We start from the raw sequence: 226175 nt of genomic DNA, 5'->3' as shown, positions 1-226175 counted from the left end.
TCTATCCGATAGGGGTGGCCTTGATGACTTTTGTGATTGGAAGCCTCTATATTCGAGAAGATCGCAATGTGCGCTGGCATTAGTATCGGAATGAGAAGTAGACGCATGCATCACTGCGTTCCCTTTCTGTGTTAAAGGGTGAACATACTTCGAAAAGTCTCAGACTGAAACTAAACATGATTAGGATATAGCCGATAAGTTCATCATGCCAATGTGCAGATGGGGACTAAAGAAACTTTCGTCAGTTTTAGGGAATTTTATTTCCCTGTCCGCATTTGTTTTATTCCTGTCAGCGTGTTCCGAGCGCGACATCAAAATGGCCTTCTTGAACGGCACAACCAAAGGCAATCAAGGTGACTTTGTCATCGACACCGGCAGCGGTGGTGGAAGTGAGTTGTCCTCGGAAGGTGTGGGCCCTGTGGAGCTTAACATCACCTGCGACAAAGCCATCGACAAGATCGAGGTGGAAAATCCGCAGACCCGAGAATGGCGTGATGTCACAGAGCTGGCTTCCGGGACCGTGTTTGATTGTGCCACCAGCGGACAGGCAAAGTTGCAGCTGCCGTTGGAGCACGTGGCTCCTTATCAGGCACCATCCAAGCCTGGCGATATGGCTCAGGACTTTCAGATTCGCTGGCACGTCAAGGACCTGTTGGGTGAAGTGCAGGTGTTCTATCGCACTTTAACTTTGAAGTTCAAAGCACCGGAACTTTTGCTTGAACAAGCTGCAGACATTAATAGTGCCGCAGTGGGTGGTGGTTCCTATATGATCTCTGGAAGCTGTGCGGAATCCGGAGGGGTGGTGGTGATCACAGGTCCTTTCAGTGGATCACCGATTTCGGGCAACTGTGATGACAGCAAAAATTTTTCATTAGCGACACAGTACACGGGCGGTACCAGAACAGATGCGACCATCCGCGTGACACACTCTAAAGCCGGGGCTTATCGGTCCTATTCAGAAGTGGAAAAGGTCGTCAAAGTCGATGTTGTTGAACCTACGGTGACAATGGAATCTGTCACGTCAGATCCGGCCAATTCAGTCATTGCGATCAAAGTGACGTTCAGTGAGCCGGTTCGTGATTTTAAGGCTTCTGATGTTATACTTTCCAGTGGTCAGGTCAGCGGATTTGGTGGCAGTGGGAACGTGTACACGTTCTCGGTCAGTCCTGCGAATCAGGGGCTCTTTACTGCGACTATTGAACAAGGCTCCATCTTTGATTTGGCGGGAAACCCCAATTCAAGTGAGGCCAATGTGACCCGCACCTTCGACAGTGTCAGACCGGCAGTGACGTTGGCGTCCGCGGCTCCCAACAACACCAGTTCGAATATTCCGGTGATTGTGACTTTCAGTGAATCGGTCACTGGCTTTACGGCCTCAGACGTCGTTGTGTCCAGCGGGACTGTGACAGGTTTCTCAGGAAGTGGAAAGAGCTACAGCTTTTCAGTGACTCCCACCAATCAAGGTGTCTTTTCTGTTTCAATTGCTGAGGGTGTGGCCGCCGACGTGGCTGGCAATACCAATACGGCTGCCACGACATTGACACGAAACTTTGATAGCGTCCAGCCGACGCTGACCTTGGCCTCGACCACCTCAGCTTCAACGAACACTTCGCCGATTCCGGTGACCGTCACATTTAGTGAGTCCGTCAGTAATTTTACCGCATCAGATGTGGGCGTTACAAACGGAACGATCAGCGGTTTCACAGGCAGCGGGGCGAACTACAGTTTCTCCGTGACACCATCCGCTCAAGGGGTGGTGACCGTGTCTGTGGCTGCAGATGTCGCGACCGACGTGGCGGGCAATGGAAATGCTGCGGCCAGCTCGCTGACCAGAACATTTGATAGCGTTAAGCCGACAGTTTCGTTGACCTCAACGGCGCCCAGTCTGACAAATATCGCATCAATCCCGGTGACAGTCACCTTCAGTGAACCAGTCACAGGGTTTACCGCCGCAGATGTGACGGTCCTGGGGGGTACAGTCGGGACGGTGAGTGGCTCGGGCACAACTTACAACTTCACAGTGACGGCTTCGGCTGTAGGCAGTGTGGTTATCGACCTTCCTGCCGGGGGAGTCACAGATGCGGCAGGTAACACCAATGTTGCGGCCAGCACTTTGTCTCGCGTTTTCGACAACGTCAAGCCGACGGCGACGATCACCTCCACGGCGCCCGCAACGACCAATGCGGCGATTCCAGTGACGGTGACTTTCAGTGAAAGTGTCACTGATTTCACCTCTGCCGAAGTTGTGGTTACCAACGGTGTTGTTTCAAGCTTTAGCGGTACTGGAACGACTTACACGATGACGGTGACGCCGTCAGCTCAAGGTGCTGTGAGTGTGGCGGTCGGAGCATCCGTGGCCTTCGATGCGGCTGGAAACCCAAATACAGCAGCCACCACGCTGAATCGCACCTATGATTCCGTCGCACCGACCGTGACGTTGGCGACAGCCGCAGCCGCCAGTACGAACGCGGCGTTTTCAGTGACGGCCACCTTTAGTAAAAGTGTGACGGGCTTTGTTGCGGCGGATGTCAGTGTGACTAACGCAAGTGTAAGTGGTTTCTCGGGTTCGGGGACGACGTACTCTTTCACGGTGACTCCGACGGCCCAGGGTACGGTGTCAGTTTCTGTTGCGGCCTCTGTGGCAGTGGACTCTGTCGGGAATGGAAATGCGGCGTCTTCTTCCTTAACGCGAACCTATGACTCGGTCAAACCGACAGTGACGATGACGTCATCGGCCCCTTCGACAACCAACACAGCCATTCCGGTGACAGTGAGTTTTAGCGAAGCGGTTACCGGCTTTGCTTCTTCTGATGTCACGTTATCCAGTGGGACGATCTCTGGCTTCAGTGGAAGTGGTGCAAGCTATTCCTTCACCGTCACACCTTCTGTGCAGGGGATTGCAACCATCGGTATTGCAGCGGGCGTTGCACAAGATGCGGCCGGCAATACCAACTCGGCCGCGACGTCTTTGACACGCACGTATGATACGGTTCCACCAGTTCTTTCTTCGGTCAGTTTATCCTCGACAACTTATTTGAATCGTACGGCGGCCATTAATTTTTCAACTGAGGCCGGTGCTGTGGTTGAAGCGCGCATAGAAAATGCTGGAAACAGTGCTTTGGTCATGGATTGGCAGCAGGTGACGTCCGGCTTCTATCACAATACAACCACGAGTCCTGGAGCTGAGTATCGGTATGTGTTGCGGGCCCGTGATGTCGCTGGCAACGTCAGTGCGGATACGATAAAAACGATGTTCGCCTTTAGCTGTCCGAATGAATTTGTATACATTCATAATCCGAATGTTGCAGGTGTGGCGCCTTTCTGCGTGGGGCAGTTTGAAGCCAAAATGGTCGGAGGCGTGCCTCGCTTTATTGCAAGCTATACACCCAGTTCACTGAGTATGATGGATGCGACGGCAGCCTGTACGGGGATGGGAGACGGCTTTGATCTAATCTCTAACACCGAGTGGAATGCGATTGCGGATTTGATCGCACGTCAGGCGACGAATTGGACTTCAGGAACCGCGGGAACCGGAGTTTTACATCGTGGTGATACTCAGTCAGCGACGCCGACGGCGGCGAATGTGGCGGACTCCTGTGCTCCCAACACCTCGTCACTTTGTACCAGCAATGGACTTCGTCGCTTGCATTATCTACCATATAATATGGCTATCTGGGATTTCGCCGGGAACGCGGCCGAAGTGATTAAAGATGCCGACTCTGTGGTTTATGCGGATGCAAGTTATCTGTATCCTTCGACGTCAACGGCTTACGCTTTGGATACAAAATACGGGACGACTTTGAGTTGTTCGGCTTCGGGCAGCCCGGACTATTGCGGATTTGGTAAAATCGACTTCACAAACACCAATGGGGGAATCAGCACGATTTGGCGCGGTGGTGCTGCTTATGATGGAAATACTGCCGGAGTCTTTGCGGCAAAAAGAGCCACCAACGCCGCAGGCACTTTGAGCAACGGCGGATTCCGCTGCGTTTATCGTCCTTAGACGATTAAGAATCGTTTGCTTAAAATGTGGAATCTCCACGTCAGAAGAACAGAAGCCAGGATCAAACCCATCAACAAGCCAATCCAGATGCCGACCGGCCCCACACCCAGGTGGAAAGCCAGCAGATAACCTGCGGGAAGTCCGATCACCCAATAGGCAAAGAACGCGATAATACTGGGCCACTGGGTGTCACTCATACCCCGCAAGGCACCAATCGCGACAGCTTGAACGCCATCAAAAATCTGGAAGATTGCGACCACGACAAAGAACTTTGCCGCCCAGGCGATCACATCCACATCCTTGACGTAGAATGTTGGGAACCATTCACGCAGGAAGAAAAAGCCCAGCGCACAAAGGCCCATGTAAGCTGCTCCCATTTTGATAGCGGTGAATCCGGCAAAGCGGGCGGAAGAATAATCCCCTCGGCCCAACTCATAGCCGACTCGAATGCTGCCCGCGATCCCGATCCCAAGGGTGATCAGGAAGCTGGTGCTGGCCAGGCTGATGGTGATTTGATGCGCGGCCAGTGGAGTTGCGCCAAACCAGCCCATCATCACGGCTGCTGAAGAAAAGGCCCCGACCTCAAAAATGTAGGTCATGCCGTTGGGGATACCCAAGCGAATGATATTTTTTAGAAGGTGATGGTCAAAGCGATGAGTCCAGCGCTCGGTCAGATACTTTTTAAAATGCGGATGGGCGTGAACGTAGAACACCATCATCAGTGCCATCACAGTGCGCGCAAAAAGCGTGGCATAAGCCGCGCCATTCAGGCCCAGCTTGGGAAAGCCATAGTAGCCATTGATCAACACATAGTTGCCGGCGATGTTGAAAAAGACACCAAACATCATCACGAACATGGCGACTTTGGTTTTTCCAATGCCATCCGTGAACTGCTTATAAGACTGATACAGCAAACTGGGGAAGACGGACCAGATGGTGATCTCAAAGAAAGCTGACCCCATCTCTAAAACTTCTGGTGTCTGGCCGAACAATTTCAGATTCGGCAGAAGTGCATAAAGAGCGGCAATCATCACCGCACTTAAGCCCGCGGCCACGATCACACTATGCCGCAGCAGAACCCCGCCATACGGATAATTTTCCTGCCCTTGCATGCGTGCAAACAACGCCGTCACCGGTGCCAGCATACCAATTCCAAAAAGCAGAAAAACGATAAAAACACTGCCCGCAAAGGCAGAGGCCCCCAGGGCAATAGATCCCAAAGCGCCCACCATGATGGTGTCGGCCAAAGTGATCAGGTTCTGGCCGACCTGACCAATAACGATAGGACCTGAAAGTTTGGCTAAAAGCTTACTTTCGTGAACAAGTTTAGACTGAGACAACTTCTGAAATCTCCGGGAAAAGTTCCTTCATGCGTGTTTCGATGCCCTCTTTCAGGGTGATCGTGGAACTTGGGCAGCCGGAGCAAGCGCCTTTCATATGAATGTAAAGCACGCTGTTTTCATACTTATGGAAAACGATATCGCCGCCATCCAAAGCCACAACCGGGCGGATTTCGCGATTCAAAACAGACTTGATGTTGCGAACCATCGGGCTGTCGTTTTCATCGTCCTCTTCAGTCTGGATGAAGGAAACCACCACGGGCTCATCACGATCCAGATGTTCCTGAATCAGGCCGCTTAAAGGATGAGCCAAAAGCTCCCACTCCACCCAGTCCTGCTTGGTCACCGTGATGAAGTCAGGCCCCACGTAAACGGAGCTGGTCCAGGGAAAGCCAAAGATCTTGGCCGCCAGTGGAGATCGGTCAGCCTCTTGCACCGTCGGGCAGTCAAAGCCCTCGTCCGTGACCTTACGGTGAAGCAGGAACTTCATCGTGGCTGGGTTCGGGGTGGATTCAAAACTGACCTGGCTTTTTACGTGTGCACTCATAGGGACCTCTCAAGGGACAAGGAACATTATACCACAGGGGGTTTTCTGCCAAGCGTGTTAATCTCTGAGACGCGCTTGATTATATTAAAAAAACTCACTAAATTTACCGGCCTAAGGGAGTGTTTGTTCAGATGCTCCCTTCTAAACGTGAGTTCTTTTTTTCATCAGAGGAGACCTAGATGACGCCAAGAGTTAGAGAGATTTTGAACTGGTACGGAGCTGACAACCCAGGAGTTTTGACGAACCTGGCTCGCCTGATGAATCACGGTAAGCTGAAGGGAACTGGAAAGCTCGTTATTTTGCCAGTGGATCAGGGTTTCGAACACGGCCCGGCTCGCTCTTTTGCGAAAAATCCAGATGGTTACGATCCAAACTACCACGTTGAGCTGGCGATCGAATCCGGTTGCAGTGCTTATGCGGCTCCACTGGGTGCGATTGAGGCGATTGCTCGTGACTATGCGGGCGAGATTCCTTTGATTCTAAAAATCAACAATTCTGATTCCCTTTACTCCAACAAAGCTCCGATCTCTGCTTTGACGTCTTATGTGGACGACGCTTTGAGACTGGGTTGCGTGGGTATTGGTTTCACGATCTATCCTGGTTCCGCAGATCGCAAACAGCAGTACGAAGAAATCGCCAACGCAGCTCGCGCGGCGAAAGAGGCAGGTCTGGTTGTGGTGATCTGGTCTTACCCACGTGGTGAGCAGATCTCCAAAGAAGGCGAAACAGCGATTGACGTGGTTGCATACGCGGCTCACATCGCGGCTCAGTTGGGCGCGCACATCATCAAAGTAAAGCCTTCCACAGCTCACATTGAACAAGCCGCTGCTGCGAAAGTTTACCAAGAACAAGGTATCAAAGTAACGTCCCAGGTGGATCGCACTCGTCACATCGTGCAGTCTTGCTTTGCTGGCAAACGCATCGTGATCTTCTCTGGTGGCGAAGCGAAAAGCACAGAGGATCTTTTGAAGGAAGTGGGCGAACTGGCACAAGGTGGCGCGTTTGGTTCGATCATGGGCCGCAATGCCTTCCAGCGTCCGAAGAAAGAAGCGCTTGAATTGCTACACAACGTGATGGAAGCCTTCGCTGGTAAAAAGCTATAAGCGCCGGGCGCACAAAGTGCAGGGGCCGCGGGCCCCGCAACTGGAGTAGAAATGAGTATCAATGAAAATCCGCTCAGAGCGGAGAAACGCAAAAAACTTCATGCCCTTCGCGAGAAAGGCATCAACCCATATCCTTACGTCTTTGAAAACAAGGCGAAGATCTCTGAAGTCGTTGCAGAACACGCAGCCACTTTGCAGCCGGGTGAAAAGAAGCCGGAATATTCTTACCGCATCGCCGGTCGTTTGATGACTTTGCGTATGATGGGTAAGGCGTCCTTCTTCAATATCCAGGACCAGACAGGCACAGTGCAGGTTTACGTGAAAGTGGAAGAGCTTTCCGAACAAGACCGCGCGGCCTTTGAATTGGTGGACTTGGGTGATATCGTCGGCGTCGATGGATATGTCTTTAAGTCGCAAAAAGGCGAGTTCTCCATTTACGTGAAGAGCTTCCAGATTCTGACAAAATCCATCGAACCACTGCCGGAGAAATTCCACGGGGTTCAGGATATCGAAATCAAGTATCGTCACAGACACTTGGACTTGATGACGGATGCGGACTCCCGCAAGGTGTTTGAAACTCGTTCCAAAATCATCAAGGAAGTTCGTCGCTTCCTGGATGACCGCGGCTTTATGGAAGTTGAAACACCGACGTTGCAGCCTGTCTATGGTGGTGCAGCGGCGACACCGTTCACGACTCATCACAAAGCTTTGGATATGAAGCTTTACATGAGAATCTCCCCGGAGCTTTATTTGAAGCGCCTGATTGTGGGTGGTTTTGAAAAAGTTTATGAAATCAGCAAAAACTTCCGTAACGAAGGTATCGACAGAACTCACAATCCAGAGTTCGCTTTGCTTGAGTTCTACGAGGCTTACACGGATTACAACTATCAGATGAAGCAGTTCGAAGAGCTGATTTCAGGCCTGGCGTTGAAAATCACGGGCAGCATGAAAGTGACTTATCAAGGCAAGGAAATTGATTTTACCCCGCCTTGGAGACGTCTGACCGTTCATGACGGCGTGAAAGAGTACGCAGGGATTGATCCGGACAAGGCGACAGATGATGAAATCTTCCAGGCCATCCGCAAACACGGTGGCGATATCGACGAACCCGGTAAACGTGGCGAAATGATCATGGAGTTGTTCGAGCTGACGGCGGAACAACACTTGTGGCAGCCGACGTTTGTGATGGATCATCCGGTGGAGATTTCTCCACTGACGAAGATCCACCGCAGAGACAACCGTTTGGTGGAGCGCTTTGAACCTTTCGCAGCGTGCATGGAGATCGGCAATGCTTACTCCGAGCTGAATGATCCCGAAGATCAGTTGGCGCGTTTGAAAGAGCAGGAAGCCAATCGTTCCAAGGACGAGGAAGCTCATCCGATGGATGAGGACTTCTTGTTGGCGATCGATGCCGGCATGCCGCCGACAGGGGGCGTGGGGATCGGTATTGAGCGTATCGTGATGTTGTTAACTGATCGGCCAAGTATCAGAGACATCATCTTCTTCCCGACGATGAGAATCACTAAGTAATCCTGACAAAGGGAGCGTGAAGCTCCCTTTGTGCTTTTAAGAGGGTGTATATGAAAAAGTTCCTTTTCCTTTTGGCTATTGTGGGTCTGACATCCTGCCAAGTGAAGCCGACCAAGGTGACTGTTGAAGAGCCTGTGATGGGTGAAAACGTCACAGCCGAGCGTCTGATGAAGCAAAATCCGGTGATTCTGGATGCAAGGCCTGCATTTGAATTCAACCTGGCGCATGTACCTGGTTCCATCAATGTTCGCTGGGAGGATTTCTCTCAAGCCAATCCGCGTTCTCGTGGTTTGTTGCAGGCGGATCTTTTTGCCTTGGCTAGGCGTTTGTCATTGGTGGGGGTAGATCCTGAAACACCGGTTGTGGTTTTAGGTAAAGGCCCGCAAGGCGTCGGGGAAGAGGGGCGCATCGCCTGGACTTTGAAGGTTCTGGGGGTCAGGAACGTCTATACTCTTTTGCATACATCCTATCGTGAAATGAACACAAACCCGAACCGTGAAGTTCCTCCCGTGAAGAACAAACCTTACTGGAAGCCGGAGGTTGCCGAAGGGCTTGTCGTAGATTTGAAAACCTTCAAGGCGGAGGTGGTTCAAAATTCGAAACCTGTGGTGGTCTTGGATGTGCGTTCCAGTCAGGAATTCGCCCTTCGCAATATTTCGATGGAAAAGTCGGTGAAGGCGGCCGTTGTTAATATCGAATGGAAAGAATTCTTCGGTGAAAAAGGGCTTCCTGAGAAAAAGATTGAGCGTCTGCTTTATGAAAAGAACATAGCTAAAGACAGTCGTATTTTGGTTCTTAGCAATCACGGTGTGCGTTCTGGAGCCGTGGTGTATGCTTTGAATTATCTGGGTTATAAAAAGGCTGCCAACTTTGCCGGAGGCTATGAACAATGGAAGTAAACCCGCAAGAGCTGATTGCCATTCTGAAAGACAAGATTGCTCTTTATGAGCATCTTGGCATTACCGTGGAAGAGATCAGTGCTTCGCGCGTTCGCTTTAAAGTTTCCCTGGAAAAAAACCGCAACCACAAAGGCACGGCTTTTGGTGGAAGCCTGTATGCCAGCGGGGTTTTGGCAGCATATGCGTTGGCTTTGGCCGGGCTGAAGGCACATCAGATACCGACCGAAAATATCGTTATTGCCAAAGGTGAAATTCAGTATCTGCGCCCGGTGGATACGGATTTTGAAGTGGTCAGTGAATTTAGATCCACCCAGGAACAAGAAGATTTCTATAAGACTTTACAGACCCGTGGGCGAGTCCGCGGGTTGATTCGCACTCAGATACTGGGCGAAGGAGGCTCCTTAAAGGCTTCTTTGTTGGGTGATTTTGTCGTCAGGTTGTAAGCCAGGATATCCAGGATTTCAGATTTCTTCACGGGTTTAACGGCATAGGAATCGCAGCCACTGGCAAGGGCTCGCTGCAAATCTTCGACAACCGCTGTCGCTGTCAGGGCGATGATCGGGGTGTGAGTCCTCTTTTGTTCAGCCTCATAGTGCCGGATCATTTCAGTGGCCTTATAGCCGGTCATGATGGGCATCTGCATATCCATGAAGATCAGGTCGTATTTATTCTCTTTAAATTTATCAACGGCTTCCTGCCCGTTGACGGCTTCTTCGCAGTCAAAGGGCAGGCTTTTGAGGTAGTGGATCATCAACACCCGGTTGTCTTCAGAATCGTCCACCAGAAGGATGCGGAAGCGTTGCCCGCTTTTAAGTTGAGTCCAGACGGGGGAGGATTTGCTCTGCTTTTCGATATTGCTGGAAAAGTCCGGGCGATGGGGCAGGGTGATGCGGAACGTGGTTCCGCGTCCAGCAAGGCTTCTCATCTCCATGGTGCCGCCCATGATTTCCACCAGATTTTTTGAAATGACCAGACCCAGACCTGTACCGCCGTACTTGCGGGTGATGGTGGGGTCCCCTTGAAAGAAGGGTGAAAAAAGTTTGGACTGCTTTTCACGGGGGATGCCGATGCCGGTGTCCTGAACCTCGATCAAAAGTTTTTCAGCACCATCTTTGGTCAGATCCACTTTCACTGTGACAGATCCTTCGTTCGTGAACTTTAAAGCGTTCCCGATCAAATTAAAGAGCACTTGCCGTAGCCGGGTGGGGTCACCCCATTGCAAGGGGGGAACTTCTTTGGATAGGATCAGTTCAAAGTGCAGACCTTTTTCTTCCGCTTTGATTTGCAGGATTTCAAAGACACTGCGAACTGTGCTGTGAATGTTGTAACTGACATCTTCGACGGTCAGGGCCTTGGCTTCGATTTTTGAAAAGTCCAAAAGGTCGTTGATCAGAGCTTTGAGATTTTCCCCGGCATGACTGAACAAGGTCAGATAGCGTTCCTGATCTTTTGACAGCTGCGTTTCCCGCAGAAGCTCCAGCATGCCCAGAACTGAATTCAGAGGAGTCCGGATTTCATGACTCATTCGAGCCAGAAACTCGGACTTGGCGCGACTGGCCTCTTCGGCCTGTTCTTTGGCCGCCTTTAACAGTCGCTCAGTTTGGCTCAGTTCATGGATCTTTCCGATTAAGGTTGTGACGGCAGAGCCTGTGATTAAAGAACAGAAACACAAAGTCAGCAGTGTGGCGGGGTTTTGAATTTCGGTAATATTTGAAGACCAGGGCAGGTTCAGCATCTTAGGCAGAATCACAGTCAGAAAAACCACAAATGTGTTCACGGCTAAGGCGGCATAAAGCCCGTACCAGGCCGACGAGGCCAGCATCACAATGCCATAGACGTACCATGTTTTCGGCAAGTCTGTGGCGATCGCCAGGACAAACATCGAACTCAGAATGACAGCAAAGACCACTTTTTCTTTTTTGACCAGGCGATTCCAGTGCAGGGGCGGCAGAGCCTTAAAGGGAAAGAGCGACAGACCTTTATGGCTGAGCCAGGGTGATACTAAGATCAGCGCGGGAATGCTGATGAAAACAGCTCCTAAAAGATCGCCCACGGCGGTGGTGAGTGTATTCCAGAAAAAGACGGACCGGTTTTGAAAACCGGTGAGTGTGAAGATGCCCTGGATTGCGATCGAGCAAACGAGCGACGGAATGACCAGGCCATAGACAAAGTACAGACTAAGATTTTTGGGGCTGGGTTTCCATCCGCGGGAATCTTTGAAGCGCTCGCGAACCAGTACCCAGGACAAAAGAACTTCCAGAGTTTCTGGCAAGGCATAGAGGGGGTAAAGAGCTTTGTTGGGAATATCAAACAGAGTTATGGCAATCAGAGCGTTAACAAACACAGCAGAAAGAACGCGGGGCCCCCACCAAAGAGCCATGACCACGCCCAGGTTGATTGGAAAGTAGATCCAATACACCCCTTGAGTGGATTTAAAGGAGAGACTCAAGAGGGTGCCTGCAAATAAAATGAAGAACGGGACGACCCACGTCCACCCGGGCAATTGCTTCTCTTTCATGCCCCTTATTGTAGGGTCATTTCGGTGGGTGAAGCTAAAACGGAGAACTGAATCTGTTAAAGGTCAATGTGGTCAACTTTGAAGAAAGTTTCGCCAAAACAGGTGCCCGCAGCGCAAGTGTTAAAATTAAGGCAACCGCCTTCTTTTTGAATGCGGTAAATATCGTCTTCCAGAATATCATCCATTCCTCTGGATAAGATTCCCACAATTTCACCTTGTGAATTGATCAGGGGCGAACCCGAGCTGCCTTTAAAGGTGTCCACTTCGACCTTGAAGTTCATTCGACTTATGTCATTTGAAAGGACGGTCGCCACATCTTTTTTAAGCGGAAGTCCCAAGGGATAGGACAGGCTTAAAAGCTTGGTGCCTGCGGTTAAAGTCGCCGTGCTTTCTGCAATTTTCAAGGGGGTCACATCTGCAACGGGGCGATCCAGTTCTATGATCGCATAGTCCATGCCTTTGGTGCTCTGTTCAATTTTGAGGATCCTTTGGCATTTGTAGATTTCAGACTCAGAGATCTCAAGCGTGGTGGCTTTTTCCTGATCCCAGCCAAAGGCAAAGTGCGCCTCAGAACAACTATTTTTTGAATCCACACAGTGAGCCGCTGTCAGAACTTGGTTGGGGGAAATCAGGCTTGCTGTGCAGTAACCCAGCAAAGGCTGCTCTAAGAAGCGCTCATTGGGGCACAGGGGATAGGCCTGGGAAAGACGATAGGTTTTTAAGGCGTATCGGGTCGGAGAAAGATTTTTTAGCTTGTCCGGACTGAACATGGCGGCGACGGCTCGGGCAAAGGCAATCTCGGCCGTGTTTCGTGAAGATATCTCCTGCCGGGTGTCGCCTTTATAGATCACGGCTGTGGTGTCTATGAATTCAAGGGACGCCGTATCGGACTTCGGGGAGCAACCCGCAAGACCCAAAGAAAGCAAAAAGGCATGAGGCAGTAGGGATTTCATCTTACTTCTTTTCCGGACTGAGTCCTGCGACCTGGCCATTGATGGCGATAAAACCGTCTTCATGGGGACCTTTTTTCGGATTCAGATGCAACCAGTGAATGACGGCTCCGACAGGGGAATAACTGTCCTTGATAAAATCTCCGCAGGCGATGATTTCATCTCCATAGCGGAAGTCAGGAAGAGTGCCAAACTTGGTGTTGTAGATCACTTCCACGCGGTCGTCGATGGTGTTCATGTCTTTGTCCAGATCGACTTCGATATGAATGTGTTTTTGACGATCTTCGATCAGACGCACGGCGATCCCGCGCACAAAGGCTCGGGCCAGAAATTTGTTTTCGGTGAACTCTTTCCACGCGAGCACCTGACTTTCATTGAAGTCGATACGGTCTTTGCGATCGAAGCAGGCGGGAAGGCCCTTGGCGAAGGCGTTCGTGGATATAAAAAGCAGTACTAAAATCAAAGAGGAAAGGGCCTTATTCATAAGACGCCAATTTAGCAAAAAAAACGACAATTCGCTGACTTCAGTGTTCTGAAGGTAAAGCTTTCCAAGTCTGTCGAAGGCGTAGTCAGACCAAGGGAAAAACCTTTGGAGTCCAAGCTAGTTATTAGATAGGGGCTCGTTTTATCATCTTGTTTTCCCTTGAATTTCCGTTCTTTTTCAATCAACCCCTGACAGGGGGGAATCGTTGTCAACCAGGGTGCTTAGGCACTAAAGAAAATTCCATTATTGAGGAGTTTTACGAATGAAAACAACGATGGCTATTAAAAGCCTTATTCTCGCATCTGTTTTAAGTCTGCATGGGATGGCCTGGGCTCAGGACTCTGCCAGTCAGGTATCCGAACTGGATGCGGTGGTTATCAAAGACGATCAAGAGCTTAAAACCCGCACCACTTTGCGTGCAGAGCGAATTGAACAAACGCAGGCCGAAGACATCAAGGAATCTTTAAAAGGGGTTTCCGATGTGATGGTCGGTGGAGGTCAGAAGAGCGCTCAAAAGGTTTACGTTCGTGGTGTCGAGGACACTCAGTTGAATGTGACTGTCGATGGGGCCCGTCAAAGTGGTTACCTTTTTCATCATCAAGGCCGCTTAAGTGTTGATCCCGAGCTGCTGAAGAAAATTGACGTGGATGCTGGAACAGGCAACGCACTTTCCGGGCCGGGAGCTTTGGGGGGAGCCGTTCGTTTTGCAACCAAAGATGCGGAAGATCTTTTACTGCCAGGACAACGCTATGGCGCTTTGGTGAAAGCCCGCTATGCAACGAATGCCGACGAAAAAGGGGCAAGTCTGGGCTTTTTTGGTAAACCTTTGGATAACGTCAGCTTCCTTCTGTATGGAAATTTCGCAGAGTCCGGCAACTATCACGCTGGCGGCGGAGATGGCGTTGGGTTTACCGCAGGTAAACCGAAAAGTGGCCTGGGAAAAATCGTTTTCACACCAAGCAATGAACAAAAGCTGACGTTGTCCGCCAACGTGCGCGAGGACAATGCCCGTCGTTCGTTGCGCAATCACTTTGGTGATCTGCCGTTCAATCCCCCGAACGATCAGGAATTCGGCAATCAGACCTATACTTTGCAACACACTTACAATCCGACGACCCCTTGGGTGAATTTGCGTTCTGAAGTCTATACGACATCAACCAAGATGAGTCAGGAAACAACCACTGCCAAATCTGAAGCGGAAGCGAAAAGCTTCGGTGGGCAGATTTCCAATAAAATGGTTCTGGGTTCTTTGAATTCAGTCACGGTGGGGACGGACTATAACGTGGACCGTTCCGAGGGGCATCGTGCAACCGGCACGGAGTCTGAAACCGGTCGCATCTTTGGTTTGTTCACTCAAGGGGTTTACCGTCCAGCACCAGTTTGGACTTTGACGGCGGGTCTTCGTTACGACAACTATGAGCTGGAAGATGTTGCCAGTGAAAAACTGAATTCGCATCACCTCAGCCCCAACGTGCGCGTGGGTTATCAGTTTAATCCGGTATGGTCGGCCTATGCGTCGTGGTCTCAGGCCTTCAAGGGCGCAACTCCGATGGAAGCCTATGTGATGAGCGGTGTGAAGGGGGTGGCTCCGGTCAGCAATCTGAAAGGGACAACCGCCGATACGTCAGAACTTGGCGTGACAGCCCAAGTACAGGGGTTGACCGTGAGCACCGTGGTATATCACACGGTGATGCGTGATGTGATCCAAGTCAGCACCAATCGCACGACGGGGATTATGACTCGCTCGAATGCTGCGGATGATTTGAAGTTCCAGGGTGTGAACTTAAATGCGAACTATGAGTCTGGCGACTATGTGATCCGTGGTGGATATTCCCACAATAAGTCGGAATACGGCAGTGAACCATTGGGTTATGCTGTTTCCACGAAAGGCAGCGCCTTCGGTGATCGTTTTGTATTCGGTGTGGACTACAAGCTCAGTCGGTACAACGTACTTCTGACTTGGGACAGCCTGGTCGCGATGGAGCTAACGGACGTTCCTTCTGGCTCTGTTGAACAGCCGGGATATGATATTCACGACATCGCCGCAAGCTGGATGCCGAATGAAAGAACTCGTGTGGGTATTTCTGTGCTGAACATCTTCGATAAAAAGTATGTCGCACAAGGAACACCTTACCAAGTTCAAGGCGCCTTGAATCCGATCTTTGAGCCGGGTCGTGATGTGCGCTTGACGGCGAGTTATTTGTTCTAGTTTGCGAAGAAAGAATTTAGGAAAGTGTGAGCCCCACAGTCGGTGATTGTGGGGCTTTTGGTTCTGAAGCGGCAGTTGCCTATGCATAAAGGCAGGGGTTTGTGTCTCGGCCATCACTGTTTTTTACCCAAGCATCTCCACAAGAAGCGATTCTTGCCGCGATGATAGTGCGATGAACACCTCTCGTCGCAAGTTCTTGGAGAATGCCACCAAATCCCTGCTGATATACACAAGCCTCCCTGCGGGGCTTGCAGCGGGTGGTAATGAATATCAATCAGATCTTTACACGGGGGTGATTCCTGTTTGTCAAAATATGACCAACGAAATATCCGCTCAATTCACAGTTCTGACAGAAGGCAAAAATCCCTATGCCTATCGGGTGAAGGATCTTCAGGGTAAGGATTTGTCGATCAGAAAATGGGATGAAGAGCATCGCAAGGACTCCTGGTACGGTATTGACAAGTTAATCGTGGAAAAACTGCAGGCTGACCAGCTGTACCGCCTGCAGGTCATCGATAAGGATCGTGGCAAAGTTTTGGATGAAAGGATCTTTAAAAGTCTGCCGCTGAATCGCAAGAAGAAGCTGCGCTTTGCGATCATCAGTTGTTCCTGTGATTTTTATCACCACCAGAATAGCAATATGTGGGACCGCCTGTTTGCGGAACTTCCTGAAATGGTGTTTGTCTTGGGGGATTCCTGTTATGTGGACCTGGGCAGTGACGGCAGCGAAAGGGACCTTTGGCGGCGTCACTGTGAAACCCGCATGACCTTGGCACACTTTAGACAACCTCGCCTGATTCCCACCCTGGCGACCTGGGATGATCACGATTATGGTGAAAACAACCAGAACAAGTACTATTCATTAAAAACACTATCCAAAAGAATCTTTGAATGTTTTTTCGGTTCTATGCCAGTGGCTGGATATCAAAAAGGGCATGGAGTCGGGGCGGTGCTGACGGGATTTGGGCAGCGATTCTTTTTGATGGACGACCGCTATTTCCGGGACGAGCCCCATAGCGGCGGAATGATGTGGGGGAGCGCACAGCAAGAATGGTTGTTGGCAAGCCTGAAGGAAAATGACAAGCCCTCGTGGTTGATGAATGGCAGTCAGTATTTTTCATCCTATGTGGGAAATGAATCCTTTCAAAAGGAATACATGAGAAATCTGGCGGATCTTACAGGTAAGTTGCGTAAGACCGAGGCTCCTGTGGTTTTCGCTTCTGGAGATGTGCACTTTAGTGAAGTGTTGCGAATCGAACCCGAGCTTTTGGGGTATCGCACCTATGAATTTACTTCCAGCGCCATGCACAGTCTGAATTATCCGACCAGTTGGTATATGCGAAATGCCCGGCGAGAAGTGCATACGTGGAAACATAATTTTATGATTATGAATTCTGAAGTTCTTAGTGGAGGAATAAAAACAGACAGCTACTGTCTCGGGCGCCGAGGGCAAAGACTTCTCAGTCATAGTGGGATCGTTCGTCGGGGTTAGAGAGTTTTTTTTCTGCGTGCGTCGTGAATTCAAATCACGCTTCCCATATTTTCAAAAATAGCTAGACTTACGTATTGAATATCTATCATTCCACGAAGGGAATAGTGCATGGGCAGCGTAGTATCATTCATCAATCAAAAAGGTGGCGTGGCAAAGACCACCACAGCTATTAATGTGGCCTCTCAATGGGCTAAGGAAGGCAAGAAAGTTCTTCTGATCGACTTGGACCCGCAGTCTTCTGCAACACGGGCGATCTTCGGCGATGAAGACTTTGAAGACACCATTTACGACGTCATCACCGGCGAAGTGGAAGCTCAAAGTGCCGTGGTTCATTCTCCGTCGTTTGGCTTTGATGTGATCCCGTCTGAAATTATGCTGAGCGGTATTGAAATCATTCTTTCTTCCAAATTTGGCCGCGAAAGCATCCTGAAAAGGGCCCTTGCGGAGATTAAAGAAGAATATGACATCGTTGTGATTGATTGCTCACCATCCCTGGGTCTTTTGACTGTGAATGCATTGATTGCTTCCAAGGACATCGTGATTCCGATCTGTCCGGAATACTTCTCTTTGAAGGGGATTGATCTGATCCTGGATACTTTGAAAAACATCAAAGCGGGCCTGGGGCATCAGATCAATGTGCGTGGTATCATTATTTCCAAATACCGCAACCGTCGTATTGTTGAAAAGGTCATCAGTGATCTGCGCACGAACTACACGATTCCGGTCTTCAACAATTATATCCCGGAATCTATCGCCGTCGAAGAAGCTCATCACAAGCATTTGCCAGTAAATGAGTTCTCTCCGAAGAACCCGGCAGGGTTGGCATTGGCCAATCTGGCACAGGAAATGTGGGCTTGAAGAAGCACAATCCCCTGTTTTTAGATTCAACCCAACCCGTTGGTGATAAGGTGATCACCAACGTGGAGCTTTTGGATGCAAGCTTGCAGGCAGGGGCCGCTTTTTATATTGAAGTCACGGACAGCTTCGGTTTTGTGCAAAAGCACGCATTGAAAATGATCTCCACAAAAAAATCAGTGCGCTACTGTACAGAGCTTTGGTTGAATAACAGCGAAGTGATTCAGTACAGGTTTATGATGGTTGCATCGGGGACTGAACTGCAATCATCGCCGATGAAAGAATCTTTAGCCGGTCATTCCATATCTGAAAAGTGGGACCCGTCGGGTCTTCCGGCGGCGCAATCTGTCAGGGGTAAACCGAAAGGGGCTCCGAAAAAAGCAAAGACCACAGAAATAAAAAAGGTGTCCTCCAGTAAGGGGCAAGGATCTTTGGTGGCAGCGCAAGATTATCAGCAGATGAAGTTCCTGCTGGGAGAGCTTGAATAATTCCTTAAAATGCAATAGCTCGTTACGGAGCTGACGAACTTTCAGACATCGAACAATAAACGTCACCTTGTATATTTTTACCCAATTCCCTTTGAAACTCTGGTAAAACTAGGTCTTCCAAATCAAGAGGTCGACCATGTTTAAAAAGTTCTCTTTGACAATATTAGCGGCGGCAATGCTGGTAGCTTGTGCTCAGCACAATACGGCAGAGGTTCTGACAGATGAATCACAAACCGGTGTTATCGGCGGCCAGAAAGTCGAGCAGGGCAGTGTGGTGATGACTTCCACGGTAGGTCTTTATGACGAGATGACGGGGTCTCTTTGCACCGGGACTTTGATTTCCAGAGAATTGGTTTTAACAGCCGCCCACTGTGTGACGCCGGGTTCAACCGGGTTGATGGTTTTTTTCACCAACGATGTTAAAAATATGAACTCTTACAACTCACAGTATGCGATCAAAGCCCTGCGACACGAAGACTATGATCGCAACCGCAGAATAGACACTGCTGATATTGCCCTGGTTCGTATTAGGGATACTTATTTGCCCGTAGGCTACAAGCCAGCAGCTATTTTGGAGGACTTCACCTCGTTGAAAGATGGCGGCGAAGTGGTGGTTGCGGGTTATGGTTTGAATTGGGCCTTAGGTGTGAAGAAGGGTGCTGGCATTCTGCGCACAACTAAATTGAAAATGAGTCAAGCCCGTCACGGGCAAACCGAGTTGATGTTAAGCCAATCCCTGAAAAAGGGAGTGTGTAGTGGGGATTCCGGTGGCCCGGCCTATGTCGAAAGGAATGGTCAGTTGTATCTGGCAGGAGTTGCCAGCCGCGGGGATGCGGCTGTGATGTTGCTCAGTCCAAAGTGTGACAAGTTCTCGATCTATTCACGAGTGGATGCTTATATGACTTGGATCAAAGAAACTTCAAATAAGTTGATGTCCAAGAAATAAGACTATTTCGGCGCACCCGCTTCAATCCAGCGCTTCATATAATCCAGTTCTTCCGCCGTCAAAGGGGGAAGAATTGTTTTGCCTCTTTGGGGTGGCATAAAGCGTTTGTTCATACCTGGTACGGTGACCTGATAAAGAATACTGTCCTCGGCTGTTTCCGCCAGAAGGTTGCGGTCATGCAGGTTCTCCACCTCATCCAAAACAGTGCGTTTGGCAGTTTCCGCCGTATGGCAGACCATGCATTTGGGCTGCAGGATTTCTTTTTTCAGATTGGCATAGCTGAGCTCTAATTTTTTCAGATCTGTTTTGATTTTTTCTTTCGGAGCTTCCGCGCCCGCACAAGCAGACAGATCGCCAACTTTTTGTGTCGAAACACGACTGTGCAGTTGATCCTCCAGCCATGTTTCCAGAATTTGCTTTTCACAGGAATTCAGAGGGCTGTAACCACCAGAACGTGGTGGCATGGTCCCGGCATGAATCACATCCAGGATTTCTGTTTTTTGCGCCAGCACTTGAGTCGCCGTTCCCATGGCTCGAGCACCCGAAGAATGGCACTCCAGGCAGGTTCTGAGAGAAGTTTGTTTTACGACTTCAAAGGACAGCTCTTTGTTTTGAAAAGCCTTGGCAAAGCTCAGCTCAGCACCGCCGGTCTTAAAAAGACCCAACTCTTCCATGGGATAGCTGCAACCCACCAATGAAAGCCCCACAACCAATACTGACAAAAGGTTCTTTTTCATAATGGGCGCTGTTTTATCAAAAAACAGCGCTCAGGGGGAAGTGATTTAGTGCCAAAGTATAAAATACAGCGGCTGTCTCAAATCAAGACAGTCGAAGTTGTTCCATCGAACGGAATTAAGGGGGCCAAAGAGTTCAGTGCACAAGGGCAGAAACCGAAAAGTATTAGGGTCTGTCCTTAGGAGTACACTTGGAGCGTTTGAGGTCACCTTTAGTTCTTTGGATTATCATGGCGCTGTTGGCGTCGGGTTGCACCTTGGATGCTGATCTGGAAGACCTTTTGTCTAAACGGGAGGTTGAAGATCTTCCCCTGGGAACCTTTCCGATAGATAAAATCACGCCACTTTTCCAAGACGACTTCAATCGTTCTGACGAGCCTCTGATCTCCAATACAAAATGGATGAGTTCTCCGTTGGGGGAATCCTTCCTGATAAATCAAGAGCTGAATGTAGCTGAAAACTCCGGGCTCGTGGTGGCGGCTCCTAACAATCCCGTGGCTTTTGCTGACCTTGCCAAAACTTATATTGAGACTTCCGTTAGAATGGATGGATCTCAGGATCAGGTCTTTTACCTCTTGCCTTACTTTAAGGCGGCCACAAGCGAAATGATTGGTTGCTTTTTTCAGTACTCAGGTGGGACTTTTAAGGTCATTGTCGGATCCGCCGCGAATCTTGCGACTCCTTCTTTTGAATTGTCGGGATACCCGTGGTTGGCAGTGAACTATGTTGGCTGTGAGGTGGATCAAAGCACCGGTGTTGTGTCTGCTTACTTGAATTCTGTGAAACTGGCGGAACGCAGTCAGGTTTCAGTGCCAGCAGCGGCGGACTCTGTGCCACTCATCGCAGGGGGCGGGAACGGCATGGTCTTGGACGATGTAAAGGCCTTTGCTTCATTTCACGAGGGACGGGAAGAGCGCTCAGGGGATCTGCGAATTTATAATGCCCCTTTCGTCGGCTATTATGACAACGAACTGGCGGCCTTCAGTCTTCAGGGGTACTGCTCTGAAAATGGTGCCACCGTTCAGGTCAAGGATGTTTCTGGAGAGTTCCAGGCCCCCTCCGTCGTCTGCGTGGACAATCGTTTTGTGATCCCTTTGGATTTAACAAACGGTTCCCGATTCAAATACGGAATCAACCAACTGCGCATCGAATACACCATGGCGGCCGGGATGCAAGAGCACCTGTGGTATTTCTATCGCAAGGACGGAGTCTTCCCCGCCAGCCGAATCTTGGCGTCGTTCACGAAGCCGTCGGATATGGTCTTGGAAGGAAACTCCGCGAGCACTCAGCAAATTGAGGTGGTCCTGAATCAACCTGCAGCCGTGGATGTCACGGTCAAGTATGCTTTGTCGGGTGTTTCATCCACGGCACAAAATCCAACGCATCACAATCTGCCCGCAACGGGGACTTTGGTTATTCCTAAAGGTCAAAAAAGTGGGATGATTCAATACACCTATAAAGGGGATGCCGCCGCAGGCGGATCGAAGATCCTCCAGGTGGCCATCGTGGATTTGTCTGGCCCGGGCTTAAGAACTCGGATGGGGAAATATCAGATCATAAGAAGGTTTGTTCGTGATGAAGAGTCGCCCTCGGTGGTGCAGATCAGTGCGGGGCTGGCGCAAAGCTGTATGTTATTCGATAATGGACAATTAAAATGCTGGGGTGCAAACGCTGCGGGACAGTTGGGCGATGGCACGCTGATAGATCGAACAGCGCCAAGTTTGGTTGCCGGTGGTGGTCTTTATAGTTACGTCAGCGTGGGGCAAGATCACACTTGTGCTGTCCTTCTGAGTGGTGATTTGCAGTGTTGGGGGCAAAACTTAGGTGGCAAGCTGGGCGATGGCACGGGGACGGATCGATTGGTGCCGACGGCCGTGAACGACACTGCGAAATATACAATGGTCGCATCCTCGATATCACATACATGTGCAGTGACGACCGCCGGAGCTATTAAGTGCTGGGGCAGTACTTTCGGTTACAGCCCCACGCTGGTTAGTGGCGCGGAAACCTACTCAATGGTGACTGCAGGCGAGTCCCACTCCTGCGGCATTACAACTGGCGGCTTTGTGCGATGCTGGGGTGAAAATGGAACTTCGCAGCTGGGGGATGGAACCTCTACGGATCGCATAACTCCCACGCCGCTTCTGGACGCTGACAGATACTCTGTTGTGACTGCGGGTAAAGACTTCACTTGCGGGATTACTGAAGCCGGTAAAGCCAAGTGCTGGGGTAATGGTGGGAATCTTGGGGCGGGGGCCCGTCCTAATTCCGCAACGCCCGTTGAGGTCAGTGGAGGGGATCTGTACGATCGCATTTCAGCGAATTGGCAGTATACCTGTGGTATCGGGCGGCAGGATAAAAGAATTCGCTGTTGGGGATATGATCAAGGTGGAAACCTCGGTAAAGAAAAAAGTCCCACGTCGGTTCAGGTGCCAACATTGACGAGTGATGAGGATCAGTTCGCATTTATTGCCACGGGACCTCAGGTGGGCTGTGGGATCACAGTTGCAGGAGTACCAAAGTGCTGGGGACGAAACATCAATTATAATCGCGGTGATGGTTTTAGGGCCTTGACCCCACAGCGAGTGTTGACCTCTGAAAAGTTTAAAAGCGTTTGGGCGGGTTGGGACACGACATGCGGTGTTTCGACTCAAGGAAAGGCCTATTGCTGGGGTAGCAATGTATTCAATCAGATCGGTGATGGATTGTCCAGCAATCGCGGTGCGCCTGTCGCAGTGGAGGGGGCTGACACCTACAAAGCGGTGGCCACTTCGCAGTACCACTCTTGCGGGATATTGGAAAATGGACTGGCGAAGTGCTGGGGGGCGTCTACCGGCGACGGTCTGATTGGGGACGGAACATCAACGACAAGATCTAAACCCGTGCCGGTCAAAGACAATCATTTGTTTGCGTCGTTGGAAGTTGGCAACAATCATAGCTGTGGGGTGGACTCGCAGGGGTATATCCGGTGCTGGGGTGCGAATTATATGGGTCAGCTTGGAATTGGGTCTTTAAGCAGTCAAAATGGACCGGCTGTCGTTGGTGCAGAACTCTATCAACAAGTCAGTGCGGGTGGGATTCACACCTGTGCCCTAAATACTGCGGGAAAAGCTTATTGCTGGGGTGGTAACACAGCAGGGCAGTTGGGTGACGGCACGGCTGGGTTGGGAACGCACAAAACTGTTCCGACCGCAGTCAGTGGCAGTGATGATTTCAAAGTTGTTTCAAGTGGTGGATTCCACACCTGTGGTATCACAACGGCAGACCTGGTGAAATGTTGGGGGCAAAATTCCATCGGAGAATTGGGGGATGGAACTTTGATCGGCCGCTACGTCCCCACCGCCATTGTCGGAGCAACCACTTACAAAATGATCGATGCTGGTTATTCACACACGTGCGCAATCACTGTTGCTGGAACTGTGCAGTGCTGGGGCAGTAATACCCACGGGCAGTTGGGGAATGGAACCAACATAAACAGCAGTTCTCCCGTGGATATTTCTGACGGTGCTCGCTATAAAATGATCTCGGCGGGGCATACTTACACCTGCGGAGTTACAGAGGCCGACGAGCTGAAATGTTGGGGAGGGAACGCCAATTTTGAGGCGGACCTTGATAAGCTCGGTCTGGGAAGCAGCCCCGTCAACAGTACAGCGCGGCCAGTAACCGCACCGTAAGGTCAGACATCCTTAGGCAACTTTGATTTTGAAAAGGACAGAATACATGGCCTTGAGCATGTCAGGATCATAGCGGCCCGCCAGCTTTTCCTTCATCATGGTGACGGCATCCACCGGAGTCAGCGGGACGTTGTAAGATCTTTGTGTGGTCATGGCGTCATAGGTGTCCGTGATGGCCACAATGCGCGCGAAGGGATGGATCTCGTCAGCGACCAACTGCTGGGGATAACCGTTACCGGCCCAGGATTCATGATGCTCAAAGCAGGCCGCCTTGATCGCATCGCTGATGTTGGGGTGATTGTTCAAAATCACCAGGCCATACTGAGGGTGCATTTTCATCTGCTCCCATTCGGCATCGGACAGGCCGCCTTTTTTGCACAGAATATCCAGGCTGACGCTGCGTTTTCCGATATCGTGAAAAAGGGCGCCGACCCCTAGTTCCTCTAATGTTTTGGCATCATAGCCCAGGGCCTTTCCCAGTCCCAAAGAATAAATGCTGACGTCCAAAGAGTGATTGTAAGTATAGAAGTCGTGTCCTGATAACGAGATCATAAAGCCCATGGCTTCCGGAGCATTTTCCATCAGCTCAATAAAGTCGGTGATGATCGGACGGGACTCGTCCAGGGCACGATTGACATCAGGATTTTCAAAAAGGTCTTCCATCAAGGCGACTGAGGATTCGCGCAGGATCTTGGCTTTGTCGAAGGGATTCAGAAGGTCGGAGTTCATTTCCTCTTTCACCCAGTCACGATAGATTTGTTTGTCTTCCATGCGCACAAAGAAGGAATCCCCGGTGTCACGGTTGTGCAGGGTTTTGATTTTACCTGACCCCAGCTTGTCGCCAGCTCTCAGGTACAGGATGTGTTTGCCATCGACGTAGATGAAGATATCAAAAGAGGTGACTTTATCTGGGCGTATCGTGCTGAGGCGAATGCGGAAGTAAGTCGTTGAATCCATAGAAAAATTCTGCCATGGAACCAGGGGTGATGGAACTAAATCTGCAATAAACAATGGTCTCGGGCTTTGGTCTAGAGCAGGGTGGGTTGAGATTCTCTTACAACGTGCCAATCCGAGACTGCAGAAAGCCCGATGTCACAGGGATGCATTCATTGACTTGTCGTCGGAATCAGAAATAATCGGAGGCCATGGCGTTGCGTTTGAATACCGAGATTCAATATCTTAAAGGAGTGGGTCCCAAATTGGGGGATCTGTTTTCCCGTAAGGGTCTAAAGACTCTTGGGGATCTTTTTGAGTTTTATCCCCGGGCCTATGAAGATCAACGGGCGGCTCGGAATATCGCAAGCCTTCGTCCCGACGATATTGTCAGTATCAAAGCCACCGTGGTGGCGGTTCATAGCATAAACATGGGCCGCTCCGCGCGGAAGATGTATGACGTGGTTTTGCGGGATGCCTCGGGCCAGATTCACTGCAAATACTTCCGTGTACCCTACAAAGGTTACTTCGAGCGCTTTAAGCCCTTCACCGAGGTTCGTGTCGTTGGCAAGGTGACCGAATACCGCGGGCGCATCGAGTTCCACCATCCTGACATCAAGGATGTTGAGCCTGATGAAGAAGCTCAGGACGCCTTGATTCCGCTGTATACAGAAATCGAAGGTCTGGCGACAGCCAAGATCATGAAGCTGGTGCGTTCGGCCTTTGCACAGATTGAAGAATGGCCGGAAGAGGCTTTGCCCAAGTGGATGCGGGAAAAGTACAACCTGATTCCGCGCAAGGATGCCTTGAAGGACATTCACTTCCCGGACCCGAACAGGGCGAAGGAATATGCCGAGTTTAAAACACCGGCCCAAAAAAGAATCATCTTTGATGAATTCTTCTGGTTGGAACTTTATCTGGCGTCCAAAAAAGCGGGCTTCCAGAAAGAAGGGGCGCCACAGATCAGAAACAGTGGCGAAAAGCTTAAAACACTGGCGCAGTCGCTGCCTTTTGAAATGACTGGGGCTCAGAAGCGTGTTTTCACCGAGATCAAAAAAGATTTGGAACGTGGACATCCCATGCACCGAATGGTTCAAGGGGATGTGGGAAGCGGAAAGACACTGGTCAGCTTTATGGCGGCCCTTTATGTCGCGGAAAGTGGTTATCAGTCCTGTTTGATGGCGCCGACTGAAATCCTGGCAGAACAGCACTTTAAGAATGCCAAAAAAGTTCTGGAACCCTTGGGGATTCGTCTGGGACTTTTAGTCGGGAAGACCAAAGCTTCAGAAAAAAAGCAACTTTTGGCAGCCCTTGGCAGCGGTGAAATCGATTTGATCATTGGTACCCACGCGCTGATCGAAGATGATGTCCAATTCAGTAATTTGGGGCTGGTGATCATCGACGAACAACATAGATTCGGTGTTGAACAGCGCGGAGTTCTGAAGAACAAAGGAAACTCGCCGCACTTTTTGGTGATGACGGCAACGCCGATCCCAAGAACGTTGGCGATGACCGTGTATGGTGACCTGGATGTTTCTATCATCGATGAGATGCCAGCCGGGCGCAGTCCGATTCAGACCAGGGCCACATTTGAAAGCAAGCGACCTCAGGCGTTGCAGTTTATGCTGGAACAACTGCAGAAAGGCCGTCAAGCCTACATCGTTTACCCTCTGGTCGAAGAAAGCGAAAAGATTGATCTTAAAGATGCGGTTTCTGAATACGAAAAGCTCAAGCAACTTTATCCACAGGTGAAGTTCGGGCTGTTGCACGGAAAGATGAAACCGGATGAAAAAGATCAGGTCATGGATCAGTTCCGTCGTCATGAAATTCAGGTTCTGGTGTCCACGACGGTGATCGAAGTCGGCGTGGATGTGCCGAATGCCAATATCATGATCATCGAACATGCCGAGCGTTTTGGTTTATCCCAGCTACACCAGTTGCGCGGCCGGGTCGGGCGGGGCGAACATAAAAGTTTCTGCATTCTGATCATGGGATATGCGGTGTCGGAAGAAGGCAAACAGCGCACCGAGATGATGGAAAAAACCTCGGATGGATTTAAGATCGCTGAGTTCGACCTTGAAATGCGCGGTCCCGGCGAGTTCATGGGCACCAAACAGTCCGGTCTTTCCGGATTCAAACTGGCGAATTTGGTGCGTGACATGGCCATCTTGCAAGAGGCTCGTGAAGCGGCCTTTGAGGTTCTGAGAAAAGATCCGAAGTTGTCTTATCTTGAAAACCAGGGGTTGAAAGAGGAACTCCTGCGTGAACATGGGCCTGCAGCTCTGGCGGGTATTGCGTAGACCATCTCGTTCTGAGACAGGATTACGAGTATTTATTGTTTTGGCCTATAAAATAGGCAGCACAGAACGCCGATAAAGAGATATGCTGCAAAACACTTGGACGTATCGGTTGTTTGTTTTTATTGGTATGGCATTGTGCCTAGGGTGCTCTCTTGACGCCTCCCTGATTAAAGATCAGCTTTCAAATGGCGCTGTGGAGGGGGATGGTCGCATCCCTCTGGCTATCACGATGGAAGTCGGCTCCTCAAAAACCATCGAACCACTGGGGGGAATTCCTCCTTATACTTATAGTGCCTCAACCTCCGGCTATCTTGACATCACGACGGGTCTCTATGTGATTCCTCCGAATGCTCCGTTGATTGAAGAGGTTCTGGAAGTTGTCGACAGTCTTGGGAAAAAATTCGCAGTCACGGTTCATCGCCGGGGTTTTCGCGAGTTTCGCAGAGTTGAAATGCCTCAGTCAGCACAAGATCAGAATTTTATTTCAGATGCGGTATGGCTGTCTTCCGGGGCGGTGTTAGCAATAGCAACGGCCAGTGATAATTCCGGCGAACGCTGGGCTACCTATCGCAGTACAGACGACGGTGTGACCTGGAGTCGTGTGGATCATTTTATGGGTGTCCACTATTATGGTGAGTCCCATGCCATGGCCATGGTGGCAAAAGGCAACACGGTCTTTGCCTGTGGCTATGGTTACTCCTATAACAGCACGGCTCAGGATCCCAATTCGGTTTGGTTTATCCGACGCTCTACTGATGCCGGCACAACCTGGACGACATCGGATTCCTGGTGGGAAGTGGCTGGAGAAGACTATGTTTGTTATGACATTGCAGTTTCGCCTCTGACAGGATTTATTTATTCTGTCGGGTACGGAGACCAAGGATGGGCCATTCGTGAAAGTAAGGATGATGGTGTCACTTGGCAGACAATTTATCACAGCGCGCCCCTGGCCGGTGGTAATGAGATCTCTGCATATCAAGTGGGTGTTTCCCCATCAGGAGAGTTGTTCGTGATGGGGCGATCCGGAGTCGCCAATAACATGTACTTTCTTAAGGGTGTGTTGACTGCGGGAGTTTGGGGATGGACACCCGCGACGACACTTCCCGCTGTAACGAACTATGGCGACTATGAACTCAGAGGGAATTTGCGGGTCCTTGATGACAACACAGCCTACTATTCCTGCTCTGCCGGAAGTGGCAAGATTTATAAGACCGCAGATGGTGGGGTGACCTGGTCGCAGGTTTATTCAGGGCTCGATCTTTTACAGGGGATGACGGTGACCTCGTCAGGGGTTCTGATCGCCACTGGAGGCAGTCGCAGCTCTAATCCCAACGATTGGAAAGTTGTTACTTCCACTGATGGCGTCACATGGACACCGGTGGATCTGGATGCTTTGTTTGGTAATGCGAAAGATCCCTACGGTCTGACGGTGGTGGCACATCCTTCCAGCAACAAGGTTTTGGCCTTCTCTTACAATGATCAGGGATATCAATCAACCGTGGCCTCGTCTGCGGATGCCGGTGCGACATGGAGCTTGGCAGGAGATGTGCGTTTTCAGTGGGCCTTCTGGAGCACAATGGAAAAAGTCATTCGCACTTCACCCACGGAGCTTTACGCCATCGTGGACACCGGAGACATGGATGGAGGGTGGCCCTGGCTGATATCCAAAAGTTCAGACAACGGTGTGACATGGCAGGATTCAGACAGATTTGTGTCGAGTGGCTATATCAATGCCGACGATCTGCTTCAAGGGCACGATGGGGCAATCTATGCAGCTGGCGACCGTGACGGGAACAAAATCATCCGGCGTACTGTCGATGGCGGTGTGTGGACTGATGTCTTTTCCATGGCAGGAACCAGTGGACTCGTGTTCCTGGGTACCAACGACTCAACCGAGACTTATTTTGTTTCTGACGACGGTTCCAATGTGTATTTCAGAAAGACCTCAGATGGGACCTCGTGGAATCTGCTAAAGACCTTCACGCTTCCCGGGGGAGTGAACGAGATTCGTGCCAAGGGTCTTAGTGTTGATAATTCGGGAAACATATTCCTGATGATCATGGAAAGGGTGAATGCCAATGGAACCATAGCGGTTCATCGTTCTGCCGATGGTGGTGCAACGTGGACCGAGGTGCTGCGTGGACCTGGTAATATCAATTATTGGTCGTTAAGATTCAGTTTAAGATTCAGCCCCGCTGGGGATGTTTGGGTTTATGAAGGAGCGAACTTCTTCCGCTCAGTGGATCAAGGGCAAACCTGGATTTTGCAAGCCACGGCTCCGACGGGGACGATTGACATCAGTTGGGTGAACGGGCAGGCGTATTATCTGACAGAAGATCCGGATCATGATTATGCGGTGGTGACCGCGGGAGAAACTCCCGGTTCGTGGGTGATCGTAGAAAGTGTCAGACAACGGGTTGAGGCCGGCGAGATCGCAGGCGAGTATGAAACCGAGTTGGTCGAAAGAAAATTTATTGTTTTGGGGGATTCTGAAGTCCTCTTGAACTACACCTACAACGACGCCTATTTGGGGGCACGAACCATTCTCAGGGTTATCGCGACAAAATGAGGTTTGAACCCCATAGAGTCTTATTCTGAGACATAGATTTTTATCATTTTTTGTTTTGTGCTCTCCCGGCCCACTCGCGAAACACCGATAAGTGAGACATGACTCATTTAATCTCCAGAACGTTTCACAAGCTGTCGAGGTCTCTGCTATTTTTGTTTTTGGCAGGATGCTCTTTGGATGCCTCCCTGGTTAATGAGACGGCTTCTCGGTTGTTGGAGGACGTGACTCCTGACGATGGCCTCCCTGTGCTCAGTGGGCCCGCTGTCACCTTTACTTCACCCTCACGGCTGCGTGTGAATTATGACAGCTATGCCTGGTTTGAACTGCAGTTTACCAATGCAGACACAATTGAAATTGATGAAACCGATTTAATCGTAAATGGCAGTTCTGCCACATGTGAAGTCTATTTTGATAGTTCTGAGGGGTACTATGTCGAGTTGTACAACTGCACCGGAGATGGGACGGTCAGTGTCGGCGTGGCTCCCGGAGTCGCCAGAAGCAGCGATGGAAAATCAAGCGTTCAGACCGCCTCGCCTTTTTTGATCACTGTGGATAACGTGGCTCCCTTTATTGAGATCACTTCTCCTGCTGCCGGAAGTGCGGTTGCAGACAGCCGCAGTTTTGTTGTCAGTGGTGTTTGTGATAATGAAGGGACTGATATTTATTTGAATCATCCTGCTAATAACACGGTTTCGTGCAGCGCTGGAACGTGGACTGCTGACCTTGATGTGACGGGTGTTGGGGCGGGAAGCTTTAATGTGGACGTGACCTATGAAGACGCTGCCGGAAACAGCATCACGGACTCGCGATCCTTTGCAATCCCCGTGAAGATCTACAAAGTGGCAGACATTTTCAATACCCGAAGAACTTCGGGAGTTTTGCTGGGGGATGGCTCTTTTGTTCCGTGGGGTTGGGATACATCAGTGACGGTGATGGATACGGCCACTCAGAATGCCATCAAGTCCGGGGTTCAAACCGTTCTCGGCGCCAACTACGAAAATGCATTTACGGCTCTGAAGACGAATGGAACTTTGGTCAATTGGGGAAGTTCACGCGGCGTCTCCTCAGTGGCCTCTGCTCAGCATATCGTTTCGATGGTGTCTAACCAAGAAGCCTTTTCAGGTCTTAGAAGTAACGGGACGGTCTTTGGCTGGGGATACTTTCACACGGGAGGAAATCCACCAAGCTCAGCGACGGCTGCCAATAGTGGTGTCTACAAGCTCATGGCGGCAAGGGATAGCTTTTTAGCATTGAAAGCCAATGGAAGCGCTGTTGCGTGGGGTGGTTTGTATGGAGAGGGCTCGGTTCCGAGTCAAATTTCTTCTGCAGGCTCTGGAGTCATCGCGGCAGCTGGTCGAAGAATCGCCTGGTCGGCCATGCGTGTTGATGGGTCTATCTATCACTGGGGGGACTCAACTTATGGTGGCTCTGCAGTGGCCCCGCCGGGGGTTATCGAGCTGCTTTGTGCGAACAACGAAGGAGCGTTTGCAGGACGTAAAGCCGATGGTTCGGTGATCACCTGGGGACGAGTGGCTGCGGGTGGGGATCCCTCGGCGCATTTGGCTCAGCTTCAAAACAATCGTAAAATTTTATGCTCTGGAGGCAGTACTTTTGTAACCCTGAGTTCCAGTGGTTCCGTCTTTATTTGGGGAGGCTTTACTCCGTTTTCGGCCTCGCCCCCTGAGTTGGCGTCAGGCGTTTCAGACATCGAAGCTTTGGGAAGTCGTCTGATAGCTTATAAAAGCAACGGGGCTGTTTATGATATCAGCAATAGTACGGGAGCAGCCACAGAGCTGGTTGCTGCCGATGGCGTGGCGACAAGTGTGACTGGTGGCGGAGGGTATGCTGTTCTCAAATCCGATGGTTCCGTTCAGGTCTCCGGTTCGGCCTCTTATGGTGGGGATGCCACGGCGGTGGCTCCTTCACTTGCTTCCGGAGTGATCAAGGTGACTTCAAACTATGGTACTTTTAATGCCTTAAAAGATGACGGAACGATTGTGTCCTGGGGCTTAGACAGTGACACCAGTGCCATATCGGCCTCTCTCGGCGGTCCCTATAAGTCGACGAAAAAAGTTATTGCATCGAAAAAGGCCTTCGCCGCTTTAAGAACAGATGGCTCCGTGGTGAGTTGGGGTGGTGAAATCGCCAACTTCTCAAGTGCGGCGGTCGCTTCTGGAGTGAAAGATTTGTATAATACTGAGCGTGCCTTTGCGGCTCTAAAATCCAATGGCTCTGTGGTCGCATGGGGAGCCTCTGATTATGGCGGAGATGTGGGGGCGGCAAGTGCCTTGTTGAGCTCCGGAGTGAAGGCTGTCTTTGCGAACAGTCGAAGCTTTGCCGCACTCAAAGCGAACGGGACAGTTGTGACCTGGGGGCATGCGGCTTCCGGGGGGGACAGCTCCTCTGTGGCAGGTCAGTTGACGGGTGTTATTCGTCTTTATTCCACTGAGACGGCTTTTGCTGCGTTAAAGGACAACGGAAGTGTTGTTACTTGGGGTGAGGCGAGTGCGGGTGGGGATGGTGCCGCAGTGCTGGGGGCGCTGAGCTCAAAAACTGTCCAAATCTATTCTAACAAAAGAGCATTTGCGGCCTTGCAGGATGATGGCAGTCTGGTGACCTGGGGTGATGCCTTGGCGGGTGGAAATTCCTCGTCTGTTGCAGCTTCACTGAACAGTGGAGTTGTCAGCGTGATTCCGTCAGACCGGGCCTTTGCGGTGGTGAAACCTTTGGGAGCTGTTGTTTCTTGGGGGGATCCTGTTTATGGAGGCGACAGTTCTTCGGTCAGCGCATCCTTGGTGTCGAATGTTTTAAGAGTCACTTCGACCGGGAAAGGTTTCTTTGCCAACAAGGCTGATGGCAGTGTGGTGAGCTGGGGTGACAGTGCGACCGGGGCTGGAAACGCGACTTTAAATACGAATTTTTCACATCGTTTTATTCGTGCCTTTACCAATTTGGCAGCCACAGTCTTCTTGTTGGACAATGGTTCGATACAGACAGCAGGTGACGCTGCCGCCGGGGCCGACGTGTCATCCGTCAGCTCTTCGTTGAGTTACATCAAAGAAGTCGCGTCTTCGGCGCGTGCTTTTGCCGCGCTCAGATCCGACGGTGTCGTTGTCACTTGGGGTGACAGTGCATACGGTGGTAGTTCCGTCGCAGTCGCCTCTAAACTTGCCTCGGGAGTGAAGGCTGTCTATGCCACCGAGGGAGCCTTTGCAGCTCTGAAAGACAACGGGACTGTTGTTACTTGGGGAGACTCCAGCTTGGGCGGGAACTCCAGTGGCGTGATCTTCGCCGATTAAGAGCGTCGCGGAAAAACGACCGAACATTTTGCTGTTGCATCCGGGATCTTTGTTTGTCATGCTTTTTAAAGATCACAAGGATGTGCTCTTATGAAGATTCTCAGCGTAGTAACGGCAACAATTTTCTTTTCTATGAACTCTTGGGCGGCAGCACCGGCCTACAAGGTGAACATGCGTGTCGGCTTGAAGGGTTCAGCACCTATTTCTGTGAATACTGTGGCTAAATCCGGCAAAAAAAGTTTTGTCAGTGAAATTTCTGACGACGGACAAAATGAAACTTTGGTCGAAGTCTATGCTCGCAAATCCCAGGTGAATAAAAAAGACGGATTGTATCTGGATGTGACGGTCACAAAGCGTGTTCGTGGGCAGCAGAAGTTGACTGAGCGGGCTCAGATATTTGCTCCAGATAATCAAGAGATGGAATTTGGCATGAATTCCAAGGGGCGCACTGCGGGGAATTTGTCTTTGGCAGTGATGGCTCATCAACTTTAAATCACCCACCGCATCAATATTCTAAGTACCCCTTGCGACTGAACTTCGGTCGTGATCTGATTTTGTGATCAGAGGGGGTATTATGAAACATCTTGTGAAGGGTCTTGCAGTTTCGACTGTGGTTCTTTCTGTCAGCGCAGCGCAAGCGGGCACGGTTTTGAAACTCAATGCCGGTGCTGTGGATACAAATAAACTTTCTAGCACTTATGCAGCGACTTGGGCGATGGAAGTCCGTGCGACGGAATACATCGTGCAGTTCAAAAAAGCTGTCACCGAAAGAGACAAGGCGGCTCTCAAAGCCCAGTTCGAAGTCTTCGGTTATCTTCCCGATGATGCTTTGGTGGTTCGTGGCACTTATTCTGATTTGATGAAGTTCAAAAACTCCCATGCCGGTGTTCAGGCGGTGGTGAAGTACGCCAATACCTATAAAGTCAGCAAGGACTTCACTCCTGCCAGCGTCTTTAATAAAGACTCCATGGTGGCAGTGCTTGTGAACACGTTCAAGGCCAATGAAGTGGAAGTGGTCGCATCCAAAATTGAAAAAATGGATGTTAAAGTGTCTGTTCAAGTTGTGGATGGAAAGCATATCACAGCCTTGATTCCTCGCGGACTTGTTCCGGCGGTGGCGGCTTTGACAGGGGTTGAACATATTCAACCAGCACCGGTGATCGAATCCTTCCATTTTGCGATGGATCAGAACTTGGCGGACGATGTTTCCGCGGCAGCAGCGGGCGATTACACAGATCTTAAAGGTGATGAGTCCGGCACGCGCTTGATGAACTTCGATGCTGCATGGGCCATGGGTTACGCAGGCCGTGGTCAGACAGTCTCCATGGCAGATACAGGTTTGGATTCCGGTAACACTGGCGCGATCCATCAGGATTTCGCTGGCGGTGTGATCTCTGGCTATCCGTTTGGTTTGTGGTCTAAATCCTGGTCAGATCCAATGGGTCACGGAACTCACGTGGCTGGTTCGGTTATGGGTCGCGGAACAGCGTCCAAAGGTCTGCTCAAAGGCGGCGCTTATGAAGCCAACATGGTGGCTGAGGGCATGTGGTCTCCGATGATGAAGAACTTGAGTGTTCCGTCCAAACTAGGGGATTTGTTTGCAAAAGCTTATGCTGATGGCGCTCGTATTCACACCAACTCTTGGGGTGGGGCGCGTACCTTCGGTGCTTATGACAACTTTGCTATTCAGGTGGATGAGTGGTCCTACGCAAACCCAGATATGCTGATTTTGTTTGCGGCTGGAAACAGTGGTGCGGATAAAAATAAAGACGGCCGTATTGATGCGAACTCCATGGCTTCTCCAGGCACAGCGAAGAATGTGCTGACCGTGGGCGCTTCTGAAAACGTGACTTCTTCCGGTGGGATCCAGGTTCCTATTAAACAACTTCGTGCAGCCAAAGATGAGTGGCCCGCAGAGCCGATCTACAGTTCTTACATTTCAGATAAAGCTGATGGTATTGCGATGTTCTCTTCTCGTGGTCCGACTCAAGATGGTCGTACGAAACCAGACATCGTGGCTCCGGGCACAAATATCCTGAGTGTGTTCTCTCAAGAAAAGGATGCTTCGCCACTTTGGGGTGCTTACAATAAAGACTACGTTTGGTCCGGTGGAACTTCCATGGCGACACCTCTGACAGCAGGGGCTGCGGCGATCGCTCGTCAGGTTCTTGTTGAAAAAATCGGCATCGCGACTCCATCTGCGGCGTTGATGAAAGCAACTATGCTTCACACGGCGGTGGACATGTTCCCAGGTCAGTACGGTGAGGTGGGTGCATCCCGTGGGCAGGAGATTTTGACTCGTCGTCCAAACTCGGATGAAGGTTATGGTCGTGTGGACGTTTCCAACATCGCGAACTTGGGTGCGGGGACAGTCTTCATCGACAATCGCCAAGGTGTTGCACAAGGTGCTGAAGTGACTTATGAATTCACATTGGCAAATCCTGGCAGCCTGTATGCGAACCTTGTTTGGACAGATGCTCCGGGTTCTGCCAATGCCGCGCAAGCGTTGGTGAACGATCTGGATCTGGTTCTGACGATGCCAAATGGGCAAACTTTGAGCATGAACGATCACATCAACAATCTTGAGATGATCGAAAAGTCGGACCTGCCGGCTGGAACTTACAAGCTGACAGTAAAGGGCTTCAAGGTTCCACAGGGTAAAAACGGCGCTCAAGCTTATGCTCTAGTCTATACAGCAAAATAGTCGAAGATAGTGTTTTAAGTATTTGAAAATACAGGCAAAAGGCTCGGGTGCGTCCGGGCCTTTTGTCGTTTGGGGGCGCTGTTTAAAGTTTGATAAACACTCTGAAATTCTTTCCAATGCACTGCTCTTGTTTGATAACTCGTGTCAAATTTGATAGAACAGTCGAGGTTGTAAGTCTGTCCAAAAGTCTAGCTTAAAGCTTAGATCAATGGATGTGTCCCTTTTATCCTTGGGGAGGTTCGTGAATGCAGACGTTTGATGTCGGTGATAATGCAGTTTATCCTGGATATGGCGTTGTTAAAGTGGTTTCTATTGAAACCAAGGAAATGTTGGGAACTAAAACTACGTTCTATAACATGCAGTTGGTAGACACGGGTTTGAAAATCATGATCCCAACGACGAATGTAAAGTCCGCAGGTCTTCGTCCGATCATTTCCAAGTCAGAAGCTTCCAGAGTTGTTGGAATCCTTAAAGAAAAAGACATCAAGATCGACAATCAGACCTGGAACCGCCGTTATCGTGAATACATGGAGAAAATCAAAACAGGCTCCGTGTTCGAGATTGCTGAAGTTTTGCGCGATTTGTTCCTGCTGAAAGCGGACAAAGAGCTGTCCTTCGGTGAGCGCAAGATGTTGGACTCTGCGCGCACGCTTCTTCTAAAAGAACTCACTTTGGCCACCAGCCAAGAAGAGCTCTTCAAAGAGGAAGAAGTTAAAGCCATCTTCGGCATTACAGGCTAGACGATTTCCAAAAAACATAATAAATTCGGGGCTTGGTTTAACAACCAGGCCCTTTTGTTTTTTAGGCTGGTTTCAGGCTCTTGGAGTTCTTATGTCCGCTAAAATTTCTCCGCATGTTCGTGTTCGTTTTGCTCCTTCCCCAACGGGTTATCTGCACGTGGGTGGTGCGCGTACGGCTCTTTATAACTATCTTTTTGCTAAGAAAAACGGCGGTGAATTCATTCTGCGCATCGAAGACACGGATGAGGCTCGCTCCACACAAGAATCTTTGCGTGGGGTGGTGGATGATCTGGTTTGGCTGGGCTTGATGTGGGATGAGGGCGTTGACCCTGTGACACTGAAAGATGTGGGGCCCCACGGTCCTTACCGCCAAAGTGAGCGCCTGCATATTTATAAGGAAATTGCCGACAAACTTCTGAAAGAAGGCAAAGCCTATTACTGCTTCATGACCGAGGCGGAAATTGAAAAGCAAAAAGAAGAAGCCAAGGCCAATGGCAGCTTTGCACATTTGCAGTCGCCGTATCAGGACTGGCCGCTGGAAAAAGCTTTAGAGCGCCTGAAGACGGGCGACAAAGCGGTGGTTCGTTATAAAACCAAGGGTCTTGAGAAAGACTATGTCTTCACCGATCTGGTCCGTGGTGAAGTGAAGTTCCCGTCAGACATGGTGGGGGACTTCGTGTTGCTTCGCTCTGACGGTATGCCGGTTTACAACTTCTGTTGCGTGGTGGATGACCACTTGATGAAAATCACCCATGTCTTCCGTGCGGAAGAGCATCTGCCAAACACGTTGCGCCAGTTGATGATCTATGAGGCGATGAATTGGGAAATCCCGGAATTCGGTCACATGGCTTTGATCTTGGATGAAGATCGTCAAAAACTTTCCAAGCGCAAAGGCGCCGTGGCTTGCGGTCAACTCAAAGACGAAGGTTACTTGGCCAGTGCTGTGTTGAACTTTATTGCTTTGTTGGGCTGGTCCGATCCTCAAGGGCGTGAGCTTTTGTCTGTGGAGGATATGAAGCAGGTCTTTGATATTTCCCGTCTGAATCCTTCCGGAGCGATCTTTGACCGTGTGAAATTCAAGTGGGTGAATGCACAGCACTTGCGTGCGCTTCCGAATGCCGAGCTTTGGAAGGCGATTCAGCCGTTCCTGGCGCGCGAACACATGGAGCTTCCGCAGGATCCGGCATGGCAAAACAAGTCCCTGGATTTGTTTAAGCCTTATATGGAAACTTTGGCCGATGCAATTGAGCTGTATCGTCCGCTGAATGACAAGGCCTATGTCATCCTTCCAGAAGCAGATGAAACCCTGAAGTGGGAACCCACCAAGGCGGTTCTGACGGCATGGAGAGACCTGGTGGCAGCGTTCCCTGCGGATTATATGACGGAAGACGATTTCCTCAAACTTCAGGATGAGGTGAAGAATCAAACTGGGGCCAAAGGAAAGCATCTTTTCATGCCAATTCGTGTGGCGGTGATTGGAAAACCTCACGGGGCGGAGCTAAAAACTTTGGTGCCGCTGATGAAGAAATCCTCTTTGGTGTCCCGCGCAGAGCAGGCGCTGGCAAAAGTATAGGTGAATAAAATGTCGTTGAAGATCCACAACTCGCAAAGTAAGCAGCTTGAAGAATTCGTACCACTGACTCCGGGTCAGGTGAAAATGTACGTGTGTGGTCCTACGGTTTATAACTTCCTGCATGTGGGAAATTTCCGTGGTCCGGTGGTCTTCAACATGGTTCGCAACTGGCTGGAGCATTCAGGTTACAAAGTGACCTATGCTTTGAACTTTACGGATGTGGATGACAAGATTATCAATCGCGCCCACGAACTGGGAATGTCGCCGAACGAGTTGTCTGAAAACTACATCGCCGAATACAAAAAAGATTTCGCGCTGCTGGGGCTTCGTCCGCATGACATGAACCCCAAGGTGACTGAACACATGGACGATATTCGCTCCATGGTGGAAAGTTTGGTGGCTCAGAAGAAAGCCTACGAGGCGCAAGGGGATGTTCTTTATTCCATCGAATCCTTCAAAGACTATGGCAAGCTTAGTGGCCGCAATACGGATGATCTGATGGCTGGCGCCCGCGTGGAGGTTGATGAAAAGAAAAGAAACCCCATGGACTTTGCTCTTTGGAAGGCAGCAAAGCCAGGAGAGGTTTCCTGGCCGTCACCGTGGGGGCCGGGACGTCCGGGCTGGCACATTGAGTGCTCGGCGATGATTAAAAATATTTTCGGTGATCAGATTGACATTCATGGTGGCGGTATGGATTTGATCTTCCCGCACCATGAAAATGAAATCGCACAAAGTGAAGGCTGCACCGGAAAAACATTCGTAAAATACTGGATGCACAATAACATGCTGAACTTCGGCGGACAGAAAATGTCCAAGTCTTTGGGAAATATCGTGACCATGCGGGAATTCCTGGAGATGTACAATGCCGAGATCTATAAATGGATGATTCTGTCTGCACACTATCGCACAATGAGCGAATTCAGTGATGAGACCATCGAACGTGCTGTCGGGGGCTTGTCTCGTGTGTATTCTGCCTTGTCAATGGCAGAAAGTTATCTGACTGCGGATGTGACTCAGGAAGATGCCGCCTTTGCCAAGATCACGCAAGAGGCGTGGAAGAAGGTGGAAGAGGCCATGAATCATGACTTCGGCACTCCGGATACTTTTGCGGCTGTGTTTGAGGTGGTTCGTCAGTTCAACGCACAAGTTCGTCGTGGCATGAAAGTAAATCCGGCGATTCAGGGTAAAGCTCTGGCATTCCGCAATTTCGTTCGTAAGGTTGGCTCAATCATGAGCCTGTTCCAGGAGCCAGCACACGAATTCCTGATCAAGCTGGATGATATGTTGCTAAAGAAAATGAATCTGGAAAGAGCTGCTGTCGACAAACTTGTGGCTGAGCGCGGGGAGGCTCGCGCCGCCAAGGATTTTGCGAAATCGGATGATCTTCGTGCAAAAATCACCGCCCTGGGAATTTCTGTCAGTGACACACCGGAAGGCAGCTTCTGGGAAGTGACGAAATAGATCTTTTAAAAGCCCTCGAAAGAGGGTTTTTTTCTGCCATTTGCCTGCGATTTAATCCAGCGGGAAATCAAAACGCAAGACGACTCGTCCTGTGCTGATAAGCAGGGTGTCGCTATCCATCATGGTGAATTGGCTGGGCAGTTTGGGAATATCTCCGGCCCCTGCAAATGGACCAAGTGCGGTTTCGTTGCACCACTTAGAAATGTTGCCGTTAATCATGGTGCAGTAAATTTTATTTTCGCTCAGAAAGAAAATTCTGGATTTGTCTGGTGTGACAAAGAAGTTCGCGATCTGATTGTGGTCACCAGTTGCGCCCCATGGGATGGTGATAAAGTCCGGTGTGACGCTAAAAACAGTGTGAAGTGTTTGTGCCCCCGGGTTCAGGGGGTTGGTGATCTTGCGAATTTTAAGCCCTTCGATGAAGAAGAGTTCATCATCGGTTTCCAGAGCCGGATCATTTTCTATGAATTGTAAAGCGCAGTAAGAACTTATACAGACTGATGATAAGTTAAAGCCTCTTAAGTCCGTTGGAGTGCTTTGGTCAGGCGCTGGAGTGGGACCTCCCACAGGTCCCAGAATATTTGTCACTGTGTCGGAAGTGAAATTGAAAGCACTTATCTTAGGGTCATCCGTCAGAATGTTCAGTGGGCTTGTGTACTTCCCCATAAGGAAGACGATACTGTCTTTCTTCATCGCAAGATTTTGTCTGCCGCCGGAGACGTACATGGACGAGGTTGAGGGGGTCGTGGCGGTATGCCACTGAGCGCCTGTGCTGCCGGTTTGTCTTGCGACGACTTTACCATCTTTGTCGATACTCAGTAGACGATTGGAGACGCGCATCCACGGAAGCCCCTCGGAGTTGAAGGTCAGTACACCGCCATTTTCGGCGTAGCGATAGCCCATGGGGATATCCGGAGAAATCGCTGTGCCTGTTGGGACATAGGTGGTTGGTCCGTTAACCTGATTGCCCCAAAGCACTTTTGTTTTGTTGTCAGAGCCAATATATCCTAGAACCTGGCCCACTTTATCAGCAAAATACAATCCAGGGCTCCAGATGCTTCCGGGTTCGGTGCTGGTTTTATAGAAAATCGAGCCCAAGCCAGTGGCGCGGAAGAGCATCTTGTCCATGTCTTTTCCGAAGAAGGGCATAGTTCCGGCGATAGTTTGCACTCGACCTGTGGGATCAATGAAGCGAACCCGGTAGGATCCGGTTGTGTTCAGCTTCAGGCCGTCTAAGAAGAATAAGTTATTATTCTTGTCGTGGGCCATGGCAAGATCCAGGAAGCTGCAGGCATCAACGGCGTACACGTCATCTTCCCAGCAATTTCCCGCAGTTCCCTTGTAGCTCAGGACAACCCCAGCAGAAGTTTCCCCTGCAGTTTGGGCCAATCCTGGATTGGCCCATTTGTGAATCAGATCATGGGCCGCAGAGTTGTGAACCACATAGAGATGATTGTCGACGTTGCTCCAAAGCAGGCCCCGGGCTGCGGTGCTGGTGATGGAGGTTGTGTAGTGTTGGCCGTTGATAATCTTGTAAACCGCTCCCCCATAGGGAGCTAGGTAGATCTTTTGACCTCGGTCTCGCACAACCAGGCTGGAGTAGAGATAATACAAACCAGTGGAAAACGGAGTTTCTGTTGCCAGGGTATTGTTAACGCCATTTCCCGCAGCACAGTTTCCGGCGACATGAGTGGGTGCCCCCGGAGTTCCATCAGCGAGTTGAGGGATTTTTACCAGCTGCCGGCGAGTCTCTGCAGCGTCGCCTGCGGTCGAGCAGGGAACATTCATATACAGTGAATTGTCTTCGTCAAACGGGATGGGTCCTAGATGGGTTGAAAGATCCTGGGCCGTGATGCCTGAAAGTTGTTTGGCATCATAGTGAGCCCCGCCGCCGGCGTAGTGACGGGATGTTTTCTTTTCCAAATCCAACTGGTAGATACGGGCGACAGACCTGTTGTCGGAAAGAGCGGTGCTGACATAGAGGAGCCCGTTGTTGTCAAAGGAGATGCTCAGGAAGCTTAAAGACAGTTTTGGCAGGGTGTAACTTCCTCCATCGGCCGAGAGTCCGGTGTCGGCCCAGTTTCTGACGGCCATGTTAACGCCGATGACCAACTCACTGGTACCGGCAGAGGGGCTGAATCGAACAACTCCCATGGCGGACACAGTGAAGATGTCTCCCGTCAGTGGGTGAACGGCGATGGACTGGGACGTGGAATTTGAGTTCTGGAAACTGATGGTTTTCGGAGTTCCTCCGATGCCATTGTCGAGGCTGCCTGCGAAGATCGACCAATTCGGAGCGTTGAGGGGTGCTGAATTGACCCGGAATGATTTATTTCCAGCTTGGTCCTCTACGCTGATACGTACCATGAAGTAGCTGGCTGGTGCAGAGAAGTGGGTATAAGAGTCCGAATATGTTTTAGTTCCTGTGCCAAGTGTGCCGTATTTCTTTATCAATGGAATCCATGTGGATCCGTCCAAGGTGTAATCAAGAGAGATTGGGGACGTGGCCAGAGCTGTGGCGTCTTTCACGGCCCAGGATATATGGACGGGATCACCGGCATTGAAGTTTTTGCTTTGATTGGTCGGGTTGAAAACTGCAAAAGAATCGACCGTCGGGGGCGAATTTCCCTCGAAGGCGATGGTGTCGGCGTTGGTTCCCAGATCTCCCGTCGGGAGGGTCATCACGGATGTGTTTCCGGCCTGATCCAAAACACGGGCACAAATCTTCTTCAGACCGTCGACAGCTCGCAGGCTTAGATTCTTACTGGCTGTCGCAGAGGACATTTCAAAACTTTCGAACTTGTCAAAAAGACAACTGGCATTTTCATCAGTGGCCTCTTGCAACTGCACGGTCAAAGGGGCGGAGCTGTTGTCTGTGGCAGAGATTTCAACGGCTACGAAAGGGCTGGTTGTGACCTCGGCACCTTTTTCAATCTGAAGAGATGCAACTGTCGGAATCACCGTGTCGCGAATCCAGGTTGACTTTAAAGTCATAGTTGCTGAACCGTCGCTGACATTGTTTGTTTGACTGAAAGAGTATTCGTAGGAGCCGTCTGTGGCCTGATTTGAATTGAAACTCCAGGTTCCGATGTCTGAAACTCCATCACAAGAAACTGTCGTGGGCAGCATCGGAGTTGCGGCAGGAGTGACAACTACGCCAGGATTTTCACTCATGGAAGCTGAGCGGTCACAGGTTCCGCTGAACGAATAAAAATCCCCATTTGCGTAGTTCAGTCTTTTTTGTGTCAAGGTCAGTTGTGGCAGATTGCGACTAAGGCGGAATGTCGGAGAGACAGCCGTGGTTTGATTGCCAGCTTGGTCTGTGGCAGTGATTCGGATCACACAATTGGTCGAATCGACAACCGCAGCAAGATCAGTGCTGCTGATGATTTGGGAACCGGTATTTTTAATCTTTTTATAAAGTACGACGTAATTTGCTCCACCATCATTTGAAAACTCAATGGTGATGGGGTTTTCGCTTGGGTGCAGGTCGGAGCTTGTCCAACTTAGGGTGTTGTTGGTGAGCCCATTCCAGCTCTCGCTAGCCCCTGGCGAAAGAACGCTTAAAGTGGGCCCTGTGGAATCGATGGTGAAGGGCTTTGTCGAAACGGCCTCAGAGGATCTTCCATGGACGTCGTGGGTTGCGACTTTTATGCGTACGTTTGACGAGTTGATAGACGGGATTGTCCAAGAGTAAATGCCAGTCGGAGGCTGGTTGTCGGCAATGACCTGCCAAGAGACGCCGCCGTCCGTGGAGTAGAAGAGCGTTGTGGGGGTTGCGGTAAATGACATGTCCTGGGCTGACCAAGAAATGGATCTGGTGGTCCCGCCTTTGTAGATTCCATGGGTGTTCATGGAGTTGAGGGTCACCACGGGGGAATTTACGTCCACCACCAGTGGCGAAGTCTCAAAGAAGGGTGACTTCGAACCATTTTTATCCAGATAAGATGCGCGAACCTGAACTTGATCTGATTCGATGTCCGGCACTTGTAAGGAGTATCGTCTGGCTTTTGTGGTGGATCGGCCCACTTCAGTCCAGGAGGTGCCGGCGTTGGTGGAGATCTCAAAAATGACCAACGAGTCCAGTAGAGTGATGTCCTTAATTGTCCAAGACAGCTCCAGAGTCGAGTTCGCCTTAAGTTGGGAATTATTGATCGCCGGCGTTGTTGAAACAATGCCTTTTCCTGAGGCAAACTCGCGATAGAAATTGCTGTGTTTGCTGCATGCACTTAAAAGCAGCGTAAGCACCAGTGTCGTCAAGACGGTCCAAGGTTGCTTTAAAATGATAAACTGTCTGGTACGTGCGAGAGAGATCATCCACGTACTCTTCGGAAATTTCTGGAACAATCTTTAAAAAATGAATGTTTCCGAATTCATACAAGTGTTCACAGTCCGGCAATTATGGAATCCAGATCCGGCTTGGAGATAGGCAACTTTCCGGAGTCCCGAGTGATTTTACTGACGACTCCGAAGGGAATGTCACCCCACCAGCGCTCAATCAAGGTTCCATCATCCAGAGTCGTGCTCATCTTACAGGTGTTGTAGGTGCCAGCCGGGGCCTTGAGCTTTTCCAGCTTGCCACCGTTTCTTACGCAATCGGCGATGATGCTTTTGAATTTTTCAGGTGTGTACATGTCTTTGGTTTCAACAATATGACTGTTGTTTTCGCCACCGATGGAGGCATCGATACGGATTTTCCAAAGATGGCTTTGTTCGTCTCGGGAAAGAATTTCTTTGGTGATTTTCACACCCAGCGTTTCACCGTTGCGATTGATTTCCCCAGTCCAGGAAACTTTATCGCCGACCGAAGGGTAGGCCTCCGCATGAAGAGTGGAAAGTGAAATGGCCGTGGCGGCCAGAAGAGTCTTTGCCCAAAACATAAGAGCCTCCTTTTGAACCCCATGATGCATGGGATGAAAAGGAAGCTCTAAGAAAAACGAGGTCGGGGTGCTATTTTACAGGCTTCACTTTGCCGCAATCAGCAGAAATAAACTTGCCTTCATATCGAATGACAGTGTCTTTGCCTTTGCTGTTTTTGCCGGTCATCACACCCTCATATTGTGTGTCGGATTTGGCGGTCCATTCAAAAGTGCCCTTGGCATCTTCCTTCGGGCAATCGAATGTTCCTGAGAGCTTCTTTGCAGTTTGAGTTGTGACCTTTGTGGTGCAGGATTTGGTGGCATCCATAACGGACTTTGGATTGTTCAGCATGTCGGCAGTGTAGCAAATGCGATAGCCGTCTTTTGTAATGGGCATGTGGCTGCCGGACTTGGCCATCATCTCTTCCATTTGTTTGCGCTGCTCTGCAGGCACTTGCGCCAGGGCCTTGTTCATTTCCGCCATGGGATCAAAAACTTTTCCATCCAGGGTCAAAGTCATCTTGGCTTCCCACAGGCCCGGTTTGATATCAAAGGCCTGGGCCGAGGAAGCGGCAGTCAGAAGGGCTGCAGTCAGAAGCAGGTGTTTCATAAAAATCTCCAAGTCGAAGTTGTCTATCTATCTTAATTGACCCGCACGCTCATGAGTCAAGGCACTAAAGTCATCTCGTAGCGAATGTTTTTCTGAATACCTTCATCACTCATATGTTGCGGACGGTACTTTCCTTCAAGGAACATCTGCACCTGATCGTTGTAAAACGGGGACAAGATATGACCCGAGATGCCGATGGGATTAATACCCCAGCTTTCCTGAGGGTGGGCAAAATCAATCACGCGTCGTGTGGAGGGGCCTGCGACGACTTTGAAGTCGCCTCCCAGTCCACGCATTTTGTTGTTGTTGATCTCATTATAGGCGCCGGGTATGGGGTGTGGCCCGATGTTAAAAATTTTATTCAGCGGAAAACTGCGTCCTAGCGGGTGAGTGTATTCGACGGTGTGAAGTTCGCCCCAAGTTGTTCCGCGCACTTTATCAATCGCCTTTAAAAATGCTGTGGAAATGACTTCAGACTTATTATGATCTGCCCACCATGGCGAGGCCTCATTGAGCATTGTTCTTTCATAGAACGACCAGGCGTAAGGGGTTGTCAAATAAGTCGCACGCTGGTCTGCGGGCATTCGTTCAACCAGGGTCAGCACGATTTCATTGTTCCATTGGTGATAAAGGCTTGCCTCGGTGGAATCAATCTCAGAGTGCAGATTCCATGCTTTCAGGGCTGTGATTTCCTTATCAAAGCGCTGTTTGTCGGACTCACTTAAAAGAAGATTTTCCAGAAGTCTGTCTAGAAGTTGTCGTGTTTGGTAGTTGTAGTTTTCAGTTTGCAGGTTTTTGACGTCTTCAGCGCTCCACAGGTCTTTTTCGCTTAAAGCGCGTGTCAGGGTCTGATAGCGGTCGTCTGACTGCCAGTCGCCGCGAATTAACGAATCCAGTCCTGGCGGGCGGGAGTTGGCTGTCACGATGATGCCGGAGGGGGGATTGATCTGATGAGGTTTTTCCTGCCACGACAGGACACGAACGTATTCATCCTTGCCCGAGGCGCCATCTAAGATCATATCTGAATTCGGATTTTGTTTGACGGCTATGTCGCCAAAGATCCACCAGGCGATGTTGTCTGCATCGGCATACATGACGTTGAGTCCTGGAGCTGTGCCATGTTGCAAAGCTTTTTCAAAAGTCGCCATGTTCTTAGCTTCGGCCATTTCACGCAGAGCCTTCATGGGGTTGTTGTCCGGGCGATGATAAGCCCATTTTAAAGCCAGGCTCTTGCGTTCCAGGGTTTCGTCCATGATCGGGCCATGCGGGGTTTCAATCATATTCAAGATCAGGTCCTTCTGGTCTTTGATTTTAATGATTTCGGTCCATTCCTGATAAGGGACTTCTTTGCCAGCAAAAACGACCGTCTTTTTTTCTTTGTTCAGGGTCTCGGCATAAAGATCCATGTCGTCAGCCAGAGACATGGTAAAGCCCCAGGCATGATGGAAATTGTGCCCCAGAATAGCAAAGGGAACCAAAGGCAGATAGTGTCCGTAAAGCTCAAAGTCCGGAGTTTGAATATGGGCCTCAACCCAGGTGGCCGGATGAGAAAAGCCAATATGCGGATCATTGGCAAAAAGACTTTTGCCGGATTGAGATCTGTCGGAAGAGATCAACCAGGCGTTGCTGCCTTCAAAACTGCCGGCAAAAAGGTTTTCAGTTGGCAGTACGAAGGGGGCCAGGGATTCAGACCAGGAAGAAATCTTCAGGGTTGCTTTTAGCGGATCATTGCGTAAAGCCTGAAAAACATCTTCGGGCATGGTTTTGGCAAATTCAGTCATTAGGGGATCCGCTTTCAGGGCAATGCCAAAACTGTAGGCCATGTGACCTGTCATGACGTAGGCATCCCATGGCGTGAAGGGTTCAGGTTTGATGCCGACAATTTGCAGGTCATAGGGAAGGGGGCGGGTTTTGATGAATTCGTTAACGCCATCAAAGTAAGCCTGCATTTCGTTCCACATCTGCTGGTCGAAACGGCCTTCTTGTTTTTCTTTTTCAATCATGCGCTCAACCGATCGGCGCAGCATCAAGCTGCGATACAGCTTGTCACTTTTTAAAGCCAGCTCACCGAAGACCTCACTTAAAGTCCCTTGAGTCATGCGCCGGGACAGTTCCATTTGAAACAGCCTTTCGCTGGCCATGACAAATCCCAGGGCGCGCAGGGCGTCCACTTTCGTCGTGGCCTTGATGTGAGGAATTCCGTACTGATCGCGAATGACCAAGACGGGGGAACTCAGACCTGCAAGAGTGAGCTTTCCTTCCATGGGCGGCAAAGACTGGCGCATAAAGTAATAGGCGCCAACAGTCAGGATCAAAACCAGTGCTGTAAATACGAGAAGGCTTCGCTTGAATAGTTTCATCCTAGAACTCTCAACTGACGTCTGCACCGAGGCAAGGACCTTTAATGCCACCTCGCATATAACGCGGGGCTAGGGTCAAAAAAGTGCGGGTACTTTCATAAGGAAGTGCTATTCTTGGAGGGATGGGCTCTACCTACAAAAAGAACTTTCAATTGGTGTCAGACTTCAAACCTTCTGGTGATCAGCCAAAGGCGATTGAACAAATTGCTGAAAACTTTGCGGCAGGATTAAAACATCAGACGCTGCTGGGGGTGACCGGGTCAGGTAAGACCTTCACCATGGCCCATACGATTGCCAATTTGAATCAACCAGCGCTGGTCTTGGCTCCGAATAAAACACTGGCGGCGCAGTTGTATGCCGAATTCAAAGAGCTGTTCCCTCACAATGCTGTTGAGTACTTTGTGAGCTACTATGATTACTACCAGCCAGAAGCCTACATTCCTTCGACAGACACTTACATCGAAAAAGATTCGGCCATAAATGAGCAGATCGATCGCATGCGCCACTCGGCCACCAGATCCCTGTTTGATCGTCGGGATGTGATTATTGTCAGCTCCGTGTCTTGTATTTATGGTTTGGGTTCTCCGGAAGCCTATGAAGGCATGATGATTCAAATTGTCTCTAACACCGAGATGAAGCGGGATCATCTGTTGCGGGAATTGATACGCATTCAGTATCAGCGCAACAACGTGGACTTTTCGCGCGGAACCGTGCGGGTGCGCGGGGATAATGTTGAAATCTTCCCTCCGTATGAAGAAGAGCGCGCCGTGCGGGTGGAGTTCTTTGGGGACTTTATCGAGCGTCTTTCATGGATTGATCCTTTGACCGGTCAGGTTTTGGAAGAGCTGGATCAGGTCGGTATTTATCCGGGAAGTCACCACGTCACCAGTGATGAGGGCCTGAAGCACGCCATTAAAACAATCCAGGATGAATTGCGTGACCGCCTGGCACAGCTCAATAAAGAAATGAAACTGCTGGAAGCCCAGCGCCTGGAACAAAGAACCTATTACGACATCGAGATGATGGAGCAGATGGGTTTTTGTCAGGGTATTGAAAACTACTCTCGTCATATGACTGGTCGTGGGCCGGGGGAGCCGCCTCCGACTTTGCTTGAATATTTCCCCAAAGACTTTGTGACGTTTGTGGATGAGTCCCACGTCACTATTCCTCAGATCGGTGGCATGTATCGCGGGGATCGGGCGCGCAAGATGAATCTGGTGGAGCACGGTTTCCGTCTGCCATCAGCACTGGACAATCGCCCTTTGAACTTCCAGGAGTTTGAACGGATGATGGATAAAGTCGTCTATGTATCGGCAACCCCGGGTGTGTATGAGCTGCAAAAATCCGAAGGTGTGATTGTCGAGCAGATCATCCGTCCGACGGGCCTGATCGATCCTGTTGTTGAAGTTCGTCCGGTCAAACATCAGGTGGATGACTTGTTAAAAGAAATCCGCGAACGGGTAAAAAAACAAGAGCGCGTCCTGATCACAACACTGACCAAGCGCTCGGCGGAAGATCTGACGGAGTACTACGAAAACCTCGGTATCAAAGTCAAATACCTGCACAGTGAAATCGACACCATGGAACGTATGGAGATCCTGCGGGATTTGCGTCTGGGCGTCTTTGATGTCCTGGTGGGAATCAATTTGCTGCGAGAAGGACTGGATATCCCGGAGGTCAGTCTGGTTGGTATCACCGATGCCGATAAAGAAGGCTTCCTGCGCTCGGAAAGATCCCTGGTGCAAACCATTGGGCGCGCGGCCCGAAACTTGAATGGCCGGGTGATTCTGTACGGGGACGTGATCACGGAAAGCATGCAAAAGGCGATCAACGAAACAGAACGCCGTCGTCGTATTCAGGCTGAATACAACGAAACTCACGGCATCACACCACAATCCGTGAAGAAGAAAATCAAAGACGGTCTGGGTGAGCTGTTTGATGGAACTGTATCGACTCCTTTGGCCGGAGCGAACAAGTCCGCTGCTATCATGAACAAATTTGCGCATCAGCCGGAAAAGATCCAGCAGGAAATCGAAAAGCTGCGTGCACGTATGAAAGAGCTGTCAGCGAACCTGGAGTTTGAAGAAGCGGCTAAAATCCGCGATGAAATCAAACGTCTGCAGATTGTGGAATTGAACGTCCGCAGTGGCGAGGTGGAAGCTGAAAGCGCGGAGGCTGTCAAAGATGGCCTCAAGTAGTTCTCGCTTCGAGGAAGTTCGCGACAAGGTCAAAGAGTTTCCCACGCAGAGTGGTGTTTACCTGATGAAAAACAGCGCCGACAAAATCATCTATGTCGGCAAAGCCAAAAATCTGCGCAGTCGGGTGCGCAGCTACTTCACCGACAGCAAGGACCATTCGCCTAAAACCCGACTTCTGGTTTCCAACATCAACGAAGTTGAATACATTCTGACTAAAACCGAGGTTGAAGCCTTCCTGCTTGAGGCCTCACTGATTAAAAAGCACCGTCCGAAGTACAATATCCGTCTGCGGGATGATAAAGCCTATCCCTACATCCGCCTGAGTTGGGGGGATGAGTTCCCGCGCCTGTATTTGGCGCGAAAGGTGAAAAAAGACGGGTCTCTTTATTTTGGTCCCTACACCTCGGGTCTGGCGGTGCAGGGCACAATTCGTTTCTTAAACAGAACTTTCAAAATCCGCGATTGCACGGATGCGGTTTTTAAAACCCGCAAACGCCCTTGCATGACCTATCAGATTGGCCGTTGCACGGCCCCTTGTGTGGAGTACATCACCAAGGATGACTATCGTGGCGAGATTGAAGGTGCGAAGTTATTCTTAAAAGGTCAGAACCGTAAAGTGGTCAAAGCCATGACTGAAAAGATGCGGGCGGCGGCGGACGAAGAAAAGTTTGAGGTGGCGGCCAGGTTGCGTGACTCGGTGGAGTCGATCAAGGCGATCTTGCAAAAACAGGCCGTCATCAACGACACCTCGGAAAAAGATCAGGATGCTGTGGGCTTCTTTGGTGATGAGCGTGGCTGTCTTATTGAGACCGTCCACGTGCGTGCGGGTCGCGTGATCGGAACCCGATCGCATTATCTTCCGCATTTTGATCCCAACGATGCCATCGAGGATCCGCGCGAGTGGCTGGTGGACTTCTTGAATCAGTATTATGATGACAACTTCATTCCAGACGAAGTTTTGTTGCCACTGGATATTGGCAATGACCTGACGAAGTTAATGGAAGAGGTCTTAAAAGAACGCTCGGGCAGCAAGACCGTGGTAAGATTTGCGACGGACGAGCGCGGACGCAATCTGGTGGAAATGGCCCATGACAATGCCAAGGCCCACTTCCTGAAGTATGTTTCCAAGTCCGAGGAAAAGCTGCGGGGGCTTGACGAGATCAAAGAACGCTTTGGTCTTACAGATCGTCCGCGTCGAATTGAGTGTTATGATATTTCAACCTTCCAAGGGGCCGAGACGGTGGCTTCTCAGGTGGTCTTTGAAGATGGAGTCCCTGCGAAAGAGCATTACCGCCGCTATAAAATCAAAACAGTGCAGGGGATCAATGACTTTGCTTCAATGTATGAGGTCTTAAGTCGCAGATTCAAACACAGTGAGTACGAAGATCCGCAGTTGATCGTGATCGATGGTGGCAAAGGGCAATTGGCGCAGGCGATGAAAATTCTGGAAGAAATCGGACGCAAGGACATTCCTGTGGTGGGGTTGGCCAAAGCCCGCACAGAAAGTGACTTCCAGAAGCAGGAGGTGGAGTCCACGGAAGAGCGTTTCTTCCTGCCGGGGCGATCCAATCCGGTGATTTTCAAGCACAATGCAGAGGCATTGCATATTTTAACGGGTATTCGTGACGAAGCCCATCGGTTCGCCATCACCTATCACCGCAAACTGCGGGAAGGCACTTCACTTGAAAGTGAATTGGACTATGTTGTGGGGTTAGGGGAAAAAAGGAAGAAACTTCTTTTGACTCGATTCCAGTCTATTGATGAAATCAAAATGGCCGATCCTGAAGAGATCGCAAAGCTAAAGACTTTCAACCGAGTTCTTGCCGAGCGCATTCTGCTTCAGCTAAACGAAGGCGAAGAAGAAGAAACAGAGGTTGAAGAGTGAAGAGTCATGCGCTCTTAGTGGGACTGGGAATATTTTTGAGCCGGATCGCGGGTTTGGTCCGCGAACGGGTGTTCGCCCACTTTTTCGGGAACTCCGATGCCGGGGATGCTTTTAAGGCCGCCCTGAAAATTCCTAACTTTTTACAGAATCTCTTTGGTGAGGGTGTGCTTTCAGCCAGCTTCATCCCGGTTTATGCCCAGCTTTTGGCTAAAAAACACGATGAAGAGGCCGCGAAAGTGGCCTCTGTCATTGGCAGTTTGTTGTTTTTGCTGACGTCGTTTTTGGTTCTGGGCGGAGTTTTCGCCACACCTTTTTTGATTGATCTTATTGCTCCGGGCTTCACGGGTGAAAAACGCACTCTGACGATTCAGATTGTTCAGATTCTTTTCCCGGGAACCGGCTTTTTGGTGATGTCGGCATGGTGCTTGGGGATTTTGAACTCGCACCGTCGCTTTTTCCTTTCGTATGTCGCTCCTGTGATTTGGAATCTGTCGATTATTGCTGCGCTGGTTTTATGGGGTGGCAAACAAGGGCAGTTTGACCTGGCCGTGACGGTGGCATGGGGACTTGTGGCGGGAAGCTTTTTGCAGTTCTTCATTCAGCTTCCCTCGGCGCTAAGATTGGGGAAAAAGATTTCTCCATCTTTGAATTTAAATTTATCCTCTGTGCGCACGGTGGTTCGCAATTTCGTGCCCGTGGTTTTCTCTCGTGGTGTGGTTCAGATCAGTGCCTATATTGACAACGTTTTGGCCAGCTTGCTTCCGACGGGGGCGGTTTCCGCGTTAGCCTATGCGCAAACTTTGTATCTGCTTCCGGTCAGTCTTTTCGGCATGAGTGTTTCTGCGGCCGAGCTTCCGGCCATGTCACAGGCCACGGGCAGCGAAGAGGACATTCGTCATTACCTGCAAGGTCGTCTGAATCGCGGTTTGCAGCAGATTGCCTTCTTTATTATCCCGTCGGTTGTGGGGTTTGTTATTCTGGGGGATTTGATTGTCGGAGCCGTTTTTCAGACAGGTCAATTCCAAGCCGATAACACCCGTTATGTCTGGCTGGTTTTGGTCGGGTACACGGTAGGACTTTTGGCTTCTACTTTGGGACGCTTGTATTCGTCGACCTTTTATTCTTTGAAGGACACTCGAACACCCTTGCAGTTTGCGATTGTGCGTGTGATCTTCGCAACGGTGTTGGGGGTTCTGGGGGGATTCTACCTGCCAGAGGCTTTGGGTTTTGATCGTCAGTGGGGCACAGTGGGTTTGACAGTGGCTGCTGGGGTTGCGGCCTGGATTGAGTTTTACCTGCTTCGTCAGGCCTTAAACAAAAAAATCGGCAAAACAGGCTTGCCACTAAACTTTCAAGCTAAAGTGTGGTTGATGGCTCTGGTTGGAGCGGGCGCAGGCGCCCTGGTGGTGCGCCTGGCGGTGGATTCTTCCCTTCATGTGATCATTCGCGCGGCGGTTGCTTTGGTGATTTACGGAGTGCTGTATTTTGCCTTGGGATATGCCTTTAAGGTCGAGCAGGCTCAGGGTCTTTTGCAAAAGGTTCTGCGCCGTATTCGCTAGTACCGCACCCCCCAGCCGTAAAGATCCACGATGATATTGCCATCGGGGAACTTAAATCTTAAAGCGCCACTGAAGTAGCCTTCATGCCAGGGACGGAACTCCACCCGGGTCCGGCAGCTTTGTCCTGGAAACAGGAATTCGGGGCATTGGCTCCAGGCCCAGAAAGCGGCGCCGGTGATGTAGATGCCGCGGATTTGCAGGGGCTCTTGCCCTGTGTTGCGCAGGTAGAGATCGGCATATTGACTCCAGTTCACTCGCACGCTGCCGAAGTTATAGTAATAATACCTGCTGGATTGAGCTTCGATGGTGGTGGGGCTCACCCTCAACTCCACCGGGGAGGCCAAGGCAAGAACGGGAAGTTGCAGGGTCATTGTGAGGATTATACTTAATAGATTTCTCATAAGCACCTCCTGACATCCTTATTTTTTTCCAAGAAGAGATTGGTCGCAAAGTTTTTCAGGAGTATGCTGTACTTGTCATGAATGACTCTGTCTGGTCTCCTCTGAAAATTTCTGTCTACAGATCCTTTTGGATCTGTGCTTTTTTGTCAAATCTAGGCACCTGGATTCAGGATGTGGCAGCCAGTTGGGTGATGACACATTTGTCGATATCACCCTTGGTGGTTTCTTTGCTGTCTTTCACAGGCAGTTTGCCAGTGTTGTTCCTAAGCATTCCGTCCGGCTATATTTCTGACTTGGGACACAGACGCAAAGTTTTGTTGTTTGCGCAGGGACTTATGTTCTTTGCCGCAGGTCTATTGGCTTATTTGGTCTGGCAGGAAAAAGTCAGTGAAGTCAGTCTGCTGGGGTTATCGCTGGTAATGGGGATTGGTTTTGCTTTGACGAACCCGGCGTTTCAGTCGGTATTGACGGACCTGGTGCCCACACCAATGCAAGCCCAGGCCGTACTTGTGTATTACATGGGGATTAACATCACGAGGGTGTTAGGTCCCACGCTGGGCGGGGGGATTTTAAGTGGCTTTGGTCCCAGCGCCGCTTTTTTGGTGAACAGTTTTTCGTTTCTGGGGTTGATCTTGTTTTTCTGGAAATGGCCGGTGAAAGAAGATCTTTCCGAAAAACAGAATATCAAGATTGTTGAAAACGACTGGAAGCCCTTGTTGTCATTGCATAATATGAAGCTGTGGGCCGAAATCTTTTGTGTCACATTCTTTGCCTCTTCACTGTGGGCGTTGTACCCGACCCGCGGGCGTATTGAATTGCAGTTGTCATCTTTGCAATACGGTTCTTTATTGGGGTTCTTGGGGCTTGGGGCCTGTGTCAGTGCCTTCTTGTCAGAAAAAATCATGCAGCCTCATCGCACCAACAAGTCCTTGGCGGGATCTTATGTGATCTATGCCGTGGGCGTTTTGCTGCTGGGACTGGCGCCGGGATATTTGTACGTTTGTGCGGCGATGTTCTTTGCCGGGATTGGTTGGCTGGTGCTGGCGACCCTGATGAACATGAGTTCGCGCCAGATCACAGGGGCTTCGCGTTTAAAAGCCACCATGTTGGGGGTGTTTTTGGCCGTGTTCTATGCCGGCATGGCGTTGGGGGCCATTACTTGGGGGGCCGTGGCGCGCATCACGACAACCTCATTGTCCTTAGTGGCGGCCGCCACGGGTTTGGCGCTCATAGGGTTTTACAAGGGTCTTAAGGAATTCGTTCCGCGAGACACCTAGGAATTACCATTTTTTTTAGATACTTTTTTCATTCTTATCAGTTCTGATTATTACAAACACGAAAGACCAATTGGGGCCTAGAAATCTGCTTGGCTTATTCGTGGCAATCTTTTATCAACTTCAACCTGTTTAATTAAAAAACATCTGAGGTTCTGATGAAAAGTTTTGTCACGTTGTTGTTGGTATTTGTTGCGGGAGCCGCTTATGCAAGCTCCGAAGTTCGCACCTTGGAAGGGTGTACGGTCCAGCATCCTGAGTTGCCGTGGAAGGCCCCGGCGCAAGCGTCCTGGAGCGGGGAGTGCGGCGAGGGTGAGGCGACAGGTTTTGGATGGTATCGCTTTGATCTGGCTGCAGAAGGCTTTAAAGACAGCAAGGTGGAAGTATTCTTGAATCTTGAAGGTGGTTTATTTAGTAACGATTTTTATTTCGCCCGTATCACCACTGGTCAGCAGATTCAGTATGAAGGTTATGCCGAGGCCGGTGGTTATCAGATTTCTTCTGCTGACTGCGCTGTTCAGGTGCAGTGTCGCCAGGTCAAGACAGCGTTGGAAAATGACGGGAAACCGCCAGTTCCGCCAGAGCGTCCGAAGGCGCCACCGACACCTCCGACAGCGCCGCCCAAAGAAGCTCCTTCTGTGGAGGCGCCAGTCCCTCGAGGGGATTCTTTGCAGAACAGCCGAGAGCATTTCTTGAGAGTCAGTCGTCAAATTCCTATTTTTATGCGCGCACATTTTGGTGAAGACCCGCAGGTGGCTGAGGAAGTGATTCAGTCCATGGCGACCTTTTCCCAAGCGTGGATGAAGTATGCCTCCTTCATTTGTCAACGGGGAGGTCGTCAGTTGAGCCATTGTGAAAAATATCAGTTGGATATGATGTCGACCCTGTTGATGAGAATCATGGCGCAGGAAACCGAGGATTACTTCCCGGTGACACGTGGTTTTTCCAACTACTCCGAAGCCAAGTGTGCAGGGACCAGTTCCATGGTGGATCATTTGAACTGCATACAAAGGCAATGTGAAAAGCGAGTTCGTGAATTGCAGGGGATGCATCCGAAAGCCATGGCGGCGGCGGTGGACGCTATGGGCGCCTATGCCCATGGACTTTCCTATATGACGGCATTGGGTGGTTCTGCGCGGATGTCTGAATCTCTTTATCTCTACGAGCGCATGCTTCAGTTTGTTTACGAGATGGCCTACTTTGATTGGAAGAACTAGGGCCGTGTCCGTTTAGTGGATGCGGTGGTGGCGAGCTTCCTGTTTTTGCTCACAGCAAGGGCAGGAGGCCTCTTCGGAAAGAACGGCATATTCAGTCATCTGTTTGTAGCTGAACTCCAAAGCCGTTCCACATTGCTCGCAGTTATTGATGGCCTGACGGAAAGATTCACGTTTAAGGAACTCTTCAGTAGGTAAGATGTTGAATCTGAAAACTTCCATGGGAACCTCCTTAAAGGCTGTCAGTGCTAACGATACCTTTCTTATCGGTAAAATCCGTTTCAACTTGAGACAAAAATGCGCCATGACATAGAGTTTGAGCAGCGCATTAAGGCCGGTTTTTATGGTCTCTAAACCTAGGTCCAGATACAATCGGCGCCATGAAAGACTACATCCAGTATCTTCAAGACGTCCTGGGTCTTCAAAATGTTATGCTCTCACAAGATCAGGCTTCTGAAGCGGAAGCGGTCAAGACTCGATTTTTCACCTCGACAGGTCCCTTCAATCCTTCCGAGCTGCGCCATTACGAACTGGTGTTTTTAAATATTCTGACTCAGAAGAAAGAAAGTTTGTTCTTGCCAGAGGTGCAGGATCTGGCTGCGAAGATGAAAGCGGCGATGAAGCTGCGCAATTTGCAGGTTCTGGAGCTGGACTGCACGGTCGAGGATCGTTCGCAGTTGCCGTCCGAGTTGGCCAAGGTGTGCGAAAGCAAAGTGGTGGTCGTCTACAGTTCTTTCCCTAAGGACATCGGCGAATTGATTTTCAAAGGACCTGGCAAGTGGCTTGAAACCTACAGTCCGGCGTATTTGTTAGAGGATCCGGGTGCAAAAAAAGTGGTCTGGAATGATCTGCAAAAAGTGATGAAGGAGTTGGGTGTATGAAGTTCCTGATGTTGCTGTTCATGGTCTTTTTTGCAGGGGCGGCGGCAAAGGCTGACTGCACCACCGCGATCACAATCAATGAACCCATTTCAGCATCGACATCGGACTATCTTGAGCGGGCCGAACGCCGCGCTGTTGAAAGCAAATGCAGCTCGCTGTACTTGCGCATAAATACACCGGGCGGCAGCCTGCAAAGCACGCGTCTGATCGTCGAGCGTATCTTGGCGTCTCCGATTCCTTACCTGTGTCTGATCGCGCCTCGTGGCGGTCATGCGGGCAGTGCGGGTGCTATCATTCTGCAGGCCTGCCATGTGAACGGCGGGTTGACCGCCACGAACATTGGGGCCGCCACTCCGATTCTGGGGTCGGGTGGGGAAACTCCGGAAGACCTGCGGAAAAAACTTGTCAACGACACCGTCAGTTGGATGGAAGGTGTGACCAAGCTTCGTGGGCGCAGTTTGAAGTTTTCAAAAGAAATCATCACGGAAGCCAAATCCCTCAGCAGCGAAGTGGCGCATCAGGAAGGGGCGCTGGATATTCTGGCGGCCTCCGAGCTGGACTTCTTGGAAAAAGCCCAGGGGCGCAAAGTTATTGTCGGGGAAAAGAAAGAGACTTCCGTGGTCGCCGTTCATGATCTGCAGGAGTTTGTTCCCGATATTCGCTACAGAGTTCTGAGTTTTGTGGCCGATCCCGAATTTGCTTATCTGCTGTTTATGGGAAGTCTGGCCCTGCTTTATGTCGAGATTACGAATCCGGGATTGATTGCTCCGGGAGTGATCGGTGGTATTGGTCTGGTGTTGTCGATGGTGGCGTTCCATAAGCTGGATGTGACCTGGGGTGGGCTTGCTTTGATTCTGTTGGGAATAGCGTTTCTGGTTGCGGAAATGTTCATTCCAAGCTTTGGAGCCCTGGGTATTGGTGGATTGATCGCCGTTTTTGTGGGGAGTGTGTTCTTGTTTGATGCTCAGACGACGGGTTACAGCCTGCCTCTTTCTTTGATTATTTCTGTTGTGGGTGTTCTGGGAGTTTTGTTCCTGGGCATTGGTTATTTGGCCTTAAAAACCATCCGTATGAAAACCAGGGATTCCGATGCTCAAATGCAGAGTTCCGAGGGAATTGTCATGACGGTGGAAGGCAACGGTCACCGTGGTCAGGTGGAGATCATTGGTGAGATCTGGAACTTTGTTTCAGAAGACCCGTTGCAGGAAAAAGACCGCGTTCATGTGACGGGACGCCAGGGTCTGACGTTGAATGTGAAAAAAATTAAATAAGGAGAAAATAATGGAATTTATAATTGGCCTGATTGTGATCGGTGGTATCGTCGGCAGCTCGATGATCAAGATCCTGAATGACTGGGAGCGTGGTGTGGTTTTGCGTCTGGGTAAAGCCGTGGGTGTGCGCGGACCTGGTTTGATCCTGTTGATCCCGTTCATCGAACGAATGATCAAGATCGACACTCGCACCATCACGATGGATGTGCAGCCTCAGGACGTGATCACAAAAGACAACGTATCCATGCAGGTGAATGCGGTGGTGTACTTCAAAGTGGTTTCCCCGATGGAGGCAATCACGAAGATTGAGGACTACTACTTTGCAACCAGCCAGTTGGCACAGACAACTTTGCGTTCTGTGATGGGTCAGTACTATCTGGACGACGTGCTTGAACATCGTGACAAGATCAATGCGGCTTTGCAGGTGATCTTGGATAAAGCGACAGAATCCTGGGGTATTAAAGTCACCATGGTGGAAGTCAAGCAGATCGACCTTCCCAAAGAAATGCAAAGAGCCATGGCGCGTGAGGCGGAAGCCGAGCGTGAACGCCGTGCCAAAGTCATTTCTGCGGACGGGGAAGTGCAGCGTGCGCAGAAGCTTCAAGAGGCTTCCAACACTTTGGCAGGGTCTCCTTCAGCATTGCAGTTGGCTTATTTGCAGACTTTGACCGAAATTGCGGGTGATAAGACGAATACGATCCTATTCCCTTTGCCGCTAGACATCATTAAGCCCTTCGTGGAAATGGCGAAAAAGGAAAACTAGACTTTAATCGCTGGACCATTGTTGGTTAAATAAAAGGGACAAGGCCGGATGCTTTGTCCCTTTTTATTTTCAAAAACTCTACGGACGGAGTTTGGCAGTGAAGCTAGTATGGGCATCTTTGACTTTCATCATGGTCTTCGTCGGCTTTGTTTCTGACGTGCATTCTTCTGTTGTCTCGGACACGGGTGCTCCTTTGGTGCGAGTGCGATTAAAATCTCTTTCTTCCAAAGTTCAGATCTCCGGTTTGGGGCTTCGCTTTCAGAATCTGACTCAGAATTTCCGCCCGGTGGCGATACCGCAGGACGCGTTGGCTGAAGTGCGTGTGTTGCATAAGGATGGGAAAAAAATCTGGGCGTTGCGCACCAACAGCAAAGCCAGCGAACATCTTTTCACAGACAAGTACCTTCTGATCCAGGGGGACAATATCCGCATTGGCTCGCAAGCACTTCCGTCGCGGGTCTTGCTGAGCATGAACGCTGGCATGGTGGATGTTGTGGGCGTCATGCCGCTGGATGAATATGTCGTGGGAGTTCTTGCCAGCGAAATGCCCTTAGCCTGGCCACTGGAAACCCTGAAGGCTCAAGCCATCGCGGCAAGATCCTATGCTTTGGCGGTCATCAATGAACGCAAAGACAAGGCTTATCATCTGGAAAGCAGTGTTTTGGATCAGGTCTTCCGTCATGTGGTCGCTGAAGACCGCACAAGTCCTTTAATTCAAAAAGCCATGCAGGCCGTTGAGGAAACAAAAGGGATCAAGTTGTGGGATCCAAAAAGCCGTGTTTTGAAGGCCTTCTATCATTCTGATTGCGGAGGTAAAACGACGACCTCCAAGAATGTCTGGAACTATGGCGTGAACACCGGCATCGTCGTGGACAGTTCGTGCCCGACCAATCCCCGTGGCCAGTGGAAGCTGACCTTAAGCAAGGAAGATCTGAAAAAGCGTCTGCGCGTGACTGATTTTGATAGCATCGAGTTCGTCAGAAACCCGCAGGATCAGCGCGTGCAATCCGTGCGTGTGGCCTTCAATGGCAGCCCTGAAAAAGTTTTGTCAGCCAATGACTTCCGACAGTCCCTGGGATTTCAGGATCTGCGCAGTGCTTTGTTTGAAATGAAAAAACAAGGTGAAGAGTTTTTGTTTCAGGGCCGCGGCTTCGGTCACGGGGTGGGTCTGTGTCAGTGGGGGAGTCGCTCACTGGGGCAAAAAGGGTACACTTACAAACAAATCCTGAAGCACTATTATCCACTGGCAAAGCTGCAGTAAAGCATTGCGGGCGGAATATCGGTTAGGTCTGTTTGTTTGAGAATTAGAAGTCAGCCGAAGAAGGTGGGCCAGGAGTTGCTCGCGGGATAAAAGGAAAAAGAGCTCTGCAAGAGAGTCTCTTTCAAGAAAAAATTCAAGGCCTCAAAATTAGAAAGCCAAAAATACGCGGGCGGCGAACATGAAGACTGCGCCCAGAATCAATGCATTTGTCGCTGTCACTGTCATCGTAAAATCCTTTTTTAAGTTTGATACATCCCATTTCGGTAAGATGAGGAAAAATCTTAAATATTTGGTTTTTCGTCGAAGTTTTAGGCATATCAAGATGTGACAGTGGTGCCCCTTTTGCGCACCTGCCGCAGACATTAGACGCTTTGTTTATTTTGTATCAGTCCGGGATGGATGAATATTCCATGTAATAACATATACTTACATTGCTTTTGCAAGGCTTGGCATGTTGGCACAAGCATCGCAATAGAGTCACTGTGAGAGGTCCATCAAACAACCGGACCTTTTAAGTGAGGCTGATATGAAAACATTCAACTCTAAACTGATCTTCCTGCTGGCGGCGTTCTCTTTGATGGGCGTAGGTTGTGGCAAGAGCAATCAGTTCCAGACTGGATCTAACAATACAAATCAGCCTGTTTATGATGGCGGTGTTGGTGGCGAAGCTCCAGCAGCTCCAGATGGAGGCGGTACTTCTTCCGGTTCAACTTCCGGCGGCAACGTGGTTGATTTCGTACCAGTGTCTTTCGCGGAAATGAACTCTTATGTAGGTATTCGTCCCCTGAACAATCCAAGCAACTATAAGTTGACGATTGATTTGGAAAACGTGGGTAACAACCGTTATGGCGGCACTGTGAAGCTTTCTTATGTGGATACTGGCTACACTTATACTGGTACTTTTGATTCTGGTATGGGCACAAATGCGAAAATGAGTGGCTTGCAGGATAACAACATGTTGGAAGCTGAATACAACAGATGGTTCACTTACAACGGCAAAACAGTTTTCAACGGCTTCTTCCAGGATCAATACGGCGCGATTGTGGTGGTTATCGATAAAGTTGTAAACCAGGGTGACGGTCAGGGTTCCAGTACAGTGTCTGGCTCTGTTTACTACAAGAACTTTGGTCAGTCTTATGTGCAGCAGTCTCCGTACAGAAAATGCTGGTACATCCGCTCTGGTCCTTACAACTGCCGCGCTTCTGCTGTGATGAACAAAACAAGTCCTTATCCAGCAGACGGTTACAGAAAGCTTGGAACATTCTCAGGCTTGGTGGTATCCGCAGCGTTTAAATAATCGGCCCCTGCCGACAGAGCTGCAGCGCCTGCGGGCGCGGAAGCTGAAGTGGATTGAGAATTTAGATTTAGACTTTAATAAAGAGAGATTTTAAACCGGAAAAACAGGAGAGAGAACATGGAAAGACTTAACAAAAAAACTTTAAGTTTTCCAGCAATGAGTTTCACACGAGCTTTCGCAGCGCTGGGAATGGTATTGGCCTTGGCGGCTTGCGGAAAGGGCGGCGGCGGTGGCGGTACGAACGCCAATGTTGGTTGGAACTGCTTGCAGCAATCCTGCGGCTCGATCAACCAACCGGTGGTTTTGACGACCTTTACTTCGCAAGCGGCTGATTCCAGCATCGTGTTGCAGAATATGCAGATGGTCGCTCAGTCGGGCTTGATCAGCAACACCTCCACAGGCAGCCCCTACAAATGGTACAGCGGTCCGATCGCAGTCCAGGGGCAGATGGTGGTGAGTCGTGCGATCTATGATTACCAGCCGTATTCACAGACTTTGGCGAGCAACTGTACAATTGCTGCGGGCACTTACTCTCTGCAAACCCGCACAGTGGGATACATGGGCTCTCAGGGACAAGTGGGCGGTTACTCAGATGGTCAGAACATTTTGGTACCGGATCTGATTACGACCAACGGTTCGATTGTGATGCGAATTGAAGCTCCCAGTCCAATGGGTCTGATCTCTGGTGGATCTCGCTTGTGGGGTGTGGTGCGCATCGTGAGTGTGAATGGTGTGACTTGCTCCAATAACTTCTACGGCGAATTCAACTAAGTTTGTCTTAATTCAGTTAGGAATCACCAAGCCCCGGGTTTATGCCTCGGGGTTTTTTATTTCTTGCGCTTGGATGAAAGTCTGGGTCTAATAGGGGTATGGAACTACCTCTTTGGATCGACTTCTTTGATGAACTGCAAAATGTACGAGGACGCTCCCAGAATACGGTGATGGCTTATCGTCGCGATCTGGAGCTTTATATTGAGTACCGTAAAAACAATAAATCAGTGCCTGGTTTTTACGAATTCATGAAAAAACACAACCTCTCCACTCGCTCTCAGGCGCGGGTGATTTCGTCTTTACGCACTTACTTTAAGTTTTGTGAAACCCGCGGGATGAAGTGTCCGGAGTTGAGAGAACTTCGTCCACCTAAAGTCAAAGTGGGTTTGCCAAAAGTTCTGACGCCGCAAGAGTTCCAGAAACTTTTTGATGCCGCTGAAGTCAATGACCCGGTGAAGACCGCACGCAATCAACTGACACTGCTGTTCCTGTACGGCCTGGGTTGCCGTGTGTCGGAATTGATTGCTTTGAACGTTGTGGACTTTAACCAGACAGACCGTTGGATCAAGGTGCTGGGAAAAGGCAACAAGGAACGCCTTGTGCCGCTGACTGAAAAACTAGCGGATAATCTGACCACGTATTTGAAAGAGCATCGCCCTTCCCTGATGAAAGAAAATGGTCCTTCCATTTTGATCAACGATCGCGGGCACAGACCTTCACGCGTGGATGTGTGGAGATGGCTTGCGGCCTGGTCGGCTCGCGCGGGCTTTGATGAGCCTGTAAATCCGCATAGATTCCGTCATGGTTGTGCCACGGCTCTTCTGGAAAGTGGCGCGGATTTGCGCTCGATTCAGATGTTGTTGGGACATGCAAGCATCCAGACAACGCAGATTTATACGAATGTCACCACCCACACGATGACCAAAACCATCGAAGAACATCATCCGCTGTCGCAGATGGTGGAGGCGGATAAGTAATTGTCCGGAACCCGAAGGCCTTCCCAGTGAAGGCCTTTTTTATTGTCTTTTGAAGACGGGGCTGTTCTTGCTTTTTCGCCCGTCGCTATGAAAATAAAATCTCTTATTCGCAATCATGATCGTCTGGTGCCGGTTGAAGTTGAACTTAGCTTTGTCGCAGGCTTGCCGCAAATCCAGTTTTTAGGGCTTCCGGATCAGGCCATCAAAGAAAGCATCCATCGCATTAAAAGTGCCATTCGGAATCAGGGCTTTGAGTTTCCTAAGGCACAGCAGATTCTGGTGAACCTGCGCCCTTCGCATCTTAAAAAAACTTCGCGCGGTCTGGAATTGGCTGTGGCCTTGGGGATTCTGTGGGAGACCGAGCAAATTCCCAAACCAGACAGTAACGAGGCATTTGTGTATGGAGAACTTTCGTTAGGGGGCGAGGTCTTCGAGCCAGAAGATCTGATGGAGGACTTTGACCCGGAAGAAGCTTTGCAGATTTGGACAGGGACGGGGCTTGATAATAAGGCTCCGTTCACAAGATGGCGTTTGCAGGAACTGAAGGATGTCAGTCAGCCCGAAATTGTACCACTGTCGCCGCGAGAGTATGTGTTGGAGCGCCCTTCTTTTGGGCTTGATCTGGAGTTCCCGGAACGTCAGGCGAAGTTGCTGAAGCTTGTGGCCCTGGGGGAACACTCTGTGCTGCTCGCTGGGCCTGCGGGGTCGGGGAAAAGCACCATCGCCAAAAGCCTCCATTCGCTTTTGCAGGCACCGACGCAAAAAGAAATGCATGAAATCAGACAGAATAACAAGGGTGGCAGCGAGGCTCCTTTAAGCTGGCGTCCTTTGGTGCATCCCCATCATTCAACGACACCCCTCGGCTTGATTGGTGGGGGTGTGCCTCCTTTTAAAGGCGATATCACGCGAGCCCATAAGGGAATGATGGTGCTTGATGAGTTGCTGGAGTTTCACACCCGGGCTCAAGAGGCCTTGCGTGAACCGATGGAAGACTTTCGGATTCGCATTCGCCGTGGCCGTTATGTGGAGGAACATCCCGCTGAAGCGCTGGTGATTGCCACGACAAACCTGTGTCCTTGTGGTGATTGGGTGCCGAACTCGCGTGTGATCTGTGGGCGTTCGATCAAGAAGTGTCAGTCTTATATGGAACGATTGTCAGGACCTCTGGTGGATCGCTTCCAGGTCACTTTCTTTACTCGCAAACGTGAGGAGGGCAGTACGATCACGGGGCAAAGTTTACTTCAAGAACTGGAGGAGGCTCGACAGTTCAGGGCAGGGATGGCCAAGAAAGATTCGCGCTTCCATAAAGTGGCGGCTCGTTGGAGCTGGGATGAACTGACCCAGGACCTTCCCAGTTTTTATATGCGAGAACTTTTCCCGAAAGAGCTTTCCTCGCGTCGTCGGGAGCTTGCGACGCTTCGAGTCGCAAGAAGTCTTGCGGACCTGATGAGGGCGGAAAAACTGCATCCACTGCATGTGGAAGAGGCTTTGAAGATCACTCATCTGCCATTTGAAGCATTAAAACGTCTTGGATGCTAGGGAAGGCCAGGTGTTTGGCGTTGACAGAAAAGGACGGAAAGATTAGTTTTAACCTTCCTTCGACGGTGAGTTGGCCGAGGGGTTAGGCAAGGCTCTGCAAAAGCCTCTACAGCAGTTCAAATCTGCTACTCACCTCCAAATAAACCCGCTTTATGCGGGTTTTTTCGTTTCAAGGCCCTTGCTCTGACGGGTCGCCAAGGCCCCGGCCTCAGCGACGTCAGTGATTGAATATTATTTGCCGGAAAGATCAAACGGGAAACTCAAAGACAGACTTACCGCCGAAGAATCAAACTTCGAGAAGACCGTAGAGATGTCCCCCTTGATGCCGCCAGCTTCAAACTCATTAAAATTTGGAATGACGTATTCCAAATTAAGCGAAAGTCTGTTCAGAGCTTTGTATCCAGCCCCCACTTTCAAAACAGTTCCGGTGAAATCTGTTTCCCCGCTGTCGTCTTTCACAGTGCTCTTTGCCGAGAACCCATATCCACCCCAGAAGCGGAATCTATTCACGTCATATCCAATCACGGCACCCGCAATGCTCTTGGTATAGGTTGAAGACGAGGCTCCCGCCTGACTGCTTTCGGAATCACCATGACCCAATGTGTATTCACCGGCCAGCCACAATCCCTGACTGAAGCGATACCCCAGTCGGGCTCCGTAGTTAAGACCCTTGTTGGTCACGGTGAAGTCCGACCCAACAGTGGGGGTGGCTTCAATTTTTTCCTGATCATAGCCAACAAAAGGCTCCACTAAAACACCGGCCTGACTCTGCAAGCTCATCAACACGCCGATCACCAATGCTCCGATAGCGCCGTATATTCCAACATATCTGTTCATAAAACCTCCCTATTATTTCTTTCCAGTTTTTCCAGTGCGGTCGGTCCACCTTGGACCAACTCTCTTTCAGGCAACAGCTCGTTTCCTTTCACTTTTAACTTTAGGAAAGAAAAATGTGAGAATGTGAGAGGCAAAAAAACAACTCACGCCTCAAGTTAAGAAAGTCATCTCTTTCCAACCATGTACGGCATTTTATAAGAAACCAATCTGAGACAAAAAATCACCGTGGACACTTCACCACACCAAACATAAGGACATCATCGTCTACGTGGCGGCGAGATCTTTACGGAGGTCTGGGATCTCGTTATGGGTTCATTATTGTTAAGTGCCTAAGCTTCTTCGTTCAGGACCAACTGAGGCTCTTTGGTGCTGTTCCTCTTTCAAATGCGATCGGATATCGCTTTTGAGGTGGGGCGAACGTCTTCATCTGTGCGATTTTTCTCCCGATAAGTGAATTATTGTCGGGAGATCTGCACGTGTTTAACAGATATTTAATTACCATCCTGTTGTCGCTCTTTTGTTTTCCGGCTTGCTCCCTGAAAGCTGAGAGCTGGAATTTATTAACGGAGGTCATCGCAGATCCCACACAACCAGATCCCGGTGGCGACGATGGTGGTAACAACACAACGTGTGGTCCTGCGGACTGTGTCTTTCCTGTGGATGTGAATCCACCATTTTTTCATGATGATTTTAATCGCGCCAATCAATTGCTGACGACCGATCTTTTAAGTCGCTGGTGGGTCCGAGATGTATTATCGATGCCAACTCAACTGACAGACAAGCAGTTAAGTGGGGCAGCGAATTCGTCGATGATTGTTGCGAATCCAAATATTGAAGGGCTTGCAAAAGTTTATCTTGAAACATCCATTCGCATAACGGCCCCAGCCGGCAGCAAGCAGTTTCATGCCATTGTTCCCTATGCAAGAATTGAAACGGTGGGCGGGGTCCCGGATTATAATCTGGTGGGATGTGTTGTGGATTATGCATCGAATGGGGACGTCGGTTTCTATGTCGGGGACTTTATGAGTTACGCCATGGGAACATTGCCTCCGGTCCGTGTCGTGAGTTCATTCCCTATTTCTGTTGATAGCTATTTTGGCTGCGAGGTGGATCAGGCCACCAAAGTTGTTACGGCCTATGTGAATTCTATTAAAGTGGGTGAAACCACGGTGCCCGTGGTTCCTGCGGCGATGACACCGCTGATCTATTCAGTGGGACCTGCGATTGTGGCGGATAACGCCAAGGCCTTTCATTCTTTCCTGGAGGGGCGTAAACCTAATGATGGGGATTTGCAAATCTACAACACACCTTTTGCTGGCCACTATCTAGACCAGTTGTCTAACTTCACTTTGATGGGGTACTGCGCGGACAATGGCGCGACGGTGCAGGTGAAAAATCTGGGCGCGGGCGGATACCAGTCGGCAACCGCCGTTTGCAGTGGAAATCATTTTTCCCTAGCCTTGGACTTGTCTGATCCGGCCCAATTTCCCATCGGTCCCAACACAATTCGTATTGAGTATGTGGATGCCGGGGGTACGCAGGAATACTTTTGGAGCTTTAAAAATCTAGGTCAGATGCCGGTTCCGCAGATCGCGGCTCCAAGCCCGGCGGTGGGAAGCTCAACGACTGAACTTGCCTGGGTTATCCATTATCCCGATGCGGCTTCTATCAGCTTATCCGCGTCGGATGTGATGTTGTCAGGAACGGCGACTCAGGACTGCACAGTGCGTGTAGATGCGATGGATGGACAACATAAGAAAGTGGTCGTGACGGGCTGTACTGGGGATGGGACGGTGATGATTGCGATTCCGCCGGGTACGGCTGTTAATGGCAGTGGCGTCATCTTCTCGGCGGCTGGTCCTTCGACTTCTGCGGCCGTGGCCAACACTCCTCCGTCGATTGCGGTTTCAGATCCCACGCCCACCATCGGAAATTCCAGTAAAGAGTTTGTCTTTACTGTGACGTACTCAGCGGGGACAACTGTCGATTTGACAGCAGCAAAAATAACATTGATTGATGGTAACGGAGATCCACTTTCAACCTTGGGGTGCAGTGTTGCCATCACTTCAGATTCGGATGTTATCAAAAAAGTGAAGCTCACTGGATGTTCTGGGGATGCTCCCAGTGTTGGGCTGCAAGTGTCCTTGACCAGTGCCTCCAACCCGGCAGGGAACGCGGCGGCAGATGCTGTTTCTTCGTCCGGATTTGTTTTGGACAACACCGCGCCTACTTTAGCGATCGTAAGATCTAATTCAGGGGAAGGCGACGCTTCAACAAGCTTCCTTTGGGAAGTGCAAAGAAGTTGGATGGATACGGTGGATTCCAGCAAAATGGAGTTGTTCGGAACAAATCTCACAGGATGTGTTCTGTCTGGCGATCCTTGGGTTTCTGTGACCGGTTGTACGGCTTTGCTAGGTCAGGTGGGCATAAGATTGAAGGCGGGGTATGTGACGGATGCCGCCGGAAATACTAGTGCACAGGTCGACAGTCTGTCCTATGCCATTGTAAATCCGATTAAAGTCTCAGTGGCCTTTGCGCAGGAGTATGTTGATAAGACGTCAGGTGCCACCACCCATCAATTGAATTTTACTTTGGATAGAATCTCTACGACGCCGGTGCAGGTTACCTACGACACTCTGCCCGCGTTTTCGAAGGCACAGGTGGGTGTGGATCATAATCTTCCATTGACGGGTTCTGTGACGATCCCTGCGGGATCGCTCAGTGCCAGCATTTCTTATCAGCACATCAACAGCGTCGGCAGTAAGATCTTGCAGGTTGGAATTTCCCAGGCGGATGGTGCTGGGGTGAATGTTAACGTGGACAAACAAATTGCCCGGCAGTTATTGCATGATCCGGCCGCTGACAGTGGATTTAAAAGTATTGCGATGGGATGGACCTCAGCCTGTGGGGTGACCAAAGGTGGAACGATCAAGTGTTGGGGTTTTTATCGTCCGGTGACAACTGTGGATGCGGGGACTTCGTATAAAGAGATCCATGCCATCAGTGCCAACACGGGCGGGCCTGGAGGCTTTGTTGCCTTGGCAGAAGATGGCACTGTCACTGGGCTGAGCTCGGATGGTTCCTATTTGAATAAAGGGGCGATGGAAACCGGGCCTGGAGGGTATAGATTCTCAAAGATCGTGCAGAACTGTGGTATCACTGCAAGCTCCCTGAATGGCACTCCGGATGGATCTTTCTATTGCAATGGAGGTATTGTTGATCCGGGAACAACTTACCTTGATGTTTCAATAAGTGATGAAGGTCGCATGTGCGGTGTCACCAGCGCCAATGTCTTGAAATGCCAAGGATCTTCGTGGGCCTTTGAAGATGCGGATCCTGGCAACCTTTATGACTCCGTCGAGAGTGTCTATGCGTCGTCGGCCTGTGCAAGACGCTTGGATGGAAAAGTTTACTGTGGTTTTGGGGATAGCAGCTATTCCTCTCCATTCTATATGAATTATGCTGATAATAGCAGTCACTTCAAGCTTGATATTGACGGGAACGGCTGTGGGTTTGATGCCGCGGGGAATTTGAATTGCCAGGGGACGTATTTATCTTCGACGTATTCCCCCTATGACTCTTACAAGTACTCCGCTTTTGATTTTGGCCGCTATACCATGTGCGCCATTGAAAGTGTGACCGGGCTGTTACGATGTCGCTATTCTTACTATATCCTCTCATCGAAGTGGGGAAATGCCGAAGGAGCCTTGGGGGATCCTCAAGGGGACATTCTGCGCAGTCCTGTGGTGGCCTCTCATAGATCCTTCCAGGCTGTGGCAGCAAATATCGACAGTGTTTGTGCGCTGACGGACACTTCAGAAGTCTATTGCTGGGGTTCCAAGGCATGGGGAAGATATTTGAATGCGCCGCTGAAGTCCGCCGTTGGCAGCTTCACGCAAGTGGCGGGAAATTTTGCTTTGCGTGATGATGGAAAGATCGTGGGTTTGGTTAAGGAAAATCTGAATAATATTCCTTTGGATTCGACCAAGACCTACACCAAGGTTTCCAGCAACTGTGCTCTGACGGCCAGTGGGAAAATTGAAATTCTTTATCCTGGAAACAACAACGCCACAGCGGTGGATGTGATAAGTCCAACGGCGACCTATAAAGACATCAGCTGCAAAAAGGGTGGTGCGGCCGCGTTGACTCCAGACGGGGATCTTGTCTATGGCTTTATGGTGGGGAACCCCGGAATAGCAGTGACTTTAAATGAAAAATTTAAATCCGTGGATGCCTACGCTGTTAGTTGGTCGGGTGGAACGATTTACGGAATCACGGAAGCCAACAAATTGGCCTACTATAGAACATCTGATGGTGTGCAGGCGCAATGGGATCCCGGCGTGGATTACAAGAAAGTTTCTGCTGGTTACAATCACGCCTGCGCCATTACGGTCGCTGGTGTCCTGAAGTGCTGGGGGGATAATTCTGTGGGGCAACTGGGGGACGGGACAGGAGTGAACTCAGCAAGTCCTGTGGTGGTTGATGCGGGCACCACCTACAAGGATGTCGCTGCGGGAGAATATTACACCTGCGCGGTGACAACGTCGAATGTCCTGAAATGCTGGGGCAGCAACTTGAATGGATCAGCGGCTTTGGGTAGTACGGGATATAAGACGCCGACCTTTATTGTTCCTCAGTAAGGCTGTGAGCCAGAGCGACGATCTCGCCGAACTGTTTGTAGACGTTGATATAGATGCCTTGGTCGTTGCACCGAACCGTGTGTTCGGTTGCAGGCTCAGTCGAGGCGCGCGTTGTTTTCGATGCAATTCCCACCACATAAAGTCTGCCGTCAATTCGGGCAAAGGCCGGGCCACCGGAATCACCCTGGCAAATTCCTTTGCCTTGAGTCTGATCCACGCGGAAACGGGTTCCATTCAACGAGTACTCTGCAATGGAAAGCTCTGTGGTGCGAAGGGTGTTGCCACCATCACCGGAGGCATCCGCCCAGACGCCATTGGTGCGACCATACCCGGCAGCAAGGATGTGTTTAAGGGAGACCGCAGGTCGGTCTAGCAAGGGCGTGATAAGGATGTCGTCAGGTAGTTGTTTCTTCAATTTTATTATTCCAAAGTCAAAGTCCTGATTGCCGTCTTTGTACAGCTTGTGAGTCACAAAGGTGTCTTCAGCATAGGCCAGGTGTTTGCCATTGCTGTCTTTGTATTCAACCGTGCGCAGATATTTATCCGGCTTCATAAGGCAATGTGCTGCTGTCAGGACCAGTTGACGGTTTAAGGCAATACCAGTGCACTGAAAGACGTCATTCATTTCCACCGGTTGACCATTAATTATTTCAATTCGCGTGTTGTAGTAGGTTCGGATGCTGACAACCCTTTGCGAAAGCTCGTTTGTAGGGGCAACGACCGAACCACCGATAATTCCCTGGGATTCAGAAACAGCCAATGCCGGACCCATTAAGCTTTGTGGGCTTTCCTGGCAGTTTATCATCAGAAGTGAGAGAAGCACTAAGAGTCTTTTCATGGCGTCCTAAGGCATTAACAGCCCCAATTCTAAGTGTGCGATCTTTGTGCCGGGAACGGAGGGGGTGGGTGAGCGCTATAGCCCTTCTGGCGCCCGGATCCTGTCGAAGTTCTGATCACAGGCGGGCGCTGACCGTCCCCAGAAATGTCACTGGGTGACGGATTTAAGTGAAGTTATTTCCCGGCGGGCCTCACAAGTCCAATTCTGTTAAGGGTGAATCCTGGCAAGGATCTTGTATTTGCCTTCGACGACGAGGAGAAGTGATGGATAAGCAACCTGTTCGTTTGTTATTTGCGATCACCGCCTTGATCTTGGCAGGGTCATCTGCTGCGAAAGCACAGATACCAGCTCGTGCCGGTATGGTGGCGACTCAAGATCAGAGCTCGATAAATTATCTGATGGCTGTGGACAGCCTCAGTGTGGCGTCTATCCGTGAAGCCCTGTTAAGTCTGTGGGAGCACGGCTTGAACCCATCGGCTTATTGGGGTGACGAGTTTGAACAGTCTTATCTTCGCGGAACATTGGAATCTGATTTTGATTATCGCCAGATTCTTGGGATGTATGTCAAAGCCCTGCGTGATGTGCACGGTGGCAGTGTCAATCCTGTGGGCTTGGCTCCTGATATTAAGTTAAAAAAGAAAGATTTCCTCAGCGCGGAACAACTGCGTTCGATTGTGATTGGCAGTCAGGGCAGTGCCCGCACCGTGGTGGAAAAGCTGGCGCCGCAGATGCCAGTGTATCAGTCTTTAAGATATGCTCTGCAAAGACTTTATCCCATGCTGCAAACCGGGCAGTGGGAAACTATCACTCCGGCTAAAAAGCCATTGTCGTTGGGGAAACGAGATCCGGTGATCATTAAGCTGAAAGAGCGTCTGCGTCTTCTGGGGTATCGCATCGATAGCGTGAACGATGTTTTTGACCAGGATATGCTTATTGCAATCAATGATATTCAATTGAATCTGAAAATGAAACCGGATGGGGTGATTTCTCCGGGCGGGCGCACATGGAGATTCTTTGGTGTTTCTCTTGTGGAACGTCTTCGTCAGCTTCAGGCGGACATGGAACAGTTGCGCTGGTTGCCGCAGACGTTGGAAGATCGTCATATTTTCGTGAACACGGCGTTTTCACATTTTATGATGATCGACAAAAAGAACAATGTTTCCATGAGCTTCAAAGCCATTAACGGGACGGCGGAAAGAAAAACACCCACAATGCGTGATCGTATCACATATTTGGTGATGAATCCGACATGGACGATCCCGCCAACGGTCTTTTTGAACGATAAAGTCGAAATTCTGAAGAAGCTTGATGCCAAGGGAATTCGTAAGTACTTCACGGACAACCGTTTTGAAGTTTTCACTTCGGACTTCACCAAAACCATCGATCCGACGACGATCAACTGGAAGTCGATCAAGTCCTCTAGCGTGAACTTCTATATCCGGCAGAAGCCGAGCTATAACAATGCCCTGGGAGTGGTGAAATTCATGATGACCAATCCTTACGCGATCTATCTGCATGACACCAATCAAAGGGACTTGTTCGGTGAGGCTCAGCGTTTGCGCAGCTCTGGTTGTGTCCGATTGGAAAAACCATTGGATCTGGCGGAATACCTTCTTGCCGGCACGCAATGGTCCCGCCCGCAGATTGAAAACTTCGTGGTTAAGGAAGGCCAGACCGTGGATCGCGAAACGCGTGTGGATCTGAAAGAACCAATGCCGGTATATTTAGTACCTGTAACTTCACAAATGAACTCCGATGGTGTTATTCGTTTTGTTGAAGATGTTTATGGACATAATCAGTTGATTTTATCACAAGTGAAAGGATTGGGACGGTAACTATGGGAAAATATCTTTTGGCTTTAAGTCTTTTTGTATTCGCAGGTTCGGTTTCTGCCACGGCGGGAGCCTCCACAAGCACGGGCGCTGCGGCGGCCTCACAGTTCTATATCACGGGTGTCATAGAACACGTTGAAGCCATCGAAAATGAAGCCATGGTCAAAGTGGCTGGTGTGCAGAAACTTTTGATTATTAAGAATTTGATGAGCTTCCCTGAAGCGAAACTGCACATTCTTGCAGAAAGTCAGGAAACTCGTGTGCCGTTAAAACTAAAGGTCAATGGCAGCAATCATATTCTTGACGTAATTTTGTAAGCACAAAGCAGAAACGTTTGTTTCTGCTTGTTGTATTATAGCGCAGAACTTGGTTGATCTCAGTTCATTAACGAACGACACTTGAAGCTTGTTTCGCCTCAACCTTCAAGTGGTGACATATGTTGATGTATTGGGTGATACTGTTTTTTTTATTAGCTCTGACTTCACGTTTGCTGTTGAAGTTGCCCCCAGTCCTGTGGCGAACACTGTTCGCCCTTCCTTATCTTGGCGCCCTTAATGAAAGTTTAAAACCTTTTGTTCAACAATCCTGGCCCTTTCCTCGGGATGGTCTGAGTGATTTCTTCGCCTGCATTGTGGCAGGGATCGGATTGTGCGTCAGTATTTATGCTGGAACCTATTTTAAGTCTTATGAAAGGAAGAGATTCTTTCCGTTGTTCTTTGCCTTTACTGGATCCATGCTGGGGGCGCTTTGGGCAGACAATATCTTTTTGTTTTACGGCTTTTGGGAGGCCACAGGAATTTGCTCCTTTCTTTTGATAGGTTTTAAATATACGGACTTTGATGTTCGTAAAGGGGCCAAGCAGGCTTTGATCATCAACATTGCTGGCGGCTTGTGTCTTTTATTGGCTTTACTGATCATGGCTCAGATATCAGGCAGTCATTCGCTCCTTGAAATTCTTTACGCCAAAAGAAGTCTTATGCGGGACAACAACCTATTGATGTTGATGATTCTGTTGGCCGCTATGATCAAGTCTGCTCAGTTTCCCTTTCATTTCTGGCTTCCTGGGGCGATGGTCGCTCCAACACCGGCCAGCGCATATTTGCATTCAGCCACAATGGTGAAGTTGGGTGTTTTTTTGCTGGCGCGTTTTAGCCCCCTCTTTGATCAGAACATGGATTGGGTCTTTATTCTTAGTCTGGTCGGTGCGGTGACCCTGATCTGGGGGATGATTGTTTCGCTGACCAAAAATGATCTTAAGCAGCTTTTTGCCTGGACCACGGTGAGCTCCTTGGGAGGAATGTGCATTCTGGTCGGCTTGCATGTGTCGTATTCATGGAAGGCCTTTTTTTCTTATGTGCTGGCGCACTCATTTTACAAAGCCAGCTTGTTTCTGTGTGTGGGGAATATCGATAAGCAATTGGGCGGTCGCAGGATGGAGCATGCCTCCGGACTGATCCGGCGCATGCCGCTGACCTCTTTGGCATTGTTGATGGCTTTGGGATCTATGATGGGGCTTCCCTTCAGTATGGGTTTTTTGGGGAAAGAGTATTTGTTTAAGTCAGCTTTGCAGCTGGAAGGGGCGGGTTCATTGTTGGTGGTGGCTTTGCTCGGGGCCAGCATCCTGTCCATCGTGGTGGGTTATCGTCTGATTTTACTTTTGTTTCGCAGGCCCACAGACAGCCGCCGTTTGAAGGAAGCCCCTGCCAGCATGTGGTTTCCGCCATTGTTATTGGCTTCGGCTGGCTGGATTTCAGGCTTCTTTTTGGATGATATAAATAAATACTTTCTGAGCCCCGTGGTGTCCTCGATCGTGTTACAGCCCGTCGATCTGAATCTTGAAATGTGGACCGGAATCAATCTGGCGTTGGTGTTGAGTCTGGTGTCTTTGATGTCCGGAATATTTCTGGCTCTTCGTTATTCCGGGACCATGACCAAAGTGGCTGTGTGGTTGAAGAAAATTTTAAACCCTTCGCCACGGGTGGGGATTGTCGGAAGTCTTTCCAAAAAGCTGATAGATCGGCTGCAAAACGGCAGATTAAGTCATTACCTGCTCTGGTTTCTGGTGCCTGGGTTTCTGGGGCTTTCCCTGTGGGTGCCACCTCCGACAGAAATTTTTGCGTTCCATCCAAAGGGGCTTTCCTATCTGCAGATGATTCCCTTTGTGATTGTGCTCATGGGACTTTTGCCGATGCTTTTGAGTGTGCGGCCTCTGATGCAGATTATCGGCCTGGGAGTGCTGGGGTTTGGTGTCAGTTTGTTCTATCTTAGTGCGGGGGCGACGGACCTGGCCATGACTCAGATGGCGGTTGAGGCCTTGTCGGTGCTGTTGCTGACCTTGAGTCTTGTGTTTCTGCGCTCGAACCCCTCGGGGTTTAGCTGGTTTTACAAATTGGCTCGATCGGTGATCACAGCCTGCGCTTTTTTGGGAACCCTTCTTTTGTGTGCTCTTTTGCGTGAAGGCAAGATGCCATCTCGAGTCGCTGAGTTCTTTAATGAAAACGCCCTGCCTCTGGGGCGAGGACGCAATGTCGTCAACGTCATTCTGGTGGATTTCCGCGCGTTGGATACTTTTGGAGAAATCACGGTGCTTGGGATTGTTGCTGTTGGAATTCACTTCTTGTATCTGCGTAAACAAAAGTTGTCGATGACATTCCAAGAGTCAGCAATTCTGACCACCTCGATGAAGGTGTTTGCCCCGCTTTTTGCTTTGATATCATGGATTGTGCTGTTGCGCGGGCACAATGCCCCTGGCGGAGGGTTTATTGGGGGGCTGGTGTTGGCAGTCTCGTTTGCTTTCGCCGCCCTTGTGATGGGTGAGGAATGGATGCGACGTTGGCTGGTACTTAGACCCATGACCTGGATGGGCCTGGGCCTGTTGTTGGCTTTCAGTGCTGCGGTTTATCCGGTTCTGCGGGGCGAGGTTTTGATGAAATCACATTGGTTTGATCGCATTGAATGGTTGGGGACCCCGTTGATCTTTGATGTGGGTGTTTATTTGTTGGTTCTGGGGCTGGGAACAAGTTTGTTTCTTTCGTTCTTCAGGAGGGATGTGTGATTGATTTTTTGTCGTTAAGTATCGCCTCACTGATGGCTGGAGGACTTTGGCTGCTGCTGTCCCGCGACTGGCTGCAGATGGTGATGGGGCTCAGTGTGTTGGGGCATGGAGTGAATTTATTTATTCTCACCGCAGGTGAAGGGAAGGCCACGGACCCTTTGCCGCAGGCGTTGATACTGACGGCGATCGTGATTGGATTGGGGATGACGGCCGTTTTGCTGGCGCTGGCCTGTCGAGGTTTGAAAGTGTCCCGATCGCGCGACGCGGATTTTCTGCCGGAGGAAACAGAATGATTGCAGCCCCGGTGTTGATCTCATTTTTATGTGCCTTGATCACACTGATGCTTCGTCGTTGTTCTTTGGCGCTGCTGGGCGTGTCGTTCTTGGGAGGGGCCTTCAATCTGACAGCCACAGGGGTCATTCTTTGGCGCGTGTGGGAGCAGGGGCCCCAGCGTCTGCAAATTGGAAACTGGCCGGCTCCTTTTGGAATTTCCTTCGACGTTGGATTGCTGGGAGCCCTGATGATGGCAGGCAGTGCGTTGGTGGCCTTTTGTGGGCAGTGGGCCATGCAATCCCTGTTGGGGCGCCGTTGGGAAGTGCTGGGCGTTTATTCACTTTTTCATTTTCTGATGATGGGTGTCTATGGGACCTTTGCCACGGGGGATCTGTTCAACTTGTATGTTTGGTTTGAAGTTTTACTGGCGGCCTCCTTCTTTCTGGTGGCTTTAAGCCGACAGCGGACTTCGGTGACGGGCAGTTTTAAGTATGCCGTGATCAGTATCCTGTCTTCAGTGGCCTTTTTGTTGGGGATCTCATTTGTCTATGCCGCCATGGGCAGTCTGGATCTGGCCGACATTGTTCGCCAGCAGCAGGTGCAGGGACAGAGTCTGGCTATGATCATGGGGTTGTCGTTTTTGGCAATTGCGTTTTTGGTGAAGGCGGCGGTCTTTCCTTTTTTCTTTTGGTTGCCGGCTTCTTATCCGGTGACGCTGACTCCGGTGGCGGCTGTGTTTTCGGGTTTTTTGACCAAGGTGGGACTTTATTCTGTTTTGCGTGTGTTAAGTCCGGCTTTTACCTTGGGTGACAGTGCAAAGCTTTTGCCGTTTTTCTATGGCCTGGCTTTGGTTTCGATGGTGTTGGGTGTGTTGGGCGCACTTTCCCGAGACAACATGAAAGGTATACTGGCATTTCACGGGACTTCGCAAATGGGTTACATCCTGCTGGGTCTTTCTTTGGGAGGACAGGCGGGGGTTGCGGCCTGTGTGTTTTATCTATTGCATCACATGATGGTGAAAACAAATTTGTTTTTGTCGTTGGCTTACATGGAAAAAGTGGGTGGCACGAGTATGGTGTCGGAATCGGGAGGCTTGTGGGAAGCACGCCCCTGGCTGGCCGGACTGTTTGCTCTGTCAGCGTTGTCGCTGATCGGGGTGCCGCCTTTTTCTGGCTTTTGGGCGAAGGTGTTAACCCTGCAAGCGGCTTTGGCAGACCAACGTTGGCTGGGTGTCTTTGCATGTTTGGGGGTTAGTCTGCTGACTTTAATGTCGATGCTTAAAATCTGGATTGGAGTTGTCTGGAAAAGAGCTGCACGGGACCTGCCTGAAAAGGATGCGGTCCGTGTTCGCTGGGTGTTGCTGCCATTGGTGATTTTAAATGTCGGCATCCTGGCGATGGGCCTGGGATACCCTCATGTGAAGAAGGTGGTGGAAAAAGCGGCCCAGGAACTTTTAGCTGACAGGGGGGCGCCTTGAAGAAATTGATTTTAAGTTTCGAAGTGCTTCTGCAATTTATGGGGCACTTTGTGATTGCCGTTATTCAGGTGGCTTCGTGGGTGTTCAGGCCGAACAGTAAAATGAAGCCGGCCATTGTGCGCATGCAGGTCGAAATTAAAAATCAGTGGGGATTGTGGATTCTGTCGTTGTTCATTTTTTTGGTTCCTGGATCGATGATTGTGGATATTCGACGCGATAAAAAGCAGATGTATGTTCATTTTTTTCATACGGACGATCCCGATCAGTCGATTGCTTACATAAAAGAGGTCTTTGAAAAAAAGTTGCGGATAATCTTCGGTGAAAGGGGAGACATGTCATGATTATTGTTTTCGTGGGTCTTTTGGCCTTTTCTTCTGTTTGTACGATGATCCGTTGTCTGCGCGGTCCTGACTGGACAGACCGAATCATGACCTTTGATCTATTGAATAATATCCTGGTGGCGGCGGCGGCTCTTTATGCCATCTATGAAAACAATCCCGATGTGGTGACGTTGGTGCTGGTGTTGGCGCCTTTGTCATTTGTATCCAATGCCATCATGGCATTTTATCTTGAAAGGCGAAAGGAGTCCTGATGAGCCTTATTGTGACCTCCCTGCTTTTAATGGGGTGTCTTTTGATTCTTCTGGCCTCGGTGGGCAGTCTGAAATTTCCAGACACCCTGACCCGAATGGCGGCGGTGTCGAAGGCGTCGACCTTGGGAAGTGTGGTGTTTTGTCTGGCGGCTGCGATACACTTTCAAAAAGTGTCATTGACGATCTTGCTGGGTTTGGCGGCGCTGGTGTTGTTTATGGGAATCCCGGTGTCTTCGCATCTGCTCAGTCGTTTGCGTCTGCGAACAGCCGGGAAATATCCTCTGCAGACCCAAAGAAACGACTACGAAACAGACGGCCCCTAAGAACCGTCCGTCGGGAACGCGATAGTCCCAAGCTAGTCAGCTGTATTTTGGCGGGGAGTGATGGAGATTTGCAGGAAATCCAAAGGCTCCGGACCGTCATTCTTAATTTGCAGAGAAATGCTGTCTTGGACCTTCAAGGCGTCGCCGGTTGAGACAGTCAGATTTTCAGTGGTCATTGTTCCGTGCGAAACAAAAAAGAAAGTGGTTTGTCCGACGGTTTGTACGGTTTGTTCCGAGCCGGCCGGAATATGTTCATGCACCATCGTGGCCATAAAACTTTCACGATGATAAATCAGCCCCAGATCGCGCACCGGCCCCGCCAGCAATTTGCATTGAATTTCCTCTTCTCCGGCAAAGGCCACCGGCATATGCCGCAGCAACGGCCGGTCATTCAGAAGCAACCCTTCACCCTGGAAGACGGCCAGCAGACGGTCATACCCAGGAAAAAGTGAAAAGGGACTTGCCGCTTCGACACGGGCTGAACTCAGTCGCCACAAATAGGGCAGATCCCGTCCCGGAAGCAGATCAATTTGATCCGTCATTCCCTGACCGTTCTTCCAGGGCATGGATACAAACTCGGAAGACTTTATCACTTGCAACATGAGCGCTCCTTGGGAAAAGGTGAATCTTCAGTAAAATAGCTACTATCAGATGGTAAGCCGACGAAATCTCAAAATAAAACTTAAAATAAATAAACCAAAGGTTTGGTTTTGCACTTAAGCTAGTTCATTACGGCGCCGAAATGTTTAGTATCAAGGACCTACTGGAGAAGCTAAAGTATGTCAGCGGTTAAAGAGCTCAAAGTGATCAAGAAGAGACCTGAAGTTAGAAACACTCCGGACCAACAACAGGACCGGGAAAATGGAAGGCAACTTCTTGAGACTTTGCTCAAAGGCATGGTCGATTTTCCAGAAACCATTGAGGTCAGCTTTGAGGTCGGAGATAAAACCACCGTTTACAAGGTGGAATGCGACCAGAAATGCCTAGGACAGATCATTGGTGCCAAAGGCAAAAACATCACCGGAGTTCGCTCTGTGATGGCAGCCACCTTGGCTCGTAAGGGCATTCGTGCGGTGGTTGAAATTCCTTACTTCTGTGTGGATGTATAGTGTCTCTTTAGCGCTGCCAGCGTTGTTGGTAGCTGACACTGATGGTGTTTGACAGCGTCGAGTTGACGGGATTCCCCAGCAGACTTTGATCGCTGTAGACCACTGTCAGAGCCGACTCTTGCGACAGCATATAACTGCCAGAAACTCCCCAGGTGAAGTGTTTTTGATTTTGCCCATCAGAAGAGGTGGAGCCGCGAATACGGATGGCCTCTTCGTAAAGGAAGGAAACGCTGCTGCCTAAGCGCAGGTTTTCTTTATTCCAGCCCAGTCCCACACTCTGTGTCGTGCCCCAGCCGGGTGTAACGGTGGTCTTGCCATTGTAGGCACTGCCTTCTGCTGTCCGCTCAAAGGATTTATGAATTTCTGAGCTGAAGTTGGCATCCCACACGCGCCAGGTTTTTACCAAGGCGACGCCGCCCCCTAAGGAAAGAAAACCACGGCCACGAATTTTGTTGGAAGTCGTGGCCTCTTCATCATAGATGGAAGGGGCCGTGGGCAGGGTTATCTGCAGGAAGGTCACGCCCCGGGGTTTCCAGCGGGAATACTGCAGCTCTGGGAATGTTTCATGTCCCAGATATAAAGAGACATCCCCCACGCCGGAGGCTGAACTGTGAAGGCGGTCTTTTTTTGCAATGACTGGAACAGAAAGTCCGGCCTGCCAGGTGTCTGCCAAAAGCAAGGCGCTTTCGATCTTCAGGGTCTGTGACTGGTTGCCGTCGTCTCTTTTCATCCACTGACCACTGCTTAATACATCATCGGTGATCTCTGAATATGAATAGGTGGAAGTCACCTGAGCCTTGTCATCACCCAAAATCAGCGCGGGAAAAGAAAAACTTCCCCCGCAACAGCTGGCCGCCTGGGTGAAGGAGCCCCAGGAAAGAAAAATAACAAGAAAAGCTGAAGCAGCTTTAATCATGGCACCATCAGCGGAACAAAGACCTGATCCACGGTGGTGGATTGGTTTTTCAGGCTCACGCGCACTTCCCATTCACCAGGCATGACAAAGTAAACACGGTGAACACGGAACTGACCCTGGCCTAAGTCTTCAATTTTGACCGGGGCAGATCCGTGTCCCATAGATGGCATCCACAAAACCACAGACAGATTTGCCGCCGTGATTTGTGGTGAATTAAATTTCAAGGTGAATTCAGAGTAGTCCGAGCTGCTCGGAGTCGTCAGCCACTGCATTTCCGCGCAAACACCGGCTTTGGTAAACTTCAGCAGGCAGGTATCTTCGGCCTGAGTGCCCTGAGGCTCTTGCAGGTCGTTAGCTGAAATATAGTGAGGCTGCGCGCACGCAGACAGACTGAATAGAAGGATGAAAGGAATCAGTTTTTTCATAAGTTCTCCGCTCTTTGAATATAACAACCAAGGGCTCGCCCTTCTTTGTGCCGGGGCGTTTTGCTCGCCTGAAGATCTTCAAGCACTTCCTTCAGATAATGTTTCTTTGCAGAGGGACCAACATGACTGTCGGTGACGCCCCCCTGATAAACGATGTCTCCTGTGGAATTAAAAACATAAACATGGGGGGTCTTCAGGGCTCCCAGCTTGTCGGCCCAATGACTGCGGGAATCTGCGAGCACGGGGAACGTCAGATGGGCATCCTGGAAGTGGGCCTTGGTGATGTCAGCATCTTCGTCTGCATTGGAATGGATTGCCACGAATTTGAAAGTCTTAAACTGCTGACTCAGATCCTTCAGCAGTCCTTCGTGGCTGGCTGAACAAGGGCATTTGGCGGACATGAAGACGACGACCGTGGCCGGGGATGAGGCGAAAGCGAACTCCTGGGATTCTCCGGTCAGGACATTCCTTCCCGTTAGCACGTCAATCTTCTCTGCGGCCGAGGTGCCCAGGGAAGTAAGAATCAGAAAGACAGAAACCAGTATTTTGCTCATGCGCCGTTTCTAACACAAAGCCCTTTGGGGATATATGCCACAAAAAGTTGCGGGATTAAGGGCGGATTTGTTTGTTGTGCGTTGCGTATATATGTGAATCCGTCGTGCCAATTCTAAATGGATTTCTATAAACTTTTTCTATGTTTAGAAAACTTAGAGAGTTCAGAAATCGTTTTGTTCAATACAAAAAAAGCGGTCAGGTTCATAGTGATCTGGATGTCCTGTTGGCATCAGCCCAGGAACAGAAGCAGCTGGAAGACCGCTTGCAGTGGTTGGTTCGTCTGCTGCAGTGGGTGCGCTACGAGGGGGCGGTGGACGCCCATATCGAAAAAGAAACCGGACGACTGCCGGTGGCGCGTTTGCGCTATCTCTTGATGGTTTTGGATCGCAATCCCAATTGGAAGAAAGAAGTCGCCGTCATTTTGCGAACGGTGGTTCATGAGGTCAGCGGTCTGGAATTATACACGGAAACCGGCCTGCCACGTGAATTGGGGCTGTGGAGTGAGTTGTCTGACCGTCTGATGATGAAGATGCTGCCGACGCCACCTCTGGATCACGAGTTGGGCTATCTGTTCTGGGCCCTGTTCCCGGAAAAAGACGACCCGGTGTGGATTTCCTCCATCGATAATGTGACCTTCGAAAAACTTGTCGACTTGTTCCACTATGAAGTGGGGCCTGAAGAACAGGACTGGAATCGTTTCAAGATCGATCTGGAAGATGCGTTGGTATATCTGGTTATTCAGGTTCGGGCGATTGGCTTGTCTCCGGCCATTCGCAATCGTCTGGACAAACCCAACTTTCGTGATTCGGCGTTCTTTGCCCTGGTGCGAGGCCTAGAGGAGTTCGTGAATGCCTATCATGCCGGAGACCGCAATCTGACCCTGGAAAAGGCGTCCCGCTTTCGCATGATCGTGTGGGAGTGTCGCCGTGAGCTGGCACAGGTCCACAAGCACCTGGATGAATACGGAGTCAGTGTGGATCTGGTCTTCCAGATGGCACGCCTGAGAACTTATTTGCAGCGTATCGACAGTCTGCTTGAAATTCTTCTGAATGAACGTTTGGACACGAAAAAAGTGACAAGCTTTCTTTCCAAACTGGTCGAGGAAAATCAGGATCTGCGCAGTATTTCCTCGTTGCTGTCACAAAATATCTCCTTGCTGGCACGCAAAGTGGTTGAGCGGGCGGCAGAGACCGGAGAACACTATATCACCCGAACCAAAGATGAATATCGTCACATGCTTCAGGCGGCCGGTGGCGGCGGGGCTATAACGGCGCTGACAGTTTATGCCAAGATCGGCATTCTGGCGCTGGGGCTGTCTGGTTTTATGGAGGGCTTCCTTGCCTCATTGAACTATGCCTTAAGTTTTGTGGCGATTCATCTGGCTGGCTTCACCCTGGGGACCAAGCAGCCTGCCATGACGGCTCCGGCGCTGGCGGCAAAGATGCAGGATGTGGACAGTGAAAAAGGCATGAATGAGCTGGTCACAGACATCACGCATTTGATTCGCTCGCAGGTGGCGGCCATTGCCGGAAACGTGATGTTTGTCGTGCCATGTGTGATTCTGATTGATGCGGTTTTCAATCTTCTTTTTGGCGGGCATTTGATGTCGCTCGAAAAAGCGCAGTATGCGTTTAAGTCCGTGGATATTTTAGGGCCGGCTGTTTTGTATGCGGGATTCACCGGCATTCTTTTGTGGATGTCCAGCCTGGTGTCGGGATGGAGCGATAACTGGTTTGCCTTAAATTCCCTGCGTAAGACCCTGGCGCGCAGTCCGACGCTGAAAGCGGTTTTCGGCAAACGCGGGGCCCGCGGTATTGCCGTCTTCTTTGAAAAGAACATCTCGGGCCTGGCGGGGAATATCTCGCTGGGGATCATGCTGGGGATGACACCGGAAATTTTAAAGTTCATCGGTTTGCCGTTGGACATCAGGCACGTGACCCTTTCGTCCGGCACTCTGGGAGGAGCCCTTCCGGTTCTGGGGCTTGATTTTATGAAGACCTGGGATTTCTGGAGAGCGGTCATCGGCATCTTCTTTATCGGGGCCTTCAACGTTTTGATCAGCTTCGGCATGGCTTTGTGGGTCGCAATCAAAGCCCGCGGTGTCCAGCCTCCGCAAAGAAAAGCCATCCGCCAAGCGGTGGTGAAACGTTTCTTGTCCAGTCCATTAAGCTTCTTCCTGCCCGTGGGGGCTAACGTGCCTAAGTCCTCTAGTGGAAGTCATGGTCACTGATGACTGAGGTTTCGGTTGTGATTCCAGCCTTCAATGAAGCCCAGCGTCTGCCGGAAACCCTGCAGGCGCTGAAAAGGCTGTGCCTGAATAAGGAACTGCCGGTGACTATTTCTGAAGTGCTGGTGGTGGATGACGGCTCGGTTGATTCTACTTCCCGCGTGGTCGAGGAGTTTGCGCGTGACTGGAGTTTGTTGAAGCTACTGGGGTTTTCACAGAATCGGGGCAAGGGGGCCGCGGTTAAAAAGGGCCTGATTGAAGCATGTTCTGAATGGGTGCTGGTTGCTGATGCCGACATGGCAACACCGTGGGAGGAGCTGCGCAAACTGCAGTCCTTCATGCCTCAAGCGGATTTGATCATGGGCTCGCGTGCCTTGCCACAAAGTCAGATCGAGGTGCGGCAGCATTGGATTCGTCAGACCATGGGGAAGACCTTCAACAAGATTTTGCGCCTGTTTGTGGGACTTCCCTATAAAGACACCCAATGCGGATTCAAACTTATTCATACGAACGATTTTTTTCGTCAGAAGGTTCTGCCACAGTTGAGTGTGGAGCGCTTTGCCTGGGATGTTGAGCTGATTCTGGTCATGGAAAAGTTTCGTCTGAAAGTGCAGGAAGTTCCGATTCGTTGGCAGCATAAGGAATCTTCCCGTGTTCATATCGTGCGCGACAGTCTGGAAATGCTTTTTGCCATTCGAAAAATGCGTCGTCGTTTGCGAAATATCAAATAAGTCGTTTTGCTTTTGTGCCCAAGAACTGCTCAGGAACAAAAAAGCAACGCTGCAGCGGGTCATTTACTCTGATTTAATATTAGGCAGCTCAGCTTCAAATAAATGATGGCAACTATAAGCTTTATTAATAGTAAAGGCTGCTGTGGTCCTAAAATTGAACTGGGGTTCCACTTTGGAACTACAGGTGCCATGACAGATTTTTTCACTTTTTTGTGTTCAAAAAAAAGTGCAAGTGGTTCCAAAAGAGTACTTGATAAATCTTTCAAGCTGAAATGAAGTGCCTACCCATAGAGGACTTCAATAGTTGAAGTCCATGGATATGGGGGGATTTTAATGAAACTCAACGTGTTTGCACTTATTGTATCAGTGCTGTTCGCGACATCAGCTCAGGCAGAGCGCGTACTCGTGATCATGAAAGACCAGGCGTCTTTCAACAAAGCCCACATGGCTTATAAGATGAAGGGGTCTTATGCAGCTAAAGGGATCGACTTGGGTGTTCAGTCTCAAGCTGTAGGTCAACTGGAAGACAGTCTTGCTAACTTGAATACACTTATTGTTAACACTTCCAGCGAAGCTCAAGTTGAAAAACTAAAAGCTAATCCTGCAGTGGCATACGTTGAGAAGGAAATCTTCCACGAAGCTCCAGCTCCAGTAAAAGGTTACCTGGCGCAAAGACAACAATCCCAAAAATTGGGTCAAAAAACTCCATGGGGTATCCATGCAGTTAAAGCGACTGAAGCTTGGTCAAAAGCTAAGCGCGGTTCCGGTGCTCGTGTTCTAGTTTTGGACACAGGTATCGATGCTGCTCACCCATCTCTGAAAGTTAACTTCGAAGCAGGTAGAGACTTCACTGACGCAAGTGATGGTTCTGACTTCACTGACCTTGTTGGTCACGGTACTCACGTAGCGGGTACTATCGCGGGCGCTTTGGATAAAACTGGTTTCACTGGTGTGGCTCCAAAAGCTAAGATCCTGGCAGGTCGCGTGTGCTCTGAGCAAGGTTGCTCCAACATCGCTATCGCTCAAGGTATCAACTGGGGTATCCAGGAAAAAGTGGACGTGATCTCCATGTCTTTGGGTGGCGCTTGGTCCACTCCTGCTGAAAGAAATGCAGTTGCAGCAGCTGACCGTGCAGGTATCACTGTTGTGGCTGCTTCTGGTAACAACGGGACAAACCGTGTTTCTTATCCAGCGGCTCTTCCAACTGTGATCGCAGTTGGTGCAGTAGATGTGAACTTGAAAAAAGCAGACTTCTCTCAATACGGTCCTGAATTGGCTGTAGTTGCTCCGGGTGTTGCGGTTGTTTCTTCCGTACCAATGGGCACAGGTCGTGAGTCTTCTGTTGAAGTTTCCAACGGTCAGAAAAAGGTAAAAGTAGCTTCTTCTACATTCCAAGGCGCGAAAGAAATTTTGACTCCAGAGACGAACGTTTTGGTTCCTGCTGGCCTGGGTAAAGTTGAAGATTTCGCGAAAGTGGATGTTAAAGGCAAATTTGCTTTGATCTCTCGCGGTGAAATCAACTTCTCTGACAAAGTTAAAAACGCGATCAAAGCAGGTGCTGCTGGCGCGATCATCTACAACAACGCTCCAGGTTTGATCCAAGGTGCTTTGACTGACGATGGTTCTGTTCTTCCAATCGGCGTGTTCATGATTGAGCAAACTGTTGGTCAAGAGTTGTTGCGTGTTATCGGCACTGGTAAGCAAGTAACTGCTACTTTGCAAACTGTAGCTACTGACTATGCTGCCTTTGACGGTACATCCATGGCGACTCCTCACGTATCTGGTGTGGTTGCTTTGATGAAAGCTGCGAACAAGTCTTTGACTGGTGCTCAAGTAAAAGAAATCTTGAAGCGCACTGCAACGCCACTTTCTCCAAACTCTGCTAATGAGCTTGGCGCAGGTATCGTAAACGCAGAAGCGGCTGTTCAAGCTGCGATCGACGCGAAGTAATTCGTATCTAGAAAAATGACATTAAAAAACGGCTTCCTGGAAACAGGAGGCCGTTTTGCTTTTGAGGGGCCCCACCGAGCCTCAAGGGCTCCCAGGGCGCTCTCCCACGAAGGATGGCTCGCCCCAGCTTTTCAGAGGCCGTGCATTGGCGCAGCGCTTCTGCAAAAGTAAGCAGGTACCTTTTGGGAAAAAGTAGGCGCATAGTTAGTATATATGCAGCATTTACCCGCGATGATTCACGACCTGGCCCTGATTCTTGGGACAGCCGGCTTGGTCACTTTACTGTTTAAAAGACTCAATCAACCTATCGTTCTTGGATATCTGGTTGCCGGCTTTTTGGTGGGACCAAAGACATCTATTTTTCCGACGGTGATAGGTGTTGGCAGTATTAATCTGTGGGCAGAGATCGGTGTGATCTTCCTTCTTTTTGCCCTTGGTTTGGAGTTCAGCTTCAAAAAGCTAATGCGTGTAGGGGGCTCTGCCAGTTTTACGGCTGTGTTTGAAGTCTCTTTGATGATCCTCTTTGGGTATACCACCGGGCAGATTTTGGGGTGGTCCGCGATGGATAGCTTGTTCCTGGGCGGGATTCTGTCGATCTCATCGACGTCCATTATTATCCGCACTGTTGAAGAGCTGGGCTTTAAGAATCTGAAGTTTGTCGGCATGGTATTCGGTGTCCTGGTGATCGAAGATCTGGTGGCTGTTCTTTTGATGGTCCTACTCACCACGGTGGCCTTGACTCGGGATTTTTCGGGAACCGAGATGCTGGGGGCGGTTCTAAAACTGGCCTTCTTCCTGTCTATCTGGTTTGTGGCGGGTATTTTCCTGCTTCCAAGTTTCCTGAAAAGAGCTCAAAAGCTTTTGTCAGAAGAAACCGTTTTGGTGGTGGCCGTGGGGCTTTGTCTCATGATGGTGGTTTTTGCCAGTAATGTTGGGTTTTCTTCGGCATTGGGAGCCTTTATCACAGGGTCAATTTTGGCTGAAACGATCGAAGGTGAACGAATTCATCATTTGATTGCGCCGATTAAGAATTTATTTTCCGCAGTCTTCTTCATTTCTGTCGGCATGCTGATTGATCCGCAGATTATCTCCATTTATTGGAAGGAAGTTCTGCTGCTTTCTGCGGTCGTGGTTGTTGGTAAAACTTTAAGTGTCACCTTAGGGTCGGTGCTTTCCGGGCAGACACTGAAGTCCTCGGTGCAATCGGGAATGAGTCTGGCGCAAATTGGTGAATTTTCCTTTATTATTGCTACTTTGGGGCTGAGCCTTAAAGTTATCAGCGAAAAGATTTACCCGATCGCCGTGGCCGTTTCTGTGCTGACCGCCTTTACAACGCCTTATATGACCCGTTCTGCTGACAGGGTCTATGGTTGGCTGGAAAAGGTGTTGCCTGCAAAAGTGATCCATTCCTTGGACAGTTACAGTGTGATTTCTTTTTCCATGGCGGGGAACAAGGAGTGGCGCGAACAGGTGCGCGCTTACGTGCTGAAAGTGCTTCTAAATGCCGTGGTGGTTATTGCGGTCTTCCTGACCATGGCTCGGGTGTTTTTGCCGTTTCTATTAGAACGCCAGATCGCAGAAGGTCCGGCGAAGTTTATATCTTTAAGTGCAACCTTGATTTTAAGTGCTCCATTTCTTTGGGCTTTGGCATTCGGTCGTACAAGACAGTTTGAAGCCTTGTTGGTTGGTCAGGGAAAGGGCAGTCACAACTATGTCTTCCTGGTGTCGCGAATCATGCTTGCCGTTGGTTTGTTGGGGGCCATGGTGGCGCAGTTTGTTCCACTGATGTGGGCGGTGGCTATCACCCTGTGGATGGTCGTGGTTGTGGGGTATGTTCTGTCGCAGAAGCTTCAGGACATCTATCATTGGTTTGAACGTCGTTTCCTGACAAACCTCAATGATGAGGTTCAGAAAACTCATGCCCGCAAAAACAACCGGGCCTTGGCGCCATGGGATGCGCATATCACGGAATTTGAAATTCCACCGGAAGCCCCGTATGTCGGTGTGCCTTTGCATCAGTTGTCTATTCGAGAAAAATACGGGGTTACGATTGCTTTAATTGAACGGGGACGCCGTCGGGTCACGGCCCCAGGGCGAAAAGAATGTCTGATGCCTTATGATCATGTGTTTGTGATCGGCACTGATGCGCAGTTGATCCAGTTTAAGACCTTTATCGAAGACGAACTGCCGGCACCTTCCGGTCAGGCGGAAGCTGAGTACAGCCTTGAGCAGTATCTGCTGACGGATGCGTCTCCGTTTATAAATAAAACCATCCGGGATTGCGGTTTGCGTGAGGCAACCCACGGGCTTGTTGTCGGTATCGAACGTGAAGGTGGGCGGATTCTAAATCCGGACTCCAGTGTCACCTTGTGCCGTGGGGATGTTCTTTGGATTGTGGGCGATCGCGATAAGATTCTGCAGCTGACCTAAATCCGCCAGCGCAGCAGAGTCTTCAGGGCGTTCATTTTAAAGCTGCTGTAAGGTGGATACATAATCCGAAGCATCTTGCCAAAGAAGGACTGCTTCAGGACGGCCTTTTCATGGGAAAAGGTCTGAAACCCATGCCAGCCATGGTAACTTCCAATTCCGCTGTGATTGACACCACCAAAGGGAAGATGGGGGTTCACAAAATGAATCAAAGAGTCATTAAAGACCAGCCCACCAGAGCTGGTTTCTTTTAGAATTCTTTCCGAGTTCATTTGACTGTGTGAATAGAAATACAGGGCCAAGGGTTTGGGGCGTTCATTGATAAAATGTATGACCTCTGAGATCTCTTTAAAGGTCATCATCGGCAGAATTGGACCGAAGATTTCCTCTTGCATGACTAAAGAGTGCGGATCTGCTTTATCCAGCAGCGTGGGGCTGCAATAGTGTTTTTCCGGTTCACAATGCCCGCCAAAGATGATTTCGGCCTTCTTGGCAACGGCATCGTCAATCAGGTTTTTTAAGCGCTGAGTATGGTTCATCGAGGCCATGCGTGCCAGATCCGGGCTGTCCTGAACCTGCTCTGCTGAAGATCCGTAAAACTTTTGAATCGCGGCTATAAGATGACTTTTAAAGGATGATGCCACGGACTCATGCACAAAAAGATAGTCGGGGGCCACACAGGTTTGGCCGGCATTGATGAACTTGGCCCAGGCAACTTTTTCGGCGGCCACCGCGAGATCTGCCGTTGCATCAATAATCGTCGGGGACTTGCCCCCCAGCTCCAAAGTCACACTGCTCAGATGTTTGGCGGCAGCCTCCATGATGATTTTTCCCACGCGGGTGCTGCCGGTAAAAAAGATGTGATCAAAGGGAAACTTCAAAAGTTCCTGAGTCGTTTCAGCGCCACCTTCCGACACAAAGACATGTTCAGTGGCAAAAGCCGCTTCGGCAATTTTTTTGATGACCGAGCTTGTGTGACGAGTTAGTTCAGAAGGTTTAAGGATGGCGCAATTCCCGGCAGCAATGGCCGAGATCAAAGGAAGAAACACCAATTGAAATGGATAGTTCCAGGGGCCGATCAAAAGGCATACGCCTCGCGCCTCAGGCTGGATGAAGCTTTGGCTGCCAAACAAGGTCCATGGGGTTTGCACCCGGCGAGGGCCGGACCAGGATTTAAGATTTTTGCGGGTGAAATGAAGTTCCTTCAGGACCGGATAGATTTCAGAAAGCAGGGTTTCAGCTTCAGGTTTGTTGAAGTCCTTTTTTAGGGCTGCAATGATTTCTGCTTGGTGACTTTCGATGGCCTTTTCCAGGGCCTCCAGGCTTTGAATGCGGGTCTTCAAGGACTCACTGCGAAGCTTCAGGGCATACTGCTTTTGATGAAGAAAAATTTTTTCCAACATGCCTCCATGTTAGAACACTGGCTAAAGGAGGCAACGTTTAAGTTGGCAATGGCCCGGTACATATAAAGGCCGGCTCAAAAGGACTAAAGTGAGAACACCTTTCCACAGCGGCCGGGCATAACCACATTCTTCTGCTTGAGCACGCGCCAAAGGATCTTAGAGCCCAGTTCATTGTTCATGAGTTCAGGGTGGAACTGCAATAGCAGGCCGCGTCCGTTCTTGAACTCCGTGGCTTCTGTCACTCCGTCGTGTCCCTGGGCCGCCAGTTGCAGAGGGCCGCCTTCTTTAAACACTACGGACTGGTGATGCAGGGAATTGACGGTCATTTTGTTCTGTCCTGGTCCCAGCAAAGAAGCCAGGATGTTGTGTTTGGTGGGTTTGAGTTCGACTTCGTGCCAGTCATTTCCATGGCTGACCTTTGTGCCAACATGGAAGGGGACGTCCTGAATCAATTTGTATCCCAACGCGACAGAAGAAATCTGCGACCCACGGCAAACCCCCAGCAGGAAGCCTTTTTCGCGGGTAACATAAGACTTGATCAGCTCGATTTCAAACATATCGCGCGCTGGGATGGTGTTGCGCGAGTGAGTATTTTGTTTCTTGTACAAAGCAGGCTCCACGTCATCGCCGCCCATGGCTACCATAAAAGGGAATTTTTCTGAAATCTGTGCAAACAGGTCGCGGGTTTCGCTTTGTGAAAGCCCCAGGTTGGCGTTGATCGGAAGGATGTAAGAGCTGTGTTTTCCTTTGGCGAAAATTTTCTGGAAGTTCTCAATTCGCTGCGAATTGCGAGTGTAATCTTTTGGCAGATTGGCAATCAGAAGGGCGCGGGATTCGCGGCGGGCTTCATCCAAGGGCTTGAATCCCGAGAGTCTGACTTCAGGAAGACGGCCTTCAAAAAGCTCCATCAACTCAGGATTGCGATTCAGATTCTGTAAATATCTTTGTGCCGCCTGCTCTGGAGTTTCTCCGGTTTTAACGGGAAGAATCAGCGGCGCCAGGGTGTTTCCTGGAGACCATTCATACAGGCGAACCAGTTCCGTGGTGGCGCTGGCGGTGTGGACGATGAGGGTTGCAATCAGTGACAGAAAAAAGGATTTTTTCATGTGCTATTGCCTTTCGTGGGCTTGAATGACCCGATAGTTATCTGAGTTCGAACACGCTCTTCCAAACTTCTTTTCAAGTTGGACTGCGGTGTGTGCCAGGCTGGAGACATACCCTGGGCCACCGTGGCTTTGCCAGACCTGCAACCATTCAGGGAAAGTGTAAAGTGAGGCCGAGACATTTCGCAGCAGGCGGGAAACAGCGAGATCCACTTCCTTGTCCGTCAACTGGCGGTTTTGCTGCTGCAGTTGTTCTTTCAGATTTTTTTTGTGATTCTGGAAGTCTCGGAGTCCTTTTTTGAAATCAAAGTCTTTGGCGGATACATAGGACAGGGCCTGGGCGCGGTCCGAGGGACTGAGGCTTCCCAGCAATTGCAGGTTGAACTCCTGACTTTTGCGGCGGATGAAGTCCACGCGGCTGAACAGAAATTGCTCCAGATTTTTTACGGCGACAGCGCCACCGGTGTTGTATCCCAAGGTCACCAGCAGACGTTTGATCTGGGTGTGATCGCCCGTAGGATAGCCGGACTCTTTCAGTAGGGCCGGGATGTTGCGTTTTTCGAACTCGGTGGCGACGTATTTTTCATTCAGCTTGTGAAAGATTCCGGCATACAGCAGGTTGCGCAAGGGGTTGGTGGACTTGCTCATCAAGGCACATTTGCTTTCGTTGCGCAGAGGTCTCCAGAAATGGCTGCGTGCCTGGGTGCGGGTTTTCAGCCACTGGCAGGATTTACGGGAGCTTTGATAGATCATGTTTTTATACGTCGGCAGAACCTGGTCCACATCGGCGATGGCTTTGCCAGTCAGTTGTCCTATGCCGGCGTCGCCGTTGGGATTTTGAATCAAGGTATGGAAGCCGCTTTCCATCATCAGCTTCGGGAACAGCCATTGTGGATCGATTTCAAGACAATCCGTGATGGCGGAAAACGCCTGGCTTAAGGATTTGATTTCGCCGCTGCTATAGCGGGGCCGGGCTTGTCCGGGTTGTGGGGCGGCTTTTTCTGTCGTGCACTTAACAAACAATTGCGATTTTTCCCCTTCGGCAATGCGTGGGAACGAGGTGGTCAGGGAGTGGGTCAGGCAACTGTCAAAGTTTTCTGCAGAGGCGATGAAGGGCATCGCACTGATCACAAATATGACAAGTGCGGTCTTAATAAGCGGTATAAAGGATTTGGCTATCGGGCCCTGCATATCCCTTTAGAAAAGCAAGGCCCACGCCATCAGAGGACTGCAAGGTCCTTTTCAAAGGTGTCGCAAAGTGAGTCAACCACGTCCTCCAGCGCGCCCGTTTTTTCATAGAGCTTGCGTTGAATTTCATAGCTGGGATGCTGAAGATCTTTTTCGAGGTCTTTCAGGTACTGAGTGTATCCCAGTTCGGTCGCATCGTCTTTCATCGCGGTCAGAAGATCATTGATATCTTCGCGCAGATTTTTGGTCATGCCGTCGTTATCAATCAGAACTTCACAGTCCATGCCGTGACGGGACGCGCGCCATTTGTTTTCGCGAATCATCCAGTCTGCCGGTGTCTGGCGTCTGTATCCCTGGTCCAGGCGCTTTTGAATGTGGCGCGCCAGTAAATGGATAAAGGACACCAGTCGCGTGGTCTGGCGAATGCCCGGGACGCCATCACAGATGCGGATTTCCAGTGTGCCATAGTTGGGGCTTGGGCGGATGTCCCACCAGATATCTTTGAAGCTCCCGATGGATTTACTCTGGATGAGTTTCTGCACGATGGTTTCAAAATCAGCCCAGTTTTCAACTTTGCAGGGGGTGCCCCCGGCGGGGTGGGCTTCAAAGACCGTGATGCGTGAAGAGGCCAGTCCTGTATCGTGACCTGTCCAGAACGGCGAGCTGGCCGACATGGCTAGCATGTGGGGCAGGTAATACAAGAACTCATTCATCATGGCGATGCAATGGTCCCCATTTTTCATTCCCAGATGCACGTGCAGGCCGTAAATCATCAGGCGGCGGGCAATGTGTTGGTTGCGCTCAATCAGATATTCATAGCGATCTGAAGGGTAAAAAAGACGATCATGCCATTTTGCGAACGGGTGGGTGCCATTGGCGGCCAGTCGGGCGCCGTGCTTTTTGCAAATGCGCAGCAGTTCGCGACCGGTCAGTAAAAGTTCTTGCTCCACTTCCTGGACGTTTTTGCAAATGGGTGTGTCGATCTCCAGCATGCTTTGGAAGATTTCAGGTTTTAAGTGGGGGCTTTGTAGCGACCATTCTTCCAGGATATCCGGAGAGATGGGAAAAAGGTTGCGGGTCAGCGGGTGGATAATTTGAAGCTCAACTTCGACACCCAGCGAGAATAAGTCTGATTTTCCAAATGGAATGGGTTGAGGCTTAGTCATAAAATCACCATAGGGAGTTATGACCACGGGGGCAAATTTTAATGGTGAAAATGTCGGATTTTCATGACTTGGTGCGCTCAAATACGAAATAAAAAATGGGGGGCCTCATCGGCCCCCCGGACTCGTGTGAAGGGAACCACCAAACCTTCACTGAGTCGCCCAAATTTGAATTTTTAATAGTTTCTTTTTCTTGCCTCAACTCGGGCGGGGCGCCGGGCCACCGTTATCCAGAGAGCGTACATCACAACTCCCGAGTAGAAGAGGCAGAACATTGCTACGTCATGTAAGTCTGTCATGTTCTCTCCTTTTTACTTTATGCGGCCTTCCTTGGCCTCGCGGATCTTCGAGGTGCCATCCTAGCGTCCTCTTGTTCCGTTAGTAAGAGCATCCGTGCTCTTACTGATATGACAGGGGTGGGTCCTTTTCAGGTTAAAGAATTTTGCTAAAAATGTGGGCACAAAAAGGTCTAGGTATGGCCAAGGGGTCTACGGGCATTTTATTGACTCTGGGGAAGGGAAATGATTAATTATTTCTTCCCTCTATCAGATTTTCTTATAGGTGCGCGCCGGTGGTGGAATTGGTAGACACGTACGTTTGAGGGGCGTATGCGCGAGCGTGGGGGTTCAAGTCCCCCCCGGCGCACCATTGCCTTCTTCATTTTCTTCGTACAGTCCTCGCTCTTTTTTTATTAATACAGATTAAGTTGGAAAATTGCTTCGTTGGTGAAAGCTGCCTATGTGATTGCTGCGGAACTTGTATTTGCAGGTTCCGTCATTTTGTTTGGCATGGTCAAATTTGATGCGAATATCTTTTTCCAAGCCATTTTTCGAGTCGATAAAGAGATAGATCCAGGTATTCTTGTCTGGAAAACGTTTACTGTGCAGGCCTTTGTTTTAGATCTTCACATGTTGGGATCGTCGGCAGCACGCGAGAGAAGGCTCGGCGGCCAATCATCTTGTGCAGAACTCATTTCGTTCGCCATTGCGGAAACTGAACTAAAAAGCATAGCAAAAATAAGAATTGATTTCATAGATACCTCCAGGGACTTTCGTAAGCGTTGGGGTATTTCATGTCTATAAGTATTGGAGGATGACGTTGGTACCCAACGGTATTTTCGCTCCCTCGGTATCTTAAGGGGGAGCGATTGCCGCGCGGGCGGATTGCGGCGTCCGCGCTTTGTTTTCAGTCTTGTCTTAAAGCGCGGCGGCTTTGAGTTTGGCGATATCAATCTTTTTCATTGTCATCATCGCATCAAAAGCCCGCTTGGCCTTGGTGGGGTCGGTACTGGTGGTTAGCTCCAGCAGGATTCTAGGGGTGATCTGCCAGGAAAAGCCCCAGCGATCCTTGCACCAGCCGCATTCGCTTTCCATGCCGCCGTTGTTGATAATGGCGTTCCAATAGCGATCTGTCTCCTCCTGATTTTCTGTGACAATCATGAAGCTCACCGACTCATTGGGCTTAAAAAGCGGCCCGCCATTAAGCCCGACAAATTTTCGTCCCAGAACCGTGAACTCAACAGTGAGCTCCGTGTCGGCTTTGCCACCTGGGAAATCGCCGGGGGCTTTGTTGATACGTCCAACGCTGCTGTCGGGGAAGGTGCTTGCATAGAAGTGGGCCGCGTTGGCGGCTTCACCGTGGTCAAACCATATACAGGTAATGAGTTCTGCCATACTTTGGTTCTCCGATTGGATGAATGAGTCGTCGAAGAATATTTTATGAAAAGAAAAGGTGGGAAGTCAGCAGGCAAATGTCTGCTGACTGTAGAAGGACAGAAAGATTGCGTTTAGTAGTGCAATTCGCCGCCGGGGAACTTGATGACCCGTTCATTGCCTGGGGCCACCAGATGAGCCCAAATGGGCAGCTTCTGCAGGCCTGGAGCAGCGAGCGTGAAGAGCTTCTTGGTGCGCACCTCACGCAAGGTCAGAGTATAGCGGTGAGCCAGAGTGAAGGGGATGTATTCTTTTTGAATGTCGATGACTTCGAATCTGTTGTATGCCGCCACGGATCGACCATTCAGCATAACAGGCGCCGAGTTCACGATGTGGTCTCGCACGCGTGCGCGTCCTGTTTGCAGTGTGGGGCTGGAGGAGAGTTGATCGGGTATTTGTTTGAAGTTTCCGACCAAAGTTTCAGGATCGGCTTTGGCTCCCACTTTGAATTGAACTCCTGTGGGCTGAAGATTTTTGTTGAGCTCGACAAGATTAAGCAGATACACCGTGTCCACTTTTTTATGGTCCTTCAAACCATAGGTTTCGTGTGCTCGGAGGTGGCTGATTCGGTAGAGGCGACCCTTGCGGATCGGCGGCTGATAGTATTCGGTAAACTTCAGCTCCACACTTTTTTCTGTGGGGGGCATGGTGATCTCAGGATAGGCTTCAACATGAAACAGGTCGGCTTCCGCCTGGAGCAGCAGACGTGAGCGTAATTCACCATATGTGACGGGGCTTGATTTAGCCCAACCTGCAGCAGTGAAAAATAGAATTGTGAGAAGCACTACTTTTGCCATCAAATCCGTGATTGCAGGAACCATTCCATCCTGCCCCCATATTTAGCGTTGCCTGACTCGTCTAGAAATTAGACACGAGACCTAGGTGGGGCACATTTCAAAAGTGTAACCACGTTTTTGCGAGTAACCCCTCTATTTGTATGAGAAGTGTTCGATAAGATATAGAGCACCCTTAACTACCTTTTAACAGGGATTGGCATTATGTTTAAATGGAGTCTGTTCAAAAAATTGCTTCTGTTGAATATCGGCATTTCTTTAGTCGCCATCATTGTTGCCAGTAGCGCCTACTGGGGAGGCAAGAAGACTCAAGAAAAATATGAGGCGGTCGCACGGGGTGTTTTGGATGACGTGATCGCGGTCGATGAGGCTTTTCTGGGCTTTAAAGAAACGCGCATTGGTTTAAGAACTCTGGGCATCGAAGGCGTCACGCCGACTCAAGGGGCTGCTGCGAAAAAGCAAGTTCTTGACGCTGTCGCTGGTGTGGATGAACAACTTAAGAAACTAGACAGACCGAATCTGCCGTCAGAGCAAAAAGCCCTGGTTGACAAGGTGCTTGTGTCCTGGACGTCCTTTAAGAAAGCAGGAGTCGAAATCCTCGGACTGTACGATACGGGAACAGTTGAAAGTCGACAGCGTGTGATTGGGATCTTCTTTAAAGAGTGCCCCGAAGCAGCAGATGAATTTTTTGGGCATGTGCAGAATCTAAGAAACTTCTTCAGCCAAGAACAGAAGCTTTGGGTGGATGATGCTAGAAAGACCGCCGAGTTTAACAATCTGCTTTTGGCCATTATTTCTATCGTGGGCATTCTTTTGGGTCTTTCAGTATCCGTCATTTATATCCGGAGACTTTCCCACGACCTTCAGCGTGTCACTGAAGAGCTGGGTGGGGGCGCCAGACAGGTGGCTGATGCGGCAACTCAGATTGCGACCACATCGACAACCTTGTCTCAATCTGCCGCAAGTCAGGCTGGTTCCTTGGAGGAGTCTGTTGCGACCATTGAGCAGCTGACCGCTACAGTTAAACTGAATTCAGAAAATGCAAAACAGGCTTCTGTACTTGCCAGCTCCACCCGCGATGTGGCCGTGAAAGGTGAAAGTGAGATCAAATCTTTGATCGACTCCATTCAGAGTGTTTCGGCGGACTCGAAAAAAATCGCAGAGATCACTTCCGTGATCGATGACATCGCCTTCCAGACAAATCTGCTGGCTTTGAATGCGGCGGTAGAGGCGGCTCGTGCCGGAGAGCAGGGTAAAGGATTTGCCGTGGTGGCTGAGGCGGTTAGAAATCTGGCTCAGCGAAGTGCCGAGTCGGCCAAAAATATTGCCGCGCTGATTGATGTCAGTGTCGAGCGTATTGGAAAAAGTGCTGAGCAGGCCAATCGCAGTGGTGCGGTGCTGACGGATATCGTGAACTCGGTGAAAAAAGTTTCGGACCTGAACAGCGAAATTGCCACAGCCAGTGAAGAGCAGTCCAATGGCATTGAGCAGATGAGCAATGCCATGAACCAACTGGATGGAGTGACTCAGCAAAATGCGGCGGCTTCGGAAGAGGCCGCAGCCACGGCGGAGGAATTGTCGGCTCAGTCCACGGTCCTACTGAAAAATGTGAATGCTTTGGATCTTCTGGTTTTGGGTGAAGGTCGAGATTCAAATCCGTCTTCCCCATCCTCCAATGTGCTGGAATTTAAACCAAAATCCTTTGAAAGCCATGGCAAGTCTCAGCGCAAGGTGGGTTCCGCAACGGGGTTTTAGGGTTTTAAACCCCTCAGTGCCTGTATGGGCCCGGTGACGCGATGCTGCAACTCGCCGGGCAGTCTGGAAAAAGGGCCATCTAGGCGTGCAAGTTCCTTAAAAAACTGATAGTTATTAAGGACCTATGACAAATGCAAACAACACCCGCACCGCTCCTTATTCCGCCGTAAAACCTGATGTCCAGCTTGCCAAGCAGGAAGAATCCATTTTGGATTTCTGGGATCAGGAAAAGATTTTTGCGCGCTCTTTGGATCCACAGGGTAAAAAAACCTACAGCTTCTATGATGGTCCTCCTTTTGCGACGGGTCTTCCGCACTACGGTCACTTGCTGGCGGGTGTTTTGAAAGACGTTGTTCCTCGTTACTGGACAATGAAGGGCTACACAGTTCCGCGTCGTTTCGGTTGGGATTGTCACGGTCTTCCTGTGGAATACGAAATCAACAAGACTCATAAAATCGAAAGCCGCAAAGACGTTCTGAAAATGGGCGTGGCCAATTACAACGACGCTTGCCGTTCGATTGTAAAGCGTTATTCCAATGAATGGAAAACCACCGTTCGTCGCGTGGGTCGCTGGGTGGATATGGAAAATCCGTACTTCACTATGGACGTGTCTTTCATGCAGTCCGTATGGTGGGTGTTCCAGCAGCTCTTCAACAAGGGCCTGATCTATGAAGGCTACAAAGTTGTTCCTTATTCTGTAGGAATCTCGACATCCCTTTCTAACTTTGAAGCTAATCAAAACTACAAAATGGTGCAGGACCCAGCGATCACGGTGATGTTCAAGCTGGTAAATCAGCCCGACACCGCGATCATGGCTTGGACGACGACTCCATGGACATTGCCTTCCAACCTGGCATTGGCAGTGGGCAATGACATCGAATACGTCAAGGTTTTGGAAAAGGCCACGGGTCGCAAACTGATCGTAGCGCAGGCGTTGTTGTCCTCTTTATTCAAAAAAGCGGACGAGGAAGTGGAGGTCCTTCAGATGATGAAGGGCACTGAACTTGTCGGCCTGACTTACGAACCTCTGTTCCCTTACTTCGGGGATCGCGCAGAAAAAGGGGCGTTCCGCATTATCTCTTCTGAACACGTGACCACGGAAAGTGGTACGGGTGTGGTGCACATGGCGCCGGCTTTCGGGGAAGAGGATTACTATGCTTGTGCTAAAGCCGGCATCCCGATGGTGAACCCTGTTGATGACGACGGGATGTTCACATCAGAAGTTCCAGATTACGCTGGCAAGCGTGTGAAAGAGGCCGACAAGGACATCATTGCGGATCTGAAGAAACGTGGCAGCCTGTTTAAGCAGGACACGATTCAGCATAGTTATCCGTTCTGTTATCGTTCCGATACGCCGCTGATCTATCGTGCGGTGTCTTCCTGGTTCGTGGCAGTTGAGAAAATCAAAGAAGAATTGATCGCGAACAACAAACAAACCACGTGGGTTCCGGACCATCTTCGCGATGGACGCTTTGGCAACTGGCTGGAAGGTGCTCGTGACTGGGCGATCTCGCGCAACCGTTTCTGGGGGACACCACTTCCGATCTGGAGAAATCCAGAGGGTGAAGTGATTTGTGTGGGTTCCCGTGCCGAGCTTGAAAAGCTCTCCGGTCAGAAGATTGATGATTTGCACATCGAATTTGTGGATCAAATCACGATTCCATCGCCCACGGGCAAGTCGCCACTCAAGCGTGTGGATGGGGTTTTGGACTGCTGGTTTGAGTCGGGCTCTATGCCGTATGCGCAATGGGGTTATCCAGAGACCTGCGTGGAAGACTTTAAAAAAGCCTTCCCGGCGGACTTCATCGCTGAAGGTCTGGATCAGACACGCGGCTGGTTCTACACATTGTCCATCATCGGAACAGCGCTGTTTAATCAAGCACCATTCAAAAATGTAGTGGTGAATGGTTTGGTATTGGCCGAAGACGGTCGCAAGATGTCCAAGTCCTTGAAGAACTATCCAGATCCCATGGAGGTCTTGAATCAGCACGGTGCGGATGCTTTGCGTTTGTACCTGATTGACTCGCCAGTGGTGAAAGCGCAGGAGTTGAAGTTCTCTGAAAAAGGCGTGTACGACATCGTTCGTAAGATTCTGCTGAGATGGTGGAATTCTTATTCCTTCTTTGCGAACTATGCCAATATCGACGGCTTTGTTCCAAAAGGGGATGCTAAAAAATCTCCGAACATTCTGGATCAGTGGGTTCTTTCACGCTTAAATGGACTGATTGCCAACACTCATAAAGAGATGGACGCTTATCGCCTGTACAACGTGGTTCCGCACCTGCTTCAGTTCATCGAGGATCTGACAAACACCTACATCCGCTTCAACCGCAGCTTGTTCTGGCAAGAAGGTATGCCGGAAACAAAACGTTATGCGTATGAGACTTTGCATGAGGTTCTGACGACGTTGTCCCGTTTGATGGCGCCGTTTGCTCCGTTCATGTCTGAAGTGACTTACAAAAATCTGGCTCAGGTTCTTCCCAATAAGAAGGACTCGGTTCACTTGGAAAGCTTCCCCGAGGCGGATCTATCCATGCTTCGTCCGGAGCTTGAAGAAGCTGTGAAGGCCATGGACACGTTGGTGACCCTGGGTCGTAATCATCGTGAAAAAATCGGTGTGAAGGCTAAAATTCCTTTGAATGAAATCAAAATCATCCACAGAAGTGCCGAACTTCTGGAGACGCTGAAGAAGTTTGAACCGTTCTTTGTGGACGAGCTGAATTTCCGTAAGGTTGTCTATAATGCCAACGAGGACCAGTTTGTGCAGGTGACTGCCAAGGCCAACTTCCCGGTTTTGGGTAAGCGTCTGGGGCCTAAGATGAAGGCTGTCGGGGCTGGCATTCAGAAGTTGTCCCTGGAAAGCCTGTTGAAGCTTGAAAAAGGCGAAACAGTGATCGTGGAAGGTGAAGAAATTCAACTTTCTGATGTGGAAATCCGCCGTGCACCAAAGGGTGATAATGCGAATCTATCCGTGCATCAGATTGTTTCCATCGAAGTGGACCCGACCGTGACCGCAGAGCAAGAGCGTGAAGGTCTGGCTCGCGAGATCATGCGTAAGATCCAGGTGGCTCGTAAGACAGCGGACTTCCAGATGGATGACAAGATCACTTTGGATATCGCCTGCGAAGGGGCTCTGTTAGAGGCTTTGCAAGCTCATAAGGACATGATCACGTCAGAAACTTTGACGAAGAATCTCAATATCATCAATCTGGCAGCAGAGCCGACCGGTAAGCACACTGAAACATCAGACATCGATGGTCAGGTGATTAAGATCGGTGTGACGAATCTTCCGCGTTCATGATGACCAAGTGGGGAGACGTATTTGAGTTTTCTGCCATCGGGCAGGTGAGGACGCCGTTTAAGGACAGATTTGGTGTTCCTCGTCAGCCGGGTTTGGCATCCGCAGCCAAAGGGGTGATTAAAATTCACCCGGATCCGGATCTTAAAACGTCTCTTCGCAGTCTTGAAGAGTTCACTCATCTTTGGATCGTTTTTGTCTTTCATGATCATGGTGGCAAAAGCTGGAAACCCAGCATTCGTCCTCCACGTCTTGGGGGGAATCGCAAGGTCGGCGTGCTGGCGTCACGTTCTCCGCATCGTCCGAACCCCATCGGCTTATCTGTGGTGGCTATTGAAAAGATTGATCTGGAGGCTGTCGGCGGGCCTGAGATTTTCGTTGCGGGTGTTGATCTGATTGATGGCACGCCTGTATTGGATATCAAACCCTACATCGCCTATGCAGACTCTGTTCCTGAAGCCGGTGCGGGGTGGGCGTCAGAACCGATTCCAAGATACCCGGTCCTGTTTTCAGAAAAAGCCGAAACAGAAATTCAGCAGCGTGACCCTCGCGGTGAAAAGAACCTGAAGGCTTTAATTGTTGAGGTGATGGAACTTGATCCGCGCCCGGCTTTTCAGAAGCGACAATCGCCTCCTTCCGAGGAGAAATCCTGGGGTTTGCGCTACGGAATCGATATTCTTGGCAACGATGTGAAGTACGAAATCACCTCTGCCGGATTTGTGATTTACGATATTCTGGATATGACATAGTCAATCCTTGTCCTGGACTTTTCTGGCAAGGTGTTTGAAATCAAAAAACTTTCCCGGCAAAATGAAGTAAGAAGTTTCCATGACGGAAACCAGAGGGTGCGTAATGAAAAGGAATTCATTCGTCGCGGCTTTGTCAGTCGCTTTTGCTGCCACGTTGTCAGTGGGTTTTGTTTCAGTCACTCCTAAGGTGATCTATGGCGATGACAACCGTGTGGATGTCTATCAGGTGCAGCGCGAGGATATCCGTCAGCTGGCCGATTCCACGGTGGCTTTGATTCCCAAAAAAGTTTTGTACGACAATCGTAAAGACGGCTTCACTCATAAACCCACCAAGTACGGTTGGGAACGAGAGCTTTGTTCTGACGAAGCTTTTTATGAGCAGCCCACATCTGCGAACTGCTCGGGTTCTTTGGTGGGGGCGGATTTGATCGCCACAGCCGGGCACTGCGTGAAAAGCACCGCAGACTGCAAGACTTATTCTTTTGTGTTTGGATATCGAATGGTGGATGCAGAAACGGCCCCTTTAACTTCCAGATACGACGATGTCTATGACTGTAAAGAGGTGGTGTACCGAGAGTATTCCTCCAAGCAGGATTACGCCTTGATCCGTCTGGATCGCTCTGTGCTAAACCGCACTCCCGTGCGCCTGCAGCGGGGCGGAGTTCAACCTGGAGATGAGTTGTTTGTGATCGGCCACCCCGCGGGACTGCCGACGAAGGTGGCGGCCGGAGCGCATGTGCGTTCGGTGTCTCAGGGCTATTTCACAGCGAATCTGGATACCTATGGAGGCAATTCCGGATCAGCCGTGTTTAATGCGCGCACGAATGAAGTGGTCGGCATTCTGGTTCGTGGAGAGATGGATTTTGAATATGATAGCGAAAGATCTTGCAACATGAGCTATCGCTGTCAGGATGAGGACTGCCGGGGTGAGGATGTGACGGATATTTCGTTCATTATCCGGGCTTTGCAAAGAGCTAAAGGTCATTAAAAAGCCACGGCGCGGGCACAGGATTTTCTTTTAAAAAAAGCCCCGTTTCAGAACGGGGCTTTTTGGTTTTTAAGATTCCGTGTTTAGTTCCGGGAAGGATTTCACCAGATCATCCAGGGCCTTCATCTGTTGCAGGAACGGTTCCACCTTTGCAAGAGGAAGGGCGGAAGGCCCATCGCACTTGGCTTTATCCGGTTCAGGATGGCTTTCAATAAATAGGCCCGCCAGGCCGACGGCCAGACCCGCACGGGACAGTTCTGCCACTTGGCCACGACGACCGCCAGAAGCTGCTCCAAATGGATCACGGCATTGCAAAGCATGGGTCGCATCCAGAATCACCGGACTTCCTTTGGAAACCTTTTTCATGATGTTAAAGCCCAGCATGTCCACAACCAGATTGTCATAACCAAAGTTGGTGCCGCGATCGCAAAGAATCACTTGGTCGTTACCGCACTCCTGGATCTTTTCGACGATGTTACCCATTTGACCGGGGCTCAGGAATTGTGGCTTTTTGACGTTGATCACAGAGCCGGTGCGAGCCATGGCCTCAACCAGATCTGTCTGGCGTGCCAGGAATGCAGGAAGCTGGATCACATCGACCACTTCCGCTACAGGTTTGGCCTGATAGATTTCGTGAACGTCGGTGATAATTTTCACGCCAAAGGTTTTCTTCAGTTCAGCAAAAATCTTAAGACCTTCTTCCATGCCCGGACCTCGATAGGAGTGGATGGAAGAACGATTGGCTTTGTCGAAAGAGGATTTAAAGACGTAGGGGATTTTCAGTTTGTCGGTCACTTTGACGAAGTGTTCACAGACCTGCATGGCCAGATCGCGGGACTCCAGAACATTCAGTCCGGCAAAAAGCACGAAAGGTTTGTCGTTGGCGATCTCAATATTTCCGATTTTGACTGTTTTGTTTTGCATAGGACCATCCGTTTCAATGCCAAACAGAATAGCACCGTTCTGCGCAATTTGACATGGAATTTTGTGGGCGTTCCTGTGCAGCGCCACTGGGCTTTTGTGAGGGACAAGAGCTTATTGGCAAAAACAGGCACAGCGGTCTTTTCAAGGGGCCTGGGATGGTTTTTCCTAGTTAAAGGAGGCATCCATGGCCGCGAGTATTTGGAAGGGTTCCATCAGTTTTGGTCTTTTGAATATTCCCGTCACCTTGCAAAGCGCACAGAGCGAAAAAGAGGTTCACTTTTCTTTGCTCGATAAGAAAGACATGTCGCGTATTAAGTACATGAAGGTCAGTGCCAAGACCGGGCAGGAAGTGCCCAGCGATCGTATCGTGAAGGGGTACGAGTATCAATCCGGCCGCTATGTGATCCTGACCGAGGCAGAACTGAAGAAAGCCAATATCAAGGCCACCCAGACTATTGATATTGAGGACTTCGTGCTGCTTGAAGAAGTCGATCCCATTTTCTTTGATCGACCCTACTACCTGGCGCCACAAAAGGGCGCGGAAAAAGGTTATTTCCTTTTGCGGGATGCCTTGAAGGAAACCAAGAAAGTGGCTGTTGCCAAGCTGGTGATCCGAATCAAACAACATCTGGCTCTGATCATGGCCCGGGGGCCTTATCTGGTGCTGGAACTTTTGCGATTTTCTCATGAAGTAAAAAGCGAAAAACAAGTGCATTTTTTGAACGCCAGCATGAAGAAGCGCTCTTACAGTCCAAAGGAGCTCAAGATGGCCGAGGATTTGGTGGATGGCATGACGTCGAAGTGGAATCCAGATCAGTATCGCGACACGTATTATCAGGATGTGATGAAAACAATTCAGCGCAAAGTGCGCGGAGGCAAAGGTCACAAGGTGGTTGAAGGCAAGGTTGAGAAAATTCAAACCACGGATAATGTTATTGATCTGATGCCGCTTCTGCAGAAGAGTCTGCAGGCAAGCAAAAAGGTCCGACGTAAACCTCGATTGCGGGCTTAGTCATGTCACTTCGTACTTACCACCAGAAACGCGACCTAAGAAAAACGTCCGAACCAAAGGGGAAAAAGCGTCCCACTCAAACGTTGTCCCCGTTGATGTTTGTGGTTCAGGAACATCATGCCTCGCATTTGCACTATGATTTTCGCCTGGAATGGGGCGGGGTTTTGAAAAGCTGGGCTATTCCCAAGGGGCCTTCCTTGGATCCGCATCTGAAAAGACTGGCGGTGGAAGTTGAAGATCATCCTCTGGAATACGGAAGCTTTGAGGGGAAAATCCCTGAAGGAGAATACGGCGCAGGAGAGGTTTATATTTGGGATACCGGAATCTGGATTCCAAAATCCTCTCCGGCGGAGGGGCTAAAAAAGGGGCATCTGGAGTTTGAACTCAAAGGGCATCGCCTGAAGGGAGCTTGGGATTTGATTCGTACGCGCCTGAAGGGGAAAAGTCCGCAGTGGCTTTTGGTTAAACGCGAAGACCCCTTTGCCAAACCCGGAGATGAGGCTTCGGTGACAGGTGACAAGGCCTCGGCGCGTCCCCGGCGCCGAGCCAGGAAGCTCGGCTTCGTGAAACCCATGTTGGCGTTGCTGGTGGACCGGCCGCCGCAAGGTTCTCAGTGGCTGCATGAGATAAAATGGGATGGATACCGTATTCAGGCGCATCTTGATGGGCGCAGTGTTCACCTGTTCACCCGGGCCGGGAACGATTGGGCTGGTAAGATGCCTTCGTTGGTTCGGGAGCTTTCCCGCGTCAGTGTGCAGTCCGCGGTGTTTGATGGCGAAGTGGTTGTGCTGGATAAAAAAGGGCGCAGTCATTTTCAAAGTCTGCAGAATTATTTTGATTCAAATCCATCGCAGAAGCTGACTTACATGCTCTTTGATCTTTTGATGCTCAACGGAGAAGACCTGCGCGAGCATCCTCTGAAGGAGCGCCGGCAAAAAATGCGGCAAATTTTAAAAGGACACCGGGGACTGTTGCGTTTGAGTCCGGGGCTTAAGGGTGTCGGTTCCAGGCGTTGGTCCCAGTTGCAAAAAAAGGGCATCGAGGGTGTGGTTTCCAAAAAACTGGAAAGCACTTACGTTTCCGGACGCAAGGGCGAGTGGGTGAAAAGTAAGTTTTTAAATCGTCAGGAGTTTGTGATTGGCGGCTATACCCTGGGGCGTGGCAGTCGATCTGAGTTTGGCTCGTTGCTTCTAGGGGCTTACGAGAAAGGCCAACTGCGGTTTGTGGGCAAGGTGGGAACAGGTTTTGATCAGAATAAAATGACTTCGCTCTTGCGCCAGTTGAAAAGAATCAAGACCCGAAAAAATCCCTTTCAATCCGGAGATCCGCCCCGAAAAGACGCGATATGGGTTCGACCTCAACTGCTGGCTGAAGTGAGCTTTGCCAACTGGACTCACGGATTGCATCTGCGGTCTCCGGTCTTTGTGGATTTAAGAAAGGACAAACCTGCTCCGGAGGTGACATCAGACTCCCTGCTTCTGACGAATCCGGATAAGATACTTTATCCTGTCGAAGGAATAACCAAACTTCAGGTGGCGGAATACTACATTGCAATGGCTGAACGTCTGCATCCTTATATTGAAAACCGTCTGCTGGCGGTGCTTCGGTGTCCCGACGGTGCTGCGGGAAAGTGCTTCTTTCAAAAACATCTGAAGTCGGGCACTGAAGCGGTGGCTGTTTTGGAAAAGGATTCGGCCTTGTATGTCACCGATGTGCGAGGGTTGTTGGAGCTGGTGCAGATGGGAGCGTATGAAATTCATGCCCGCAACTGTCGTGCAGAGTCTCCGGCCCGGCCGGATCAGTTTGTGTTGGATCTGGACCCCGGCGAGGGAGTTCCTTGGAGAGATGTGGTCGCCACCGCCTTGATGATACGAAATGATTTGCGAACTTTGGGGCTGCGCAGTTTTGTCAAACTCAGCGGAGGCAAAGGGTTGCATATTCATGTTCCGTTTCAGTCAGGCCCCGGCTGGGACGAAGTCAAAAAATTCACCCGAGAACTGGTGTTGTTGTGGGAACGTCGTCTTCCGGAAAAACTAGTCAGCAAGATGACCAAGAAGGTGCGTCAGGGAAAGATTTTTATAGATTACTTTCGCAACTCCCGCGGATCCACCAGTGTTCTGCCGTATTCGTTGCGGGCTCGAGAAAAAAGCTCTGTGGCCTGGCCGGTGAACTGGAGGCAGTTGGCGAAGTATAAAGCCGGGGATGCGGTCAGTCTGACCAGGGCGTTGCAGCTTTTGAAGACCGGCAGGGACCCTTGGAAGAATTATTTTTCCCGGGTCCCGATCCTGCCAACTAAGAAGCTTAGAAGTGCTTCTTAACCGTGTCGCAAACGTATTGAAGTTCTTCTTGAGTGATGTAAGCAAAGCAAGGAAGGTTCAACACAGCCTGGGAAATGTGGTGAGCATTGCCGTTGTCGATTTTGCCAGCCAGATGGCCTGCAGAACCGGACTGGTGGCTCATGGCGCCCGGATAGATGGTGCCGAAGCCCACATTGGCTTTTTTCAAGGACTCAATCAAAGACCCACGCAAGGAAGGCTCAATCATCGCCACGGCACAGTAACCATTTTCTTTGATGTTGGCTTTTGCGCGCACGGGCTTCAAGGGAAGACCTTGCAGGGACTCTTCGTAGAACTTAACTGCATTCATGCGGCTTTGAATACGGGCATCAATGTGTTTCAAGGACATGTTCAGGAACAGGGATTCGTAAGCACCAATGCGAGAATTCCAGCCGATCATTCCGTGAGAGTAGTGATCCGTTCTGCCATGGTTGATCAGAGTGCGGCAGTTTTTGGCGTATTCATCGTTGGATGTGAAGATGGCACCCGCATCACCCGAAGCACCCAGAACTTTTGCCGGATAGAAACTGGTCGTGGAAATCAAAGCAGTGCCCAGAATAGACTGGCCGTCGATTTCAGTGCCAAAGCATTGTGCGCCGTCTTCAATCAAAAGTACGCCTGCTTCCTTGGCGAATTTACGGATTTCCAAAGTGTCTGCAGAAGCCCAGCCGTACAGGTGAACCATCACCGCTGCTTTGGGTTTGAATTGGTCAACGGCTTGTTTGAAGGTGGCCAGATCCCAGTGGCAGGTTTCGCGATTTACGTCCACTGTCACAGGGTTTGCGCCCACGTTTACAACGGCTTCAAAGGTCGCCCAGAAAGTCATGTCGGGAACAAGAACCTTGTCGTTTTTGTTCACGCCCACCGCGCGCAAAGCGATCTGGATGGCATCGGTTCCGTTAGCGCAGCCAATGGCATGTTTGGATTTTGTGCACTTGGCAAGATTGGCTTCCATCTCAGCCACAATCGGACCACCGACGAATTGTGTTTTGTCGAAAAGATTTGCAACGCCGTTCAGGAATTCGTCGCGGAAGCCAGGTTCAAAACGATTTAGTGTGATAAATGGAACTTGTTGGATGCTCATAATATCTCTCTCGAAGAAAGTGTTTAGTCGATGAGGAAATTATCCAATAGGTCATGACAAGTTGCAACTGTACGGAAAGTTTGTTTGCCGTGCATCCAAGAACTGTATCTTTTTTTACGTGGCTGGTGGTGCTTTCTTGCAACACACTTTGTGATTCGAGCTGGACTCTGGTCCTCGGGGATAAAGCACCCGCGATCACGAGTGCTTTAAACCGTCGTCAGTCCCAGGTGCGCCCATCGGGCATGATTTGCATATCCCGGCGCATCTGCTCTTCGCGTTGTCTTTGTTCGTTCATCTGTCTGCGGTATTCCTTGAGGATTCGCTCCTGGCGGCGTTCGATGTCGTTTTGGCCCTCCAGCAAAGTGTTTTGAGACGTGCGTGGTGGAGGACCGGCTGGACGCCGTTCTTGCGGACCTCGGGGTTGTGCCTGAAGATGACTTAAAGGCACCAACAGAGCCGCAGTGAGTATGATCAAGCTGAGTTTCATATTGCCCCCTTTGAGCTTTTAATTAGTGTCTGCTCTTGTTGACCAGATACGCCGTCAACGCTCCAATGCCGGCGATGCCCACCGCTCCCAGGATGACCTGATAAGGGTGTTGGATGGCGTAGTCTTTGCCGCTGCTATACAACGACGCGGCCCGGGATTGGATAGTTGAGGATGCAGCTGAGGAAGGGTTTTTCTGTTTGGGTGTGCCAAAGTAGGTGGGCACATTTTCTCGATAGTTGGCCATGGGGTCCTCCTTTTTTCTTTTGGTCTCATTGTCGCTCTGTCAGAGCGTAAAGCCTATGCCTGGTTTTTGATGTTGTTAGAGACCACAAAAGAACTGGGACCTTGGTAGGTCCCGTTCTCTACTTTCGTTTGAAGTGCAGGTCGTTATGTATGTCTTTCACCCCGGCGCACCGGGCGACCTGCTCTTCAATAAAGCGTTTCATCTTTCGTGATGGAACCTCACCGCGCAAGGTGACCTCGCCGTTGACCACCACAACTTCCACATCGGCCGTAGGCAGTTCTGCTTCCAGATTCAGCTTGTCGTGCAATTCATTTTCAATAAGTCGGTCGCTTTTTTCTTCATCCTTGGACGAGGTCGAAACAAATCGAGCATCTTCAAAGGCTGGTCGGTAACTTTCAGCACAGCCGGGCTTTTCCTGCCGCAATCGAGCCACATCAAGTTCGCTGGAGCGCAGCTCCTTCTGTGAATCCGTGTCGTAATAGCAGTGAATGCTCTTTTCCTGCGTCGGTCTTTTGTTCTTAAATCGCGGAGTCGCGTTCTTTGCGGGTTTCATGTTCGGTCCTTTCCTCGGTGGCGGGCTCCGAAGGTTGGGGTTGGGGGGATGCTTTGGGAACGGCGCTCCTCAAGCCGGAGATCGCCGGTCCATTAAGAACTTCGCCGGTGCAACTGAAGCGTGAACCATGGCAGGGGCAGTCCCAGGTTTTTTCTGCCGCATTCCAGTGGACGATGCCCCCCAGGTGCGGGCAAACCGCGCTCATGGTGTAGGTTCTGTTTTGTTTGTCGGTGTATATGGCAAAGGTACGGGCCCCCTGATGCAACAGGTGACCTTCGCCGGGCTGGCTGGTGCTGTTTTTCAACTCCCGTCGCAGGTGAATGCGATCTTTGTATTGCACCAGGGCGTTCATGTTGTCGCGCAGAGCTTTTCCCAGGCTGCGCATACGAAAACGCGACGGCGAATAAATATCGGTCCAGTCATTGGGTGTTTCCTGGATCAGATCGCGCAGAATCATGGCGCTCAGGGCGCCGTGGGTCAGGCCGTGGCCCGAGTCGGCACAGGCGATATAGGTGTTGCGATCGCCGGGATTTTTTCCGATGTAAGCCAGTCCATCCAGAGGCTCGATGATTTGTCCCGACCACTGAAGGGTCATCGGTCCTGAAATCCCCAGATTGAAAAGCGCCCAGTCATGTAAAGTTTCAAAGATGCTTTCTGGATGATCCTCTTGGCCGACGCGATGATCTTCGCCGCCGATCAGCAGAAGATCCAGCCCCTCCTTGAAGTCCGGGACTTTGCGAAGGTAATGGTAGGGTTTGGTCGTGTCCCACATCAGAATATCAGGGAAGCTGTCGCTGGGCACCTCGATGCCAATCACATAGCTGCGGAAGGCTTTTTCCTTGCTGTGGATTTGAACCCGGTCGTTCACGGGGACGTTGGTGGCAACGACGATCTTTTTGGCATAGACACAGTATCCTGCCGTGGTCTTTGCATAGGTCAGGGGGGTGTCTTTAAACTCAATTGCCGGAGACTCCGTGTAGATCTCTCCACCCATTTTCTGGATGGCCTGGATCAGTCCCAGAACATATTTCTGACTGTGGATGCGGGCCTGACGTGGAAAGCGCAAGGCCGGTCCGAAGTCGGCGAAGTGTGCCGGAGAAACCTGCAGCTCCACATCGTGAAGCCCCAGTCTGCGCGCGGCTTGAGCTTCCTGCTTAAGATATTCTTTGTTGGTCTCAGGGCTTAAGTACAAATACCCATCCAGTCGTCTGAAGTCGCAGTGGATGCTCTCTTCCTGAATGATTTTTTCTATCAGGTCGATGGCGTCCGAGTGACTGGCCACAGCTTTTCTGGCCGCCTCTTCGCCCAGGGATTCGATCAGGTTTGACAGCCCCTCGTCCAGAATGTTGGACAAGTGCCCGCTGGTGCGGGAGGTTTCATTGTTGCCCAGGGTGTCCCTCTCCAACAGCACGACCTTGAAGCCGTTTTTAAGAAGCAAATAGGCGGTGGTCAGGCCGGTGATACCGGCGCCGACAATGCAGACGTCTGTGGAGCAGTCTTTGCGCAGGGGCGTGAAGGGCGGCAGGGGTTGAGACTGCCAGTATGAGGGATTAATTTGGTGATGAGACTGCATGGGAGATCTCCTTTCTCCAGACATAAATTGTATGTCCGCCTATAAAAACAATCAGTGTCGAGTAGTAGACCCACGCCAGCAGCACGACGATCGAGCCTGCGGCGCCATAAGCCGACGTGATAGAACTGCTTCCCAGGTAAAGGCCGACAAGCTCCTTGCCGACGACAAATAAAACGGCGGTGATGACTCCGGCATAGGTGGCGTCCCGTACAGGAAAGCGAGGGACGGGAAGAAAGTGAAAGATGCCAGTGAAAAGGACGATGTAAAGAAGCAGGGAAAAGACGATATTCAGCAGGAACGCCCCTTTTCCGTCGTTGATCAGTCCGATGCGCACGATGGTGTTTAAAATTGTAGAGACGATCAGCGACACCATCATCGCAAAGATAAAAGCAAAGGCCAGTCCGATGTGGAACAGGCGATTTTTAAGATAGGCCAGGGTGGCCTTCAGGATGCTGAGATCCTCGGGCTCTTCTTTGTTTCCCATGATCAGGGTCAGAGCCGAGCGCATTTCCCCAAATATCAAACCGGAAGACAGGATCAATGTGACGCTGCCGACAATTCCTGCCATGGAAATAAGGTCGGTTCTTTCTTTGGCGTTTTGCACGACCGCTTCAACCGCACCCGCCGCCACGGGGCCGACAAGGTTGTTCACCTCGCGCAGGAAGGCTTGTTGCAGTTCCAGGCCGATCTTGGAAACCAGAGTCAGAGAGATCATGATCAAGGGCGCTAATGAAAAACAGGTGTAAAAGGCCACCGATGCCGCCCAAGTCATGGTGTGGCATTCAGTGAACCTGTCTGCAAAGGTGACTACGAAATTTTTCGCTTTCGCCATGAAAGACCTCATTCTTATTATTCAGTCCTTCAAACGTCGGTGAAAGGTAAAAGTCCGTGCAAAAATACACCGTTTTACTGCTGGCGGAGTGTGAGTTTTCCTCTAACATAATATTGGAACAGGACCAGGGACGCTCCGGGTCTTTCCCTTTTGCCTTTTCAGTCCAGTTGGACTAGATTCGCTGTTTGATCAGGTCGATAATTGTCGACAAACAGGGATTTTTAGAGGGACTGAGATGAGAAGAGAGTTTTACGCAGCCTTTGTCGTCTGCTTGATTATGAACTTGGTTTTTTATTTGTATTGGCCGCCGGGACTGTATTCTTTGTTCTTCTTTGTTCCGTTCTTCCTTTTGGGCTTCCGCGACATTGTTCAAAAACGTCATGCGATCAAATCCAACTTCCCTGTGTTTGGGCATTTCCGTTATATTCTGGAATCCATCCGACCTGAAATAAATCAATACTTTATCGAATCTAACACCGACGGCAAACCCTTCAGCCGCGAACAGCGTTCCGTGGTGTATCAGCGTGCAAAAAAGGTTCTTGATACCGTGCCTTTTGGAACTCAGCATAACGTGTACGAACAAGGGTATGAGTTCGTCACGCACTCACTTTACCCTAAACACGTGGATCGCAAAGAGCTGCGTGTGACTGTGGGAAGTGATCTTTGTAAACAGCCTTACTCCATGTCCCTGCTGAACATTTCTGCGATGAGCTTTGGATCCCTGTCCAAAGCCAGCATTCTGGCTTTAAACGGAGGCGCCAAAGACGGGAACTTTGCCCATAATACGGGCGAAGGGGGGATTTCGCCTTACCACCTTGAGCCGGGTGGGGACTTGATCTGGCAGATCGGTACGGGGTACTTCGGTTGCCGCACCCACGATGGTGATTTTGATCCGGAACTTTTCAAGAAAAATGCAAGTCATCCCCAGGTCAAGATGATTGAGTTGAAGCTGTCCCAAGGGGCGAAGCCGGGCCACGGGGGAATGCTTTCTGGTAAGAAGGTGACCCAGGAAATCGCTGATATCCGTAACGTGCCTTTGGGGAAAGACGTGATCTCGCCGCCGGGCCACAAAGCGTTCTCGGACTCTCACGGCATGTTGGATTTTGTGACTCAGCTGCGCGATCTTTCCGGTGGCAAACCGGTGGGCATCAAGTTGTGTCTGGGGCATCGTCATGAATTCGAAGAGCTTGTGAATCTGATGGTGGCTGAAAACCGTTACCCTGACTTTATCGTGGTGGATGGGGCTGAGGGCGGAACCGGAGCGGCTCCGCTGGAGTTCACCAATTATATCGGGATGCCGGGGATGGATGCCCTGGTGATCGTGGTCGACACACTGAAAAAAGCCGGCCTGAAGGATAAAATCAAAGTGATTGCCACCGGAAAAATCACCACGGCTTTTGATATCATCAAGTTACTGTGTATCGGGGCGGATGCGACTTATGCTGCGCGCTCGATGTTGCTGGCTTTAGGTTGTATCCAGGCCCTTCGCTGCAACAACAACAAGTGCCCGACAGGTGTGGCGACACAGGACCCGGCGCTGGTGAAGGGGTTGCACATCCCAACCAAGCGAGTGCGTGTTAAAAACTTCCATCAGGAAACTTTGGAAACAGTCGCACACATGATCGGAGCCATGGGGGTTGCTCACCACTCGGAGCTGGATCGTTCTTTGTTGCACAAACGTGTTGAAGAGGACCGTATCGCGACTTACGCCCAATTGTATCCGGGTCTGTAGACGTCTTAGCGGAATCTGCATTAAAAAAAGGAGAAGCTTCAGGCTTCTCCTTTTTTATTGCAAAATGCCGGAGGGGCTTACATGCACTTGAATTTCATCTCAACGTTATAGCCTTTACCCAGGACGCCATCAGCCACAGCTCCACCCAGGCCCACGATGCCGCCGACGTTGGATTCATTTTTCCCACCCATCACATAAGTGGTGCCGCCCAGAATTTTTGCCGCCGTGCTGGCTTTTTTTGCCATCTTATAATCTTTTTCGTCCAGATCACCCTGGTACTGAGAATTTTCGTTCACGAAAGCAGCAGTCATATTGCGCTCTTTGCAGAAGCTGTTGGCTTGACGAATGGCTTCGCGGGAACCTGCTTCTTTATCGTCAGTGGCAATGACCACGCGGTGAACACCATCGGCTCCGGCACGAACATCCGGATGATGTGCGCAAGCGGCGACGAACAGGGTGGCAACAGAGATAAGACCCAAACGAAGATACGTATGATTCATAATATTTCCTTTTGTGTTGAACAGCATCGAGTATAGAAAATCTCGAAAAAGCTGTGCAGTCCAGAATATTTCACAGGCTCAGCAGCAGAGCGCCTAAGCCGATTGTGCAGGCTCCGATGAGCTGAGTCCGGGATAAAGATTCTTTCAGGAAGAAAGAAAACACCACCGCAAAAAAGATCGAAGAATTTCTGAGTGAGATGGCAAAGCCTGGTGCTGAGATTCTTAAGCCGTACAAGAAAATCAAAAAGGAGGCCGTGGCAAAGGTTCCTGTGATCAAAACACGGTAGGGGTGTGTTCGGAGTGTGCCTAAGACACGCTTTATCGGCCCCGTGCGAATTCCAAATAACAAAAATGGCAAGGACACCACCATAGCGACGAGAAACAGCGGCATGGGTTCGGCTTTCTGACTGAGGGCTTCGTGGTAGCAAAGGTGATAGCCCGCGATAAAAAGGGCGCTTAAGAAGGACCAGATATCGCTCCGAAGACCTGCAACTCCGCTTTGTCGCAGGTCTTGGAAGTTAATCGTCAGAATTCCGGTTAAAACCAGGACAGCCCCCATGATTTGTCCAAGGCTGGCCTGTTCTCCCAGAAACAGACTGGAATAAGCCCACACCAGCACCATGGCTCCGCCGCGCATAATGGCATAGGACTTCCCCAGGCCGGAAGTGCGCAGGGCTTTGGAAAGAGTCAGAAAATAAAGCCCCTCAAACACCCCTGACAGAACTGCGATCGCCAAGATCTGTGGGGCCGGGAACTGAAGCTTCTGCCCGGAAATAAACATGGAGGAGGCGGTCAGGAGCCCGCTGAGAAGGATTGTGAGAAAAAGAAAGCTTTCCTTGTCTTTGGAGGCTTTGGCCAGCGCGTTCCAGGCGGCATGAAGTAGGGCAGAGAGTAAAAGCAACAAGGGTCCGAGAGTCATGGATCTGTTTTAGACCCATTCCGGGGAAAAGCACCAGAAAAAAGCTGCCGTGGTGCAACAGACTATGGTATCACGGCCACCTATGAAATTAACGGATTTGGACTTCACTTTTCCAGAGGAGCTCATCGCCACAGTCCCGCAGCGGCCTTCCCGTGTGATGTGGGTGGCGGCCGGTGCTGCTGAGCCCGAAGAAATCACTATTCAGGATCTTTTGGTGCGCATCCCGGCGGGCGATGTGTTGGTGGTGAACAACACGCGCGTGCTGAAACGGCGCGTGTTTTCCGGCGATGTTGAAATTCTGTTTCTGAAGCAGCTGAACGCGACCGACTGGGAAGTTTTATTCCCGTCCAAGAAGTTCAAGGTCGGGGCAAGTCTGGAGCTGCCTTTGGGCGTGCAGATGACTTTGCTTGAAAAAGGCCGCCCGCAAAAAGTCGCTTTAAGTCAGGAAGTCAGCGAAGACTACTTCCAGAAAGTGGCGGAGTTGCCTCTGCCTCCGTACATTCAAAAAGCCCGGGAACAGCGTCATACGGTGGATGCGGATGAGTCCTGGTATCAGACGGCCTGGAATAAAACTCCTGGCAGTTTTGCGGCTCCCACTGCCAGTTTGCATTTTACCCAGAACGATATTCAGGCTCTGGTGGAGCGAGGTGTGCAGGTGGTGGAAGTCACGTTGCACGTGGGGCTGGGGACCTTCCTGCCAGTCACGGCCGAAGATCTGAATGATCATGATATGCACGAAGAATATGTCGAGGTTTCTGCCGCCACCTGGGATGTTGTGCAAAAGGCAAAGGCGCAGGGTCGTCATGTATGGTCTTTGGGCACCACCACAACACGGTCATTGGAAAGCGCTGCCTTGGGGTTGCTGGGGCCTGCATCCGCGGAAGGCTATAAAGGTTTTACCAAGCTTTTGATCCAGCCTGGGTATGAGTTTAAGGTGGTGGACGGTCTTTTGACGAACTTCCATCAGCCGCAGTCCACGTTGGTGGCACTGGTGGCGGGATTTGCCTCTTTGGACCGAGTAAAAGCTTGCTATCAATGGGCCATTGAGCGAAAGTTCCGGCTCTTTTCCTATGGCGATTTGACGGTATGGACTTCTCCGTCGATCGATAAAGTTTGGAAATAATGATGAAGGATGAAGTTATGTTGGACGGAAGTAAGACAAGCGTGGGTGCAAACAGCACTTCGACAGATGCAACAATGAGTCTTGGTGAATTCAAGGTTCACGCCACCGATGGGAATGCCCGTCGTGCGACGTTGATGACGGCGCACGGCCCGGTGCAAACGCCGGTGTTTATGGCTGTGGGGACTAAAGCCACGGTCAAGGCGATGACGCCGGAAGAGCTGAAAGAATGCGGCACTCAGGTTGTTTTGGGGAACACCTATCACTTGCACTTGCGTCCTGGTGAAAAGACCATCGCGCGCATGGGGGGCCTGCATAAGTTCATGAACTGGCATGGTCCGATCCTGACAGACTCTGGTGGCTTCCAGGTGTTTTCTTTGTCCCAGCTTCGCAATATGACCGAAGAAGGTGTGGAATTCCGTTCGCATTTGGATGGGGCGAAGCACTTTATTTCCCCGGAAAAGAGCATGGAGATCCAAATGGATCTGGGCTCTGACATCATCATGGCCTTTGATGAATGTTTGAAGTATCCGGCGACCGATGAAGAGATCGAAAAATCCATGGCTTTGACTTACCGCTGGTTGTTGCGCTCCAAAGCGGCAATGACTCGCAAAGAAAGTTTGCTGTTCGGGATTGTGCAGGGGGGATTAAGCCTGAAGCATCGCCTGAAGAGCATGGAGCAAATCTGCTCTGTGGATTTGCCGGGGTATGCGCTGGGCGGCTTCAGCGTTGGGGAGCCGATGCACCTGATGCATGCGTTGTTGCCTGAAGTGGCACCGAAGATGCCGGCCAATAAGCCGCGTTATTTGATGGGTGTGGGGACGCCGACGGATCTGATCATTGCGATTGATTCAGGTATTGATATGTTCGACTGCGTCATGCCTACAAGAGTGGCACGTAACGGGACTATCTATACTTGGAATGGCAAGGTCAGCATCAAACGCAGCGAGTACAAAGAAGATCCATCACCGCTGGATCCGGAATGCGATTGTTACACTTGTAAGAACTATACCAAGTCTTACCTGCGTCACATGTTTATGAGTGGAGAAATCCTAGGGTCTCGCCTGAACACCATTCACAATATTCATTTCTATATGAAGGTGATGGAAAAGGCGCGCGAAGCCATCGCGGAAGGACGCTGGGCAGAGTATAGAGACTTCTGCTTAACACGCTTCGCCAAGAAAGATTCCTAAGCGGCGGCAGCCGGCAGTGCTTCCGCGCGTGCGGCGCGGAAGCTGGAGCAGGGCCCTCCGCCTCGCATTCGAACCTTTTTGAGTGAGTTACTACTAAAGTATTGATTCTTCCCAAGAATAATGCTGAATTTTAACGTCAGCTTGAAATGAAAGTTTATGGAGGAATCAATGTTATACGGACTTCTAGTATCCACAGCTCATGCCCAAACAGCAGCTACTGGCGGCGGTCAGCCCTCAGCCTTTGAAATGTTTGTGCCGTTCATCTTTATCTTTGTTATCTTCTATTTTCTTATCATTCGCCCTCAATCCAAGCGCCAGAAAGAACACCAAAAGTTCTTGAATGAAATCAAAAGAGGCGACGAGGTTGTGACTTCCTCTGGTATTTTGGGGCGTGTGGAAGGCATCAACGAGCAGTTTGTGACTTTGGAAATTGCAGACGGCGTGAAAGTTAAAATGCTTCGCAGCCAAATCGCGACATCTCAGAAAGCAGCAACTCAAGAGGAAAAGAAATAATGGAAGGTCTTCGCTGGAGAACGTTTGTAGCAGTGCTGGGCGTAGCCGCATCTATCGTGTGGGTACTACCGAACTTGGTCAATCTGGACAAGGTGTCCTGGTGGCCATCTAAGCAAAAATTGAATTATGGTCTGGATATCCAGGGTGGTTTGCACCTTGTAATGGGTGTCGATGTTGACGGTGTGGTGAAAGAATCCACAACTCGTTTGATCGCTTCCATGAAGTCTGAATTGACCAAAGAAACGGTGCCTTTCACAGATATTAAGTCTGAAAAGCCTGAAACAGGATCTGTCGAGATCGTGGTTGCCAATGCGGCTGACAAAGCCAAAGTTGAAAAATTCCTGGCTGATAAGTATTCCACTGTTCTTCAAGTGGTTGGTACGACAGACACAGGTGTGACTGCTCGTTACTTCGACAGCTATCTGAATGACTATAAAAATCGCGTGATTCAGCAGTCTATCGAAACAATCCGTAACCGTATTGATGAGTTCGGTGTGGCAGAGCCTTCTATTTCTCAACAAGGTGCCAATCGTATCCTGATTCAGCTTCCGGGTATGGCGGATGCGGAAAAAGCCAAACAGTTGATCAATACAACTGCGAAACTTGATTTCATGATCGTTTCCACGGAGTTGAGCTCGCAACAGCTTCAGGTGATGGTTGCTGAAGCTGAAAAAGCAGGCAACTTCAATATGGAAAACACCAAGTATTCTGATTATGTGACTCGTATCAACGAAGCGTTGAAGGGCAAACTTCCTGAAAAAACGGTTGTGTACTTCGAAAAGGCTCCGAATGCGACCACGATCGATGCGGGTGCAATTCCTTATCTGCTAAGAACAGACACAGATCTGGGCGGCGGAGCCTTGGATGACGCGTTTGTGGGGTATGATCAGTATGGTTCTCCGCAGGTATCTTTGCAGTTCAATACTGCGGGTGCTGCGAAGTTTGCGGATCTGACCGGTAACAACGTTGGTAAGCAAATGGCGATTGTTCTGGATAAAATCGTAAAATCCGCACCAAGCATCCGTGATCGTATCGCGGGTGGTTCTGCGGTGATCACTTTGGGTGGTGGCCGTGACCGCAACGGAATGATGGACGAGGCAAAAATGATCTCTACATCTCTTCGTGCCGGTGCTTTGCCAGCTTCTTTGGAGCAGCTTGAAGAGCGTCGTGTGGGTCCTACTTTGGGTGCCGATGCGATTGATAAAGCGAAGTTGGGTTCCTATGTTGGGGCCGCGATCATCATTTTGTTCATGATGATTTACTACAAGTCCATGGGTGTTGTGGCTTCTGTGGCTTTGGGATTGAATATCTTGGGTATCTTCGCCTTGTTGACAACATTTGGTGCGACTCTGACATTGCCGGGTATTGCGGGTATCGCTTTGACCGTCGGCTTTGCGGTTGACGCCAACGTGCTGATCAATGAACGGATCCGCGAGGAATTGCGTCTGGGTCACAGTATCAAGGTGGCGGTTCAGGAAGGTTATCACCGTGCGATGTCAGCGATCATCGATGCCAACGTGACGACAGCAGCAACGGCCGTGGTTCTTTTGTACTTCGGTACAGGTCCAGTGCGTGGTTTCGCTGTGACATTGTTGATTGGTATCGTTACGTCCATGTTCGCGAACGTGTTCGTGTCCAAAGTGATCGTGGATACTATGGTGAATAAATTCAACTTCAAGAAGTTGTCGGTTTAGTAGGTGAGTATGGCTAACAATAAAACAGAATCTTTTGGCCGTTTTGATTTCGTAGGTAAGGCTTGGTTCTTCGGTGGGGTCTCTTTGATCCTGGTGATCGCTTCTTTGATTTATCTGGCGGTTCACGGGATCAGCTATGGTATTGACTTTAAGGGTGGTACCGAGATCCAGGTTAAGTTTGACCAGGGTGTGACAATTGATCAGGTTCGTGACTCTGTTGCGGGCTTGGATTTGGGTGAAGTGGGCGTTCAGTCCTTCGGTGAAGGCAATGAGTTCATCATCCGCTTCCAGGGTCGTGAAGGTAAGACGGATAAGGAAACCAATGAAATTCTGAATGCGGATCTTGCGAAAGTTCGCACCATTATTTCTGAAAAGTTTGTGGCTTCCAACCCGGATGTGCGCCGTATCGACACCGTGGGACCTCAGGTGGGGGCCGAGTTGAAGCGTAATGGTTTGCTGGCGGTTTTCTATTGCTTGCTGGTGATCTTGATCTACGTGGCTCTTCGCTTCGATTACAAGTTCGCTCCGGGGGCGGTGCTGTGCTTGTTCCACGATGCGGTGATCACTTTGGCGGTCTTCGTTCTTGTGGGTAAAGAAGTTAACGTGTCTATTTTGGCTGCGATCATGACGCTGATTGGTTTCTCTCTGAATGACACCATCGTCGTGTTTGACCGTATTCGTGAGATCGATACAAGAAGCCACGATAAAGGTTTCAAATTCGTGATCAACAAGTCCATCAACGAAATGTTGGTGCGTACTTTGATTACTTCCGGAACCACCTTCATTTCCGCTTTGTGTTTGTACATCTTTGCGGATGGAACAGTTGAAGATATCGCCTTCGCAATCTGCGTGGGTATCTTCTTCGGTACTTACTCTTCTATCTATGTAGCGGCTCCTTTCGTTCTTTTGATGGATAAATTCCAGTTCAAAAAAGCCAAAGCTGCTTAAGGGATTTTGATGAACCCTTTGTGGACGCTGCGAGAATCTGAGATTCAACCCAAGGTCCCCTCGAAAGTTGAGGGGCAGTGGCCCGAACTCATTGGAAAGGTTCTTGCGGCGCGAGGGTTCGCGTCCTCTTCTGAAGTTGAAAAACTTCTTTTCCCCAAGCTCGCTGATTTGAAAGATCCTCTTGTTCTCAAGGGGATGTCTCAAGCTCTTGAGCGCCTGGGTCAGGCCTATCTCAATAAAGAAAAAATCTGCATCTATGCTGACTTTGACCTGGACGGAACGTCGGGGTTGGCTTTGCTTAAGACGGGTATGCTCGCGTTGGGTTTCCCCGATGTCTTGCACTACCAACCTAAGCGTCTGGCGGAAGGATACGGCTTCCATGCTCATGCGGTGGAAGAACTGTACAAGCAGGGTGTGAGTTTGATCATCACCGTGGACGTGGGCATTACCGCTCATGCGGCGATTGATAAAGCCAATGAGCTGGGCGTGGATGTCATCCTGACAGACCATCACTTGCCAGCAGAGACCATTCCCAATGCCTTCGTCGTTGTGAATCCCAATCAGGGCGACTGTCCTTCGGGATTGGGTTATCTGTGCGGGGCTGGGGTGGCGTTCTATCTGGTGCGAGGCCTTAAACGATACTTCCATGATCATCCGCAACTGCCTAAAAACAATTGGGATTTAAAAGAAGTTCTGGACTACTTTACCATTGGGACTTTGACGGACATGGTGCCGCTTGTAGATGACAACCGTGTGTTGGTCAAACACGGCTTGGTAAAGTTGGCTGAAACCAAAAGGGCCGGACTTCGAGCACTTCTTGAAGAATTAGATCTGATCAATCGCCCTCTAACCAGTCAGGATGTGGCGATTCGTTTTGCGCCGAAACTGAATGCTCTTTCTCGTATGGAATCCGGGATTCTTCCTATTGATATATTCTTGTTGGAAGATCCAAGCCAAGCCCGCGATATGGTTCGACAAGTTATGAAGAACAACTCCACGCGGGTGCAGCTTCAAGGGGATGCCGAGGCAGAAGCTCAAGAAATGCTTAAAGACTGGCCTCACCAGGATTTCGTCTTTGTGGCTTCGAAAAACTTCCATCGTGGGGTTTTGGGATTGATCGCGACCAAGCTGACTCAAGTGTATAATAAACCAGCCTTTGTCGGATCCGTGGGTGATGACGGTATGATCGTGGGTAGCGCCAGACTTCCGCAGGGACAGGAAGCCTGCCTGGTTGAAGCGATGTCTTCGGCTCAAGAGTTGCTCAGTCGTTTTGGTGGGCATTCGGCAGCGGCCGGATTCGAAGTGGCCGAGTCCCGGGTGGCTGGTTTTATTGGCAGGCTTGCGGATCATTTCGCAGACTTGCGTGAAAAGCCGAAGCCCTTGGAAATCTTCTATGACGTCGAGGCGGGATTAAGCGAAGTCAGTGAAAGTCTGATGAAGTGGTATGACTTCGTGGGTCCGTTTGGCGCGGGCTTTTCGATTCCATTGATTCATTTTTCTAATATTCAGGTTTTGTCCAAACGTGAACTTAAGGGCGGGCATCTTCGCTTGAAGATTGCCGACGCGGATGGGGGAGCTTCGGCGGAGGCTTTGTTGTTCACTCCGACCCCTAGACAATTGGCTTCTTTGACTGTGGTTCCGGGCTTTTACCATGTTTTGGGTGAGCTTCAGTGGAACTATTTTGCGGGACAAAAAACAGTACAGATTCTTATTCGTGATTTAAAGGCAGCGACATGAAAAAAACAAAAAAGGTCGTAGTGCTTTTGTCGGCGGGCCTGGACTCGACGGTGAATGCCTACGAGGCGATGAAGCATCATCATGAAATCGTTTTGGCTTTGACCTTTAACTATGGCCAGCGAGCGGCCCAGAAGGAAATCGAGCACTCTGCGAAAATTGCCCGGCATCTGGGGGTTCCTCACAAAGTGGTCGAGCTTCCCTGGTTTAAGGATTTCAATAAGTCCTCGTTGCTGGTGGAAAGTCAGGAAGTTCCAACCGGAGCTGCGGTTGAAATTGATAATTTACAAAAATCAGAGGAAACAGCAAAGTCCGTGTGGGTGCCTAACCGCAATGGAATTTTTTTGAACATTGCCGCCGCTTACGCCGAGGCGCTGGGGGCGGACGCGGTGATTCCGGGATTCAACGCTGAAGAGGCTGCGACTTTTCCGGATAATTCCCGCGAATTCTTAGAGCAGGCAACGAAGGCTTTGCATTATTCCACCTCCAATCATGTGACGGTGGGATGTTATACGGCTCACCTGACAAAGCCTGCGATTGTCCGTTTGGGGCAGGGGTTGAAAATCCCATGGGAGCTGATCTGGCCGTGTTATTTCTCTGGCGAAAAGTGGTGTGGCCAGTGTGAGTCCTGCCTGCGTTCCAAGCGTGCGTTTGCCTCTGCCAATATTGATGTGAAACATCTTTTTAAGGAGCCCTAGTGGAAACCCATTTCATTGAAAAGAAATTTGCCTACGATGGTTCTCAACTTCGTTCCTTGTTTGCGTATCTGGATCATGGGGTGTTGGGACCTTCGATTGTGTCCTGGGTGGGGCCGTGCTCGATTCCGTTCAGCCATATGGTGGATGGGGAAGATCTTTTGGCTAATGCCGTGATTCAGGGTGAAGAAATGCTTCATTTTATCATCGAGGTCTTTGATCGGGATTTGTTCTCGGGCGTTTCGTTGCAGCGGTTGTTTGCAGCGATTGCGAAAGACTATGTGCAGGCTCATGGCAAAGGTCTTTTGACAGGGAAGGAGCTGCATCGTTCGGGTGATGATATTTATCTGGACGAGAAAAAACTGAGCATCAGTATCGCCACCAAGTCCCCGGTATCGGTGATGGTGCACTTTGCGATGAACGTCACCAATAAAGGCACACCGGTGGAAACCCTGTGCTTCGAGGATCTTCAACTAGACCCACGCCGAGTGGCGGAAGACCTGATGACTCTTTTTAAAAAAGAATTCATCTCCATCGTCACCGCCACCCAGAAAGTCCGCCCCGTCCCTTAAAAGGTGCCTGGTTGTTTTTTCTGGCTACGTCGCATCAGGTGGCGTTCTGGTTATAAAAAAAGCCCACAGTGCTTGTGCATGTGGGCCTTTTTAGTTTTTATTGGCTACTGCTGCGCTGTAGCCAGAAAAAACAACCAGGCACCTTTTAGTGGTGGTGGTGGCCTTCGGATTTTTTGCTGGTTTCTTTAAATGGTTTTAATGGAAGCTTGTAAACGGCTTCGTTACCGATGGCTTTTTCTCTTGTGGCCTGAACAATCAAGGTTGTTTTGACTGGGACTTTGCCGTCAGGGATGCAGTGGAAGTGGTTGCCGTCCATTACGCTGCATGTGTATTTCACTTCCGCTTTATTGTTTTTTGCGGTGACTTTGACTTCTGAATTTTGAGTTGTCGGATTTTCAAAGTTCATATCCAAAAGATAGATATGCGCGCTTTGGTCTTTACCCACGATCAATTCTGTGTGGAATGCCCCCGGCATTTGAATGTGACCACCGTGTGGACCCGGCTTGTCTTCGCCGTGTGCCCAGGACAGAGATGGAAGAAGGATCAGTGTTGTTAGTAGTTTCATTTTAGATCTCCTATTTTGTCAGTTCGTCAAATTTCAATTTTAAAACGGCCAGTTCTTTTTGCACTTCGATCAGTCGGGTCTTGTTGTCGAAAAGACTGTTGGTGGCATTGGCAAGATCCGAAGAGTTTTTAACCCCGCGGCGATACTCGGACAATGTCAGATCATAGTATTTCTGGGTCAGAGCCTGACGTCTTTCCAGGAGTTGCTGCAACTGTAGAAGCTCGGAAGCCTTGTGCCTAAGGCTTTGCACCTGCGTTTGCAGTTGTTGTGAAATATTGGATTTGATGAGCGCTTCGGATTCTTCCAACGAGTTTGCGGATTTGGTTTTGTTCCAGGATTCAAAGCCCGAGAAGAATGTCCAGGTCATCAACAGGGACAGGCGGGATTCGTTACCCTGCAATGGATCCTCGTATTGCGGAATGATCCGTCCGTACTGGGCATTCAGATCCACTGTTGGCAGGAATTCCGCCATGCTCTGGCGTCGACGCAGGCGTGCATTTTCTTCCTGCAGGTTCTGTTTCATAATACTTGGATTGCGCGAAAGATCCGTCACGCTGAAGTCAGCTTTGCTCAGGCGTGGAAAGGTGTCTTTGGCGGACACAGTCACCGGGGTTTCACTGTTAAGAAATGTCTTGAGTTCATCCAAGGCAATCTGCAAATCCGTCTTGTGCGCTTCGATTTCTGCTGAAAGAGTGCTTTCTTCCAGATCCAGCTCTATGGCGTCCACGTTCGAGGTCAGACCGGCATTGATTTTTTTTGCCGCCATCGCTCTTTGGTTTTTCAGGAACTGCAACTTCTCTGTATCAAAGGAAATAAACTGACTGTTCAGCAGGGCCTTGTAATAGACCTCACCCAGTTCGCGCTGCAGGCGGCGGGAGGTGATCTCATGATCCAGTTCTGCCATGCTGTATTCGCGGTCAGCGATGCTGCGATTTTGCCAGTCCTGGCCTCCGCGGAAGATATTCCAGGTTCCGTTCAGATAGCCTACATATCCGTCATCACTGTCATGCAGGGTCTTTTCTTTCGCATAGCCGGCCGAGGCTGAAAGTTCGGGTAGGAGGGCTCCCCAGGTGCTTTGCGCCTGAGCTTTTTGGGCCTGCATTTTGGCTTGGCTTGCGCGCAACTCGTGGTTGTTTTCCGTCAGTTGTTTTTGCAACTGGGAAAGTCCCGACGAGGTTTCAGCCATCGCCGAGAAAGAAATCAATAGACTTGCAAAAGCCCAGGACCGGAAAGACATGGGATCTCCTTATTTTTCAACCAGGAACTTGAAGGTGTCTGTTTTGCCTTCGTATTCAGCTTTGATCTCTAGGTTCACACGGTGAGAACCCTGGAAGTCCACTTCCGTGTTGAAAGCTTTTTCCGCCTGGGTCAGTTTCAATGGTTGGGATTTGCCTTTCGGGGATTTCGCCGTGCCGCTGATTTTTAATTTGGTCATATCAAGGGTTTCCCCTTCGTGAGCGCGCGGGAACAACTGTACTTTGTTTTCGATCGCCAGCATTTCCATATTCATCAGTTTTCCGGCTTTGGGGATGCCACCATGCATGGCCTTCAAGCTGCCAGGTACCTGGTCATGACCTTCGTGGGCCAAAGAGGCAGATGCAAAGAGAGACAAAATCAAGGCGGCTGCCAAAGATGTCAGTTTCATAAAAGGACTCCTTCTTTATTGCTTTCTTCAATGGATTTTAAAGCGGACTTCTTACCAAAATGATAGAAGATCGCCGGGGTGACGTACATGTCAAGCAGTGTGCTGCTAAGCAGACCGCCCACAATCACAATGGCGACAGGATGCAGGATCTCGCGGCCCGGAGCATCGGGTGACATCGCCAAAGGCAGAAGTCCCAGAATTGCCGTCAGGGCTGTCATCAGAACTGGAACCAGGCGCTCCAAGGATCCGCGGATCACCATGTCTTTGGTAAAGGATTCGCCCTCATGTTTCATCAGGTGCAGGTAATGAGACAACATCATGATGCCGTTTCGGGATGCAATACCACACAATGTGATAAAGGCGACAAGACTGGCAATGCTTAATGTTCCGCCGGTCAGATAGATGGCAAAGATCCCCCCGATAAAGGCCATGGGAATATTCAGCATGATCTGTATCGAAATGAAGGTGGACTTGAAGTGCGCAAGCAGTATCAAGAAGATGGTGATGACAGACAAGGCTCCTAAAAGAATCATCAGTTGTGAAGCCTGTTGCTGGCTTTCAAACTGTCCTCCGTAAACCACATAATACCCTGGCGGAAGTTTTACTTTTTCCTCAATGTTCTTTTTGATGTCGGTCATAATGGCATCCAAAGATCTGTCAGCGGAGTTCGCCTGAACCACAATTCGTCTTTGGGCGTTTTCTCTTTGAATGATATTAGGTCCGGTGGATTCATAGACGTCGGCCACCTTTTCCACGGTGATACGGCTGCCGTCAGGCATAATCTTGACCGGTGTCTTTTTTATCAGTTCCAAATCCGTGCGGGATTTGTCGTCAAAGCGCATAAAGACGTCGACGGTTTTCTGTCCCTCAAGAATTTGTCCCACGACTTCACCCTGCAGGGCTTTTTCTAAAAGTTGGGCCAGATCTCCAACTGTGATGCCATAGCGGGAAGCTTCTTCACGCAGCAAGTGGATTTTCACCTGCGGAATCAGGACCTGCTGCTCGACTTGAAGGTCCACCAGGCCGGGAACGTCTTTGATGGCCTGATAGACTTCAGCGCCCTTAGCTCTTAAAGTTGGCAGTTCTGGGCCGAAAACCTTGATGGCTATCTGTGCGCGAACCCCTGAAAGCAAGTGATCCAGGCGGTGGGAGATAGGCTGTCCGATATTGATGCCCACATCTGGAAGCACTTCCAGATTTTTGCGGATTTCCTCAAGAACCACGCCGCGTGGGCGGCCTTCTTCCTTGAAGTCCACTTCGACTTCGGACGTATTCACGCCTTCGGCATGTTCATCCAGCTCAGCGCGTCCGGTACGGCGGGACACGGTCGTGACTTCCGGTGTCTGTAAAACGATGAGTTCTGCCTGGGAACCGATCTTGTTGGATTCTTCAAGTGAGATGCCCGGCTTGGCGACGATGGTGATCGTTGCAGAGCCTTCGTTGAAGTGGGGCAGGAAGTCTCTTCCAAGGATTGCGGACAGAGTAATAGCTGCCACCAGCAGCAGTGAAGAAAAGATTAGAATCGGTTTGGGGCGATCCAAGGTTTTTTCCAAAAGACGCGCCTGATGTTTTTTCAAGAATCGAACAATCGGGCCGTCCTTGTGTTCAAGCAGTTCACCTTTAGAAAGGAAGTAAGAGCAAAGAGCCGGTGTGACGGTCAAAGAAACAACCATCGAAGCCAGCAAAGACACGATATAGGAGATCCCCAGTGGAACAAACAGACGCCCCTCGATGCCGCTCATGCTAAATAGCGGAACAAAGACCAGCACCACGATCAAAGTGGCGATGACGATAGAGTTCCGAACCTCTGAAGAGGCTTCATAGATGACGACCAGCGGATTTCGCGGGTTGGGCAGGGTTTTGTTTTCGCGCAACCGGCGATAGACGTTTTCAACATCCACAATGGCATCGTCCACCAGCTCGCCAATCGCAATCGCCAAGCCGCCCAAAGTCATGGTGTTGACCGAAAGGCCAAACATCTTAAAGACAATCGCAGTCAGGACAAACGAAAGGGGAATGGCTGTCATCGTGATGGCGGTGGTTCGGAAGTTCATCAGGAATAAAAACAGAACCACCAGCACCAGCAAGACCCCGTCGCGCAGAGCCATTTTCACATTGTCGATGGCGTGCTCGATGAACAGGGATTGTTTGAACAAATTAGGCTGAAGCTCTACGCCCGCTGGAAGAGAGGATTGAAACTGCTTCAGAGCTTCGTCAATCTTCTCGGTCAAATCCAGGGTGCTGGCGCCGGGTTGCTTTTGAATGCTTAAGATGACACCAGGTTTGCCATTGACGCTTCCATCACCGCGTTTGGTCTGAGGACCTTCGACAACTTCCGCAATGTCCTTCACCAGAACCGGACGCCCCAGGTGCATGCCGACCACCGAGTTCATGATTTCTTCTTTTTCTTTTACTCCGCCGATGTTGCGGATCAGGAACTCTTGACCCTCCAGATCAATGAAACCTCCGGTGGAGTTTACACTGACATCGGACAGATTGTGTTCGATCTCATCCATGGTCAGTTGCAGCTTTTGGATCTTTTCGGCAGAGATCAGAATCTGGAACTGGCGAACACCGCCACCGATGGAGATGACTTGAGAAACACCCGGGATGCTCATCAGGCGAGGACGCAGTGTCCAGTCTGCCAGAGTTCTTAATTCCATTCCTGAGACCTTATTGTCCGGCGAACTTAAACCTACAAATTGAATCTCACCCATGATGGAAGATATCGGCCCTAAGACAGGCGAGATATTCTTGGGCAGCTTTTCTTTGGCAAGAGCGATTTTTTCCTGAACCATCTGGCGGTTGCGATAGATATCCGTGTCCCACGCGAACTCGACATAGATGACGCTTAAGCCCACACCGGAAGACGAGCGCACTCTTTCAACTCCCGGCAGGCCATTGAGAGCGGTCTCCAAGGGGAAGGTTACCAGGGTTTCCACCTCTTCTGGCGCCATGCCATGGGCTTCGGTCATGATGTTGACTGTGGGGCGATTTAAATCGGGGAACACATCCACGGGCAAGTGGACCAGGGCCCAGCCGCCATAAGCAATAGCCAGGGCCGCCAAAGCAACCACAATGAGACGATGAGTTAGGGAATACTTAATAATTCTATCCAGCATAAATCCTCTTGCTACGCCGTACTAGGGAGCGATCTGAGGGTTTGTGACAAAATGAGGAAAAATATTTTTTATCAACACCCTCTTGAAATACATACCCTAGGGGGGTATACACTGGAACCGAATTCGAGGTGTGTCATGAAAAAAGATTCCCCCCAGCATCCCGATCACAGCGAGCATTTAAAGCGTTTAAACCGCGTTCGTGGTCAGTTGGATGGGGTTCAGAAGATGATCGAAGAGCGTCGCTATTGTCCCGACATCGTCTTTCAGATCCGGGCCGCCGCCAAAGCCCTGCAGGCCGTGGAAAACGAGATCATGAAAACCCATGTGCATGGCTGCGTTAAAACGGCGATCAAGTCCCGAGATGAAAAAGAAGTGGCAAAAAAGATCGACGAGATCATGAAACTCGTCAGTAAGTAGTAGGTTGTTATGGAAAAAGTAGCTGTGCAGGATACCACCGAGTTGCAACTTATTGGCATGTCCTGTGTCAACTGTGCCGGTAAAATTGAAAAAAGTCTGAATGCTCTTCCCGGGGTCAGGGCCTCTGTGAATTTTGCCACGGAGAAAGCCCATGTGGACTTCGGTGACAGCCCTTTAAAAGTCGAAAATCTGATTAAGACCATTCAGGATCTTGGCTACCAGGCGTTTGAGGTCAACTCAGAGGTGGATACGCAAGAAGCCAAAGAAGAGGCGATCGCTGAATACCGCAAGGAACTTCGTTTATTTGTGATCTCAGCGATTCTCACCTTGCCATTCCTTATTGAGATGGTGGCGATGTTTACCGGCGCCGGACATGAGATGATGCCTCGCTGGCTGCAGTGGATTTTGGCGACCCCGGTTCAATTCTGGGTCGGATGGCGTTTTTATCGTGGGTCCTACTTTGCTTTGCGATCAGGAAGTGCCAACATGGACGTGTTGGTGGCTTTAGGTACGACGATGGCTTACGGCCTGAGTGCCGTGATCACCTTGCTGAACTGGCATCATCATCACGTTTACTTTGAAGCCAGCACCGCCGTGATTACCTTGATTCTGCTTGGAAAGCTGATGGAAAGTCGCGCCAAGGGTAAGACGTCCGAAGCCGTGGAAGGCCTGCTGCGTTTGCAGCCGAAACAGGCCCTTGTGGAGCGCCATGGGGAGATTGTCCAGATTGATATTGCCGATCTGGTTGCGGGTGACATTGTGGTTGTGAAAAACGGCGAATCCATCCCGGTGGACGGTCTGGTGGTCGAAGGGGTGTCCACGGTGGATGAATCCATGCTGACGGGTGAAAGTCTGCCGGTGCAAAAGAGTGTGGATGATCGTGTTTATGCAGCGACGCTGAATCAGGATGGCAGCTTGCGTATCAAGGCTACTGGTGTGGGCGCAAAAACCCAGTTGGCTCAGATCATTAAAATTGTCACGACGGCTCAAGGGTCCAAGGCTCCGATTCAGCGTTTGGCAGATAAGATTTCCAGTGTGTTTGTTCCGGTGGTTGTTGGGATTAGTGTGCTGACGTTTGTGGGCACTTGGCTTTGGACGGGGGATCTGACCGCTGCCTTTATTTCCTCTGTCTCTGTTTTGGTTATCGCTTGTCCTTGTGCTTTGGGGTTGGCAACGCCGACGGCTGTGGTTGTGGGGATTGGCAAGGGCGCGCAAGCTGGTGTCTTGTTCCGTGATGCCAAAGCTCTGGAGCTGGCGGAAAAAATTGATGTTCTGGTTTTGGATAAAACCGGCACAATCACGGAAGGAAAGCCTGTTGTGACCGAGGTTCACGTGACAGCAGGTCAGGATAAAAATGAAGTTCTGCGTTGGGCTGCCAGTTTGGAAATGGGTTCTTCGCATCCCTTGGCTCATGCCGTTGTTGAAGAAGCCAAGAAAAAAGGATTGGAGCTTCAAACCGTTCAGAGATTTAACAACGTCGTCGGTCAGGGCGTTGAAGGACGCATTGAAAATCGCAACTTGAAGCTCGGGAAAACCAGCTGGGTGGCCGCACCGTATTCTTTGGATCAGAAGCTGTTGAACGAGCTTGAAGGCAAGGGGCAAACCCTGATGGCTTTGGCTGATGATGAGCGGGTCTTGGGTTATATCGCGGTGGCAGATCGTATTCGTGAAAGTTCCAAAGAGGCCATTGCTGAAATTCAAAAGCGCGGTGTGAAAGTGATGATGCTGACGGGGGATAATGAGGGCACGGCTCGCGAGATTTCCCGCCAGGCCGGAATCACTGACTTTAAGCACAGCGTGAAGCCGGCAGATAAAGCCAATGTGATTGTGACCTTGAAACGCCAGAAAAAGCGAGTGGCGATGGTTGGCGATGGGATTAACGATGCTCCGGCTTTGGCGATGGCGGATGTCAGTTTCTCCATGTCATCAGGGACGGACATCGCCATTGAAACGGCCGACGTAACACTGATGAAGAATGATCTGATGTCTGTGGCCCATGCGATTGAGCTGTCTCATTTGACGCTGAAAAAAATTCGTCAGAATTTGTTCTTTGCCTTTATCTACAACGTGTTGGGAATTCCTCTGGCATCTTTGGGAATGCTCAATCCGGTCATCGCGGGGGCGGCAATGGCCATGAGTTCCGTGTCCGTGGTCAGCAATTCTTTGCTGCTAAAGCGCAAGAAGATCTAAGAGGATTTGTTTTTGATATAGGCTTCGCGCAACCAAAGACGGATGTGTTTTAGATAGTAATCTTTCATGCCGAAGAAGACGAAGTGGTTGAGGTAATGATCGCCACCCCCTTTGTCTTTTTCGGTGTAGTTCACAGTGCCGATAATTTCAGGCGTTTCGAGTTCCTCCGGGCGCCACAAAATAAATTCCCGGAAGGCTCCGATGCTCATCTCACGGTAATACTTCAAAATAAGACCGGCTTCCGAGATCTGGGTGATTTCAACCGGATTGGCCACTTTCAAAGGATTGTTATCCTTTTGCTGGGCGATTGTCACCTCAGCTTTGTTGGCCAGATCGGCGTGGGTTTTTAATAGTTTTTTGGTGATATAGGTCTTATCCAGTGGAGTAAAGAAGACTTCCTTGGCCCACGAGGAAAGACCTTTTACCTCGTCGACTTGCAAACGTTTTTTACTGACAAGGTACAATTCGGGGGCGGTCTTCATTTCCGTCCCATGAGCTTTGCAGCGGTCCTTAAGGTATTGCTGCAGTTGTTCCCATTTTTTCTGCTTTTCAATTTCAAACAATTCGTAGTTGGCAAAAAGGATGTCGAATTCAACAGGCAGGGTCTGACGATTTGGCGTTTCTTTGTCGGCTAGATCTGAAAGCAACTGTCCATAGTTGGAATAAGTGTAAACTTCCGAGTTGGCGAAGCGTTCGCTAAGAAAAGTTTTCTGATCCAGGGACAGCGGGACATCTTCGTCCATGATCAGGATGCGCTTCTTCACGCCGGATGCCTGCAGAAGTGAATCCGCAGTATGGGATTTGTTCTGCAGGATATTACGACGAATCTGGCTAATCTGCTGATTGTCGGCACCGAAGAAAAGAAACTCACAAAGATACTGGTCCTTACTGACCTCTTTGCAGGAACTGCAAAAGGCCAAGAGTGATTTTTTGCTGTCTGTGGTGAAAGAATCACTGTAGTACTTCGTCAAAGCGCCAATGCGGATGGCGTGATTGTTTAAAGTGGTGAAGCCAATTTCGGAAATACTGTTGAGTGTGACTTCCTTGAGCATCTCGATTGTGGAGTTGATCTGCATTGAAGCCACAGCAGTCGAAGTGACCGGGTGGTGTCCGGTGAGGGCATACTCCAAGTGTTGCCTTAGGATAAGCTTGTCGAACGGTTTAAAGATGACGTTGTTGATGATGCGTTCTTCAGCCAGGCTGATGTCAAAGTCAGGACTGTCAAACGCCGTCAGAATCAACGCTGTCGGTTCTTGTGCAGAGCACATTTTTTTTCGGAGAAAGAAGTCTCGGGCCCTTTTGATTAAGCCGATGTTTTGCACGCCCATGAATTCATTTTTAGCCACTACAAGACGCAACTGGTGAGAATCGGAAGGCTCCAGAACTGGTCCGGTATCATCTTTATAGGGTTGTCCCCCCGCGGCCAAAGCCCGGGCTCCTTCTGAGACGGAGATTTTCAGCCATTCGTGGAATTCGGCAAGGCTGTGAAAAAAGCGAATAGCAAGCTTTGGATCTATGGATTTGAGGGTTTCGTATAGATCTTTTTGAGTGCGTTCATCATCTTCTAGGACATAAATGAACTTCATATTGATATTATATCCTGAAATGAGCCAAATAGGGGAAGCAGTTTTTTAAGGTGTCCGAAATATAAAATAAACGGCCCCGATCAAACAAAGCCCTGCCCATAGGTAGTCCAGCTTCAGGGACTGTTTCATATAGAGAACTGAGAACCCCGCAAACACCACCATGGTGATGACTTCCTGGATGATCTTCAGTTGCGGCAGAGAGTAGTAATTCGATCCCAGGCGGTTGGCGGGAACCTGAAAGACATACTCGAAAAAGGCCACGCCCCAGCTGATCAGAATGACAAGCCACAAAGCCGAAGCTTTTAAAGTCTTCAGATGCCCATACCATGCAAAAGTCATAAAGATGTTGGAAATGATCAAAAGGCCAATCGGGGTGTAGGCATTGTTCATCATGCTTGGGACCTCTGGTTGTAGGCGTGGTTGCATAGCAAGCTGGCAATACGGCGATATTCACTGAGCAAATCCAGGTGAATAGAGCTGGTGTTGATGGACGTGTTCAGTCCTCTGTTCAGACGACTGATGTGATTTTCGCGCAGGGAAATTTCGGTCTTGGCCAGGTCGCGCTTCAACTGAATAGCGGCTTCAGCCAGATCCTTGTTCTGGTAGGCATTGATAGCCATGGCGGCGACTTTAACCACTTGTTCATGCATCTGGCGGATTTCAGCCCAGCCTTCGTCAGAGAACTCCAGTTTCAGGGCATTTTTCTTAATCGCCAAAGCCAGGATGTTGATGTCGATGGCATCCGCGGCTCGCTCCAGATCGCTTAAGAACATGATCATGTTCATGACATTTTGATGAACCACGGTCGTGGATTTGTTGGCGTGATCCAGCAGGAACATCTTGGTTTCACGATAAAGGAAATCCACCTTATTATCGCGATCTTTGATGGAGTCAAAGTCCTTGGGATCGTTTGTTTCAAACAGGCGTATGGAGTCCTTGATCATGCCCAGAACAATGTCCGCCGTTCGCATGATCTCACGATTGGCATAGGAAATGGCCAGAGCCGAACTTTGGTAGTTATTCATGTTCACGAACTCAGTGCCAAACTCTTCGCTGGCGGCTTTCGGGAACATCTTTTCAATCATCTCCGCCCCTTTATTGATGAATGGGAAGAAGATGATCGAGGATAATACGTTAAAGATCAAATGTGCGTTGGCGATGGAGCGTGCGACCGTGGTGTCAAAGGTCAGCATGAAGTCGATAAAGATCTGGGTGAACGGGTAGAAGATCACCACGCTGATGGTTTTATAGAAGAAATGTGCCCAGGCCACCTGGCGGCCGATGTAGTTTCCTCCCGCAGCGGCGATCAAGGCAACAGAAGTGGTCCCGATGTTGGCGCCATACACCCATAGCATGGCATCATAGAATGTGATGGCTTTCACCATCGCCAAACTCATTGCAAGACCAATGGTCACCGCACTGCTTTGAACAAAGGCGCAGAACACCACGGAAATCAAAAGCGAATAGCCAGGATTGTCGCGCACGCTTTGGAAAATTTCAGTCATCATCGGGTTTTCAGCAAAGTGATGAGATGAAATCGAGATCAGCTTCATTCCAAAGAACAAAAGTCCAAAGCCCATAAAGACCAAAGAAAGATTCTTGAAGATGGTCTTCTTGGCTTTAAAGTAAAAGGCAAAGGCGATAGCAAACACCGGCAGCGCGTACTGAGTCAGATCCAAAGAGATCAGCTGTACCGTCAAGGTAGTTCCCACCGCAGTCCCGATGATGACCCCCATCACCTGACGAAGGTTTACGACGCGGGCTGAACCCAATCCCACCAGCATGGTCGTCACCGCACCTGAACTTTGCATCAAAGTGGTAAGCACAACCCCGGTCAGGATGGCCAAAAACTTACTTTGCGAGAGGTGATTTAAAAGGCCGGTGATTTTCCCGGCCATGATCTTTTCTAAAGAGGAGGAGGCCAGACTCATTCCGTAAAGGAACAGGGCAACCCCGCTGATAAGAAGTATAAAGTATGAATTGCCCGAATCGATCATGCTGCGTATTTCCGTAAGTCGTGTGAGCTGTGGGGCCCCAAAAGCTCTTACTGTAACAACACTGTCAGGAATTAGGAAGCCCCAATACTGTGCGTGAACCTTCTTAGGTTAAAACAATTCTTTAAAAAACTCAAAATACAGCTATATACTTAAGTCCTACAAAAGGAATACTCATGACCAGGAAGCAGGAGCCCGTCCTTGTGGTGGCGGCAGTGATTCAGCGAGATGGTGATCCCACCGGGCGGATCTTGGTGGTGCGCCGAGGACCCGATCAGTCCGGAGCCGGTTTTTGGGAGTTCCCCGGGGGCAAGGTCGAGCCGTCGGAGTCTCCGGAGCAGGCCTTGATTCGTGAAATACAAGAGGAACTGTCCCTTTCTATTCGCGTGAAGGAACTTGTCGGGGAAGAAGACTACGCTTATCCGACCAAGCTGATTCGTCTGCGTGTTTATCGGGCCTTGGTGCGTGGGGATGAAGAATTGCGTCTGACAGAGCACGATGCCTTTAAGTGGCAGACGCTGGAAGAAGTGCAGGTCGAGGAGCTGTCGGCGGCGGACAGGCCCTTTGTCGCCAGGCTGAGGGGTCTTCTTTAGGGCAGAAGATAAGATCGTTCCGCAGGGGTGGGCAGTCGGCAGAACTCGCGCTCTCCGAACCAGGCATAGCGATTTTTTGCGATAACTTTGTATAGGAAGTCACGCAAAGGTCCAGGGATCAACCAAGCTAAAGCGAACAGTTTGTAGATTCCACCCAAGTTGGTGAGGATTTTCAGAATCGCGGCGGAACGGTAGTGAAGTTTGCCTGACTCAAAGTAGATCACCGTATCAAGTTTGGAGCGATCCTCAGGGGGCAGAATTGATTCCGCAGTGGTTCCCTGAAGCGGGGCAAATAGGAAAGTGTGCTTTTGGTCGCGGCTGATCACAGCATCGACAAAACCGTTACAAAGATGGCAGACACCATCAAAAAAGACCACATTTCGATTTGTCACATCCACCTTTTCCATAGCAATTACAGCCTACAGTCCTTATAATAGATTATCAAGCCGAGGAGTCTTGTTCACATGGAAGTATTTCTTTTTCCACTGGTCAACGTGACATTATTCCCACGAACCACGAAGCCCTTGAATATTTTCGAGCCTCGCTACCTTTCCATGATCAAGGAAGCGGTTGCGACCCAGACTCCGGTGGCTGTGGGGTTTATTGAAGACCCCTCCAAGGTTGTGCCGGTCAAGCCGGGCGACAAGGTTCCTTTTGTGCGCGAGGTGGCCGGTTATGGCTATGTTCAGATCGTTGAAGAGCGATTGAACGGAACTCTTTTGATCTTTATCCAGGGGCAAGGCAAGTTACGGCTTGGCAAGGTCTTGGATCGAGGAACGCCATACATGGTCTGTGAAGGGCAGATCATCCCTGAAAAGACCGTGTTGGAGCCAAGTCTTCGTCTTGAATTAAATTCCCTGCATAAAATTCTGACCCGCTGGATTCAAACCCATATACCCGACCCCGCACAAAGAGACCTTTTCATGCGCAATCTGACTCATCCCGAAGAGATCGTGGGAAGTTTTGCCTCTTACCTGGTGCGCGACTACGATCTGCAGCAGATGGTTTTAGAGTACGACGACCTGAATGAAAAGATTCACTTCCTGCATCGACTGATGGAATCCAACGAGCTCACGACATAGAGGCTGTTTAAAAAGGCCCAATCGACTGCGTTGTTTTTTGAACAACCTTTAGTTTTGGCTCTTTGTCATGATCAAGTAGACCCATTGGAGCATCACGACCCAGATGCCGTGAGCCAGCGCCAAGTGAACGATCTTCATCCAGACCGGGGCGTGCAGCAGCAATGTGGCAATACCGAAAATAATTCCGAAAATTAAAAGGACACTCATCTGCAGCGAGCGTTTTTGAATCTCGGCCAGTTCAGCAGTTTGTGCTTTCAGCCAGAAGTAAAGTGCCAGACCGCCACCGCCCAAAAGCGCGAACAGTGGATGCAGGCCCCGGATGCGAATCAGGAAGTGGGATTCGCTTGAGAAATCCGCCATGAATCCCTCCCACAGGTTGTCTGTGGGGAAAAGAGAGTTCGACAAAGAAGCCCAGGCGCCCGTAATCCCGATAGCCACAATAATCCATGGGAAGAAACGATAGACTTGTTTGGGTGACGAGGATTTATGAGCTTCGGTTGATGAAAGGGCCGCGACGGCAACCAGTGCAACGGCACCGGTCAACATGAAGGAATTCACCTGGTGCAGGGCCATCACAAAGGCGCGATAAGGAGTATCGTTGGTGGTGACCAGTTTGAAAAGCACCAGCTTGGCACCCAACAAAGCTTCCGTGATTGTGAAGATCAGGGTTGCCACCGCCGCTTTGCGTGCAAAGTGACCGGGCTGATAAAGCTTGCGGGCCACCCACCAGAAGTAGATCACCACCAGACCATAGACACCAGACATCAGGCGATGTCCATATTCAACCCAGGTCTTTCCACGCTCAGCCTCGGGGATCAGGCGCCCATGGCACAAGGGCCAGGTGTCACCACAACCATCACCCGAGTGGGAAATGCGCACCCATGCTCCCCAGAGAATCACGAGTATTGTGTAAATAAGAAGGCTAAATGCAAATTTCTTGTATTGAGAGCGTGTCATAGGCTTTTGGAACTATCATGAGGCCCGGGATCGGTCAAATCTATACAGGGGCGCCATTGACTTCAGCGTCCGGGAAAGCGTTAAATGAGCTATGTCAGAATCTAAAAGCGCCCATCATCATCACTCCCACAGTCATGGACATCACCATCATCATTCCCACGGGGCGGCCGTTGGCAGAATGAGCTTTGCACTGGTCTTAAACTTAAGCTTTGCGTTGATAGAGCTTGTCGGCGGCCTTTGGACAAACAGTGTGGCTATTTTAAGTGATGCCCTTCATGACTTCGGCGACGCGCTGGCGATGTTGTTGGCGATCATTCTTGAGAAGGTCTCGCACAAACAAAGCGATGGGCAGTTCTCGTATGGCTATCGCCGTTTTTCCACCTTGGGGGCGGTGCTCACGGGAATGATTCTTGTTGTAGGTTCAATTTATATTTTGATCGAGGCGGTGCCACGTCTTTTCGCCCCAGAGCAGCCGCACGCTGACGGGATGATTTTGCTGGCTCTGTTAGGGGTGGGTGTTAATGGCTATGCTGCCTACCGCGTGTCCAAGGGGACGTCTTTGAACGAAAAGATGCTGATGTGGCATATGATAGAGGACGTCCTGGGATGGATCATGGTTTTGATCGGGGCGGTGGTGATGAAGTTCTTTGATGTGCCCCAATTGGATGCGGGGATGGCCATCGCTCTGGCGTGCTGGATTCTGTATAACGTTGTTCGCAACCTTGGCGAAGCGATGAAGGTGTTTCTGATGGCGTCCCCCAGTCAGATCAAGGTGGAGGATGTCGAAGCTGCGATCCTGAAAGTGGAAAAGGTCGAAGGAGTGCATCATGGACATTTGTGGTCTCTGGATGGAGAGCGGCACGTATTCACCGGTCACGTTGTTCTGGCGGGTGATGTTGGTTTGGTTGAAATAGAAAAAATTAAGAATCAAATTAAAAAAATGGTGAAGGAGTTTGGCATTATCGAAGCCACCATCGAAACCGAACTTTCCGGAGCCCCGTGCGCGGATCCGGAGCATCATTGAGATCTCGAGAGAGCTTTTCCGTTAAACTGTCTCATAGTGAATCACGCCCCTTCTTCAGGGCGTGATTTTTTATTTCCAAAAATGGAACACTCAGATCGAACACGTTCTGGGTGCCTGCCTAGAGTGTTTCATCTCTGCACAGTGAACATTTCAAATCAATTATTGAATGCCGGATAACTCAAAAATCCCGGGTAATTGCCGATAAGTAGCCTAGGAAAAAATAAGGAATCATTTATGGTAAAATCGGTACGTAATAAGAGGGGTAACGTCCTTCTGCAGATACTTGCGGCAACGGCAGTGATGAGTACGTCGTTTTACTTCCTTACCAACTACGTCATTGGTCAGAAGCAGCAGGTCGTGAAGACTAAAAATATGGTAAGCCTTCGTTTTGCCATGAATAGTACTCTGGATTATGTGATTTTTGGTGTGAGACAGAAGTACTGCTTCACGGATGACAATCTTCTTTTAAACAGTCCGTCAGATCAATGCAATCTGGCGCATCAGGGCAGTGTCGAGCGTCTGATCATGTCAGTTGAGCAGGAAAATTTCATTCGTCAGCTGATTGCCAATGGAACCAACGTCGGTCCTGTGGATAAAAATAATATCCGTCTGGCGCAAATCAACCGCTATGTTCAAGCCAGTGCGGTGACCGCAAGTCACCCGCTGTTTCCGGTTTTGAATGCCTTAAAGGATGTAAAGACTGAGGATGGTGGCTCCGTGAAGGTCGATGGTGTTGCCGTGACCTTAAAACGGGATGACAGTCCCTATCTTCCACGTTCTGGGCGCGAAGTTTACATGCGTATCACGGTGGCCTTAAAAACCGGAGCCAAGGCGTCAGAGCCGATTCGACTGGGTTCAACACCGTTGGTGTTGTCGTCTTCTATTGTCATCTATCCACGCGAAGTGGGATCTTTTGCGCTTCTGGTGCCTAACGATCTTCATTTGGACAAGTCCTGGGATTATAGTGTTCCACGCGGGGATGTTGCTCTTCACATGTTCAGCAATCGTGGAGAGCTTTCTGGCAGTCAGGGATTGGTCTTCCAAAGTCCGGTCTTTGTGAATCGCAATATTCATTTGCCTGTGGACGATGCTTCCGAAAAGGCCTCTCCAGACTCTATTCGCTACAGTCCTGTGACCTTCGCGGACCGCGTTTATTTGGGGAATGGCTGGATTTATTCCAACAACAAAATGTATTCGCCACGCTCTGCCGGTGGGTCTTTGGATCGCTATTGGTCTGATGCCCGTACATTCGGAGGCTTCCTGAAGGGTATTGAAAACGACGGGGGGCTTGATTTGGGTCTTTCCTACTTTGCCAAGCTGATGAGTGGCACCCCTCCGGATCCAAATTTAATGCGACAGTGTATCGATCGTGGGAATCAGCTTGCTTCCAAAAATATGCTTTACGAATCAGAGCTGACGGGTCGTCTGACCTCGCAGTGGACCAATGACTTTGACTATCGATTGGCTTTGTCTCAGGGGAATAAGTTTGTTCCTCAGGATAATGCTTCCACGATCGAGTATTTCAACTGGGGTAATGGTACAGCCAAAGCTGACGCAAAACAGGCTGACGGTGTGGTCAAAGTATCTTTGATTCTGGGAACCCGGGCTGTTGAAGGGCAGTTGGATCGTGACGGGAAGCTCACGATGAAGGCTCCGGTGGGATCTCAGGAATACTATAATAAGTTTATCGCCGCAGTAAATGACACGAAAAAGGTCTACGACCAGGCCTTAAAAACCTATGACACCTATGAGTCGGAGCTGGATGGTTATCGTGCAGATTTAAAGACTGCTCAAACGGCCTTGGCCGCGGAAGAAAGCAAGCCGGTTAAGCCTACCAAAGCTCCAGCCAGCACAACAGAAACTTCCGGCACCACCACGACCGTGGAAAAAACAGTTTCAACGGAAACAACAGTGGACAGCGGAAGCACTTCGACCAGTACATCCAACAAATATCAGGATCCGGATAAAATAGAAAGCCTTGAAAAAGAGATCGCAGAGCTGAAGAAGATCATCAGTACTTATAACAACACGACACTGCCTGGTCAGAAGGCAAAGATCGACACGGCTTTGTATAACTATGATAAAGCCCGTTCCGAGAAGAACGCCTACGAGACCCTGGTGGCCAACCCACCGGTGGTGGTGGTTGATGTGGATCCGGTTTACAGCATGACCGGTCGTTTGCAGACGGATCGTTTGAATATCAATGTTAAGTTTTCGAACGTGAAAAGTCTGATTGATGCCAACGGGAACTATGTGGATCCTGTATTGCGCTTCCAGGCTTATGACAACACTTTCTATAACAGTAAGCCTGTCACCAATGACGGAGGCAACAAGGATCTGGTGCGCTATCTGAACTTCAAAGTGGCCTCCAGCCGTACTCAGATTGAAGCTCCTTACAGAGTCTCAGAATCTGCGAACTCTTCGGCGTTAGTTGATTTCAAAGAAAGCTCCGTGGATTTTGACACTCTGGATGCTCAGTGTGAAGCGGCCCGTAACTCCAAGCCTTCGCAGTCCTTCGGTAGTGCGGGCTGGGATGTCAGCTTTGCGCCGGGCACTCGCAGCTCCTGGAACTTTGCCGGCTTGCCTTCCTCGAAATTGGGCTCTGATCCAATTCTGAATGAGATTGTTTTTGATAATGCCAACAGAAGCAATGCGGTCTTTAATGTGCGCTCGATTGTGGGTAAGTGCACGATCAAAGCCAACTCCAGCTTCGTGACGGGCTTCTATACCTGTGATGAATTGCTGATCGAGGCACGAAACACACCGTTACGAATTATCGGAACATTTATCGTCGGAAATATGAAGATTCACCCGACAGCCCTGAAAGCCGGTATCACTTGGAGCGCCATTTATCATCCTCAGGCGACCAAGGAGCTGCGTGCGGCGAACATCCTGAAGTCGTTCTCGGGTAAAAACTGTAACGACGAAAGTGGAGAGCCCATCTGGCATCCAATCCCATCCGTGCAAGAGGTTGCGGATCGCCGTGGTTGTAACACCATCAGCCTGCGGGCCAAAGCGGATCCATTCCAGTGGACTTCCGTGGACCCGGATTGTGGTTTGATGGCAGGGGCTTCCAATACAACCTGTAAACGACGTTTGGTTCGTTTCTTCGTGGTTGAACAGTCGCGGGAGGCTGGTCTATGAGAAAAATGACAGGAATGATTCAGAACAATCAAGGTCAGACCTTGGTGGAAGCCCTGGTGGGTTTCGGTCTGATTGTCATCGTCGGTTTTGCCTTCACGGGTGGAATGGTGTCGTTGCGCAACACCACGCGCAGCACAGTGGAGCTGTCCTCCACGGATAAACAGATCAATGACATTGCAGAAAACATCAAGTCCGGGGTTGAAAACTACCAGGTCAATTTCGACTACAAGGAAGGGGCCTCTTCCGCTTTGGCACCGGATACATTGCCAATGGCTTGGGATAACGGAATCTCTGTACCAAAAGAGGAATGTGAAACCTGCGCCGGTCGGTACGGTTTCACCATTCAGCCTTATGAGAACTATCGTGGATTGTATAAGGTGACTTTACGCATGACTCATACTTCATGGAAGGAAAAGAACGAGCCTTTCCGTGATTATATTTTTGTGGTGAGTGCAAAATGATGAAGTTTAACAAACGCGGTTTTACCGCAGTCGAAATGATGATTGGGATTGGTCTGGTCGCCATGCTGACGACCATCATGGTCACCACGCAGTTGTTTGTGACTAAAGACCAATTGAAGTTGAAAAACCAACTGGAAGAGTCCATTGACACCAATTTGGCGGAGCGGATTCTGTTCATGGACTTCAACGGCATTGATCCGTCTTATAACAATCTGACCTTAAGAGACGACAACAAGCTTTTATTCTTTGACTACTATCCGGATCTTCCCGCCAACAGCGTTCCCGGACGTCTGGATCGCAGCATTCAGTTGGGCCTAGGTAAGGGAAGCACCCGCAAGGAGATGGTGGTCCTGGTTCAGGATGTCAAAGCCGGCCCGCTGGCCAACTATGATCCAGTGGCGGCCTATGAAGTGGGAAAAGCGCCGGATGACTTCAATACCGCAGCCACTTTGCAATTCCAGGGTCTTAATAGAAATCACTGGGTGTCGAATCTTTACAAGGCATCAAATCCTGACTTCTGGACCAATGGTCGCATGTTGATGCTGGACACACCAGCCCGTCTGCGCCCGGTGGATACTGCCGGAAATGTGAACATGAAGGTGGCGCCGCGCAGCCCGGTCTTTGTCGGTATGATTAAAAATGATGCCGTGGTGAATGATGCCACCATTCGTGAAATGATTGATATGCGCAATCCTCAGTCCAATGTATTGATGGACAGCGTGGATACGTTCCTGCGACGGGCTCCATCCATTGGTGGGGGCCAGGCGATTGTTCGTCTGCGTCCGGTGCGCATGGTTCGCTATTATGTGGAACCGGAAAAGGATGAATCCCTTGAAGGGACACCGGCAAAACTTTTCAAGCAAACTTATGAAAGTGGGCGATGGTCCGCGCCGATGTTGCTGGCGGATAAAATTGAATCCTTGCAGCTGAAAAGGGATTCCGTTTTAAAGCGCATGATTTATTTCAAAATTATTAAGTCACAGAAGAAATCCACCACGGGACAGCAGACGGCAGGTCTGTAATTCCGGGGTGTAAGGGGGATTTATGAGGTACGTAAAAATTTGGGGGATCGTGGCGATTTCTGCGTTGAGTTTCTCAGCCCAGGCCGCTGACAAAGACTTCCCTATGGCAGTAAACAGTGTCAGTTCGGGGGATTCGGTGACATCCGCCCCGGCGTCCGGAATGGTCACGCGCTCCGGTAAAAGCTCCACTGTTATCAAGATCAATAATTCCTGCTTTGCCACCAATCTGCGCGGGGTTGGGAATCCTTTGGCTGCCAGTGCTATTGTCAATGCAAGCCTGGTTGTCTCCATCGGGGGCAAGGATTATCCAATTTCTGTGAAGTACCCAGCTTTGGTGGTGCGACCGGAAGGCATGGCGATGGCAGGCAAGATTCAAGAGATTGACTCTTCCAACGTCTCTATTCCCAATGGAGGCAAGGCGGCCATCTTCGGAAACTCTGTCATTCTGAATACACCGATTCCAACGGGTGTGACGGTGGATGCTGCCGGGAATGTCACTATTCCTGCCAATGGAGATATTTATCTGAAGAGCTATAGTTTCTCGCAGACGGTGCAAAACTGTAACGGTGGTGCCGTCTATGGTGGCTATGGATACTCCTCGTATATCCCGACTTATCCTTGTGGTGATTATATGGGTAAATCCGGTGCGGTCTCCGCATCCTTCGGAGGTATCTCTGTTTCCTCGGATAAATCCAATGTTGAAATCAACGTGGCCTTCCCAGGGGAAACCGGTTTCTGTGGCGGTTACTGGTCGCCATTGATGGTGTTCTTCGATGACGGTCGTCCCGAGTTTAAAAACACCAGCGATTTCCCGCTGAATCCTTTTGGCAAGACTCATTGGCCGGATGCAGGTTCTCCAGGCTGGTTCGTGGCTTTGGATCGGGACAAGTCCGGGATGATTGACAAAAAAGACGAGCTGTTTGGTGACAATGCCAGCGCCGAAAACGGCTTTGAAGTTCTGAAGAAGATGGACACCAACAAAGATGGTGTGATTGACCATCGTGACAAAGATTTCAAGAAACTGGTGATTTGGAATGATAAAAATGGTGATGGTATTTCCCAGAAGGAAGAAGTTGAAAAACTTCATAAACGCATTGTTAAAGTGTCTTTGAAATACCAGGAAAACATTGTGACTCCTTTGGGGCCTCATGCAGAAGCGCGCGAAACCGCGGACTTCTGGTTTAAGGAAAAAGGTAAAGTCAAAAAAGGTAAAATTGTCGATATCTGGCTGGCGCCGGTGGAAACCCGTCTGAGTCAGAAGTAAGACTTATTTCAGAAGTTCCTGAATCTGTTTTTCCAAAGCCTGTGTGTCCTTGGCATCAAACCCCCGATGCATGGCCACAGGCTTTAGTTTTTTATTGAAGACATACAGCGTGGGCAGGGCCTTTACCTGAAAGTCGGCAACGGCCGATTTGTCCTGGTCAAAGAAAAGTGGAAATGAAACCGGCATGGCTTTTAAAAAAGCATCCCTCTCGGCGATGTCATCGTCTTCATTGATGCCAATAACCACCAGCCCTTTGCTTTTGTACTTTTCATAAAGCTTGCTGTAGTGGGGAAGTGCTTCCTTACAGGGACTGCACCATGAGGCCCAGAAGTCCACAAGCACAACCTTGCCGTGAAGGTCCTTCAAACTCGAGATATCGTGGGAGTTGAGTTTGACCGTTGGAAGTTTCTTAAATTCAAATTCAGGAACAGAGGTTTTCGCCAGAGCCGGGCTGCCCGCCGCAAAAAGGAAAAAGGCCAGAAAGAGCGCTTTCATAAAGCTAAGGTATCCTCTCAATATATTTTAACAGCAGGTCGCGGCCGCGAATCTTGGCTCGTAAGACCGCCAGAAAGATGAAAACTCCGCCGGTTTTACGATCCAGAAAAATAATTTCGCGTGGAGGTGAGCGGAAATGGAAACCCCGGATGATTTGAAAGACTTTTTTGGAAAGTCTTTGCGGCAAAGTGGTGTTCTTCCAGTCGTAAGTGCCATCCACATCAATCTGTCCTTCGCTGTTGCGAGGGTCCGAATATTCAATAAAGGGCTCGACAGTTTCAAAGCAGAATTCCTCAAAAAGCCTTTTGAGCTCGGGGTCATCATTGTCGCGAATAAAACGCAGATCGCGGGCGGCCTGGAGGAAAAGATCTCTTTCGTTTAACAAAGACCCTTTGACCATACGACGGTAAGGGGTCAGGAAATCCAGGTCATAGGCGCGGGTCGCCCCGAAATCAAAAAGAACCAATTGGTCCCGGCCTTGGGGGTCAATGCGGATGCGATAGTTTCCTGCATGAGGGTCTGTCTGCACCACGCCCCAGTCAAAAACCTCTTTGAAGTAGAGATCCAAAAAGTTCAATGCCAGTCGGTTGCGGCGCTCTTGTGGCAGGCTTTGAATTAACGTGTCGTCGGCGCGCAGGCCGCGTTCAAAGGAAGTGGCCAGAATCTTGGGACCTGAAAATTCACGTAAAACCCGGGGGACGACATAGCGGGTATCACCGGCCAGGCGTTCATAGAACTGCTCGGTCAGTTGGGCTTCCAATTCGTAGTCTGTCTCTTGTATCAGCATTTCACGAACTTCAGCAAAGATTGGATCCATGTTGAAGTCCTTAGGGAGCAGCTTCAGGGTGCCCAGCAGCGTGCGTATGGCGCGCAGGTCACTGTCGATGGCCCGGTCCACATTGGGGTACTGTATTTTCAGAACAATACTTTCACCCGTGGCCTTGATACGAGCCCGGTGGACCTGTCCCATGGAGGCGGAAGCCAAGGCTTCTTTTTCGATCTCTAAAAGGTCTCGTTTTTCCGGGGGAAGATGTTTATTCAGGCTGGGTTCAATGGCCTCCCAGGAAAGAGGCGGGGAGTCATGTTGCAGAGACTTTAAAAGCTGATTGGCTTCCGGTGGCAGAAAATGCTCACCATACATGGACAGCATCTGGCCGGCCTTCATCAGGCTGCCTTTGAGTTCACCCAGTTCGGAACTGATGTTCAGGGCTTGATTCTGCAGGAGCTGCTTCCAGTTGTCTTCTTTACTTTCTTTACTTTTCAGAGCGGTGGTCACACCGTGCTGAGCAATAGAGGCCCCGGCCTGAAGCGTGAGTTTCGCCAAGGAGAGGCTGCGAGAGAAAACAGACGACTTGATCCGTTCGATCTGCTTATTTTGTTTTTTGGCAGTCTTTTTGTCGTCCATAGGATGTCAATTTACCTTAAGTCGCTGGAATGTTAAACTTTTATTCCTATGTCAAAAATCACATTGTTTTGGTTTCGCCGGGATCTTCGTCTTGATGACAATGCGGGTCTTTATCACGCTCTGAAAGAACAGCAGGAGGTGTTGCCTCTGTTTATCTTTGACACTGAGATCCTCAGTAAGCTCGACGATACTGCGGACCCGCGTGTGACTTTCATTTATGACACCGTGTCAGATCTTAAGATGCAGCTGCAGAAAAAAACTTCGGATTTGCTAGTGCGCCATGGCAGTCCATTAGAGGTGTTGCGGGCGTTAGCCGCAGAGCACTCGATCAAGGCCATCTACACCAATCACGACTATGAACCTGCCGCGCGCAAGCGCGATGAGAAGGTCGCAGCCTGGGCGCGAGAGCAAAAGATTGAATTTAAAACATTCAAAGATCAGACCCTGTTTGAAAAGGACGAGATTCTGACCGACAGCGGGAAGCCCTACACGGTGTACACTCCTTATAAGAACAAAGTCCTTAAGAAGCTGAATGGCTTTTATCTGAAGTCCTATCCCAATGAACTTTATGAAAGCAGCTTCTTGAAGGTTCGTAAGGGCGAGCCGATGATTGCCTTGCAGGAACTGGGCTTTGTTAGAACCAAGATTGAATTCCCGTCGTTGGAGCTTTCTACAAAAATGCTGAAATCCTATGCCAAGGAACGGGACTTTCCGGCCAACAGCAAAGGGACCTCGCACCTGGGGTTACATTTGCGTTTCGGAACCGTCAGCGTGCGTGAGCTGGCTCGCGAAGGACAAAAGCACTCCGACGTTTGGTTGAGTGAGTTGATCTGGCGTGATTTCTTTATGCAGATTCTGTGGCACTATCCCCAGGTGGAAACACACAGCTTCCGTCCGGAGTATGACAAGATTGCCTGGCGCCGGGCCCCCAAGGATTTCCAGCGCTGGTGTGACGGTCAAACCGGTTATCCTCTGGTGGATGCGGGTATGCGAGAACTCAATGCCACGGGCTACATGCACAACCGGGTGCGGATGGTGGTGGCAAGTTTTCTGTGCAAACATCTGCTGATTCACTGGCGCGAAGGCGAAAGATACTTTGCCAAAAAACTTTTGGATTATGATCTGGCTGCCAACAATGGTAACTGGCAGTGGGCGGCGGGTTCGGGCTGTGATGCGGCTCCTTACTTCCGAATCTTCAATCCTTCCGCCCAACTGGACAAGTTTGATCCAAAAGGCGAGTATGTGAAGAAGTGGGTTCCTGAATGGGGAACTGCCCAGTATCCTGAACCGATGGTGGATCACAACGAAGCTCGTGGGCGCTGCCTGCAGGCTTTCACTCAAGTATTGAAAAAATAGGGGAAGTTATGCGCATTCTTATCACTGGAGCCACTGGACTTATTGGTCGAGAGCTGGGAAAGATTCTGGCTGAAAAAGGACATGATCTTTTTGTCGTCAGTCGAAGTGCGCAGAAAGCCAAAGAGCTTTTGCCTTTTCCCTGTGAGGTCCTTGAGGGGGATTTGAGTCACGCACCTTTGCAGGACGCCCGTCTGGAGCAGATGGAGGCCGTGATTAATCTGATGGGTGAATCCATCGCCGGCAGTCGCTGGACAGAGGAAAAAAAGAAAAAGATCTATGAGTCACGGGTCACTGCCACGAAAAATCTGGTGCAGTCTTTGTCGAAGACTCTGAAGGTGTTTGTGTCGGGGTCGGCGATTGGCTTTTATGGTGACAGTGGATCTGAAGTGCTGACCGAGGACGGAGTGGTTGGTCAGGATTTCCTGGCCAAGCTTTGCAAAGAATGGGAGGCTGCCGCGGCCCGGGCTCCTGGTCGCACGGTCTTCATCCGTACTGGAGTGGTTTTAGCACGTCAGGGAGGGGCTCTGGATCAGATGCTTTTCCCTTTCCGCAGTGGGGTGGGCGGCGTTCTGGGCTCGGGCGAGCAGTGGATGAGTTGGATTCACATCAAGGACATTGTGGGACTGTTTTTGTTGGCTTTGGAAAACCCTCAGGCGCACGGACCGATGAATGGTGTGGCTCCGTTCCCAGTGACCAATCGTGATTTTTCCCAGGCGCTGGCGCACGCGGTGGGGGCTCGTCTGGGGCCGGCGGTCCCGATGTTCGCACTGAATCTTCTTTTTGGCGAGATGGCGCAGGTGCTGGTGTCTTCCAGCCGAGGATGTGCCGACAAGGCTCGGGAGTGGGGTTATAAGTTTCAGTACGAAAATCTTGCCGAGGCTTTGGGGGAAATATGCGCTCCGTTCAAGCAAGGCGAGGAGGTCTTTGTGGCCGAGCAGTTTGTGCCCCTGCCTCCGGAAAAACTTTTCCCGTTTTTCAAAGAGGCGCACAATCTGGAAAAGATCACTCCACCGACATTGAATTTTGAAATTGAAGGAATGTCGACCCCGGAAATTGGCCAGGGGACACACATCGATTATCGTCTGAAAATTCATGGCGTGCCGGCCAAATGGAAGACCGAGATCGATGAGTGGCAACCGCCGTTTAAGTTCGTCGACAATCAGCTCAAAGGCCCCTATCGACTTTGGCATCATACGCACGAGTTCCGGCCTTTCTGTGGGGGAACTCTGATGGTGGATCGGGTGCGCTACCGTTTGCCGATGGGATACCTTGGCTGGCTGATGGCCAGTCGCTTTGTTCGTAAGGATGTGGAGAATATCTTCGCCTTCCGTCGCAAGTTCATTGCCTCAGAGGGCTTTAACAATCACCTTTAGTATCTTAGAATCGATTGCGCAGATCCCTTAAATAACGGAACTGCGCCACGTCCCGGGCCAGCAGAAAAGGATTGGCTGTGACTTCGATGCCAAGTTTCAGGGGCACGCTGGGAAGTTGGTGGCTGCGTTTGTTGTGCAGCTCAGTGGCATAGGCTTCCAGGGGCATTGCCTTTCCTGATAGCGGGCTGTTGTTATCTGCAGAGAGACTTCGGCAGAACTGCAGATTGCTTTGCGTGTATTCATGGGAGCAGTAAATCAGGCTCTCAGGCGGAAGGGCCTTGATTCTTTGCAGACTGTGAAAGGCTTCTTCATAACTTCCCTCAAAAAGTCGGCCGCAGCCCAGACCGAAAATCACATCACCTGAAAACAACCACTTGTGTTCTGAGTTCCAGTAAGCAATGTGCCCCAGTGTGTGGCCGGGAAGCTCCAGGACCTGGAAGGAAAACGGCGGCAGGGTGACGATATCGCCTTCCCGCAGATAATGATCGGCAAAGGGAATCTGGGTTTTGTTTTTCACGGGTGCATAGACGGGACAAGGGAAGCGTGTTTTCAGGGCATGAACGCCACCGATATGGTCAGCGTGATGATGAGTCAGAAGAATGCCCGCCAGAGTCAGATCGTGTTTTAATAAGAAATTCTCTGCGGAGGAGCTTTCACCGGGATCCACCACGACGGCCGACTGCAGATCTTCATTGATGAGCACAAAAATGTAGTTGTCGTCAAAAATGGGAAGAAGCTCGACTCGTGTGTTGTGCATGGGGGAATTCCTTTGTCTTCAGGGTAGTGTCCCAGTTTCGGGCGTTGGCGACAAGACCAAGGTGTGTACTTGTGTACCTGCATAACTGGTCTTGGGGGGCCGGGTCCAATACTATATCATATGTGTTTATATGAAGATCAAAGTTGAGTTGGACGGACGGGATTTTATCGAAGTGGAATGTCAGGGGGAAGACCCCCAGGCTCCCGGTGCCGTGGAGAAGGTTTCAATCATGGGTTGCTCGCAGTTTATGGATATGATGCAGACAATGAGAAAGCACTTCGGTGCGGATCTTAAAAAGTGGCCGTTGCCTGAAGGGCGGGACCACTCAAGTCTGCTATTGCGGGAAATGATTTTGAAACTGCGTGGAGAATGGGTGTTTCCGTATCAGGACGAGGAATTGTGTCACTGTCGATCTGTGGCGGCGCACACGGTGGACCAAGCTGTCATCGCCGGGGCTCACACCACCGAAGTGGTCAGTCGTCAGACCAATGCCAGCACCAATTGCGGAACGTGCCGTCCGGAAGTGCAAAAGATCATCGATTTCCGTCTGGGCAAAAAAACAGCTTAAAACTTATTCGTCTTTCTTGGGCAGAGGCGCTTTGCCTGTCAGATCCTCAACGATTTTTTCGGGGAAGGTGCCGGTCTTTAGGAAGTGTTCCAGAAGGGGCCCCAGCTTTCTGCGACAGGATCCGCCACAGGGACCCACCCCAGCCGAAGTGGTATCAAAAATATCGTTCAGAGTCGTAGCGCCATTGCGGATGGCCTGCTCAATGGTCTCGCGGCTGACATTGTTGCATCGGCAGATGATTTCGGTTTTTTTCTTGGCGCCCATAGATTAATTGTAATGCCCCGCATCCGAAAAGGGTACCCGAGAAGCCGCGTCACTGCTAAGCGTCATAGATACATTGAAAAGAGCCCAAGAATCCGGTACAACATGTGTCCTTCTAACACTGGAGCTGAAATGGCTAATGGTACACCTGATAAACTTCCTATGACTATCCGCGGAAAAGCTTTGCTAGATGCTGAGCTTAAGAAGCTGTTGTTGGAAGAAAGACCCTCTGTGATCTTGGCTATCGAAGAAGCTCGTGCTCAAGGGGATATTTCTGAGAACGCAGAATACGAGTCTGCAAAAGAACGCCAGGCGATGATTGAAGGTCGTATTGCTGAAATTCAAGGCAAACTGGCCGGCGCTGATGTAATCGACACCTCCGCCATCAAGGCAGATCGCATTGTCTTTGGGGCTTTTGTTAAGATCGTTGATACCGAAACTGAGGAAGAGTTCTCTTACCAGATCGTGGGCGTTGACGAAGCGGACGTTAAAAAGGGCATGATCTCCATCTTGTCTCCTTTGGCGCGTGCTTTGATCGGCAAAAAAGACGGTGACACTGTGACCGTGCAAAGCCCTAAGGGCGATAAAGAATTCGAAATCATCTCCTTCGAATACAAGTAATCTCTTGTCGGTCCATGTCCTTCTCTGTGAGAATGAGACATGGACTCGCGCAGACGTTTATCCGATCGACATCTTATTGCTGAACAGCCGGGAATGACCATTCTACTGACTGGTTTGATCCTGGCTTTTTTTCTGGGTTACACGACCAAGTCCCTGTTGTCGCCGTCGCGGATTGCTGCTCGCATTGAAAAAGCGGCCAGCCATATTCACAAAGACGTCAAAGTCAGTTTTTCCTCGGCTTCCTTGAGTTTAAGTAACGGAATCCTTCCGCGCTTTGCCGTGATCATCTCCAATGTGAAAATGGAAGCCACTGAAACCTGCTGGGGTTCCCCGGTGATGGAAATTGACGAGCTTCGTTTGCCGCTTTCATTTGTCAGTCTGCTTCGTGGCGGAGCGCCGGTGCGCACGGTGGAGGCCAATACCATGGCACTGACCCTGCGCTCAGATCCCACAAATTGTGCTCCTGAGGAATCAGAAAAGGTGAAGCTGGCTCCAGCTCCGCGCCCGGCCGTGACACTGTCGCCGTCCGAACAAAGTAAAAAATATCGCAATGACATTCGTGGTGTGTTCATTCGCACCTTGCGTATTTCTTCGGAAAAACATCCCCAATACTCCACGGAACTGATGAATTTCGCTGTGAAGGTGAAGTCCTTTGAACCGAAGGTCATCGAAGTGACCGCAAAAAGTCATCTTTTGAAGGACCGTCAGGTTGGGGATTATCTTTCCCATGCAAACTTGTATCTGCAGTACAAAGAGTCCCCGGAAGCGGCGGTGCAGGCGCATTTCTTCGGCAACTGGCGCGAAGGGCATTACAGTGTGATCGCCAATTACAACCTGGGGGATCAGTTGCTGGCGATGGAAACAGATCTGAAGCATATTCCCCTGAGTCAGATTCTGGCCATTTTGCAGAAGTATGATCTGGCCTCCAAGGATCTTAATGGTCGCCAGGTGTGGCTTTCCACGAAGGCGCGATTCTCCGCACCCCTGGATCAAATCCGCACATCTCCACTGGAGGTCCGGGACCTGAAAATGGAGGGCGACCTCGGAGAAATGTATGTCGAGCGCATCAACATCTCCTCGCTGGAGCCTTTGCAGTACGATCCCATTCGTATTGATATTAAGAAATTGGATGTTGAAAAACTGCTGGTGTTGCTGAATCGTCCGAAAGAAACGGGCATTCTGGGAAGTCTTGGGACTTTTGCCGGTCGGGCTGAAATCGTGTCGGACCAGAAAATGCGCATGACGGGTGAACATACGGGTCTGGAGTTTGTCTTTTCCAACAAAGGTCAGCGTGAACTGCAGGTGATCGAGACCATGACAGGTGACGTGACTTTGGAAAAGGACCTATGGACTTTCCAGATCAAACGTGTGGAACCAAGAGGCGGTGTCTTTGTCGGTGATGTTCGCTTCCGTGCGGATCGGGATTTTAAAGAGCTTGAAGTGAAATCCCATATTGATGAGTTGTCGTTGGCACCACCGGTGCAGAAGTTGATGACTCACGGGGGAAGCATTGGCCTTCTCAGTATGGACGGGGACTTGCGCCTGAAAGATGGAAAGATTCAGGCCCTGAAAGGACTTGTGCGTCTGCACTCGATGGATGTGGAGGGCGTCAGTCTTGGAAAAACCAAAGCCAACTTCGACTGGGTCCGCAACGAAGTCCTTCTGAATACGCAGATTCAATCCATGAAAGTGGGGCCACAGTCGCCGACAGCGCAGGTTTTAAAACAGGTGACGTTGAATTCTTGGTGGAAGTCCGGCGACCTGTCTTTGCAGTCCGTCAGTGGTGTCATGCAGTCTGATAACTTCAAACATCTTACATGGAAGCAGTTCCAGGGGCACGTCGGCAAAGCGGGCCGCTTGATGACCGAGGGGGCCTGGGATGACAACGCCGAGTTGAAGGGGACAGTGACGGTCAAAGAAGGAAAGATTCGCCGGCATTGGCAGATTCAGGGAAATCGTGAACAGCCCGTGTTTGTGGAAGAAAAATGACGGCACTGATACTGACGTTTATTTTGCTGGGATTTTTTCTGTATCGCCATTGGACGTGGAAGGCTGTGCCCTGGCCTGAGACAGCTTTGCGACCTCCGCCGGTGCAGGCTCATCGTGGATACTGGCAAGACGGCGCGCAGGAAAATACTTTATCTGCCTTTGAAGCTGCCAAAGCCCAGGGTTTTGAAATGTTTGAACTCGATGTGCGCCTTTCTGCCGAGGCAATCCCTGTGGTGTTTCACGATGCGGATCTGCGGCGATTGGGAAAGCAGCGGACAGACCGTGTGTCCGATTCCACTGTTGAACACTTGAAAGTCTGGGCGCAAGTTTGCACTCTGGAAGAGGTGTTGACCTCGTCGCAAGTGCCTCGTTTTATCAATATCGAGCTGAAATCCAACTCTGTCTGGCAAGGTCCGCTGGAAGAGGCAGTGGCTGCGCTGGTGCGCAAACATGGGTGTGAGTCGCGAGTTCTTTTTTCCAGCTTCAATCCACTTGCTTTGTGGAGGATGAAACGTCTGCTGCCCACAGTGCCCCGGGCGCTGCTGGCCACGGGTGAAGATGATCCGGAAAACAAGATTTATCTGCGCCAGATGTGGCTGGCCCCTTATATTGGTGTTCATGCTCTTCATCTGGATCACAACTATGTAAAACCGGACGCGGTCACACGCTGGAAAAAACGTCAGGTGCCGGTGGCCCTGTGGACCGTGAATGATCCCGACGAGGTTCGGAAGTATCTGCAGGCGGGTGCGATCAGTGTTATTTCTGATTCTGTGGTAAGCGTGGATTCATCACTTTAAAAAATGCAGGCGGGACAAAGGCCAGTAAAGCCATGGCGGAATATCCATAGGGCAGTCGTGGAGCCTGGGGTTGTTGTTGCAACTCCGGGAAGGGCAAGGTGGCCTTCAGATGATGATGGGAGTGATAGCCCAGATTGATCAGGCTGTAATTTGTCCAGCGGTGATAGCTGTCCCACGAATGATGAGCCTTGAGCCCTTCATACATGCCGTTGTCCCGCAGGGCTCGCTGTAAGCCGTAATGTTCGATATAGTCGGCTGTTTGCAACAACAGAATTCCCACAAGGCTTTGTCCCATCCAGAAGATCAGGGCCATTTTTCCGTACAACGCATACACGGCCACGGTCACCAGTGTCTGCAGCAGCAGGTACCAGAAAACCCGGTGTTTGGGGACGTGCCCCCATCCTTTGTTGCGCAGGCGACGAAACTCAAAAGCAAAAGAACCTGCCAGGCCTCCGAAGAAAGAGCGCAGATGATAACTGTAGATCCATTCATTCCTGCGTGCCGATGCGGGATCCAAAGGGGTGGCGACATTCTTATGATGGCCAAAGACGTGTTCGATGGCGTAGTGCCCGAAGTTGGATAAAACCAAAAGCCCGACACCCAGGCCGCGCATTTGTTGTTCACGCCGGTGAATCAGTTCATGAGCGGTGTTGATGCCCAGCACACCGCTGTAGGCGCCAAAAGAAAGAATCAGTCCGATCAGTTCGAAAGTGGAAGCTTTCATCGAATGAATGACGCCGACAAAAAGAAAAAGGCACATGAAGGGGAGTGCTGACACCAGCAGAGCGTCGGCCCATTTGGAGGGCGGGCGAAGTTCCGGGGTCTGTGTCACGGGGACTTGCCAGTTGTCTATCACGGGATGAAGGACAAACAGAAGAACGACACCGAGATAGGTCCAAGCGCCACCAAGGCTTGCGCCCAGCAGACAGCCCAGGGCCATCAGATAAGAAAGACTGTAACGGGAATAAAACAAAAAAGCCTTCATGGTTCTAAGTAAAAGCTTAGCACCTTGAAGGCTTTAAAGACGAGCACCAAAGTTCAATTAAGAATTATGTGTTTCGTTTTGTTTTTGTGTCTGACCCACATTTTGTTTGTTTTGGTGGGACACTTGCTGGTTGTCATGGATATCTTTAGCGTCCACGTCGATTTCGTTCAGACCTTGTTTGAAGCCACGGATGGCTTTACCCATAGACTGACCCAATTGAGGCAGGCGGCTTGGGCCGAAGAAGATCAAAAAGATAACAGCAAGAAGAAGAATGTGTGTAAGGCTAAACTCACCCATGGGGGTCCTCCCGAATGTCTTAAAGTGTACACTTTTTAGACCTGTCCGGGAGGAAAATCAATGCCTGTCTAGGGTTATTCCACTGGCATTTCGATTATTTCGACCTGATCTGCATCCGCGGCCTCTTTTTCCAGGGCATCAGAGCTTTCCTCAGTACCGACAGCAACCACCTTGGTTCCTTCAGAGACCGTCTGGACCGGCATAGCGTCGTCAGAGGCTACAGGAGCCTTGCCAGGAAGTTGTTTGGCGATACCTTTGGCAGCCACGGGGGCCTTTTGCACCTTTGCAGCAGGGGCGGTCTGGGCTTTTTTAGGACCGACGGAGCCCATTTTCTTTAGCTCTTGGTCGTACTTGGCCTTCAGGTCAGCCAGTTCCTTTTGATAATTTTTTCGGATTTCATCGACCTGGCTGTTACGTGCTTCGGTGATACAGGATGAATAGGTCTGCAATGCGATCTCTTTGGCTTGAGCACGACAAGTCAGCTCTGCAGAGGACTGTGGCAGTGCAGATAAAGAAAAGAAGATTGTGGCGAAGAAAGATAATATCGTTTTCATATCAACCCCATTTTAACAAGTTTCCTTATAACAAGATCCATGCCGCCTCTGAGCCCCACCTAATCGGGTTTGGTTCAGGAGTCCTTGTGTTTTTTACACCGTTGAACAGTCTTTTGTCGGCAGGTGCAAGACCTCGGCTTGGTAAATTACATGCTGGGTGTTGAAGGGTGCAGGAGTAACCTATTGTCAGGGTGTTGATGTGAAGAGTGTCATTGTTCTTCTTCTAGTATTAGGCTGCTTTGTCGAGTCCCTCTGGGCTCAGACATCCGCGCTACAAGGGGACATGCGTGTGGCAATTCCCTGGGCGGTTACGGATTGGGAACCCTTCTTTATTCTCAAAGGTCCCAACAAGGAATCAGGGCGTGCAGACCGGCTAAAAAAGATTCTGGCCGAACGCATGGTGAACTATCAGTTCGTGGATTTGTATGCAGACATGCCCCGCACGCTGGAGCTATGGAAAAGAAATAAGAACGTCTGCTCTGGCGTGGCCTTGAAAACCCCTGAACGCGAAAAATGGGCGTATTTCACAGCTCTGGCTTATCAGGTGCCTCACAGCTACGTGATTCTGACGGCGCGGGCAGATCTGTTAAACGAGCTTCCCAATGAACCCTCTTTGCAGGAGATACTGAACAACAAAAAGTGGAAAGGTGTGTTTGTAAAAAACAGATCTTATGGCGAGCAGATAGATTCAATTTTGAAAAAAGCGGCGGAATCTTCGTCAATTTTTATAGAACCGACTCCCGAGGGGTATGTGCCAATCATGCGTATGATAAAAAAACGTCGCTATGATTACAGCATTGAGTATGAGGCGGTGGTGAGTGCTTTCAATGAAAGAAATTACCAACAAAAACCGCTGCTGATGAAGAATATCAAGGAATCCCATCCGGCTGTGACATTCTATCTGGCATGCACGAAGAATGAATGGGGGCGAAACGTGGTTTTAAAAGCGGATGAGGTTTTGCAGAGTCTGGCCAGCACCCGCGGATATCAGGCTGCCATTGAGTCCTGGTTGGACCCTGAAACCTTGAAGGCGAACAGGAAAATTTTAGAGGAGTTTTATCAAAGAAGAGCCAAGGGACCGTGGACCACGGTCCCTGAGAAAAGTCTTAGCGGCGGATCGCCTTTGGATCAATAGCATCCTGCAAACCATCCCCCAGATAGTTGAAGCTGACGGTGGTCAGGAAGATCAAAAGACCCGGAAGAATTGCCAGGAACGGAGCTTGATAAATCAGTTCCTGCGCGTTGTTCAGCATGTTCCCCCAGCTTGGGGTTGGTGGCATGATTCCCAGACCCAGGAAGCTTAAGGCCGCCTCAAATAAAATGGATTCACCAACTCCAAGGGTGATGGCCACCAACATCGGCGCAATCACGTTCGGGAACATGTGGCGCACAATAATAGTGCTGTCCTTGGCACCCAAAGTGCGGGCCGCCAAAACGAACTCACGTTCGCGAATAGATAAGATGCTTCCACGCACCAGGCGAGCCACGGACATCCACGAGAACAAACACAAGATGATGATCATCTTAAAGATGCTTTCGTTCGAAGTACTGATAATGGCCTTCAGCCACGGGATCTTGGACATGTCGATCGCTGCAATCACGATCAGAACCGGAATGTGGGGCAGAGACAAAAGGGCATCTGTCACACGCATCAAAACAGTATCTACGAGGCCACCATAGAATCCGGCAATACTGCCGATCAAAAGACCGATCAAAGCCGAAGCAATAGCCACCAGGACACCCACGCCCATGGACACGCGAGTGCCATAGACCAGACGGATAAAGACATCACGTCCCAATTCATCGGTGCCGAACAGGTGGAAGGTTTCAAAGGTTTTAAATAAAGACACAAGTCCAGCGGCCTCTTTCAAAGACAGGGACTGCAGGGCCGCAATGGCCTCTTTGGTTTCTTTGGCACCCAGCTCATAGATCGCATCGGCCTCAGCCACCGCGACGATTTCTTTTTCAACCAGTGCCTTTTGAACAGCATCGGCCACTTCCGGATTTTCAGTGATGAATTTCTCGATCTCTGTTTCACGCACATCCTGACCGACCTGGGCTGTGGTGAATGGAGCCAGATAACGATTCCCCACGTTTTGGGCATCCGGATCAATGTCAGTGATGCTTTGGATGGTTCCGGCAAAGATGGCAATCAGCATAAACACAGTGATGATCACCGCGCCTGCCACAGCCAGTTTGTGGTCCATGAACTGCGTCAGGACCATTTTCCACATCGGCTGGGCTTTTTCCAGCTCGGCCCGATCTTTGGAAGACAACTGATTGGTTTCGATATCAACTTCGTTCATCGTCATTTCGCTCATATACAACAGATCCTATTGGTAAGAGATGCGTGGATCCGCAAAACCGTAAAGGATGTCAGCAACCAGATTCATCAACAAAACCATGCTTACCGAGATCACAAATGAAATCATCGCCACATTATAGTCATTACCGATAATGGAGTCATAAACCAGCTTGCCGACCCCTTGGTAAGCAAAGACGGTTTCTGTCAAGATAGCCCCAGAGAACAGGCCTGAGAAGCTCAAGGCTAGAATCGTGATCAAAGGGATCAGAGCATTGCGGAAGCCGTGCTGCCAGATCACTGTTGAGCGCGAAAGCCCTTTAGCTCGTGCGGTGCGAATAAAGTCATTGCGCATGGCTTCGAGCATCGTGGAACGCGTGAAACGGGAAAAACGTCCGATCTGTTGAATCGATAAGCTAAGAACAGGCAGGATCAGGTAAATGGAGCGGTCTTTAAGATCCGCCCAGAAACCCATGTTTTCAGCGCCAATAGTTTGAGTTCCCCCCGCAGGAAGAATAGGGAACTTCACGGCAAAAAGAATAATTAAAACAATCGCCAGCCAGAAGGACGGAATCGAGATTCCTCCGAAAGAGAAAAGATTGACCACGTAGTCGGTTTTGCTTCCTGGTTTCAGAGCAGAAAGAACCCCCAGTGGCACAGCAATGGCGATGGATAGAATCAGTGAGATGGCAGAAAGCAGGAACGTATTCCACAGACGAGGCCCCATCAGTTCCTGAACAGGAACACGATAGGTCCGGCTGTAGCCCAGATCTCCCTGAAGAATGGAACCCATCCAGCTCGCATAACGCTTGTAAACGGGTTGATCCAAACCATAAAGGGATTTCAAACGGGCTACGTCCTCAGCCGTGATCTTGGGGTTGGAGGCCACCATCATGTCCACCGGGTCACCGGGCATCAAGCTCATCAAATAGAAACACACGTAGGATAGGATCACTATCACAGCGAGTGTCTGCAAAATGCGGCGGGTGATAAATGTCGTCATAACAGGGTCCTCCAGAAATCCAGGATCTAGTTCAAGTTCCAGTCTTCGATATTGTTCGTTTCGTAGAACTGGTGTCCGGCCATTTTGTAATTCTTAAGATTCTTAGGAGTTACAGAGATGTCTGAACGGTAGTAAAGAGGCAACACAGGCACTTCCGCTGTGTACAGCTTCAGGATCTCGTGAACCAGGTCCGCACGTTTTTTCGCGTTGAACTCAAGATCCAGGGCCTCAAGGTTTTTATCCACAGTGGCATTTGTCCAACCGTGATAGTTCTGTCCGGACCAGCCATTGCTGTTGTTCGGGATAGCCTTAGAGTAAACTGTAGAACGTGGGCTGTTTTCCGGGGAGGAAACCCAGGCAAACAATGCCATGCCTTCAAATTTTCTCTTAGACATAGTGTCGCCGAAGAACACGCGTGCTGGTTCGTTCTTGATCAGAACTTCGATACCCGCTTGTTTCCATTGGTTCTGCAGGTAAACCTGAACCAACTCACGAGTTTTGTTGCCCGCAGTTGTTTGGAAAACGATGGAAAGCTTTTTGCCGTCTTTATAACGGTAGCCATCTTTACCCATTTTCCAGCCGGCAGCGTCCAGCAATTTTCCTGCTTCACGTTTGGAATAACGGTACACCGTGATGATTTTTGGATCCGCCGTGAACCATGGGTCTTTCGGGGAAACATTGTGCAAAGCCACTTGCTGTTTGTTTTCAAACAGAGCCTTCACAAGGTCCTCACGATTGATGGAATACAACAACGCCTTACGAACATTCACATCTTTCAGGATGGGATTGTCCAGGCGAAGATCGATGTGCTCGTAAGTCACAGACGGCACAAAGTGAGTATCAAATGGCAGCTTTTCCGCTTTGGCTTTTTTGTCAAAGGCCAGGGCTTGGTCCAGATCCAGACCCAAAGTGGAAATCATGTCAATCGTGCCGGAACGCAGATTGGCTTCCATGGTGCCGGTGTTCGGGATCAGCTTCACGATCACTTTTTTGATGTTTGGCTGTTTGCCATAGAAGTTCGGGTTCGGGGCAAAGGCCACGTGAGAGCCCAACTTGACGTCGCTGATCACATAAGGACCGTTGTAAAGGCCCGGATTGGTCGGATTGCGAACATAGTTGGAGTTCTTCTCGTAACCTTCTTTTTGCTTGGAATACTTGTCAAAGACAGGTTTTTCCAAGTGAGTGGGAACCGGGAAGAACTGAGCCAATGTGAAGAAGTCCCATTTGGCTTTTTCATATTTGAAAGTACATTTCTTTGGGTTCTTCGGATCAATGTCGATTTTTTCAACTTGAGTCCATTGTTCTTTTTCACCCACGCTGACAGTTGGGCTGGTCGCGATGGTGTGGGAGGTGATGAAGTCCTGGCAGATCACAGGTTTGCCGTCGCCCCATTTTGCACTCTCAATGATTTCCCAGTTGGCAACGATCTTTTTTTTGCCACCTTCTTCGATGATCTTCGCAGTGCCTTTTTCCAAAGAGGGGATTTCTTTGGCTAGCTGAGTGACCCATTTACCTTCCGGAGTTAAAACCACCAGAGAGCGGCCCACCATGCGGTACATGTAAGCGGAAGCTGACATGCTCATGATCAGAGGATTCATTGTTTCAAATTCCTGAGAAATACCGATTTTTAGTTCAGCATTTGTCGGAGCTGCAACAGCCTGAGAGCTGAGGGCCAAGCCCGCTGCTACAGACAGTCCTTTGGCAAATTTCTTCAACATACTTTCTCCTTGTTGATGAAAAACATTAAAGACAAAAAACTAAACCTGCGGGGCTTTTTCCAGCCAGCAGGATTTTTTATGGCTTCCAGTTCCTTCCAGGACCGGTGTTTTCTGCGAGCAGATGTCCATTTTATAAGGACAACGCGGATGGAAGGTGCATCCTGAAGGAGGATTGATCGGGCTTGGAACTTCGCCCCCCAAGGACTTCTTCATTTTCTTTTTGCCCTGACCCACGCGCGGGATGGCGCCGATCAAAGCCTGAGTGTAAGGATGCTGTGGGTTCTTAAACAGCTCATCACGGCTGGCGATCTCAACGATCTTACCAAGATACATCACGGCGATACGGTCACAGGTGTGCTCGATCACAGAAAGGTCGTGAGAGATAAAGACGTATGTCAGTTTCAGTTTTTCCTGCAGGTCCTTCAGCAGGTTCAGAATTTGAGCCTGGATAGACACGTCCAGGGCGCTGACAGGTTCGTCACAGATAATCAGTTCAGGATTCAGCGCAATGGCGCGCGCAATACTGATGCGCTGACGTTGACCACCGGAAAATTCATGCGGGTAACGATTCACATGGGCTTTGCGCAAGCCCACCAGTTCGATCAGCTCCAGAACGCGCTGATCACGTTCAGCTGAACTTCCGACATTGTGAATATCCATCGGTTGACGGATGATCTGTCCGACGGTCATGCGCGGATCCAAGGAGGCATAAGGGTCCTGGAAGATCATCTGCATGTTTTTGCGTTTTTTGCGCAGGTCCTCACCCTTGAGTTTCAGGAAATCCTGTCCATCAAAGTTGATTTCACCGGCAGTGGGTTCGTAAAGGCGAATCAGGGTGCGGCCCAGGGTGGATTTGCCACAGCCGGATTCACCCACCAGCCCCAGAGTTTCCCCTTTGTGAACGACCAAGGAAACGTCGTCCACGGCCTTAACACTGGCCACTTCGCGCAGTAAAAGACCTTTTTTGATCGGGAAGTGCTTCTTAATATTTCTGGCTTCAAGAATGATATTATCCATCGTTCGAATTCCCAATATTAAAGAGGATTAAAGCAAGCCACTTTGTGACCTGGTCTGATTTCAACCAAAGGCGGTTTGGTGCCAGCGCATTCACTTTTCACACGTGAACAGCGATTCACAAACGGGCACCCCTTAGGCAATTCAAATGGCGCCGGAACGCTGCCTTCAATGGTCGTCAGGCGCTGAACACGTTCGCCAAATTTCGGGCGGGACGCAATCAGGGCTGCGGTGTAAGGGTGGCTGGGATTTAAGAACAATTCGGAAGTGTCAGCCTGTTCGCAAGTCTGTCCTCCGTACATCACCATCACGCGATCAGAGATCTCCGAGATCACACCCAGGTCGTGGGTGATAAACTGAACTGTCATATTCAGTTTTTCCTGCAGATTCTGAATCAGTTCCAGGATCTGAGCCTGAATCGTTACGTCCAAAGCTGTTGTTGGTTCGTCCGCAATGAGGAAAGTCGGGTCGCAGGAAAGAGCCATGGCAATCATGGCCCGCTGTCTCATCCCCCCGGAAAGTTGGTGAGGGTAGGAGTTGTAACGTTCTTCCGGTGACGGGATGCCCACCAGGCGAAGCATTTCAATGGCGCGTTCCTTGGACTCCTTGGGCCCGCACTTTTTGTGCTTCATGATCTGCTCGTCCATCTGGAAACCGATGGTTAGAACAGGATTCAAGGCTGTCATAGGTTCTTGGAAGATCATGGCCATTTCGCCGCCACGAACCTCTTCCATATCAGCTTCAGAGATTTTCAGGATGTCGCGTCCATTCAGGAGGACCTGGCCTCCGGTGACGCGGCCGGGGTGTTCGATCAAACGCATCAAAGAATAAGAGGTGACCGATTTGCCGCATCCGGATTCGCCCACGATCCCCAAAATCTGTCCTTTATGGATTTCGTAGCTGACATTATTCACAGCGCGAACAGGGCCGGCCTTGGTGGAAAAGGTTGTTTCGAGGCTTTTTACTTCAAGTAATGGTTGAATTGACATTGCTTAAGTCCTCTTAAAGAAAGCGTCTGGTTTCAAGTTCTTCAATTGCCGACAAGGCGCCTTTGCGCAGAGCGCGACCCAGAATGCCGGACAGCTTATCGCTCAGGCTCTGGTGATGTTCAAACTTTACTTTAACTACCTGATGTTTCTCAGAAAGAGCCAAAAGGTAATCATCACTGGTGCGGATTTCATCCACCAAGCCTTTACCCAGGGCCTGCTCGCCGTACCAGTATTCTCCGGTGGCCACTTCAGAAAGATTCAGTTGAGGGCGGAAGCGGCTGACAAAGCTTTTGAACAAAGCGTGGGTGTCTTCCAGTTGTTGTTTGAACTTTTCTTCACCCTTTTCAGTGATTTCGCCCAAAAGGCTGACAGTTCTCTTGAATTCGCCGGCGGTGTATTCTTTATAGTCGACATCATGTTTTTTCAGCAGGCGATGCAGGTTTGGAAGCTGAGCCACAACACCAATAGAGCCCACAATCGCAAACGGCGCGCACAGGATCTTGTTGGCAGTGACCGACATCAGGTAGCCGCCGCTGGCAGCCACTTTATCCACACAAACTGTTAATGGAATGTTCTTTTCACGAATGCGCAGAAGCTGGGATGCGGCCAGGCCATAGCCGTGCACCACGCCGCCGGGGCTTTCCACGCGCACGACCACTTCATCTTGAGGCGTTGCCAGGGTCAGAACCGCAGTGACCTCTTCACGCAGGTTTTCAACGGCAGAGGCTTTGATGTCGCCTTCGAAATCGATCACGAAGATCTTTTTGTCGCCGTCACTGGACTTGGATTCATGGGCTTTGCGTTCTTCCTTCAGCTTTTTTTTCAGCTCTTTACGTTCGGACTTGGTGACCGTGTGAGCCTTCAGCATGTGGCGGAAGTTTTTATAGCGCTTATGCAGAAGTTCGATTTGGATTTCGGATTTATGGCTGGCTTTGGCGGCAATCAAAGCAATCACCAGAATCACTGCCAAAATGGCAAATAGAATCAGAAATGTCTGTGCTGCGAAAACCCCGATGCTCTGCAATGCGTCCATAGTACTCCTTAGAGACAAAGGTGTACGTTATTCATGATTTAGCCAAAGGTCGAGCATCTTTTTTGTTTGCTCAAAAAAAAGCGGGGAGCCTGATAGACTGGCAGAAGGAATGAACTCTTCAGCTCGTCAGACCTTTATTTTGGTTTTGCTCCTTTTAAGCTCCGCCGCCTTTGGCGAGAGTGCTGAAGAAACACGTCTTAAAGGTTTTGCTCAGCATCATAACTCTCAAGAACGCTTTGAAAAGGCCCGCCAACAGGGTGAAAGAGCCTATTTGGAAGAGGAAGAGCAGTGGGAAAATCAAAAAGACCGCGCTTTGGCCGAATATAAGAGGAGCAAAAAAGCTGAAACCATCTCTGACGAGGGCCCCGAGGCCAAGGCTGATGCGGTTGCTAAGAAAAAGTTTGATGACGCTTATGAGCAAGAGCGTCTGAGATACATCGAGCAAAAGAGCAAACAAAGGATTGTCACGCGGGGGGAAAATCTTCCTACGGAGGCTCAGGAGTTGGGTCTTCTGGAGGATCGCCCTCGATATGATTACCGCAAGCGCGCCATGTACGGGGCAAAGCCCAAATATGGCCGAGTCACCCCGGGAAGCTCCAGTTCGTCAGGATCATCTTCATCTTCTTATGGAGGGGGAAGTTCTTTCCCACCACCGCCCACCTTTGATGATTTCGGCGGAGATGGGGGCTACGTGCCAGCGCCTAACGTTGACGATTTTGGTGGCGATATTCCACCACCTCCACCACCGCCTCCGTTTGGCGACGACTTTGGGGGTGGCTTTGGTGGAGACGGGGATTTCCCGCCACCTCCTCCGCCACCACCGCCTTTTGAAGGCGGCACGGATTTCTAACTTTCCTTTAGCAGCTCTTCGGTGCTGAGGCCCGAGTGCTGCTTGATGCCTCTCATCAGGTACCAGAAAATTCCCAGCAGAAAGAGCATGGAGGGAACCATGATGATGGCCATCGACCATGTGGTCATCTGCGCAATCTGCTCATTCAAAAGTGTAGATTGTGCATCCGTGGTCAGAGTTGGATCAATTTCAGTAAAGATTTTGCGCGCCAAAACAAAGTTGCATACGGCACTGAAAGCAAATGAAAGAGACAGCCAGATGGTGGCCTTTTTCATGTGATCATGGAAGTCTTTCTGTTTGCCGTTGGCCTTTAGGCGCTCTTCCAGAAGGTCCACTTTCATCAGAGCCGGATTCAGGAACAGAGTTTCAATGAAGGGTTTTTTGGTAAAGGCAGAGCCCATCACAAAGAGGCCCACCAGAGCGGGGAATGCCGCCTCTTTGACCGCAAACCAGAAGCCGTTAAGTCCCAGCAGAGCCAAACCTCCGGTGAGAAGGACATTCAGTAATCCCAGGGCCGAAAAGGCGTTGAACTTCTTCCTTTTAATAAGGTCATAGGCCCCATAGCCCAAAGGGAATGCCAGCGCCAGGATCAGGGCCCAGAATGGACCAATGAATTTGCTTAATTTATTTAAAATCAAGACAGGCAGTACGATGTTGAAGATAATATTTAAAAGGCCGTTCTCTTTAGGTGGTTCCTGTTTTGACATGCTTAGCATCCTTGTCGGCTTCTGCTAAAAAGGCAAGTCGGCGCTGTGCGCAAAGAGACGTTGCTCTTGGTCCAAGGAGCAGGGACAATTTTTAGATGTCTTTGATTTTAATCTACCTTTCGACGGCGATCAGCTTTCTTGTAAGCACCTTGTATGCGGCGAGGACTTGGTCCTATCGTCGTTCCTATCTGCATCGGCTGGTTTTTGTGATCGAAGTGGGTTATGCCATGTGGGCATTTTCATTGATCAGCACGATGGCGGTCGATGATATGCAGTTTAAAATTTTCATGACCCATTTTCGGATGTTAGCTTTGCCATTGATGTTTCCGGCGTGGCTCTTGCTGGTTGCAGCCCTGTTCTTTTCCGAACTCTCCGCAAAGTTTCGCCGCTGGTGGCGTTGGATATTTTTGTTCCCCGTCCTTGTTATCGGGGCCAATGCCGCAGGCCTGATGGGGGTCCCGGGTGTGGCTCCGCTGTTTTACAGTGATTTTCATGAGCTTCCGGCCTTTCAAGGATTGGTGGGGTTTACCCGTGGCCCCCTGATTCGCGCCACGTTTGTTTATAGTGCTTTATGTATTGTTCTTGCCTTTTCCATCGCGGCCTATGCGGCCATTGTTTTGCGTGGGGCTCGCCGCCGGTATGCAACAGCGTTGGTGGCGGTAAGTCTGTGGCCCCTGGTTTTGGAGGCTGGCATTTTGCTGGCTTCGCCGGATATGCCGTGGCGGCAATTAAAAGTAATGGGTTTGTGGCCCTTTATTCTTGCCATTCACTATGCGGCAACTCGTGTTGATGTTTTTGAAATCACTTCCTTGGCGCAGCAAAGAGTTTTTGAGGGCCTGCCGGGGCCGGTTGTGATTCTGAACACACGCAGTGAGTACTGGGGTAGCAACATGGCGGCCGAAAAAATCCTGGGCCTGCAGAAGCGCTGGCGGGGGCGCCCGGCGCAAGAAATTCCAGTGTTGGCGGAAATTCTGGCAAGTGACGGAAAGTACCAGTCTGAGGGCTTCAGTTATCAGGTTTTAAAACACACCTTGGAATCGCAGCACGGCGAAAACCGCGCGCATATTCTGCAATTGAACGACGTAACTGAGTTGGAGGAAAGCAACAAGGTGCTGCGTGAACTGAATGAAGAGATTCTGAGGATGCACCGTTTTAATAAACGAGTTCAAACGGTTCTGGCACATGATCTGACCGGGGCGTTGGTAGGGACGCAGATGCTTCTTAAAGATGCGGTCCGCCAGATTTCGGGAGACGAGGCCGGGAGATCGCAGTCTTCTTTAGGCAAAGTGCATGAAGCCCACCAGGTTTCACTGGAGCTTTTGCGAAATATCCTGACCTGGAGTTTCGAGGAGGAGAGCAAAGGCGGAGTCGAGCTGGGGGCTCGAATCAAAGCCGTTGTTCGTCATCTGGTGCCGCAGATGTTGCAGCGAAATGTGGATCTGGGCGTTCAGTTGCCTGAGCAGGAGGTTTGGCTTTGGGGTTCGGCGCGCGTGGTGGATGCGATCGTTCGCAATTTGTTGTCCAATGCCATCAAGTTCAGTCCCGACAAGGCTCAGGTTCTGATTGCCGCCCGGACAGAGGGGGCTTTTGCGGTTCTGATGATTCAGGATGAAGGGGCGGGAATATCTTCGGATCTGCTGGCTCGGCTGTCGGATACGGGTGAATCGGTGTCCTCGGAAGATGGCTTCGGTGTGGGTCTGAAATTCACCCGGGACTTCGTGCGGCAGATGGACGGGATCTTGAGTTTTGAAGTAAACTCGCCAGTTGGCACGCGGGTCCTGGTCAAACTTCCGCTCTTCGTCCGGGCTTAAGCGGGGATGCTTCTGTAGATTCTGAAGTCTCTATCGCGATTCTGAGTCTTTCGTCGTTGTTACCGTTTGCCTGAGGCGTTCAATGGCGTGCTGGAGGCGACGGTCGTCATTATGAAGACCTTTCTTGCCGGAAGCCTGTTGAATCAGTCTTTCTAAGCTGGTGTTTTGTTGGCGGTCACGCCCTTGGCCACCGGAGCCTCCGCAGCACGGTGGTAACCAGTCTGATGACTATGTTCGTGGTGAAGTGCGCTCTTGGGAGCGTGTCGGCGAGTTCACAGCTCCGAAAGGCTTCCCTCAGAGATTCAGTATCAACTTGGACACTCTTCGCGCCGTCAAGGAAGTGCGTTTTGCCGTTGATGATGGTGAGGTCCGCGTAACTCGCGTAACTGGAGAGACCGCTTCGGGCACTCTTGTGAATCTGTCGCAACTTGAAGGGGATTTCTCCGGCGGGACATCCTACTCTCGCAGAGTCCACGGACAATACGCAATTCGTCTGCAAAGAATCGAGCTGGAAATCGTGAGCAAAAACCTAAGAGGCTCCCGCGCAAAAGTGGAAGTCTTTGTTGGGTACACTCGTTAAAGCCTAAAGGTTCCAGGTGCTTATTTGGGTCTACGCAGCGTCAATTGCTGCGCAAGAGGCCCACATCAATAAGTGCCTGGAGTCTTGGATCCGCCTAAGGCCTATGACCGACGAAAAAGCCAAGCTCGTTCATTATGCGCAAAATCTCGGGGGCCATTTTGGGAAGGGTGTCCTGACAGGTTTGCTCGGTCAGTTCCGTCAGGTTTTGCTGACTTTCCTGTAAAGACATTTCCGCAAAGACAATATCCTCACCACCATTTTCCATTTCTACGCGGGCCTTTAAAAGAGCGGACAGTTCTTTTGCGATCAATCTTTCGCAGCGATAAATGCGCGCCCGGCTGGAGGCTTTGATTCGTAAAGCAACGATCCGGTCTTCATTGAGGGATTGAATGTTTTGTAGAATCACGCTGTGAATTTTTTTGAATCCGTCCTCCGCCACGGCGAGTATTTGTCTCATGTTTTCACGCATTTCCGGAGAAACTCCGGTGGCCGTGATAATAAAACGGCCTTGAAAATTCACAATGCGATTCATGGTCTGCATTTGTGTATAGAACAGGTTTTTATGAAGCAGCGCACTTTTCAAACACTCTTTGGGATTGGGAACCAGAATGTCGTCGACACCATAGCACTGCGATTTGATCAGGACAGAGTTTTGATTGATTAAAGCTGTCAGTGCCTCGGATCTTGCAATCAGTATCGTAAAGGCGGCCTTTTCTTTTTCATACTCCGCCAGAATCATTTCGGAAGTGGTTTTTTCAATAGCTGTGATTTCAGCAATCATTTTTGCTGTTTCCAAAGCGTAGGTTTTTGAAATCAAAGCCGCGCTCATGCCTTGAGCCAGAACGCCCAGTTGCACAAGGGCGCCGATTGCCGGTCCCACCGCAGGAATCAGGGTGACGGCGTTGGCAACGGCTTGGGAGAAGGCCTGGTAGCGCTGACTTTCGGATTCGGCTTCGTTGTATTGTTTTACGTTGTCGACCAGATTAACTGCAGCCAGAACTGTTGAAACCTGGCCCGAAAGATCTTGAGCCAGGGCTTTCCCAGCATATTCTTCCAGTTCTTTGATGACGGTGGACCGCACATAGCTTTCCAGATACTGCCGGGTCATGGCTTCCAGGACCGATTGCAGAGCCGAATTTTCTGCGGCCGAGGCCTGAACTGAAATCAGAAGGGCAGTCAGGCCGACAAGAATTTTCTTCATTTGATACTCACGGAAAAAATATTGGCTTTGGAAAGAACCTTCAGGTGGCCAAGGCCGGTGACCATTCCAGCATCCAGATTCAATGTCGGTGGCAAGGCGCGACCGCCTGGAATCTTGGCTCCTTGAAGAGTGATGTTGTTTTTCCCTTCAACCCAAAATATTTTGGAAGTAAGTGTGATGCGATTGCTGCCTTGTTGGGATTGGGTGGGAATGAATTCCAAAATGGCGGAATCCAAAATGATCGTATTGGCAGTGATGTTCAGGGCGTTGTGGGCGATCTGGTGGCGGCCGCAGATTTTGAGAGTATCCACATTCAAATTGGCCGGTACACTTTCAATATCCGTGCTTTCGTTGCAGCCGATGGAAACAAAGTCCTCATTTGGACTTAATGAAAGAAGACGGGTCGGGGATTTAAACAGGGACAAATGTTTCCCCGTGGCCGCTTCCTGTTCAAACTCCACAGAGATTTGCTGGGGAAGATGAATAGAGGTTCCATTAAATTCAGAGTGTTGAACGGTCACAAGACCTGAGAAGCCCATTTGTGGTTTCGAGTAGGATTTTTTAATATCGTTGATTTCTTCGGGTGTCGGCGCGCAAGCAGCCAGTGTTAAGCAGAAAAGGGAAACTAGGTATTTGTTCATGGGAAGCTCCTTTGTGGTGTCCGGTCTTATTGCAAGGGGCGGACACAAAGGAGAGTCTGGGGGGGTGGCGGCAAAGTCTAATAAAAACAATAGCTTAAATTAAAGACTGAGGGGTTTGCTGCGTCCTCAGTCTTGGAATTCGGACAGGATTTTTAGAATCCCGGGGTTTTGCCACCCATGAATTTATCATAGGCTTGAATATAGTCCCGGGACAGGGGGCCGATATGGGGCGTGATCCAGGTATGTTCAAAGGTTTGATTGGAAATGGCATTGGCGAAAGTTTCCAGAATATCCTGATAAACTATCTCGCACAGGTCCCCTTGAGATTCGTCCTGAATCAAAGTTTCGATTTCTGCCATCAATAGGTCCCAACGTGTTTGTTCGGGATGACCCATTAGAACACTCAGGGCAAAATAGACCCACAGCCGCTCCGGCATTTCGATCTGCTCTTGCACAGCTTGATCCATCAACTCGTGCAGGGGTTCTTGCCCTTTTTTAAGATGTGCTAAAACTAATTCTACCCATTCGTTGTTGGTTTTCATAAACGCCCCTCCAAGGCATCACGAAGCTCCAGAATCATATTCTCAACCGCTACGCGATCACTGGCCACTGCTTTTGGATTATTCTTTAGCCAGTTTTCAAAATAGACAAGGCTGTCTTGTCCTTTTTGTGTGTGAAATCTGCCCTTGACGGGGATATTTTCAATACGCTCCAAGCGAATGGCCGCAGCAGTACTGCCATTGCCAATGGTGGAAGTGTTTTTCCAGTACCAGTCATTGACAAATTTCCCTAGTCGGGAGTCCACTATCAATGGACGATCCATAGATTTTCGGAGGTCCCGAATATAACGTTCATAGGCAGCGCGACTTTGTGGAACATTACGCTCGATATGATGAACTACGGCTTCGGTTTTAGTGGCCGCGCGCATGAAGTCCAGATTTTTAATTTTGTTGAGGATCTTAAGACCTTTTCCAACTTTGGAACCAAAGCCGAAGCTCAAGGCTCCAAGTACTGCGAAGGTGCGGTCAAAACTGTCCAGCATATTCCCATTGACCAGATTTTTTCCAGTGAAGGCCTCGTAAACATCGCGCAGAGGTCCGGTGATGGGATCAAGGCCGATAGCCAGGTCCGCAAAGACTTCCGAATATTTTCTGAAGGCCTCGGCGGATTCAGCATCGCCCATTGTTGAAGCTTGGTCAGACTGGCGCACCAGACGAAGACCCCAGTCCCGGGATTCACGGCGGGCAGGATCACTGGTGCGAACCGAGCGCAGGATACTTTCAATATTCTGCAGTTCGCTCACTAAAGTCGGATCTGGTGAGGTGTACTGAAAGTTTGTTGTTGGCAGCGTGTTTTCGGACAAAGATTTCTGAAAATTCACCAAAGCCAACTCAAATTTCTCCTGGGATTGAGCCAAGGAGTTATGAAGGGCTTCATAGTTCTTGTAGGTCTGCTCTTGATTGGCTGTGATCTCCTGATTCAGTCTTGTCATTTCCGCTTCAAATTCCGGAGTGAAGATCAGACCCTTGTAGATAGCTTGAGCAATGCCGGTCTGAATAGCCGATCCCATGGCGCTATCATGCTTACTGCCGCCGCCACTACCGCCACCCTTGGAATGTGGATCTGCTTCGTCCCCACTTGGGGGACCTGCTTGAACCGGAATGCTATTATCCCCTTGAACGACCATTTCAGGAGGTGCGCTGCGATTGACGTTGCTCCAGCGAGTTTTTCCGTCGGCATCTTTTCCCTGATAGATGGCTGTGTAATAGTGACCAGCGGAGTACAAATAATACATTTTCTGAAATTCATAGGTGTCTGCGGTTCCCCCGGGAATGGTGAATTGCATCTGGAGGGGGGTGTCGACGACATTTTCAATATCAATCACAGTGTAAGGGGCCACATGCGCAGCAAAGCTTTGCAACGGAATGGCTAAGGACAAGAAGAAGCAGATCAGGCGTTTCATGGTAAAGTTCCTAGCTTTTGTTCCAGCAGTTGCAGATCCAAATCCACAGTTTCAATTTGTAGTTGGATGTTTCTAATCATCGCCTCCAGAGTGGACTGCAGGTCTAGGGCAGTGAAGAGCAGATGTTCCGTCGCTTCGATACTCAGTTGCTCTGTCGAGATGTGTATTTGAGCGTCTTTAAGCAGAGCCTCCCAGTCAGCGGCGAAGTCGGGGTCTTGAGTGCGGCGAATTTCTATTTCTGCAGCCAACTCTTCTTTGGAGACGATGCCTTGAAAGAGCTCTTGCACCAGTGTCACCGTTTCATGGAAAGAGGCGTTTTTGTTTTGAACCAATTGCTGTTGTTCCACCAGAAAGGACCGGAATTCCTGTTGTCGGGTCTTTTCGGTGTACAGGAACTGCCTGCGCAGCTCCTGACGGTTTTTCTCAAGCTGCTGCTTGAATTCGACTTTCTTCTTTTCGTACTCCAGTTTTTTAACGGCGATGCGACCTTCGATATCCGGTAGCATCGTTCCGAAAGAGTAGGCATTGGAGTAGAATAGGATGCCGCGCTCAAGGTCTCCCATGGCGTGAGCCATAGTTGTGAAAAAAATGATGAACAAAAATGCGCTCACGGTTTTCATCAGTATTGCTCCTGCTCGTACGCGTTACGGGCTGCCTGGGCATCGGCGGCGATTTCCATGACAGACAATTGTAAAGCTTGATATTCCTTCTGCAGGCCTTCGATTTGCGCGGTAGCGACTTTTGTCATGTCGACCAGAACGTCAACTTCAACGATGCGTAGGAATTCTGCCATCAGTGCCGAATGACTGCGCTGGGTGGTTTGGTGAAGATTTGCGATGTCCTGGTTGAGTTTATTCAAAGCACCTTTGTAGTCTTGTTTGTAGTTTTTTACGAACTCAGTGGCAGGTGGAACCATTTCGCGGTCCTTGAGTGGACGACCCGTGATTTTGTTCTCCATCAGTTTTTTTCTGAACTCATTTTCTTTGAAAACGCCAGTCAAGAAGGCGCGCAGGATTTCCAACTCTGAATGCATCAATTTGGATCTCTCGTTCAGGATATTGTAGCGATTCTCGGTCAGTTTCCAGGTGTTCAGGGCCGCTTGGCGACGTTCTTGTTTGCTGGAGCTTTCATACTCCTGAACTCTTTCGGCCACGTAGCGATCGTATTCTTTTTTGGCTTCGGCTTCCGCTTCTTCCAGTTGTTTTTTTCTTAATTCTTCGCTGTAGCAGAAAGTGGCCATACACGCGTAGCCACGGCCAATGTTAGTGAAGGTTTCGGTATTGGAGTCAATCACATCGGTCAGACCGGTGGCATTGCCGACGACCGCAAAGACGTCGCGGACTCCGTTGGCGACTTCGTTGACCGTTTTCTTAACGGTTTTTTCAGCGTCTTTGACGATCTGTGGATCATCACCTTTGATAGTGGTGCCGCCGATGCTGATGCTCCAGGCAAGTGCGGTGTGGGCTGAAAGAAGAACGGCAAAACCAGTGATCAGGGCTTTTTTCATATAAAGGACCTTTCCTTTGGTAGGGTGTGTTTGTTAGAGAGCCCCTATCGCAAAGTTGGTGCCTGGTCCTTGGGGGCGGGCTTGAATCTGAATATGTTATTAAAATCAATATGTTGCGAGCTTGCGGGGGTGTCCGAAAAGCGGATTTTTCAGTCTGTATTCTTGGACCGAGTCTTAAAGCTTAGAACGCTCGTGGGGGATTTTATCAGAATATGATAAGATCAGACCGGCAAATGAGGTGAATCGTGCCTGAACTACCCGAAGTCGAAGTCGTCCGTCGCGGACTGGAAAGTATCTTAAAAGAGCAGCCCATCCTGGAAAAAGTGGAGTTGAAGCGTCCGGATCTGCGCGAGCCCATTCCTGCCAAAAAAATAAGCACTCTTGTGGGGGAGCCTCTGACTTCCGTGGAGCGTCGGGCAAAGTATCTTCTGCTGTGGACGCCCAAAGGGGCTATGTTGTCGCATTTGGGGATGACCGGCACCTGGCGAGTGGCGAATCCGGGGGATGAGCGCCTTCATGATCATATATATCTGCATTTTTCCGGCGGCCTGCGCCTGGCTTATCGAGACCCGCGCCGCTTTGGCTGTTTTGACTTCGTCCAGAACCCTCTGGAGCATCCTAAGCTTGTGAATTTAGGGCCGGAGCCGTTGGATAAGAAGTTTACCGGGGCCGTTTTGTGGGAAAGCCTGCGCGGTAAGGACGTCGCTCTGAAGGTCGCCCTGATGGATCAGAAAGTGGTGGTAGGCGTTGGGAACATCTACGCCAGTGAGGCCTTGTTTGCGGCGGGGATTAAACCTACGCTGGCTGCAAAGAAGTTGTCTTTAGAGAAAGCGTCGGCTTTGGTGGGCGAGATTAAAAAAATTTTATCTCAATCCATCAAAGCGGGTGGATCTTCCATTAGTGATTTCGCTCAAGCCACCGGAGAAAGCGGCTATTTTCAGACGACGTTTCGGGTTTACGGTCGTGACGGAGAGCCGTGTGTGACTTGCGGGCAACAGGTAAAGTCAAAAATTCTGGGTGGTCGAAACACGTTCTGGTGTTCGCGTTGCCAAAAATAATTTTGCAAAATTTCGATTGCTAAGCGGGCCGTTTTTTGTGTAATTTAGGCCTTAGTCGAGTTTTGAAACAAAAATGCAGATCCGCTGCTGGCAATGGCGTCAGCATGGTCCGCAATAAATTAACGAAGGGATCAACAATGAAAGCAATCGTAGTAGCAGCTTTGCTTGCACTATCTTTCACAACTGGTTTTACTTGCTCTAAAAATCAACCTGAGACAGCAGCTCCTGCTGAAACAGCTCCTGCTGCAGAAGCAACTGCTACTGAAGCAGCTCCTGCTGAAGGCACTCCAGCAGCTACAGAAGCAGCTCCTGCAGCTACTGAAGCAGCTCCAGCTGGCGAAACTAAGTAATTAGTCTTAGGACTTAGTACTTAAGTTGATGAAAGCCCTCGCAAGAGGGCTTTTTTTATTTCCACCTCCGGGTGCACATTCGACAGTTTTTCCTTCTGTCACCGAAGCGTCTTTCATATTTCTCCTCATATTTTGTTTACATATAGATATCGGGCCTGAATCACTTGCGCATGCTCATATTAAAGGTTCTAATTATTGAGTATTTCAATAAAAGGAGATTCATCGTGGATTCTATCAGCTCATTCTATGGAATGTTTTTGGAGAGCTACACGGGCCTTTGGGTATTAGGCTCTGTCGTTCTTCTGTTGTTTGTGGGCTTCTTTAGCAGCCCTCTGATCGTGTGGGCGATTGCCTTGGCTGCCATTTTGGCAGGCTTCGGTGCGCCGGTTTGGTTGTTGGCAGTGTATGCAGTGCTGGCGATCATCTTCCTGATCACGCCACTGCGTGCTGCGCTGATCACCTCGGGTCTTCTGGCGTTCATGAAGAAGATGCAGTTCCTTCCGAAAATCTCTGACACGGAAAAAGCGGCTCTGGATGCCGGTGCTGTGTGGATTGAAAAAGACCTTTTCTCGGGAAATCCTAATTTCGACAATCTTTTGAAAGAAGCTTATCCGCAATTGACTGCGGAAGAACAAGCTTTCATGGATGGTCCCGTCAACAGACTGTGCGCCGTTCTGGATCACTGGAAAATTCATAAAGACAAAGACATCCCTAAAGAAGCCTGGGACATCATCAAGAAAGAAAAGTTCCTGGGTATGATCATCCCTAAAGAGTACGGCGGTCTGGGTTTCTCCGCGCTGGCGCACTCTGAAGTGATCATGAAAATCTCTTCTCGTTCTTTGTCCACAGCAATCACTGTGATGGTTCCAAACTCTTTGGGGCCTGCAGAGTTGTTGGCACACTATGGAACCGAGGAGCAGAAAAACCGTTACTTGCCTCGTCTGGCAACGGGGGAAGAGATTCCGTGCTTCGGTTTGACAGAGCCGACTGCGGGTTCTGATGCCGGATCTATTACATCCACAGGGGTCTTGTTCAAAGGTCCGGATGGTAAATTGCAAATCAAATTGAACTGGAACAAACGTTGGATCACACTGGCTGCGATCTCCACAACGATTGGTCTGGCGTTCCGCCTTCGTGACCCTGAAAATCTTTTGGGTAAGGGTGAAGACGTAGGTATTACCACAGGTCTGATCCCAGCAAACACACCGGGTGTTGTTCTGGGGCGCCGTCACGATCCATTGGGCATTCCGTTCTACAACTGTCCAACTCAAGGTAAAGACGTTATCGTTGACGCAGAAGAAACCATCATTGGTGGTATCGCCAACGCTGGTAAAGGCTGGCTGATGTTGATGGAGTGTCTGGCTGCAGGTCGTGGGATCTCCTTGCCAGCACAGGCAACAGGTGGCGCGAAGTTGGCGGCGCGTGTTGTTTCCGCACACTCTTTGGTTCGTCGTCAGTTCGGTATGTCTATCGGTCGCTTCGAAGGTGTTGAAGAGCCTTTGGCGCGCATCGGGGCTGCGGCTTATCAGTTGGAAGCCATGAGAAGATACTGCCTGGGGGCGATCGATAAAGGGATCAAGCCGGGTGTTATCACTGCGATGCAAAAATACTATGCCACAGAGATGGGCCGTCAGGTGATCAACGACGCGATGGACATCATGGGTGGTGCGGGTATCTCTATGGGCCCTCGCAACGTCCTTGCGGAAATCTATATTGCAACTCCGATCGGTATCACCGTGGAAGGGGCAAACATCCTGACTCGTACTTTGATGATCTTTGGTCAAGGGGCTCTTCGTGCCCATCCATTTGCTTACGCTGAAGTTAAAACAGCTGAAGCAGGCGACCTGAGAGGCTTCGATAAAGCCTTCTGGGGCCACATCGGTCACGTTGTGAGAAACACTTGCCGCGCGATCTTGTTGTCGTGCTCTCGTGGCTTCCTGGCGTCCACTCCGGATGTTCACCCTCAGATGAAGGTTTACACTCGTCGTCTGGCTTGGACTTCTGCAACCTTTGCACTTTTGTCTGACGTGGCAATGGGTGTTTTAGGTGGTCAGTTGAAAGCAAAACAAAAAATCACAGGTCGTTTCGCGGATATCCTGGCGAACATGTACATGGCTACAGCCTTGATCCGTCGCTTCGAGGCTGAAGGTCGTCGTGAAGAGGATCTGGCCTTTGCACACTACAACCTGAAACGCTGTATGGCGAACATCCAGGCCGGTTTCGATGGTATCTTTGATAACCTGAAAATCCCGGGTCTTCGCTGGTTCTTCAAGGGCTGGATCGGGGCTTGGTCTCGTATCAACTCTATCGGTTCTCAGGCCTCTGACGGCTGGTCTCACGGTATTGCGTCTGCGATGCTGAAAGAGGGCGGCATCCGCGAGCGTCTGTCTGACGGTATCTATTTGCCAACAGACCGCAACGAGGCGCTGGGTCGTCTGGAGCATGCGTTCGCAGTTGTGAACAAGTCTGAAGCTGCAGAGAAGAAAGTGAAAAAAGCCATCCGCGAAGGCGTTCTTCCGAAGAAGAAAGTTCACTTGTTGCTGGATGAGGCCCGTGAAAAGAACGTCATCACTCAGGATGAGTTGAAGCTGATCCAGGAGTCCGATGCTGTTCGTTACGACGCGATTCTGGTGGATGACTTCTCTCAAGAAGAGTACATGTCCCGCCACTCTTAAGCAGATTTAAAATTCTGAAAAACACAAAAACCCCCAAGATTTCTTGGGGGTTTTGTTTTATCCTGACTCTATGAAAAGAATCTTTGTTTTCGGTGTTTATGTATTTCTGGGATTGGCTTCGGATCTGGCCTCGGCCAAAGTGGCGGCAAGTCCTGCAACCTGGCTTCTTTCTTCTGATTTTTCAGTATCGCGCAAGCCGGCAAAGTCGGTGGATGCCACTTTGGTGAATATCTCCTTCAAAGACGACTTGATTGCTCTTTCTGAGTTTCGTCAGACCTATCAACATCTGTCAGATAAGGCTTTCCAGGAAAAATTGGAAGGCTCGCTGGAGCGGGACCTGATGTTCTTCCGGTCTTTTGTGAACACCTATTATCAGGATTTGGCACAGAATGTTTCTTCTTCCAGTCTGGTGCTTTGTTTGGGGGATGCTCATCCTGAAAATTTCGGTTTTATGAGTATCTCGGGTCAAACCGTTTATGTTTTCAATGACCTGGATGACAGCGGGGTCTGTCCTATTGAGTTCGATATACTTCGTTATTTTGCCTCTGTGGAGCTGGCGTTTCAGGATCGGGGGTTGCTGGAAAAAGCGGCCCTGGAATACAGTCAGGTTCTTTCCGGCAAAAAATTGGCAAGACATCTGGATTCGTCGTTGGTTCCAAATCTGAAAAAGCGGCGTGAAAAAATCCTGCGCAGATACACTCATGCAGGTGCTTTTAAAGAGTCTGAAGACTATGTGCTGATGTCAGAGTCCGAGAAAAAAACATGGCTGACTAATCTTAAAGATCTGCCTGTTTTTGCGAGGGTCCAATTATTAGATATCGTAAAAATACATCGCACAACCGGGGGGAGCGGGGGGTTGCAAAGATACTGGCTGCTGTCACAAAAAGACAACGTACAGGAAATTCTTGAATTGAAGGAGTTTCATAAGGCCGGAACCTCTTATGGGACTTGGGAGCAGCCGAGATGGGATGCGACCGAGCGTCTGAGTAAAATTAAGAAGTATATCTGGGGGCAGAGTCCGGAGTTTTACGATATCGCGTCAGTGGGAAATACTATCTTCCTGGTGCGGAGTCGAACGAAGGACTCTTTGGATCTTGGTGAGTTGTCCAAAAAGGAACTGGAGTCGGTGATGCTTGTGCAAGCTGGTATCCTGGCTGCGCACCACAAGCAGTTTGCCAAACAGGGGATTGCTGAGGTCGAAAAATGGATTCTTGCCAACGCCCCGAGGGTCGTTGAGCGCTATCGAAAATCGCTGCAGCAGTTGAAGCCATGATTCAACCAAGAGCAAAAAATCATTTGAAGCGGATTATTTTAAGCGCCATCACCGGTGTGATGGCGGGGGCTGCGGCGGCAGTGTTTCTTTTTGCTTTGGATCGTGCCACTCGCTGGAGAGAGCTTCATCCGCAGATCATTTGGTTTTTGCCTCTGGCGGGATTATTGTTGGGTGTTTTTTATCACTTGTATGGACGAAGTGTTGAAAAGGGCACCGGGCTGATACTGGAGCAGATCCACGACCCGCAGAACATCATTCCTTTAAGAATGGCACCGATGATTCTTCTGGGAACGGTTTTGACTCATTTGTTTGGTGGGTCGGCGGGCCGCGAGGGGACGGCCGTGCAAATGGGCTCGTCGCTGGCGGATCAGTTGTCGCGTTTTTTTTCGATCAGTAAAGAAGAACGAAAAGTCCTGCTGATTGCCGGAGCAGGGGCGGGTTTCAGTGCGGCGATTGGGGCCCCATGGGCAGGAGCTTTGTTTGGTTTGGAAGTGATTCAAGTGGGTCGCTTGCGCCTGTTTGCTTTGGGTGAGTGTTTGATTTCTGCTTTTGTGGCGTACTTTTTTTGTCGCTGGTTGGGGGCGCCTCATTCCATTTTTCCTCCGGTAACGGATTTGAATTACAGTGCGATATCTTTTGTGTGGGTGTTGGTGGCAGGATTGTGTTTTGGAATCGCAGCCAATGTTTTCATGCGATTTACTCACGCGGTGGAGTCCTTGCAAAAACGCTTTGTGAAAAGTCCGATGTGGCGCCCTTTTGTCGGCGGCGTTCTTTTGGTTTTGCTGTACTGGTGGCAGGGCAGTGATCGTTATGCGGGCCTGGGAATTCCGGTCATTCAGGAAGCTTTTCATCAATCACTGGCCTGGTGGGATCCGGTTTTAAAGGCGCTGCTGACGGGTGTGACAATTGGATCTGGATTTAAGGGCGGGGAGTTCATCCCCCTGGTGTTTATCGGCACCAGCCTGGGAAGTGCGCTGTCGGGTGTCTTGCCCCTGGGGCTTCCACTGCTGGCGGCGTTGGGGTTTGCGGCGGTGTTTGGTGCTGCCGCCAATACCCCCATGGCCTGCGCGATCATGGCCTGTGAACTTTTCGGCTGGCAGATTGCGCCCTATGCTCTTCTGGCCTGCTGGGTTGCCTACTTTATGACGGGCCATCTGGGGATCTATAAAAATCAAAAGATTGTTCGTTCAAAGAAAGACCAACTTCTGAATGTGTTTCGAAGATAAAAAACGCCCGGGGATCAAGGGCCCCAGGCATTTTCGATATATGTAAGTTGGAAGTTTGGTGTCCTGAATATTGTGAAAAAGTTACCTTTTTCGATCGTCGTGTTAGATGCCGACGCGATGAAATGGTATTTTGTTTCGCATGCGGATTTTACCTTTTTTGATGTCTCTGTTCTTTTCCTGTGTGGTGGTGGCTGTTGATTTGATGGATCCAAAGAATGATCCTGATGTGCAGTCCCATATCAAGCGGGGCTACTTTGAGCTTAAAGACGGTGATGGGCAGCCGGCTTCGCAAATCACAGAGGATGTGGTGCTCAGGATGCGTGATGATTTTCTGGCCTATGCAGAGCCTCGCCTGAGTGGTCAGACCCGGGACCTGACGGTGTCTGTTTCCTGGGATAATCCGTATTACACAGCCCATGCCCGCTACACAGACAAAGAGCTTTATATCGGACTGTGGGGCGGTTTTTTGCGGGCCCCCGGAATGAACACGTCGATTCTGTCTTTCACCATGTGCCATGAACTGGGACACCTGATCGGTGGCGAACCTCGACAGACCAATGATAGTGGCGAGAATATCACAGCCGAAGGGCCATCGGATTTCTTTGCGGCTTTCAAATGTGTGGCCGACTTTCTGGAGCGACACCCAGAGTACCGTCCACAGATATCACTCCAAGTTCGTCAGCTCTGCCAACAGTCCAAGGCCTGCGAATTGAGTCTTGAAGCGGGTCTTCAGACTTTTCAGTTTTTACAGAAGTGGGGTTTCGCACCTTATGAGCCGGTCTCATTGACGAAGAAGGCGCCCTCCGTGGAGGAGTTTGCGCCCAACGCGTACCCCATCTATCAGTGCCGTGTGGATACGGTTGTTGCGGGGGCTATTTGTCTTCGTGATCAGAGAAATACCTGCAGTCCCCCGCCATGCTGGTGGCCTCAGGGGCGTCCGTATCCACAAAATTAGATGGGACGGCGGCGTGATTTCGACGCCAGAATTTTCTTCATCAGACCGTCATCATCCTCGTCAAAGACATCACCAATGATTTCTTCAAAGATGTCTTCCATGGTGACCAGCCCGGAGGGTGTGGTCTGGTCATAGATGATGGCCATGTGGGATTTTTGTTCCTGCATTTTTAAAAGAATTCGGAACAAAGGCTCAAAGGACTTAAAGCGCAGAATCGGCCGGATCAGGTTCTGCCATTCCGATTCGCCATAGCGACGGGCGGTCAGAAACTCTTTGGTGTTGATCAGACCGACAATTTCGCCGTCGGATTCCAGAACGGGCAGACGCGTATGCCGGGAGTTCATGATGATCGTTTCAACGTCCTCCAGAGAATCTGATTTGCGCACGAAGATGACATCTTTCCACGGCAGCATGATTTCCCGGGCCATTTTCTTATCGGCACTGACCAGGTTCACCACGTATTGCTTGGTCTGCTGAGGAAGATCTTCAAACTCAATGTGCGCTTCTTTTTGGCCTGGATGAATCTGACCGAAGGTGAACAACTTCAAGACTATATTGGTGGACCATTCCAGCACTGTGACGGCCGGGGCCAGAAGTTTTTCGCCAAGATACAATCCCTGGGACGTCCACAGTGCTATGGATAAAGGATTGCGCAACGCCAGTGTTTTCGGGACAAGCTCGCCCACAACCACACTTAAATAAGAGATTGGCAGAACCACCATAGCAATAGCAATGGCTTCGGCAGTTTGTTCCGAGAACCTGAAGGCTTCCATCAACCAGGGACTTAACGCTTCCTCGGCGCCAGCACCACCGACGGCGGCGGCAATGGCTCCCACCAATGTGATCCCAATTTGAATGACCGAAAGGGTTCTTTCCGGATTTTCTTTTAGTCTAAGCAGACGGCGGGCATTTTTGTTTGTTGGTGCCAGTCGTTTTAACTGTTGACGATTGACGGTGACGAAAGCCATTTCCGATCCGGAAAGCAGCATATTCACAAATAAGCAGGCGGCAACAACAATAAACTCAGTCACAGGAGCCTCCTTGGAACAAGGGGGCAGGGATAAAAAAGGGGTACGTTTTCGGGTAAGGGTCAGGATCCATAGGGCGATAATCTACCGTATTGCGAGCTTCTTCGCAAAGGGGCAATGCAGCCAATCTTGTGGGGTTGTGTGCGCTGTGTCGCAAAACTTGAGGACATTGTATTTGCCTTTTCTGTCTTGGCTAAGGCATGAAAGGTCCAATATCAACCGTATAAGTGACCGATAAGGGGTCGCGTTTCTACCGGACGCCGTAAATGTCCGACTATGGAGGCTTATTATGAAAAAGTTTACCTTGCTAACATCTCTGCTTCTTTTGTTGGCTTCTTCTGCTTTCGCGGATTGGGCCCAGGATTTCGAAGAACTCAAAAATATCCCTCGCAGCTATGAAGATTCAGGAGCCATCTGTGAAGAGGTGGCTCGTTTGGATATGCAAAAAGAGTTTCCCTTCCCGCAATACAAGGTGGAAGTCGGTATTGCTTACGGAGATGGTTCACGCACCATTGGAGAACTGGATATTGTGATCCTGGATCTGCAGCAGAACAAAGTGATCAAAGTTGCTGAAGTGAAGTGCTGGAAGGACATTCGTGGTGGCTTGCAAAAGGCCATGGATCAAAGAGCACGCTTCATGAAACATAACAATTCCAGCAAGCCCTTGTATTTCCGGTCCACCTCAAGTCAGCAGGTGTTTGAACGTGAATTATTCGAGGACGTGGAAGAGTTCTTCTCTATCGCCCAGAAGGGTGCGGCCTCCGCGGGGTTTGATGTGGAGCTGGCTTACACGTTGAAAGAGATGCACCAGTACCGCACGGAGATGTTGCGCTGTCAGAGTCAGGGCATCTGCGCAAAGCCGTAGGGCCTAGTTCGGGGGCTTTCGGACATCCTGCCCAAAAGCCCCTTTTGCATGCGTTCCCAAGTTCCCTTAGATAGAACGCAAAATAAAATTAAATGATCTCATCATAGAACTGAAGGCTTGGCGCTTGTTGATAAAGCCCATGTAAGTAAAGTTTCTCACCAACGGCAGATCCAGTTCTTCTTCGCTGTGACCGGTGTAAATCACCACCGGAATGGGTTTGCGAATCTTGTGAACCTTTCTTTCTGTCAGAAGGCGATCCATCAACAGGAGAGTGTCACGGCCACCCATTTGTGGCATTTGCCAGTCCAGAATCACCAAATCGAAATGTCTATTCGCAAGAAGTGGGATGGAATCTTGACCGTCGAATGCCATCGTGACATCGCATTTGTAGTGATCCAGGATGTGAGACATAAGCTTCACGGAATCCAAGCTGTCATCGATTACTAGAACGCGGGGTGTGCGTTGTTTTTCGAGATTTGTTTCTAGCACCATGAGTATTCTCCCTGTTGTCGGGGAGCTCACAAAAAGCGCATCTGTCACAGAGTGGGACGATTTTGCGGTAGCTCCTACTTCGATTATTTGAACCGAAGTAGATCTGAGAATCTTCTAAAAGAGCTACCATGAAGGGATTTTAATGGAAGGTCTGCAAAAATGCAGGAAGAACTCACGTACAGATTACGCAAGTTCTTTTCTGGTTTGTTCAGTGACAAGAACTTCGCGCACCACGACCACTTTAATTGATCCTGGGTAATTGCATTCCTCTTCAATGCGCGCGGCGATCTTACGGGAAAGATCCATGGCCTGTGTGTCGTCCACTTTCTTGCCATTCACCATAACGCGACACTCGCGGCCACCACTCAGCACGAAGCAATCTGTGACACCAGGGAAGCTGCGAGCAATATCCTGAAGCTCCGAGACCTTCTGGTTGTAAGATTCAATTGTGGAACGACGTGCCCCAGGACGCGCCCCTGACACCGCATCGGCTGCGATCACCAGGAAGGCGTGGTCTGTGGAAGGCTGCTCATCAAAGTGATGGGCCTTCACGGCGTGAACCACATCCGGAGATTCTCCACGAGCAGCAATGAAGTCCGCACCAATCACGGCGTGTCCACCTTCCACTGTGTGGTCCATGGATTTACCGATATCGTGAAGCATCCCCACGCGACGGGCTTTTTTGATGTCCACACCCAGCTCCGCAGCCATCAGGCCTGCCAGCCAACCCACCTCACCGCAGTGGAAGTACTGGTTCTGCGTGAAGGAGTAGCGATAGCGCAAAGACCCCATCATCTGACGGATTTCGGCATTAAGCCCTTCAAGCTTCAGCTCTTTTGCTAAAGCATCGCCATCGTGTTTGATGTTTTTGAAAAGTTCTTTCTTCTGGTTTTCAGCAATCTTCTTGATGAAATCCGGAGTGATGTTTTTCTTTTCCTTAAAGATGCGCTCCAGGGTACGGCGAGTCAGTTCGCGGCGAACAGGGTCAAAGCCGGCAACACCGACCATGTCCATGCCTTCTTCCACGATAATATCGCAACCACAGGCTTCCTGAACGGCTTTGATATTGTTGCCGGCCGGGTCGCAGAAGAGTTTGCGGATGTGGGCGTCGGGGAAGTTCACTGCACCGATACCGCGCTCTGCGCAGTAAGGGCGGGCAAAACGATCAATCACCAGACTCAAGATGCGCTTGGCTTCCTGTTCGGCGTGCTCCTTGGCATCAGCTTCGGTTTCTTGGGCGATGCGGGCGGCACGACGGCGAGATTCCTCTTCCATCTGGTTTTTCAACTGAGTTTTAAAATCTTCAGCAGAGGTTCCCAGGCGCTCGGTCAGTTTTGTGACAAGCTCCTGATTCAGTGTCTTTTGGGTTTCCTTCAGCTTGTTCAGTTCCGCTTCCAGACCCCGCAAAGCCTGCTCTTGAGTTTTTACATCGGCTTCGCGATCTTGCAGTTTCTTTTTCTCTTCCTGAACGATGGCGTCGGCTTTGGCCTTCCTTTCGTTGGCCACTTCCTGCAAGTCCTCGATGCGCCCTTCGGCCTTTAGCATCTCGGGTTCCACTTTGGTCCAAAGTTCCATTTCAATTTCCTGGATGCGTTCTTTTTCCTCCAGGTTGCGAAGCTCAACGGCTTGTTGGGCTTCATCGATAATGTCTTGGGCTTCTTCACGGGCCAGGCGCAGGGTGCGCGCTCTTAGAAACTTGTGCAAGGCCCAGCCCAAACCACCACCGGCGACAATTCCAATTATGGCTGTAGCAATCATTGCAATCATAAGGGTACTCCTAATCCCGTTATTCTAACTCTCTCAAGCCACGCAAAGCAAATTTTCCGTCCCCCCGGTGGCTCTTTACTTCTGGCGTTATGGGGGGTAGGCTCACTTTCAGTGACGTTTAAGGAGGCAGAAATGGGTCATATGGCGTGTCAAACAAAGTGGACGGGGGAGATGGGCTTTGAATCGCAGATTCGCGCTCATAAGGTGATGATGGACGCAAAAGCCGATTTTGGTGGTAAGGACCAAGGACCAAGTCCCAAAGAGCTGGTTTTGGCCGGAATCTGTGGCTGCACCGGTATGGATGTGGTTTCGATCCTGAAAAAAATGAGACTCAATCTTCAGTCCTGCGATGTGAACGCAGAAACAGACACCACAGCGGGGCATCCGTCTATTTTCACCACCGTCGAGCTGCAGTTCCGCATTCAGGGGACGGATATCAAGCCGGATCAGGCGATGAAGGCGGTGAATCTTTCCATGACAAAGTACTGCGGGGTCAGTGCCATGATCGTCAAAGCGTCTCCGATTCACTATCAGGTCTTTTTAAATGATCAGAAAATCGGCGAGGGTCAGTCGCAGTTTGAGAGTCCTCAGTAATGATCACCCCGCAAATTCCTTTTGCAGAAATGGACTTCACCTATGCCCGTTCCCGCGGGCCTGGGGGGCAGAATGTGAATCGCACCAATTCGGCGGCGATTCTGCGGTGGAATTTGTTCGCGTCTCAGGTTCTTTCTGAAGAACTAAAAATACGCCTGCTGGAGAAGTTGGCGGGCCAGTTGACCGAAGACGGGGATTTGGTGATTCGCAGTGATGTTCATCGCGATCAGGATCAGAATCGTTCCGAATGTATCGCGCGTTTGCACGCCATTTTGCGCAAGGCCCTTTTTGTGCCGAAAAAACGTGTGGCCACAAGGCCCAGCAGAAGCTCGGTGCGCAAGCGCCTTGACAGCAAACGCAAGCACTCAGAAACAAAAACTCTCAGACAAAAAATTAAAGATTAAATAACGGGTTCAGCAAGGTGGGCTTTCGGCTCCTGGTCGCCGCCTTCAATCGCCTCAATTCTCCGGGACAGGAAAATAGCTACAAACGTGAAGGCAATGGCGATATATCCCACCACGGAATAGTGCTCAAGTCGGCCATCGGTGCCTGTTGTGACAATCAGTCCGGCAATATAGCTGGACACAGCCGAAGACAGCTGCTGCACGCAGCTGACAATGCTCATAAAGCTTCCACGATTCTGAGGGCGTGCCGTTCCTGAAACCAGGGCGGTGGCCGGGATCATGCGTCCTCCGGAAACAACAAAGAAGAAAGCGCAGATGGCTAGAACCACCCACAGCGGGGATTTCCCCAGATTGGTAATCACGGCATAGGGGATGAGAGTCACCAGAGCCCCCCATAGAAACACACGGTGTTTGCCGAAACGATCTGCCAGGCGGCCAATAAACGGAGAGGAAAAGATCGTGAAGGCGCCGCCGATCATATACATCAGCGGCAGTTGAGCCTCGGTCAGACCGGCATTGGCCACCAGAGAAGGCGACAGGAAAGGAATGATGGCAAAGTGGCCGAACATCACCGAGGACATGAAGTACAGAGCGCGGCGCTGATTTTTATTTTTACCAATTCGAGTCAGAGTATTCCACAAAGGTTCTTTGTTTTGCGGTCCTTGCAGATGCATTCGCATGGACGGTATTTTAAGCCAGATGATTCCGCAAAGAATCAACGATGTTCCGCCCAGAAATAGAAACGGAGCATGCCAGTTGTATTTGTTGGCCAGGAACAGACTGAAGGGAACTCCCAGAATGGAGGCCATCGAGAAGGAAGTCATGATGACTCCCATGGCGCTGCCCCGGCGTTCATAGGTGATGGCATCACTGACAATGGAAAGAACCAGGGAGCCCAACACGCCACCGAAGACACCGGTCAGGCCGCGCGCAAAGAGCAAGAGTTCATAGTTTGGCGACAGCCCACAGGCGATGGTTCCCAATGCGAAACCGACGAAGAAAAAGAGCAGGCTGGTTTTACGGTCAAATTTATCTAAAAAGAAAGAAGCCGCAAAGCCACTGAGTCCTGCAAAGAAGGTGTATGATGACACGAGGAGTCCGAAGTGGTGCGGATTGATCGCGAACATTCGCATCAACTGCGGCCCCAGAGGCATCATGATCATGAAATCCACGATAGAGCTGAACTGGATGGAGGCCAGGATCGCGAGAAGAACTTTTTCTTGTTTGGAAAACACGGGGGTCCTTTTTGTTGACGTGTTTAAAACTTACCGATAAGCCTTGGATATGGCAACAATTTGGAAGTTTACGAAGTTTGTTCTGGTTCTGTTGATTGTAGGTGTTCTTTTGTGGGTGATTTTGGCTAATTACAGTGTCATTTTCTCCAAGACTGTAGTGGGGCAAATCACAAGTGTTGAGCGTGTGGAGATCCCGGTGGCTCTGCTGACACGTGCAGAGGGGAATATCACATCTCAGGTGTTTTCTTTTGCCATCGGCATTAAGGACACCAAAACAGGTGAAATCTACACGTCATCTTCAGAAGACCGTCAGTGGGCTGTGGCTCAGCCAGGACAGTGTGCGGAAGCCGTTTTCCTTCCATATCCACCATGGCAATTTACGAAAAAGGACACTTTCTTCGGAGCCCGTTTGGTGCGCCTGTATGAGTGTGCCCAGTAAAGGAAGTGGGCTCGTCTGATGCCTGAAATATTGCTGCTGATTACATCTGTTTCCGCCGGGTTTCTGGGAGCTCTTCTGGGGCTTGGTGGTGGGATTATCATCGTTCCGGTTTTGACTTTGGTTTATCACATCGACATTCGGTACGCGATTGCAGCAAGTTTGATTTCAATTGTGGCGACGTCCTCAGGGGCGGCGGCCAGTTATCTCAAGGACTCTTTAACCAATCTTCGTCTGGCTGTTTTTCTGGAAGTGGGCACTGTCAGTGGCGCCATCGTTGGTTTTTTGATTTCTTCTTATATCAAAGCACAGTTTTTATTCCTTCTGTTCGGGGTCTTTTTGTTCTTTTCTGCAGTGATGATGTTGCGTCGGCGCGGAGAGCATATTTCCACAGTCAACCATCCTTGGGCTGAGAAACTGAAGCTGGACGGAGAGTATCCAGAGCAGGATCACCGCATGCTTCCCTACAAGGTCCAGAATGTCCCTTTGGGTCTGTTTGCCATGTTTGGTGCGGGTGTGATGTCAGCGCTTTTGGGGATTGGCAGTGGGATCTTCAAGGTGCTGGCAATGGATGGGTCGATGAGACTGCCTATTAAGGTGTCTTCTGCGACCTCCAACTTCATGATTGGTGTGACGGCTTCTGCCAGTGCGGGGGCGTATCTGTTGCGTGGTGATGTTCGTCCTGAGATTGCTGCCCCCGTGGCTGTGGGTATTATCATAGGCTCTTTTGTGGGGGCGAAGGCCATGGTGAAAATCCCGGCCGTTCGTATTCGTCAGATTTTTGTGGTGGTGTTAAGTATTGTTTCCATCCAAATGATCATCAAGGGGTTGAGATGAGCCAGGAGTCTCCAAAAAAGGATTCTCTTCACGAGCTGGAGTTGATCATCAGTCAGATCTTAAGAGGCGGTGTTCTTTTTTCCGGTCTTTTTCTGTTGCTGGGCTGGATGTGGATGTGGTTTCGCGACGGGGACAACCTGCGAACCTTCACAACATATGAACCTCGTCCCTTGATCGAAAGTATTCATTGGGCCCTGGTGACGAATGATCGAGCCCTGATGATCTCTTTGTTTGGCTTGGTGACGCTGGTTTGTTTGCCATTGGTTCGGGTTCTGATGACTGGTATTTTGTTTGTTAAACAAAAGGATCGAGGACTTGCCATCATGGCATTTGCCGTTTTTTTGGCCCTGGTGGGAAGCTTCCTGTTGGGGATTGAAATCTAGGCTGACGCTCTTACATCAGATTCCGGGCGATATACCATGGAATAAGAATGTAGATCGTCACATCGCGGATTAAATAGTACGCAAAGAAGATCGCAAAGAACTTCCACCCATAGCGCCGAATCACACCTTTAAGTCCACTTTCGCGGAAGATCTGTTTGGCCTCACGCAAGACTTGCGGTGTCCAACGGTCCAGGAATTTAATTTTTTTCGGCGTTGGCTTCATGAATGAAAAGACCCCTCACACTTATATCCTCTCCTTTGAAGGCCAGTGTCAAGGGGTCGAGGAAAAGGCAGGAGTCCGTGAGGAAGAGGGGATGAGAACAGGAGAGTTCGGAACTGTTCACGGACATCCTGTTTGTCTTTAGTAGACTCCTTCTTTCGCGTTTTGTCAAAAAGGTCGAGGTGTCAGGTAAAAGTGCTGGTCCATCTCTGGGCTGCGGTCCTAAGATTTAAATATGAATACTAAAAATCTCAAATTCACTCTGTTTGTCCATCTATATGGTCTAATGAAAATTCCACTGGTGTTGTTTGTGAGTCCTCGCGTGGTTGAGGCTGGCGACAAAAGATTTGTGCTGAAAATTCCTCTGGGGTATCGCACGAAGAATCACCTGAACTCCATGTACTTTGGTGCTCTGGGGATCGGGGCGGAGCTTTCAATCGCGGCGGCAGCGGTGGCGGCCATCACTGAAAGTAAAATGAAGATTGATTTTGTCTTTAAGGATTTTACTGCTCAGTACTTAAAGCGTGCGGCCGGGGATGTTCACTTTATTTGTGATGAAGTGGAAGCTGTGAAGTCTTTGATTGAAGAGGCCAAGACCAATCCCGAACGCATCGAAAGAAAAATGAAGGGCTACGCCGTGGTGCCTTCGGTGAATCCAAGTGAGCCCGTCATGACCTACGAGCTCACTCTTTCTGTGCGCAATCGATCACTGAAGTCCTAAGGTGGACAGATTCTTCACGCTCTCATCATATTCGTTGATGAGTTTGGCGTAGATTTCGCGAACGCTCAGGATGTCGTCCACCAGGCCCACGGACTGACCGGCTGTCCAGACGGTTTTCCATGTGGGTTTGCTGGCGGCTTCTTCCAGGGATTTCATTCCCATGAGATGAATCAGCGGCACCATGTATTTTTTGGTCATTTTGTTGTCCTTGAGGACTTTCATGGCCCACGGAAGTTCTGTTCCAAGTTTTTGCACATAAGGCGTGTTGATGACGGCCGCAGGTGTCCCAGACACCCGTGTGGTCATGACAATATCTTCTGGTGTCGACTTCACGATGGCCTCTTTATAAGACGCATCCACTTGTGCCTCGCGGCTAGCGATAAAGCGGGTGCCCACGCTGACGCCAGCTGCTCCCAGGGCCAGGCAGGCCGCAATCATCGAGCCATGAGCGATGCCCCCGGCGGCAATAATCGGAATCTGCAGTTCTGTTTTTAACCAGGGAATCAGTACAAGCGGAGATATCGGGCCGGCATGTCCACCAGCACCTGCACCGACGGCAATGACGCCATCAGCGCCAAGATCCTGCACCTTCAGGGCGTGCTCAAGATTGGTGACGTCGCAAAGTACTTTAGCGCCATTTTTGTGCGCATCTTGAATGACCGACTTGGGGCTTCCCAGGGAGGTGATAAAAAGGTCCACACCGTGATCCAGGGCGACCTTGATGTCCTGGGCCTGACGGGTGTTGCTTTTGTTAACGATGACATTCACGCCGATGGGCTTTTTTGTGCGGCTTTTGATGTTTTTCAAAGCTTCGGCGTACTGTTCGATGGGGCGATAGTTCAGCGCGGGGAAGGTGCCAATTCCACCGGCCTCGCTGGCTTCCACAACGATGTCTGTATTGCTGACCAAAAACATGGGGGCGGCGATGATGGGGAAGTCAATTCCCATGGAATCCGTGAAACTGGTTTTGATTTTTTTAAGCATAAAAAAGCCTCCTCGCCTTGGATTAAGGATACGAGGAGGCTTCAAGGACGCAAGTCTTTTTTAAGGCTTCAGATATCTGCTGAACAGAGTGAAGACTTCTTTTTTTATTGCTTCTTCGTGTTCTGGAGACTGTGGACCCAAAAGGCCTAGTTGCAGAATGTTGTTAAAGCAGGATACGACGAACAAAGCCATCATCTCACGGTCGCGACCTGGGTAAACCGGCATGTGGGCAAGAACCGCTTTTTGGTAGTGTTCAAAGAACACGCGGCGTGTTTCCCAGTAATCCAGCATTCCCTGAACGCCCTGCAAGGCGGTTCGAAGCGGGCGGTTGTCGTGGAAGCGTGTGAAGCCGATGTCAATGAAAGCATGAATCTTTGCATCCAGGTCCGGAGATTGAAGATGAGCCAATTTTTCTTCAATGTACGCCAGATCCTTTTGCAGAAGATCGTCAATCACCGCAGCAACGATCGCTTCTTTGTTGGCAAAGAACTGATAAAGAGAACCGATGCTCACGCCGGCCATTTCAGCAATCTTGTCGGTCGTTATGGCGTGGTAGGGTTCTTGGACCAGAAGTCTTGCGCAGGATTCAACAATGCTTGCCACCGTCTCTTTGGAACGTTTTTGAACGGGGATTTTCAGCATGTACTTCTTGTCTGTATTCGTGTGAGTTTGTGGAGCTGCACCCATAGTTTCCTCCTTTTGAGGTTTGTAAACTTGGCTCGTGTTCATATTCGGTCATCGGGGATTGTAATTCAATACTAGTTCCCTAAGTATCAATATATGATACCTAAGTCTTCTAGGGAAGTACGTCTTTACGAGATCTTAACATGAAACACAAACTATCGTCTTATTCTGGTTCGAACAGGGTAAATCAGTGATACATTACTTCATGGTAATCAAAAAGCAGTATAAATAAGAGCAAAACATTATGTTTGAGATGATTTTCGGTAGATAAAATCACTTTTTCCTATGGGGACGCTAATTCTTTGAGAGCAGAATTTTAAAACGAGGTTCACGATTCAGCTTAATAAATATGCAGAACCAGCATTCTTAGGTGGCAAAGATTTTGTTTTGAGAGGCTCCTTCGTTGCGATGCAAAACGCGCTCTAAAGCCTGTGACCTCACATTTTGAAATGCCCTATTAAGCTGCCTAAGTATATGGGATTGCGAACAATTGTATGTTTTCGTGGATATGAGATTTTTGTCGGACTTATGATTGCGGTCATAGATTGCCGTCGCCTTTCTTTGCACAATCAAGGCAAGAACAGGGGATGTTATGGATGAACAGAGAAATTTAGAACATTTTGCCAATCTGGGAACGAAGCTGGGATTGTGCGTAAAAGACCAAGAAAAGCGCGTGTTGTTCCAGAACGACAACTCCATTCGCACCTGTGGCAACATGATGGGGCAGCAGTGTTCAAAGACCTGTATGACTTTGTATCGCACGATCGAAGAGTGTTCTGCGATTTCTGAAGGGATGAAGTTATTCAAAGCGACGGAAATTGAAGGTCACAAGGTTGACGCTTTGATTGTTAACGACGGTGATAAAATCACAACAATGCTTTATCCTTTGGATGAAAGCGAAGAAAAGTTCCAGAAGCAGGAAGCTTACTTCCGCGAGCGCGGCTTGACCAAGAGTGAAATTAGAATCATGCAGATGGTTTTACAGGGAATGACCAATGCGGCAATTTCTGAAAAGCTTTTCATTTCGAAAGCCACTTTGAAAACTCATTTGAACAATATCTACAAAAAACTTCCAGCATCCATGCGTCCGTCTCAGGTGCGTGGTTAATTTTTTAAACTAGGGGGCCGGTTCTGCGAAACGGTCCTCTTGTTTGTCATAAAAGCGACGAGTCAGCACGTACACCGGACAGCTGGATTTGCGAACGACATTTCGCGTGTAACTTCCCAGTAGTGCCGCACTGAGAGGGCCACTCTGAGCCTCCATTACAATCAGATCCACCTCGTTTTTTTCAACTGCAGCCAAGATCAGCTCGTCGACCTCCTTAAATGTGCTGTCGATAATAAACTGAGCCCGAACGCCTTCTTTTTCGGCCCAATCCACCCAGTGCTGGGCGCGATGGCTTTGGGATTCAATGGTGAGTTCTACAATCTGTTCCAGAGATAGCATTTTGCCTTTGTAGTTATAGACGTGAGGTCGTGTGTCCAGTTCAAACAAACTTTCGATCGGTCTTGGGATGGCGTGAAGCAATGTGATGCTGGCACGCAGTTTTTTTGCTAGCTCGAGCGTGTGGCGGAAATTGTCCTTTGAGTGCTCTCCAAACTCTGTTGGGAATAGAATGTTTTTTGTCGTGTGAGTGTGGGATGAGTGAGGCCCGATCACGCAGACGGGGACTTCGCTTTGCAACAGCAAGCTTTCAGCAAAACTTCCCAGCATAAAACGTTGAATCCCCTGGCGTCCGTGGCTGCCTACGACAATCAAATCTGTTTGGGTCCGGGCGGCATAATGGGACAGGGTCTCCGCGGCCCCGGCGTGGGATTGTGAGGCGTGGGGAATAACCTTGGGATCCTTCAAAAAGGGCAGATTGTAGTCTGTTAAAACTTCGCGGAAAAGAGATTCGGCTGTTTGGGAATGATCCGTGACCCAGGCAGGAACTTCGTAAGTCGGAAGGACGATTTCGTTTTCCCGTAGAAGGTACAGAGGTTCGATTTCAGCCAGAGTGGCTTTGTGGATCTGAGTCAGATAGTCCGCCATCTTTTGGTTGAGTTCTTTGTTGTCCTCAAATGCATCTAAAGCCCAGATGATTCTCATAGAACCTCCCTGCTCTTATTTTGCCTGTGCAGGGTGGGGAGGCGGCAAGGGTCTGTCCTGGGTTCTTGTTGGGAAACAAGAGCCTGTGGGGCGGTATAAAACGAAAAAAGCCCACCAAGAGGTGGGCTTTGTCATTACTTGTGTAAAACCACAAACTAAGTGGTTGTTGCTGGATCAGAGGACGAGGACATCGCCGTGGTAGTGCCACGTTTTTGTGCCTTTTCCTCGGCTTTCTCGATTTCTTCGATATACTTCTTGGTCGCCTTAGGAAGTTCATTCCACATACGCAAGGAAAGAAGAAGACCCATAATAGCAAATGGAATCAGGAACAATGGCCAGTAAGACCAGCTTTTGTGTGACAGATAACCGATGGCCAAGGACTGGATACCAGAACCCAGGTACACGCAACCATCCACAATACCGGAGGCTGTGGCTGTCATCTTTTTACCACCGAAGTCAGCCGCAGCGGTTCCGGACATCAAAGAGTGAACGCCGATAACAGTCAGGGTGATCATCACCGCGGCAATACCGACAACCGTTGGATTGCTCATCAGGTTGAAAGCCATGACGATCAAAAGAAGAATCATAATGAAGTTGTTGATGGCTGCTGGAGGTCCACGGCGCGACTGGAACATGCGGTCAGAGATGATGCCGGCCATGAAGCCACCAAAGATGCCGGTCATGCACAGCAATAGACCCCAGTTTTTAATGAAGAACTGGGAGCCTTCAAAGAAGATAGCGTCTTTGTTTTTCATTTCGTGTGCAAAGACCAGGTACCATTGCATGATACCGTTACGCAAAACGCCGGAAGTGAAATCCACCAGGGCGATGGTGATCATCACTGGGTTTGTGAAGATCTTTTTTAGCATGAAACCGATGGTGATTTTAACATTGGCATCGTCATAGTCAGAGGAGGCATCGGCCGTGTCGAAGTCGCCGAAGTTCGCTTCCGCCGGAGAGTCTTTTAGAAGAACGAAGTCAATCAATGCCCAGCACAGAAGCAGGAATGCCGGAATTGCAAACACCAGCCACGTCGCATTGGTCACGCCTGTGTCGATCGCAAAGATGTGGCGGATGAAGCTTTGGAAGGCTGTTGGTTCGTGATCCAGGGTCAGCTTGGACGCTTCAACAATGGCCTGACCCCAGTCAAACGCGAAGTAAACCCCGAAGGAAATCAATGTACCAAAGATCGCACCGAAGACACCGCGTTCACGAACGTGGAACCAATAGGCTTTGACTTTGATAATGGAAACCGCGCCGTAGGACTGGAAGAACATGTTCAGCGCAAAGAGTGTGGAGTAGGCAACCACGATGTTGGTTTTCAAAGTTCCCATCATGTAAAGATAGGTCGCACCTGCCATCAAAAGATTCATGATGGAAGATCCCAAAGCGGCGATGATGATGCCTCTTTTTCCGCCGATCTTGTCGACGATGGGGCCATTGAGCAGGAAGGAAAGACCATAAGTGATTGTACCGGCTGCGAAGATGATGCCGAATTGTTCCTTGGTCATCATGTCGCCCAAGGCATTCTTGGAAACGTTCAGATTATATCGTCCCATGTAAAGGAAGGCATAGGTCATCCCCAGGGGGAACCAATTAACGAAACGACGAATCATGAACTTGCGTGAATGTCCCAGCGGATTGTTCTTGAAGTACAAGAAAATAACCGCGAACAGACAGGCGCTGACGAGTAGTAATGCCATGGAACCTCCGGTAAAATTTCGAGGAAGCTAAAGGAAAAATGAGCGATTGGCAATCTAAACAGCCTGAGTTTGCGCTGAAGTTATTTTAAGATTTGGTTAGGACGCGGGGAAACCGCGGTTCGGCGGCGATGTTAGGATTTTTTCTTTGCGGGCCCCTATGGCACACTGCAAAAAGTTCACGCTTTTCACTCGGGGATTTGTTTGTTTGGAGTTTGAAACTATCCATAAGCAAAACTTATGGAAAATCTAAAAATTATGACTTTGTGCTTATAGGTCCAGGGCGATATGTTGGGTTTCAGAAGGAGACATCGAAAAGATCCCTTCGAACCTCGGTAGGTCCTTGACCACTCTCCAGCGAAGAGAGACCCGGTCCCAAAACCGCCGCAATCGCGGCTCACAAAGTCCCATCAAACAGCCCACCTAACACAGCCTACCGAGGCTTGCGCGCGAAATCGCGTATCGGTGGATATTTTCAGACTCAAGTTATTGAATTTATTAGTATTTGTCTTTGTTTGGGAACCCCATTCTTGGGTTGCAAAACTGCACATAACGGCAGCAAACGGCAGGCAAAAGAAGGCATACGTTGCGGTAAAATTGGGGTATCGCAACTCTTCCAGATTCCCAATTTGAGACAGGCACAAAGTCCTGTCTGTTCATCATTTTCACAATCTTTATGCACCAAAGCAAATCAAAAATCACAGCCGCAAGAAGGGGTTCTGCGCGGCTTCAGCACGTTCCTGGAGGGGAAATGAGTTCCACAACATCGGAGATCAGAAAACTTAAAGCCAGCCTGGATCAGCTCCGGGCCCAACTTCTTAAAGCTGCAGACCCTGAGGAGCGCGAGCAGATCCAACGCCGGATCAACTATCACCTGCAGACCTTGGAAATGCTGGAGGGGTGATGAAGTTCTTTAAGCACTTTACGGATGCTGACGAAGGCACGCTCAACGACCTGATGAATAAGCTCGGCGTTGAGGCCTACGGCCGATACTGGCTGTTTGCTGAATTTTGCATCAAAGGTTTGGAAAAACCGGTGGACCGCGAGTTCACCGAAGCCGACATGAAGTTCAGTTTCAACGAAAGACAACTCCGGGAGAAGTTGCGGATAAAGTCGGTAAATCTTGGGAAGTTCCTGGGAACATGTTCGGAACTAAACCTGTTTCAAGTCACTAGAGTTGAGGAGAAGTTCAACATCGAATTCCCTAAGATATTGAAATTCTTAGATAGAGACTCAAAACGTGCGCGCAAAATGCGCGACACTACCGCGCCAAAAGCGCGCCAAGATAAAGAAGAAGATAAAGATAAAGAAGAAGATGTAGATAGTGCGGGAAAAATTGATTTTAGGGATGAGGCTGAGAAGTGCTTTTTGGCCGTCACTCTTTTCGATTCCGACTTCAAGGCCCTTGAATGGCTGGGTGAGTCCCGCAAGCCGTATCTGAACGCCATTGGTGGCCCAAAGTTTATCCGTGGCTTGAAAAACAACGACTTCGAGGTGAAGCGCGTTGCAGGGCTTTTGGAGCGTTCATGGAAAAATCTAAACCCGGAAAAGGAGAGCGCGTGAATGGCTTGGATTTATTTAGCGGAATCGGCGGGATCAGTATCGCACTCAGCCCATGGGTCGAAACCGTCGCTTACTGTGAACAAGACAAATACGCTCAGTCCGTACTTCTTTCGAGAATTGCAGAAGGAAAGCTGCATAGAGCGCCGATCTGGGATGACGTGCAAACGCTCACCGGAGAAATGCTGCCGCCAATTGACATTATTTTCGGAGGATTCCCCTGCCAAGACCTCAGTGTTGCTGGAGCTGGAAAAGGTCTGGCAGGCGAGCGCAGTGGCTTATTCTACGAAATTATCCGCCTTGTCCGCGAAACTCGTCCCAGCTTCGTATTCCTTGAAAATGTGCCGGCAATCCGTACTCGCGGCCTCGCTGAAGTCACACAAGTTTTTACAGAAGTGGGGTATGACTGTCGGTGGACGTCTATTTCTGCCTCAAGCATTGGAGCCCCGCACATCCGCGAAAGGTGGTTCTTACTTTCCCACGCCAACAGCGACCGATCCAAACAGGGCATATCACTTCAAACCAGGCACCAAGGAAAAGGTCTATTCTCTGGAGGGGATGGCCAAAACGGGCTTATGGCCCACTCCGAATGCGCGGGACTGGAAAGATTCGTCAGCAAAGCAGGGGAATCGAAAGAGTCCGAACTTGGGTTCAGCGGTTCACATGTGGGCAACTCCACGAGCAAGAGAGTTTTACGAAACAAGAGAGTCAGCGATAAGACGTCGTGGTCGGGACACGGGGATGTCGCTGGCGACCCAAGCTGGTGGGACTCTGAACCCGCAGTGGGTCGAGTGGCTCATGGGGTACACAATCGGGTGGACAGAATTAAATGCCTTGGGAATTCAGTTGTTCCGGCCCAAGTCAGGGAAGCGTTCGAAACGCTCATTGGATTTAACAGCATAAACAATTTTTAACCCACACGAATAGAGTAACGAGTGTGGATTGTAACCCCGGCGTTCTGTGGTGGTTCTGCCGGGGTGATTTGGAGGGAATGTGAGTTTAACTAAATGGAATGCGATCGACAGCCAGATTAGGAATCTGATTGCGAAATACGAAAAGCAACATGGATTAAAGCCCCAGATTTTTACTTTGGATTTGTCCGAGGGTGAAATTCTGTTGTGCGCAAAGATCACAGTCGATGGATGCAGTCGAACTGCGAAAAAACCTTATCTCAACGGAACTATCAAAGTTCCCGATTTCGTTTGGTAGGGAGTCGAAATGGAACAGAATCTTAAGAGATATGAGCTTGATTCAGATGAAGGATTTGAGGAAAACGCGAAAGTGGCCCGCCAAGCCCTCAAGAAAGTGGGGATTGAATGACTTCCCCCACAAAACCAAACAATGACCTCAGAATGATCGCTGATTCCCTGATCGAACAGAATACCCAATTAAAGACGCTGCTTGCCCGCAAGAACAACGAAATCGAGCAGCTGAAGGGTAACTATAAGGCCATCAACGACGAGCTTCTGGCGCTTCGTAGGAAGCTAACGGAAAAACTCACCGAAGGCCGCTTTCAAGAAAAGGTCAAGACGCTCGTAGGGTAATCCACAGAGCGTCTGCGACATATCCACATTAAAAAAGAAATTCAGAAAATTTTTGCGAAGCCAAATAGATTTCAAACCACACAAGGAGTTACGAATGTTTGCCGAAATTAAGAATCCAGATTCCCCGTACTATCAGCAGGGCGATTGCCTGGTGAAAAAGTGCGGAACTAAGGGTGTTTTCAAGAACCTAAATTTTGACAAGATCCCGGAAGATGCAACGCCAGTAAAAACCAATCTCATCCTGAAGGGGCAAAATAATAACCACGCTCTATATGACGGCAAGTTCCAGGTGTTTCACAATGGTGAGCAAGTTTTTGTAAAGGTGGACGAGGAATGCGTTCTAGATCATGTCAAGGATCTGGTGTCGATGCAAAGAGCTGAACACCACGCTCAAAAGATCGGCCCTGGTGAGTATTTCATCGATGCTGTGAATGAATTCGATCACCTCAAAGAAGAATCCAGAAAAATCATCGACTAAAGGAAATTTAAAATGATCAAAGCACTTACGCCAGAACAGGCAACGAAACTTTCGCAATACCGAGATAAATGGCTTGATATCGGACTTTCTACCAAGCGTGCCAACAGATCCGCCGCCGAAACCGCCGCAAAGGCTGCATATAAAGAGGCTGGATTGAAAGAGCCGCAGATCTTCATTTGGCTAGATTCTCCATATCAAGGGGTGATCGGTGCTCGTCTCATCAAAGAGATTGCGAAGAAGTATGACACATTTAAAGCGGACCAAGTCGGGGGCCAAGTCGGGGGCCAAGTCGGGGACCAAGTCAGGGGCCAAGTCGGGGGCCAAGTCTGGGACCAAGTCGGGGGCCAAGTCGGGGACCAAGTCGGTAAAACAGATCTGTGGCGTGAATGGAATGAGCTTGGATTCTGGGGATCTATGGACGCTTATTGGCTGAGCTTCTATAGCTACTTCCTTGAGGTGTGTGAGCTTGAGTGCTGTAAGCGCCTGGTTCCGTTGATGACGCTCGCTCAAGAAGTCGGCGTCACATGGTTCTATGAAAACGTAGTGATCTTCACTGAGAGGCCAGTCGAAATTATGCGTGACACCGAGAATCGCCTGCATTCTCTGCACACAGCGGCCGTGAAATATGCTGATGGCTATTCGGTCTATGCGATCCACGGGATGCGCCTTCCAGAAAACATCGTCACTATCCCAGCGGAAGAGATCACCAAAGAGATGATCATAGGAGAAGGAAACGCTGACTATCGTCGCTGTTTGGTTCAGCGCGTAGGTATCGACAAAGCTATTGAGATTCTTGGTGCCGAGATAGCTGATCAGGAAGTGTATGAGGTCGGCGGACAGTATGAATTGCTGCTTATTGATTACCAAGGCGACGGCGAGCAGCGTCCGTACCTTAAGATGATCAATCCATCCTTAGGAGTAGCGCACATCGAGGGAGTTCAAGGTGATACCGTGGAGGAGGCTCTCTGCTTCCGAAATGACCTGGTTAAATGGATTCCGCCGGTGAGTTTGAGTTAATTTTATAGCCGGGCTTAGGCTCGGCTTTTTTAGAGAGAGACGCATGAAAAAGAAAGTCAAAGTTACGCAGGAATATATCAACCAAATCAAGAGAGAGCGTGATCGACTAAGAAAAGAACGCGATGAACTCCTGGAAGATTTGAATAAGCATCGCAATTATTGGGCTTGGCTGTTTCGCGAAGTGGTGATCATTCACGGAAAAGGAAATTCTGTGGCAGCCCCTTGGCTTATTGAATCAATGGCAAAGCAGTTCAACAAAGTTAAATCATGGTATTGGGGTTGAAATGACCAAGCTTGAAGAAAGACTGAAAGAAGCAGCTGAAAAGCACGAGCGAAGCATGAGCATGCTCGGTATTGATGATCAATCAGAGGCATGTAAATACGATTTCAAATCTGGAGCAAAGTTTATCCTTGAACTGCCGGAGCTGAAGGCGTTGGTGAAATCTTTGGAGTTCGCTGCTTCTGAAGATATGTGGGAATCGAATCAAAACTTCGACGAATGGTTCAAGTATAAGTACACGAAGTGGTATCAGGATGACATAAATGAATCCATTGATCAGTGGCGCTCTTTCATCGGCGAAGAATCCAACTCTTCGGAAATTCCGAATAGTTCAAAACAAATCTGCCGCGACTGTAACGGTAATGGATACACAAACCCGCCAAATTGGACTGTAAAGTGCAAGCGATGTGATGGTAAGGGTTTATTATGAGCGGCGAAGTAAGTGCTCTTAAAGAAACCCAGGTATTCACACCCAGATGGGCTGCTGACGAAATGTTGGATCTCTTGGATAAAGAGCTCTTTGGAAGCGAAGAAACCTTCTTTTTTGAGCCCAGTTGCGGAGATGGCGCGATTCTGATTCCCATGTTGGATAGGATTTTTGCCAGCCTTCTGGCCAAGCATTCCAATCGAGAGAGAGCTCTGGCTGAGACCCTGCATAAGTTCTATGCAATTGAGCTGGACGAGGAAATGGTGATTAAATGCCGCACCAATGTTTGGGGGTGGATCAGTGTGAAACTAACCGAAGGAGCCGATCAGAAAGTCCTCTTGGATTTCCTTATTGCCAACCAACTTAGAGACGCAATCGAACACAACAATTTTTTTCAAGTGATGCAGGAGGCAGAGGATACCGCAGTGTGCAGGAGAAGTAAGCGGCTTTGCTTGATGAAATATGGCGCACGTAAACTATGAAAAGCGCCGCCAGTATCAAAAAGAGTATTGGAGAAGACCAGGAGTAAAGGAAAAGCATCGCACCTATTCTAGGCAGGCTTACCGAAAAAAGAGGGGCTTGCCTCTGCATGATGAGTGCTTAATTGAGAAGTCTCTTTTGGTGGATGGCGAGCGTTTTAAAGTTTGTAATAACTGCTTCCAGTTGAAAAGCGAAGATGAGTTTCACAAACGAAGTGACAAAAAAGCATGGCAGAGACAGTCGATGTGCAAGCCATGCAAGACAGAGTACAACCGCAATTTGTATAGGAAGAAAGTGTTAGGTTTGTAAAATGAGCGGCGAAGCGAAAACAGTATCTGAATTGTGCCGAGAGGCTTTGGAGTTGAGGGGTAATGCTGTTCCCGGGGACTGGTTCGAGTGCGGAGCAAGATACACTTTCATTTCAAGACAACTTTCCGAAGTTGAAATTGAAGATGTCCTAGAGGTCTGTAATCACTACCGTGATGAAGTTCAGATTGAGCATAACAAGGCTTTTATAGTTTTCGCCGCCAACCACATCAAGCAGATCGCCGAGAGATGTTTGGAGTTGGAGAAGGAAGTTGAAATTCTTAAAAACACGAACAAAGCAAAGAAAACGCACACAAAGAATTGTCTTGATTACTTAGGTGGGTGCATCTGCGGATCTATCGAGCGTTGCTCGACCTGTGGTAGTATTGATTTCGCTGTCGCCAGGGATATGAAATCAACAAGACATTGTGTCCACTGTAGTAATAACTGGATTCCAGGTGAAGCCATGAAAGGCGGTAGGGGATGAAATTTAAAACTATCTGCTGCAACTTCGTATTCTGGGGATTGAACCATTCTCCCGAGCATCAAGGCGTGTGTAGAAATTGTGGTGAGAAATATTTAGGAGAGGTGAATTGTGAACCAGCCAGTTAAGCCTTGGGGGACCTGGTGGGTGCGCATGGCCTTGGATTTTTAACTCTTTTTTAACCGAATCGGGTCTGGTGCGGTTCTAAGTAGGGAAATATTTGTGCAATACGTTTACTTCCTAGTAATGAGGCATACTATACTAATAGGAGTATAAAGAAAGGAACCGCCTATGTCCCTAAAGCCATGTTGTGAGAAGTTTTTGTTAGAAATGGAGTCAGCGCCGCAGCCACCAGTGCCCTGCCCAGATTGTGGGGCCTCACTAATTTATGATCGGATTCCAAAACAATATCGCAAGGAAATAGAGGGTGAGTTTCGCGAGGATTGGGATAGTCAGGGTTATGCTCCTACGAATCCGAGATATAATGAATCCGAATAATAAGCAGCCTTCAAAACTATAGTGTCCATCCAGCGTCATTGAGTTATCAACATCCAAAATTGAGTTATCCACATTCAAAAGTACCTGTTTTGATTTTTCTTTCCGACCGCGGGATTTTATTCTGCGGAGGTGAGAGATGGGAATTTTCAGTTGGTTTTTTCCAGCGAAATCAGCAAAGGCAGTTGAGTCTAAATATCCAGTTGGATGGAATCCACAATATGAAGAGACGCTAAAAGCTCAGATAAGTAAGGGTGATTTCTTCCAGATCTTGGCATCAGCGCCGGACGTGGATGTGATCAGGCCGGACTTTAAGGATCTTTCCAAGGAGAATCAGCTTTCCGTTCTGGTGGAGTTTTTCAAGCAGCTTGCCTTCCATGAAAGCGGCTGGGATCCGAATTGCCAAAATGTGGATGTCGGCACCAAAAACAATCCCGACTCCTGGTCAATCGGACTTTTGCAGCTTTCAGTGATCGACCAGGCGAACTATGGCCTGCGCCGCGGGTATAAATTCGCGGACCTTCTAAATCCAACGAACAACCTGAAGTTCGGCGTTGAGATCCTTTGCAATCAAATCCAAAAGCGCGGGAAGATCTTTATCCCGAACCATGAGACCGGGAATCCTAAGGCGTATTTTGCGACACTGAGGCCCGGGAATCGCTATCAGAAAATTGATAAGATCACCGCCGTGACCAAGGCGATGAAATTCGGTCCAAATGAGCCAGAGCCGCCGAAGCCCGCTGGCGTCGCTCCTTGGTTCAAGGAAGCCAAGAAGTACGAAGGCAAGAAAGAGACCGATCCGGAGTTTAATCGCTTCATGTCGGGCAAATGGGGCCTTTTGGGGCTTAATCTCGGCACAATCAAAGAGAATTGGGCGGCTTGGTGTGGACTTGCGGCGACCGTGGCCTTGGTAGGCGTTGGATACAGCTATCAAAAAGACGGGGCCTTGGCGAAAAACTGGGACAAGTACGGGATTGAGATAAACTGGAAGCAAGACGGCATCCCCCAAGGGGCGATTATTCGCACAAATCACGGCTACAACTGCAAATCTGAATCAGGGAACCATGTCACTATGGCAAATGGTGATTGTGCGCCGGCGGATCTACTGAAATCAGGTGCGACCTTCGCGGGCTATGGCGGAAATCAGCAAAATACCTGGAAGGTCTCAGTTTACCCGGTCAAAGAGATTTGTTCTGTCAGATGGCCAGCCGAAGCCGAGAAGCCCAGAAAGATCACAAAGTCAGTAAATTGCAGCTCAAAATCATCAGGGGTCGAATCAACGAGATGAGCCACAAACTAACCTACGAACAACAACTCATTGAAGAGCTTCAGGCGCTGACCGAGATGATCGGTGTCCTGACAGCTCAGCAGATCCAGGATGTTCCCAGAATCCGGGACGCTTTCCGTTACTTGAGTGCGCGGAAAACGAAGTGCGAGCGGGCGATAAAGGCGTTTAGATATGATCCGAAAAAGACCGCCTAAATACGGCAACAAAAAGACCGTGGTCGATGGCCAGAAGTTTGATTCAAAAAAGGAAGCCCGGGAATACGGCCGCCTGAAGCTCCTGGAGTCCCGCGGTGACATCACAAGCCTGCGCTGCCAGGTGAAGTTCGACTTCCCGATCAATGGCAAGCCAGTGCGCTTTGTGGATTCAAACAGAGTCATGCACTACGTGGCGGACTTTGAGTATTTCGATATGTACGGCAATCGCAAGGTCGTCGATGTGAAGGGTTTTAAGACAAGGGACTATTTAATTAAAAAAGCACTGATGATGGCGGTGCACGATATACACATAGAGGAGGTTTAGAATGGCTGAGCAAAAAATTAAAGATGTTCCGATGCGGACCGTTGATGGTGTTGATTTTAAAGTTGGAATGACGCTCTTTTATAGCGATCCAAAAACACAATATGACTATGAGTCAAAGAGACGCGCAAAAACACGTGTTCTTAAGTCAATGGAAGTTACTCATGTCAATCTCACTCATCGTAATTTTATGGTGCGGAAAGATGATGGAACTGAAACTAAGTTTATTATGAGCGGTCGTGCCATTAAAGAGTTCTTTGGAAAAGAGTCAGGGGCTAAAAAGTTCGCCAGAGACGAGATGATGCAGAATATTCATGAGCTTGAACGGGAAATTTCCGAAAAGAACCGAGTTCTAAAACTTATGGTTAAGGACTACAAATCTATTTGATTTTAATCCCCTCTCCGGAGGGGGGTTTTTGGAGGGTGTGTGAGTATCATTCTAGGGATCTATCTTGCCGGGTTTTTCACGGCCGCGGGTTACGGGGCTGGTCATTGTTACGGGACTGGTGGAGGTCACATGATGGGGCCGGGGCCTTGCACTGTGCTTACGACTGCGGCATCAGTGGTCTGGCCTGTAACCGTGACTGCGGCAATTGCTGAGAAGGTGAAGAAATGAAGTCAGAAGAGCTAGTCTATTTCCCCCTGGTGATCGCGTTGATCAGTCTCGGGATAGCTATTGCTGGATATGTGAGGACGTTGTGACACTGCAAGAAGCTTTGAGTATTTCAAATTGGGTTATTAAAAAGAGCGCCGGAGAAAAGTTTCGTTTCCGTGCGTCTCATCGTGACATGGTTGATCAGAACAATTCGTGCCATAACTTTTCTGCTGTTGAGTTGGTTTGCCATAATGACTGGGAGCCATACAAAGAGCCCTGCAAGCATGAGCCTATTTCGCAGATAAATTACATCAATCTTTTTGTGCATGAGTGCAAACACTGCGGCGTAAAACTCAAGGCCGAGAAGTGGGTGGAGGCGTGAAAGACATCGGCATGTTTTTGTCCATGAGCATTGGTAATATCGGAATTCTGGCGCTTTTCATGTACTTTGTGACGTTCCACCAGTGGCATCCAGCGTGGATGATTGTCCCAATTTGCCTTTGCCACTTTGTTAGTAAGGATAAAAAGTAGGAAAAATGCTATTGCGATCCGGGTAAATGGATTGAATAATTTCCACTAAACCACGTTTTGATTGAACTTGCCCATGCCGTTTCATAGTTTCCAGATTAAGGAGAATCTATGGCACGTCGTTTTAAGGTCAGAGCAAAAAAGTCGTTTGCCTATAAAGATATGGGTCACGAGGTTGAGATTGAAGAGGGGAAGGTTTATGACGCCCAGGATATTGAAGTCACATCTGGAAAAACCAGAGTAGTGCATTTGGGGATATGGGTTAAGCCATCAATGTTTCTAGATTTCCACAATTTCGAGCACAACTTCGAAGAAATCAGCTAGCCTTTTCCAACTTGTCTTTATTCTGTTCAATCAATTCTTTGATGAACTCACGGATCTTGTGATTGACCGGCTTTCCGCAGACCTTGCGGAGCTGGTTGATCTGTCTTTTCATATCTTCACTGCAGGGAATGCCGATTGTTTCAGTGCAGATTTCTTGCTTATCGACCTTGAGACTTAAAGATAGTTTCATGACCTTATATTTCCCAATACCAGAGCGGATTTCAAGAAAATATTAGTTCTAAAAAATATAAATTAATTAATATTGGTATAAATAGTTCGAAGGCGTGATTTTGGAATCATGGCCAAGAATGAAGGTTCTGAACTCACCGATAAGCAGAAAATATTTGTCCTGGAATATCTGGTCGATCTTAACGCCACACAAGCAGCAATTAGAGCCGGGTATAGCGAGAAGTCAGCACGATGTATTGCCAGCGAAAACATGGACAATCCCAAGATCCAAGCTGAGATCCAAAGGCAGATGGATGCGCGGGCCTCAAAAGTCGGGGTTACTTCTGAGTTGGTGTTAGGCGAGCTTTTGAAAATCGCCACATTCGACATTCGCCGCCTGTATAATGCAGATGGATCCATGCTCAAGCCGAGTGAATGGCCGGACGATGTAGCTAAGGCTGTGGCTGGCGTTGATATCGAAGATCTGTTCGACGGCCACGGTGAAGATCGGCAACAAATTGGATACACGAAAAAGGTGAAGATTTGGGATAAACCAAAGTCCCTTGAGCTTCTTGGTCGCCACCTCAAATTATTCACCGACAAAATTGAAGTTAAAGCCGACCTTTCCCTGGCTGAAACCATGAGAAAAGCCCGTGAGCGCGCAAAACATAAGTGATCACGAGCTACAGCTCATTGAGGATATCGCCAGCTTCCAGCACGATCCATTGGGATATGCGCTTTACGCCTTTCCCTGGGGCGAGGGGCCTTTAAAAGGAAAAACCCTGCGGCAATGGCAGCGTGAGTTCCTGGAAACGATGGGAGAAAAGCTCCGCGCCGGCGAACTGACGGCCCAAGAAGTCATCCAGATGGCGATTGCCTCAGGGCACGGTATCGGGAAGTCAGCTCTTGTTTCCATCGTTATCATGTGGGCGATGTCCACCATGGAAGATACCCGCGGTGTGGTCACGGCCAACACTGAAAATCAGCTGAAGCAAAAGACTTGGGCCGAGCTCGCAAAGTGGCACCGAATGTCCATCAATAAGCACTGGTTCGAGTTCACGGCCACGGCCATGTATTCTAAGGATCCGGATCACGAAAAGACATGGCGCATTGACATGGTTCCATGGTCTGAGCGAAACACAGAAGCCTTTGCCGGCCTTCATAATGAAGGGAAAAGGGTCATTCTTATTTTCGATGAGGCCTCGGCCATCCCAGATATTATCTGGGAAGTTTCAGAGGGGGCTCTGACCGACGATAACACCGAGATCATCTGGTTATGCTTCGGGAACCCTACGCGCAATACCGGGCGTTTCAGGGCGTGCTTTGGGAAACTTAAGCACCGGTGGATCGGCCATCAGATCGACTCCAGAACGGTCGAGGGCACGAATAAAGTCCAGCTCGATAAGTGGATCGAAGATTATGGCCTGGATTCAGACTTTGTGAAAGTCCGCGTCCGCGGGATGTTCCCATCTGCCTCTATGAAGCAATTCATTGGCCTTGATCTGGTGGATGCGGCTTATGGCCGGGAATTAAAGCCAGAACAATACAACTTTGCCCCGAAAATCCTCACGGTGGATCCAGCATGGGAAGGGGATGATGAATTTGTTATCGGCCTTCGCCAGGGCCTGAAGTTCAGTATCCTTCGCACGATTCCAAAAAACGACAATGACTTCCAGATGGCCACGCTGATTGCCTCAATCGAGGATGATGAGAAAGCCGATGCGGTTTTCATTGATGGCGGTTACGGTACCGGGATTGTCAGTGCCGGCAAAACCATGGGACGAAAATGGCAGATTGTCTGGTTTTCCGGAGAATCCTCTGACCCTGGCTGCTTAAATAAGCGGGCAGAGATGTGGAAGCTTATGAAAGATTGGCTTCGCGACGGCGGCGCCATTCCTAAGGATCCGACTCTTCATCAAGAGCTTATCGGTCCGGAAACAGTTTCGCGGGTTGACGGTAAGATCCAGATCGAATCGAAAAAGGACATGAAGGCCCGGGATGTCCCTTCACCGAACAGAGCCGATGCCTTGGCTTTGAGCTTTGCTTTCCCAGTGACATTGAAGCCGAAGAGCGCGAGGCCGAAGTTGAGCGTAAACAGATCCGGCGCCCATGGGTGGATGGGATAAAATATATATTAATTAAAATTAGATATAAGAAAATATAAGCCACAGCCTGATCTCGTGGCGGAATCCGAAGAGATAAAATCAAATTCGAATGAAGATTTGCTGAAGGTCGCACGCGACAGGTTTAAACTGTCCGAGGAAGCCTTTGATAAAACCCGTCAGCTTGCCAAAGAAGATCTGGAATTTAAAGCCGGAATTCAATGGGACGAGCAAATGCGCAGAAACAGGGAAGCATTAAAGCGCCCATGTCTGACAATCAACCGAATCCCGCAGTTCACACGCCAAATCACAAACGACCAGAAGCAGAATCGCCCATCTATCAGAGTTTTGCCTGTTGATGATGGAGCCGATGTTGATTCGGCAAAAATTTTTCAAGGCATCATTCGTCATATCGAGTACAACTCGAACGCCGAGAGTGCTTACGACCATGCTTTTGAAGGCGCAGTTGACAAAGGTTTCGGTTTCTTCCGCATCATCACAGATTATGTGAGTCCTACATCATTCCTGCAGGAAGCCCTTATTAAAAGGATTCCTGATCATTTCGCAGTGGCATTCGACCCGTTCTCAAGGGAACCAGATGGATCCGATGCCAACTGGGCCTTCATTTTTGAAGATATGCCGAAGGATGACTTCAAGGCGAAGTACAAGGATGCGGATATCTGCGCTGATGATGTCTGGCAGAGATCACACGAAGATTACCCAGATTGGATAAAACCTGACTCTTGTCGTGTTGCTGAATATTTCTACAAAGATTTCAAGCAGACCACTGTTTATCTATTGGACGATGGCAGATCTGTTACTCAGGAAGAGTTGGACGAGCTTAAAAAGTCTGTTCCCGACATTGAAAATTCCATTCAGAACAAGCGCTCGACAACAACTTGTGTTGTTCGTTGGGCAAAAATCGTCGGTAACCAGGTCCTTGAGGAGACTGAGTTCCCAGGTCAGTGGATTCCAATCATTCCGGTTTACGGAAGCGAGTCCATGATCGATGGCAAGAGGGTATTCGAGGGGATCATCCGCCACGCCAAAGACCCGCAGCGAATGTACAATTTCTGGGCCACGGCGGAGACCGAGACAATCGCTCTTGCGCCAAAAGCTCCGTTTATTGCGGCCGCCGGTCAGATTGAAGGATTTGAGGATTATTGGCAAAACGCGAACACAGAGACACACTCCGTTCTTCCGTATAACCCGATTGATATCAGCGGGACACCAGTTCCGCCGCCTCAGAGAAACGCCTATGAGCCGCCGACTCAGGCGATCACTGGCGCCAGAATGCAGTCGGCAGAGGATATCAAGGCTACCACGGGCATCTACGATGCGGCCCTGGGCGCGCGAAGCAATGAAAACTCAGGCATCGCGATTCAGCGCAGAGCAAATCAGACTCAGACTTCTAACTACCACTTTGTGGATAATTTGAACATGTCCATGCGACATGCTGGAAGGATCCTTCTTGAGATCATCCCAGTAATTTACGACACACCAAGAACACAAAGAATCCTTGGTGAAGATGGGCAAGCTGAAATCATCCGAATCAACGAGGAGTTCCAAAAAGACGGCAAGACGCTTCGTTACGACCTTGGAAAAGGGAAATACGACGTAGTTGTTGAGGCTGGCCCTGGATTCGCGACCAAACGCCAAGAAGCTGTGGCTTCAATCCTTGAGTTTATTACGGTTTATCCGGCAGCAGCGCAGGTTCTGGGCGATCTTTTGGCAAAAAATATGGACTGGCCGGGAGCGCAGGAAATCTCTGAGCGCCTTCGTAGGCTGGTTCCTCCGAATGTCCTTGGTGAAGCAGATCAGCAGATCCCGCCGCAAGCCCAAGCTCAAATGCAACAGCTTATCCAAACAGTTCGAATGCTTCAGGGCGCATTGGCTGATGCCAACGCCAAGATCGGCACCAAGAAAATGGAGCTTGAATCCAAAGAGCGTATCGAGTTCGGCAAGATGGAGGTGGACATGAAGAAAGAGCTGCTTAAAGCACACGCTCCAATGTCTCAGGCAATTTTGCAGGCCGAGATCGCAGAGATCAACCGCAGACAACAGCTTCTCGGTTTTGATCAACCAATCAATCCAGATTTTGCAGGCATTACCCCTGATCAGGGCATGCCAAATGTTCAACAACCCACTGGCGGTCAGCCAGGTCAATTCATGGGAGTATAACCATGCCAGGTACTGAAAACACTCAAACTGTTGACAACGCATCAGGTGCGGCAAATTCACAGGAAGAGTCTCAAAATTCCGCATCTGCACACGCAGATAGAACTTCTGATAACTCGGAATCATCAGACAATGGCCAAGACACCGATTCCAATTTGGATGAAGGTCAGGGCAATGAAGAGCAAGACCAGCAAGATGTTGGTCAAAAGAACCGTCCTAATCGTTTGCAGAAACGATTCGACAAGCTGACGAAACGCGCTTCCGACGCGGAGGCATTAGCGGAGTATTGGAGACAAAGAGCCGAAGGCAAAAGTCACCAAGAATCGAAGCCGGTTGAATCAAAACAGCAAGCCAGCGAAGCAGAGCCAAGACCGGATGATTTCGACACGAATGCTGAATATATTCGCGCTTACACAAAGTGGGAATTGAAGCAGGAGAAGCTGCAATCTGAAAAGGCCACAGCTCAAGCGAAGGCGCAAGAAGCTCAAAGCAAGATGCAAAATGAGCATAATGCGCGACTGGCAGAGTTCAAAAAGACCGCAACAGACTTTGACGATGTTGTCGCTGATTTCGCGGAAGAATATGGCGAATTTAAGGCAGCACCAGATGTCATTGAGGCTCTTATGAGCTCCGATTTGGGTCCAAACATTCTCTATAAGATTCTCAAAACACCAGGCGAATACGAACGACTGCAAAAACTGTCCGTAGCATCCGCTATCAGGGAAATTGGGAAGATCGAAGCAGGGATTGCTGCAGAGAAAAGCTCTTCACAATCAATCAACAAAACAAGCAAGGCGCCAGCACCAGTATCGACTGTTGGCGGTGGCGGCGGGGCTCTAACTAAGTCACTGAGTGATCCAAATATCTCCTTCGCCGAGTACGAAAAAATCAGGATGCAACAGTTAAAGAACAAAAAATAGGAGCTATAAATGGCTAATACAATTTTGACAAATACCCAGATCACAAACGAAGCACTTTTGGTTGCCAAGAATGCTGTAGGTCAACTGAAAAAGAGAATGAACGTCGGCTATGTCGAAGAGTTCGCTCAAAAAGGTCACAAAATCGGTGACACCGTAAATGCTCGCTTGCCGATGCAATACGTTGTTGGCGATGGCGAGGCAATGACTCCGCAGGACACTGAAGAGAAGTCAGTTCCTATCGTTGTAAACAGCCAAAAGCACATCGGTATGCAGTTTGGCGATTCCGAGCGCACTCTGAAGTTGGACAACTTCCGCGAACGTTACATCGAGCCTGCTGTTACAACTTTGGTTGATAACATGATGGCTGATGTAATGCAGAAGTCCTACCAGTCCATCGCAAACTATGCAGGTATCCCATCTGTCGCGAACATTCCAAACAACACTGACGTTTTTGGTTTTGCTAAAGCGAAGTTGATGTCTTTGGGCGCGCCTGTTCGTGATATTTCTGCAGCGATTGATCCATTCACTGAGCAGTCCATTGCAAGCGGCATGAACGGCCTGTTCAATCCATCCACTTCTATCTCCAAGCAGTATTTGGACGGTGAAGTGACAAGAGCAGCTGGCGTGGACTTCTTGATGTCTCAGGTAGTTCCATCACACAAAATTGGCGCTCTTGGCGGCACGCCATTGACGAACGGCGCGACTGCTGATGGCGCGACAAGCGTTGTGATTGATGGCGCAACAGCGTCTGTAACCGGTTACTGGAAAAAGGGTGACGTGGTTCAATTCGCGGGCGTTTACGCTGTGAATCCGATCACCAAGAAATCCACTGGTAAATTGATGGACTTCGTTGTTACTGCAGATGCGGACTCTTCTGGTGCCGGCGCGGTTACATTGGGTATCTACCCAGCGATCATTGCTTCCGGTGCATATCAGAACGTGTCCAACGTGCCTGCTGATAACTCTGCAGTTACGACATTCGGCCACGCTTCCAGCTATGCGGGCATCGAGTGCATCCAGAACCTTGTGTTCCATAAGTCTGCAATCGCTCTTTGCGTAGTGCCACTTGAGAAGATCGAAGGCGAGCAAATGACTGTGGCGACTGACCCAGAAACAGGCTTGTCCGTACGTCTTTGGACTGCGGGTAACATCCTGTCTGGTAAGGGCATCAAGCGTCTGGACATCTTGTTCGGATCCAAAGTGGTTCGCCCAGAGTTCGCAGGTCGCGTAGTAGGCCGTCTGTCCTAATCAAAGCTTTAGGGTGCCCGGGAATTCCTCGGGCTCCCTTTTTTGTACTCTTTCAAGGGAATAAAAATGACAACAGTTTATCCAAAGTGGATCTACCACAAAACACAGGCTCCAAAAATCGTGAACAACGAGGTTGAGCATGAACAAGCGGGCGAGGGCTGGGAAGAAACACCTGCTGCATTCGATAAAAAATCGAATGAGGCGCCAGAAGCACCGACGAACGGTGAAGGCGAAGGCGAGCAAACAAAGGCACCGATCCAGGAAAAAGACTTCACAAAAATGACCAAGCCGCAGTTGATCGCGTATTTGGTTGAAAAAGGCGTTGATGAAACTGAGCTTAAAAAACTCAACAAAGACGACCTGATTGCAAAAGTCGGTGAGTTGTAATGACTATTCGTGATCTGATCAAAGGATCTCTGAGGCTGGTAGGGGTCACTGCATCCGGTGAGGAGCCATCGGCTTCTGAGATGCAAGACTCTCTGCAGGCATTAAATATGATGATCGGATCATGGAGCACAGAGCGCCTGGCTCTTTTCCGCCTTTCTCGTGAAGTATTTGAGCTTATTCCTGGCAAGGGCATCTATACCGTTGGGGCGAGCGGTGACTTCGATACAAGCCGACCTATGGAAATCGTCGGCTCCGCTTATGGTGATCTGATAAAGACGCCGATTTATCAGACGCCAGAGCCAACACCTGAAGAGCCAGATCCTGTTCCGGTGATTGTCGGATACAACCTCGCTGTAAATCACGAAAGCCCAATGAGCGTGTGTAACTACCAGCAGTGGGCTGGAATTTCGATGAAGTCACTTCAGTCATCGGCGCCTGGTGCCATTTACGCAGAAGGTACGTCACCACTTGAGACTCTTCATGTTTATCCGGTTCCAAGTCAGACAATGGGACTTGTGGTGTACGCGAAAAAGGCTCTTGATGCGTTTGCGGACGCTGACGCTGAGATTCAGCTTCCCCCGGGCTACGAGCAGGCCTTGAAGTACAATCTGGCTGTTTTGCTTGGATCAGAGTTCGGCAAGGAAGTGTCAGCCCGCATCGAAAAGACCGCTATCGACTCAAAGGCCGCGATCAAGCGCCAAAACATCAGAGTTCCGCTTATGAAGTCTGATGCCTATGGAATAAGCACAAGGGCGGGCAAGTAATGAAGTTCCAAGGCTTCGTCGGACCCACTTACAAACTTGATTCTGTAAACGTGGATTGCCAGCGTTGCGTGAACCTTTATCCTGAAGTGATAGAGTCGGGTTCAGGCAAGGACGGCAATACCGTTTACTTCAAATCAACTCCTGGATTGGTAAAGCTCTTCACCGTTGGTACCGGGCCGATTCGTTTGGTTCACGCAATGAAGCCGACAGTGGATCCTCTGGTTCCGCCAAACAGAGTGCTTGTGGTGAGTGGATCCGAGATCTATTCCTGCTCATTCATTGCCGGAGCATGGTCAACCCACAAAGTTGGCGACCTAAGCACGGCGACGGGTCCCGTGACCGCGAAGTCCGTTAGTGGAAAATATAGCGAGTTCAATCCGGCGCCTGCGCCAGGGCCGATCATCAAAGGTCTTACCGATGAGGCGTATTTGGCAGATGGAGCGAAACTGTATCGATATTCTCAAGGGTGGACACAGGCAGGTACCGATCCGAAAGTTCCTTTTGAGACGTTCGGCGATATCACTCTCGAAAATGAGAAGCCTTCCCATGTGGTTTTTATCGACGGGTTCTACATTTTCAATGACTCATCCACCAGTAAGTTTTTTGTTTCTGACTGGAATAGTGCTGTGTTCAACCCTCTGTCTTTCGCGTCCTCAGAAGGAAGCCAGGACAATCTGATTTCTATGATGGATCGCCAGCGCGAACTTTGGTTGATGGGCGAAAAATCAATTGAAGTATGGATGAACACCGGCAATGCTGATTTCCCGTTCGAGCGCGTTCAGGGCGGATTCATCGAAACGGGATGCGCAGCGCCTTACAGCGTTGCTAAATCCGATGCCACAATCCTTTGGATTGGCCGGGATCAATCGGGCCAAGGAACGGTTTACGCCGCAAAAGGATTGAGCCCGCAAAGAATTAGCACTCACGCTGTTGAGCAGGCTCTTTCTCGATATGCGGACATTTCAAAGGCCACGGCATACACCTACCAAAAAAATGGACACTCTTTCTATGTCCTGAACTTCGCTGAAGCTACTTGGGTTTACGACCTGACCACGGGCTTGTGGCATGAGCGAGCGTACACGCTGGCCGGCGATCTACTTCGCCACCGCGGAGACAACTTGGACTTTTTCATGGATCTTGGGATTCACATGGTCGGCGATTTTGCGACCGGTGAAGTCTACAAGTTCGATGAAAACGTCTATACCGATGACGGCGAGACAATCACCAGACTGCGCATTTCTCCGCATATCAGCGCGGCAATGAAGCGCGTTTTCTTCCATTCCCTGCAGCTTGATATGGAAACTGGCGTGGGACTTGATGGCAACGTCCAGGGTTCAGATCCGCAAGTCATGCTCCAATTTTCGAACGACGGGGGCCACACTTGGTCATCAGAGGCGTGGGTTTCAGCAGGAAAGAAGATTGGTGGAATCGGAGACTTTAAAAAGCGCGTGAAGTGGAATCGTTTGGGTTCGGCATACGACCGTGTCTTTAAGGTGAAAATCACAGACCCAGTTCCGGTGACAATCATCGGGGCCGAGATCGAATTGACGGTAGGTGCTTCATGAGTAAGCCGACCGGACTATTTTATCCTGAGCAAATGGACTTCAGCGAAAAGGCTGGCCGGGTATCAACGGCATGGATGGGTTTCTTTAAATCCATCTTTGATCGCGTGAAGCAAACGTCTATCGAGATTTCATTCGATCTAAAAAACAACCAAAGCACTGCGCTGGATATTGAGGGACTTCAGTTCGACTTCAATAAGGTCAATCTGATTTATATCGACTACCTGATTCAAAGGGTCAGTAAAGGCACTGGCGCGACTGAACTGATTGAGGCTGGAACTTTGCGCCTGGTTTATAAGCCACGCGCAGGAACTTGGAACATCACAAAAATGGCAGGCAGTGGGCCGGATGCTGGCGGGATTACTTTCTCAGTCACCGCAAAAGGTCAGGTTCAATATGTCTCTACCAATATGGCGGGAACTGTTGATGCCAAGACTCCGCAAAAACTTACTTACAGAACAAGAACCATGGCGGCGCTTTTGAGTAAGCCCGTCGGTGGATGGGGATAGGGGGTACTTATGTTTGATCAAATTGGTGGATTTGTTGATAACGCCACGGGGATGAATATCTTCGGAGGAAACTCCAATGATAAAGCCGCTGCGGCGCAGGCCGAGGCGACAGGGAAGGCCAATCAGGTTCTAAATGTTGGGCTTCAGAATCAGACCGAATACCTCAATCCTTACAATCAGTCCGGATTGACGGCACTTCAAAAACTTTCTGGCGGTAATATCTTGGATCCATCTTCCTTAGGGAGCGATGCGGGATATCAATTCAGGCTTCAGCAAGGCAACACCGCAATTAATAACGCGGCAGCAGCACGCGGAATGGGTAACTCCGGCGCCACACTGAAGGCATTGACTGCTTACGGGCAGAACTTAGCTTCCGATGAATACGACAAGGCCTACAATCGGGAATATAACCGTCTTTCTCAGTTGACCGGGTACGGCTCTAACGCTGCCAACAATTTGGCAAATGCCTCCGGAAGTTGGGCAACACAGACGTCCAACAATCACATGGGACTTGGAAATGCGCAGGCTGCAGCTGAAATGGGTAAAGCGAATCAGCAGGCGCAACTTGCCAACACAGTCGTTAGTGGGCTTGCCACCAAATTTTCCGATCATCGCCTTAAAAAGAACATTGAGCCTATTGGAAAGAAGGATATTGACGAACTTCGTAAGGAGCTTCGCGCCTTCTACTACGAATACAAAGATGTTCTGCACGGCGATCCTGGCGTTCATATCGGAATCCTCGCTCAAGACCTTGAGAAGTCAAAATTAGGTAAGTGGATTGTCGTTGAAGATAAAGACGGCAATAAAATGATCGACCTTTCTAAAGTTCTTTCTTTGTTCTTGGCAACAATGGCTGATGCGGAGGTGGCATAATGGCGGGCATTGATACAAGCATGTACGGCAGACTTCAACCGATGGATCTTTTCGGATCATTCCAGCGCGGCATGGAGATGAAAAACACCATGGAGCAGCGTGATCTTGCAAAGCAAGATCTGGCACACAAAGCGGATATTCAAAAGGCCTATCAAGCTGGTATTGTGCAAAATCCAGATGGTTCAACTTCTTACGATATCGGGAAAGCCCAAAGCGCACTCGGTATGTTGACTGGGAATCCTTACGCAGGTGAGGCTGCATACAACATCGGAAACACACAATACACCAGAGATCAGGCATCTCAGAAGTCCCTGGCTGACAAAGAGAAGGAACTTTGGGATCGCGATTACAAAAATAGAGCCCTCCAAAGTTCAGCGGCAGACCGGGCGGAGGCGAGGGCGGAGAGAAGGTCTTTGCTTCAAAACAGTTTGTATGAGCGAAAAGAAGCTAAGTTGGATGATCAGACTCAAAAGTTGTCAAAAGAGCTTTCTGGAACACAAGATGCCTCGAACGCATTGGATGAAATCGAAGGGACTCTTGGCTTCCCAATTTCTGAGGCCGAGGTTGAAAATGGAAATATCTATGTCGGGGGTAATAAGGTTGATTTGCCAGGAGTTTCTTTTCCTGGAGTAGGGAGAGTTTCTTTCTACAACAGTGATGCTAGAAATCTACAAGGCGCCGCTTCAAAAGTATTCAACACAGTTTTAAAGGACCGATCTGGCGCTGCCGTTGTAAATTCTGAGCTTGCAAGGCTTAAAACAGAATTTGGTGAAGGTAAGTTTAATACAGAGGCGGAGCTGGTTTCAGCTCTGCAGCGGTATAAAAGAGCCGTCAACGCCGAGATGAAAAACCGTGAGGCGGGATACTCGCCGGAAGTCCGAGAGAGGTATTCATCCAGGGGCGGGCGCGTATCTCAACTTTCTGGTAGGCCTACGGATAAGATTCGGAAATCACAACAGTCGGCCACTGTCTTTAAAGGCAGTGAGATTGAGTGGTAGTGATGGAAAGACAAGCCAAAGATGGGACTTTCTATAAGCAGGTAGGTGAGGATCAGTGGACTCCAGTCACTCGAACTGCAAAGAATGGCATCACCTATAAAAAGGTGGGCACTGATAGTTGGACTCCGCTTGAGTCGAAATCTCCAAAGAAAGAGAATCCTAGATCTGCTGAGGCGGCCCTTGAGGGGTTCGGTGAGGCAGCAACGCTTGGTTACCTAAACAACATCCAGGCGGCAGTTGAAAAACCATTGTTTGCGGCTTTGAATGCTGTAACTGGTAACGACGTTCAAGCTGATGACTATGTCACCGCTCGGGATTCGTACAACAAGCGCCAACAAAACCTTGCTAATGAGAATCCAGGTGCATTCGCTGCCGGCCAAGCGGCTGGCGCCATCGCCTCATCACTTCCGGTGGCAAGAGCAGCACAGGGAGCCACTATGCTTGCTCGCGCCGGTAATGCTGCAAAAGCTGGTGCAGCATATGGAGCTCTTCAGAATACAGGAGAGACTGAAGGTGAACTTGGCGACCTTGATCTTGCTGATCGAGCGCAAAATGCTGGCGTAGGTGCTTTGATGGGGGCTGGCGCTTCAGTCGGAACCGATGCTCTATTCAAAGGTGTCGCTAAAGCAGGACAAACAATTTCAAACACAAAAAACATCGTCGGCAAAAGGATCGGTCGGGCAGCAGAAAAGCTAGCTGAAAACTCAACAGGAGCCACCGCAGCGCAGTCAGAAAAGTTTCGCGATGGAGCTGGCCGAGAGCTCCTAGATCGAAAGTTGATTAAATTTGGCGATACCGCGGAGAATATTGCCGAGCGGGTTGGTCAAGCACAAAGCAAAGCCGGAAAGGCTATCGGAGATGCGCTTGATGAGCTTGATAAGCAGGGCGTGACTGCATCGGTCGATAATGTGGTGAAAAAGCTCGAAGCGACAATCGCCGATCTTGATAAGACTCCTGGCAATGAAAAGTTAATCAAACAGATTCAAGCGGAAATCGACAACCTTTACTCTCGCGGACAGTCAAACATCCAATTATCAACGGCCGAACAAGCTAAGAGAAACTTCCAGGGACGTACCAAGTGGAATAATCCCGATATGATCGATCAGCAAGCTTCGGCGCATCTTTCGGATGCATTTAAGCAAGAGGTTGAGAGATCTGCCCTAACCGCTAATAAAGGTCTTTCAGATGCATTCACAGAAGGAAAAGACACCTATGCTCTATTGAGCCCGATTCGGGAGGCAGCTGAGCGTCGTGCTGCTCAGCTCAACCAATCACCTATGGGCGGATTCTTAGACGTCGCGACAACCGCGGCGGGCGGAAGTGTTGCTGGAATGCCTGGAGCAATCGCTGCTGGTATGACTAGAAGAGCGGTGGCGCCTCGTATTTCTTCATCTGCCGCTGTAACTTTAGACAGCATTTCAAAACGACTTTTGCAGCAACCACAAATGGCGAGGCTTGCGCAGACTAATCCTCAAGCATTTCGCGCTGCGGTGTTCAGTATAGCCAATGAAGCTGGAGCGGGAGGATCTGCGACCGCGCTGCCTCGTGCAGCAGAAAACGAGCGCCCTAAAAAAGGCCCAGAAAAATGGGTCCTTGATGGAATCGACAAATTGAACCAGGCGGGCATTCCGGCTCAGGATCTTGAGGCTCTTCGCTCATCCAAGCAAGGCCGAGACCTTCTTATTGAAGCATCCGACGCGGCTCCCGGCTCCAAGCGCATGGAAAGCGTCCTGCGCAGGATCAGAACAGCAACAGCGCAAGGGGGCCAATAATGGCGGCAGCGATTCCCTTTATCCTTTCTCAGTGGCTTGATAACAACGGCAAACCCCTATCTGGCGGGAAGCTTTGGACCTACGAGGCCGGGACAAATACGCCGGCCGTATCCTTCACAGATTCCACAGGCCTGGTTCCGAACACCAATCCGGTGATTCTGGACTCCGCGGGCCGCGCCAATGTCTGGCTGGCCCCTGGATCTTACAAGCTCGTGATGATGAACAGCAAAGATGAGGTGCTATGGACTGTCGATAAGGTAAAACCTAACGACGGCGGCGGCGGCGGGATTGTTGATTCTGACTACATCTTTGAAGGTTATAGCGCCAGATTCTCTGAGCAATTCGGTCCGACTACGGGCCTCATGGACACCTTGGCAAAAATCATCAAGATCCAGTACGTGGCCCCGGCGATCACTCTGAGCGCATCTGGATCAGGCACGATTTACGAAAAAGGCGCCTCTGTCGCCAGCACCATTTTGAGTGCACTCGTAACCAAGCGATCCAATCCCATCGACAAGGTCCGTTTCTACCGTGGTGCGACTCTTTTGGACACCAAGACCGGAACAATCCCAAATGGTGGCACAGAGACGCACACTTATTCCACGGCATTCACAGACACCACGTCTTTCAGTGCCCAGGTCGATGATACTCAGATCGGTGACAACGGCCCAACGACAGTAACGTCAAACACGGTCAATTTCAATTTCGTCTATCCGTACTATGTTGGTGCCGGTGCTCCTGGTCTTTCGGCGGCCGCTGTATCAGGACTTACTAAGCAGGTGATTTCATCCACGGCGAGCAGGACGGAGACAATTGCGGCAACGGCGGGGCAAGTTCTTTATTTCGCATACCCGGCCAGCTACGGCGCTTTGACCAAGATCTTTGACGTGAACAACTTCGACACTTTCACAGACTGGACTTTGCGTACTGAAAACATCACTGGACTGGATGGAACATCTCAGTCTTATCGCATCTATGAGTTTAAAAACCCTGTTGTGGCTGGATCTTACCAGTACACCTTTGTGAGGTAACGCATGGCTATTGAATTAGCATCGAGCTTTAACAGAAATTCGGGCGTACCTCTAGATAGTAGGGAAGTGGTGGTGGACATCGCCGCCCGAGATGCTATCCCAGCGCTCGTTCGATATATTGGAATGAAGGTTACAGTCCTGGATGATGGGGCTGGCGAGCAAATGACTTACGAGCTTGCAGGAGGAACCGGAAACGACAAATGGCGAGAGTATGGCAGTGGCGGTTCTGGCTCTGGAATCCTGACCGTAGCAGACCAAACTGAGAGAAATGCGATCGCATCGGGGGACCGATATGACGGTTTGATCGTATATGTCCTCGCTGATCAAATGAACTATCAACTTCAGGGGGGGATTGCTAATACAAATTGGAAGGCAATCCCGATTCAGGTTGTGGCAGACGATACGGCAAGAGATGCCCTTCCTGCGATGATCGGCAGGCAGGTTTACAATGATTCTAAAAAGCGTGTGCAGATCCAAATGCACACCAATAACAGCAGTTGGTTCAACCAGGTCGTTCATCGTTCTGCTGTAATTAACAATCTTACAAGCGGCGGAACGATTGATTTGGTTCAATACGCCAACAGACAGACCTTCTTTGTGGAAGGAACCTCAGGTCCGGTCACTTTGGATGCAATTCCTTTCTTTGCGCCTGGTGTGACCCGCCAGGATGATCTGGAAGTCACATTGATTGGAACATCAAACTCAAAGCCGGTGACTATCCCGGCAAGCAATGCTGCCTCCGGGGTGGCTGGCTATGACGTAACTATTGGTCTCGGTCAGTCGGTCACGTATGGATACAGCGAAGCGCTGGGCATGCATTTCATTAAATCGGTTTCTAACTAAGGAGTGGTTATGAAGTTTTTATGGTTAATTCTAGCATTCATGGTTCATGGATGCGCATGCCCAGGGCTTGCGTGGAATCAAGCAAACAGTAAAGTTCTTCAAGTTGACCAAGGATCTGGTATCAGTTCAGTTCCGAATTACTGGAAGTCTGGAGATGCTGAAGTAACTCTGACAGGTGTGGCAGCTTATGCTGATGCTGTCAGTGCGAAGCCAGTTGACTGTGCTGGCGGTTCTCCGGCGATCACAGTTGCTCGAAGTGAAACAGCCCCAATGTACGACAAGCAATCTTGGCTAATCACTAAGCCAGTGGGTGACTTGAGAGGTCAGGGCGTAGCGTTTGAGTTCGACGTGGACAATGGTATTGCCGCTGTTGAAATGATGGACTTGATGTTTGAGTACATTGTCGGTTCCGGCACGTTTGATGCTGGATCTGATACGACAAATTCAGATTTGATGGTTTATCTATATGACGTGACTGCGGGTAAATTGATTGAGCCAAAGGGCGGCTCTAAGCTTTACACGAGTTCAACGACTGTGAAGGGTGACTATCGCGGCTGGTTCCAATCAACTTTGGGTTCCAAGAAATACCGCGTGTGCCTGCATCAAGCTACAACAGCTGCTTCTGCGTACACCTTGAAAGTTGACGCTGGGAAAGTGCAGAAGTCTAAGCATGTTACTGGGACGATTATTACTGAGTGGCAGAGTTATACGCCAACCATTACGTCTGGAGCAGGCACAATAGCAGCAACATTAAACGGTCGTTGGAGGAGAGTTGGTGACAGTGCTGAAGTTAAAAATGAATACATCTATACTTCTGGAACCGGAACTGGAGCTGGGTTTACGCTAAGCCTTCCAACTGGTCTAACAATAGATACTACAAAAATTTTTGCAAGTGCGGTACTTGGCTCTGGCTATTATTACAATCCGACAGTTGGATTTCTAAATACCGATACAAGGGCGTCTGGTAACTCCATCAATTTTACGAAAAATGCGGTCAATAACATCATTCTCGGCACTGATGCTGATGAAGCTGGCTCATCTATATCGGTAAGCTTAACAGTCCCAATTCAAGGCTGGTCCGCAGGCGCGAGGATGTCGGATGGATATGCTTTCAATCCGGCGACACTTGGGGTTTACAGAACTATATCTAACCAAACAGGTGTGAATCCTAATGTAAGTCGAGTGAAGATTCAGCTTAATGGCTTAGGAGTGAACAATCTAGATACTATAGGATGTTGGGATTACATAAATTTCAGATGTAATATTAAAACTTCTGGAGTTTATGATATTGGAGCAGCAGTAGCAGTTTCAGGAATAAATGTTCTTAATGTAGATTATGTACTTCAGCTTGTGGTTAATGGGTCAACATCTTATGCGCTGGATAGTGCGATTCCTCCAGCAGGCTCATTCTTCACGCTAAAGGGTCAAATCAATATTCCGCTAAATGCTGGCGATTACGTTGAACTTTATCTTTTTGGAAATGGTAATAATTCCACAAATACATTGACTATTACTACAGGAAACACAACCCGTTTGCTTATTTCAAAACAGATGGGTATCCCTATCATGTCCCCCACAGCCCTATGGGAAACTCACTATGCGGGAACTGCTGGCGATGCGATTGGTACTTCTGATTCTCTGATTAAGTTCACCACTAAGATTGAAGACACTTTTGGTTCTTATAATCCTTCTACGGGATTGTGGACTGCGAAGGGTCCGGCGACGTGTTCGTTTGCGGTGCGACTAGGAACTGCGTCTGTAAATCTTTCCACATCACAAAACTTCTTTGCGACTCTTTACAAGAATGGAAGCATCTACAGAGTCGGTAATGCACCTGTCGGAAATGGTGTAGCAAACACATATCAATCCATTGTTCCAGTAGTATCAGAAAAAGTTTCAACTGGAGATACATACTCGGTCTATGGAAGATCGGGAGTTGCTACAACTTCCACAACAGCAGAATCAGGTGCATACTTCACCGTATCTTGCAGGCAATAAGGAGAACCAATGACCGAACTCATCGCATTCTTCGGCATCATGAAAGCACTCGGATTCGACATGGCAAAGATCATGGAAATCATGGTCGTGTTCTTTATGGTCGTTTCGTTCTTCGGTCTGGTGGCATTCCTTTTCAGGAAGCCACTCTATAAGTTCTTCAAGGCAGTTTATACCGCCATGGAAGCGATGCCGAAGCTTGAGACGTCTGTGGTGAATCTCAACAGCACACTCCAAGAGCACATTGTCCAAACGGATCTGCGCATGGATGAGGGGGAGAAGAAATTCACCGAGATCAAATTGGAAATCAAAGAGATCAAAAACCATTTGAAGATTTAACAACAACAACAACCCAAGGAGGGTATATGAAGGAACTGGTAAAAAAAGAATTCGCGATCGGTGAGTATGGTAAAGCGGACGTTAAGCTTGATTCCATGCTTGTTATGGAAGCAAATGTTGGCGTGAAGGTTGATTTCGTTAAGGAACTTGAAATCCTTTCCGTTAAAACGAAAACTCCGATCGATGACAAGGTTGTCGCTGGCTTGAAGTCTTTCTTGGCGGCCGCAAATGCGGTGCTGGCCGAGCAGGCGGGGGCGTAATGGGAATGCGTGACGAGTTCGTCAAAGCCATTAAGCTTGCGTTCGTCACGGTTAACACGAGGGCCTTTATGGGGGCCCTCGTATCTAAGATGCCATTCATTGCAGCGTACCCGTGGCTTTATAGGCTGATCGAGCATCAGGTTAAAGACATCATGACCAAATCTGCTGATGAAACAGAGGTCGCGACATTCTTTAAATACATCGACGTTCGGACAAGCTCCCAAGGCGTTGAGTTTATGGAGGCAGCGGTTGATAACTGGCTGGCGCAGAATAATCCCGACATCCCTAAAGAAGAAAGGGCCCGCCGTGAAGAGATTCTTTTCTCAAAGTTCAAAGCTTTTGCTAAGTTTACTGCTTAGCGGATGTGCATCGATACAAGTCCCTGATATTCCTGTCTGCACAGAGATAAACCTCGAAAAAGGCCGATGCACCATGACCGTATCCGACAATGATATGGTGATCGACGAGCAGAATAAATACGATGGCAAAACATGGTGGGAGCTCCGGCCAACAATGGTCTATGTGCCATACCCGGCATGGGTGAAGATCAAGACCACGTTTATAAAGGTCTGCAAAAAGAAACTCATCCAGTGTGATGAAGCCATTTCAAGCTGGGATCGCAAGGCGGATGCGGTCGACCAGCAGAGCGAGGATAAGTTCAAACCTAATGTCCAACCATAGTTGGGGTTTCTGGATCAACGCATTTATAAAGCAGTGTTCTGTTGGTTACGGGTGTGAAGCCATTGGCGCTGCCCATGTATGCCTGGGTTCCATCGCTTGATACCGGAGCAAAGTGCTGACCGGTCTCAGCGCATTTCTTAGAAGCCTCAGTCTGACAGTCAATATAAGAGCGGGCAAGGCCGTTGCAGCTCACTTCATACATCTTTTGACCGTTCACTATGTGCTCTTTTGTGGTCATGCAGGCAGAAAGAGACAGGGATGCGATAATTAGAATGGTGATGTTTTTCATACCAAATAAATCGGAACTCAGAAAACAAACTTTAGTTAAGCTTTTTTGACCGGCTTGAAGAAATCTTGAGTATCGCACTTAAGAACTTTGGCAAGAGTGCGAAGCTTTGAGGGGGAAGGCCAGTGTCGACCTGTTTTGTAGCCGTATTCTAGTGCCTGGGCGTATCTGACGGATGTTCCCATTGCTTCCGCAAAATCTTCCTGGGTGAAGCCCCGCTTTTTTCGTAATGTCGTGAGATTTTGGCAGAATAGCTTATGGATGTCCGTCATGATGGACATTGTCTATCGGCTTAACACACATTATTACGAACCTTAGAGGTACGTGAACCTTTGATCATGTCTTAATCAAAATATCTTGTTTGTCGTAAAGATTCTGTTTAGACAAGCCGAAAGTATTGCTGAGCGGTAAGGGGAATGTATGCAGAGGAAGCTGTCTCAGATTAAGGCGATGATCCTTGTGGCAGTTCTGGAGCTGGAGAAACTCGAGTTGTCATCGGTGGCGACGCCGAGAAAGAAGCGGGAGCGCAAGCCCCCACATGTTGAATTGAAGTTGATCCAGGGAGGGAAGGGATGATTACTTTTTGCTGGAGGCAGGCTTTCGAGAGTTTTTATTTGAAACAGAGGTAATAATCCGGCAGTTATCATCTTCTAAGATAGTATCAGGAATAACGTCAAATCCTCTTGGTGCCGCTTGGTATCCGACCGTTTCCCCACTCTCGTAGGTAATAAAAAGCTGCCCACTTTGTTTCCAGATATCAAGAATTTCGGAAACCTTTGCTGATTGGCAAGTGTGATAAGTGTAAACAGCGCGATATTTTTCACCATATGGCGCGATGTTTCCAGAAAGTTTTGCGAAGCGGATTCCTTTCGAGTCGTTAAAAGATTTTGATATTTTAAATTCAATGTCACCATTTTCCGCTATAGTGACTAGGTCGAAAGTTAGTAATGTTCTTTCTGGTGCAGATGTGTCTCTATACCATGATCCTTTAATCTCCTCATAGCGCAACGTCACCTTGGGTTGAGACTCAGTCGTTTTGGATTCGTTGGGTGAGCATGACGCTGTTAACAGTAGGAGTGCTGCTACAATTTTATTCATAGCCCATATATCGGACTAATCACAAAATACTTTACTTCGCGGCAGAGCTCTTTGCGGACTTTGATAGCGTGATCAGATTTTCGGCGGATGCCTTCAGGGTTTCCAGATCTTCCTGGGACATACTCTTAAGTAGGTCTTGGATTTCTAGGATGAGGGTGGAGCGGTCACTAGATCGGTCTGTTTCTGGCGCGTCTGGGTCCATAATAGAAGCCTCTGAGACGCCTAGGGCCTTCGCCAATGCTTTGAGATTTTTACCGCGAGGAAAGCGCTTGCCCGTTTCCCACATGGTGATTGCCGGAGCAGTAACACCCGCTAACGCTCCGAGGTCTTTTTGTGACAAACCACGGGCTTCGCGGAGCTGAATAATGCGTCTTGAGATGTGCGGCAATTCGTCTTTTTTAGTCATTTCAACCACTTAGTTTACACGATCTGAAAAAAATACAAACAACACAATATGTTACTTTATCTATTTACAAACAGTAACAATATGTTATTATGCATGCATGAACGAAACGTTTGACGGT

At 49.8% G+C, this 226175-nt stretch carries 212 protein-coding genes, 2 tRNA genes and 1 riboswitch (2 of these 215 cut by a window edge); of the genes, 137 read left to right on the top strand and 77 right to left on the bottom strand.

Annotated elements, in window-relative coordinates:
• Together ACZ5ZZ_RS10380 and ACZ5ZZ_RS10375 are read left to right on the top strand one after the other, a co-directional pair.
• Positions 1–83: the final stretch of an MFS transporter gene (locus ACZ5ZZ_RS10380; RefSeq protein ID WP_464117142.1), read on the top strand. It extends 1282 nt beyond the left edge of the window; 83 of the gene's 1365 nt are visible here — the last part of the coding sequence; its start codon lies beyond the left edge, outside the window; it ends in the stop codon at positions 81–83.
• 122 nt (positions 84–205) lie between these two features.
• Positions 206–4003 (top strand): Ig-like domain-containing protein, encoded by a 3798-nt coding sequence (locus tag ACZ5ZZ_RS10375; RefSeq protein ID WP_464139248.1) that lies wholly within the window; start codon positions 206–208, stop codon positions 4001–4003.
• Here the strand turns inward: ACZ5ZZ_RS10375 and ACZ5ZZ_RS10370 are convergent.
• On the bottom strand, positions 4000–5343 hold the full coding sequence (locus ACZ5ZZ_RS10370; protein WP_464130981.1) for an MATE family efflux transporter: 1344 nt from the start codon (positions 5341–5343) through the stop codon (positions 4000–4002). The two genes, ACZ5ZZ_RS10375 and ACZ5ZZ_RS10370, sit on opposite strands and share 4 nt — an antisense overlap.
• Positions 5330–5890, bottom strand: a complete 561-nt coding sequence (locus tag ACZ5ZZ_RS10365) for a NifU family protein (protein WP_464130979.1) — start codon at positions 5888–5890, stop codon at positions 5330–5332. Before ACZ5ZZ_RS10365 ends, ACZ5ZZ_RS10370 begins: the two co-directional genes overlap by 14 nt.
• Positions 5891–6069: 179 nt before the next feature.
• Between ACZ5ZZ_RS10365 and ACZ5ZZ_RS10360 the strand changes: the two genes are divergently transcribed.
• The 4 genes from ACZ5ZZ_RS10360 to ACZ5ZZ_RS10345 are packed head-to-tail and all read left to right on the top strand — an operon-like array spanning position 6070 to position 9865.
• Positions 6070–6993: a class I fructose-bisphosphate aldolase gene (locus ACZ5ZZ_RS10360; RefSeq protein WP_464139246.1), complete on the top strand. Its 924-nt coding sequence runs from the start codon at positions 6070–6072 to the stop codon at positions 6991–6993.
• A gap of 51 nt (positions 6994–7044) precedes the next feature.
• A complete protein-coding gene (lysS, locus tag ACZ5ZZ_RS10355; protein ID WP_464139244.1) occupies positions 7045–8523 on the top strand; it encodes a lysine--tRNA ligase in 1479 nt (492 codons plus the stop codon).
• 50 nt (positions 8524–8573) lie between these two features.
• Positions 8574–9422, top strand: coding sequence for a sulfurtransferase (locus ACZ5ZZ_RS10350; protein WP_464139243.1), 849 nt, complete (start codon positions 8574–8576; stop codon positions 9420–9422).
• Complete coding sequence (locus ACZ5ZZ_RS10345) at positions 9413–9865, top strand: YiiD C-terminal domain-containing protein (RefSeq protein WP_464130976.1); 453 nt, start codon at positions 9413–9415, stop codon at positions 9863–9865. Before ACZ5ZZ_RS10350 ends, ACZ5ZZ_RS10345 begins: the two co-directional genes overlap by 10 nt.
• Here ACZ5ZZ_RS10345 and ACZ5ZZ_RS10340 read toward each other — a convergent pair.
• From ACZ5ZZ_RS10340 to ACZ5ZZ_RS10330, 3 genes are read right to left on the bottom strand one after another with little or no spacing between them, the layout of a single operon-like run.
• Complete coding sequence (locus ACZ5ZZ_RS10340; RefSeq protein WP_464130974.1) at positions 9799–11940, bottom strand: ATP-binding protein; 2142 nt, start codon at positions 11938–11940, stop codon at positions 9799–9801. The genes ACZ5ZZ_RS10345 and ACZ5ZZ_RS10340 overlap by 67 nt on opposite strands.
• A gap of 56 nt (positions 11941–11996) precedes the next feature.
• Positions 11997–12893, bottom strand: coding sequence for a trypsin-like serine peptidase (locus ACZ5ZZ_RS10335; protein WP_464130972.1), 897 nt, complete (start codon positions 12891–12893; stop codon positions 11997–11999).
• A gap of 1 nt (position 12894) precedes the next feature.
• Entirely contained in the window at positions 12895–13374 is a 480-nt protein-coding gene (locus ACZ5ZZ_RS10330; RefSeq protein ID WP_464117131.1) for a hypothetical protein, read from the bottom strand.
• A gap of 262 nt (positions 13375–13636) precedes the next feature.
• On the opposite strand from ACZ5ZZ_RS10330, the gene ACZ5ZZ_RS10325 reads away from it, so the two are divergent.
• From ACZ5ZZ_RS10325 to ACZ5ZZ_RS10305, 5 genes are all read left to right on the top strand, one after another.
• Positions 13637–15583: a TonB-dependent receptor domain-containing protein gene (locus ACZ5ZZ_RS10325; RefSeq protein ID WP_464139242.1), complete on the top strand. Its 1947-nt coding sequence runs from the start codon at positions 13637–13639 to the stop codon at positions 15581–15583.
• Between the two features lie 172 nt (positions 15584–15755).
• A complete protein-coding gene (locus ACZ5ZZ_RS10320) occupies positions 15756–17075 on the top strand; it encodes an alkaline phosphatase D family protein (RefSeq protein WP_464130969.1) in 1320 nt (439 codons plus the stop codon).
• A 108-nt stretch (positions 17076–17183) separates the two neighbouring features.
• Entirely contained in the window at positions 17184–17933 is a 750-nt protein-coding gene (locus tag ACZ5ZZ_RS10315; RefSeq protein ID WP_464130967.1) for a ParA family protein, read from the top strand.
• On the top strand, positions 17924–18418 hold the full coding sequence (locus ACZ5ZZ_RS10310) for a hypothetical protein (RefSeq protein ID WP_464130966.1): 495 nt from the start codon (positions 17924–17926) through the stop codon (positions 18416–18418). The genes ACZ5ZZ_RS10315 and ACZ5ZZ_RS10310 overlap by 10 nt, the downstream gene beginning before the upstream one ends.
• Before the next feature lie 136 nt (positions 18419–18554).
• On the top strand, positions 18555–19364 hold the full coding sequence (locus ACZ5ZZ_RS10305) for a S1 family peptidase (protein WP_464130964.1): 810 nt from the start codon (positions 18555–18557) through the stop codon (positions 19362–19364).
• A 2-nt stretch (positions 19365–19366) separates the two neighbouring features.
• Here ACZ5ZZ_RS10305 and ACZ5ZZ_RS10300 read toward each other — a convergent pair whose 3' ends face one another.
• Complete coding sequence (locus tag ACZ5ZZ_RS10300) at positions 19367–20101, bottom strand: hypothetical protein (RefSeq protein ID WP_464117125.1); 735 nt, start codon at positions 20099–20101, stop codon at positions 19367–19369.
• A gap of 197 nt (positions 20102–20298) precedes the next feature.
• Between ACZ5ZZ_RS10300 and ACZ5ZZ_RS10295 the strand changes: the two genes are divergently transcribed.
• Positions 20299–23772, top strand: coding sequence for an RCC1 domain-containing protein (locus tag ACZ5ZZ_RS10295; protein WP_464130963.1), 3474 nt, complete (start codon positions 20299–20301; stop codon positions 23770–23772).
• A gap of 12 nt (positions 23773–23784) precedes the next feature.
• Here ACZ5ZZ_RS10295 and ACZ5ZZ_RS10290 read toward each other — a convergent pair whose 3' ends face one another.
• Positions 23785–24729, bottom strand: coding sequence for an HD-GYP domain-containing protein (locus ACZ5ZZ_RS10290; protein ID WP_464117123.1), 945 nt, complete (start codon positions 24727–24729; stop codon positions 23785–23787).
• A gap of 188 nt (positions 24730–24917) precedes the next feature.
• On the opposite strand from ACZ5ZZ_RS10290, the gene recG reads away from it, so the two are divergent.
• From recG to cysS, 8 genes are all read left to right on the top strand, one after another.
• Positions 24918–27005: an ATP-dependent DNA helicase RecG gene (gene recG / locus ACZ5ZZ_RS10285; protein WP_464130961.1), complete on the top strand. Its 2088-nt coding sequence runs from the start codon at positions 24918–24920 to the stop codon at positions 27003–27005.
• A gap of 127 nt (positions 27006–27132) precedes the next feature.
• A complete protein-coding gene (locus ACZ5ZZ_RS10280; protein ID WP_464139240.1) occupies positions 27133–29574 on the top strand; it encodes a hypothetical protein in 2442 nt (813 codons plus the stop codon).
• Positions 29575–29672: 98 nt separating this feature from the next.
• Positions 29673–32873 (top strand): RCC1 domain-containing protein, encoded by a 3201-nt coding sequence (locus ACZ5ZZ_RS10275; RefSeq protein ID WP_464139238.1) that lies wholly within the window; start codon positions 29673–29675, stop codon positions 32871–32873.
• A 90-nt stretch (positions 32874–32963) separates the two neighbouring features.
• Positions 32964–33365 (top strand): hypothetical protein, encoded by a 402-nt coding sequence (locus tag ACZ5ZZ_RS10270; RefSeq protein ID WP_464139237.1) that lies wholly within the window; start codon positions 32964–32966, stop codon positions 33363–33365.
• Between the two features lie 82 nt (positions 33366–33447).
• Positions 33448–35577, top strand: coding sequence for a S8 family serine peptidase (locus ACZ5ZZ_RS10265; RefSeq protein ID WP_464139235.1), 2130 nt, complete (start codon positions 33448–33450; stop codon positions 35575–35577).
• A gap of 245 nt (positions 35578–35822) precedes the next feature.
• Positions 35823–36317, top strand: coding sequence for a CarD family transcriptional regulator (locus ACZ5ZZ_RS10260; RefSeq protein ID WP_347357796.1), 495 nt, complete (start codon positions 35823–35825; stop codon positions 36315–36317).
• A gap of 91 nt (positions 36318–36408) precedes the next feature.
• Positions 36409–37890, top strand: a complete 1482-nt coding sequence (gltX, locus tag ACZ5ZZ_RS10255; RefSeq protein ID WP_464139233.1) for a glutamate--tRNA ligase — start codon at positions 36409–36411, stop codon at positions 37888–37890.
• A gap of 9 nt (positions 37891–37899) precedes the next feature.
• A complete protein-coding gene (gene cysS, locus ACZ5ZZ_RS10250) occupies positions 37900–39351 on the top strand; it encodes a cysteine--tRNA ligase (protein WP_464139231.1) in 1452 nt (483 codons plus the stop codon).
• Positions 39352–39402: 51 nt separating this feature from the next.
• Here cysS and ACZ5ZZ_RS10245 read toward each other — a convergent pair whose 3' ends face one another.
• The 4 genes from ACZ5ZZ_RS10245 to ACZ5ZZ_RS10230 all read right to left on the bottom strand — a co-directional run bounded on the left by ACZ5ZZ_RS10245 (position 39403) and on the right by ACZ5ZZ_RS10230 (position 47180).
• Positions 39403–43668: a hypothetical protein gene (locus ACZ5ZZ_RS10245; protein WP_464139230.1), complete on the bottom strand. Its 4266-nt coding sequence runs from the start codon at positions 43666–43668 to the stop codon at positions 39403–39405.
• 68 nt (positions 43669–43736) lie between these two features.
• A complete protein-coding gene (locus ACZ5ZZ_RS10240; protein ID WP_464139228.1) occupies positions 43737–44231 on the bottom strand; it encodes a hypothetical protein in 495 nt (164 codons plus the stop codon).
• Between the two features lie 70 nt (positions 44232–44301).
• On the bottom strand, positions 44302–44820 hold the full coding sequence (locus ACZ5ZZ_RS10235) for a DUF3617 domain-containing protein (RefSeq protein ID WP_464139226.1): 519 nt from the start codon (positions 44818–44820) through the stop codon (positions 44302–44304).
• A gap of 56 nt (positions 44821–44876) precedes the next feature.
• Positions 44877–47180 carry a penicillin acylase family protein gene (locus ACZ5ZZ_RS10230; protein ID WP_464139224.1) on the bottom strand — a complete coding sequence of 768 codons (2304 nt, stop codon included), beginning with the start codon at positions 47178–47180 and terminating at the stop codon, positions 44877–44879.
• Positions 47181–47302: 122 nt separating this feature from the next.
• On the opposite strand from ACZ5ZZ_RS10230, the gene uvrB reads away from it, so the two are divergent.
• Genes uvrB through murJ form a run of 3 tightly spaced genes read left to right on the top strand, consistent with a single transcriptional unit; the run spans position 47303 to position 52822 of the window.
• The gene (gene uvrB, locus ACZ5ZZ_RS10225) at positions 47303–49378 is read left to right on the top strand and encodes an excinuclease ABC subunit UvrB (protein WP_464117112.1); all 2076 of its coding nucleotides are present in this window, start codon (positions 47303–47305) and stop codon (positions 49376–49378) included.
• Positions 49365–51263 carry an excinuclease ABC subunit UvrC gene (gene uvrC, locus ACZ5ZZ_RS10220; RefSeq protein WP_464139222.1) on the top strand — a complete coding sequence of 633 codons (1899 nt, stop codon included), beginning with the start codon at positions 49365–49367 and terminating at the stop codon, positions 51261–51263. The genes uvrB and uvrC overlap by 14 nt, the downstream gene beginning before the upstream one ends.
• The gene (murJ, locus tag ACZ5ZZ_RS10215) at positions 51260–52822 is read left to right on the top strand and encodes a murein biosynthesis integral membrane protein MurJ (protein WP_464139221.1); all 1563 of its coding nucleotides are present in this window, start codon (positions 51260–51262) and stop codon (positions 52820–52822) included. Before uvrC ends, murJ begins: the two co-directional genes overlap by 4 nt.
• On the opposite strand, the gene ACZ5ZZ_RS10210 is transcribed toward murJ, so the two are convergent.
• On the bottom strand, positions 52819–53223 hold the full coding sequence (locus ACZ5ZZ_RS10210) for an Ig-like domain-containing protein (RefSeq protein ID WP_464130941.1): 405 nt from the start codon (positions 53221–53223) through the stop codon (positions 52819–52821). The two genes, murJ and ACZ5ZZ_RS10210, sit on opposite strands and share 4 nt — an antisense overlap.
• Positions 53224–53300: 77 nt before the next feature.
• Here ACZ5ZZ_RS10210 and ACZ5ZZ_RS10205 point away from each other — a divergent pair, with 77 nt between their 5' ends.
• Positions 53301–54500, top strand: coding sequence for an MFS transporter (locus ACZ5ZZ_RS10205; protein ID WP_464117109.1), 1200 nt, complete (start codon positions 53301–53303; stop codon positions 54498–54500).
• Between the two features lie 155 nt (positions 54501–54655).
• Positions 54656–55714, top strand: a complete 1059-nt coding sequence (locus ACZ5ZZ_RS10200; RefSeq protein ID WP_464139219.1) for a hypothetical protein — start codon at positions 54656–54658, stop codon at positions 55712–55714.
• A 12-nt stretch (positions 55715–55726) separates the two neighbouring features.
• On the opposite strand, the gene ACZ5ZZ_RS10195 is transcribed toward ACZ5ZZ_RS10200, so the two are convergent.
• Complete coding sequence (locus tag ACZ5ZZ_RS10195) at positions 55727–55933, bottom strand: hypothetical protein (protein ID WP_464139218.1); 207 nt, start codon at positions 55931–55933, stop codon at positions 55727–55729.
• A gap of 158 nt (positions 55934–56091) precedes the next feature.
• Here ACZ5ZZ_RS10195 and ACZ5ZZ_RS10190 point away from each other — a divergent pair, with 158 nt between their 5' ends.
• From ACZ5ZZ_RS10190 to ACZ5ZZ_RS10150, 9 genes are all read left to right on the top strand, one after another.
• Positions 56092–56592 carry a hypothetical protein gene (locus ACZ5ZZ_RS10190; protein WP_464117099.1) on the top strand — a complete coding sequence of 167 codons (501 nt, stop codon included), beginning with the start codon at positions 56092–56094 and terminating at the stop codon, positions 56590–56592.
• Positions 56589–57863 (top strand): NfeD family protein, encoded by a 1275-nt coding sequence (locus ACZ5ZZ_RS10185; protein WP_464139216.1) that lies wholly within the window; start codon positions 56589–56591, stop codon positions 57861–57863. Before ACZ5ZZ_RS10190 ends, ACZ5ZZ_RS10185 begins: the two co-directional genes overlap by 4 nt.
• A gap of 10 nt (positions 57864–57873) precedes the next feature.
• Positions 57874–58626 (top strand): slipin family protein, encoded by a 753-nt coding sequence (locus ACZ5ZZ_RS10180; protein ID WP_464117097.1) that lies wholly within the window; start codon positions 57874–57876, stop codon positions 58624–58626.
• A gap of 97 nt (positions 58627–58723) precedes the next feature.
• Entirely contained in the window at positions 58724–59887 is a 1164-nt protein-coding gene (locus tag ACZ5ZZ_RS10175; RefSeq protein ID WP_464130937.1) for a SpoIID/LytB domain-containing protein, read from the top strand.
• Positions 59888–60413: 526 nt separating this feature from the next.
• Positions 60414–61184: a hypothetical protein gene (locus ACZ5ZZ_RS10170; RefSeq protein ID WP_464117093.1), complete on the top strand. Its 771-nt coding sequence runs from the start codon at positions 60414–60416 to the stop codon at positions 61182–61184.
• 117 nt (positions 61185–61301) lie between these two features.
• Positions 61302–61955, top strand: a complete 654-nt coding sequence (locus ACZ5ZZ_RS10165; protein WP_464117092.1) for a hypothetical protein — start codon at positions 61302–61304, stop codon at positions 61953–61955.
• 98 nt (positions 61956–62053) lie between these two features.
• The gene (locus tag ACZ5ZZ_RS10160; RefSeq protein WP_464117091.1) at positions 62054–62932 is read left to right on the top strand and encodes a site-specific tyrosine recombinase; all 879 of its coding nucleotides are present in this window, start codon (positions 62054–62056) and stop codon (positions 62930–62932) included.
• A gap of 87 nt (positions 62933–63019) precedes the next feature.
• Positions 63020–64471 carry an ATP-binding protein gene (locus ACZ5ZZ_RS10155; RefSeq protein ID WP_464139214.1) on the top strand — a complete coding sequence of 484 codons (1452 nt, stop codon included), beginning with the start codon at positions 63020–63022 and terminating at the stop codon, positions 64469–64471.
• A 64-nt stretch (positions 64472–64535) separates the two neighbouring features.
• A tRNA-Cys gene (locus ACZ5ZZ_RS10150) sits at positions 64536–64609 on the top strand.
• Between the two features lie 93 nt (positions 64610–64702).
• Here the strand turns inward: ACZ5ZZ_RS10150 and ACZ5ZZ_RS10145 are convergent.
• The gene (locus ACZ5ZZ_RS10145; protein ID WP_464139213.1) at positions 64703–65308 is read right to left on the bottom strand and encodes an outer membrane beta-barrel protein; all 606 of its coding nucleotides are present in this window, start codon (positions 65306–65308) and stop codon (positions 64703–64705) included.
• A 476-nt stretch (positions 65309–65784) separates the two neighbouring features.
• On the opposite strand from ACZ5ZZ_RS10145, the gene ACZ5ZZ_RS10140 reads away from it, so the two are divergent.
• Positions 65785–69948 carry a hypothetical protein gene (locus ACZ5ZZ_RS10140; RefSeq protein ID WP_464139211.1) on the top strand — a complete coding sequence of 1388 codons (4164 nt, stop codon included), beginning with the start codon at positions 65785–65787 and terminating at the stop codon, positions 69946–69948.
• Here ACZ5ZZ_RS10140 and ACZ5ZZ_RS10135 read toward each other — a convergent pair.
• Positions 69932–70786, bottom strand: a complete 855-nt coding sequence (locus tag ACZ5ZZ_RS10135; protein ID WP_464139209.1) for a S1 family peptidase — start codon at positions 70784–70786, stop codon at positions 69932–69934. The genes ACZ5ZZ_RS10140 and ACZ5ZZ_RS10135 overlap by 17 nt on opposite strands.
• 263 nt (positions 70787–71049) lie before the next feature.
• Here ACZ5ZZ_RS10135 and ACZ5ZZ_RS10130 point away from each other — a divergent pair, with 263 nt between their 5' ends.
• The 8 genes from ACZ5ZZ_RS10130 (at position 71050) to ACZ5ZZ_RS10095 (ending at position 78338) form a co-directional block, all read left to right on the top strand.
• A complete protein-coding gene (locus tag ACZ5ZZ_RS10130; protein WP_464139207.1) occupies positions 71050–72621 on the top strand; it encodes a L,D-transpeptidase family protein in 1572 nt (523 codons plus the stop codon).
• A 2-nt stretch (positions 72622–72623) separates the two neighbouring features.
• Entirely contained in the window at positions 72624–72935 is a 312-nt protein-coding gene (locus tag ACZ5ZZ_RS10125; RefSeq protein WP_464117083.1) for a hypothetical protein, read from the top strand.
• Between the two features lie 119 nt (positions 72936–73054).
• Positions 73055–75673, top strand: coding sequence for a hydrogen gas-evolving membrane-bound hydrogenase subunit E (gene mbhE, locus ACZ5ZZ_RS10120; RefSeq protein ID WP_464139205.1), 2619 nt, complete (start codon positions 73055–73057; stop codon positions 75671–75673).
• A complete protein-coding gene (locus ACZ5ZZ_RS10115; protein ID WP_464117081.1) occupies positions 75670–75966 on the top strand; it encodes a sodium:proton antiporter in 297 nt (98 codons plus the stop codon). Before mbhE ends, ACZ5ZZ_RS10115 begins: the two co-directional genes overlap by 4 nt.
• Positions 75963–77423, top strand: a complete 1461-nt coding sequence (locus ACZ5ZZ_RS10110) for a complex I subunit 5 family protein (protein ID WP_464139204.1) — start codon at positions 75963–75965, stop codon at positions 77421–77423. Before ACZ5ZZ_RS10115 ends, ACZ5ZZ_RS10110 begins: the two co-directional genes overlap by 4 nt.
• Complete coding sequence (locus tag ACZ5ZZ_RS10105; RefSeq protein ID WP_464117079.1) at positions 77420–77764, top strand: Na+/H+ antiporter subunit E; 345 nt, start codon at positions 77420–77422, stop codon at positions 77762–77764. Before ACZ5ZZ_RS10110 ends, ACZ5ZZ_RS10105 begins: the two co-directional genes overlap by 4 nt.
• A complete protein-coding gene (locus ACZ5ZZ_RS10100) occupies positions 77761–78015 on the top strand; it encodes an MrpF/PhaF family protein (protein ID WP_464117078.1) in 255 nt (84 codons plus the stop codon). Before ACZ5ZZ_RS10105 ends, ACZ5ZZ_RS10100 begins: the two co-directional genes overlap by 4 nt.
• Positions 78015–78338, top strand: coding sequence for a cation:proton antiporter (locus ACZ5ZZ_RS10095; RefSeq protein ID WP_464139202.1), 324 nt, complete (start codon positions 78015–78017; stop codon positions 78336–78338). Before ACZ5ZZ_RS10100 ends, ACZ5ZZ_RS10095 begins: the two co-directional genes overlap by 1 nt.
• 32 nt (positions 78339–78370) lie before the next feature.
• Here ACZ5ZZ_RS10095 and ACZ5ZZ_RS10090 read toward each other — a convergent pair whose 3' ends face one another.
• Positions 78371–78940, bottom strand: a complete 570-nt coding sequence (locus ACZ5ZZ_RS10090; RefSeq protein WP_464130921.1) for a HutD family protein — start codon at positions 78938–78940, stop codon at positions 78371–78373.
• A gap of 177 nt (positions 78941–79117) precedes the next feature.
• On the opposite strand from ACZ5ZZ_RS10090, the gene ACZ5ZZ_RS10085 reads away from it, so the two are divergent.
• On the top strand, positions 79118–79447 hold the full coding sequence (locus tag ACZ5ZZ_RS10085) for a KH domain-containing protein (protein WP_464117075.1): 330 nt from the start codon (positions 79118–79120) through the stop codon (positions 79445–79447).
• Between the two features lie 7 nt (positions 79448–79454).
• On the opposite strand, the gene ACZ5ZZ_RS10080 is transcribed toward ACZ5ZZ_RS10085, so the two are convergent.
• The 3 genes from ACZ5ZZ_RS10080 to ACZ5ZZ_RS10070 are packed head-to-tail and all read right to left on the bottom strand — an operon-like array spanning position 79455 to position 81342.
• Positions 79455–80363, bottom strand: a complete 909-nt coding sequence (locus ACZ5ZZ_RS10080; RefSeq protein WP_464139201.1) for a serine protease spb1 — start codon at positions 80361–80363, stop codon at positions 79455–79457.
• Complete coding sequence (locus tag ACZ5ZZ_RS10075; RefSeq protein ID WP_464117073.1) at positions 80360–80788, bottom strand: FixH family protein; 429 nt, start codon at positions 80786–80788, stop codon at positions 80360–80362. Before ACZ5ZZ_RS10075 ends, ACZ5ZZ_RS10080 begins: the two co-directional genes overlap by 4 nt.
• Positions 80785–81342 carry a redoxin family protein gene (locus ACZ5ZZ_RS10070; RefSeq protein WP_464139199.1) on the bottom strand — a complete coding sequence of 186 codons (558 nt, stop codon included), beginning with the start codon at positions 81340–81342 and terminating at the stop codon, positions 80785–80787. Before ACZ5ZZ_RS10070 ends, ACZ5ZZ_RS10075 begins: the two co-directional genes overlap by 4 nt.
• Before the next feature lie 140 nt (positions 81343–81482).
• Between ACZ5ZZ_RS10070 and ACZ5ZZ_RS10065 the strand changes: the two genes are divergently transcribed.
• From ACZ5ZZ_RS10065 to ACZ5ZZ_RS10050, 4 genes are all read left to right on the top strand, one after another.
• Entirely contained in the window at positions 81483–83573 is a 2091-nt protein-coding gene (locus ACZ5ZZ_RS10065; RefSeq protein WP_464130917.1) for a site-specific recombinase, read from the top strand.
• Positions 83573–84301 (top strand): dolichyl-phosphate beta-glucosyltransferase, encoded by a 729-nt coding sequence (locus ACZ5ZZ_RS10060; protein WP_464139198.1) that lies wholly within the window; start codon positions 83573–83575, stop codon positions 84299–84301. The genes ACZ5ZZ_RS10065 and ACZ5ZZ_RS10060 overlap by 1 nt, the downstream gene beginning before the upstream one ends.
• Positions 84302–84634: 333 nt before the next feature.
• The gene (locus ACZ5ZZ_RS10055) at positions 84635–86251 is read left to right on the top strand and encodes a S8 family serine peptidase (protein ID WP_464117069.1); all 1617 of its coding nucleotides are present in this window, start codon (positions 84635–84637) and stop codon (positions 86249–86251) included.
• A 213-nt stretch (positions 86252–86464) separates the two neighbouring features.
• Positions 86465–88681, top strand: a complete 2217-nt coding sequence (locus ACZ5ZZ_RS10050; RefSeq protein ID WP_464139196.1) for a monovalent cation:proton antiporter family protein — start codon at positions 86465–86467, stop codon at positions 88679–88681.
• Here ACZ5ZZ_RS10050 and ACZ5ZZ_RS10045 read toward each other — a convergent pair.
• From ACZ5ZZ_RS10045 to ACZ5ZZ_RS10030, 4 genes are all read right to left on the bottom strand, one after another.
• Positions 88678–90081: an aldehyde dehydrogenase family protein gene (locus ACZ5ZZ_RS10045; protein WP_464139194.1), complete on the bottom strand. Its 1404-nt coding sequence runs from the start codon at positions 90079–90081 to the stop codon at positions 88678–88680. The two genes, ACZ5ZZ_RS10050 and ACZ5ZZ_RS10045, sit on opposite strands and share 4 nt — an antisense overlap.
• A gap of 83 nt (positions 90082–90164) precedes the next feature.
• Complete coding sequence (locus ACZ5ZZ_RS10040; protein ID WP_464130913.1) at positions 90165–91187, bottom strand: gamma-glutamyl-gamma-aminobutyrate hydrolase family protein; 1023 nt, start codon at positions 91185–91187, stop codon at positions 90165–90167.
• Between the two features lie 3 nt (positions 91188–91190).
• Positions 91191–92375, bottom strand: coding sequence for a hypothetical protein (locus ACZ5ZZ_RS10035; RefSeq protein ID WP_464130912.1), 1185 nt, complete (start codon positions 92373–92375; stop codon positions 91191–91193).
• Positions 92376–92404: 29 nt separating this feature from the next.
• Positions 92405–93538 carry a carboxylate-amine ligase gene (locus tag ACZ5ZZ_RS10030; RefSeq protein WP_464130910.1) on the bottom strand — a complete coding sequence of 378 codons (1134 nt, stop codon included), beginning with the start codon at positions 93536–93538 and terminating at the stop codon, positions 92405–92407.
• Between the two features lie 562 nt (positions 93539–94100).
• On the opposite strand from ACZ5ZZ_RS10030, the gene ACZ5ZZ_RS10025 reads away from it, so the two are divergent.
• Positions 94101–94183: transfer RNA gene (locus tag ACZ5ZZ_RS10025), tRNA-Leu, on the top strand.
• A 77-nt stretch (positions 94184–94260) separates the two neighbouring features.
• Positions 94261–94617 (top strand): hypothetical protein, encoded by a 357-nt coding sequence (locus ACZ5ZZ_RS10020; protein ID WP_464130897.1) that lies wholly within the window; start codon positions 94261–94263, stop codon positions 94615–94617.
• Positions 94618–94731: 114 nt separating this feature from the next.
• Here ACZ5ZZ_RS10020 and ACZ5ZZ_RS10015 read toward each other — a convergent pair whose 3' ends face one another.
• Together ACZ5ZZ_RS10015 and ACZ5ZZ_RS10010 are read right to left on the bottom strand one after the other, a co-directional pair.
• Entirely contained in the window at positions 94732–95208 is a 477-nt protein-coding gene (locus ACZ5ZZ_RS10015) for a VOC family protein (RefSeq protein ID WP_464130895.1), read from the bottom strand.
• Between the two features lie 113 nt (positions 95209–95321).
• Positions 95322–96068, bottom strand: a complete 747-nt coding sequence (locus ACZ5ZZ_RS10010; protein WP_464139192.1) for a hypothetical protein — start codon at positions 96066–96068, stop codon at positions 95322–95324.
• 177 nt (positions 96069–96245) lie between these two features.
• Here ACZ5ZZ_RS10010 and ACZ5ZZ_RS10005 point away from each other — a divergent pair, with 177 nt between their 5' ends.
• The 4 genes from ACZ5ZZ_RS10005 (at position 96246) to ACZ5ZZ_RS09990 (ending at position 102831) form a co-directional block, all read left to right on the top strand.
• Complete coding sequence (locus ACZ5ZZ_RS10005) at positions 96246–97796, top strand: methyl-accepting chemotaxis protein (RefSeq protein ID WP_464139190.1); 1551 nt, start codon at positions 96246–96248, stop codon at positions 97794–97796.
• Positions 97797–97920: 124 nt separating this feature from the next.
• Positions 97921–101097: an isoleucine--tRNA ligase gene (ileS, locus tag ACZ5ZZ_RS10000; RefSeq protein WP_464139189.1), complete on the top strand. Its 3177-nt coding sequence runs from the start codon at positions 97921–97923 to the stop codon at positions 101095–101097.
• Positions 101094–101843 carry a tRNA (N6-threonylcarbamoyladenosine(37)-N6)-methyltransferase TrmO gene (gene tsaA / locus ACZ5ZZ_RS09995; protein WP_464139188.1) on the top strand — a complete coding sequence of 250 codons (750 nt, stop codon included), beginning with the start codon at positions 101094–101096 and terminating at the stop codon, positions 101841–101843. Before ileS ends, tsaA begins: the two co-directional genes overlap by 4 nt.
• A gap of 103 nt (positions 101844–101946) precedes the next feature.
• Positions 101947–102831, top strand: coding sequence for a trypsin-like serine peptidase (locus ACZ5ZZ_RS09990; RefSeq protein WP_464139186.1), 885 nt, complete (start codon positions 101947–101949; stop codon positions 102829–102831).
• Positions 102832–102900: 69 nt separating this feature from the next.
• Here ACZ5ZZ_RS09990 and kdsA read toward each other — a convergent pair whose 3' ends face one another.
• Positions 102901–103755, bottom strand: coding sequence for a 3-deoxy-8-phosphooctulonate synthase (gene kdsA / locus ACZ5ZZ_RS09985; RefSeq protein WP_464117057.1), 855 nt, complete (start codon positions 103753–103755; stop codon positions 102901–102903).
• Positions 103756–103939: 184 nt separating this feature from the next.
• Here kdsA and ku point away from each other — a divergent pair, with 184 nt between their 5' ends.
• Both ku and ligD read left to right on the top strand, forming a co-directional pair.
• Positions 103940–104767, top strand: coding sequence for a non-homologous end joining protein Ku (gene ku, locus ACZ5ZZ_RS09980; protein ID WP_464139185.1), 828 nt, complete (start codon positions 103940–103942; stop codon positions 104765–104767).
• Between the two features lie 2 nt (positions 104768–104769).
• Positions 104770–107085, top strand: coding sequence for a DNA ligase D (ligD, locus tag ACZ5ZZ_RS09975; protein ID WP_464139183.1), 2316 nt, complete (start codon positions 104770–104772; stop codon positions 107083–107085).
• On the opposite strand, the gene ACZ5ZZ_RS09970 is transcribed toward ligD, so the two are convergent.
• From ACZ5ZZ_RS09970 to ACZ5ZZ_RS09945, 6 genes are all read right to left on the bottom strand, one after another.
• Positions 107069–108187 (bottom strand): DegT/DnrJ/EryC1/StrS family aminotransferase, encoded by a 1119-nt coding sequence (locus ACZ5ZZ_RS09970; protein WP_464139182.1) that lies wholly within the window; start codon positions 108185–108187, stop codon positions 107069–107071. The two genes, ligD and ACZ5ZZ_RS09970, sit on opposite strands and share 17 nt — an antisense overlap.
• 217 nt (positions 108188–108404) lie before the next feature.
• The gene (locus ACZ5ZZ_RS09965; protein WP_464130887.1) at positions 108405–108674 is read right to left on the bottom strand and encodes a hypothetical protein; all 270 of its coding nucleotides are present in this window, start codon (positions 108672–108674) and stop codon (positions 108405–108407) included.
• Between the two features lie 22 nt (positions 108675–108696).
• A complete protein-coding gene (locus ACZ5ZZ_RS09960) occupies positions 108697–108918 on the bottom strand; it encodes a hypothetical protein (RefSeq protein ID WP_464130886.1) in 222 nt (73 codons plus the stop codon).
• A 118-nt stretch (positions 108919–109036) separates the two neighbouring features.
• On the bottom strand, positions 109037–109471 hold the full coding sequence (locus ACZ5ZZ_RS09955) for a BON domain-containing protein (RefSeq protein WP_464139180.1): 435 nt from the start codon (positions 109469–109471) through the stop codon (positions 109037–109039).
• Positions 109437–111044 carry an FAD-dependent oxidoreductase gene (locus ACZ5ZZ_RS09950; RefSeq protein WP_464139178.1) on the bottom strand — a complete coding sequence of 536 codons (1608 nt, stop codon included), beginning with the start codon at positions 111042–111044 and terminating at the stop codon, positions 109437–109439. The genes ACZ5ZZ_RS09955 and ACZ5ZZ_RS09950 overlap by 35 nt, the downstream gene beginning before the upstream one ends.
• The gene (locus ACZ5ZZ_RS09945; protein ID WP_464139176.1) at positions 111022–111876 is read right to left on the bottom strand and encodes a YihY/virulence factor BrkB family protein; all 855 of its coding nucleotides are present in this window, start codon (positions 111874–111876) and stop codon (positions 111022–111024) included. The genes ACZ5ZZ_RS09950 and ACZ5ZZ_RS09945 overlap by 23 nt, the downstream gene beginning before the upstream one ends.
• Positions 111877–112111: 235 nt before the next feature.
• On the opposite strand from ACZ5ZZ_RS09945, the gene ACZ5ZZ_RS09940 reads away from it, so the two are divergent.
• A complete protein-coding gene (locus ACZ5ZZ_RS09940) occupies positions 112112–113608 on the top strand; it encodes an FMN-binding glutamate synthase family protein (protein WP_464117048.1) in 1497 nt (498 codons plus the stop codon).
• 77 nt (positions 113609–113685) lie between these two features.
• Here ACZ5ZZ_RS09940 and ACZ5ZZ_RS09935 read toward each other — a convergent pair whose 3' ends face one another.
• Both ACZ5ZZ_RS09935 and ACZ5ZZ_RS09930 read right to left on the bottom strand, forming a co-directional pair.
• On the bottom strand, positions 113686–114108 hold the full coding sequence (locus tag ACZ5ZZ_RS09935) for a hypothetical protein (RefSeq protein WP_464117047.1): 423 nt from the start codon (positions 114106–114108) through the stop codon (positions 113686–113688).
• Positions 114109–114178: 70 nt separating this feature from the next.
• Positions 114179–115027, bottom strand: coding sequence for an EamA family transporter (locus ACZ5ZZ_RS09930; RefSeq protein WP_464139174.1), 849 nt, complete (start codon positions 115025–115027; stop codon positions 114179–114181).
• An 82-nt stretch (positions 115028–115109) separates the two neighbouring features.
• Between ACZ5ZZ_RS09930 and queA the strand changes: the two genes are divergently transcribed.
• The 8 genes from queA (at position 115110) to ACZ5ZZ_RS09890 (ending at position 123496) form a co-directional block, all read left to right on the top strand.
• Positions 115110–116150: a tRNA preQ1(34) S-adenosylmethionine ribosyltransferase-isomerase QueA gene (queA, locus tag ACZ5ZZ_RS09925; protein WP_464130878.1), complete on the top strand. Its 1041-nt coding sequence runs from the start codon at positions 115110–115112 to the stop codon at positions 116148–116150.
• 17 nt (positions 116151–116167) lie between these two features.
• Entirely contained in the window at positions 116168–117340 is a 1173-nt protein-coding gene (gene tgt / locus ACZ5ZZ_RS09920; RefSeq protein ID WP_464117044.1) for a tRNA guanosine(34) transglycosylase Tgt, read from the top strand.
• 168 nt (positions 117341–117508) lie between these two features.
• Positions 117509–117853, top strand: a complete 345-nt coding sequence (yajC, locus tag ACZ5ZZ_RS09915) for a preprotein translocase subunit YajC (RefSeq protein WP_464139172.1) — start codon at positions 117509–117511, stop codon at positions 117851–117853.
• Positions 117853–119547, top strand: a complete 1695-nt coding sequence (secD, locus tag ACZ5ZZ_RS09910) for a protein translocase subunit SecD (protein WP_464139170.1) — start codon at positions 117853–117855, stop codon at positions 119545–119547. Before yajC ends, secD begins: the two co-directional genes overlap by 1 nt.
• Positions 119548–119556: 9 nt before the next feature.
• Positions 119557–120495 (top strand): protein translocase subunit SecF, encoded by a 939-nt coding sequence (gene secF, locus ACZ5ZZ_RS09905; RefSeq protein WP_464117041.1) that lies wholly within the window; start codon positions 119557–119559, stop codon positions 120493–120495.
• Positions 120496–120504: 9 nt separating this feature from the next.
• The gene (recJ, locus tag ACZ5ZZ_RS09900; protein WP_464139169.1) at positions 120505–122232 is read left to right on the top strand and encodes a single-stranded-DNA-specific exonuclease RecJ; all 1728 of its coding nucleotides are present in this window, start codon (positions 120505–120507) and stop codon (positions 122230–122232) included.
• Positions 122229–122927 (top strand): 7-cyano-7-deazaguanine synthase QueC, encoded by a 699-nt coding sequence (queC, locus tag ACZ5ZZ_RS09895; protein ID WP_464130874.1) that lies wholly within the window; start codon positions 122229–122231, stop codon positions 122925–122927. Before recJ ends, queC begins: the two co-directional genes overlap by 4 nt.
• The gene (locus tag ACZ5ZZ_RS09890; protein ID WP_464139167.1) at positions 122927–123496 is read left to right on the top strand and encodes a DUF366 family protein; all 570 of its coding nucleotides are present in this window, start codon (positions 122927–122929) and stop codon (positions 123494–123496) included. The genes queC and ACZ5ZZ_RS09890 overlap by 1 nt, the downstream gene beginning before the upstream one ends.
• A 145-nt stretch (positions 123497–123641) precedes the next feature.
• Here the strand turns inward: ACZ5ZZ_RS09890 and ACZ5ZZ_RS09885 are convergent, their stop codons facing one another.
• Genes ACZ5ZZ_RS09885 through ACZ5ZZ_RS09870 form a run of 4 tightly spaced genes read right to left on the bottom strand, consistent with a single transcriptional unit; the run spans position 123642 to position 128828 of the window.
• On the bottom strand, positions 123642–124061 hold the full coding sequence (locus ACZ5ZZ_RS09885; protein WP_464130872.1) for a hypothetical protein: 420 nt from the start codon (positions 124059–124061) through the stop codon (positions 123642–123644).
• A gap of 10 nt (positions 124062–124071) precedes the next feature.
• A complete protein-coding gene (locus ACZ5ZZ_RS09880) occupies positions 124072–125298 on the bottom strand; it encodes a TolC family protein (protein WP_464139165.1) in 1227 nt (408 codons plus the stop codon).
• 9 nt (positions 125299–125307) lie between these two features.
• Positions 125308–125706, bottom strand: a complete 399-nt coding sequence (locus ACZ5ZZ_RS09875; protein ID WP_464139163.1) for a hypothetical protein — start codon at positions 125704–125706, stop codon at positions 125308–125310.
• Positions 125703–128828: an efflux RND transporter permease subunit gene (locus ACZ5ZZ_RS09870; protein ID WP_464139161.1), complete on the bottom strand. Its 3126-nt coding sequence runs from the start codon at positions 128826–128828 to the stop codon at positions 125703–125705. Before ACZ5ZZ_RS09870 ends, ACZ5ZZ_RS09875 begins: the two co-directional genes overlap by 4 nt.
• A gap of 135 nt (positions 128829–128963) precedes the next feature.
• Between ACZ5ZZ_RS09870 and ACZ5ZZ_RS09865 the strand changes: the two genes are divergently transcribed.
• Positions 128964–129245 carry a metal-sensitive transcriptional regulator gene (locus ACZ5ZZ_RS09865; RefSeq protein WP_464130868.1) on the top strand — a complete coding sequence of 94 codons (282 nt, stop codon included), beginning with the start codon at positions 128964–128966 and terminating at the stop codon, positions 129243–129245.
• Positions 129246–129254: 9 nt separating this feature from the next.
• Positions 129255–131435, top strand: coding sequence for a heavy metal translocating P-type ATPase (locus ACZ5ZZ_RS09860; protein ID WP_464139159.1), 2181 nt, complete (start codon positions 129255–129257; stop codon positions 131433–131435).
• Here ACZ5ZZ_RS09860 and ACZ5ZZ_RS09855 read toward each other — a convergent pair.
• From ACZ5ZZ_RS09855 to ACZ5ZZ_RS09845, 3 genes are read right to left on the bottom strand one after another with little or no spacing between them, the layout of a single operon-like run.
• A complete protein-coding gene (locus tag ACZ5ZZ_RS09855; protein WP_464139157.1) occupies positions 131432–133021 on the bottom strand; it encodes a hypothetical protein in 1590 nt (529 codons plus the stop codon). The genes ACZ5ZZ_RS09860 and ACZ5ZZ_RS09855 overlap by 4 nt on opposite strands.
• Before the next feature lie 45 nt (positions 133022–133066).
• Positions 133067–133414, bottom strand: coding sequence for a DMT family protein (locus tag ACZ5ZZ_RS09850; protein WP_464130864.1), 348 nt, complete (start codon positions 133412–133414; stop codon positions 133067–133069).
• The gene (locus tag ACZ5ZZ_RS09845) at positions 133411–135018 is read right to left on the bottom strand and encodes a Na/Pi cotransporter family protein (RefSeq protein WP_464117030.1); all 1608 of its coding nucleotides are present in this window, start codon (positions 135016–135018) and stop codon (positions 133411–133413) included. The genes ACZ5ZZ_RS09850 and ACZ5ZZ_RS09845 overlap by 4 nt, the downstream gene beginning before the upstream one ends.
• 173 nt (positions 135019–135191) lie before the next feature.
• Here ACZ5ZZ_RS09845 and ACZ5ZZ_RS09840 point away from each other — a divergent pair, with 173 nt between their 5' ends.
• Positions 135192–135608, top strand: a complete 417-nt coding sequence (locus ACZ5ZZ_RS09840) for a (deoxy)nucleoside triphosphate pyrophosphohydrolase (RefSeq protein ID WP_464130862.1) — start codon at positions 135192–135194, stop codon at positions 135606–135608.
• Here ACZ5ZZ_RS09840 and ACZ5ZZ_RS09835 read toward each other — a convergent pair.
• Complete coding sequence (locus ACZ5ZZ_RS09835) at positions 135605–136015, bottom strand: thiol-disulfide oxidoreductase DCC family protein (protein WP_464130861.1); 411 nt, start codon at positions 136013–136015, stop codon at positions 135605–135607. The genes ACZ5ZZ_RS09840 and ACZ5ZZ_RS09835 overlap by 4 nt on opposite strands.
• Positions 136016–136072: 57 nt before the next feature.
• Here ACZ5ZZ_RS09835 and ACZ5ZZ_RS09830 point away from each other — a divergent pair, with 57 nt between their 5' ends.
• Positions 136073–136690 (top strand): LON peptidase substrate-binding domain-containing protein, encoded by a 618-nt coding sequence (locus tag ACZ5ZZ_RS09830; RefSeq protein WP_464130860.1) that lies wholly within the window; start codon positions 136073–136075, stop codon positions 136688–136690.
• Between the two features lie 48 nt (positions 136691–136738).
• Here the strand turns inward: ACZ5ZZ_RS09830 and ACZ5ZZ_RS09825 are convergent, their stop codons facing one another.
• The gene (locus ACZ5ZZ_RS09825) at positions 136739–137647 is read right to left on the bottom strand and encodes a COX15/CtaA family protein (RefSeq protein ID WP_464139155.1); all 909 of its coding nucleotides are present in this window, start codon (positions 137645–137647) and stop codon (positions 136739–136741) included.
• A gap of 91 nt (positions 137648–137738) precedes the next feature.
• On the opposite strand from ACZ5ZZ_RS09825, the gene ACZ5ZZ_RS09820 reads away from it, so the two are divergent.
• The 5 genes from ACZ5ZZ_RS09820 (at position 137739) to ACZ5ZZ_RS09800 (ending at position 144562) form a co-directional block, all read left to right on the top strand.
• On the top strand, positions 137739–138671 hold the full coding sequence (locus tag ACZ5ZZ_RS09820) for a cation diffusion facilitator family transporter (protein WP_464130857.1): 933 nt from the start codon (positions 137739–137741) through the stop codon (positions 138669–138671).
• 234 nt (positions 138672–138905) lie between these two features.
• On the top strand, positions 138906–141815 hold the full coding sequence (locus ACZ5ZZ_RS09815) for a hypothetical protein (protein WP_464139154.1): 2910 nt from the start codon (positions 138906–138908) through the stop codon (positions 141813–141815).
• A complete protein-coding gene (locus ACZ5ZZ_RS09810) occupies positions 141812–142276 on the top strand; it encodes a hypothetical protein (RefSeq protein ID WP_464130855.1) in 465 nt (154 codons plus the stop codon). Before ACZ5ZZ_RS09815 ends, ACZ5ZZ_RS09810 begins: the two co-directional genes overlap by 4 nt.
• On the top strand, positions 142273–143298 hold the full coding sequence (locus tag ACZ5ZZ_RS09805) for a hypothetical protein (RefSeq protein ID WP_464130853.1): 1026 nt from the start codon (positions 142273–142275) through the stop codon (positions 143296–143298). The genes ACZ5ZZ_RS09810 and ACZ5ZZ_RS09805 overlap by 4 nt, the downstream gene beginning before the upstream one ends.
• 22 nt (positions 143299–143320) lie before the next feature.
• On the top strand, positions 143321–144562 hold the full coding sequence (locus ACZ5ZZ_RS09800; RefSeq protein WP_464139153.1) for an EF-hand domain-containing protein: 1242 nt from the start codon (positions 143321–143323) through the stop codon (positions 144560–144562).
• A gap of 3 nt (positions 144563–144565) precedes the next feature.
• Here ACZ5ZZ_RS09800 and ACZ5ZZ_RS09795 read toward each other — a convergent pair whose 3' ends face one another.
• Positions 144566–145057: a TlpA family protein disulfide reductase gene (locus tag ACZ5ZZ_RS09795; RefSeq protein WP_464130850.1), complete on the bottom strand. Its 492-nt coding sequence runs from the start codon at positions 145055–145057 to the stop codon at positions 144566–144568.
• Between the two features lie 4 nt (positions 145058–145061).
• Complete coding sequence (locus ACZ5ZZ_RS09790; protein ID WP_464139151.1) at positions 145062–146462, bottom strand: ABC1 kinase family protein; 1401 nt, start codon at positions 146460–146462, stop codon at positions 145062–145064.
• A 48-nt stretch (positions 146463–146510) separates the two neighbouring features.
• Here ACZ5ZZ_RS09790 and ACZ5ZZ_RS09785 point away from each other — a divergent pair, with 48 nt between their 5' ends.
• Positions 146511–147818 (top strand): cryptochrome/photolyase family protein, encoded by a 1308-nt coding sequence (locus tag ACZ5ZZ_RS09785; RefSeq protein ID WP_464139149.1) that lies wholly within the window; start codon positions 146511–146513, stop codon positions 147816–147818.
• An 8-nt stretch (positions 147819–147826) separates the two neighbouring features.
• The gene (locus ACZ5ZZ_RS09780; protein WP_464139147.1) at positions 147827–149191 is read left to right on the top strand and encodes a TIGR01777 family oxidoreductase; all 1365 of its coding nucleotides are present in this window, start codon (positions 147827–147829) and stop codon (positions 149189–149191) included.
• A gap of 4 nt (positions 149192–149195) precedes the next feature.
• On the opposite strand, the gene gloB is transcribed toward ACZ5ZZ_RS09780, so the two are convergent.
• Entirely contained in the window at positions 149196–149948 is a 753-nt protein-coding gene (gene gloB / locus ACZ5ZZ_RS09775; protein WP_464130844.1) for a hydroxyacylglutathione hydrolase, read from the bottom strand.
• Positions 149949–150078: 130 nt separating this feature from the next.
• On the opposite strand from gloB, the gene ACZ5ZZ_RS09770 reads away from it, so the two are divergent.
• The gene (locus tag ACZ5ZZ_RS09770) at positions 150079–150516 is read left to right on the top strand and encodes a (2Fe-2S)-binding protein (RefSeq protein WP_464130842.1); all 438 of its coding nucleotides are present in this window, start codon (positions 150079–150081) and stop codon (positions 150514–150516) included.
• 3 nt (positions 150517–150519) lie between these two features.
• On the opposite strand, the gene ACZ5ZZ_RS09765 is transcribed toward ACZ5ZZ_RS09770, so the two are convergent.
• Positions 150520–150780, bottom strand: a complete 261-nt coding sequence (locus ACZ5ZZ_RS09765; RefSeq protein ID WP_464139146.1) for a (2Fe-2S)-binding protein — start codon at positions 150778–150780, stop codon at positions 150520–150522.
• A gap of 129 nt (positions 150781–150909) precedes the next feature.
• Between ACZ5ZZ_RS09765 and greA the strand changes: the two genes are divergently transcribed.
• From greA to ACZ5ZZ_RS09750, 3 genes are read left to right on the top strand one after another with little or no spacing between them, the layout of a single operon-like run.
• Entirely contained in the window at positions 150910–151398 is a 489-nt protein-coding gene (gene greA / locus ACZ5ZZ_RS09760) for a transcription elongation factor GreA (protein WP_464130840.1), read from the top strand.
• Positions 151399–151437: 39 nt separating this feature from the next.
• Entirely contained in the window at positions 151438–153387 is a 1950-nt protein-coding gene (locus ACZ5ZZ_RS09755; protein ID WP_464130838.1) for an AsmA family protein, read from the top strand.
• On the top strand, positions 153384–154184 hold the full coding sequence (locus ACZ5ZZ_RS09750) for a glycerophosphodiester phosphodiesterase (protein ID WP_464139144.1): 801 nt from the start codon (positions 153384–153386) through the stop codon (positions 154182–154184). Before ACZ5ZZ_RS09755 ends, ACZ5ZZ_RS09750 begins: the two co-directional genes overlap by 4 nt.
• Here ACZ5ZZ_RS09750 and ACZ5ZZ_RS09745 read toward each other — a convergent pair.
• From ACZ5ZZ_RS09745 to ACZ5ZZ_RS09735, 3 genes are all read right to left on the bottom strand, one after another.
• A complete protein-coding gene (locus ACZ5ZZ_RS09745; RefSeq protein WP_464139143.1) occupies positions 154144–155169 on the bottom strand; it encodes an alkane 1-monooxygenase in 1026 nt (341 codons plus the stop codon). The two genes, ACZ5ZZ_RS09750 and ACZ5ZZ_RS09745, sit on opposite strands and share 41 nt — an antisense overlap.
• 57 nt (positions 155170–155226) lie before the next feature.
• Positions 155227–155466: a Sec-independent protein translocase subunit TatA/TatB gene (locus tag ACZ5ZZ_RS09740; protein WP_347356616.1), complete on the bottom strand. Its 240-nt coding sequence runs from the start codon at positions 155464–155466 to the stop codon at positions 155227–155229.
• A 74-nt stretch (positions 155467–155540) separates the two neighbouring features.
• Positions 155541–156020: a hypothetical protein gene (locus tag ACZ5ZZ_RS09735; protein WP_464130834.1), complete on the bottom strand. Its 480-nt coding sequence runs from the start codon at positions 156018–156020 to the stop codon at positions 155541–155543.
• Between the two features lie 199 nt (positions 156021–156219).
• Here ACZ5ZZ_RS09735 and ACZ5ZZ_RS09730 point away from each other — a divergent pair, with 199 nt between their 5' ends.
• Positions 156220–157155: a TIGR02285 family protein gene (locus tag ACZ5ZZ_RS09730; protein WP_464139141.1), complete on the top strand. Its 936-nt coding sequence runs from the start codon at positions 156220–156222 to the stop codon at positions 157153–157155.
• On the opposite strand, the gene ACZ5ZZ_RS09725 is transcribed toward ACZ5ZZ_RS09730, so the two are convergent.
• The 6 genes from ACZ5ZZ_RS09725 to sohB are packed head-to-tail and all read right to left on the bottom strand — an operon-like array spanning position 157127 to position 164079.
• Positions 157127–158341, bottom strand: a complete 1215-nt coding sequence (locus ACZ5ZZ_RS09725; RefSeq protein WP_464117005.1) for an ABC transporter permease — start codon at positions 158339–158341, stop codon at positions 157127–157129. The genes ACZ5ZZ_RS09730 and ACZ5ZZ_RS09725 overlap by 29 nt on opposite strands.
• A gap of 12 nt (positions 158342–158353) precedes the next feature.
• The gene (locus ACZ5ZZ_RS09720) at positions 158354–159325 is read right to left on the bottom strand and encodes an ABC transporter permease (protein WP_464117004.1); all 972 of its coding nucleotides are present in this window, start codon (positions 159323–159325) and stop codon (positions 158354–158356) included.
• Between the two features lie 26 nt (positions 159326–159351).
• The gene (locus ACZ5ZZ_RS09715) at positions 159352–161043 is read right to left on the bottom strand and encodes a peptide ABC transporter substrate-binding protein (RefSeq protein ID WP_464117003.1); all 1692 of its coding nucleotides are present in this window, start codon (positions 161041–161043) and stop codon (positions 159352–159354) included.
• Between the two features lie 39 nt (positions 161044–161082).
• Positions 161083–162060, bottom strand: coding sequence for an ABC transporter ATP-binding protein (locus ACZ5ZZ_RS09710; protein WP_464139140.1), 978 nt, complete (start codon positions 162058–162060; stop codon positions 161083–161085).
• A 17-nt stretch (positions 162061–162077) separates the two neighbouring features.
• Entirely contained in the window at positions 162078–163046 is a 969-nt protein-coding gene (locus ACZ5ZZ_RS09705) for an ABC transporter ATP-binding protein (protein WP_464139138.1), read from the bottom strand.
• Between the two features lie 13 nt (positions 163047–163059).
• Positions 163060–164079 (bottom strand): protease SohB, encoded by a 1020-nt coding sequence (sohB, locus tag ACZ5ZZ_RS09700; protein ID WP_464139137.1) that lies wholly within the window; start codon positions 164077–164079, stop codon positions 163060–163062.
• 109 nt (positions 164080–164188) lie between these two features.
• Between sohB and ACZ5ZZ_RS09695 the strand changes: the two genes are divergently transcribed.
• Positions 164189–164929 (top strand): hypothetical protein, encoded by a 741-nt coding sequence (locus tag ACZ5ZZ_RS09695; RefSeq protein WP_464139136.1) that lies wholly within the window; start codon positions 164189–164191, stop codon positions 164927–164929.
• Here the strand turns inward: ACZ5ZZ_RS09695 and ACZ5ZZ_RS09690 are convergent.
• On the bottom strand, positions 164926–165636 hold the full coding sequence (locus tag ACZ5ZZ_RS09690) for a VC0807 family protein (RefSeq protein WP_464130828.1): 711 nt from the start codon (positions 165634–165636) through the stop codon (positions 164926–164928). The genes ACZ5ZZ_RS09695 and ACZ5ZZ_RS09690 overlap by 4 nt on opposite strands.
• A gap of 95 nt (positions 165637–165731) precedes the next feature.
• Between ACZ5ZZ_RS09690 and ACZ5ZZ_RS09685 the strand changes: the two genes are divergently transcribed.
• On the top strand, positions 165732–167447 hold the full coding sequence (locus ACZ5ZZ_RS09685) for an ATP-binding protein (protein ID WP_464139134.1): 1716 nt from the start codon (positions 165732–165734) through the stop codon (positions 167445–167447).
• Between the two features lie 160 nt (positions 167448–167607).
• Entirely contained in the window at positions 167608–168027 is a 420-nt protein-coding gene (locus ACZ5ZZ_RS09680; protein WP_464139133.1) for a hypothetical protein, read from the top strand.
• A gap of 94 nt (positions 168028–168121) precedes the next feature.
• Here the strand turns inward: ACZ5ZZ_RS09680 and ACZ5ZZ_RS09675 are convergent, their stop codons facing one another.
• From ACZ5ZZ_RS09675 to ACZ5ZZ_RS09650, 6 genes are all read right to left on the bottom strand, one after another.
• Entirely contained in the window at positions 168122–169228 is a 1107-nt protein-coding gene (locus tag ACZ5ZZ_RS09675; protein ID WP_464139132.1) for a hypothetical protein, read from the bottom strand.
• Complete coding sequence (locus ACZ5ZZ_RS09670; protein WP_464139130.1) at positions 169225–169869, bottom strand: hypothetical protein; 645 nt, start codon at positions 169867–169869, stop codon at positions 169225–169227. The genes ACZ5ZZ_RS09675 and ACZ5ZZ_RS09670 overlap by 4 nt, the downstream gene beginning before the upstream one ends.
• A 152-nt stretch (positions 169870–170021) precedes the next feature.
• Entirely contained in the window at positions 170022–170411 is a 390-nt protein-coding gene (locus ACZ5ZZ_RS09665) for a hypothetical protein (protein ID WP_464116993.1), read from the bottom strand.
• Positions 170408–171832: a pre-toxin TG domain-containing protein gene (locus ACZ5ZZ_RS09660; RefSeq protein ID WP_464139128.1), complete on the bottom strand. Its 1425-nt coding sequence runs from the start codon at positions 171830–171832 to the stop codon at positions 170408–170410. Before ACZ5ZZ_RS09660 ends, ACZ5ZZ_RS09665 begins: the two co-directional genes overlap by 4 nt.
• Positions 171829–172452, bottom strand: a complete 624-nt coding sequence (locus ACZ5ZZ_RS09655) for a hypothetical protein (protein ID WP_464139127.1) — start codon at positions 172450–172452, stop codon at positions 171829–171831. The genes ACZ5ZZ_RS09660 and ACZ5ZZ_RS09655 overlap by 4 nt, the downstream gene beginning before the upstream one ends.
• On the bottom strand, positions 172452–173339 hold the full coding sequence (locus tag ACZ5ZZ_RS09650) for a hypothetical protein (protein WP_464116990.1): 888 nt from the start codon (positions 173337–173339) through the stop codon (positions 172452–172454). Before ACZ5ZZ_RS09650 ends, ACZ5ZZ_RS09655 begins: the two co-directional genes overlap by 1 nt.
• A gap of 245 nt (positions 173340–173584) precedes the next feature.
• Between ACZ5ZZ_RS09650 and mutM the strand changes: the two genes are divergently transcribed.
• The 6 genes from mutM (at position 173585) to ACZ5ZZ_RS09620 (ending at position 180876) form a co-directional block, all read left to right on the top strand.
• Entirely contained in the window at positions 173585–174397 is an 813-nt protein-coding gene (gene mutM / locus ACZ5ZZ_RS09645; protein WP_464130819.1) for a bifunctional DNA-formamidopyrimidine glycosylase/DNA-(apurinic or apyrimidinic site) lyase, read from the top strand.
• Positions 174398–174534: 137 nt separating this feature from the next.
• The gene (locus ACZ5ZZ_RS09640; protein WP_347356590.1) at positions 174535–174747 is read left to right on the top strand and encodes an acylneuraminate cytidylyltransferase; all 213 of its coding nucleotides are present in this window, start codon (positions 174535–174537) and stop codon (positions 174745–174747) included.
• Between the two features lie 224 nt (positions 174748–174971).
• Positions 174972–177422, top strand: coding sequence for an acyl-CoA dehydrogenase (locus tag ACZ5ZZ_RS09635; RefSeq protein ID WP_464130818.1), 2451 nt, complete (start codon positions 174972–174974; stop codon positions 177420–177422).
• Between the two features lie 70 nt (positions 177423–177492).
• Entirely contained in the window at positions 177493–178695 is a 1203-nt protein-coding gene (locus ACZ5ZZ_RS09630) for a DUF2252 family protein (protein WP_464139125.1), read from the top strand.
• Positions 178692–179921 carry a chloride channel protein gene (locus ACZ5ZZ_RS09625; RefSeq protein ID WP_464139123.1) on the top strand — a complete coding sequence of 410 codons (1230 nt, stop codon included), beginning with the start codon at positions 178692–178694 and terminating at the stop codon, positions 179919–179921. Before ACZ5ZZ_RS09630 ends, ACZ5ZZ_RS09625 begins: the two co-directional genes overlap by 4 nt.
• A gap of 160 nt (positions 179922–180081) precedes the next feature.
• The gene (locus ACZ5ZZ_RS09620) at positions 180082–180876 is read left to right on the top strand and encodes a hypothetical protein (protein ID WP_464139122.1); all 795 of its coding nucleotides are present in this window, start codon (positions 180082–180084) and stop codon (positions 180874–180876) included.
• On the opposite strand, the gene ACZ5ZZ_RS09615 is transcribed toward ACZ5ZZ_RS09620, so the two are convergent.
• A complete protein-coding gene (locus ACZ5ZZ_RS09615; protein ID WP_464139120.1) occupies positions 180873–181907 on the bottom strand; it encodes a hemolysin family protein in 1035 nt (344 codons plus the stop codon). The genes ACZ5ZZ_RS09620 and ACZ5ZZ_RS09615 overlap by 4 nt on opposite strands.
• Positions 181908–182103: 196 nt before the next feature.
• Positions 182104–182201: riboswitch (purine riboswitch) on the top strand.
• On the opposite strand from ACZ5ZZ_RS09615, the gene ACZ5ZZ_RS09610 reads away from it, so the two are divergent.
• Positions 182194–182769 carry a hypothetical protein gene (locus ACZ5ZZ_RS09610; RefSeq protein ID WP_464130809.1) on the top strand — a complete coding sequence of 192 codons (576 nt, stop codon included), beginning with the start codon at positions 182194–182196 and terminating at the stop codon, positions 182767–182769. It overlaps the preceding riboswitch by 8 nt.
• Before the next feature lie 66 nt (positions 182770–182835).
• On the opposite strand, the gene ACZ5ZZ_RS09605 is transcribed toward ACZ5ZZ_RS09610, so the two are convergent.
• Positions 182836–183261: a response regulator gene (locus tag ACZ5ZZ_RS09605; protein WP_262551933.1), complete on the bottom strand. Its 426-nt coding sequence runs from the start codon at positions 183259–183261 to the stop codon at positions 182836–182838.
• A gap of 183 nt (positions 183262–183444) precedes the next feature.
• Positions 183445–185028 (bottom strand): Rnase Y domain-containing protein, encoded by a 1584-nt coding sequence (locus tag ACZ5ZZ_RS09600; protein ID WP_464139118.1) that lies wholly within the window; start codon positions 185026–185028, stop codon positions 183445–183447.
• A 132-nt stretch (positions 185029–185160) separates the two neighbouring features.
• Between ACZ5ZZ_RS09600 and ACZ5ZZ_RS09595 the strand changes: the two genes are divergently transcribed.
• Both ACZ5ZZ_RS09595 and arfB read left to right on the top strand, forming a co-directional pair.
• Positions 185161–185622: an OsmC family protein gene (locus ACZ5ZZ_RS09595; RefSeq protein ID WP_464139116.1), complete on the top strand. Its 462-nt coding sequence runs from the start codon at positions 185161–185163 to the stop codon at positions 185620–185622.
• Complete coding sequence (gene arfB / locus ACZ5ZZ_RS09590; protein ID WP_464116980.1) at positions 185622–186026, top strand: alternative ribosome rescue aminoacyl-tRNA hydrolase ArfB; 405 nt, start codon at positions 185622–185624, stop codon at positions 186024–186026. Before ACZ5ZZ_RS09595 ends, arfB begins: the two co-directional genes overlap by 1 nt.
• Here arfB and ACZ5ZZ_RS09585 read toward each other — a convergent pair.
• Positions 186023–187261, bottom strand: coding sequence for an MFS transporter (locus ACZ5ZZ_RS09585; RefSeq protein WP_464116979.1), 1239 nt, complete (start codon positions 187259–187261; stop codon positions 186023–186025). The two genes, arfB and ACZ5ZZ_RS09585, sit on opposite strands and share 4 nt — an antisense overlap.
• Positions 187262–187310: 49 nt before the next feature.
• On the opposite strand from ACZ5ZZ_RS09585, the gene ACZ5ZZ_RS09580 reads away from it, so the two are divergent.
• From ACZ5ZZ_RS09580 to ACZ5ZZ_RS09570, 3 genes are read left to right on the top strand one after another with little or no spacing between them, the layout of a single operon-like run.
• The gene (locus ACZ5ZZ_RS09580) at positions 187311–187700 is read left to right on the top strand and encodes a hypothetical protein (RefSeq protein WP_464116978.1); all 390 of its coding nucleotides are present in this window, start codon (positions 187311–187313) and stop codon (positions 187698–187700) included.
• An 18-nt stretch (positions 187701–187718) separates the two neighbouring features.
• Positions 187719–188534: a sulfite exporter TauE/SafE family protein gene (locus tag ACZ5ZZ_RS09575; RefSeq protein WP_464139115.1), complete on the top strand. Its 816-nt coding sequence runs from the start codon at positions 187719–187721 to the stop codon at positions 188532–188534.
• Positions 188531–188917 carry a DUF1634 domain-containing protein gene (locus ACZ5ZZ_RS09570; RefSeq protein WP_464130801.1) on the top strand — a complete coding sequence of 129 codons (387 nt, stop codon included), beginning with the start codon at positions 188531–188533 and terminating at the stop codon, positions 188915–188917. The genes ACZ5ZZ_RS09575 and ACZ5ZZ_RS09570 overlap by 4 nt, the downstream gene beginning before the upstream one ends.
• Before the next feature lie 10 nt (positions 188918–188927).
• Here ACZ5ZZ_RS09570 and ACZ5ZZ_RS09565 read toward each other — a convergent pair whose 3' ends face one another.
• A complete protein-coding gene (locus ACZ5ZZ_RS09565) occupies positions 188928–189140 on the bottom strand; it encodes a hypothetical protein (RefSeq protein ID WP_464130800.1) in 213 nt (70 codons plus the stop codon).
• 232 nt (positions 189141–189372) lie between these two features.
• Between ACZ5ZZ_RS09565 and ACZ5ZZ_RS09560 the strand changes: the two genes are divergently transcribed.
• On the top strand, positions 189373–189858 hold the full coding sequence (locus ACZ5ZZ_RS09560) for a DUF4442 domain-containing protein (RefSeq protein ID WP_464139114.1): 486 nt from the start codon (positions 189373–189375) through the stop codon (positions 189856–189858).
• Here ACZ5ZZ_RS09560 and ACZ5ZZ_RS09555 read toward each other — a convergent pair.
• Positions 189844–190842, bottom strand: a complete 999-nt coding sequence (locus tag ACZ5ZZ_RS09555; protein WP_464116973.1) for an NAD(P)H-dependent flavin oxidoreductase — start codon at positions 190840–190842, stop codon at positions 189844–189846. The two genes, ACZ5ZZ_RS09560 and ACZ5ZZ_RS09555, sit on opposite strands and share 15 nt — an antisense overlap.
• A gap of 60 nt (positions 190843–190902) precedes the next feature.
• Positions 190903–191529: a TetR/AcrR family transcriptional regulator gene (locus ACZ5ZZ_RS09550; RefSeq protein ID WP_464116972.1), complete on the bottom strand. Its 627-nt coding sequence runs from the start codon at positions 191527–191529 to the stop codon at positions 190903–190905.
• Between the two features lie 589 nt (positions 191530–192118).
• Here ACZ5ZZ_RS09550 and ACZ5ZZ_RS09545 point away from each other — a divergent pair.
• Positions 192119–192634 (top strand): helix-turn-helix domain-containing protein, encoded by a 516-nt coding sequence (locus ACZ5ZZ_RS09545; RefSeq protein ID WP_464116971.1) that lies wholly within the window; start codon positions 192119–192121, stop codon positions 192632–192634.
• Between the two features lie 9 nt (positions 192635–192643).
• Here the strand turns inward: ACZ5ZZ_RS09545 and ACZ5ZZ_RS09540 are convergent, their stop codons facing one another.
• The gene (locus tag ACZ5ZZ_RS09540; RefSeq protein ID WP_464130796.1) at positions 192644–193615 is read right to left on the bottom strand and encodes a universal stress protein; all 972 of its coding nucleotides are present in this window, start codon (positions 193613–193615) and stop codon (positions 192644–192646) included.
• Positions 193616–193770: 155 nt separating this feature from the next.
• Positions 193771–195318 carry an MFS transporter gene (locus ACZ5ZZ_RS09535; protein ID WP_464116969.1) on the bottom strand — a complete coding sequence of 516 codons (1548 nt, stop codon included), beginning with the start codon at positions 195316–195318 and terminating at the stop codon, positions 193771–193773.
• A 748-nt stretch (positions 195319–196066) separates the two neighbouring features.
• On the opposite strand from ACZ5ZZ_RS09535, the gene ACZ5ZZ_RS09530 reads away from it, so the two are divergent.
• The 19 genes from ACZ5ZZ_RS09530 (at position 196067) to ACZ5ZZ_RS09440 (ending at position 205637) form a co-directional block, all read left to right on the top strand.
• Positions 196067–196219 (top strand): hypothetical protein, encoded by a 153-nt coding sequence (locus ACZ5ZZ_RS09530; protein ID WP_464139112.1) that lies wholly within the window; start codon positions 196067–196069, stop codon positions 196217–196219.
• Entirely contained in the window at positions 196219–196878 is a 660-nt protein-coding gene (locus ACZ5ZZ_RS09525; protein WP_464139110.1) for a hypothetical protein, read from the top strand. The genes ACZ5ZZ_RS09530 and ACZ5ZZ_RS09525 overlap by 1 nt, the downstream gene beginning before the upstream one ends.
• Positions 196842–197789 carry a DNA cytosine methyltransferase gene (locus ACZ5ZZ_RS09520; protein ID WP_464139109.1) on the top strand — a complete coding sequence of 316 codons (948 nt, stop codon included), beginning with the start codon at positions 196842–196844 and terminating at the stop codon, positions 197787–197789. The genes ACZ5ZZ_RS09525 and ACZ5ZZ_RS09520 overlap by 37 nt, the downstream gene beginning before the upstream one ends.
• 79 nt (positions 197790–197868) lie before the next feature.
• Positions 197869–198084, top strand: a complete 216-nt coding sequence (locus ACZ5ZZ_RS09515; protein ID WP_464139107.1) for a hypothetical protein — start codon at positions 197869–197871, stop codon at positions 198082–198084.
• Between the two features lie 107 nt (positions 198085–198191).
• Complete coding sequence (locus ACZ5ZZ_RS09510; RefSeq protein WP_464139106.1) at positions 198192–198419, top strand: hypothetical protein; 228 nt, start codon at positions 198192–198194, stop codon at positions 198417–198419.
• A gap of 94 nt (positions 198420–198513) precedes the next feature.
• Complete coding sequence (locus ACZ5ZZ_RS09505) at positions 198514–198897, top strand: hypothetical protein (protein ID WP_464139104.1); 384 nt, start codon at positions 198514–198516, stop codon at positions 198895–198897.
• 12 nt (positions 198898–198909) lie between these two features.
• A complete protein-coding gene (locus tag ACZ5ZZ_RS09500) occupies positions 198910–199914 on the top strand; it encodes a DUF6745 domain-containing protein (protein WP_464139103.1) in 1005 nt (334 codons plus the stop codon).
• Between the two features lie 43 nt (positions 199915–199957).
• On the top strand, positions 199958–200197 hold the full coding sequence (locus ACZ5ZZ_RS09495; protein ID WP_464139101.1) for a hypothetical protein: 240 nt from the start codon (positions 199958–199960) through the stop codon (positions 200195–200197).
• Between the two features lies 1 nt (position 200198).
• Positions 200199–200624 (top strand): hypothetical protein, encoded by a 426-nt coding sequence (locus ACZ5ZZ_RS09490; RefSeq protein ID WP_464139099.1) that lies wholly within the window; start codon positions 200199–200201, stop codon positions 200622–200624.
• Positions 200621–201103 carry a hypothetical protein gene (locus ACZ5ZZ_RS09485; protein WP_464134051.1) on the top strand — a complete coding sequence of 161 codons (483 nt, stop codon included), beginning with the start codon at positions 200621–200623 and terminating at the stop codon, positions 201101–201103. Before ACZ5ZZ_RS09490 ends, ACZ5ZZ_RS09485 begins: the two co-directional genes overlap by 4 nt.
• A gap of 308 nt (positions 201104–201411) precedes the next feature.
• Positions 201412–201894 (top strand): hypothetical protein, encoded by a 483-nt coding sequence (locus ACZ5ZZ_RS09480; protein ID WP_464139098.1) that lies wholly within the window; start codon positions 201412–201414, stop codon positions 201892–201894.
• 631 nt (positions 201895–202525) lie between these two features.
• A complete protein-coding gene (locus ACZ5ZZ_RS09475; protein ID WP_464139096.1) occupies positions 202526–203674 on the top strand; it encodes a transglycosylase SLT domain-containing protein in 1149 nt (382 codons plus the stop codon).
• Positions 203671–203868 carry a hypothetical protein gene (locus ACZ5ZZ_RS09470; RefSeq protein ID WP_464139094.1) on the top strand — a complete coding sequence of 66 codons (198 nt, stop codon included), beginning with the start codon at positions 203671–203673 and terminating at the stop codon, positions 203866–203868. Before ACZ5ZZ_RS09475 ends, ACZ5ZZ_RS09470 begins: the two co-directional genes overlap by 4 nt.
• Positions 203846–204193 (top strand): DUF1064 domain-containing protein, encoded by a 348-nt coding sequence (locus ACZ5ZZ_RS09465; RefSeq protein WP_464139092.1) that lies wholly within the window; start codon positions 203846–203848, stop codon positions 204191–204193. Before ACZ5ZZ_RS09470 ends, ACZ5ZZ_RS09465 begins: the two co-directional genes overlap by 23 nt.
• 1 nt (position 204194) lies before the next feature.
• Positions 204195–204578, top strand: coding sequence for a hypothetical protein (locus ACZ5ZZ_RS09460; RefSeq protein WP_464139091.1), 384 nt, complete (start codon positions 204195–204197; stop codon positions 204576–204578).
• Positions 204579–204617: 39 nt separating this feature from the next.
• The gene (locus ACZ5ZZ_RS09455; RefSeq protein ID WP_464139089.1) at positions 204618–204806 is read left to right on the top strand and encodes a hypothetical protein; all 189 of its coding nucleotides are present in this window, start codon (positions 204618–204620) and stop codon (positions 204804–204806) included.
• A gap of 82 nt (positions 204807–204888) precedes the next feature.
• A complete protein-coding gene (locus ACZ5ZZ_RS09450) occupies positions 204889–205167 on the top strand; it encodes a hypothetical protein (protein WP_464139088.1) in 279 nt (92 codons plus the stop codon).
• Positions 205164–205316 (top strand): hypothetical protein, encoded by a 153-nt coding sequence (locus ACZ5ZZ_RS09445; protein WP_464139086.1) that lies wholly within the window; start codon positions 205164–205166, stop codon positions 205314–205316. The genes ACZ5ZZ_RS09450 and ACZ5ZZ_RS09445 overlap by 4 nt, the downstream gene beginning before the upstream one ends.
• Positions 205317–205424: 108 nt before the next feature.
• Positions 205425–205637 carry a hypothetical protein gene (locus ACZ5ZZ_RS09440; RefSeq protein ID WP_464139084.1) on the top strand — a complete coding sequence of 71 codons (213 nt, stop codon included), beginning with the start codon at positions 205425–205427 and terminating at the stop codon, positions 205635–205637.
• Here ACZ5ZZ_RS09440 and ACZ5ZZ_RS09435 read toward each other — a convergent pair.
• The gene (locus ACZ5ZZ_RS09435) at positions 205630–205827 is read right to left on the bottom strand and encodes a hypothetical protein (protein ID WP_464139083.1); all 198 of its coding nucleotides are present in this window, start codon (positions 205825–205827) and stop codon (positions 205630–205632) included. The genes ACZ5ZZ_RS09440 and ACZ5ZZ_RS09435 overlap by 8 nt on opposite strands.
• A 108-nt stretch (positions 205828–205935) precedes the next feature.
• On the opposite strand from ACZ5ZZ_RS09435, the gene ACZ5ZZ_RS09430 reads away from it, so the two are divergent.
• The 19 genes from ACZ5ZZ_RS09430 (at position 205936) to ACZ5ZZ_RS09340 (ending at position 224267) form a co-directional block, all read left to right on the top strand.
• The gene (locus ACZ5ZZ_RS09430; RefSeq protein WP_464139082.1) at positions 205936–206481 is read left to right on the top strand and encodes a terminase small subunit; all 546 of its coding nucleotides are present in this window, start codon (positions 205936–205938) and stop codon (positions 206479–206481) included.
• On the top strand, positions 206459–207931 hold the full coding sequence (locus ACZ5ZZ_RS09425) for a terminase (RefSeq protein ID WP_464139080.1): 1473 nt from the start codon (positions 206459–206461) through the stop codon (positions 207929–207931). The genes ACZ5ZZ_RS09430 and ACZ5ZZ_RS09425 overlap by 23 nt, the downstream gene beginning before the upstream one ends.
• A 54-nt stretch (positions 207932–207985) precedes the next feature.
• Complete coding sequence (locus ACZ5ZZ_RS09420) at positions 207986–210088, top strand: portal protein (RefSeq protein WP_464139078.1); 2103 nt, start codon at positions 207986–207988, stop codon at positions 210086–210088.
• A 2-nt stretch (positions 210089–210090) separates the two neighbouring features.
• A complete protein-coding gene (locus ACZ5ZZ_RS09415; protein WP_464139077.1) occupies positions 210091–211005 on the top strand; it encodes a hypothetical protein in 915 nt (304 codons plus the stop codon).
• Positions 211006–211014: 9 nt separating this feature from the next.
• Positions 211015–212253, top strand: a complete 1239-nt coding sequence (locus tag ACZ5ZZ_RS09410) for a P22 phage major capsid protein family protein (RefSeq protein ID WP_464139076.1) — start codon at positions 211015–211017, stop codon at positions 212251–212253.
• A gap of 66 nt (positions 212254–212319) precedes the next feature.
• Positions 212320–212640 (top strand): hypothetical protein, encoded by a 321-nt coding sequence (locus ACZ5ZZ_RS09405; RefSeq protein WP_464139074.1) that lies wholly within the window; start codon positions 212320–212322, stop codon positions 212638–212640.
• The gene (locus ACZ5ZZ_RS09400) at positions 212640–213404 is read left to right on the top strand and encodes a hypothetical protein (RefSeq protein WP_464139073.1); all 765 of its coding nucleotides are present in this window, start codon (positions 212640–212642) and stop codon (positions 213402–213404) included. Before ACZ5ZZ_RS09405 ends, ACZ5ZZ_RS09400 begins: the two co-directional genes overlap by 1 nt.
• Positions 213404–214969 (top strand): packaged DNA stabilization protein, encoded by a 1566-nt coding sequence (locus tag ACZ5ZZ_RS09395; protein WP_464139072.1) that lies wholly within the window; start codon positions 213404–213406, stop codon positions 214967–214969. The genes ACZ5ZZ_RS09400 and ACZ5ZZ_RS09395 overlap by 1 nt, the downstream gene beginning before the upstream one ends.
• Before the next feature lie 32 nt (positions 214970–215001).
• Positions 215002–215475, top strand: a complete 474-nt coding sequence (locus ACZ5ZZ_RS09390; protein WP_464139070.1) for a hypothetical protein — start codon at positions 215002–215004, stop codon at positions 215473–215475.
• Positions 215476–215484: 9 nt separating this feature from the next.
• On the top strand, positions 215485–216348 hold the full coding sequence (locus tag ACZ5ZZ_RS09385; protein WP_464139069.1) for a tail fiber domain-containing protein: 864 nt from the start codon (positions 215485–215487) through the stop codon (positions 216346–216348).
• Positions 216348–217346 carry a hypothetical protein gene (locus tag ACZ5ZZ_RS09380; RefSeq protein ID WP_464139067.1) on the top strand — a complete coding sequence of 333 codons (999 nt, stop codon included), beginning with the start codon at positions 216348–216350 and terminating at the stop codon, positions 217344–217346. Before ACZ5ZZ_RS09385 ends, ACZ5ZZ_RS09380 begins: the two co-directional genes overlap by 1 nt.
• Before the next feature lie 2 nt (positions 217347–217348).
• A complete protein-coding gene (locus tag ACZ5ZZ_RS09375; RefSeq protein ID WP_464139066.1) occupies positions 217349–219118 on the top strand; it encodes a hypothetical protein in 1770 nt (589 codons plus the stop codon).
• Positions 219118–220149, top strand: coding sequence for a hypothetical protein (locus tag ACZ5ZZ_RS09370; protein ID WP_464139064.1), 1032 nt, complete (start codon positions 219118–219120; stop codon positions 220147–220149). Before ACZ5ZZ_RS09375 ends, ACZ5ZZ_RS09370 begins: the two co-directional genes overlap by 1 nt.
• Positions 220150–220272: 123 nt before the next feature.
• Positions 220273–220992, top strand: coding sequence for a hypothetical protein (locus ACZ5ZZ_RS09365; protein ID WP_464139063.1), 720 nt, complete (start codon positions 220273–220275; stop codon positions 220990–220992).
• A gap of 9 nt (positions 220993–221001) precedes the next feature.
• The gene (locus ACZ5ZZ_RS09360) at positions 221002–222990 is read left to right on the top strand and encodes a hypothetical protein (RefSeq protein ID WP_464139062.1); all 1989 of its coding nucleotides are present in this window, start codon (positions 221002–221004) and stop codon (positions 222988–222990) included.
• Positions 222991–222999: 9 nt separating this feature from the next.
• A complete protein-coding gene (locus ACZ5ZZ_RS09355; RefSeq protein ID WP_464139061.1) occupies positions 223000–223326 on the top strand; it encodes a hypothetical protein in 327 nt (108 codons plus the stop codon).
• A 26-nt stretch (positions 223327–223352) separates the two neighbouring features.
• Entirely contained in the window at positions 223353–223586 is a 234-nt protein-coding gene (locus tag ACZ5ZZ_RS09350) for a hypothetical protein (RefSeq protein ID WP_464139059.1), read from the top strand.
• Complete coding sequence (locus tag ACZ5ZZ_RS09345; protein WP_464139058.1) at positions 223586–223945, top strand: hypothetical protein; 360 nt, start codon at positions 223586–223588, stop codon at positions 223943–223945. The genes ACZ5ZZ_RS09350 and ACZ5ZZ_RS09345 overlap by 1 nt, the downstream gene beginning before the upstream one ends.
• Before the next feature lie 73 nt (positions 223946–224018).
• On the top strand, positions 224019–224267 hold the full coding sequence (locus tag ACZ5ZZ_RS09340) for a hypothetical protein (RefSeq protein ID WP_464139057.1): 249 nt from the start codon (positions 224019–224021) through the stop codon (positions 224265–224267).
• Here the strand turns inward: ACZ5ZZ_RS09340 and ACZ5ZZ_RS09335 are convergent.
• The 4 genes from ACZ5ZZ_RS09335 to ACZ5ZZ_RS09320 all read right to left on the bottom strand — a co-directional run bounded on the left by ACZ5ZZ_RS09335 (position 224251) and on the right by ACZ5ZZ_RS09320 (position 226057).
• On the bottom strand, positions 224251–224556 hold the full coding sequence (locus tag ACZ5ZZ_RS09335; RefSeq protein ID WP_464139054.1) for a hypothetical protein: 306 nt from the start codon (positions 224554–224556) through the stop codon (positions 224251–224253). The genes ACZ5ZZ_RS09340 and ACZ5ZZ_RS09335 overlap by 17 nt on opposite strands.
• A gap of 35 nt (positions 224557–224591) precedes the next feature.
• Positions 224592–224825, bottom strand: a complete 234-nt coding sequence (locus ACZ5ZZ_RS09330; RefSeq protein ID WP_464139053.1) for a helix-turn-helix domain-containing protein — start codon at positions 224823–224825, stop codon at positions 224592–224594.
• 304 nt (positions 224826–225129) lie between these two features.
• A complete protein-coding gene (locus ACZ5ZZ_RS09325; protein ID WP_464139052.1) occupies positions 225130–225651 on the bottom strand; it encodes a hypothetical protein in 522 nt (173 codons plus the stop codon).
• Positions 225652–225682: 31 nt separating this feature from the next.
• Positions 225683–226057: a helix-turn-helix domain-containing protein gene (locus ACZ5ZZ_RS09320; RefSeq protein ID WP_464139051.1), complete on the bottom strand. Its 375-nt coding sequence runs from the start codon at positions 226055–226057 to the stop codon at positions 225683–225685.
• A 97-nt stretch (positions 226058–226154) separates the two neighbouring features.
• Between ACZ5ZZ_RS09320 and ACZ5ZZ_RS09315 the strand changes: the two genes are divergently transcribed.
• Positions 226155–226175 carry the beginning of a helix-turn-helix domain-containing protein gene (locus ACZ5ZZ_RS09315; protein WP_464139049.1) on the top strand. Its footprint extends 201 nt past the window's final position, so 21 of the gene's 222 nt are visible here — the first part of the coding sequence; the start codon lies at positions 226155–226157; its stop codon lies beyond the right edge, outside the window.

Source organism: Bdellovibrio sp. HM001, assembly GCF_055397275.1.
Note: the sequence above shows the minus strand (reverse complement) of the source record. Positions and strands in the feature narration are given on the sequence as shown.

Excerpts from the sequence above, each read along its gene's own strand:
- ACZ5ZZ_RS10375 (WP_464139248.1), top strand. The coding sequence starts at position 206 with ATGCCAATGTGCAGATGGGGACTAAAGAAACTTTCGTCAGTTTTAGGG.
- ACZ5ZZ_RS10365 (WP_464130979.1), bottom strand. The coding sequence starts at position 5,890 with ATGAGTGCACACGTAAAAAGCCAGGTCAGTTTTGAATCCACCCCGAAC.
- ACZ5ZZ_RS10360 (WP_464139246.1), top strand. The coding sequence starts at position 6,070 with ATGACGCCAAGAGTTAGAGAGATTTTGAACTGGTACGGAGCTGACAAC.
- lysS (WP_464139244.1), top strand. The coding sequence starts at position 7,045 with ATGAGTATCAATGAAAATCCGCTCAGAGCGGAGAAACGCAAAAAACTT.
- ACZ5ZZ_RS10350 (WP_464139243.1), top strand. The coding sequence starts at position 8,574 with ATGAAAAAGTTCCTTTTCCTTTTGGCTATTGTGGGTCTGACATCCTGC.
- ACZ5ZZ_RS10345 (WP_464130976.1), top strand. The coding sequence starts at position 9,413 with ATGGAAGTAAACCCGCAAGAGCTGATTGCCATTCTGAAAGACAAGATT.
- ACZ5ZZ_RS10340 (WP_464130974.1), bottom strand. The coding sequence starts at position 11,940 with ATGAAAGAGAAGCAATTGCCCGGGTGGACGTGGGTCGTCCCGTTCTTC.
- ACZ5ZZ_RS10335 (WP_464130972.1), bottom strand. The coding sequence starts at position 12,893 with ATGAAATCCCTACTGCCTCATGCCTTTTTGCTTTCTTTGGGTCTTGCG.
- ACZ5ZZ_RS10330 (WP_464117131.1), bottom strand. The coding sequence starts at position 13,374 with ATGAATAAGGCCCTTTCCTCTTTGATTTTAGTACTGCTTTTTATATCC.
- ACZ5ZZ_RS10325 (WP_464139242.1), top strand. The coding sequence starts at position 13,637 with ATGAAAACAACGATGGCTATTAAAAGCCTTATTCTCGCATCTGTTTTA.
- ACZ5ZZ_RS10320 (WP_464130969.1), top strand. The coding sequence starts at position 15,756 with ATGAACACCTCTCGTCGCAAGTTCTTGGAGAATGCCACCAAATCCCTG.
- ACZ5ZZ_RS10315 (WP_464130967.1), top strand. The coding sequence starts at position 17,184 with ATGGGCAGCGTAGTATCATTCATCAATCAAAAAGGTGGCGTGGCAAAG.
- ACZ5ZZ_RS10305 (WP_464130964.1), top strand. The coding sequence starts at position 18,555 with ATGTTTAAAAAGTTCTCTTTGACAATATTAGCGGCGGCAATGCTGGTA.
- ACZ5ZZ_RS10300 (WP_464117125.1), bottom strand. The coding sequence starts at position 20,101 with ATGAAAAAGAACCTTTTGTCAGTATTGGTTGTGGGGCTTTCATTGGTG.
- ACZ5ZZ_RS10290 (WP_464117123.1), bottom strand. The coding sequence starts at position 24,729 with ATGGATTCAACGACTTACTTCCGCATTCGCCTCAGCACGATACGCCCA.
- recG (WP_464130961.1), top strand. The coding sequence starts at position 24,918 with ATGGCGTTGCGTTTGAATACCGAGATTCAATATCTTAAAGGAGTGGGT.
- ACZ5ZZ_RS10280 (WP_464139240.1), top strand. The coding sequence starts at position 27,133 with ATGGCATTGTGCCTAGGGTGCTCTCTTGACGCCTCCCTGATTAAAGAT.
- ACZ5ZZ_RS10275 (WP_464139238.1), top strand. The coding sequence starts at position 29,673 with ATGACTCATTTAATCTCCAGAACGTTTCACAAGCTGTCGAGGTCTCTG.
- ACZ5ZZ_RS10270 (WP_464139237.1), top strand. The coding sequence starts at position 32,964 with ATGAAGATTCTCAGCGTAGTAACGGCAACAATTTTCTTTTCTATGAAC.
- ACZ5ZZ_RS10265 (WP_464139235.1), top strand. The coding sequence starts at position 33,448 with ATGAAACATCTTGTGAAGGGTCTTGCAGTTTCGACTGTGGTTCTTTCT.
- ACZ5ZZ_RS10260 (WP_347357796.1), top strand. The coding sequence starts at position 35,823 with ATGCAGACGTTTGATGTCGGTGATAATGCAGTTTATCCTGGATATGGC.
- gltX (WP_464139233.1), top strand. The coding sequence starts at position 36,409 with ATGTCCGCTAAAATTTCTCCGCATGTTCGTGTTCGTTTTGCTCCTTCC.
- cysS (WP_464139231.1), top strand. The coding sequence starts at position 37,900 with ATGTCGTTGAAGATCCACAACTCGCAAAGTAAGCAGCTTGAAGAATTC.
- ACZ5ZZ_RS10245 (WP_464139230.1), bottom strand. The coding sequence starts at position 43,668 with ATGATCTCTCTCGCACGTACCAGACAGTTTATCATTTTAAAGCAACCT.
- ACZ5ZZ_RS10240 (WP_464139228.1), bottom strand. The coding sequence starts at position 44,231 with ATGTTTTGGGCAAAGACTCTTCTGGCCGCCACGGCCATTTCACTTTCC.
- ACZ5ZZ_RS10235 (WP_464139226.1), bottom strand. The coding sequence starts at position 44,820 with ATGAAACACCTGCTTCTGACTGCAGCCCTTCTGACTGCCGCTTCCTCG.
- ACZ5ZZ_RS10230 (WP_464139224.1), bottom strand. The coding sequence starts at position 47,180 with ATGAAACTATTCAAGCGAAGCCTTCTCGTATTTACAGCACTGGTTTTG.
- uvrB (WP_464117112.1), top strand. The coding sequence starts at position 47,303 with ATGGGCTCTACCTACAAAAAGAACTTTCAATTGGTGTCAGACTTCAAA.
- uvrC (WP_464139222.1), top strand. The coding sequence starts at position 49,365 with ATGGCCTCAAGTAGTTCTCGCTTCGAGGAAGTTCGCGACAAGGTCAAA.
- ACZ5ZZ_RS10210 (WP_464130941.1), bottom strand. The coding sequence starts at position 53,223 with ATGAGAAATCTATTAAGTATAATCCTCACAATGACCCTGCAACTTCCC.
- ACZ5ZZ_RS10205 (WP_464117109.1), top strand. The coding sequence starts at position 53,301 with ATGAATGACTCTGTCTGGTCTCCTCTGAAAATTTCTGTCTACAGATCC.
- ACZ5ZZ_RS10200 (WP_464139219.1), top strand. The coding sequence starts at position 54,656 with ATGAAAAGTTTTGTCACGTTGTTGTTGGTATTTGTTGCGGGAGCCGCT.
- ACZ5ZZ_RS10195 (WP_464139218.1), bottom strand. The coding sequence starts at position 55,933 with ATGGAAGTTTTCAGATTCAACATCTTACCTACTGAAGAGTTCCTTAAA.
- ACZ5ZZ_RS10190 (WP_464117099.1), top strand. The coding sequence starts at position 56,092 with ATGAAAGACTACATCCAGTATCTTCAAGACGTCCTGGGTCTTCAAAAT.
- ACZ5ZZ_RS10185 (WP_464139216.1), top strand. The coding sequence starts at position 56,589 with ATGAAGTTCCTGATGTTGCTGTTCATGGTCTTTTTTGCAGGGGCGGCG.
- ACZ5ZZ_RS10180 (WP_464117097.1), top strand. The coding sequence starts at position 57,874 with ATGGAATTTATAATTGGCCTGATTGTGATCGGTGGTATCGTCGGCAGC.
- ACZ5ZZ_RS10170 (WP_464117093.1), top strand. The coding sequence starts at position 60,414 with ATGAAAACATTCAACTCTAAACTGATCTTCCTGCTGGCGGCGTTCTCT.
- ACZ5ZZ_RS10165 (WP_464117092.1), top strand. The coding sequence starts at position 61,302 with ATGGAAAGACTTAACAAAAAAACTTTAAGTTTTCCAGCAATGAGTTTC.
- ACZ5ZZ_RS10160 (WP_464117091.1), top strand. The coding sequence starts at position 62,054 with ATGGAACTACCTCTTTGGATCGACTTCTTTGATGAACTGCAAAATGTA.
- ACZ5ZZ_RS10155 (WP_464139214.1), top strand. The coding sequence starts at position 63,020 with ATGAAAATAAAATCTCTTATTCGCAATCATGATCGTCTGGTGCCGGTT.
- ACZ5ZZ_RS10145 (WP_464139213.1), bottom strand. The coding sequence starts at position 65,308 with ATGAACAGATATGTTGGAATATACGGCGCTATCGGAGCATTGGTGATC.
- ACZ5ZZ_RS10135 (WP_464139209.1), bottom strand. The coding sequence starts at position 70,786 with ATGAAAAGACTCTTAGTGCTTCTCTCACTTCTGATGATAAACTGCCAG.
- ACZ5ZZ_RS10130 (WP_464139207.1), top strand. The coding sequence starts at position 71,050 with ATGGATAAGCAACCTGTTCGTTTGTTATTTGCGATCACCGCCTTGATC.
- ACZ5ZZ_RS10125 (WP_464117083.1), top strand. The coding sequence starts at position 72,624 with ATGGGAAAATATCTTTTGGCTTTAAGTCTTTTTGTATTCGCAGGTTCG.
- mbhE (WP_464139205.1), top strand. The coding sequence starts at position 73,055 with ATGTTGATGTATTGGGTGATACTGTTTTTTTTATTAGCTCTGACTTCA.
- ACZ5ZZ_RS10110 (WP_464139204.1), top strand. The coding sequence starts at position 75,963 with ATGATTGCAGCCCCGGTGTTGATCTCATTTTTATGTGCCTTGATCACA.
- ACZ5ZZ_RS10100 (WP_464117078.1), top strand. The coding sequence starts at position 77,761 with ATGATTATTGTTTTCGTGGGTCTTTTGGCCTTTTCTTCTGTTTGTACG.
- ACZ5ZZ_RS10095 (WP_464139202.1), top strand. The coding sequence starts at position 78,015 with ATGAGCCTTATTGTGACCTCCCTGCTTTTAATGGGGTGTCTTTTGATT.
- ACZ5ZZ_RS10090 (WP_464130921.1), bottom strand. The coding sequence starts at position 78,940 with ATGTTGCAAGTGATAAAGTCTTCCGAGTTTGTATCCATGCCCTGGAAG.
- ACZ5ZZ_RS10085 (WP_464117075.1), top strand. The coding sequence starts at position 79,118 with ATGTCAGCGGTTAAAGAGCTCAAAGTGATCAAGAAGAGACCTGAAGTT.
- ACZ5ZZ_RS10080 (WP_464139201.1), bottom strand. The coding sequence starts at position 80,363 with ATGATTAAAGCTGCTTCAGCTTTTCTTGTTATTTTTCTTTCCTGGGGC.
- ACZ5ZZ_RS10075 (WP_464117073.1), bottom strand. The coding sequence starts at position 80,788 with ATGAAAAAACTGATTCCTTTCATCCTTCTATTCAGTCTGTCTGCGTGC.
- ACZ5ZZ_RS10070 (WP_464139199.1), bottom strand. The coding sequence starts at position 81,342 with ATGAGCAAAATACTGGTTTCTGTCTTTCTGATTCTTACTTCCCTGGGC.
- ACZ5ZZ_RS10065 (WP_464130917.1), top strand. The coding sequence starts at position 81,483 with ATGTTTAGAAAACTTAGAGAGTTCAGAAATCGTTTTGTTCAATACAAA.
- ACZ5ZZ_RS10060 (WP_464139198.1), top strand. The coding sequence starts at position 83,573 with ATGACTGAGGTTTCGGTTGTGATTCCAGCCTTCAATGAAGCCCAGCGT.
- ACZ5ZZ_RS10055 (WP_464117069.1), top strand. The coding sequence starts at position 84,635 with ATGAAACTCAACGTGTTTGCACTTATTGTATCAGTGCTGTTCGCGACA.
- ACZ5ZZ_RS10050 (WP_464139196.1), top strand. The coding sequence starts at position 86,465 with ATGCAGCATTTACCCGCGATGATTCACGACCTGGCCCTGATTCTTGGG.
- ACZ5ZZ_RS10045 (WP_464139194.1), bottom strand. The coding sequence starts at position 90,081 with ATGTTGGAAAAAATTTTTCTTCATCAAAAGCAGTATGCCCTGAAGCTT.
- ACZ5ZZ_RS10040 (WP_464130913.1), bottom strand. The coding sequence starts at position 91,187 with ATGAAAAAATCCTTTTTTCTGTCACTGATTGCAACCCTCATCGTCCAC.
- ACZ5ZZ_RS10035 (WP_464130912.1), bottom strand. The coding sequence starts at position 92,375 with ATGCAGGGCCCGATAGCCAAATCCTTTATACCGCTTATTAAGACCGCA.
- ACZ5ZZ_RS10030 (WP_464130910.1), bottom strand. The coding sequence starts at position 93,538 with ATGACTAAGCCTCAACCCATTCCATTTGGAAAATCAGACTTATTCTCG.
- ACZ5ZZ_RS10015 (WP_464130895.1), bottom strand. The coding sequence starts at position 95,208 with ATGGCAGAACTCATTACCTGTATATGGTTTGACCACGGTGAAGCCGCC.
- ACZ5ZZ_RS10010 (WP_464139192.1), bottom strand. The coding sequence starts at position 96,068 with ATGGTTCCTGCAATCACGGATTTGATGGCAAAAGTAGTGCTTCTCACA.
- ACZ5ZZ_RS10005 (WP_464139190.1), top strand. The coding sequence starts at position 96,246 with ATGTTTAAATGGAGTCTGTTCAAAAAATTGCTTCTGTTGAATATCGGC.
- ileS (WP_464139189.1), top strand. The coding sequence starts at position 97,921 with ATGACAAATGCAAACAACACCCGCACCGCTCCTTATTCCGCCGTAAAA.
- tsaA (WP_464139188.1), top strand. The coding sequence starts at position 101,094 with ATGATGACCAAGTGGGGAGACGTATTTGAGTTTTCTGCCATCGGGCAG.
- ACZ5ZZ_RS09990 (WP_464139186.1), top strand. The coding sequence starts at position 101,947 with ATGAAAAGGAATTCATTCGTCGCGGCTTTGTCAGTCGCTTTTGCTGCC.
- kdsA (WP_464117057.1), bottom strand. The coding sequence starts at position 103,755 with ATGCAAAACAAAACAGTCAAAATCGGAAATATTGAGATCGCCAACGAC.
- ku (WP_464139185.1), top strand. The coding sequence starts at position 103,940 with ATGGCCGCGAGTATTTGGAAGGGTTCCATCAGTTTTGGTCTTTTGAAT.
- ligD (WP_464139183.1), top strand. The coding sequence starts at position 104,770 with ATGTCACTTCGTACTTACCACCAGAAACGCGACCTAAGAAAAACGTCC.
- ACZ5ZZ_RS09970 (WP_464139182.1), bottom strand. The coding sequence starts at position 108,187 with ATGAGCATCCAACAAGTTCCATTTATCACACTAAATCGTTTTGAACCT.
- ACZ5ZZ_RS09965 (WP_464130887.1), bottom strand. The coding sequence starts at position 108,674 with ATGAAACTCAGCTTGATCATACTCACTGCGGCTCTGTTGGTGCCTTTA.
- ACZ5ZZ_RS09960 (WP_464130886.1), bottom strand. The coding sequence starts at position 108,918 with ATGGCCAACTATCGAGAAAATGTGCCCACCTACTTTGGCACACCCAAA.
- ACZ5ZZ_RS09955 (WP_464139180.1), bottom strand. The coding sequence starts at position 109,471 with ATGAAACCCGCAAAGAACGCGACTCCGCGATTTAAGAACAAAAGACCG.
- ACZ5ZZ_RS09950 (WP_464139178.1), bottom strand. The coding sequence starts at position 111,044 with ATGCAGTCTCATCACCAAATTAATCCCTCATACTGGCAGTCTCAACCC.
- ACZ5ZZ_RS09945 (WP_464139176.1), bottom strand. The coding sequence starts at position 111,876 with ATGGCGAAAGCGAAAAATTTCGTAGTCACCTTTGCAGACAGGTTCACT.
- ACZ5ZZ_RS09940 (WP_464117048.1), top strand. The coding sequence starts at position 112,112 with ATGAGAAGAGAGTTTTACGCAGCCTTTGTCGTCTGCTTGATTATGAAC.
- ACZ5ZZ_RS09935 (WP_464117047.1), bottom strand. The coding sequence starts at position 114,108 with ATGAATCATACGTATCTTCGTTTGGGTCTTATCTCTGTTGCCACCCTG.
- ACZ5ZZ_RS09930 (WP_464139174.1), bottom strand. The coding sequence starts at position 115,027 with ATGACTCTCGGACCCTTGTTGCTTTTACTCTCTGCCCTACTTCATGCC.
- queA (WP_464130878.1), top strand. The coding sequence starts at position 115,110 with ATGAAATTAACGGATTTGGACTTCACTTTTCCAGAGGAGCTCATCGCC.
- tgt (WP_464117044.1), top strand. The coding sequence starts at position 116,168 with ATGTTGGACGGAAGTAAGACAAGCGTGGGTGCAAACAGCACTTCGACA.
- yajC (WP_464139172.1), top strand. The coding sequence starts at position 117,509 with ATGTTATACGGACTTCTAGTATCCACAGCTCATGCCCAAACAGCAGCT.
- secD (WP_464139170.1), top strand. The coding sequence starts at position 117,853 with ATGGAAGGTCTTCGCTGGAGAACGTTTGTAGCAGTGCTGGGCGTAGCC.
- secF (WP_464117041.1), top strand. The coding sequence starts at position 119,557 with ATGGCTAACAATAAAACAGAATCTTTTGGCCGTTTTGATTTCGTAGGT.
- recJ (WP_464139169.1), top strand. The coding sequence starts at position 120,505 with ATGAACCCTTTGTGGACGCTGCGAGAATCTGAGATTCAACCCAAGGTC.
- queC (WP_464130874.1), top strand. The coding sequence starts at position 122,229 with ATGAAAAAAACAAAAAAGGTCGTAGTGCTTTTGTCGGCGGGCCTGGAC.
- ACZ5ZZ_RS09885 (WP_464130872.1), bottom strand. The coding sequence starts at position 124,061 with ATGAAACTACTAACAACACTGATCCTTCTTCCATCTCTGTCCTGGGCA.
- ACZ5ZZ_RS09880 (WP_464139165.1), bottom strand. The coding sequence starts at position 125,298 with ATGTCTTTCCGGTCCTGGGCTTTTGCAAGTCTATTGATTTCTTTCTCG.
- ACZ5ZZ_RS09875 (WP_464139163.1), bottom strand. The coding sequence starts at position 125,706 with ATGAAACTGACATCTTTGGCAGCCGCCTTGATTTTGTCTCTCTTTGCA.
- ACZ5ZZ_RS09870 (WP_464139161.1), bottom strand. The coding sequence starts at position 128,828 with ATGCTGGATAGAATTATTAAGTATTCCCTAACTCATCGTCTCATTGTG.
- ACZ5ZZ_RS09865 (WP_464130868.1), top strand. The coding sequence starts at position 128,964 with ATGAAAAAAGATTCCCCCCAGCATCCCGATCACAGCGAGCATTTAAAG.
- ACZ5ZZ_RS09860 (WP_464139159.1), top strand. The coding sequence starts at position 129,255 with ATGGAAAAAGTAGCTGTGCAGGATACCACCGAGTTGCAACTTATTGGC.
- ACZ5ZZ_RS09855 (WP_464139157.1), bottom strand. The coding sequence starts at position 133,021 with ATGAAGTTCATTTATGTCCTAGAAGATGATGAACGCACTCAAAAAGAT.
- ACZ5ZZ_RS09850 (WP_464130864.1), bottom strand. The coding sequence starts at position 133,414 with ATGATGAACAATGCCTACACCCCGATTGGCCTTTTGATCATTTCCAAC.
- ACZ5ZZ_RS09845 (WP_464117030.1), bottom strand. The coding sequence starts at position 135,018 with ATGATCGATTCGGGCAATTCATACTTTATACTTCTTATCAGCGGGGTT.
- ACZ5ZZ_RS09840 (WP_464130862.1), top strand. The coding sequence starts at position 135,192 with ATGACCAGGAAGCAGGAGCCCGTCCTTGTGGTGGCGGCAGTGATTCAG.
- ACZ5ZZ_RS09835 (WP_464130861.1), bottom strand. The coding sequence starts at position 136,015 with ATGGAAAAGGTGGATGTGACAAATCGAAATGTGGTCTTTTTTGATGGT.
- ACZ5ZZ_RS09830 (WP_464130860.1), top strand. The coding sequence starts at position 136,073 with ATGGAAGTATTTCTTTTTCCACTGGTCAACGTGACATTATTCCCACGA.
- ACZ5ZZ_RS09825 (WP_464139155.1), bottom strand. The coding sequence starts at position 137,647 with ATGACACGCTCTCAATACAAGAAATTTGCATTTAGCCTTCTTATTTAC.
- ACZ5ZZ_RS09820 (WP_464130857.1), top strand. The coding sequence starts at position 137,739 with ATGTCAGAATCTAAAAGCGCCCATCATCATCACTCCCACAGTCATGGA.
- ACZ5ZZ_RS09815 (WP_464139154.1), top strand. The coding sequence starts at position 138,906 with ATGGTAAAATCGGTACGTAATAAGAGGGGTAACGTCCTTCTGCAGATA.
- ACZ5ZZ_RS09810 (WP_464130855.1), top strand. The coding sequence starts at position 141,812 with ATGAGAAAAATGACAGGAATGATTCAGAACAATCAAGGTCAGACCTTG.
- ACZ5ZZ_RS09805 (WP_464130853.1), top strand. The coding sequence starts at position 142,273 with ATGATGAAGTTTAACAAACGCGGTTTTACCGCAGTCGAAATGATGATT.
- ACZ5ZZ_RS09800 (WP_464139153.1), top strand. The coding sequence starts at position 143,321 with ATGAGGTACGTAAAAATTTGGGGGATCGTGGCGATTTCTGCGTTGAGT.
- ACZ5ZZ_RS09795 (WP_464130850.1), bottom strand. The coding sequence starts at position 145,057 with ATGAAAGCGCTCTTTCTGGCCTTTTTCCTTTTTGCGGCGGGCAGCCCG.
- ACZ5ZZ_RS09790 (WP_464139151.1), bottom strand. The coding sequence starts at position 146,462 with ATGGACGACAAAAAGACTGCCAAAAAACAAAATAAGCAGATCGAACGG.
- ACZ5ZZ_RS09785 (WP_464139149.1), top strand. The coding sequence starts at position 146,511 with ATGTCAAAAATCACATTGTTTTGGTTTCGCCGGGATCTTCGTCTTGAT.
- ACZ5ZZ_RS09780 (WP_464139147.1), top strand. The coding sequence starts at position 147,827 with ATGCGCATTCTTATCACTGGAGCCACTGGACTTATTGGTCGAGAGCTG.
- gloB (WP_464130844.1), bottom strand. The coding sequence starts at position 149,948 with ATGCACAACACACGAGTCGAGCTTCTTCCCATTTTTGACGACAACTAC.
- ACZ5ZZ_RS09770 (WP_464130842.1), top strand. The coding sequence starts at position 150,079 with ATGAAGATCAAAGTTGAGTTGGACGGACGGGATTTTATCGAAGTGGAA.
- ACZ5ZZ_RS09765 (WP_464139146.1), bottom strand. The coding sequence starts at position 150,780 with ATGGGCGCCAAGAAAAAAACCGAAATCATCTGCCGATGCAACAATGTC.
- greA (WP_464130840.1), top strand. The coding sequence starts at position 150,910 with ATGGCTAATGGTACACCTGATAAACTTCCTATGACTATCCGCGGAAAA.
- ACZ5ZZ_RS09755 (WP_464130838.1), top strand. The coding sequence starts at position 151,438 with ATGGACTCGCGCAGACGTTTATCCGATCGACATCTTATTGCTGAACAG.
- ACZ5ZZ_RS09750 (WP_464139144.1), top strand. The coding sequence starts at position 153,384 with ATGACGGCACTGATACTGACGTTTATTTTGCTGGGATTTTTTCTGTAT.
- ACZ5ZZ_RS09745 (WP_464139143.1), bottom strand. The coding sequence starts at position 155,169 with ATGAAGGCTTTTTTGTTTTATTCCCGTTACAGTCTTTCTTATCTGATG.
- ACZ5ZZ_RS09740 (WP_347356616.1), bottom strand. The coding sequence starts at position 155,466 with ATGGGTGAGTTTAGCCTTACACACATTCTTCTTCTTGCTGTTATCTTT.
- ACZ5ZZ_RS09735 (WP_464130834.1), bottom strand. The coding sequence starts at position 156,020 with ATGAAAACGATATTATCTTTCTTCGCCACAATCTTCTTTTCTTTATCT.
- ACZ5ZZ_RS09725 (WP_464117005.1), bottom strand. The coding sequence starts at position 158,341 with ATGAGCGAAATGACGATGAACGAAGTTGATATCGAAACCAATCAGTTG.
- ACZ5ZZ_RS09720 (WP_464117004.1), bottom strand. The coding sequence starts at position 159,325 with ATGACGACATTTATCACCCGCCGCATTTTGCAGACACTCGCTGTGATA.
- ACZ5ZZ_RS09715 (WP_464117003.1), bottom strand. The coding sequence starts at position 161,043 with ATGTTGAAGAAATTTGCCAAAGGACTGTCTGTAGCAGCGGGCTTGGCC.
- ACZ5ZZ_RS09710 (WP_464139140.1), bottom strand. The coding sequence starts at position 162,060 with ATGGATAATATCATTCTTGAAGCCAGAAATATTAAGAAGCACTTCCCG.
- ACZ5ZZ_RS09705 (WP_464139138.1), bottom strand. The coding sequence starts at position 163,046 with ATGTCAATTCAACCATTACTTGAAGTAAAAAGCCTCGAAACAACCTTT.
- sohB (WP_464139137.1), bottom strand. The coding sequence starts at position 164,079 with ATGGACGCATTGCAGAGCATCGGGGTTTTCGCAGCACAGACATTTCTG.
- ACZ5ZZ_RS09695 (WP_464139136.1), top strand. The coding sequence starts at position 164,189 with ATGAACTCTTCAGCTCGTCAGACCTTTATTTTGGTTTTGCTCCTTTTA.
- ACZ5ZZ_RS09690 (WP_464130828.1), bottom strand. The coding sequence starts at position 165,636 with ATGTCAAAACAGGAACCACCTAAAGAGAACGGCCTTTTAAATATTATC.
- ACZ5ZZ_RS09685 (WP_464139134.1), top strand. The coding sequence starts at position 165,732 with ATGTCTTTGATTTTAATCTACCTTTCGACGGCGATCAGCTTTCTTGTA.
- ACZ5ZZ_RS09675 (WP_464139132.1), bottom strand. The coding sequence starts at position 169,228 with ATGAAGAAAATTCTTGTCGGCCTGACTGCCCTTCTGATTTCAGTTCAG.
- ACZ5ZZ_RS09670 (WP_464139130.1), bottom strand. The coding sequence starts at position 169,869 with ATGAACAAATACCTAGTTTCCCTTTTCTGCTTAACACTGGCTGCTTGC.
- ACZ5ZZ_RS09665 (WP_464116993.1), bottom strand. The coding sequence starts at position 170,411 with ATGAAAACCAACAACGAATGGGTAGAATTAGTTTTAGCACATCTTAAA.
- ACZ5ZZ_RS09660 (WP_464139128.1), bottom strand. The coding sequence starts at position 171,832 with ATGAAACGCCTGATCTGCTTCTTCTTGTCCTTAGCCATTCCGTTGCAA.
- ACZ5ZZ_RS09655 (WP_464139127.1), bottom strand. The coding sequence starts at position 172,452 with ATGAAAACCGTGAGCGCATTTTTGTTCATCATTTTTTTCACAACTATG.
- ACZ5ZZ_RS09650 (WP_464116990.1), bottom strand. The coding sequence starts at position 173,339 with ATGAAAAAAGCCCTGATCACTGGTTTTGCCGTTCTTCTTTCAGCCCAC.
- ACZ5ZZ_RS09640 (WP_347356590.1), top strand. The coding sequence starts at position 174,535 with ATGAAAGCAATCGTAGTAGCAGCTTTGCTTGCACTATCTTTCACAACT.
- ACZ5ZZ_RS09630 (WP_464139125.1), top strand. The coding sequence starts at position 177,493 with ATGAAAAGAATCTTTGTTTTCGGTGTTTATGTATTTCTGGGATTGGCT.
- ACZ5ZZ_RS09625 (WP_464139123.1), top strand. The coding sequence starts at position 178,692 with ATGATTCAACCAAGAGCAAAAAATCATTTGAAGCGGATTATTTTAAGC.
- ACZ5ZZ_RS09620 (WP_464139122.1), top strand. The coding sequence starts at position 180,082 with ATGTCTCTGTTCTTTTCCTGTGTGGTGGTGGCTGTTGATTTGATGGAT.
- ACZ5ZZ_RS09610 (WP_464130809.1), top strand. The coding sequence starts at position 182,194 with ATGAAAAAGTTTACCTTGCTAACATCTCTGCTTCTTTTGTTGGCTTCT.
- ACZ5ZZ_RS09605 (WP_262551933.1), bottom strand. The coding sequence starts at position 183,261 with ATGGTGCTAGAAACAAATCTCGAAAAACAACGCACACCCCGCGTTCTA.
- ACZ5ZZ_RS09600 (WP_464139118.1), bottom strand. The coding sequence starts at position 185,028 with ATGATTGCAATGATTGCTACAGCCATAATTGGAATTGTCGCCGGTGGT.
- ACZ5ZZ_RS09595 (WP_464139116.1), top strand. The coding sequence starts at position 185,161 with ATGGGTCATATGGCGTGTCAAACAAAGTGGACGGGGGAGATGGGCTTT.
- arfB (WP_464116980.1), top strand. The coding sequence starts at position 185,622 with ATGATCACCCCGCAAATTCCTTTTGCAGAAATGGACTTCACCTATGCC.
- ACZ5ZZ_RS09580 (WP_464116978.1), top strand. The coding sequence starts at position 187,311 with ATGGCAACAATTTGGAAGTTTACGAAGTTTGTTCTGGTTCTGTTGATT.
- ACZ5ZZ_RS09575 (WP_464139115.1), top strand. The coding sequence starts at position 187,719 with ATGCCTGAAATATTGCTGCTGATTACATCTGTTTCCGCCGGGTTTCTG.
- ACZ5ZZ_RS09570 (WP_464130801.1), top strand. The coding sequence starts at position 188,531 with ATGAGCCAGGAGTCTCCAAAAAAGGATTCTCTTCACGAGCTGGAGTTG.
- ACZ5ZZ_RS09565 (WP_464130800.1), bottom strand. The coding sequence starts at position 189,140 with ATGAAGCCAACGCCGAAAAAAATTAAATTCCTGGACCGTTGGACACCG.
- ACZ5ZZ_RS09560 (WP_464139114.1), top strand. The coding sequence starts at position 189,373 with ATGAATACTAAAAATCTCAAATTCACTCTGTTTGTCCATCTATATGGT.
- ACZ5ZZ_RS09555 (WP_464116973.1), bottom strand. The coding sequence starts at position 190,842 with ATGCTTAAAAAAATCAAAACCAGTTTCACGGATTCCATGGGAATTGAC.
- ACZ5ZZ_RS09550 (WP_464116972.1), bottom strand. The coding sequence starts at position 191,529 with ATGGGTGCAGCTCCACAAACTCACACGAATACAGACAAGAAGTACATG.
- ACZ5ZZ_RS09545 (WP_464116971.1), top strand. The coding sequence starts at position 192,119 with ATGGATGAACAGAGAAATTTAGAACATTTTGCCAATCTGGGAACGAAG.
- ACZ5ZZ_RS09540 (WP_464130796.1), bottom strand. The coding sequence starts at position 193,615 with ATGAGAATCATCTGGGCTTTAGATGCATTTGAGGACAACAAAGAACTC.
- ACZ5ZZ_RS09535 (WP_464116969.1), bottom strand. The coding sequence starts at position 195,318 with ATGGCATTACTACTCGTCAGCGCCTGTCTGTTCGCGGTTATTTTCTTG.
- ACZ5ZZ_RS09530 (WP_464139112.1), top strand. The coding sequence starts at position 196,067 with ATGAGTTCCACAACATCGGAGATCAGAAAACTTAAAGCCAGCCTGGAT.
- ACZ5ZZ_RS09525 (WP_464139110.1), top strand. The coding sequence starts at position 196,219 with ATGAAGTTCTTTAAGCACTTTACGGATGCTGACGAAGGCACGCTCAAC.
- ACZ5ZZ_RS09520 (WP_464139109.1), top strand. The coding sequence starts at position 196,842 with ATGGAAAAATCTAAACCCGGAAAAGGAGAGCGCGTGAATGGCTTGGAT.
- ACZ5ZZ_RS09510 (WP_464139106.1), top strand. The coding sequence starts at position 198,192 with ATGACTTCCCCCACAAAACCAAACAATGACCTCAGAATGATCGCTGAT.
- ACZ5ZZ_RS09505 (WP_464139104.1), top strand. The coding sequence starts at position 198,514 with ATGTTTGCCGAAATTAAGAATCCAGATTCCCCGTACTATCAGCAGGGC.
- ACZ5ZZ_RS09500 (WP_464139103.1), top strand. The coding sequence starts at position 198,910 with ATGATCAAAGCACTTACGCCAGAACAGGCAACGAAACTTTCGCAATAC.
- ACZ5ZZ_RS09495 (WP_464139101.1), top strand. The coding sequence starts at position 199,958 with ATGAAAAAGAAAGTCAAAGTTACGCAGGAATATATCAACCAAATCAAG.
- ACZ5ZZ_RS09490 (WP_464139099.1), top strand. The coding sequence starts at position 200,199 with ATGACCAAGCTTGAAGAAAGACTGAAAGAAGCAGCTGAAAAGCACGAG.
- ACZ5ZZ_RS09485 (WP_464134051.1), top strand. The coding sequence starts at position 200,621 with ATGAGCGGCGAAGTAAGTGCTCTTAAAGAAACCCAGGTATTCACACCC.
- ACZ5ZZ_RS09480 (WP_464139098.1), top strand. The coding sequence starts at position 201,412 with ATGAGCGGCGAAGCGAAAACAGTATCTGAATTGTGCCGAGAGGCTTTG.
- ACZ5ZZ_RS09475 (WP_464139096.1), top strand. The coding sequence starts at position 202,526 with ATGGGAATTTTCAGTTGGTTTTTTCCAGCGAAATCAGCAAAGGCAGTT.
- ACZ5ZZ_RS09470 (WP_464139094.1), top strand. The coding sequence starts at position 203,671 with ATGAGCCACAAACTAACCTACGAACAACAACTCATTGAAGAGCTTCAG.
- ACZ5ZZ_RS09465 (WP_464139092.1), top strand. The coding sequence starts at position 203,846 with ATGATCCGAAAAAGACCGCCTAAATACGGCAACAAAAAGACCGTGGTC.
- ACZ5ZZ_RS09460 (WP_464139091.1), top strand. The coding sequence starts at position 204,195 with ATGGCTGAGCAAAAAATTAAAGATGTTCCGATGCGGACCGTTGATGGT.
- ACZ5ZZ_RS09440 (WP_464139084.1), top strand. The coding sequence starts at position 205,425 with ATGGCACGTCGTTTTAAGGTCAGAGCAAAAAAGTCGTTTGCCTATAAA.
- ACZ5ZZ_RS09435 (WP_464139083.1), bottom strand. The coding sequence starts at position 205,827 with ATGAAACTATCTTTAAGTCTCAAGGTCGATAAGCAAGAAATCTGCACT.
- ACZ5ZZ_RS09430 (WP_464139082.1), top strand. The coding sequence starts at position 205,936 with ATGGCCAAGAATGAAGGTTCTGAACTCACCGATAAGCAGAAAATATTT.
- ACZ5ZZ_RS09415 (WP_464139077.1), top strand. The coding sequence starts at position 210,091 with ATGCCAGGTACTGAAAACACTCAAACTGTTGACAACGCATCAGGTGCG.
- ACZ5ZZ_RS09410 (WP_464139076.1), top strand. The coding sequence starts at position 211,015 with ATGGCTAATACAATTTTGACAAATACCCAGATCACAAACGAAGCACTT.
- ACZ5ZZ_RS09405 (WP_464139074.1), top strand. The coding sequence starts at position 212,320 with ATGACAACAGTTTATCCAAAGTGGATCTACCACAAAACACAGGCTCCA.
- ACZ5ZZ_RS09400 (WP_464139073.1), top strand. The coding sequence starts at position 212,640 with ATGACTATTCGTGATCTGATCAAAGGATCTCTGAGGCTGGTAGGGGTC.
- ACZ5ZZ_RS09395 (WP_464139072.1), top strand. The coding sequence starts at position 213,404 with ATGAAGTTCCAAGGCTTCGTCGGACCCACTTACAAACTTGATTCTGTA.
- ACZ5ZZ_RS09390 (WP_464139070.1), top strand. The coding sequence starts at position 215,002 with ATGGACTTCAGCGAAAAGGCTGGCCGGGTATCAACGGCATGGATGGGT.
- ACZ5ZZ_RS09385 (WP_464139069.1), top strand. The coding sequence starts at position 215,485 with ATGTTTGATCAAATTGGTGGATTTGTTGATAACGCCACGGGGATGAAT.
- ACZ5ZZ_RS09380 (WP_464139067.1), top strand. The coding sequence starts at position 216,348 with ATGGCGGGCATTGATACAAGCATGTACGGCAGACTTCAACCGATGGAT.
- ACZ5ZZ_RS09375 (WP_464139066.1), top strand. The coding sequence starts at position 217,349 with ATGGAAAGACAAGCCAAAGATGGGACTTTCTATAAGCAGGTAGGTGAG.
- ACZ5ZZ_RS09370 (WP_464139064.1), top strand. The coding sequence starts at position 219,118 with ATGGCGGCAGCGATTCCCTTTATCCTTTCTCAGTGGCTTGATAACAAC.
- ACZ5ZZ_RS09365 (WP_464139063.1), top strand. The coding sequence starts at position 220,273 with ATGAAGGTTACAGTCCTGGATGATGGGGCTGGCGAGCAAATGACTTAC.
- ACZ5ZZ_RS09360 (WP_464139062.1), top strand. The coding sequence starts at position 221,002 with ATGAAGTTTTTATGGTTAATTCTAGCATTCATGGTTCATGGATGCGCA.
- ACZ5ZZ_RS09355 (WP_464139061.1), top strand. The coding sequence starts at position 223,000 with ATGACCGAACTCATCGCATTCTTCGGCATCATGAAAGCACTCGGATTC.
- ACZ5ZZ_RS09350 (WP_464139059.1), top strand. The coding sequence starts at position 223,353 with ATGAAGGAACTGGTAAAAAAAGAATTCGCGATCGGTGAGTATGGTAAA.
- ACZ5ZZ_RS09345 (WP_464139058.1), top strand. The coding sequence starts at position 223,586 with ATGGGAATGCGTGACGAGTTCGTCAAAGCCATTAAGCTTGCGTTCGTC.
- ACZ5ZZ_RS09340 (WP_464139057.1), top strand. The coding sequence starts at position 224,019 with ATGACCGTATCCGACAATGATATGGTGATCGACGAGCAGAATAAATAC.
- ACZ5ZZ_RS09335 (WP_464139054.1), bottom strand. The coding sequence starts at position 224,556 with ATGAAAAACATCACCATTCTAATTATCGCATCCCTGTCTCTTTCTGCC.
- ACZ5ZZ_RS09330 (WP_464139053.1), bottom strand. The coding sequence starts at position 224,825 with ATGACGGACATCCATAAGCTATTCTGCCAAAATCTCACGACATTACGA.
- ACZ5ZZ_RS09325 (WP_464139052.1), bottom strand. The coding sequence starts at position 225,651 with ATGAATAAAATTGTAGCAGCACTCCTACTGTTAACAGCGTCATGCTCA.
- ACZ5ZZ_RS09320 (WP_464139051.1), bottom strand. The coding sequence starts at position 226,057 with ATGACTAAAAAAGACGAATTGCCGCACATCTCAAGACGCATTATTCAG.